Source organism: Brevundimonas sp. GW456-12-10-14-LB3 (genome assembly GCF_059424365.1).
In genome coordinates this window covers 1-185,284 of sequence record NZ_JBWKZJ010000002.1, presented here as the reverse complement: position 1 = coordinate 185,284, position 185,284 = coordinate 1, and the positions used below count along the sequence as shown (strand labels likewise).

The following is a 185,284-nucleotide window of genomic DNA, read 5'->3' as shown; positions in this document are numbered from 1 at the left end:
CCACCCCCTCCGGCACGCCCACCGCCCGGCGCCACTCCTGCGGGTGCAGACGCGCCATCTCTGCATCCAGTCGGTAAAGCGGCCTCAGCGCCCCGTCCTCGTCCCAGAACGCCTCGGCCCAGACATACCCCATCTCCACCGCCCGTTCCCGGTCCCGCGCCGCCGCCTCGGGGCCCAGATGGTCGGCGCGCCAGCGATACAGCCACGGAATATGCCAGTGCGGCGCCCGCATCAGCCGCTCGTCCTTCATCGCCTCGACCAGACATTCGGCCAGCGCCCGCGCATCCGCCAGGCGAGCCTCGAAGGCGTCGCGGCGCGTCTGCACATAGGCGCCCCAGCCCTCGGCCGGCTCCACCGGCCCCGCCTTCGGCTCGGGCCGCGCCCAGCCCTCCGCCTCGCGCCGCTTCCACAGGGCGTGCACCCCCACATCATACCGCCGCGCCACCGACCGCGCCGTCTCCCCATCCTCCCACGCCTTGCGCACCTCGGCCCAGACGGCGTCGGATCGGATCTTGCGGTGAATGCCCTGGCTCATGCCGCATGGCGTAAACCCCCGTTACGCCAAACCCGGACGCAACTCTCTCTTCCTTCTCCCCATAGCGCAACGACGAACGTATTATTTATGGTACGATCAATCCAGCCACAGGCCCGGGAGCGCCCAATGACGACAGACATGAAGTTCCGCGATCCGTCGGACCTCGCCACCCTGGACGACGTCCTCGACGAGGACGGCATCCGCGAGGAGGTGACCCTGCGCGCGGTCAAGAGCGTGATCGCCCTCCAGCTCCAGCAGGCGATGAAGGCCCAGGGCCTGACCCGCGCCGCCATGGCCGCCGAGATGGAGACCAGCCGCGCCCAACTGAACCGCGTCCTCGACCCGGAGGCGTCGAACGTGACCCTGGACACGCTCAGCCGCGCCGCGCGGGTGCTGGGGCGGGCGTTGAAGGTGGAGTTGGTTTAGCCGTCAACCCGCCCCTCCTTTCGTCATCCTCCGAGGAGCGTAGCGAGACCGGGGGGCCCCTCGTCATCCTCCGGCCCGCGAAGCGGGACCGGGGGAGGCGCCGAAGGCGAAATCCATCCGCCGCACTCTGTCTGAACACCGAGTCCGCGACAGGTTGGCTGCTACGCGCCGCCCTTCGGGTCGCGCTCCCGCGCACGTCATCCTCGGGCTTGACCCGAGGACGCTGGGTCCCCCCGGTCTGCGCCGCGAAGGCGCGGCTTGCCGGAGGATGACGAAAGATCAGGGGATAGCTTGGCCGCCGAAATGGAGAGCCGCCGCGCCCACCTGAACCGCGTCCTGGACCCGGAGGCGCCCTTCCTTCTCCCCCTGCGGGAGAAGGTGGTCGGAACGGCTAGGCAAGAGGCGTTATCTTAGTCCGTGTAGCGACGGATCGCCGTCTGATCGATCTGGTCTGCGGACACCAGCTTATAGTGCCGCTCGTCGATTATTCGGATTTCGTCGTCCTGGAGTGTCAGCTCGAACAAGGCGACAACGCCCTCTTCCATGAACTGCGCCGAGATGGCCCGACAGCGTAGGCCGGGGAATTTCTGCTCGACGAAGCGAATGTCCTGAGTGGTCTGGACGATGCCGATCTGGTCCTTGCCGCCCTTCGCCTGAACCGGAATGACGTAGTGACAGCCTCGCTTGTCAATTCCGACGTAGAGTTCGTCGATCTCGATCTGGCCGATGCCGTTGACCGTCGTGCGGAGGTGGTTTTGCAGACTGTAGGTCGTCAGTCCGAGGAAGGTGTCGATTAGACGATTGTACCGCACGATGGCCAACAGGGCCTGTTCGTCGTCCAGCGCATAGGCGCGGATGAGCTCTGGTGTTGCGTCCGGGATCAATACCCGAACGAGATCGGGCTGCGGCAGGATGCGTTGGGTTTTGACAAGTCGGAAGCGATATCCGGCTCGACCGGCCCCTTCGATGATCCAGTTCCGGCCTTCGGGCTGAGTGGCCTTGATACTGTCTGGGTAATCTATTCGATACCTCAGCGCATAGATGACGTCGCCCAGGTTTTTGGGCAGCTTGATGTCCAGCGTCGCGGCGACGGTCTCAATTTCCTTGCGCGCAAATTCGAACGCCGTCGTTCCCGGCTCGAAATGATCGAAGAATATCTTCTCGATCAGGAGCTTGTATCTGTTCTCTCGGGGCGGAGCCTTAGCCATGCGAAATCCGTGCGAGGGTGTTCGCCTCTTCTATCTCGCTCTGCTTCCGTTTCCGAGCGCCGCTTTTCTGATCGCGCCGCTGAGGTGTGAAGGTTTTGCCGAACAGTGCGGAAGCGTCCTTCATGCTGAGCGAGACCAGCATCGGATCACCAAGCTTGACCGAGTTTTCGGGACGTTGAGCTTCGATGCCCATGGCTGCGATCAGCGAACTGGCTACCGCGCGTGCGAGAGGAGGCGGCACCGCATTCCCGACCTGCCTCGCTCCATGCCATTTGGTCTCGTGTAGTCGGAACCAGTCTGGGAAACCGTGTAGGCGAGCCATCTCGCGGACGGTGACGCAGCGGTCGTGCTTGTAGTGGATAGGCCGAGGGCTGGTGAAGGCTCCACGCGCGGCGTCGGTGCCTGCTCGCAAGGTATTGGAGACGCCATCCGGCGGAAGGCGGAAGAAGCGAGAGATGGGTTCGACTTCGCCAGGAACCGTATTCGAGAAGCGCCGCCGAGAGATTTCGGTGTGCTCAGTCCGTGCGCTGGATGTTAGGACATTCGGTTCCCAGCATCGCACATATCCATAGTGCCAGCTGTCGCTGGTTCTGCAGCGCATCTCGGTCGCGTACTCGCTTGGCGTGCTCCACGAACTCGTCGCGACGCTGTCCGTCGTCATCAAGCGTTCGAATTTTTCCGCGTCGGGAAGGTCGCCCAATGCGTCCTTGCAGCTGGGTCCTTCCGGCAGTTTTGAAGTTTTGGACCCTGCCGGGCGAGTCGTGGCTTCAGGATAGCGGGGAAGCGGAAGCCCCTTCTTGGCGCCCATCAGGATCAGGCGTTCGCGATTTTGCGGGACACCATAGTGGGCGGCGTTGAGAACCTTCCAACGATTCTCCACCGCGTAGCCGGCGTCGATGAATTCGGCGATCAGTTCTTCGAGAAAGGCACGGTGACGACCAACCGTGATCCCTTTGACGTTTTCAAACACGAAGTAGGAGGCGTCCAGTTCGCGGACGATGCGAACAAAGTCGCGAACAAGGGCGTTTCTCGGATCGTCAAGGGCGCGCTTACCGATCATCGAGAAGCCCTGGCAGGGGGCACCGCCGAAAACCACGTCGACCTTGCGGTCCCCGAGTTTGGCAAGCTTGCGAATCTCCTGCCCGCTCAAATCTTGCACGGAACGGGCTATGACGGTCGTGTTGGGAAAATTGAACGCATGGGCGGCGGCGTGGATCGGATCGATCTCCACGGCGGCAACGACATCGAATCCGGCCTGTTCGAATCCCAGGCTCATGCCGCCGACTCCAGCGAACAGATCGACTCCGATAGGACGGTTCATGGGGGCTTCTCGCGACATCATTCAGTCAGCCTAACACCTTTAGATGCGCTGTCGATCGCCTTTTGTTCCTGGGAGCTAATTTCGGAAGGGTAGTGTAATCCTGCTACGGACACCCTAGATGGCAGAAGTGGAGCAACGGCGACCATCGAGGAATGACGAGACGCCGGTCGATCCGAAGCGCAGTCTTATAATGCGTAACGTGCGCGGCAAGGACACCACCCCAGAGCTGAAGGTGAGGTCGGCTCTGCACCGGGCTGGATATAGGTTTCGTCTTTATCGCAAAGACCTTCCAGGACGCCCCGATATTGTCCTGCCGTCGAGACGGGCGGTGATCTTCGTTCATGGATGCTTTTGGCATCGCCATCCGGGATGCAGAGCAGCTAGTCATCCGTCGATCAGGATCGATTTCTGGGCGAACAAGTTCGCGAGAAACGTCGAACGGGATCGTCGAAATGTGGACGATCTCGAGCGGGCAGGGTGGTCGGTCCACGTCGTCTGGGAATGCGAGACGAAGGGACGACATCCGACTTTCTGGGAGGGCGTAGGAATATTCCTGAGCGGGCTGCCGCGTAACGGCGGTTGATGCCTTACCGCCCCTTCCTGAACGCCTCCGCCTTCTCCGCCGCCGCCTCCCGGCGCCACTTCTTCGGCGCCGACTTGTCCACCTCTTCGCCCGCCCCCGTCAGGGCCTCGTTGGCGAATTCCAGGTCCAGCAGCTTCATGCGCTTGATCTCGTCGCGCAGGCGGGCGGCTTCTTCGAACTCCAGGTTGGAGGCGGCCTCGCGCATGCGGCCTTCCAGGTCCTTGAGCGCGGCCTGGAAGTTGGAGCCGACGAAGGGTTTGGAGGCCTCGGCCACGCCCGGCCGGGTCAGGCGGTCCATCTCGCGGGACTCATAGGGGCTGTCGAGGATTTCCTTGATGTCGCGCTTGACGCTTTCGGGCGTGATGCCGTGTTCGGCGTTATAGGCCATCTGGCGTTCGCGGCGGCGGTCGGTCTCGGCGATGGCGCGCTCCATCGAGCCGGTCATGCGGTCGGCGTAGAGGATGACGCGGCCGTCGACGTTGCGCGCGGCCCGGCCGATGGTCTGGATCAGGCTGGTCTCGGAGCGCAGGAAGCCCTCCTTGTCCGCGTCCAGAATGGCGACCAGGCCGCATTCGGGGATGTCCAGCCCCTCGCGCAGCAGGTTGATGCCGATCAGACAGTCGAACGACCCCAGCCGCAGGTCGCGCAGGATTTCGATCCGCTCCAGCGTGTCGACGTCGGAGTGCATGTAGCGGACGCGGATCCCCTGTTCGTGCATATATTCGGTCAGGTCCTCGGCCATCTTCTTGGTCAGGGTGGTGACCAGGCTGCGATAGCCCTTGGCCGTCGTCGCCTTGACCTCGTCGATGACGTCGTCGACCTGGTTGCGCGTGGCGCCCGAGACGGGGCGGATCTCGACCGGCGGGTCGATCAGGCCGGTGGGACGAATCACCTGTTCCACGAAGACGCCGCCGGCCCGCTCCATCTCCCACGGGCCGGGGGTGGCCGAGACGTGGATGGTCTGGGGGCGCATGGCGTCCCATTCCTCGAACTTCAGCGGGCGGTTGTCGATGCAGGAGGGCAGGCGGAAGCCGTATTCGGCCAGGGTCGACTTGCGGCGATAGTCGCCGCGGAACATGCCGTTGATCTGGCCGATGGTGACGTGGCTCTCGTCCACGAACAGCAGGGCGTTGTCGGGGATGTATTCGAAGAAGGTGGGCGGCGGCTCGCCCGGCGCGCGGCCGGTCAGCCAGCGGGAATAGTTCTCGATGCCGGCGCAGGACCCGGTGGCCTCCATCATCTCCAGATCGAACCGGGTGCGCTGCTCCAGCCGCTGGGCCTCCAGCAGTTTCCCGTTCTCGATCATCCAGTCCAGCGTCTCCTTCAGCTCGGCCTTGATGCCGTTGACGGCCTGGTTCAGCGTCGGGCGCGGGGTCACATAGTGGCTGGCGGCGTAGACGGTGATCTCGTTCAGCTCGGCGGTCTTCTTGCCGGTCAGGGGGTCGAACTCCTGGATCGCCTCCAGCTCGTCGCCGAACAGGCTGAGGCGCCAGGCCCGGTCCTCCAGGTGGACCGGGAAGATTTCGATCACGTCGCCGCGCTTTCGGAACATGCCGCGTTCGAAATTTAGATCGTTGCGCTTGTACTGCAGCGCGATCAGATCGGCCCTCAGCTTGGCCTCGTCGATCTGATCGCCGACCTTCAGGCTGAAGGTCATGGCCGTATAGGTCTCGACCGAGCCTATGCCGTAGATGCAGGAGACGGAGGCGACCACGATCACGTCGTCCCGCTCCAGGATCGCCCGCGTCGCCGAGTGGCGCATGCGGTCGATCTGCTCGTTTATCGAGCTGTCCTTCTCGATATAGGTGTCGGTGCGCGGGACATACGCCTCGGGCTGATAGTAGTCGTAGTAGCTGACGAAATATTCGACGGCGTTGTCCGGGAAGAAGCTCTTGAACTCGGAATAGAGCTGGGCCGCCAGGGTCTTGTTGGGGGCCAGGATCAGGGCCGGGCGCTGGGTCTGTTCGATGACCTTGGCCATGGTGAAGGTCTTGCCCGAGCCGGTGACGCCCAGCAGCACCTGATCCCGGTCGCCCGCCTCGGCCTGGGCCACCAGTTCGGCGATGGCGGCGGGCTGATCGCCGGCGGGGGTGTATTTCGTCTCCAGCCGAAAGCGCCCGCCCTTCTTGGCGCCTTCGCGCGAGGGGCGGTGCGGCACCCAGTCGGCCGGGGCGGCGACCGGCTCCTCCGGCGTCAGGCGCGGACCCGTCACCGGGGCGAACATCGGCATTTTCCCGGTGTCGCGAATGAAGGCGGCCGCCGCCTCCCGCACGCCGGGATCGGGCACATGGACGGGCTTTGCGGAGACGGGCTTGGCGGGCTTGGCCGCAGCGGGCTTCGGCGTCGAAGAACGGTTCATGAACAGAACTTAGTGCGGCGACTTCAAGGGCGCCAGAGAGCCGAAGAGCGCCTGTAGCGCCCGGAATGTGGCGCATGCGGGCCAAAAAATGGCGACAAAACGTCACTACGCGAAAAGAACATGCTTCGATATGCCGCGACGTGGCTGCTGTTTTGCGGTTTTTCGTCGCTAATCGTACGTTTGTGCGACTTTTTGGTTGCGGCCCGTATTCCTGATCCCTAACAGAGTCACAGAACTGATACATTTGATGTATCGGTGATATATACCTTTGTTACCCGGCTACCGATCTAAGTAGTGTATCAATACTGTTTGTGAATGGGGCGTATGCGTACTCGTAAAAACACTCTTCTTTCTTCGACGATTGTCGGGGGATTGGCCGCTTCTATCTCGGTCTTGGCCGCTTCTGGCGCCTTGGCCCAGGACGCCGCCGTGGTTCAGGACGGAACGGCGGCCCAGGACGGCTCCGCCCAGGTCGAGGACATCGTCGTCATCGGCTCGCGCATCCGGCGCGACAACTACAATGCGCCCTCGCCGACCCAGGTGGTGACACGCGAAGAGGCGACCCTGCAGGGCTTCGCCTCGACCACTGAGGCGCTGCAAAGCACCGCCGTCACCGGCGGCACGTCCCAAATCAACAACGCCTACGGCGGCTATGTCACCGACGGCGGCCCCGGCGCCAACACCATCGGCCTGCGCGGCATGAGCCCGAGCCGGACTCTGGTGCTGCTGAACGGCCGTCGCGTTTCGCCGGCCGGTTCGCGCGGTTCGGTCGGCGCGGCTGACCTGAACGTCCTGCCGACCGCCATGATCGACCGGGTCGAAGTCCTGCGCGACGGCGCCTCTTCGGTCTACGGCTCCGACGCCGTAGCCGGGGTGGTCAATATCCAGACCCGCCAGAACTTCGAAGGCCTGGTCTTTGAAGGACAGCGCAACGAGCCCCTGGAGGCCAATGGCGCGGGCGGTTCGACCCGTCTGTCGCTGACCGCAGGCGTTCGCGGCGATCGCTGGCGCGCCGCCGGTTCGATCGAGCGCTACGAGCGCGACGAACTGACCCTGCGCGACCGCGAGTTCACCCGTTGCCAGACCGACGGCTTCCGCAACGGCCAGGACTATATCGACCCGCTGACCGGCCAGTCGAAATGCTATCCGGTCACCACGACCGGCTCGAACGGCGTGACGATCAACACGATCGCCACGGGCGCTACGACCGGCGTCGCGGCGCCGGGCGCGACCGGCACGACCTTCAACCGCTGGCGTCCGAACTCGGCCGTCACGACCGGTCTGGTCGGCTTTGAAGGCGTGGGCGGCCCGGGCAACGACCTGAACGTCCGCGACACCTTCGAAGACCGGATGCTGAACGAGTCGCTGATCTCGCCGGTCGAGATCACCACCCTGTACGGCGAAGCCGGCTATCAGTTGAACGCCCTGGGCAATGCTGAAATCTACGGCGAGGCCCTGTTCAATCAGCGCAAGTCGTCGCAAACCGGTTACCGCCAGCTGGCGCTGGACTACGCCGTCGGCAGCCCCCTGATCCCCGCCAATCTGCAGGGCAGCGTCGCCTTTGGCGACCAAGGGCTGAACCAGGGCCAAGACGTCGGCGTGCGCGCCTTCATCGGCTACGGCAACGATCACTCCGAACAGGAGGTCGATTTCGGCCGCTACGTCGCCGGGATCAAGGGCGACTTCTTCGTGCCTGAATGGCGCTATGACGCCTATGTCAGCTATTCGCGGTCCAAATCGACCTACACCAGCGAACAGTTCCTGACCGACAATCTGATCGCTTCGCTGGACGTGGTCAGCGACGGCGCGGGCGGCTTCCAGTGCGCCGCCCTGGCGTCGAACCCCGGCTGTGTCGCGGCTCCGGCCCTGACGACCCAGACCATCGGCGGCGTCCTGCCGGAGGACTGGAAGGACTATGTCTTCCGTCCGGTGACCGGCACGACCGAGTTCATCGAGAAGGTCGCCAGCATCGGCATCGACGGTCCGCTGTTCAGCCTGCCCGCCGGCCGCGTCATGGGCTTCTTCGGCGCCGAATGGCGTGAGTCCGAGATCGACGACACCCCGGGCCTGGATAGCCAGCGGGGCAACACCTACAACTATTCGACCTCGGCCATCACCCGCGGTTCGGATTCGGTGAAGGAAGTCTTCGGCGAGATCGAGGCCCCGCTGCTGGTCGATCTGCCTGGCGTGCGCGAGCTGACCCTGAACGGTTCGGCCCGTTACACCGACTATGACTCCTACGGCGACGACACGACCTACAAGATCGGTCTGGTCTATCGTCCGATCGACTGGATCACTCTGCGCGGCACCTACGGCACCTCCTACCGGGCCCCGGCCCTGTTCGAACAGTTCGTCGGCGCCACCAGCGGCTTCCAGTCGAACTCGATCGACCGCTGCAACGACTACGGCGCGCCGGGCGTGAACCCCAACCGCGTCGCCAACTGCGCGTCCGAAGGCCTGGCCGGCGACTTCCAGTCCACCAACAGCGTCCGGGTGATCACCGCAGGGGGCGCCGAGGCCGGCCTGTCGGCCGAGACCTCGACCAACATGACCCTGGGTCTGGTCGTGCGTCCTCCGATGCCTTCAAGCTGGGGCGACCTGGCCTTCGCCGTCGACTACTATGAGATCGAGGTCGAGAACGGCGTGTCGCGCACCGGCGCAGGCGAAATCCTGACCCGCTGCTACGACTCCAACCCGGAAGACTTCGCCGCCGACGCCGGCTTCTGCCGCCTGGTGTCGCGTGATCCGGCGGACAACAGCCTGACGGTCTCGGACAGCTACGTGAACCTGGCCACCGACAATGTGAAGGGGCTGGACTATACGGTCCGCTATCGCAAGGACGTCGGTCCCGGCACGGCCCTGCTGAACCTGGCGATCACCCAGTACACGGAGATCTCCAACAAGCTGTTCGAGGAAGACCCGCTGGTCGACTACACCGGCATGGTCAACAATCCGGAGTTCACCGGCACCGCCGACGTCTCCTATGCTTGGGATCAATGGCGCGTCCGCTACGGCGTCGAATGGATCCAGGGCACCGACAGCTACGCCTACTATGAGGAAGATCCGATCACCTCGGACTACGACCTCGCGGTGGACGACTACTGGCTGCACAACGCCTCGGTCCAGTATTCGGCCGACGGCTGGACCGCCACGCTGGGCGTTCGCAACCTGTTCAACGAAAACCCCCCGACCATCTCGGCGGGCGTGTACAACCGGGTCGGCAACGCCCCGCTGTACTCGGGCTACGACTACCTGGGCCGCACGGCCTTCGTGAACCTGACCAAGTCCTTCTAAGGCGACGTCAGCGCGACAAGAACGGGGCGGCGGACTTCGGTCCGCCGCCCCTTTTTGCGATCGAAGCCGATTATACCGTCATGTCAGGAACCAGGGTCCAGATGCGTCGCAGCGGCAGTTCGGCGCGTATGTCGGCGGGAAGGTCATCGTAATGGGTCAGCAGGGCGTCAACGATCTGTTTGCGGTCCCAAAGCCGCACTCGGAAGTACAGCTCATTCACACGTTTTCGTACTGGCGGGCTAAAGCCGGACCAACTGACCAAAAGGCCATGATCGGCATGAACGTCATGGATGCAGCCGATCAGTCCTTGAAGCGTCGGCTGGTCCACCACTATGCCGCCGGACTTGACTTGAACGACAAGCTTGGGGCCGCTCAGGCCGAGGGCGCCCTGGCCTGCGACGATGTCGATGCCTCGATCCGGCCCGGGTGGCGAGACCTCGACTTGATATCCCTGAGTTCCTAAAAGCGCGGCGATCAAGCGCGTGAAGGCGTGGCCTGCGAACTGGCTGGATATGCGCCGCTCGATCTGGTCGCGCGCCAACTCGGCCAGGTCCGCGATATCGGACGTTTCGGCGGCTTCCTCCGCCCCGGTTTCCGGCGTCGATGACGGCTTGGTCGAGGGCAGGGCGGCTGCGCCGGGGTCCACGCCGGTCTCCACAGCGGCGAGCAGGCGCGCCAGCGCCTCGTTGCGGCTGATCTCGCACACCGTCTGCGACGCGCCGAGACTATAGAGCAGATCCTGTTTCAGAGCGTCGCGGGGCAGGTCCGTGCGCAGCCATTCCACACGACGGGCGGGCGCCCCGGCCTCGGTGTGGATATAGCCGGGCTGAAGCCTGCCGACGGCAAGGCGGCCGGTGGTCTTCAAGGGCGTCACCACCAGATCGCCTGCAACGGCGACGTTCTTCAACTGGTTCAGCTGAGCGGCCCAGTTGCGCAACGTGCCCGGCTGCTCGTCCGGCAGGGCCTGGTGCAGGATGGACAGCACCGCCTCGCGCGTGTTGGCAGGCGTCAGGTCCGGCAGCTCCCATCCCGTGACCAGTTCCCCGGTTTCCAGGGCGTGGGCCTCCTGTTCGCCGAACTTGCCGAGCCGCACCATCCATAGTCGAGGCATTGATCAGGTCTCCGTCAAGCCGCGCGGCGCGCGGCATAGGTTCCGCCGGGCAGGGCGTTGATCCAGCCGTAGCGGACCAGGGTGGACAGGGCCTGCACCACCCGCTGTTCGATCCGCTTGCCGCCGCCCTTGAAGGCGCGCGACACGGCGGCGGCGTCCATCGGGCGGTTCGCCGCCTGAAGCACGGCGTGGATCGCCATGGCCTGTTCGCCCTTGTCCTTGGGGAAGACCGGCAGACTCTTGTCGAGGGCGACGACCGTCTCGCCCAGGTCCAGTTCGCCGGACTTGGCGGCGGCGCCCTTGGCGAAGCGCGGAATCTGATAGTCGGGCCGCAGCCAGCGCACATGGCCCGCCGCCTCTTCCGCCGCCCGTTCGGCGTTCAGGGCGACGAGGCGTTCCAGGAGGGTTTCGTCCAGCCGCTTGCGCGCCTGATCGTCGGACGACGAAAGCAGAGGGATCAGATCGTCCCAGCCATAGGCCTGCAGGGTCGCCCGGTCGATCTGATCGTGCAGATCCTTCAGGATCAGCACACGGCCGCGTTCCTTGACGTCCTGATCCTTGGCGTCCAGCGGCGTCCCGGCGCGGATCTTCTCCAGCACATTATAGAGGCCGGTCAAGGTCAGGTCCGGATGCTCGGCCTGCACCGTCTTGCGTGTGGCGTCGAGTTCCTCGCCGAGGTCGCGGAGGGTGGTGCGGATGGTTTCCGACGGGTCCGGGAAGGGGAAGGGGTCGAAGCAGAGCGTGTTATTGTAGACGGGGTCGTTACCCTTTCCGACACGTCCTCCTATTGAAGTCGCCCAGTGCACGTGTACCCGCGACGAAAGAACGGCAAGCAGCCAAGCATCGTCGTGGGCGATCACCCTAATCTTTTGGTCGGGCAGGATGCGTGTCGGCAAAAAGGTGAATAGCCGATACTTCGACGTTTCGGTCGTTGCGATATAGCGGTGCAGTGCCTCGAGAGCTTTGCGCATCCCCGGCCGCGCCTCGCCGAAAATCCACCAATTCAAGCGGTGATTTGATCGGGCCACCTGATCGCGAAAAGGCTTCACATGTTCCAGAACGTGCTGGAACAGGCGTGGGTGCTTCTGCCTGGCCTCAGACTCGGACAACCCAAAGAAGTCAATGATTAGCCGGGGCGGTCGGTTGTCTGTCAAATCTTTGCCAGACAGGTAAGGCCGCACAGCATCTCCCCCGTTCTGATCAAGATGCAAAGCCTCCGCCGATGATAGGACAAATCCGAGACTAACTGGGATTACTCCCATAAAGGACAGGCCTTGATCTGCATCGAGCGGCTTGGCCGAGGAAAGCATTGCCCCTGTCGTGAGGAAAGGAGTGATTTTTCCAGATGTCGGGGGAAGAAGCTGATCGCTGCCTGCTTGCCCATGTCGAGAATTGGCCACAGACTGCACGGTCCCCGCGAAATCGCCAGCCGCTCCTACCGTGATGGCAATGCGAACGGCGGCTGTGGCATCCCCTTCAGTCCACGGGTGATCCGGCACAGCATACACCAGGGAAATCGGGCGTTTGGACCGTAGCCGTTCTTCGATCACAGCACGGTTAAAGGCCATCGTGATCGAGTTCGTGGTGACAAGTCCAAAACGCTTGATATGCCTCGTTGAAGCCAAATCCGCCGTTTTGGCCCACCAATACATGACGAAATCGGCTGACTCCGGGACGTCCACCCAGGCCCCTCGGAGTGCTCGGACGTAAGGCTCGGAAAGCTGATCGTTCATCCGCTTATTTCCGATAAACGGCGGGTTCCCCACGATGAACTCCGCCTCCGGCCAGTCCGGCCGCCGCGCGTTCGGATAGATCTGAACCGCAACCCCGTCCCGCATCTCGAACTGAAGCTCGGGATAGCCGTCCCAGGTCAGGACCGCGTCCTTCTGCTGGATATTGCCAAAGGCCTTCAGGATCGGTTCGGCGGGGTGTTCGACGCTGTTGCGGTAATGCTGTTGCAGATAGCCGATCCACAGCACCAGTTCGGCGATGGCGGCGGCGCGGACGTTCAGTTCGATGCCCAGGAACTGGTGCGGATCGACGGTCTCGAAACCGATGCCCTCGGTCTCGCCCAATTCGGCCAGGGCCTCCAGCACCTCGCCCTCCAGCCGCTTCATCAGCTCCAGGGAGACATAGAGGAAGTTGCCGGTGCCGCAGGCGGGGTCCAGCACGCGGGTGGTGCAGAGCTGATGATGGAAGGCGCGGACAGCCGCCACCGCCTCCTTATGCTCACCCCGTTCGCGCGCATCCCCGGCCTTGACCAGGGCGGCGTTCCAGTCGCCGCGCAACGGCTCCATCACCGTCACCTCGACCAGCCGCTCGACATAGGAACGCGGGGTGTAGTGGGCGCCCAGCTTGCGCCGCTCGCCCGGCTCCAGCGCCTGTTCGACCAGAGTGCCGAAGATGGCCGGCTCCACATAGCGCCAGTCGTGGCTGGAGGCGGCCAGCAGCTCCCCGATCTCCTCGCGTCCCAGGGGGAAGGCCTTGGCGTTCTTGAACAGGCTGCCGTTGAAATGCCGCAGGTGCAGGCCGAACCCGGCATAGAACCGGTTCTCGTACTCCGGCGCGTCCATGCTCTTCCACAGGGCCTGGAGCATCGGCGCGAAGCTCTCGGGATGGTCCAGCTGGTCCTTCAGCAGGGCGGTGAACCTGCCCTTGGGCAACAGGTCCACGTCCTCGGCGAACATGGTGAAGATGCATCGCATAAGGAAATGGGCGACCTCTTCCGCCGGATGCTTCTTCTCCAGCCGTTTCGACACCTCGGCCAGCCGCTCGGCGATCTGGCGGGTGACGCGGGCCGACTCACGGGTCGGGTCCAGCGACAGGGGCTCGGTCCAGATGGCCTTCAGCCGTTTGACGATCGTCTCGTCGCGCAGATCCTCCAGCCGGATGCGGAAGCCCTTGCGGTCGGGGAAGTGCGAATAGGCCCGGCCGCTGCCGGAAAAGTCGGCATAGACCTCGAACACATAGCCGACGTCGCAGACGATGATGAAGGGCGGGGCCGGATGGTCGGCCGGCAGGCGGAAGACATAGTCCTCGGCCTGGCGCCGGGCGTTGCGCATCAGCACGTCCCACTTGCCCTGGGCCGCGGCGGTCGAGGCGGCTTCGTCCGCCTTGAACAGCGAGGTCTGGCCTTCGTCGCGATGGTCGGCGCGGGACTGTTTGGCCTCCAGGATGAAACAGCCGCGCTTGTAAAGGTCGATCCGCAAGGTCGAGGCCAGGCCTTCGGACTCGCGCCGCTTCACGCCCCGCTCGAACACATAGTCGTTGGTGCGCGTGTCGTCGCTGGCCGGATCGGGTCGCGGCAGACCCAGGGCCTCGCACAGTTCCGTCAGGAACATCTGATAGTTGGCGCGCTCGGCGCCGCCGCGGGCCTTGCTCCAGCGTTCGATGAACGTTTCGACGTCCAAGTCGGTCTCCCCCAAGAAGGGCGCACTTGGCCCGGATCGCCGAGAGGTTGCAAGACGGGAATGAAGCCGCCCCCGCTTGACTCCCTCACACAGTATGTCCCATACACTGTGTGTCACACACTATGTGGCGCATGGAGATCGGCGGGTGAGCCAGGATGAGGAACTGCTGTTCGAGAGTCTGCGGCTGGAGCTGCGGCGGGGGTCTTTGATCCTGGCGGTGTTGGCCAGTCTGAGGACCGAGCAATACGGCTATTCGCTGCGGGTCGCCCTGAATGCGGCGGGCGTCGAGATGGAGGAGAGCACCCTCTATCCGCTGCTGCGCCGGCTGGAGAGCCAGGGGCTGCTGGACAGCGAATGGCGCGAGGAGGAGCGGCGCAAGAAGCGCTTCTACCGCCTGTCGGCGCGGGGCGAGGTCCTGCTGGCGCGGCTGGCGGCCGAATGGCGGGGCCTGTCGGCCTCGCTGGAGACGATGTTGTGATCATGGGGACTGAGGGAGAGAGCGGGATGGACCTGGTCGAACGGTATCTGAAGGCGGTGGCGGCCCAGCTGCCCAAGGCGACGCGCGACGACATCGTCGCCGAGCTGCGCGACGAGATCATGGGCCGGATCGAGGCGCTGGAGGCGCGACTGGGCCGGGCGCCCGGCGACGACGAGGTCGAGGCCCTGCTGCGCGAGGTGGGCCATCCGCTGACGGTGGCGGCGCGCTATCGGTCCGGGCCCCAGTCGCTGATCGGGCCGGAGCTTTATCCCTGGTGGCTGTTCGCGGTGAAGACGGCCCTGGTGGTGATGGGCTGCGTCACCCTGATCGGTCTGGCGGTGCGGGTGCTGGTCGGGGACATCTATCTGGGCCAGGCCATAGGTCAGAGTTTCGGCGCCCTGTTCAGCGGGGCGGTGACGGTGATCGGGGTCGTCACCCTGATCGGCTTCGTGCTGGAGCGGCAGGAGAAGAAGCCGGACTTCATCGCCAAATGGCGGGTCAAGGATCTGGGCCTGTTCGAACTGGGCGGCGACCTGGACGCCGAGACCTGGGGCGAGCGGCTGGCGCGCGGTCGCGATGCGGCCCGAACGGCCAAGCCGGGGCCGGCGGTGCGCAAGAGCGCCGAGATGTCGCCGGCGGCCAAGGCCGTCGCCGGCGCCATCGCCTGGGCGGTGCTGCTGCTGTGGTGGACCGGCCTTCTGCCCATGGCCTCGATCCGGCCGGAAGACCTGGCGGGCAGTCTGGACGGGGTCGATTACGGCCGCATCCTGGTCCAGATCGTCGACGCCGCCTATTGGCCCGTGACCCTGTTCGCGGCGGCGCGGGTGGTGTTCGACCTGCTGCGGGCGGCCTCGGGCGGCAATGCGCGGCTGACGGCCGTGGGCGACATCAGCTTTGGGGCGGCGGCGGCCTGGGGCCTGTTGTGGCTGTGGTTCTGGTCGCCGCTGAGCCCGGTGATCTGGGTCGGGACGGCGACCGATTTCTTCGACCGGGTGCGGAGCCTGTTCGACCGGACCGGGGACCATGGCGGCGAACTGGCCGCCCTGTTGATGATCATCGTGGTCTGGGCCTTCGTCGGCGAGGTCTGGCGCGTCCTGCGCGGCGTGGGGCGGATGATCGTCGGACGGTGTTGAACCTCCGGCCGCCTTCGCCGTTGCAGTTGAAACGGCGGCGACGGGCGGCCGGGTCGGGGCTTAAGCGTGACGTTACAACAGGGTCTGGCCTTCGGCCTGGTGGGGCTGACGGTCGCAGCCTTCATCTGGGGAAGGTTCCGCTATGATCTGGTCGCCTTGGCGGCCTTGATCGCGGGGCTGGCGATCGGGGTCATTCCGGCGGACGCGGCCTTCGAAGGCTTTTCCAACGACGTCACGGTGATCATCGCCTGCGCCCTGGTGGTCTCGGCCGCCTTCGCCAAGTCGGGCATCGTCGAAATGGCCCTGAAGCGGATCATGCCGTATCTGAAGACCGAGCGGTCGCAGGCGCCGGTGCTGACGGCGGCCGTGACCCTGCTGTCCATGGTCACCAAGAACGTCGGCGCCCTGGCCATCATGATGCCGGTGGCGTTGCAGGTCAGCCGACGCACCGGGACCAAACAGTCGCGCCTGCTGATGCCCATGGCCTTCGGCGCCATGGCGGGGGGAATGGTCACCCTGGTGGGCACCGCCCCCAACATCCTGGTCGCCGAGGTGCGCGAGACCATGACCGGCGAGCCGTTTCGCATGTTCGACTATGCGCCCGTCGGCCTGATCCTGACGGCGGCGGCCCTGGTGTTTCTGGCCTTCGGCTACAGGCTGCTGCCCAAGGACCGGACCGGCACCATCGGCCTGTCGGCGGCCCTGTCGGCGAACGCCTATCTGACCGAGGCCCGCGTTCCCGAGGATTGGGTGATGGAGCCGCGACCGATCAACGCTCTGAAGGCCCTGGCTGTGGACGACATCCAGGTCATGGCCCTGATCCGCGATGGCAAGCGCAAGACGCGCCCGCGCGGCAACACCATCATCCGCCCCGGCGACACCCTGTTGATCAAGGGCGATCAGGAGGCGCTGGAGGGCTTCATCGACGCCGCCAAGCTGAAGCTGGTGCGCGGCGACCGGCCGGTGTTGCTGGAGGAGGCCAAGGACGAGGTCACTCTGGCCGAGGCCGTGATCGGGGCGGATTCTAAGCTGGTGGGGCAGTCGGTGCGGTCGCTGGATCTGTATGGTCAGCACGGGCTGAATCTGCTGGGCGTGTCGCGCAGCGGCTATGAGCTGACCCAGCATCTGCGGACGGCCAAGCTCCAGGCCGGGGACGTTCTTTTGCTCCAGGGGTCGGAATCGGGCCTGCCGGGGAGACTGGCGGAACTAGGCCTGCTGCCGCTGGCCGAACGGGAGATGCGGCTGGGCGGACAGAGGCGAAAATTCCTGCCCGCCCTGGTCCTGACGGCGGCGATGGTGATGGTGGGCTTCGGCCTGATCCCGGTCTCCATCGCCTTCTTCGGCGCGGCGGTGATCATCGTGGCCCTGGGCGGTCTGAAGATGCGCGAAGCCTATGCGGCGCTGGACGGACCGCTGCTGGTGCTGATCGCCGCCCTAATCCCCGTCTCGGACGCGATCCAGCAGACGGGCGGAGCCGATCTGATCGCCGGCGGACTGCGGTCGGTGTTCCAGGGCATTCCGCCCGTGATCGCGGTGGGTGGAATGATGTTTGCGGCCATGGCGGTGACGCCCTTCCTGAACAACGCCGCGACGGTTTTGGTGGTGGCGCCCATCGCCGCGACGCTGGCCCAGCAGCTGGGCTACCGCCCCGACCCCTTCCTGATGGCCGTGGCCGTGGGGGCGGCGTGCGACTTCCTGACCCCCATCGGACACCAGTGCAACACCCTGGTCATGGGGCCGGGCGGCTACAAGTTCTCGGACTATCCCAAGCTGGGGGCGCCGCTCAGCCTGCTGGTGCTGATCATCGGTCCGCCGGCCATTCTGCTGTTCTGGCCTATGTAGGTCCGCAGAAAGGCGACCGGTCCGGCCGGTCGCCTCCTCCGCAGTCAGGCCGAGCGCGGGGCCGAAGCCGGCGTGCAGGCCAGGCGGCCGTCGTCATTGCGGATCGCCGCGCCCCGGCAGCTGCGGACGCTGAGGGTCGACGAAACGGACTGACCGTTCTTGGCGATGCAGCGGGCGCGCAGCCGATCGCCGTTCAGAGTGATCCCCCGGCAGGTCTCACGATAGGCGCCGACCGGCAGGGCGCGCCCCGAGGCGGCGGGTTCCGGGCTGACCCTGTCCTGGGCGGCGGCGGTGAAGGCGACGAGGACGGCGCCGGCCCCCAGGACGGCGAGTGTGGAAAAAGGTAGGCGAACCAAGGCGTGACTCCCATTGTTTTATAACTGCGCCTCTGCGTGCGCAGGTGAGAGGTTATGTCGCATGGGGTCTCAGCGAAACCCCCGTTCTCGGATGGAATTCTCACGCTCATCCATGGCCGAAAACCGCGAGACAGGGGCGGCTGAAACGCCCATTCTGCGCCGATGGAACAGACCCTGGATGCGGAAGCCTGCTGGCGGGCGCTGAGCGCCCGCGACGCCCGGTTCGACGGGCGGTTCTTCACGGGGGTCACCTCGACCGGCATCTACTGTCGGCCGGTCTGTCCGGCGCGGACGCCGCGGCGAGAGAATGTGGTGTTCCACCCGACTGCGGCCTCGGCCGAGGCGGCGGGGTTTCGCGCCTGTCTGCGCTGTCGGCCCGAGACGGCGCCGGAGATGGGCGCCTGGCGCGGCACGTCCAACACCGTCAGCCGCGCCCTGGCCCTGATCGAGGCGGGCGCGCTGGACGATGGGGACGCCGAGGCCCTGGCCGAGCGGCTGGGGGTGGGGGAGCGGCACCTGCGGCGACTGTTTCGCCAGCATCTGGGCGCCGCCCCCGTCAGCGTGGCCCAGACCCGGCGGGTGCTTCTGGCCAAACAGCTGATCCATGAGACCGAACTGACCATGGCCGAGGTGGCGATGGCGTCGGGCTTCGGCAGCGTGCGCCGGTTCAATGAAACCTTCCAGGCCCTGTACGGGCGCCCGCCCTCGGCCCTGCGGCGGCGCAAGGCGGCGGAGGAGGGCGGCGGGCGCGTGACCCTGAACCTGGCCTATCGCCCGCCCTATGACTGGGACTTCGTGTCGGCGGCCTTGGCGGCGCGTGGGGCGGCCGATGAAACCACGGCGGACGGCGCCTGGACGCGGCGGCTGCGCAAGTCGGTGGATGGGACCGAGGGCGCAGTGACGGTGCGCCCCGGCGCGCTGGGCAAGGCTGTGGTCGAGGCCCGCATCGACGAGCTGAAGGCCCTGCCCGGCGTCCTGGCCCGGGTGCGGCGCGTGTTCGACCTGGCGGCCGATCCGGAGGCGATCACGCGCGACCTGTCCGCTGACCCCGAACTGGCGCCGGTCCTGGCCGCGCGGCCGGGTCTGCGCCCCGTCGGCGACTGGATCGACGACGGAGAGGACGCGCCCAGCGACCGGCTGACCGGCGCCGACGCCGCCCTGACGGCGCGGGCCGAGCGGTGGCGGCCGTGGCGCGCCTATGGGGCCCTGTATTGGACTATAATCAAGGAGATGAGCCATGACTGAACCCGCGACGGCGGCCTCGGACCTGACGCTGGATCGGTTCGCTTCGCCTCTGGGCGAGATTCTGGTGGTGACGGACGCGGACGGGGCGGTGCGGGCCCTGGACTTTCACGACTATGAAGACCGGATGCGGCGGCTGCTGCACCGCCACTACGGGCCGGTCGCCCTGAGGACGGGACGAGCGGAGGGGGTGCGGCGGGCGGCCGACGCCTGGTTCGCCGGCGAGCTGAGCGCCTTTGAGGGATTGGAGGTGCGGACCGGCGGCGGGGCCTTCCAAAGATCGGTCTGGGCGGCGCTGCGCACCATTCCGGCGGGCGAGACCTGGACCTATGGCCGGCTGGCGGCGGCGGTCGGATCGCCCAAGGCGGCGCGGGCCGTGGGGCTGGCCAACGGCGCCAATCCAGTGGCGATCATCGTGCCGTGCCACCGGGTGATCGGCGCGAACGGCGCCCTGACCGGCTATGCCGGCGGGGTGGAGCGCAAACGCTGGCTTCTGGCGCATGAGCGGGGCGCCGACCTGTTCAGCGTCGCGTGAACCGGTCCGGCGCCAAGGCGGCGGGGGTGAAGCGGGCCTGACGCACCGCGCCGTTGAAATAGTTCAGTCGATTGATCCGGCAGCCGACGGAGGCCCGTCCCGGACCCTGGGGCTTGAAGGCGATCGGATGTTCGCCCTGCAAAACGCCGTCGACATAGGACCGGTACATCGTTCCGTCGAAGGTCTGGGCCACATGGAACCACTGTCCGCAGGGGTACAGCCGCTCCGGGAAGATCAGGGTGTGGTTGTAGCCGGGGCCGCGGGTGAAGGCGTCCAGGTACCAGCGGTCGCGCACGACGCGGATTTCGAACAGGAAGCGGGTCTGGGACGGGGGCCGGCCCGCCGGCGCCTCTTCCGCCAGATGGAACCACCGCTGTTCGAAGGCGCCGCCGTCGGGACGGAACAGGGCCTCGAAGGTGAAGGTCTCGGCTCCCGCCAGCGGATGCCTGTCGATGAACAAGGCGTCGTCCACGCCGTCGAACCGCACAGCCCGGCCATAGGGGCTGTCGATCAGGGCCGGCGCACCCTCCACCGTCGTCCGCTCGCCGCCGATGTCGGCCAGCCGGTCGAAGGTCCAGACCGTCTGCCGGGCCGGCGCCCCCGACAGGGTGGCGCAGCCGCTGAGGGCCAGGGCGCCCGCACCCGACAGGACGGCGCGGCGATGGGGAGGGGCGGGATCGGACATGGCGACCGTCTTCCCCTCTGGGTCAGGTCCCGTCAAGGAACAGGCGGCAGGCGGGGTTGGTGGTTTCGTCGACGTAGGGGTAGCCCAGGTCGGCGAGGGCGGCGGTCAGTTGGGCCTGTTCTTCGGGCGGGACGCTGATCCCGGCCAGGACCCGGCCGACGTCGTCGCCGTGGTTGCGATAGTGGAACAGGGTCAGGGCCCAGGCGGGCTGGAGGCTGTTGAGGAAGCGCAAGAAGGCGCCGGGCCGCTCGGGGAACTGGAAGCGCAGGATGCGTTCGTGGGGCAGGCCGGTGGTGCGGCCGCCGACCATGTAGCGGACGTGCAGCTTGGCGGTCTCGTTGTCGCTCATGTCCTCGACCGCATAGCCGCCGGCGCGGAGCCGAGCGATCAGGTCGTCCTTTTCCTGCCCTATCGCCTCGCGCGCGGCGCGCGGCTGGTTGAGGGCGGCGTGCGGACCGTTGTGCAGGGCCACGCCGACGAAGATCTGGGCCTGGCCGTCGCCGGACCAGCGGTAGTTGAACTCGGTGACGGAGCGGCCGTCCAGGCTGTCGAGGAAGCGGCGGTAATCGTCGCGGTCGTCCTTCATCGCCACGGCCAGCAGGGCCTCGGCGCCCTCGCCGATCTCGGCGCGCTCGGCGACATGGCGCAGCCGGTCGAAGTTGACGTTGGCGCCGGAGTTGACGGCGATCAGGGCGCCGGATCCGGGATGGGCTGCGGCCCAGGCCTTGAGCCCCGCAAGCGCCACCGCGCCCGAGGGCTCGGCGACGGCGCGGCTGTCGTCGAAGATGTCCTTGATGGCGGCGCAGATGGCGTCGGTGTCCACCAGGACGATCTCGTCCAGCAGTTCCCTGCACAGGCGGAAGGTTTCGGTCCCGGCGCGGCGCACGGCCACCCCGTCGGCGAACAGGCCGACCTCGTTCAGGGTGACGACCTCGCCGGCGTCGACGGCGGCCTTCATCGTGGGGGCGTCGACGGGCTCCACGCCGATGACGCGGGTCTCGGGGCGAAGGAATTTGAGGATGGACGCGACGCCGGCGGCCAGCCCTCCGCCGCCGATGGGCACGAAGACGGCCTCTATGGGGTCGGCGTGCTGGCGGGCGATCTCCAGCCCGACCGTCCCCTGGCCGGCGATGACGTCGGGGTCGTCGAACGGGTGGATGAAGGCGGCGCCGGTCTGGCTCTCCAAACGGCGGGCGTGAGCATAGGCCTCGTCAAAGCTGTCGCCGTGCAGGACCACTTCGCCGCCCAGGGCGCGGACGGCGGCCACCTTGATGCCGGGGGTGGTGGTCGGCATGACGATGGTCGAGGGGATGTTGCGGCGGGCGGCGGCCAGGGCCACCCCTTGCGCGTGATTACCGGCCGAGGCGCAGATCACCCCCTTTGACAGTTCGGCCTGGGACAGGCCGGCGATCTTGTTGTAGGCGCCGCGAATCTTGAACGAAAACACCGGCTGCAGATCTTCGCGCTTCAGCAGGACGGGCCGTTCGAGACGCGCCGAAAGGCGACGCAGCGGATCGAGGGGCGTCTCCTCCGCCACGTCATAGACGCGGGCGGTCAGGATGCGGCGGATGGTGTCTTGCATGGAAATATCAGGCAAAGCGCGGTCGGCAGGAAAGAAGTCGCTGATGCTCTAGGCGATATGGTCGCGGGGCGAAAGGTTCGTGCGCTTACCGAGTGCTGAGCGGCGCTGGTTGAACGGGCGAAGCGGTGCGGGATCGTCGCCGACACGGGTCGAAGGCCCTGCGAAAACACTTGGGGAGCTGATCGACTGAACAATCCGCTTGCGCCCGTCCCCCATCGGCCTACATTGTTTCCGCTTATGCTAACTTTGAGCATAAGGGTCGATAGGAGAGGATCATGGCCGACGGCGCCTTTGGTCTGACGCAGGAACTGGAGCGGGAGACCGCCGGGGTGTGGGCGAAGGTCAAGGACCACGTCACGCCGCTGGAGTGGCCCGAACAGGCCCGGCTGATCAGCGCGATCAACCGGCTGAAGCGCGAGCGCGACGCCGTGATCCTGGCCCACAACTATATGACGCCCGAGATCTTCCACGGGGTCGGCGACTATGTCGGCGACAGCCTGGGCCTGGCCAAGGAGGCCGCGCGGTCGAACGCCAAGGTGATCGTCCAGGCGGGCGTGCACTTCATGGCCGAGACGTCCAAGATCCTGTCGCCTGAGAAGACCGTGCTGATCCCCGACCTGCGGGCGGGATGTTCGCTGGCCTCGTCGATCACGGGGGCGGACGTGCGGCTGATCAAGCAACGCTATCCGGGCCTGCCGGTCATCACCTATGTGAACACCACGGCCGAGGTGAAGGCCGAGACCGACGTCTGCTGCACATCCGCCAATGCCGTTCAGGTGGTGGAATGGGCGGCCAGGGAATGGGGCGTGGACCGGGTCATACTGATCCCCGACGAATTCCTGGCGCGCAATGTGGCGGCCCAGACGACGGTGGGGATCATCGCCTGGAAGGGGCACTGCGAGGTGCACAAGCGCTTCACCGCCCAGGACATCGCCGACATGCGCGACGCCTGGCCCGACGCCGAGGTTCTGGCCCACCCCGAATGCCCGGAAGAGATACTGGCCGCCTCGGACTTCGCCGGATCGACGGCGGCCATGACCGACTATGTCGAACAGCGCCGGCCCAAGCGGGTGGTGCTGATCACCGAATGTTCGATGGCCTCCAACATCAAGGGCGACGTGCCGAGCGTCGAGTTCGTCGGCCCCTGCAACCTGTGCCCGCACATGAAGCGGATCACGCTTCAGAACATCCACGACTGCCTGCTGAACATGCAGTTCGAAGTGACCGTGCCCGAAGAGATGATCGAACGCGGGCGGATGGCGGTGCAGCGGATGATCGACCTGCCGCCGCCGGCGATCCCGGCCCGCTACGACATCGTCAAGGCGCGGCATCACGTCGATGTGGAGCTGATCTGAGCGACGCGGCGATCGGTCCCCTCGTCGGGACAGGGCGCCGCGCCCATCTGGACGCCATGAGCAAGACAGACACACCCGCCCCCGCGCCCGACCGTCCCCTGGGGCCGTGGGACATCAAGCCCGAAGCGGCGGGCGCGCGGCCGGCCCAGACCGAGGCGGTGGCCGAAGAACCGGTCGAGAAGGATCAGAGCCTGGTCTGGGCCGTGCTGTCCACGGCCCTGATGGCGGGCTTCCTGTGGTGGATAACCGGCAGCGTCGTCGTGGCGGGGGCGGTGCTGATCGGCCTGTTCGTGCATGAGGCGGGGCACGCCCTGGCGATGAACCGGCTCGGCATGGGTCCGGCGCGCATCTACATCATTCCCTTCCTGGGCGGACTGGCCAAGGGACGGCGCGCGCCTCGAAGCGAGTGGGACGGAGTGCTGGTTTCGCTGGCCGGGCCGGCCTTCGGTCTTCTGGCCATGATCCCCTTCGTCGCCGTCGGCATGGCGACGGGCCAGGGCGAATGGTTGGCTGGCGCCTTCTTCATCGCCATGCTGAATCTGGTGAACCTGGTTCCCGCCCCGCCGCTGGACGGGTCCAAGGCCCTGGGGCCGGTGCTGACGCGGGTTCATCCGCGGCTTGAGCAGATCGTGCTGCTGGTCATCGGCGTGGCCGTGGTCTGGTGGGGCGTGTCCACGGGCCGGTTCATCCTGGCGGCCTTCCTGGCCCTGTCGGTGTTCAGCCACCTGAAGCGCGGCGTCTGGCGCGCGGCCTGGGGCACGCTGAGCTGGCCCGAGGCGGGCAAGAGCCTGGTGCTTTATCTGCTGACCCTGGCCCTCTGCGCGGCGGCGGCGGTCGGCGCCCTGACGCCCCTGACCGAGGGCGATCCGGCCGGCGCCGTTCGGCTGGGGCTGAACTATCTGGGGATCGGACGATGAGCCGAATGCGACATGAAGGGCCGGTGATCGTCGGCGCCGGACTGGCGGGGCTGTCGGCGGCCCTGGAGGCGGCGCGGGCGGGGGCGCGGGTTCTGGTCGTGACCCCGGAGCCGCTGCTGAGCGGCTGTTCTTCCGCCTGGGCCCAGGGCGGGATGGCGGCGGCCCTGACGGCTGTAGACTCGGCCGAGCTGCACGCCAAGGACACCTTGGCGGCGGGCGCGGGCCTGGTCGAGCCGGGCGCGGCCCAGGCCCTGACCGAGGCCGGGCGCGAGACGGTGGAATGGCTGGCGGCCCAGGGCGCGCCGTTCGACCGGGATGCGGACGGCGGCTTCGTCGTCAGTCTGGAGGCGGCCCATTCCGTGGCGCGCGTGGCGCGGGTCGGCGGCGACGGCGCCGGGCGGGCCATCCTGTCGGCCGTGGTCGCGGCGGTGCGGGCCGAGACGATGATCGAGGTCTGGGAGGATGCGCGGCTGAAGGGCCTGTCGCAGGACGAGGCCGGGCGGGTGGTCGGGGCTGTGGTCGAGCGCGGCGGGCGGCCGGTCGAGATTACGGCGACGGCGGTGGTGCTGGCCACCGGCGGGGCGGGCGGCCTGTTCGCCGCCACCACCACCCCGTCGGCCTTGCAGGGCGAAGGCATGGCCCTGGCGGCGCGGGCGGGGGCGGAGATTCTGGACCCCGAGTTCGTGCAGTTTCACCCGACCGCCATAGACGTCGGCCTCGATCCGGCCCCCCTGGCGACCGAAGCCTTGCGCGGCGAGGGGGCGCGGCTGATCGACGGCGCGGGCGCCTTCCTGCTGGGCGAAGAGGCCGACGCCGATCTGAAGCCCCGCGACGTGGTGGCCCGGGCCGTCCATGCCGCGCGGACCGCAGGCCGGGGCGCCTTTTTGGATGCGCGCACGGCTGTGGGAGAGGGCTTTCCGCACGAGTTTCCGGCCGTCTTCGCCGCATGCATGCGCGCCGGGCTGGACCCGCGCGTCAGCCCCATTCCGGTGATGGCGGCCTGCCACTATCACATGGGCGGGGTCGCCGCCGACGCCGACGGGCGCACGACGGTTCCGGGCCTGTACGCCGTCGGCGAATGCGCGGCGACGGGGGTGCACGGCGCCAATCGTCTGGCGTCCAACTCCCTGCTTGAGGCCGCAGCCTTCGGACGGCGGGCCGGGCGGGCCGCGTCGAGCGAGACGGGGGGCGGACGGCCGGTCCCGACGCCCCTGGCGCCCGATCTGCCCGAGGCGGCCCTGGCCGAGCTGAGGACGGCGATGACGGCCCAGGCGGGAGTGGTGCGCGATGAGGCCGGTCTGACGGCCCTGATCGCCCTGATCGACCGGTTGGAGGCCCGGCACGGGCCGGCGGCCTGTCTTCTGGCGGCGCGGCTGATCGCCCAGGCGGCGCTGGATCGGCATGAGAGCCGGGGTGGCCATTACCGCGCGGATTATCCGCAGACGGCGGCGAACGCTGCTCATACGCGGATCAGACTGGCCGGAGACCTGGCCCTGGCGGCGGAATGACGGCCTCTATGGAGACTCCCCGAGACATGGCCCTGAACCGATCCCTGCCGGAGGTCCTGATCGAACCGGTGGTGCGGATGGCTCTGGCGGAAGACCTGGGGCGGGCGGGCGACGTCACGGCCCTGGCCTGTATTCCCCCAGGGGCGCGCATGAAGGCGGCTTTCACGGCGCGCAAGGCCGGCGTTCTGGCCGGGATTCAGGCCGTGCGGCTGGCCGTGCAGGCGATGGACCCGACGGCCGACGTTGAGCTTCGGCTGGCCGACGGGGCGGCGTTCGAGACGGGGGCCGTGCTGGCGGTGGTCGAGGCCGACGCGCGCGCCTTCCTGTCCGCCGAGCGGACGGCCCTGAACCTGGTCGGACGGCTGAGCGGGGTGGCGACCCTGACGCGGGCCTATGTTCAAGCCGTCGCCGGGACCAGGGCGCGGATCGCCGATACCCGCAAGACGACGCCGGGCCTGCGGGCGCTGGAGAAACATGCGGTGGCCTGCGGCGGCGGGGTGAACCACCGGTTCGGCCTGGATGACGCCATCCTGATCAAGGACAACCACGTCGCCGTCTGCGGCGGGGTGGGCGAGGCCGTGCGGCGCGCCAAGGCCTTCGCCCCTCACCTGATGAAGGTGGAGGTCGAGGTGGATGGGCTGGATCAGCTGAGCGAAGTCCTGGCCCTGATCAATGAGGACCTGGCGCCGGACGTGATCATGCTGGACAATTTCAGCCTGGCGGACCTGAGGCGGGCTGTGGCCTGGACCGGGGGGCGCATCCGGCTGGAGGCGTCGGGCGGGGTGGATTTGACGACGGTGCGGCCGATCGCGGAGACCGGGGTCGATGTGATCTCGGTCGGGGCCCTGACCCATTCGGCGCCCGTGCTGGACATCGGCCTGGACGCCCTGTGAGGCCAGGGGAACAGCCCGCCGCGCGCGACGTTCATACGATGAACCGCGCGAGGAGCGAGCCCAGGAGCGACCGATGTCCCAGACGCCCCAGACGCCTCAGGCCCTGCGGGTGCGGCGGGCGCCCGCTCAACCGCTCAGCGTCGGCTACGACCGGCTGAGCGTGATCGGGGTCGGGCGGGAGCAGACCTCAAGCCCGGACAAGCCCGGCCGTCGGTTCGGCGAATTCGATCAGAACCGGACGACACGGGGGCCTTTCGGCCCGGACTGAAGCGCCTTTGCGATCAAACAGGGTTGGAGGCGTCCGCCGTTTCCGTCCTGGCCTCCGCCCGGGGCGCAGCGCCGCGCGGCGCCGAGGCCGCCGTGGGCGGGGCGGCGGGCGGGGGGGAAGCCTGGCCGGACGCCTGGGTGGCGACGGCCGCATCCGCAGGCTTGGCGGCGGGACGGGCGTTCGTCGGCGCAGCCTGGGGCTCGGCGCCGCCCTCCTGGGCCAGGATCAGCGAATAGGCCACGGCCTGTCCGGCCTGGCGGGCCGCTTCGACGGGATTGAGACCCGCCTGGATCAGACGGGGCTGATCGTCGGCCTGAGACGGACGGGCGGCGTAGGTGAAGGCCCCGCCTGAGCCGGCGCGACCGCCGAACCGATAGAAGAGATGGCTGCCCACCTGGTTCACCCGGATCAGGGTGTTGCGCCAGTCGGGCGACACGCCGGTGGTGTGGAAATGGGTGGCGTTGCCGACGCCCGCATAAACCGATCCGGACAGGGCCGAGGAGGCGATGCCGCGCGCTCGGTTCCAGGCGGCCTGATTGATCCGGCCGCGCATCACGCCGTTGCAGGTGAAGGAGAACTGGCAGCCGGTGCGGCGCGCGGCGCCCTGATAGACGACGGCGCAGATGCTCTTGGGGAAGGCGGGGTGGCGGACGCGGTTCAGGACGACCTGGGCCACGGCCCGCATGCCGTCGCGGCCCTCGCCCCGCGCTTCATAATAGACGACCTGGGTCAGGCAATCGAGGTCGCGGCTGGCGTCCAGGGCGTGATCCAGGCGGAAGGGCTTGGCGCCGACGGGGGTGGAGAGATTGGCGTGGCGCAGTTTGGGATCGCGGTTGGCGTCCAACTGATCCAGACGGGCCGCCAGAAGCTCGGCCTGGCGATCGCGCTCGGCGGCGCCGGCGCTGGTGTAGGGATCGTGCCGACGAGCGATCGACAGGGCGCTGGCGTCCAGACCGCCGGCGGCGGCGGACAGGGCTTCTTCGGTGAAGCCGGCGGCGGTGGCGCCCTGGATCCGTTCGGCCTGGGCCCGCAGCGTCGCATTGCGCGCCATGGTCCCGCCCAGATAGGCGCCGCCGATCGCCAGTCCCACCAGACAGCCGAAGGCCGCGGCCGCCGTCACGGGCTTGATCTTCGCCACATGATCGGTGCGGGCGGGGCCGCGCGTCTGCGAGGAATGCGACAACGAGTTCATCCTGTTCAGCAGGGCGAGAAACGCTGCCCCCGGGTCGTATCGCCGGCGGGGCGACCCGAAACGGTCGCCTGTCCGGCCGGCATTCGGCGCGCGGCACATACAGCCCGGGCGTCGAGGACGGGCCTATATAGCGAAGTTTGTGACCTGAATGTGGCTGATTCGCAAGCGGCTGGTTAAGGCGACGAAAGGATTAGGTATTTTTACGATATTGCCCCGGCGGCATGACAATATGGGCCGGATTGCGACAGTGGATAGAGCGAATACTGTATTGGGTTGCACGGCGTCTCGGCTGTAGATTGTCACATTTCCCCGTATCTGCTGAATGGCGCGCGGATTGTGTTGTCCGTTGGTCCGTTTTCCGTATTCGCCAGTTCTGGATCGCGCTGGGAACCTCAAGCGCGGCGCGGCGTTCAAGCGTGACCTTTTTGGAGAGACGCCATGTCGCGCATGATCATCACGACCTGCATCGCCGCCGGCGCCCTGGCGCTGACGGCCTGCGGGACCACTATCGAGCAAAAGGCCGCGAGCGGCGCCGTGGCGGGGGCTGTGGTGGGCGGACCCGTGGGCGCCGCCGTCGGTGGAGCGGCCGGAACCGTCGTCGGCCAGGCGCAGAAGCCCAACTGACGAACCCGCCGTTGCGCCTGCTCTTGTAACGGGGCGGGCGCGACCTATCTGCATCACTGGAGCAGGTAAGGGCACCTTAAGCGCGCCATTTCGTGCGCGCGGCCGATTTCGTGGCGGCGAACCTTGCTTTTGGTCCCTGCATAGGCTTTGTGCGCCCCGCTTCGGGACGCGCGCGTTCTCCGCCGCCCGACCCCCGATGGCCGCTGGCCGATCACAAGGAACCCTGACGCTTTCGCATGAAAGATTTGAAGACCGGATTTACCGACCGCCTGACCGCCCAGCAGGAAGCCAAGAAGGCTCTGCTCGCCAAGTTCAAGCCCAAGCCCGCCGCCCCCGATCCCGAATTCGAGCGCCTGGCTGAGAAGCGCGCCGCCGAAAAGGAAGCCCTGCGCCAGCAGCACGAACTGGCCAAGGCGGAACAGCGCCGCGAGAAGGCCGAGAAGGAGGCTGCGCGCCTGGCCGCCGAAATGGCCGCTCAGGAAGCGATCGAGGCCGAGAAGCGGGCCGACCGCAAGGCGCGCAAGCAACTGACCAAGGAAGAGCAGAAGGCCAGGCGCGACGCGCGCTACGCCGCCCGCAAGGCGCGCCGCTGAGGCGGCCTTGGAACTGACGAAGAAAAACGCGCCGCAGCCTCTGCGGCGCGTTTTTCTTGGATCTAATGGTTTGGCCGCGGCCCCGCCGTCGAAAGAACGGCGCGCAATTGTTCGGGCGAATAGGGTTTGCGCAGGAAGGGCCAGGGCGTGTCGGCCAGAACCTGATCCACATCGTCGCCCACATAGCCCGAGGTCAGGACGATCCGCATCTGAGGCCGGTCCCGCGCCGCCTGACGCGCCAGGTCCACGCCGCTCATGCCCCCCGGCATGACCACATCGGTCAACATGACGTCGAAGCGCGCCCGTTCCAGGGCCTTCAGCGCCTCGGGGCCGTTCTCGACCCATTCGACGTGCAGGCCGAAACTTTCCAACTGATCAAGGGCGATGGCCGCGACATCCGCGTCGTCCTCCACCAGCAGCAGGCGGTGGCCGTTCGGCAGGGCGGCGCCGACGCCGCCCGGTTCGGGTGACGGGGCGGCCTTGTCCGCGATCAGCGGCGGCAGATAGAGGCGGATTTCCGAGCCGCGGCCGGGGCTGGAAGCGATGTGGACCCCGCCGCCCGACTGTCGCGCGAAGCCGTAGACCTGGCTGAGGCCCAGGCCCGTGCCCTTGCCGATCGGCTTGGTGGTGAAGAAGGGTTCGAAGACGCGGTCGATGACCTCGGCCGACATGCCCGATCCGTTGTCGGACACGGCGACGCAGACATAGTCGCCCGCCGCCAGTTCCGGGATCTGCCCCGCCGCGACGGAACAGGCCTGGGTTTGGATCGTGATGCGGGCGCCGGCGCGGACGGGGCCGTCTCGACCCGATCGAGGCGGGCCGCCGGCCTCTTTCGTCGCATCGGCTGATGCGGCGTCGCGCCCGGTCACGTCGCCCAGGGCGTCGCGGGCGTTGACGACCAGGTTCAGCAGGGCGGCCTCGAACTGAGCGGGATCGACGTTGACGCGAACGCCGCCGCGCTTCAGCCGGATCTTGAAGTCCACGGCCTCGCCGACGGCCCGGCGCAGCAAGGGCTCGCCCTCGCGGATCAGGCCGTTCAGATCGACCGCCTCGGGACGCAGGGCCTGACGGCGCGAGAAGGCCAGAAGCTGGTGGGTCAGGCTCTCTCCCCGACGGGCGGCGGCCAGGGCGGCCTCGCCCAGCTTCTTGCGTTTTGCGGCGTCGTCGGAGCGCAGGATGATGTCCAGCGCCCCGATCACCACCGTCAGCAGATTGTTGAAATCGTGGGCGACACCGCCGGTGAGACGGCCGACCGCCTCCATCCGCTGGGCGTGCATCAGATGGGCCTCTGCGGCGGCCTTTTCGGCCAGGGCCTCCGCGACCCGTTCCTCCAGCAGCTCATTGATGTGCTTCAGGTCGTCCTCGGCGCGCTTGGCGTCGGTGACGTCGATGGTGGCGCCCACATAGCCCTGGAAGGCGCCGGCCGCGTCGAACCGGGGCACGCCCTCGGTCCGGAGCCAGCGCAGCCCCAGGGTCGGATGATTGGCCCGGCTGAGCGCCTCGAACCGATCCCGCGCCTGGAAGGCCCGCAGGAAGGCGGCGTCGAACACCGTCTCATCGTCCGGATGCATCAGCCTGCGCCAGCCGTCCAGCAGCTGGCGCCGCGAGCGGATGTCGCAGAACAGCCGATAGCGTTTGTTGGCGAAGACGATCCGGGGCGTCGCGTCCGTCATCCAGATCATGGCCGGAGCGCTGTCCGCGACGGTGCGGAACCGGCTTTCGGATTCGGTCAGCCGGGCCTGGGCCTCGCGCATGTCGGTGACGTCGAAGGCGACGCCGACGAAGCCGATCAACTCGCTTCCGGCCATGCGCGGACGAGAGAAGGATTTCAGCCAGCGCCACTCGCCGTCATGACGCCGATACCGAGCCTCCAGAGAAAACGGTTCTCTCGTCGCCTCTCCGGCCAGGGACTCTCGAAGGATGCGGTCCTGGTCGTCCGGGTGCAGTCGGGCGCGCCAGTCCGCCGCAAGGGCCGTCTCATAGTCCGCGCCGAAGAAGTCCGCATAGGCCTGGTTGATGAAGGCGCGGCGGCGATCCTGGCGCGTGACCCAGATCAGGACCGGCGCGGTGTCGGCGATGGCGCGGAAGCGCTGTTCGCTCTCGCGGGTCTCGGTCTCGGCGCGGGCGCGTTCGATCTCGACCCAGGTGCGGGCGGCGACCTCCTCGACCAGCTGGACCTCCGCGTCAGTCCAGCATCGGGGGGCGGCGGCGTGGACATAGAGGAAGGCGCGCAATCGGCCGTTGCGGATCAGCGGCGCTCGGATCAGGGCGCGGGTCTGGATTTCGGCGAAGGCGGCGGCGATGTCGGCCGAACGGGGGTCGTCGCGGACGTCGTCGATGCGGATGGTCCGACCGTCGAACAGGTCGGCGACGAGGGCGGGATTGAAGACGCTCGGCGCGCGCCCGTGAACGCTGGCGACGCCCTGAATCCAGTCGCGGCTCAAGGAGACGACTTCGCCCGTCTCGTCCACCTCGCCGTAGCCGACGCGGTTCGCGCTCAGCAGGCCGCCCAGGGACGCCTCGACCTCGGCCATCATCCGCTCCGGGTCGGACAGGTCGCGCAGGCGGTCGCTGAGGTTCAGAAGGAAATGCTGGCGGCGCTCGGCGCGGGCGGCCTTCTCCAGCGGTTCGCGAGCCCCGTCCACGTTCAGGTTGATCCCGGCATAGCCCAGAAAGGCGCCGGTCTCGTCAAACCGCGCGTTGGACAGGGACAGGGCCGAGACGACGGAATCCAGCCGGATCAGGGTCTGGCGCAAGGAGGCGCCCAGCCAGGTGCAGAACAGGCCCACCAAGACGAAGTTGGAGGTGGCGACCACGCCCAGATGCGGGGTCGTCGGGCCGGGGTTCAAGGCGACCAGCGCCCAGCCGCCCAGCAGAGACCCCGCAACCGCCGTCAGACCCGCCAGACGTCCGCCGGCCAAGGCCGCCAGAATGACGCCCGGCAGTAGGATCATGAAGCCGGTGATCCCGCCGTAAAAGCCGGCGGTGGCCGCCCGCACCGCCAGTCCTGCGCCGGCGCCGGCCAGTCCGACTAGAATTCTCCGCCAGGCGGGACCGGACTTCAGACGGGCGAGAACGAGGAGACCGGCTTCGGCGTTCAGAAATCGGCGAAAGACCGCGCCTGGCGTCATATTGTGCCCGTCCCCTCACGTCGTTCGATGCGACGTTATGTGATGCAACGCTTGTTGCGGTTTTGCGTTCCTGCCTGCCGGATTGCGTCTAGATTGCCGGCGACGAACTCACACCCACGGAGCGTATTATGACCGCAACCATTGACACCGGACTGTCCCAGAGCGAGCGCGGCGACGTGGTTGAGCAACTGACCCGGGTTCTGGCGGACGCCTACGCCGTCTATCTGAAGACCCACGGCTATCATTGGAACGTGCGGGGGCCTGAATTCTTCTCGCTGCACAATATGCTGGAGCAGCAGTATCGCGACCAGTGGGCGGCCCTGGACGACATCGCCGAACGTATCCGCGCCCTGGGCGAGTTGGCGCCGCAGGGCTACGGCGCCTTCGCCAACCTGACCAGTATTCGCGACGGCGAGCCGGAAAAGGACGCGCCCGACATGCTGCGCGAGCTGATGCGCGATCATGAGACCTTGATCGCCACCATGCGCTCCGCCCTGGACGTGGCGGACGGCGACGGCGACGACGTGACCGTGGATCTGCTGACCCAGCGTCTGGCGGCGCACGAGAAGTTCGCCTGGATGTTGCGGGCCAGCCTGGGCGGTCGATAAGGCGGATCGGCGGTCCGCCTGAAAACGGCCCCGAAATGCGGGCACGGTCCGGGCCTCCTGCGTCCATGACCTGGTCGCGCCTGCTGTGGAACAGAATGGTCCTTACCCATTGGAACCGGATTTGGGCGGCGGTCAGGCGCTCGGCTGCGGCCTTGCCCGCCGCCGCCGCCGTGCTGGGCGTCGCCCTGTCGGCCGGCTCGGCCGTGCGGCCGGACGCGGATCGGACGGCGGAGGCCGTGGCGCGGATCACCCAGGGCGATCTGGGGCCCCACGGCCTGGCCGCTCTTGAGGGGCGGCTGAGCGCCTCGCAGCTGGCCCTGGCGCAGCGGCACGATCCAGCCCTGACCCCGGCGGCCTTCACCCCAGGTGCGACCCTGGCGACGGCCGGAGCCCTGCGTCCGGCGCGGCCCTTCGTCTTCAAGGGCGGGGCCGAGGATCGCCGTCGCGCCCTGCGGTGCCTGACCCAGGCGGTCTATTACGAGGCGGCGCTGGAGTCCGACGAGGGCCAGGCGGCGGTGGCTCAGGTGGTGCTGAACCGCGTGCGCGATCCCAACTACGCCGACACGGTGTGCGGCGTTGTGTTTGAAGGCGCCGAGCGGACGACCGGGTGCCAGTTCAGCTTCACCTGCGACGGCGCCCTGTCCCAGGCGCCGGTTCCCTGGGCGTGGGAGCGGGCGCGCAAGGCGGCCGAAAAGGCCTTGAACGGCTATGTGGCCCAGACGGTGGGGACCGCCACCCACTATCACGCCGACTATGTGGACCCCTGGTGGGCGCCGACCGTCTCGCGCGTCAACAAGATCGGGACGCACGTCTTCTATCGCTGGAAGGGTCTTTACGGGGAGACGGCCGCCTTCCGCGCCGTTTACAAGGGACGCGAGCCCCTGATCGATGAAGCGCGGTTCGCCCGCCCCCGACCCGGCGTTCAGCCTGGCCAGGGGACCGGAGGCCCGGACCCGGACGCGGTCCCCGCCGAGGCAGGGCAGGCGGCCCCGCTTAAGACCGTCGAGGTCGACGGACGTCAAAGGGTGGTGGGCGTGGTCAGCCTGGGCGGGCGTCGTCTGCCTACCCAGGAAGAGGTCGCCGCCATCAATGCGCGGCTTCAGGCCCTGGAGGCCAAGCCGGAGCCGGAGCCCGCTCCGGCAGGCGTCGCCGTGATGGCGGTGGAAGAGGTCGGACGCCCCGCCAAGTGAAGCGATGGGCGTTCTAATGCAACGCTTGCGCGGGTCGAGCATTGAAGCTGCTGATCCCGCTTACGGCCTCGAAAGGACGCCTGTTTGACCGACCCCATTGCTGAACCTGCACGGTGGGATGAGTCCGAGCGTCTGGCGGCCCTGAGAGACTACGGCATTCTGGATACGGCGCGCGAGGCCGCCTTTGACGACGTGGTGGCCTTGATCGCCCGCATCTGCGAGGCCCCGATCGCGGTCGTCAATCTGATCGACTCCGGACGGCAGTGGTTCAAGGCCGAGGTCGGGCTGGGCGTGCGCGAGACGCCGCTGGCGACCTCCTTCTGCGCCCACGCCCTGTTAAATGAGGACGGGCTGGTGGTGCCGGATGCGACGAAGGACGCCCGATTCGACGGCAATCCTCTGGTTCATCAGGACCCGGGGCTGCGCTTCTATGCGGGGCGGTTGCTGAAGACGCCCAGCGGCCTGCCCTTGGGCACCTTGTGCGTTCTGGACACCCAGCCCCGGCCTGAAGGTCTGACTGAGCTGCAGGAGACGGCGCTCAAGACCCTGGCCGGTCAGGTGATGTCGCAGATGGAACTGCGCCGCGCCCTGCGTCAGAGAGACGAGGGCCGGGACGCGCTTGAACGGGCCTTGGAGGCGTCCGACGACGTCGCCGCCCGGCTGAGGGCCAGCGAGGCCCAATTCCGGGTGCTGGCCGACGCCATGCCCCAGATGGTCTGGTCGACGCGCCCCGACGGCTTCCACGACTACTACAATGCACGCTGGTACGAGTTCACCGGCGTGCCAGCCGGATCGACGGACGGGGAAGGCTGGAACGACATGTTCCATCCTGACGATCAGCAGCGGGCCTGGGCCCGCTGGAGCCGGTCGCTGGAGACGGGCGAACCCTATGAGATCGAATATCGGCTGAAGCACCATTCCGGGGTGTATCGCTGGACCTTGGGGCGGGCGGTGGCGATCCGCAACGAGGATGGCGAGATCACCCGCTGGTTCGGCACCTGCACCGATATCGACGAGCTGAAGCGGCTGGAGCAGGGTCGCGAACTGGTCAGCCAGGAGCTGAGCCACCGGATCAAGAACATCTTCGCCGTGATCACGGCGCTGGTGGCCCTGTCGGCCCGTCAGTATCCTGAGGCCCGGGCCTTTGCTTCGTCTCTGCGGACCCGTATCGCCGCCCTGGCCCGCGCCCATGAGTTCGTCCGACCGCACACGGAGGCGTCTCAGCCGACGGTTGGGGCCACCACCCTGCACACCTTCCTGGCGGATCTGTTCAGGGCGTACAGCGATGACACGGGCGCCACGCGCGTTCACATCAGCGGCGACGACGCCGTGTTCGACGACCAGGCGGCGACCTCCGTCGCCCTGCTGTTCCACGAACTGGCGACCAATGCGGCCAAGTACGGCGCCCTGGCGACGGCGGCGGGTCGGGTGGAGCTGGCCACGCGCCGCGACGACGACCGGTTCATCCTGACCTGGACCGAGATCGGCGGCCCGGCGATCGAAGGGCCGCCCGAGCGCCAGGGGTTCGGCTCCTCTTTGGCCAGTCTGTCGGTGGAGGGCCAACTCGGCGGGCGGCTGCACCGCGAATGGGCGGCCGACGGTTTAAGGATTGTTGTGGATTTGCCCGCTACGGCGCTCTCGCGCCGCAGGGCGGCGGAAAAGGACCGCCTTCAGCCACTCTGACGGAAACCGATCGCCTGCCCCCGCGTTGTGTCCGCCACAGAACATAAAACCGCCGCCCATGACCGCCCGCATCCTGATCATTGAAGACGAAGCTCTCGTCGCTATGGAGCTGCGTTTCGTCCTGGAAGACCTGGGCCATAAGGTCGTGGGGGTGGCGTCGACGTCGAAGTCGGCCCAGAATCTGGCGCGTGAAAATGAGGTCGATCTGGCCCTGGTCGACATCCACCTGTCCGACGGCCCCACGGGCATAAGCCTGGGGCGCGAGCTGGGCCAGGAGATGGGCGTGACCGTCCTGTTCATGACCGCCAATCCGGGCATGGTGCGCGACGGCGTCGCGGGCGCCATTGGCGTCCTGTCCAAGCCGACCGATGAACAGGCGGTGCAGACGGCGGTCGATTACGCCCTGCGCCGCCGCACAGGCCAGCCGGTCCAATATGCGCCGCCGGGTCTGCAGCTGTTCGCCTGACTCCGCCCGTCCGGACGTTCACCAGACGCCGATCTTCTCGGCTTCCTTATGGCTGATGGGATGGTTGGCCTTGGCGTGGTCTTCCTCGGCCAGGAAACGGCTGGCTTCGAGCGCGGCCATACAGCCCATGCCCGCCGCAGTCACAGCCTGGCGATAGACGTCGTCGGTCACGTCGCCGGCCGCCCACACGCCCTCGATTGCGGTCTGGGCCGTGCCGGGTTTGACGCGGATATAGCCGCCCGAATTGGTCTCGAGCTGACCCTTGAACAGTTCCGACGACGGGGCGTGGCCGATGGCGATGAAGACGCCGTCGGCGGGGATCTCCTGGGTCGAACCGTCCTGAACGTTCTTCAAGCGAACGCTGGTGACGTTGCGGGCGACGCCGTCCACCACGCCCAGAATCTCTTCCACCGCCACGTTCCAGATCACCTCGACCTTGGGGTGGGCGAACAGGCGGTCTTGCAGGATCTTCTCGGCGCGGAACTCGTCGCGACGGTGGACCACCGTGACCTTGGCGGCGAAGTTGGTGAGGAACAGCGCTTCCTCGACGGCCGTGTTGCCGCCGCCGACCACGACCACGTTCTTGCCGCGATAGAAGAAGCCGTCGCAGGTGGCGCAGGCGGAGACGCCGAAGCCCTGATAGGCCGCCTCGGACTCCAGACCCAGCCACTTGGCCTGGGCGCCCGTGGAGATGATGACCGTCTCGGCCAGGATTTCCTCGCCGCCGTCCAGCTTCAGCCGGAACGGGCGCTGCGACAGATCGGCGGAGACGACGATGTCGTGGATGACTTCCGTGCCGACGTGCAGGGCCTGGGCCTGCATCTGCTCCATCAGCCAAGGGCCCTGAATGGTCTCGGCGAAGCCGGGATAGTTCTCGACGTCGGTGGTGATGGTCAGCTGGCCGCCGGGCTGGAGACCGGCGATGACGACGGGGTTCAGCGAGGCGCGGGCGGCGTAGATGGCGGCGGTCCAGCCGGCGGGGCCGGAGCCGATGATGGCGACGCGGACGGTACGAGCTTGGGTCATGCGCCTATTTAGGGGCTGATTCCCGTTTGCGCGATGTTAGTCTCGCCGCAGATGAGGAGGAGACGGGGATGAGCAACAAGAAGGCGGCCTTCCTGCCGATCGGGATCGGAATGGGTCTGTCGATCGGGGTGGCCTTGGGCGTGGCGATGGACAACGTCGGCCTGGGGCTCGCCCTGGGCACGGCCATCGGATCGGGCCTCGGCGTGGCACTCATGGGCGCGGCGAACGCCAAGGCCAAGAAGGGCGACGGTTCGGACGGCGGCGCCGTCCCGCCGACGTCGGACACGTCAGGCTGCGCCGACTCCAGCGCGGACGGCGGCTGTGACAGTGGCGGCGGAGGGGGCGGCGACTAAAGGCCACTCCAAATTTTTTAGTGCACTTTCGTGCAGATTTTTGCGAGCGGTTCTTAGTTTTCCTCCTGACGCCAGCGGGTGGCTTGCACCACGGCTGCGTCAGAATCGGACGCAGAAGATTATCCTCTCTGTTGCGCTCATGCCGGCGAAAGCCGGGATGAGCGGCGTGAGCGGCTTACCGCGCTCGCATCGCCTCCAGCACGGCATGGGCCGCCCGGTCGGTTTCCGCCAGGGGGGCGTAGGTCCAGCGGTCCAGCGCGCCGTCGAAGGGACGGGTCGCGCCGTGGGATTGAAGATCCTCGTGCAGGCGGGCGAACTTGCCGGCGGGCTTCAGCGCGACCATGGGCAGGATGTGAACCGGCTTGCCGGTCGAGGCGGCCTCGGCGGCCATGTTGGCGCTGTCCTGCGTGACCAGCACATGGTCGGCGAAATGCAGGAAGCCGAACAGGGGGTTGTCGCCGGTTCCGTCCCAGATCCAGCCGGGCAGGCCCGACAGGCGTTCGGTCATCACCGCCTTGGCGGCGTCCGGCGTGCGGCGCGAGAAGGTCAGCATCAGCGAACCGCCTGAGGCCCGGACGGCGGCGGCGATCCGGTCGGCCAGGTCCGCCGCATGGGCCTGGGTCAGGTCGAAAGCCTTGGACCGGCCGCCGATCAGGACGGCGACGCGGGGATGGGGCAGGGGGGCGATCCGGTCGGCGAAGGCCGGCGCCGCCTGGGCGATCCGTTCCGGCGTGACGCGATGAGGGGAGCCGGTGATCTCGAAGACATTGTCGCCCGACAGGCCGTCATGGGCCGGGGCGACGATCAGGTCGTAGCGGTCGTTCGCCCAGCGCGGGTCCTGGGTCTGAACCACGAAGGTCTTGCCGCCGCTCCAGCGCTTGATGCGGGTCGAGAGGGGCAGGGTCGCCCGACCGGCGGCGATCCAGAGATCGGGCCAGGGCGCCGCGAGCGGGGCGGACGCCAGCATGGCCGGGGTCTTCAGCGCCGACGGCAGGCGGTCGAACAGCGGCCGCCAGCGGATCTGTTTGACCGTGATCTCGGCGGGGGTCAGGCGCTGGACGGCCTCGGCGAGGCCCAGGGCCTGGTTCTCGATACCCGCACGTCCGTCCGAGACAACCCAGATGGAGAGGCGATGGGGCGGCGGCTCCCCGGTCACGCGGGCGTCGCGTCGACCCAAGCCAACGCCTCGACCTTATTGCCGTCCGGATCGCGCAGGAAGGCGCCGTAGTAGCCGGGTGCGTATTCCAGACGAAAACCCGGCGCTCCTGCGTCGGCGCCCCCCGTTGCCAAGCCGGCAGCGTGAAAGGCGTCAACCGCCTGTCGGTTCTGGGCGGCGAAACAGACGTGGACGCCGTTGCCGGCCGAGGCGGGGGCGCCGTCGTGCGGAACCGAAGCCCAGAACTCAGGAAACCCACGGCCCCAGCTCACACCCAGCGCATGTTCCATGGTCCGGCCGACGCCCAGCGGCGCCAAGGCGGCGTCATAAAATGCAGCGGCCCGATGCAGATCAGAGACGCCGACCGAAACGTGCGACACTAGGCGCGGCGGCGTTTCGGCGGCGTTCGTCACGATCCTATTTCCACTCGACCTTCAGGATCTCATAGGCCTTGACCCCGCCGGGGGTGTTGACCTCGACCACGTCGCCGACCTCCTTGGAGATCATCGCGCGGGCGATCGGCGAGGCGATGGAGATCTTGCCCTTCTTCACATCGGCCTCGTGTTCGCCGACGATCTGATAGCAAGCCTCTTCTTCCGTGTCCTCGTCGACCACAGTGACGGTGGCGCCGAACTTGACCTGATTGCCCGACAGTTTCGACACGTCGATGACCTGGGCGCGGCTGATCTTGTCCTCGATCTCGGCGATCTGGCCTTCGATCCAGCCCTGACGCTCCTTGGCGGCGTGGTATTCGGCGTTTTCGGACAGGTCGCCGTGCTCGCGGGCCTCGGATATGGCCGCGATGACGGCCGGCCGCTCGACCGACTTCAATTGCTTCAGTTGATCGTCGAGGACACGGTAGCCCTCGCCCGTCATCGGCACTTTTTCCATTGGTGTCGTGATTTTTCTGGTTCGCCCGGAGACTGGAAAGACGCGAAATAGGCAGACAAAAGGCCGCGGGGCGGGCGCGGCCGGGCATAGACACTAGGGCTTATCGCGCCGCAATTCAAGGGCGCGCCTCCACGCCCGATCGAGATCAGGCGCGGGCGGGGGGTTTGGTCTTGCCGCTGCGGTGGGTGACGCTCTTGATGAGGCTGTAGGCCAGCCAGGCGACAGCGGCCAGGCCCATCAGCATGAACAGGCTCGACGCCACGGCGGCGCCGGCCGCCATGAAGGCCAGGATGAAGGCGACGGCCGCGACGAGTCCGGCCACGATCTGAATGGTTTGAAGGCGCATGAGACCTTAACGCCTTCATCCCCGTCGGGTTGCGCGGCGCATCCCCGCAACGCCGTCACGCATAGGTGTAGGGACCGCCCCGCTCCAGCGCCCGCTGATAGGCGGGGCGGGCGTGGATGCGTTGCAGGAAGGCGGCCAGGCGCGGCTTGGTCGCTATGTCGAAGGCCCGGTCCGCCCCGGCCTCGACCGGGAAACTCATCATGATGTCGGCGGCGGTGAACTGATCCCCGGCGAACCATTCGGACCGGCCCAGCTCGTCCTCCCAGAAGCCGATATGGGTGCGAAGCTGCGGATCGACGAAGCCGCTCTGGGCCTTGGCGGCGATTCCGTTGACGAGGGGTTTGAGCAGGGCGGGGGCGCGGCGGGGCAGCAGGCCGAACACCAGTTTCAGCAGCAGGGGCGGCATGGCCGACCCTTCCGCATAGTGCAGCCAATAGGTGAAGCGCCGCGCCTCTTCCGTGCCGGGAGGCGGGCGCAGCCGGCCCCGGCCGTGGGCGTCCAGCAGATATTCGACGACGGCGCCGGTCTCGGCGACCTTGATAGCCCCGTCCTCGATGACGGGGGACTTGCCCAGCGGATGGACGGCGATCAGTTCGGGCGGGGCCAGCCGGGTCTTGGCGTCGCGTTCGTAGCGCACGACCTCATAATCCAGCTCCAGCTCCTCCAGCAGCCAAAGGACGCGCTGGGACCGGCTGTCGTTCAGATGGTGGACCTTGATCATCGGGCGGCTCCTGATGCGGCGGAACGGACTATTCCGCCTCACCGTCGGGGAAGTCCAGACCTATCGCGGGGACCGGCCGCTCCATCGCGATCGCGGCCGGGGGCGCGGCTCGGACGTCGTCTGATCCTGGGTCTGACCCGCCTTCTGACGGCGGTTGCGCCAGACCTCCAGCGCCAGTGTGGCCAGGGCCAGTTTGCTGGCGTGACGTCCGGCCAGACGACGGCCGCCGCGCGACAGCAGCAGGCTGCCGACCAGGGGGACGATGGAGTTCAGACGCGGCATGGAAGCCTCCTTTGTTTCCGGCTCAACGCGCGGCGGCGCCGGCGTTTCCACCTGCGACGACATGGGCTGACGACGGGCGATAGAAGGTTTGACGCGCGCGCGGACGAAACCGGTGCTAGCCGTGGCGTATGCGCTCTTCCCGACTCGCCGCCTTCTTCACCTCGCTCAGCTTCGCTGTGATCGCCGCCCTGGTCGCCGGGGTGGTCGTGGGCGCCTTGGCGCAAGGCGCCGACGCGCCCCTGCTGACCGGAGGGTTGGGCGTGATCGAGAGCCTGGGCCAAGTCTGGCTGAACGCCCTTCGAATGACCGTCATCCCACTGGTCTTCAGCCTTCTGGTGACGGGGATCGTCTCCATCGCCGATGCGGCGGCGACGGGGCGGATCGCGGCGCGGGCCCTCATGGTGTTCGGCGTCCTGCTGGTCGGGGCGACGGTTTACGCCATCCTGGCGGGCCTGGGGCTGCTGGCCCTGTGGCCCATTGACCCTGAGGCGGGCCGCGCCCTGCTGGCCGGGGTCTCCCCCGACGTGGCCCAGACGGTGGGCGAGGCGGCCCGGACCGACGGGTTCCGCGCCTTCCTGGCCAGTCTGGCGCCGGCCAATCTGATCAAGGCGGCGGCCGACGACGGGGTTCTGGCGGTCGTGGTCTTCGCCGTGGCCTTCGGCTTCGCCGCGACCCGGATCAAGCCCGAGCTGCGCCGCCCCCTGGCCGGCTTCTTCGAGGCGGTGGCCGAGACCCTGGTGGTGATCGTGCACTGGGTGCTGCTGGCCGCGCCTTTCGGGGTCTTCGCCCTGGCGCTCGGCGTGGGCTTGCGGGCCGGCCTGGGGGTGGCGGGCACTCTGGCCCACTATGTCGCCGTCGTCTGCCTGAGCCAGATCGGCCTGATCCTGATCCTCTATGTCGTGGCGACTTTGTGGGGGCGGATGTCGCTGGGCCGGTTCGCCCGCGCCGTGGCCCCGGCCCAGGTGGTGGCCGTCTCGACCCAGTCGTCGCTGGCCAGCCTGCCGGTGATGATCGAGCGGGCGCGCGACTGGCTGGGCGTGCCCCAGACCTCGGCCGGTCTGGTCCTGCCCCTGGCGGTGGCGGTGTTCCGCATCACCAGCCCGGTCGCCAATCTGGCCGTCTGCCTCTATGTGGCCCAGCTGAACGGGGTGGAGCTGAGCCTGTCCGCCCTGGTCGCCGGCGGACTGACGGCCATCGCCGTCTCGATCGCCTCGGTCGGCCTGCCGGGTCAGGTCAGCTTCTTCGCCGCCATCGGCCCCATCTGTCTGGCCATGGGCCTGCCGCTCGGCGTCCTGCCCCTGCTTCTGGCGGTCGAGGTCATCCCCGACATCTTCCGCACTGTCGGCAACGTCACCGCCGACCTGGCCGCGACGCGGATCGTGGCCGGCGAAGATGGGGCGGGGGAGGACGCCGCGCCGGAGACCGACCCGGCGTCCTGACGCCGGTCAGGCGTAGTCCTGGATCGCCTTCACATCCAGGTCGCCGGCCTTGATGGCGCCGATGGCTTGGGCGGCGGCTAGGGCGCCGGCGGTGGTGGTGTAGTAGGGGATCTTCATCATCAGGGCGGTGCGGCGCAGCGAGAAACTGTCCTGCAGCGACTGTTTGCCTGAGGTGGTGTTGAAGACCAGCTGGACCTCGCCGTTCTTCATGGCGTCGACGATGTGGGGGCGGCCCTCCAGCACCTTCTTGACCAGGCCGACCTCGATCCCCTGGGCGGCCAGATAGTCGCGGGTGCCGCCGGTGGCGATGATGGAGAAGCCCTGGGCCAGCAGGGTCTTCACCGCCTCGACGATGAAGGGCTTGTCGTCCTCCTTGACCGAGACGAAGGCGCAGCCGGAGGTCGGCAGATGGGTGCCGCCGCCGATCTGGGACTTGGCGAAGGCGCGGGCGAAGGCGGGGGCCATGTCGGCCTCGCCCTCGCGCTTCCAGTCCAGGCCCATGACCTCGCCGGTCGAGCGCATTTCCGGGCCCAGAATGGTGTCCACCCCGGCGAAACGGGCGAAGGGGAAGACGGCTTCCTTGACCGCGATGTGGTCATAGGGGGCGTCGGTCAGGCCGAAGGAGGCCAGGGGCACGCCCGCCATGACCTTGGCGGCGATCGAGGCGATGGGCCGGCCGATGGTCTTGGCCACGAAGGGGGCCGTGCGGCTGGCGCGCGGATTGACCTCCAGCACGAAGATGCGCGGGTTCTCGCCGTGCGGCTCTTCAATCGCGAACTGGACGTTCATCAGGCCGCGCACCTTCAGGGCCTTGGCCATTTCGGTGGTCTGGCGCTTCAGCTCGGCCACCGTCTCGGGGCGCAGGGACCAGGGCGGCATGGAGCAGGCGCTGTCGCCCGAGTGGACGCCGGCTTCTTCGATATGCTCCAGCACCCCGGCGACGAAGACGGTCTCGTCGTCGCACAGGGCGTCCACGTCCACCTCGGTGGCGCGGTTCAGATAGTGGTCGATCAGGACGGGATCGTCGCCTGAGACGCGCATGGCCTCGTGGACGTAGCGGTCCAGCTGCTCGCGGTCGTGGACGATCATCATGCCTCGGCCGCCGAGCACATAGGAGGGGCGCAGGACGACGGGATAGCCGACGTCCTCGGCCTTTTGCGCGGCCTCTTCGGCGCTGCGGGCCAGGGCGTTGGGGGGCTGACGCAGGCCGATGGCCTCCAGCATCTGCTGGAAGCGCTCGCGGTCCTCGGCCAGGTCGATCGAGTCGACGCTGGTGCCCAGGACGGGGATGTCGTCCTCCTGAAGCGCATGGGCCAGTTTCAGCGGGGTCTGGCCCCCGAACTGGACGACGACGCCGATCAGATCGCCCTTGGACCGTTCGACCTCGATCAGCTCCAGCACGTCCTCGGCCGTCAGGGGCTCGAAATACAGGCGGTCGGAGGTGTCGTAGTCGGTCGAGACGGTCTCGGGGTTGCAGTTGACCATGATCGACTCGACGCCGATGTCGTCGAAGGCGAAGGCCGCGTGGCAGCAGCAGTAGTCGAACTCGATCCCCTGGCCGATCCGGTTCGGGCCGCCGCCCAGGATGACGGCCTTCTTCCTGTCCGACGGCTCGGCCTCGCACTCGGGGACCTGACCCAGGGCGCCGGTCTCATAGGTCGAATACATATAGGCGGTGGCGCTGGCGAACTCGGCCGCGCAGGTGTCGATCCGCTTGAAGACGGGGCGGACGTTCAGGCCTTGACGGGCGGCGCGGACCTCTTTCTCGGTCTTGCCGGTCAGGGCGGCCAGACGGGCGTCGGAGAAGCCCTTGGCCTTCAGGCGGCGGAACTCGGTCGGGTCGGTGGGCAGGCCCTTGATGCGGACATGGCCTTCCTCGCGCACGATGTCGGCGATCTGGCGCAGGAACCAGGGCTCGTAGGAACAGGCGGCTTGGACCTCTTCCACCGTCAGGCCGTGGCGGAAGGCCTGGGCGATGACGCGGATGCGGTCGGGCGTCGGAACGCCCAGGGCGCGGACCACGGCGGCGCGGGCGGCGCCGGCGTCCTCGACATCGGCGACGCCGTCGATCTCGATCTCGTCGAAGCCGGACAGGCCGGTCTCAAGCCCGCGCAGGGCCTTCTGCATCGATTCCTGGAAGGTGCGGCCGATGGCCATGACCTCGCCCACCGACTTCATCGAGGTGCCCAAGAGGGGCTCGGACCCCGGATATTTCTCGAAGGCGAAGCGCGGGATCTTGGTGACCACATAGTCGATCGACGGCTCGAAGCTGGCCGGGGTGACCTGGGTGATGTCGTTCTGCAGCTCGTCCAGGGTGTAGCCGACGGCCAGACGCGCGGCGACCTTGGCGATGGGGAAGCCGGTGGCCTTGGACGCCAGGGCCGAGGAGCGCGACACGCGCGGGTTCATCTCGATCACGACCATGCGGCCGTCCTTGGGATTGATCGCCCACTGGACGTTCGACCCGCCCGTCTCGACCCCGATCTCGCGGAGCACATTGATCGAGCCGGTCCGCATCCGCTGATATTCCTTGTCGGTCAGCGTCAGCGCAGGGGCGACGGTGACGGAGTCGCCGGTATGGACGCCCATCGGATCGACGTTCTCGATCGAGCAGATGATGATGCAGTTGTCCGCCGTGTCGCGGACGACCTCCATCTCATATTCCTTCCAGCCCAGCACCGATTCCTCGATCAGCACCTCGGTGGTCGGCGACAGGTCCAGGCCGCGCAGGACGATCTCCTCGAACTCCTCGCGGTTGAAGGCGATGCCGCCGCCGGTGCCGGCCAGGGTGAAGGAGGGACGAATGACGGCGGGCAGGCCGACGTACTCCAGCCCTTCCAGCGCCTCTTCCATCGAATGGGCGGCCTTGGAGCGGGGCGATTCCAGACCCAGCTTGTCCATGGCGTCGCGGAACTTCTGGCGATCCTCGGCCTTGTCGATGACCTCGGCCTTGGCGCCGATCATCTCGACCCCGTATTTCTTCAGCACGCCCGAGGCGTCCAGGGCCAGGGCGGTGTTCAGCGCGGTCTGGCCGCCCATGGTGGGCAGAAGGGCGTCGGGGCGTTCCTTGGCGATGATCTTCTCGACCATCTGCGGGGTGATCGGCTCGATATAGGTGGCGTCGGCCACCTCCGGGTCGGTCATGATGGTGGCGGGGTTGGAGTTGACCAGTATGACCCGGTACCCCTCGGCCTTCAGCGCCTTGCACGCCTGGACGCCCGAATAGTCGAACTCGCACGCCTGACCGATGACGATGGGGCCGGCGCCGATGATCAGGATCGACTGGATGTCTGTGCGTTTGGGCATGGGGAGGGCCTCTTCTTTTTGTTCTAGTGGGTCACGACCGCGCATTCCCAGCCGTCGTACTCCAGCTGGAAGGCCGCGGCCCAGGTCTGCATCATGGCCGAGACGGGCGCAAAGCTCGCCGCATCGACCGCCATGGTGGTCTCGAGAATCGTCATGTCGCCCTCGCCGCGCGCAATGAAGCCGGCGCGCCGCGCCACCTCGCACAGATCGCCGTGGGCGTCCTCGTCGCCGAGGAAGAAGAACAGCGTATGGCGCGGCGTCACGCCGCTGTCGCCCTGTTCGGCCAGCGCCGCACGCACCATGGCGTCGCGTTCGTCATGACTGATGTCCGAGGCGTGCACGGGGCGAGGGGATCCTTGGTTCTTTGCGCGCGCGTAGCCGCCGCAGGGCGTCGCCATGCGGAGCTTGCGTCGGGTTGTCGGTTAAGCGGCCCGTTTAGAGAGGGAGGGGCAGGGGGGCAAGAGCTTATGCGTCGCCGATCGCCGCAATCCAGTCGGGCAGTTCGCTGATGCGCGAGAGCGAGACATAGCGCGGCTCGTTCACCGGGGCGTCGGCCAGTTCGTGGGCCCAGGTGACGTGGTAGGGGATGTGGACGCCGAAGGCGCCGGCGGCGATGGCGGGCAGGACGTCGGACTTCATCGAATTGCCGGCCATGACGGCTTCGGCCGGGCCTGTGCCGTGTCGGGTGAAGACCCGTTCATAGGTGGCCCGGTCCTTTTCCGAGACGATCTCGACCGCCGCGAACCGGTCGCCCAGGCCCGAGGCGGCCAGCTTGCGTTCCTGGTCCAAGAGGTCGCCCTTGGTGATCAGGACCAGGCGGTAGTGTTCGGCCAGTTCGGCGACAACCTCGTCCACCCCGGGCAGGGTCTCGACCGGGTGGGCCAGCATTTCGCGGCCGGCGGCCAGGATTTCGCGCACCACCTCGGGCGGGGCGCCGCCGTCGCACAGCTCCATGGCCGTCTCGATCATCGACAGGGTGAAGCCCTTCACCCCATAGCCGTAGAGGCGCAGATTGCGCTGTTCTGTCTCGGCCAGGCGCGCCTCGATCGTCTCGGCGTCGCCGTGGTCGTCCAGCAGGTCGACGAAGCGGGCGTGGGTCAGACGAAAGATCGTCTCATTGTGCCAGAGGGTGTCGTCGGCATCGAGGCCGACCGTGGTGATGCTCATGACGCGCCCCTATCATGAGCCGCGTCGGCATGGGAGATGAAGATGAGCGGATCGGCGGTGGTGATCGGCGCCTCGGGCGGGATCGGGCGGGCCCTGACGCAGCGTCTCGTCGCCGAGGGCGGGTTCGAGGCCGTCTGGGCGGTGTCGCGTTCGGCGGCGGCGGTTCCCGGCACCCAGGCCCTGGCGGCCGATCTGGAGGACGAGGACAGTCTGGCCCAGGCGGCGGCGCGGATCGCGCAAGGCGCCGCGCCGACCCTGGTGCTGGTCGCGACCGGCGTCCTGCACGACGGTTTCCAGCCCGAGCGGTCCCTGCGTCAGCTTGAGGCCGAGCATCTGCTCAGGGACTATCGGATCAATACGGTCGGGCCGGCGCTTGTGGCCAAACATTTCCTGCCCCTGCTGCCGCGCGACCGGCGGGCGGTGTTCGCGGCCCTGTCGGCGCGGGTCGGTTCGATCGGGGACAATCGGCTGGGCGGCTGGTACGCCTATCGCGCGTCCAAGGCGGCGCTGAACATGATCCTGCGCAATCTGGCGATCGAGACGGCGCGGACCCACCCCCTGGCGGTGGTCGCCGGGCTTCATCCCGGCACGGTGGACACGGGGCTGAGCGCGCCGTTTCAGAAGGGGGTGGGGGAGGGACGGCTGTTCAGCCCGGATCATTCGGCCGAACGGCTGCTGGCGGTGGCGGCGGGGTTGACGCCGGGGGACAGCGGCGGGGTCTTCGCCTGGGACGGGGCGCGGATTCCGGAATGAGGACGGCGAAGTTCAGGCCGTCAGCTCAGCAGCATTTGAAGCCGCCGGCGCCGCCAAAACGGCGCTGCTCGTGCAGGCGGAAGAAGGCGATCTTGTCCAGAGGCGGCTGGTCGGGGTGGGTCGCGGTCGCATGCCGGACATAGGCCTCATAGTCCGGCTGGCCGATCATGGCGCCGGCCGTGCGCCGGACGCCGCGACCCCACCGAACGGCGGCGTCGCGGCACAGGCACAGCAGATCGTCCTGGCCCGAGGGATCAGGCACGGGCGACGTCCGCCGCATCGTCGGCCGGGGTCAGATCGTGCGCCTCGGGATATTCGCGCACGGTCGGGCGGCTGTTCAGATAGGCCTTGCGACAGGCCAGGACGCCATAGATCACCATGGTGACGACCACGAACAGGAAGCCCGCCGTCAGGGCGGAGTTGACGTAGTCGTTGACGATGATCCGGTGCATGTCGCCGGCGGTCTTGGCCGGGGCCAGCAGTTCGCCGGCGCCCAGGGCCTCCTGATACTTCCGGGCGTGGGCCAAAAAGCCGATGCGGACGTCCGGGTGGAACAGCTTCTGGAAGCCGGCCGTCAGGGTGCAGATCAGCAGCCAGGTCGCCGGGACCACCATGACCCAGGCGAACTTCTCGCGCTTCATCTTGAACAGGACGACCGTGCCCAGGATCAGGGCGACGGCGGCCAGCATCTGATTGGCGATGCCGAACAGGGGCCACAGGCTGTTGATGCCCCCCAGCGGATCGACGACGCCGGTGTAGAGGAAATAGCCCCACAGGCCGACGGTCAGGGCGGTGGCCACGACATTGGCGCCCCAGGACTTGGTCTCGCGCATCCTGGGCACGGCGACGCCCAGCAGGTCCTGGATCATGAAGCGGCAGACGCGGGTGCCGGCGTCGACCGTGGTCAGGATGAACAGGGCCTCGAACAGGATGGCGAAATGGTACCAGAAGGCCATCATGGCCTTGCCGCCGATCACGCCCGACAGGATGTGGGCCATGCCGACCGCCAGGGTGGGGGCGCCGCCCGCGCGCGACAGGATCGAATGCTCGCCCACGTCCCGGGCCAGTTGCTCCAACTCCCCGGGGGTGATGTGGAAGCCCCACTGGGCCACGGCGGCGGCGGCCGAGGCCGCGTCCTTGCCGATGACGGCGACCGGGCTGTTCATGGCGAAATAGACCGCCGGGTCCAGAACCGTGGCGGCGATCAGGGCCATCACGGCGACGAAGCTTTCGCACAGCATGGCGCCGTAGCCGATCATCGGGATCTGGGCTTCGTTCTCCAGCAGCTTGGGCGTGGTGCCCGACGAGATCAGGGCGTGGAAGCCCGAAACCGCGCCGCAGGCGATGGTGATGAACAGGAAGGGGAACAGGGCGCCGGCGAAGACCGGGCCGGTGCCGTCGATGAAGGGGGTGATCGCGGGCATCTGCAGGTGCGGACGCACGATCAGTATGCCGATGGCCAGGGCGACGATGGCTCCGATCTTCAGGAAGGTCGACAGATAGTCGCGCGGCGCCAGCAGCAGCCAGACCGGGATGACCGAGGCGATGAAGCCGTAGACCATCATCAGTATGGCCAGGGTCGGGCCCGTCAGGGTGAAGGCCGGGCCCCAGAACGGGTCAGCCGCCACATGGCCGCCGCCGATGATGGCCAGGATCAGCAGGACCACGCCGATGACCGACACCTCGCCCACGCGGCCCGGCCGCAGGAAGCGGGTGTAAAGGCCCATGAAGATGGCGATGGGGATGGTGGCGGCGACGGTGAAGGTTCCCCACGGGCTCTCGGCCAGGGCCTTGACCACCACCAGGGCCAGGACGGCCAGGATGATGACCATGATCATCAGCACGCCCACCTGGGCGATGACGCCGGGGATATTGCCCATTTCGGTGCGGATCATGTCGCCCAGGGACTTGCCGTCGCGCCGGGTGGACATGAACAGGACCATCATGTCCTGCACCGCTCCCGCCAGCACGGCGCCGACCAGGATCCACAGCACGCCGGGCAGATAGCCCATCTGAGCGGCCAGCACCGGCCCGACGAGAGGCCCCGCGCCGGCGATGGCGGCGAAGTGGTGGCCGAACAGGACGTTTCGGGGCGTCGGCACATAATCCAGGCCGTCGTCGCGCCGCACCGCCGGGGTCGGGCGCGAGGGCTGCAACTGCATGACCTTGCCGGCCAGGTAGCGACTGTAGAAGCGGTAGGCGATCGCATAGGTGCAGACGGCGGCGACCACCATCCAGACCGCGCTGACGCTTTCGCCCTGGTGCAGGGCGATGACGCCCAACGAGACGGCCCCCAGGATCGCGATGACCCCAAATACCAGAGGGGTTCCAAATTTGCCCACGACCTACTCCTACTCGACCGGACGACTGACGATTTCGCGTCCTGTTTGCACGATAGGCCCGCCGAAGGCCAATCGACTAAAGTCGTAGGCAGGGCCCGGCGTTCCGGCGCGCGATCCGTTCGCGCGGCTTCGAAACTTGGATACACGCCCCCCCGTGCAATCCGCCAAATCTATTGCTAAGCGCATCGGATGATCGCTCGCCTTCGCCCCGTCCCGTTCGACCTCGGTCCCGTCCATTTCGTCGGCATCGGCGGCATAGGCATGAGCGGCATCGCCGAGATCATGCTGAAGATCGGCTATTCGGTTCAGGGCTCGGACGCCAAGGCCAGCGCCAACACCGAACGGCTGGAGAAGCTGGGGGCCAAGATCTTCATCGGCCACGACGCCGCCCATGTCGGCGAGGGCGTCTCGGCCGTGGTCTATTCGACGGCGGTCAAGGCCGACAATCCCGAGATGAAGGCCGCGCGCGAGCGTCGCATCCCCCTGGTGCGCCGGGCCGAGATGCTGGCCGAGCTGATGCGGCTGCAGTTCTCCATCGCGGTCGGGGGCACCCACGGCAAGACGACGACGACCTCCATGGTCGCGGCCCTGCTGGACGCGGCCGGTCTGGACCCGACGGTGGTCAACGGCGGCATCATCAACGCCTATGGCACCAACGCCAAGGTCGGGGACGGCGACTGGATCGTGGTCGAGGCGGACGAGAGCGACGGCAGCTTCCTGCGCCTGAAATCGACCGTCGCCATCGTGACCAATATCGACCCGGAACACCTGGACCACTACGGCGACTTCGACGCGGTGCGGAAGGCCTTCGTCGATTTCGTCGAGAACATCCCCTTCTACGGTTTCGCCGCCGTCTGCCTGGATCATCCCGAGGTGCAGAAGCTGGTCGCCTCGATCGATAACCGGCGGCTCGTGACCTATGGGACCAATCCCCAGGCCATGGTGCGGGCCGAGGGTTGCCAGATGGGGCCGGACGGCGCCCGGTTCGACGTGGTGATCCAGAACGGCGAAACGCACCGAATCGACAATCTGCACCTGCCGATGGCGGGCTGGCACAATGTCTCCAACGCCCTGGCCGCCATCGCCGTGGCGCGCGAGCTGGACGTATCCGACGAGGCGATCCGCGAGGGCCTGGCCGGGTTCGGCGGCGTCAAGCGTCGTTTCACGACGACGGGCGTGGTGAACGGGGTCCGGATCGTCGACGACTATGGCCACCACCCGGTCGAGATCGCCGCCGTGCTGAAGGCGGCCCGTCAGGTGAGCGAGGGCCGGGTCATCGCCGTGGTCCAGCCGCACCGCTACACCCGTCTGCGCGACCTGATGGACGACTTCTCGACCAGTTTCTCGGACGCCGACAGCGTGATCGTCGCCGACGTCTATCCGGCCGGCGAACAGCCGATCGAGGGGGTGGACAAACACGCCCTGACCGACGGAATCCGTCGCTACGGCCACCGCCATGTCCAGGCGCTGGAGAACGCCGCCGTCCTGCCGCGCCTGATCAAGGAAGAGGCCCGGTCGGGCGACGTGGTCGTGCTGCTGGGCGCCGGCGACATCACCAGCTGGGCCTATGGCCTGCCGGCGCAGCTGGAGGCGCTGGGCTGACGCCCGGCTTGTCCGGCGGGGTCTGGAAAGTATATACTTCGGCGTGACGGTATATCCTTGGAGGATGCCATGGCCCTTTATGTGAAGGACCCCGAAGTCGATCGGATGGCCGAACGCCTCAGCCGCATCGGAGGCATCAGCAAGACTGAGGTGGTGCGTCGCGCCCTGCGTCGTCAGTTGGAGGAGGTTGAGACGCCGTCCGACTTTGTCGAGCGCGGCCTCGCCTTTACCCGCGCTCTAATCGCTCGGGGCGACCCCGCCGAGGGCCAGCCGGTGGACAAGGCTTGGGTCGACAGCCTCTATGAGGACGACTGATGTTCGTGGACGCTTCGGCGCTTACGGCCATCCTGACCGAAGAGGACGACGCGCGGTTCCTCTATGCGCGCCTTGAAACCTATCCGGTTCGGACGACGTCGCCCATGGCCGTCTGGGAGGCGGTCCTCGCGGTCGCGCGTCGGCTCAAACTGGACATCACCGACAGCGAAGCCGCCGTTGAGGCGTTCTTGAAAACCTTCAATATCGAGGTGGTCGCCATTCCCGCCGAGGCGCGGCGCGAGGCGATCCGCGCTCACGCCCGGTACGGCAAGGGCCGTCACCCGGCGGCATTGAACTTCGGCGACTGTTTCGCCTATGCCTGCGCCCGCCACGCGCGATCGCCCCTGCTGTACAAGGGCGACGACTTTTCCCGGACCGACATCGAAGCCGCATGACCGAGATCCCCCTTCCCCCCGTTCGCGGCAAGCTGCTGCGGGATGAGCCGCTCGGCCCCTACACCTGGTTCCGCGTCGGCGGCGCGGCCGAGGCCCTGTTCATTCCGGCCGACGCCGAGGACCTGGCTGATTTTCTCAAGGCGCTGGATCCGGCCGTGCCTGTGACGGTTCTGGGCGTGGGGTCCAACGTCATCGTCCGCGACGGCGGGGTCGAGGGGGTGGTCATCCGCCTGGCGGGGCGTCCCTGGGCCCAGGTGACGACGGACGGCGACACGATCACGGCCGGCGCCGGGGCGCTGGACTCCATGGTGGCCAAGGCCGGCGCCAAGGCCGGGATCGCCGGGCTGGAATTCTACGCCGGCATTCCGGGTACGGTCGGCGGCGCCCTGACCATGAACGCCGGCTGCTATGGCTCGGAGACCAAGGATGTGCTGGTCTCGGCCTGGGGGCTGAACCGCAAGGGCGAGCGGGTCGATTACGCCCTGGCCGATTTCGGCTACACCTATCGCCATTCGCGGGCGCCGGCCGAGATCCTCTGGGTCGAGGCCGTCTATCGCGGAACGCCGGACGCGCCCGAGGCGGTGCAGGCCCGGATCGACGAGATCACCAGCCGCCGCGAAACCACCCAGCCGATCCGCGAAAAGACCGGGGGATCGACCTTCAAGAACCCGCCCGGTCACTCGTCCTGGAAGCTGGTGGACGAGGCGGGCTGGCGCGGCAAGCTGCACGTGGAGACCGGGGGAGGGGCCATGTTCAGCGAGCTGCACTCCAACTTCATGATCAACCCCGGCGAGGCGACGGCGGCCGACATCGAGGGCCTGGGCGAGGCGGTGCGGGCGGACGTCCTGAAGAAGACCGGCGTTCAGCTGGAGTGGGAGATCAAGCGGATCGGGCGTCGCCTCTGATCACCGGCGTTTGACGCACAAATTTCACCTCGCGCGGGCGACAAGGTTGACGGCCTGTTAAACATCTCGGCCGCAATCGGAGAGCCCATGACCCGCGCATTCGAAGACCTTCATGTCGCCGTCCTGATGGGCGGCCTGTCCGCCGAGCGGGAGGTGTCCCTGACCTCCGGCGAACAGTGCGCCCAGGCGCTGGAGCGGCAGGGGGTGCGCGTCAGCCGCGTGGATGCGGGGCGCGATCTGGCGAACGTCTTGTCGGGCCTGATCAAGCCGGACGTGGTGCTGAACTGCCTGCACGGCGCCTGGGGCGAGGACGGCTGCGTCCAGGGGGTGCTGGAGACCCTGCGGATACCTTACAGCCATTCCGGCGTCCTGGCCTCGGCCCTGGCCATGGACAAGAATAAGTCCAAGGCGGTGTTGAAGGCGGCGGGCGTCAAGGCGCCCGGCGGCGGTCTGTATGACCGGCATGAGGTGGCGGCGCGCCACGTCATCGAACCGCCCTATGTGGTCAAGCCGAACGCCGAGGGCTCGTCCGTCGGGGTCTATCTGGTGCGCGAAGGCGATGCGCCCGTCGCCGAGGTGGGCGAGCCCGGCTGGGCCTATGGCGAACAGGTGATGGTCGAGCCCTATATCGCCGGCAAGGAGCTGGCCGTCGCCGTGATCGGCTATGCGGACGGACCGCGCGCCCTGACCGTGACCGACATCACCCCGACCAAGGGCTTCTATGACTACGAGGCCAAATATGCGCCGGGCGGTTCGGTTCACGTCCTGCCCGCCGTCCTGCCGCCAGCCGTTTTCGAGGCCGCGCTGCGCCAGGCCGAGGCGGCGCATGTCGCCATGGGTTGCAAAGGCGTGTCCAGAAGCGACTTCCGTTATGACGATGTTAAGGACGATCTGGTTCTGCTGGAGGTCAACACTCAGCCGGGCATGACGCCGACCTCGCTCGTCCCCGAGCAGGCCGCCCATGTCGGAATGAGCTACGAAGACCTGGTTCGGTGGATGGTGGAGGACGCCTCATGCCCGCGGTAGTTCGCGGCGGTCGGCGACAGAGTGCGGTTTCCTCGCGTGGCGCAGCCCCCAAGAAGGGAGGGCGTTCGCGCGGCGGGGCGCCCAAGCCTGCGTCCGCCATTCCCGGCAAGATGGCCGCCATCGGCCGTATTGATGTGTCGCCCCGCACCGTCATGATCGCGCTCAGCGCCGGCGCCCTGCTGGTGGTCGGGGTTCTGGCGACCGGCGCGCGGGCCGAGCGGATCGGCCAGTCCCTTTCCCGCGGGATCGACGGGGTGACGGCCGGCATGGGCCTGTCGCTGAAGCGGGTCCACATCACCGGCGCCTCGGCCGAGGCCGAGCCGGCCATTCAGCAGGCCCTGGGTCTTTATTCAGGCCAGCCGATCACCAGTCTGGATCTGGACGCCATTCGCGACCGGGTGCAGGGCGTGGGCTGGGTCAAATCCGCGCGCGTCGTGCGCCTGTTGCCCGACACCCTGATCATCGAGGTCAAGGAGCACGACCGCCTCGCCGTCTGGCAGGAGGCCGGTCAGATCAAGGTCATCGACACACGGGGGCAGGTGATCAAGGGCGCCGACGCGCGTCGCTATCCCACCCTGCCGCTGGTCGTGGGCAAGGGCGCCGATCAGGCCGCCGCCGAAATCCTGCCTCTGCTGGCCCAGCGTCCGCGCCTGATGAGCCGGGTGGATGCAGTGGTGCGGGTGGACGAACGCCGCTGGGATCTGCGCCTGAAGGACGGCAGCCTGATCCAGCTGCCGGCCACGGAACAGGAGGCGGCCCTGATCCGCCTCGATGCGCTGGATCAGCGCGAACGCCTGCTCGACCTGGGCTTCGCCCGGGTCGATCTGAGAACGCCGGACGAAATTGCGGTGCGCCCCGCCGCCGACGCTTAACAGGGACCAGTGGAGAGTATGGCGGGAATGCAGCGTGGATCGGCGAACGACCAGGGCCGGGTGATGGACCCCCGCGCCGGCCGCGCGCCGGTGATCGCCGCCCTGGACATCGGTCAGTCCAAGGTCTCGTGTTTCATCATGAAGCCGGACGGCGTGCGCCACGCCGACCGCACCATTCGCGTCGCCGGGGCCAGCCACGTCCAGTCCAAGGGGGTGAAGGGCGGGGCCATCATCAACATGGATGAGGCGGCCCAGGCCATCGGCCACGCCGTCGAGCGGGCCGAGCGCGCGGCCCAGAGCCCGGTCTCGGGCGTGGTCGTCACCACCGCCATCGGCCAGATGGCCAGCCACAGGGTCCAGGCCCGGGTGTCCCTGGGCGCCAATCCCGTCGGCGACGCCGATCTGGCCCGCGCCATCGGCATGGCCCTGGCCCAGATCCGTCTGCCTAACCGCCGGCCGATCCACGTCCTGCCCATCGCCTGGTCGGTGGACGGGGCCCGGGGGGTTCACGATCCGCGCGCCATGCGCGGCGGCTCCCTAGGGCTGGACCTGCTGGTCGTCTCCATGGCCGAGAATGTGTTCACGACTCTCAGCCACTGTCTGGAACTGGCGCATCTGGATCTCCAGGGGGTGGCCGCTGCCCCCGTCGTTTCGTCGCTCGCCGCCTTGGAAGAGGACGAGATGGACCTGGGCGCCGTCTGTATCGACATGGGCGGCGGCTCGACCAGCGCCGCCGTCTGGGGCGGGCGATCACTGTTGCATGTCGAAAGCCTGAACGTCGGCGGAGACCATGTGACCTCCGACATCGCGCGGGGTCTGTCCACGTCCAAGGCGGGCGCCGAGCGGCTGAAGACCCTGCACGGTTCGGCCATGGCCAGCGCCAATGAGGACCGCGAAATGCTGGAGGCGCCGCCGCGCGGCGAAGACGCCTCGGCCGGCCCGGTCATTGTGCCGCGCGCCATGCTGAAGACCGTGATCGCCCCGCGCGTGGAAGAGACGCTGGAACTGCTGCGCGACCGGCTGAAGGCGGCGGGGGGCGGCCTTGAGCCCGGCGCCGGCCTGGTCCTGACCGGCGGCGCCAGCCAGCTGAACGGCGTGCGCGAACTGGCCGTGCGCGTCTTCGACCGCCCCGTCCGCCTTGGAAAACCCCAACGGGCGCCACATTTGGCCGACGCCGCGTCAGGACCGGCCTTCTGCGCCACCGCCGGGGTGCTGTTGCGGGCGGCCTATGGGCCCCGCGAGGCGGTGTCCGCCAGGAAGCTGATGGCGCGCCAGATCACCGCTGCGGATGCGCCCAAGGTGCACCGCGGCAATGTGGTGGGGCGTGTGGCGGGGTGGCTGCGGGATAATCTGTAAGATAATCCTGCTTTTCGGCCGTCAGCCCAAACTCGGCGCTTGATGCAGCCGAGACCAAGCTTGGTTGGTGCCTCTAGCAACCTTCTTGCCCCGATTTCGGCGCTGCGATCAATCTCGGGCTGCTTTATAGATATCTTTCACATTTCGCGGATTTATTAACCGATATATCGTCGGGTTTTGGTAATACAAGCCGAAAACTTGCATATATCCAAAAAATTATTCCCCAATTCAGCAAAATTCGAAGGTTTTGAGCCTCATTTGCTGCGGAGCTGAAGGTGAAATTGTGGCTTTGCCGCTACATATGGACGGCAAGACGTTCGGAATGTGTTCGAAATGATGGATACCTGCCGCCATCTTGTTACAAACCCTTCACGTTCGTGGCGGCCCATCGCCGCCCGATTTTTCATGGGGCTGTTCATTCAATGAGATCCACTCGTAAAATCCTGTTTGGCACGACAATTTTGGCGGGCGTCCTGGCTGCGGCCGCCCCGTCTTTCGCCCAAACGCAGAGCTCGACACCCGCCTCATCGGAATCGACGACGGATGTCGAAGAAATCGTCGTCACCGGGTCTCGCATTCGTCGTGACCCCACGACGGCTCCTACGCCCCTAATTCAGGTGTCGCGAGAGGCCCTTCTGGAGACGGGTCAGACGACGGTGATCGACTATCTGGCCACCATTCCGGCCCTGTCGAATTCGCAGGTTCCTTCCGATACAACGGGTAATGCGCTGGGAGCGTTGGGGCTTTCGCTTCCGAACCTGCGCAGCTTGGGCGCTGGCCGGACCCTGACCCTGGTGGACGGTCGCCGGCACGTCGGATCTCAGACCGGTTCGCTGGCGGTTGACGTTGATACGATCCCTCGTCTTCTGATCCAGAACATTGAAATCGTGACCGGCGGCGCGTCTTCGGTTTACGGCGCCGACGCTGTTTCGGGTGTCCTGAACTTCGTCCTCCGCAAGGATTTCGAAGGGCTCGAGGTCGATGGCAACTACGGCATCATAAACAAGGGGGGGGATGAAACCACCAAGAGGATTTCGATCCTCGGCGGCGTCAATCTGCTGGACGACCGGCTCAATGTGTACGGCTTCGGCGAATACGAAGACATTGAAGACGTCAATGCGGAATCGATCGAATGGTTGGGCAAGGCCTGGGGTCTGGTCGGCAATGATGCGGATCCGACCACTGTCGGTCTGACCTCGGACGGTATTTACGACGCTGTTCTTTATCGTGACCTGCGGCAGCTGCAGATCCTGCGTGGCGGTCAACTGACGATCGCCAACGGCGTGCGGCCCGATCCCACGCTGAACCCCAACGTCCCCAATGTGGCCACCGGCTCCAACTGTCTTGCGGCCAACGGTCCTCTGACGGCGGATTGCTATAATCCTCGTCCGGGCCTGACCTATGTCTTTGACGAGAACGGCAATGCGCGTCTGGCCGATTTCGGCGGCAGGGTGGCGAACACGGGCCGCTTCCAGGGCACCCATATCGGCGGGGACGGTGAGAACCCCGCACTGTTCAACCGCGAATCCTACTTCCCTCAGTCCCGCAGCCAACGTTACCAGACCGGGCTGAACTTCAAGCTCACGCCGGACATCAACCTTCACGCAGAATACAAATATGTTTATGAAGAGTCGGAGCAAAATGGCGGTCCCGCCTTTGCTGACGTCTATTTCACGAACTCGTATTCGCTTGCGCAGCAGCAACGGCCGGTTCTGAACGCCAGAACGTCAAGCCCCACGGCGTTTCTGTCGCGGCTCGACAATGCCTTCCTCCCGGCGAATGTGCTGGCCCAGATCCAAGGCAACGTCGTACAGCCGTACGGCACGTCCACGGCGACGGCCCCCGGCGCGCCTCTCGCACAGTTCAACGCTCCTTGGGCGCGTTACACCGCCTGGTCTCGTGATCGCATCCAAGAAAACACTCGCGAACTAAACCGCTTTGTCGTGAGCGCCGACGGCACCCACGACGGCTTCGGGTTCGTCAAGGACATCAGCTGGGATATCGGCTACACTCACGGCGAGGTGGAAAACCAAAACACCGAATACCCGGTCGATGGTCTTCGCTACGCCTTCGCTCTGGACGCCGTGCGCGACACCGCCGGAGTTCTTGGGACGCCGAATGCGATCGTGTGCCGGGTCAAGTTGTTGACGGCCAACGGTGCGACCATCGCCAACCAGAACACCGGCGCCGCCGCCGGGTCGGCTGGCGCGTTGACGGCCAGCAGCCCCGAAGTTGCTGAATGCCAGCCTTACAACATCTTTGGCGAAGGCGCCGCCAGCCAGGAAGCCATCAACTACATCACCGCCAAGACGGGGGTGGACGAGAAGAACACGCAAGACAGCGCTGTGGCGTCGATCTCGGCTACTGTGGGTGACTACTGGGGCGCCGGCCCGATCGGGGTCGCGCTCGGCGCCGAGTACCGCCGTCAAGAAACGACCGGCACGGGGCGCACCCGCACGGCCGAAGGTCGCTGGCTGTTGAGCAACATCGGCGACGATTGGGCCCCCGGCGCTGAGTATGAAACCAAGGAAGTGTTTGCTGAGTTGGCGGTTCCGCTCTTCCGCGAAAGCTTCCTGGGTTATTATGCAGAGCTGAGCGGTTCGTACCGCTACTCCGACTACACCACGACCGGCGGCGATGACGTCTATGGCATCAACCTGGTTTATCGCCCCGTGCCGGAGCTGGCTTTCAAGTCGAGCTTCAACACCTCGACCCGCGCGCCCGATCTGAGCGAACGTTTTGGGCCTCGCGTCCAAACCTTCGCTTCCATTACGGACCCTTGCGATGCGCAGGTGATCGCCAATCTGTCTGACCGCACCATTGCGAACCAGCGTATTGCGAACTGCTCGACCCAAGCGGCGTCTCTGGGATTGGGTGGAGTGTTCAATTTCTCCGATCCCACGGCCACCAATGCGTTCCGGCCGGTGTATAGCTCGAGCGTTTCCGGCGCCCTCGCAGGCAACACCAACCTCAAGCCGGAAACGTCAGAGTCCTTCACCTTCTCGGTGGTGTATCAGCCTCCGATCGCGCCCGGTCTGAGCCTGGTGCTCGATTATTACGAGATCGAGATCAAGGACCTGCTCTCAACGGTTACGGGCCAAACGTCTGCGAACCTGTGCGTCAACGGCCCGACACTGAACGACGTTTTCTGCGACGTCATTACGCGTTCCGCCGTGGATCTGCCTGCGCCTAACGATGACCGCTTCAAGATCACGGACTTCCTGCAAGCGTCGTTCAACTTCGCCAAGCGGACTACGCGCGGCCTGGACTTCAACGTGAACTATGCGGCTGACCTGGCCGACATCACGCCTTGGTCGCTGGGCCGGATCAACTACAGCCTGCGTGGCACGTGGTTGATCGAGCAGAAGCAGTTCAACAACATCTCCAATCCGAACGATTTCACGGAACTTTCGAGCTCCTTGTATTATCCGCGGGTTCGGATGACGTCCTCGCTGTCCTATTCGCCGAATGACAAGTTCACGGCGACCTGGATTGTCGATTGGCAGACGGCTCAGGACATTGTTCAGCGCCGCGACGCCATCAACAATCCGGACTCGCGGCCAGCTGAGTATTTCGACACCGGAAACTTCGCTCGTCATGACCTGCAGTTCAGATACGCCATGCGCGAAGATCTTGATCTCCGCTTTGGCGTAACCAATGTGACCAACGCCGAGCAGGCGCCGTGGTTGGGCACGACGCTCTACTCGAACTTCGATCCTTACGGACGCCGCTTCAACATCGGCTTCAACTATCGGCCCTGGTAAGGGGCCAATCTTCAAGACCTCCGGGGGCGGCCTGACAAGGCCGCCCCATTTTTTTGCATCAACCTCCAGCCAAGCTCGCACTTTGTGCTGTTCTCGAGTCCGACTCACATTATCGCCGTAACCATCTCTTAACCCTCGTGGGTGCAATCCTTAACGCGCTCATAACCAAGGTGATTCGGCGGGGTGTTCGCCTTGGGACGAGGGGCAGGGTCGGAAGGTCGGAAAACAGAATGTCGCTCTCATTGGTCAAGCCGCAACACACTGAACTGAAGCCCCGCATCGTCGTGTTCGGCGTCGGCGGCGCCGGCGGCAACGCCGTGAACAATATGATCGACGCCGGCCTGGAAGGGGTCGAGTTCGTCGTGGCCAACACCGACGCCCAGCATCTGTCGTTCGCCAAGACCGACCGGCGCATCCAGCTGGGCGAGACCATCACCCAAGGCCTGGGCGCCGGCGCCCACCCCGAGGTCGGCATGAACGCCGCCGAGGAATCCGCCGACGAGATCCATCAGCACCTCGAAGGCGCCCATATGGTGTTCATCACCTGCGGCATGGGCGGCGGCACCGGCACGGGCGCGGCGCCTGTCATCGCCAAATGCGCGCGCGATCGCGGCATTCTGACGGTCGGCGTGGTGACCAAGCCCTTCACCTTCGAAGGCCGCCACCGGATGCGCCTGGCCGATGCGGGCGTCGCCGAGCTGCAACGCTATGTCGACACCCTGATCGTCATTCCGAACCAGAACCTGTTCCGCGTCGCCAATGAACGCACCACCTTCGCCGACGCCTTCGGCATGGCCGACCAGGTTCTGCACTCGGGCGTGCGCTCGATCACCGACCTGATGATCCTGCCGGGCCTGATCAATCTGGACTTCGCCGACGTGCGCGCCGTCATGTCCGAAATGGGCAAGGCGATGATGGGCACCGGCGAGGCGTCGGGCGATGATCGCGCGCTGATGGCCGCCCAGAACGCCATCGCCAATCCGCTGCTGGACGAGACCAGCCTGAAGGGCGCCAAGGCCGTGCTGGTCAACATCACCGGCGGTCTGGACATGACCCTGCTGGAAGTGGACGAGGCCGCCAACGCCATTTCCGCCGAGGTGGACGGCGACGCCAACATCATCTTCGGCGCCGCCTTCGATCCGGCGCTGGACGGCAAGATCCGCGTCTCGGTGGTCGCCACCGGCATGGACGAGGGCGTGGTGCAGCGCGCCGAGCCCTCGGCGCCGACGGCCCCCCTGGCCGATCACAGCGCCCGCCGCTCGGCCGGCGGCCTGTACGGCGCCCAAACGTCGCGCGCCGCCCCGGAGCCCGCCCGCGAGACCTATCGCGAGCCGGTCCGCGCCGAACGCGCCCCGGAGCCGCGCGTCGAGGCCCGGCCCGAGCCCCGTATCGAAGCCGCCCCCGTCGTCCCCAGCTTTCAGGCCCCGGCTGCGGCCGAACCCCGTCCCGAACCGGTGATCCGCGTCGCTGAACCGGCGCCGCGCACCCTGGAGCCGATCGTGGATCCGTGGGTCGAGGAGTATGAGACGCGCGCCCCGGCGGCCTCCGCCCAGCCGAGCCGCGCCCCGGTCGAACCCCAGGGCGATCTCTACGCCGCGCGTTCGCCCGAGCCGACCGCCGACGACTATGACGACCGCGACCATCGCCGCAGCGGCTGGAGCCTGTTCGGTCGGGGCAAGCGCGCCCAGCCGCAGCCCGAGCCGACCTACAGCCGCGCCCAGCCGCAAATGCGCCAGTCGGCCCAGCCCCAATCGGCGCCGGAGCCGGAAGCGGGCCAGGCTGACGATGACCTGGAGATTCCCTCTTTTCTCCGCCGTCTCGCCAACTGACCGCCGGAAAAACTGACCACCACGCCCCGAAGCCCGGCTTCGGGGCGTTTTTCGTTCCGTCCGTATCAGAACGAAACAATCCGAAACCCGACTTTCATTTTCCTGTTGCCGGCCAACCGTTAGACCGGGCCTGTGCCGCAGTCCGTCCCCATGGGCTGCGGCGGTAACGAAGCGAGTTTGCCTTTGCCGGTCCGGAACGACCATCAGGAACGCACCCTCATCGCACCGGCGATTATCGCCGGCGTTGGCGTGCACACGGGCCGCCGGGTCCGGCTTGCGGTGCGGCCTGCGCCTGCGGGGACGGGGATCGTCTTCGTGCGCACGGACGTCACCGACCGCGACAACCGTATCCCCGTGTCGGGCGAGGCGGTCGTGGACGCGCGGCTGAACACCATGATCGAGAATGTGGAGGGCGTGCGCCTGTCGACCATCGAGCACCTGATGGCGGCCTTCTGTGCGCTGGGCGTATCGAACGCCGTGGTCGAGGTGGACGGGCCGGAGTTGCCGATCCTGGACGGCTCGGCGCTGGAGTTCGTGCGGCTGCTGGACCGGGCGGGCTTTCGGCCCCAGGCGCTGCCCCAGCGCTATATCGAGATCCTGGAGACGGTTCATGTCGTCGAGGGCGACAAACACGCCGCGCTTCTGCCGTGCGACCGCTATGAGATGCGGTTCGAAATCGACTTCCCCTCGGCCGCCATCGGCAATCAGGTGATCGACTTCGTCGTGGACGAGGCGACCTTCCGCCAGGAGATCATGGCCTGCCGCACCTTCGGCTTCGCCCATGAGGTCGAGGCCCTGCGTCAGGCGGGTCTGGCCCGCGGCGGTTCGCTGGAGAACGCCGTGGTTATCGACGGCGACCAGATTCTGAACCCCGGCGGCCTGCGCATGGAACGCGAGTTCGTGCGGCACAAGGCGCTGGACGCCATCGGCGACCTTTACGTCCTGGGCGCGCCCCTGCTGGGCCGATACGAGGGCTACAAGGCCGGCCACGCGGTGAACAACAAGCTGGTCCGCGCCCTGCTGGCTGCGCCGCATGCGTGGCGGGAAGTGACGCGCGTGCCGGAATTGGCGCAGGCGGGGTGATACGCTTTCGCCCTCCCCGGACGGGGAGGGAGAGGGTGAGCGGATTATAAGTCAGACCCCGATGACGCTGATCAACCGCCCGAAATCCGGCTCTCCGCGTTGGAACGCCCTGCGGTTGGAATAGAAGCGCTCCGGGTCGGCGCAGGTGTCGTGGCCGGTCCAGACGGCCTGGCCGACCCTGGCCTGTTGCAGACGCCACAGGACGAAGCCGGGCAGGTCGAACAGCCGCTTGTCGTCCGCCGCGCCGGGCTTGAAGAAGCGTTCGCTGCCGGGGTCGTGGTGGACGAACCGCTCCTGGAAATCGACGCCGACCTCATAGCTGGCCTGGGCGATGCACGGGCCGACGACGGCCAGGATGCGGCGCGGCGCGGCGCCCAGGGCCTCCATGGCCGAGACGGCGGAATGAACCACCCCGCCCAGGGCGCCCTTCCAGCCGGCGTGGACGGCGGCGACGATCCGGGTCTCAGGGTCCGCCATCAGAACGGGCGCGCAGTCGGCGGTCAGGACCGAACACAGCAGGCCGGGCTCGGCCGACACGACCGCATCGCCCTCGGGTCGGTCGCCGCGCCACGGAGCATCGGCGACCCGGGCGACGGCCGAATGGATCTGATAGCAGCCGTTCAGATGATCGGCGTCAGCCCCGAAATGGGCCGCCACGCGGCGGCGGTTCTCGGCCACGGCGGCCGGGTCGTCCTTGGAGCCGACGCCGGTGTTCAGGCCCTTGTATATGCCGGTCGAAACGCCGCCCGCGCGGGTGAAGAAGCCGTGGTCGAAGCCGGCGGCGGTCAGCAGCGGATGGGTGATGGGGGCCAGGCTGGTCATCGGGTCGCTCATTGATCCCATCCCGGCACGATCAGCGAGCGGGGGGAGAAGATTGCGGCGGCCTTGAACAGGCGTCCCATCTGGTCCTCGGCGGTCAGGCGGTGCAGTTGGCGCTCGATGACGGGGGCCGCATCGGGGCGCCCCGCTTTCAACCGTTCCGCGCGGGCTTCGATCCCCAGACGGCGCAGGAAGTCGCCCTGTCCCAGGCAGCCGGTGACGTCGGCGCCGGCGCGGACGGCGGCCTCCAGCACGCGCGGGAAGTCGGCCCACTGGGTCAGGTCGGCCTCGCCGGGACTGTCCAGCGGATCGACCTTCTGGTGGCGGCGCAGGGCCTGCAGAGTATCGCCGGCCTCGGGCCGGGCGCGGCCGTAGTCGATCAGCAGGGCGGCGCCCGAGGCGGCCTTCATCAGCAGGGCCAGGTCGCGGCCGAAGATCGCCTGCTGTTCGGAAATCTCGAAAGTCTGACCCGGCGTCATGTCGAAGCCGGGCTTTTCGAAGCCGCCGGTGATCGCGGTCAGGCCGAAGATCAGGTCGTTGTCGTCGGTGACGCCGATCCGCCGCTCGGCCCAGCCGTCCTCGGTGCGGACGAACTGGCGGGCGGGCATACAGTCCAGCACCTCGTTGGCGATCAGGACGACCGGAGCGTCGGTCTCGATCTGGGTCAGGTCGCGCACCCAGCGCGGCGACAGGTCTGCGCCGGCCAGGGCCCTGGCCTGCAGATCACGCAAAGGTCCGCTGGGCTCGATCAGGATCAGGTCGCAGGCTTCCAGAAAGCCGGGAACCAGGCGGGCGGCCCTCAGGGCGTCGCTGATCAATGTCCCGTCGCCCGGCCCGACCTCGACCAGACGGAACCGCTCGGGCGCGCCCAGCCGGTTCCAGGTCTCGACCGCCCACAGGCCGATCAGTTCGCCGAACATCTGGCTGATCAGGGGGGCGGTGATGAAGTCGCCGCCCTCTCCGAGGGCCGGGCGCGAGGCGTAGTAGCCGCCCTTGGGATCATGCAGGCAGCGGGTTACATAGTCGGCGACCGTCATCGGCCCTGTCAGGGCGATCTCGCGCGCCAGACGGGTCTTCAGGCTCTCGGCTTCGCTCATGCGGCGACGGGCGGCCGGTTCCAGGCGCGCCAAACCAGCCAGGCGCCGACCAGGATCATCGGGATGGACAGCATCATCCCCATGGTCAGGCCCAGGGGGAAGTCGGGCATGCCGAAGTCGGGCTCGCGCACATTCTCCAGCGCGGCGCGGCAGACGCCGTAGCCGACGAGGAACAGGCCGGTGACATAGCCGGGCTTCTTCAGCAGGTCGAACTTCCAGATGCCCAGCGACAGGATGGACAGCAGGACGATCCCCTCCAGACCGGCCTCATAGAGCTGGCTGGGGTGGCGCGGCGCGTCGCCGGCGGGGCAGAAGCCGTACATCTGCTGGATACGGGCGTTGCAGAAGCGGATGGCCCAGGGAACGGTCGTCTCGCGGCCCCAGAGTTCGCCGTTGATGAAGTTGGCCAGACGGCCGAACATCAGGCCGATCGGCACGACCGGGGCCACCACGTCGCCCAGACGCAGCATGTCGATCTTCTGGCCGCGCGAATAGAGGACGATGGCCAGGCAGACGCCCAGGAAGCCGCCGTGGAAGCTCATCCCGCCGGTCCAGAGCTGGAACAGTTCGAACCGTTCGCCCAGGGTCTGGCCCGTGAACAGCTGGGCGTACATGACCGGCTTGTAGAAGAGGGCGTAGCCCAGGCGGCCGCCCAGGATGATGCCCAGCACGATCCACAGCACCAGATCGTCCAGCTGGGTCGTGCTGATCGGCGGCTTGCCCGGCGCCCACAGGCGTTCGGTCTTGATCAGTCGGGCGGCGTACCACCAGCCCAGGACGATGCCGGCCACATAGGCCAGGGCGTACCAGCGGATCGGAAGCGGTCCGAGATGGATCAGGACCGGATCGAATTCGGGAAAGGGCAAGGGGATTTCCTGTGCTGGCCGTTCTCTTGACGGGCGGTTTAGCAAGCGTCGCCGCCTACGTCGCCTGTGAAGACGCATCACGACGCCTTGATGGCGCCGCCGAAGCAGCAGAAAGAAAGGTTTCGTTCACCATAGTCGGTGACCCTCCGTTAACGACGTTCGAGTCGGAGCCCTTCGATGCAGACCCGCAATCCCCTTCTGGATGAGTTCGCCAAGCTGACGACGGGCGCCATGGGCCTGGCCCAGGCCGCCGGCGAAGAGGCCAAGACCGCCTGGCGCGCCCAGACCGACCGGATCGTCGCCGAGATGGACCTGGTCCGTCGCGACGAGTTCGATGTGCTGAAGGATGAGATCGCCGCCCTGCGGGCCGAGATCGCCGAGCTGAAGGCCGGCAAGAAGCCCGCCGCCAAGACCTCGACCAAGCCCGCCGCGGGAACGTCCACAGATGGAACTCAACCCGGGGACGCAGCCGGTTGAGCCGAATCCGCGAACAGGCTTACCACTCTGTTAACGGCCGTGATTCTGGCGGCCGCAGCCCGAACTGAGAGACTTGATGGACATCGCCCGGCCCGAGGAAACGGACGTGCCCTTCGACCCGCTGGAGGTCGTGGAGCATGTTCTTACGGCCGAGAACCTGCCGTTCGATCGCACCGACGACGGTGATCTGGCCTTTGCGCTCGCAGGGGACTGGAAGGATTACGAGCTTTGGTTCGCCTGGCGGCCCGAGGGCGACTGCCTGCAGCTTTGCTGCGCCCTTGATCTGAAGGTGGCCAAGAGCCGCAAGACGGCCGCCCACGAACTGGTCGGCCTGATCAATCAGCGCACCTGGATGGGCCATTTCGAGGTCTGGGCCGAGGACGGCGAGATCGTCTTCCGCCATTCCCTGGCCCTGCCGATGGGCGAGCGGCCGACCCTGGCCCAGGCGGCCTCTATGATCGACGCGGCGATCGAGGCGGCGGACCGCTATTACCCCGCCTTCGACTTCATGGTGCGCGGGAACAAGAAGCCCCAGGAGGCCATAGAGGCCTGCCTGTTCGAGACGGTCGGCAACGCCTGATGGCTGATCCCCAGCCGGTGGAAGGCCCCGTCGTCCTGGTCGGTTGCGGCCGGCTGGGCTCGGCCATTCTGGAAGGCTGGCTGCTGACCCAGACGGTCGCGGCCTCCGATCTGATCATCCTGACGCCCTCGCAAAAGCCCGCCGCAGAAGCCGCACGGGCGCAGGGCGCGCGGGTCAATCCGCCGCTCGAGGTATTGGCCGAGGCCAAGGTGATCGTCCTGGCGGTCAAGCCCGCCCTGTGGCGCGACGTCATTACGCCGCTTCTGCCCTTCCTGGGCGATAAGGCGGTGATCCTGTCGGTCATGGCGGGCGTCACGGCGCCGACCCTGGCCGAAGGGATCGGCGGCTGGCCCATCGTGCGGGTGATGCCGACCACCGGCGTCTCGCGCGGACGCGGGGTGGCCTCGGTCTGGTCGGCCGATGATCGGGCGCGCGCCCTGGGTCGCGCCCTGTTCCAGCCGATGGCCGAGACGGTCGATCTGGCGGACGAAGCCCTGATGGACGCCGCGACGGCCGTGGCCGGATCGGGCGCGGCCTATTTCTACGCCTTCACAGAGGCCCTGGCGCGCGCCGGGGAGGCGGCGGGGCTGGACGCGGGCACGGCTGACGTTCTGGCCCGCGCCACCCTGCGATCCGCCGCGGAGTCGATGGGCGATGATACCTTGGACGCCTTGATCGGCCGCATCGCCTCGCCCGGCGGCTCGACCCGCGCGGGGCTGGAGGCCATGGCGCGGGACGGGCGTCTGACGGAGATGCTGAACGACACCGTCGCGGCGGCGGTGCGCCGCAACCGCGAAATGGGCGCCTAAGACCTCTTAGAAGCGGCCGCGTTCGATCTGGTCGCCGAACCGCTCGAACGCCCGGTCGGCGTCGCGCCAGACGCTGTAGCCCCAGACGTCGCGGATGTTCGGCGAGAAGTAGGAGAAGTCCACCGGCCGCGACTGGCCGTCGGCGGTGACGATTTCGCCCTTGATCGCGGCGCCGCCGATCGAGACGCTGCGGATGGGGTCCAGGCTCGGGTTCTGGCGGATCTGCTCCATGGTCGGCCGGTTCGGCTTCAGATCGTTCAGGACCAGATTGGCCTTGGCGCCGGGATAGCGTTGCTCCAGCGCCTTGCCCACCTCGGCCTGAAGGGCGGCGATCTGTTCATTGACTTCGCGATCGCCCAGTTTTTCGACCTGGCGCTGCAGGTCGGGGCCGATCGTGACGTTGACGTTCGGGTTCTGCGCCTGAGCCATGGCGGCGACGGCCAAGGTCGCGGCAAGCGGCGCAAGAAAGGCGAGTTTACGCATCGTGTTCATCTCCATGCCCTGTCCGAACTGAAGATGCGCCCTGGCCCCCCGTTTCGCTAGAGGGGGCGACGATGGAGGCCTGTCCGGGCAGGCGGATGATCGCCTTCAGTCCGCCCATGTCGCTGCGGTCCAGGGTGACGTCGCCGCCGTGTCCCCGCGCGACGTCCCTGGCGATGGCCAGGCCCAGGCCGACACCCTTGCGGTTCTGATTGCGGGATTCGTCCAGGCGCGAGAAGGGTCGGAAGGCTTCCTCATACATGTCTTCGGGAATGCCGGGCCCGTCGTCCTCCACCGCGATCTCCAGCCCGCCCGAGGCCAGGGCGCGGGCGGACAGCCGCACCCTTTCGCCGTGCGAAGCGGCGTTGCCCGCCAGATTGACCAGGGCCCGTTTGAAGGCCAGCGGGCGCAGCGAGGCCGTCAGCCCCTCCGGCGCCGCCAGCTCGACTTCGGCGCCGGCGCGTTTCGCGTCCTCGCCGGCCGTCTTCAGCAGATCGCGGATGGACACCGGCTTCGGCGGCTCGCCGGCTTCGCCGCGGGCGAAGTCCAGATATTCGTCGATCATATGCTCCATCTCGTCCAGGTCGCCGCGCATGGCGGACTGACGCTTGAACGGCGGGGCCAGGGCCAACTCTAGTCGAAGCCGGGTCAAGGGCGTGCGCAGATCGTGGCTGACCGAGGCGAGCAGGGCGGTGCGCTGGTCGATATGACGCTGGATGCGGTCGCGCATGGACAGGAAGGCGGTCGCGGCGGCCCGCACCTCGCGCGCGCCGTGCGGCTTGAACCGGGGCACGGTCTCGCCTCGACCGAAGGCTTCGGCCGCGTCGGCCAGACGTTCGATGGCGCGGACCTGGTTGCGGATGAACAGGATCGCCACCCCCATCAGCAGGATGGTGGCGACGGCCAGCCACAGGACGAAGATGTGGGCTTGGGTCGCCACCGCGCGCTCACGCGGGGCGATGATCCGCAGCACCCCTTGCGGCTCCTGCACCTGAATGTCGACATAGGCGGGGTAGCGGGTGGTGTCGAACCAGTAGGGACGGTCCAGGCGGGCGTCGAGGGCCCGGTCCAGCACCCGGTCCACCACCCCGATCGGCCCGCGTCGCGTTTCGGTCGGCAGGGTGCGCCCCTCCTGCAGGGCGATCGACAGGGACATGGAGCGTTCGGCCCGGCTGGCCAGCCGCTCCAGATTGCGGGGGCTGGGGTCGTCCTCATAGCTTTCGACGGCCCAGGCGATGTCGCCGGCCAGACCTTCGGACAGGCGCGCCGTCACCGTCTGCCAGTGGGCGTCGAAGAAGATCCAGGTCACCACCACCTGCATCACCAGCACGGGCAGGACGATGATCAGCAGCGACCGGCCCCACAGCGAGGTCGGTATCCGCCGCTTCAGGAAACGCGGCCACAGATAGGCGGGCAGCAGCCGCATGGCGTCGGGTCCGCCCTCAGTCGGGCGCGAGCATATAGCCCACGCCGCGCACCGTCTGAAGATAGCGGGGGTTCTTGGGGTCCGCCTCCAGCTTGCGGCGCAGGCGGGTGACCTGAACATCGACGGCGCGGCCGGTGATGTCGGCGGTGTCGGGCGACAGGCTCATCCGCTCGACCGGGGCATGGGCGTGAAGGGCCAGGGTCTTCAGAAGTTGGGCCTCGGCCTCGGTCAGGCGCTGGGGTGCGCCGTCGCGGATCAGCTCCAGCCGCTCCATGTCGAAGACCGCCGTCCCCAGCTTGATCTCGCGCGGGCCGATCGGCTTGCCGCCGGTGCGCCGCAGGATGGCGTCGATGCGCAGCGCCAGTTCGCGCGGCTCGAACGGCTTTGACATATAGTCGTCGGCGCCGCGCGACAGACCTTCGATCCGGTCCTCAGGGTCGCCGCGCGCGGTCAGCAGAAGGACCGGCGTCTTGGAGGTCTCGGCCTTGGCGCGGACCCAGGAGGTCAGGTCAAGGCCGCTTTCGCCGGGCATCATGACGTCCAGCACGACCAGGTCGAACTCGATCAGCTCCATCATCCGCTTGGCCGCCGCCGCGTGGGCGGCGCCGGTGACGCGGTAGCCTTCCCGCGCCAGGAATTCCTTCAGCAGTTCGCGGATGCGGTCGTCGTCATCGACGATCAGCAGATGACGGCCCACCCCCGGTCCCGCGATGGGTCCCGAGCGGCCGTAAGAGCGGGTTTCAGCCAGGCTCATGCGCGATTCTCCCGATCCCAGCCGTTGACCTGAGCGATTCGGGGGGCTCTAACAGGGAGACTTCTGCAGGAGACGTGTTTCAATGGCCTTCGTTCCTTTCGACGATCGTGATGGATGGATCTGGTTTGACGGCGAATTCGTGCCCTGGCGGGAAACGAAAACGCATATTTTGACCCATGCCCTCCACTATGGCTCGTCGGTATTCGAGGGTGAGCGTATGTACGGCGGCGAAATCTTCAAGCTGACGCCGCATTCGGAGCGCCTGAAGCGGTCCGCGAACCTGCTCGATTTCGAGATACCCTACAGCGTCGCTGAAATCGACGCCATCTGTAACGAAACCTGCGCCAAGAACGGTCTGACCGACTGTTACGTGCGTCCGGTCGCCTATCTGGGGCCGGAACAGACCAGCGTCTCGGCCCTGAACAACAAGGTCCATCTGGCGGTCGCCGTCTGGGATTGGCCCAGCTATTTCGATCCCGAGGTCAAGGCGCGCGGTCTGAAGCTGGAATGGGCCAAGTGGCGCCGCCCCGACCCGGCGACGGCCCCGACCACGGCCAAGGCCGCCGGCCTCTACATGATCTGCACCATGTCCAAGAACACGGCTGAGCGGAACGGTTTCGCCGACGCCCTGATGCTGGACTGGCGCGGCTATGTGGCCGAGGCCACCGGCGCCAACGTCTTCTTCGTCAAGGACGGCGTGCTGCACACCCCCAGCGTCGAGCACATTCTGGACGGCATTACCCGTCAGACGGTGATCGAGATCGCCAAGGCCAAGGGGATCGAGGTCGTGGTGCGCGACATCCGCCCCGAAGAGCTGTCGGACTTCTCCGAATGCTTCCTGACCGGCACCGCCGTCGAGGTGACCCCGGTGGCCGAGGTGGGCGACTACCGCTTCACCCCCGGCGCCCTGTCGCTGGACCTGATGGAGACCTACGGCAAGCTGGTGCGCCGCCAGCTCTGAGGGCGGCTCACCAACGCAGGGCGAAGCGGCCGACGGCGGCGCCGATCAGGCCGGCGGCCGCGATCCCCAGCGTGTACCAGGTGGCGACGAAGGCGGCGGTCGCCTCGCCGCAGTGAAGCAGGCCGTAGGCGGTGGCGGCGAGGCCGCCGGTCGCCAGGCCCAGCGCCAGACCCGCCGTCGCCGGCCGCGTCGGGGCCAGTTTCCGCGCCGAGAGAAAGACAAACGGCGCGGCGAAGGCCGAGACCAGCACGATGTTACGGCCGCAGATGGTCCAGGTTCCGCCCAGCCAGTCGTCCATGCGCTGCTCAGGCGAAGTCAGGCTCATCTCAATCAGGCCCCACAGTCCCGCCGCCGCCACAACGGCGAGCAGGGCGAAGACCGCCGGGCGCGGATCGACGCCGGGGCGCCCCAGCCGTATCGCCAGCCAGATCCCGGTCCCCGCAAGGGCGGCGGTGTAAATCCCTTTCAGCCAGGGGATCGGCCCCTGAAGCGCCTGGCCCAGATCAGGCCGGAAGCCCAAGAACAGGCCGACCGCCGCCACGGCCGCCACGGCGGCGGCGGCCAGCAGGACAGGGCTGGGCATGGCGGGCTTGGCCGGCTCCAGCCCGGCGGCGAGGGCGTCGATCAGGTCGTCAGTCTTCATCGGGCGATACGCTGGCGACCAGCGTCTTCATGCTGCGGTGGACGCTGACCTTGGCCGCGCCCTCGGTAAAGCCGTTGCGCTTGGCCGCTTCGGCCAAGGAGAAGCCGCCGATCCGAACGTCCTCGATGAGGCGGCGCTGACGCGGCGGCAGAATGGACAGGACCTTCTTCAGATCGCGGCGCACGACGCCGTCCTCGACCGTGTGTTCGGCCAAAAGGACCGACGCCTCCTCCAGCGGCACGTCGGCGCGTCGTCCCAGGCGGCGGAAATGGTCGATCAGCTTGTAGCGCGCGATCGCATAGGCCCAGGCCGTGAAGGGCAGCGACCGGTCGTAGGTCGCCCGCTTGGCGTGGATGGCGATCAGACAGTCCTGCACGAGATCCTCCGCGTCGGCCTCGCAGCCGGTCAGGCGACGTTTGAAAAAGGGGGTCAGGGCGCCGCGCATTTCGGACAGCAGGGCGCGCCAGGCCACGGGGTCGCCGTCGAGACCCCGCAACATCAGACGTTTGAGCTCGGCTTCCTTGTCGACCACGCCCCAACCCATTCGCGTCGGACAGGGCGGAGGTTACACGGCGGACGACGATCGGCGAGAATTCTTTTTCTGATGGCGCCGGTAACCTTCGCCGTGCGGGCGTCGAAACCCTTCCTGTCAAGCGGGTCCGCTCCGGGCCGCTGTCACACAGGAAATGATCCCATGACTATCTCCGCCAAGATCCTGGTCGGCGCCGGCGCCCTGCTGGCCCTGGGCGCCAACGCCGCCGCTGCACAGAACCGCCCGACCGCCCAGCAGGAAGCCGCCATGGAGAAGTGCTACGGCGTGGCCAAGGCGGGCAAGAACGACTGCGCCGCCGGCCCCGGCACCACCTGCGCCGGCACCTCGGTGCGCGACTATCAGGGCAATGCCTGGAAACTGGTCGCCAAGGGCACCTGCACCTCTATCGAGACGCCCAAGGGCAAGGGTTCGCTGAGCCCGATCCCGAACCGCTGATGTCCCCCGTTCCGACCGCTGGACTGGGCCTGAAGCCCCAGCACTACCCGGAGGCTGCGGCCTGTCCGGCGGCCGGAGCCCAGCGCGGCCTGTGGTTCGAGGTTCATCCCGAGAACTATATGGTTGCGGGCGGGCCGCGCCTGTCCTGGCTGGAGACGATCCGCGCCGCCCGACCGTTGTCGCTGCACGGGGTCGGCCTGTCCCTGGCCGGTGACGAGCGGCCGGATCGCGAACATCTGGCCCGTTTTCGCGCCCTGATCGATCGGTTCGAACCCTTTTTGGTGTCCGAACATCTGGCCTGGTCGCGACGCGGCGGGGTCTATCACCCCGATCTGTTGCCTGTCCCGCGCAGCCGCGAGATCCTGAACCTGGTGTGCGACCATGTCGACGAGGCGCAGCAGGCCCTGGGACGGCGGCTGCTAATCGAAAATCCGTCCGCCTATCTGGCCCTGGCCGGACATGACTGGGACGAGGTGGATTTCCTGGTCGAGATGGCCCGGCGGACCGGCTGCGGCCTGCTAATCGACGTCAACAACGTCCATGTCAGCGCCTCGAACATGGGCTTCTCCGCCGAGGCCTGGCTGGACGCCGTACCCGGCGAACTGGTGGGCGAAATCCATCTGGCGGGCCATCGCCCCGATCCCGTCTGGGGCGAGGCCCTGCTGATCGACAGTCACGACACCCCCGTGTCCGAGGCCGTCTGGGCGCTCTATGAGCGTCTGATCGCGCGCATCGGCCCTCGGCCGACCCTGGTCGAGCGCGACGGCGATGTTCCCGAATTCCCGGTCCTGCTGGCCGAGCAGGCACGCGCCGCTGCGGCGCTGACCGCCGTCGAGGCCTTGGCGTGACCGGGTTTCACGCGGCTTTCGACAGGGCGCTGACCGGCGATCTGGAGTCTCTGCGGCCTCACCTGGAGCCGGGCGACCGGACGCTGGGTGCGCTGGCCGTCTATCGCAACACGACGATCAAGGGCCGTATCGACGCCCTGGAAGCCAACTATCCCACCGTGTTGCAGATGGTTGGCGAAGATTGGTTTCGCGCGGCCGCCGCCGCCTTTGTCGCCGACCAGCCGGGCGACACCCCGGTGCTGGTCGATTACGGCGCAGGCTTCCCCGATTGGCTGGCGCGTTTCCAGCCGGCGACGGATATGGCCTATCTGGCGCCCTGCGCCCGGCTGGATCGGGCCTGGACCCAAGCTCATCTGGCCAAGGACGCAGCGCCGTTCGAGCCGCGCGAGGCCGCCGCGCTCGGCCCCGCCTTGGCGGGCGTAACGGCCAATCTGCACCCGTCGGTTCAGTTGTTCTGGTTCGAGTGGACGGCGCCCTCGCTCTGGCTGGCGCATCGCTATCCGTCCCCGGACGCGTCTCTCGAGTGGCGGGCCGAGGCGGAAGGCTTGCTGGTGCACCGGCCGGGCGCCGAGGTGCAGGCGCGGCGGTTGAGCCGCGCGGAATGGGTCTTCCTGGACGCTTGTCGCCTTCATCGACCGTTCGGTGTCGCTGCGGCTGCGGTCCAGGCGGCGGCGCGCGGTCTGGATCTTTCCGCCCTGTTCGCCGGCCTGATCTCGCTCGGCGTCTTCCTCTCACCCTCGATCCCGAAGGACCAACCATGAACCGTATCGCGGACATTCATCGACGCATCACCGCCGCCGCGCCCGAGGCCGCCCTGGCCCTGCTGCTGCGCGTCGGGATCGCCACGCCCTTCTTCCTGTCGGGGCGGACCAAGGTCGAGGGGCTGCTGACGATCACCCCCTCGACGCGCTATCTGTTCGCCGAGGAATACCGCGTGCCGCTGCTGCCTGCTGACCTGGCGGCGCATCTGGCGACCTATTCCGAGCACCTTTTTCCGATGCTGATCGTGCTGGGGCTGGCGACGCGGTCGGCGGCGGCGGGCCTGCTGTTCATGACCCTCGTGATCCAGGTCTTCGTCGAGCCGGGTGGTTGGCCCGTCCATCTGCTTTGGGCCGGGCCGCTGGCCTATCTGATCGCGCGCGGACCGGGCGCCGTCAGTCTGGACCGTGTGCTGAAGATCGACTGATACGCGCACGCCTCTTGTCAGCCGCGTCACTTTGTCCTTGAAGCGGATGAAGCCGGCGCGGGCCGGGCAGGGATCGCCGTTTCATGTTCAGCCTTCTGAACCTCCAGAGCCTGTTCGGCCTGGTCGTCATCATCGCCGTCTGCTGGGCGATCTCGGAGAACCGGCGGGTCTTCCCGTGGAAGCTGGCGATCGGCGCCGTGGCGGTTCAGGCCGCGCTGGTGCTGGCCCTGTTCGCCATTCCGGGGTCGCGAACGGTGCTGGCCGCCGTCACGGGGGCGATCGACGGCCTGGCCGTGGCGACGGCGCAGGGCACGCGGTTCGTCTTCGGCTATCTGGGCGGGGGCGATCAGCCCTATGCGGTTCAGAACGAAGGCGCCCTGTTCACCTTCGCCTTCAACGTCCTGCCGCTGATCATGGTGATTTCCGCCCTGTCGGCCCTGTTGTGGCACTGGAAGATCCTGAAGTGGCTGATCCGGGGCTTCGGCTTTCTGTTTCAGCGCACCATGGGGCTGGGCGGCGCCTCGGCCCTTGCGGTGGCGGCCAACATCTTCCTGGGCACGATCGAAAGCCCGATCGTCATCAAGGCCTATCTGGACAAGCTGAGCCGGTCCGAAATCTTCCTGATGATGACGGTCGGTTTGGCGACGGTGGCGGGATCGACCATGGTGGCCTACGCCAGCATCCTGTCCCAGACCCTGCCGAACGCGGCCGGCCACGTCCTGGTCGCCTCCATCGTCTCGGCCCCGGCCGGGGTGCTGCTGGCGCGGATCATCGTGCCCGAGCCCGACAAACAGGCGGCCCAGGCCATCAGCTATGACTCGGCCCTGAAGTACGACAGCGCCATCGACGCCATTTCCAAGGGCACCTCGGACGGGCTGATGGTGGTGCTGAACATTTCGGCCGTGCTGATTGTGTTCGTCGCCCTGGTCGCCCTGGTCAACATCATGCTGGGCGGTTGGATCGTCTTCGGCGAGCCGCTGACGGTCGAGCGGATTCTGGGCGTCCTGTTCACTCCCCTGGCCTGGCTGATCGGGGTGGATGCGCGCGAGGCGGGCCTGGGCGGCTGGCTGCTGGGCGTCAAACTGGCCCTGACCGAATTCGTGGCCTTCATCGACCTGGGCAAGATTCCGGCCGAGGCGATGAGCGAGCGGACGCGGATGCTGATGACCTATGCGCTGTGCGGCTTCGCCAACATCGGTTCGGTGGGCATTACGGTGACCGGCCTGTCGGTCCTGATGCCCGAGCGTCGTCATGAGGTTCTGGGGCTGATCTGGAAGGCCCTGTTCGCCGGTTTCATGGCCACCTTGATGAGCGCGGCCATAGTGGGCACCTTGCCAGCGGCGGTGTTCGGGCAGTAGCGTTTCTCAAAACAACGGAGGCGTTCCGATGAAGCTCTACACCTCACACCGCGCGCCCAATCCCCGCCGGGTCCGATGGGTCCTGGCGGAGAAGGGGGTCGAGGACGTCGAACTGGTCGAAATCGACATCATGACCGGCGAGCACCGCAAGCCGGACTATCGCGACAAGGTCGGGGTGCCGCATCTGCCGGCGCTGGAGCTGGACGACGGCACGACGATTTCGGAATCGGTGGCCATCTGCCGCTATCTGGAGGCGCTCTATCCCGAGCCCAATCTGTTCGGCCGGGACGCCCGCGAACAGGCGGTGGTCGAGATGTGGACCCGCCGGTGCGAATTCTATCTGTCCAATCCGCTGATGCTGAACGTGCGCCATTCCCATCCCGCCCTGGCGGCGCTGGAGGCGGTGCAGATCCCGCAGGTGGCGGACTATAATCGGCTGTCGGCCGAGCGGTTCATGAAGACCCTGGACCGGCATCTGGCGGAGCGGGAATTCATCGCCCTGGACCGGTTCACCATCGCCGACATCGTCGCCGTGGTCGGTTTGGACTTCGCCCGTCTGGTCCGTTATCGCCCGCCCGCCGAGTTCGAGAACCTGCACCGCTGGTTCGACGCCTGCCGGGAGCGGCCGGCGGCCAAGGCGGGGGTCTGAGCCGCCTTGCGGTCGCTGACGCGATCGGATCGCTGGCTGGCCCTGCTGCTGGCGGGTCTGGCCGGCTATGTCGACGCCCTCGGCTTTCTGCACCTGGGCGGCGTGTTCGTCTCCTTCATGAGCGGCAATTCCACCCGGTTGGCCGCCAGCCTCGCCGAAGGGCAATGGCCGGCGGCCGCCCATCTGGCGGCCATATTGGCCTTGTTCGTCCTGGGCTCGTTTCTCGGCGCCCTGGTCGCCGGCGGCGAGGACGCTCCTTCGCGCAGCCGGGTCCTGATGTTCGAGGGGCTGCTGCTGGCCTTGGCAGCTGCTCTTGCGGGCGCGGGGCTGACGCCTGCGGCCGTCGGCCTGATGGTCATGGCCATGGGCGCCGAGAACTCGGTCTTCCTGAGGAACGGAGAGGTCGGGGTCAGCCTGACCTATATGACCGGAACCCTGGTCAAGCTGGGTCAGGCCCTGGCGGGCGCTGTAAAGGGCGGAGACCGGCACGCCTACAAGGCCTATCTGACCCTGTGGGCGGGGCTGAGCGTCGGGGCGGTGCTGGGCGCCCTGACCTTCGGCCGTCTGGGACTGGCGGCCCTCTGGCCCGCCGCCGGTTTCGCCCTCTTGATGGCTCTGATCGTGCGGTTCAGCCGCGCGGCGTGAACTTGCGGATCACGCCCGAGAAGGTCATCAGCAGCCGTTCGCCGGTGTTGATCTGGCCCCGCACGAAGATCAGGCTCTTGCCCGCCTTGGTGACCTGACCGGTCGCCTCGATCAGTTCGCCGACATAGGCGCCGTCGATGAAGGTGGAATCGAGCTGGACCGTCACGCCCGAGGCGCCCTCCATCTCCTGATAGGCGATCTGGAACATGGCGATGTCGGCGAAGGTCATCAGACAGCCGCCGTGCATCCGGCCGCCCGCATTCATATGCTTTTGCTCGGCGCGGAAGGCGCAGCGCATGTGGCCGTCGGGATCGAGCTTGCCGTAAAAGGGGCCGACCACGACGTCGAAGGTGTCGTGCAGGTCATAGGTCTGCCAACCGGCGAACTCGCCCTCGGTGACGGTGATTTTCTTCGGCATGACGACTCGGCCTTACTTCTGGTCTCGCGGTGCAGCATATAGGCGCAATGAGCGATCCGATCGAAACCGCAATCTTGAATAAACTCGCCGGGCTTGAGCCGGGCAAGAGCATCGAGCCGGCCGAGGTGGCCAAGGCGCTGCAGCCGGAGCAGTGGCAGCGGATGCTGCCCAAGGTGCGGGCTGCGGCCCTGGGCCTGATGCGCCAGGGCAGGCTGACCATCACCAAAAAGGGCAAGCCGGTCGATCCGGACAATTTCCGCGGCGTGACGCGCCTGCGCCTGCCGACCGAGGAGGAGGCGGCCCTGGCGCTGAGCCGCCGTCCGCCGGTCGCCGAGGACGACATCGAAGATTGACCACTCCGCTCATCCCCGCGAAGGCGGGGACCCAGTCCTTTTCTTGAGGCAAGGCTTTTGGGATCGGCATCGCTGAAAATCGGCGAGACGGAAGCCCCCAATGATCTGGGTCCCCGCCTTCGCGGGGATGAGCGGGGCGTGGGAAGTCTCGACGCCCTTCTGAGCGACATCCGCGCCTGCCGCGCCTGCGCGGGCGTGCTGCCGCATACGCCGCGCCCGGTGGTTCGGGTCTTTCCCGAGACGCGGCTCTTGATCTGCGGCCAGGCGCCGGGGCGGCGGGTGCATGAAAGCGGCCTGCCCTTCACCGATCCGTCTGGCGACCGGCTGCGCGACTGGATGGGGGTGGACTATGAGACCTTCTACGCCGACCGCCGCATCGGGGTGGCGGCCCAGGCCTTCTGCTATCCCGGCACGGCGCCGAAAGGGGGCGACTATCCGCCGCCCGCGCGCTGCGCCGACCTGTGGCGGCCGTCGCTGATGCAGGCCCTGCCGCAGATGGAGCTGACGCTTCTGGTCGGCGGCTATGCCCAGGCCTGGGCCCTGGGCGCACGAACCCAACGTAATATGACCGAAACGGTGCGGGCCTGGCGGGACTACGCCCCCGACCATCTGGTGCTTCCGCACCCGTCCTGGCGCAATACGGCCTGGCTGAGACGGAACCCGTGGTTTGAGGACGAGGTGATCCCCTATCTGCGGATGCGCGTCGCCTCGATCTTAACGCCGATGAGGATGCGCGCATGACCTCCAGAGGACTGATCGCGGCCGCAGGATTGGTCTTGGGCCTGACCGGTTGCGCCGCGCCCCATATCCAGCCGCCGATGACGCCTCCGCCGGGCTTCGCCGGGCCGCACGTGGAGGATCACGCCCTGGTCATGTCGGACGGGGCGCGTCTGCCTCTGATGCGCTGGGGCCCGACCGACCGCGAGCCCTGGGCGGTCATCGTCGCCCTGCACGGTATGAACGACCACGCCGCCAGCTTCCGACTGGCCGGACCCTGGTGGGCCGAACAGGGAATCGAGACCTGGGCCTATGACCAGCGCGGCTTCGGCGCGGCGCCGGGGCGGGGCGTCTGGGCGGGGACCGCCAAGATGACCCAGGACCTGCGCGAGGCGACGGCCCTGGCCCGCGCGCGCCATCCCCATGCCGTCATCGCCGTGGTCGGCGAGAGCATGGGGGGATCGGTGGCCGCCGCCGCCTTCGGATCGGACGATCCGCCCGACGCCGACCGGGTGGTGCTGCTGGCGCCCGGCGTCTGGGGCTGGTCGACCCAGGGGCCGTTGAACAGCGCCGTCCTGAACATCGCCGCGCGTCTGGCGGGCGGCGTGGCCCTGGAGCCGCCCAGCTTCATCACGCGCGACATCCACGTCTCCAGCAACACGCTGGAGCTGGTCCGCAACGGCCGCGACCCGCAAAGCATCCTGGCCACCCGGTTCGACACCATCTACGGCCTGGTCGATCTGATGGAGACGGCGTCGCGCAGCCTGGGCCGCATCCGCGGCGACGCCCTTCTGATGTACGGCGCGCACGATGAGATCGTCAAAAGGGATCAGATGAAGAAGGCCCTGCAAAGGGCCGTGGCCGAGGGCGGCGCCCTGAAGACGGCCTGGTATCCCGACAGCTGGCACCTGCTGGACCGCGATCTGGACGCCGAGATCGTCTATCGCGACATCGCCGCCTGGCTGAAGGATCCCAGGGCGGCCCTGCCGTCCGGCGCGCCACCGGTCCTGACTGAGCTGGAAGCGGCGGTTCGCCCGTAAAGGTCTCTTAACGGCCCATTTACCATCGACACGGCATTTTCTGCCTAGCGGGGCGTCGGTGTCTCCCGTGAGTTTGGGGCGTGGGCGCGTGGGCGGCTTTACGGCGGCGTTGCAGAAGTTCGGGATCGGTCGTCTGGCCGCCGTCCTCGGCGTCGCCGCGGGCGTGACCGCCGTCCTGGTCGCCGTCATGCTGCGCGTGGGCCAAGCGCCGGACGCCTTGCTCTATTCCAACCTCGATCTGCGCGAAGCCGGCGAAATCACCGCCGCCCTGCAACAGGCCGGCATCAAATACGCCTCCAAGGGCGACGGCTCGACCGTCATGGTCAATCGCGACGACGTGGGCACGGCGCGGATGCTGATCGCCGAAAAGGGTCTCGTGACCTCCGGCTCGGTCGGCTACGAAATTTTCGACAATCAGTCGGTCCTGGGCCAGACCGAATTCCAGCAGCAGCTGAACGAACAGCGCGCCCTGCAAGGCGAACTGGCCCGCACCATCATGTCGATGCGCGGCATCACCGCCGCCCGCGTCCACATCACCATGCCGCGCCGCGAGATGTTCACCTCTGCTGCGGGCGAACCCACCGCCGCCGTCCTGGTCGGTCTGGGCGGGCGGGATCTGACGGCGGATCAGGTGCGGGCCATCCGCAATCTGGTGGCCTCGTCCGTGCCCAATCTGAAGCCGGACCGGGTCACTGTGGCCGATCAGAACAACCGCACCCTGGCGGCCGGCGACGACGGCGGCTTCACCTCGGCCTCTGCGGCTGAAACCAAGGGCAATACCGAGGCCCAGCTTCAGGCGCGCATCAAGGACATCGTCGAGGGCGTCGTCGGCGTCGGCTCGGCGCGGGTCCAGGTGACGGCGGACATCGACCAAAGCCGCTCCACCACCCAGGAGCAAAAGTTCGACCCGGACGGCCAGGTCGTGCGCTCGACCACGGCCAACGGCTCGCAGTCCTCGGACACGACCGGCCAGAACGACGGCGGCGTGACGGCGGCGAACAACATCCCCGGCGGCGCCCCGCCCGCGACCACGCCCGCCGGCTCGACCACCGCCGAGAACGCCGAGACGACCAACTACGAAATCTCGAACACCACTACCACGACCACCAAGGAGCCGGGCGAGGTCAAGAAGCTGGCCGTCGCGGTCGCCGTGGACGGCAAATGGACCCCGGCCGCCGACGGCAAGGGAGAGCCGACCTATACGCCGCGCTCAGCCGAAGAGATCGCTCAGATCAAGTCCCTGGTCGCGGCGGCGGCCGGCATAGACGAGGCCCGCGGCGACAAGATCGAGGTCATCAACGTCCGCTTCAACCGCGATACCGGCCTGCCGGGCGGCCTGGACGACAAGCCCTCGCTGCTGGACTTCTCCAAGGCCGACATCATGCGCCTGATTGAATTGGGCATTCTGGCGGTGGTGGCGCTTCTGCTGATCTTCTTCGTCCTGCGCCCCTTGCTGAAGACGGCCGGTTCGGGCGGCGGGGCGCCGGGCGTGCCGGCCCTGGCCGGTCCGGATGGAACGCCTGTCACCGCCCTGACGACGACGGTCATCGGCCCGGACGGACAGCCCCAGCTGGTCCAACTGCCGGCGCCCAACGAGATGGACCAGAAGATCGACATCGCCCGTATCGAAGGGCAGGTGAAGGCGTCTTCGGTCAAGAAGGTCGCCGACTTCGTCCAGGCCCATCCTGACGAGGCCGCCAACATCCTGCGCAACTGGGTGGCGGAAGGCTGATGGCCAAGCTGGTTTCGAAAAAGCCGGTCATCGAGGACCCCAATCGGCTGACCGGCCCCGAGAAGGCGGCCGTCATCCTGCTGGCCCTGGGCGAAGACCACACCGCCCTGTGGGAGAGGCTGGACGACGAGGAGGTCAAGGAGATCTCCCAGGCCATGGCGACCCTGGGCAATGTGACGGCCGAGGCGGTCGAGGCCCTGATGCTGGAGTTCGTGTCCGGCCTGTCGGGCACGGGCGCCGTCATGGGCAGTTTCGAACAGACCCAGAAGCTGCTCAGCGCCTTCCTGCCCAAGGATCGCGTCGACGGCTTGATGGAGGAAATCCGCGGTCCGGCCGGCCGGACCATGTGGGACAAGCTGGGCAATGTGAACGAGGCGGTTCTCGCCAACTATCTGAAGAACGAATATCCCCAGACCGTCGCCGTCATCCTGTCCAAGGTGAAGTCCGACCACGCCGCCCGGGTGCTGACGGCCCTGCCGGAGGATTTCGCCCTGGAATGCGTCCAGCGGATGCTGCGGATGGAGCCTGTCCAGCGCGAAATCTTGGACAAGATCGAGGCGACCCTTCGCACCGAATTCATGTCGAACCTGGCGCGCACCTCCAAGCGCGACAGCCACGAAATGATGGCCGACATCTTCAACAGTTTCGACCGACAGACCGAGGCGCGCTTCATCGGCGCCCTGGAAGAGCGCAACCGCGAATCCGCCGAACGCATCCGCGCCCTCATGTTCGTCTTCGAAGACCTGTCCAAGCTGGATCCGGGCGGGGTTCAGACCCTTCTGCGGGCCGTGGACAAGGACTCGCTGGGCCTGGCGATGAAGGGGGCCTCCGAAGGGCTGCGGGAGATGTTCTTCTCCAACATGTCCGAACGCGCCGCCAAGATCCTGCGCGAAGACATGGAGTCCATGGGGCCGGTGCGGCTGAAGGACGTGGATGGGGCCCAGATGGCCATGGTCCAGGTCGCCAAGGATCTGGCCGCGCGCGGCGAGATCATGCTGGCCGGCCAAGGCTCCGACGACGAGTTGATCTACTGACATGAGCACCCCCTTCGCCTTTGACACCGAGTTCGACGCCGACGGCGCGGTGGTGCGCGCCGGCGCCTGGAAGCCGGTCAAGCGCAGCTACATGCCCGCAGAGGTCGAGGCCCTGGTCGCCACCGCCCGGCTGGAGGCGCGCCAGGAGGCCCTCGCCGAGGTCGAAAACATCCGGGCCATGGCCCTGACCAACATCGCCCAGGCCGCCGCCGCCGCCCTGCCGTCGCTGCGAACCGTCGCCCAGACCCATCGCGAACAGTCCGCCGACCTGGCCCTGGCGGCGGCGCGGGCCATCGCCGACGCCGCCCTGCACCGCTTCCCCCAGGCGCCGTTGCGCGCCGCCCTGGAGTCCCTGGCTCAAGAGATCGACGCCTCGCCGCGCCTGGTGATCCGGGCCTCGGGCCTGGACGAGGTGGTGCGCGGCCAAATCGAACAGGCCTGCGCCGACAGCGGCTTCACCGGCGTCGTCGCCTTCCGCGACGAACCCGGCATGGCGGTCGCCGCCTTCCAGCTGGAGTGGGCCGACGGTCGCGCCGATCACGATCCCGAAGGTTCCGCCGCCCGCGTCGCGGAGGCCCTGAGCGCCGCCCTGGCGGCCGAGGCGGGACACGCCGAACCCCCAATCCACACCGACCGGAGTGAGTTCTGATGGCCTCCGACGATCTATCGCTCGAGGAATTTCCCGACTCCACCGCCCTGGCCGTCGCCGACGACGCGGGCGAAAAAACCGCCGCCGATCTGGCGACGGTGTTCGAGGTTCCGGTCAATATCTCGGCCGTGCTGGGCAAGTCGCACATGTCGGTCGCTCAGTTGCTGAAGCTGAACAAGGGTTCGGTGCTGGAGCTGGACCGCAAGGTCGGCGAGGCGATCGACATTTTCGTCAACAACCGTTTGATCGCGCGCGGCGAGGTCGTCGTGGTCGAGGATCGGCTGGGCGTGACCATGACGGAAATCATCAAGACTGAGGACTCGGGCGGCTGACGCGCGCTGCGCGTCGGACCGGGTGAAGGATTAGAGGAGAAGAACGATGCGTCTTCTGGTGGTAGGCAGACTGAGCGGACAGCTCGCTTCGGCGGTGAAGATGGCCATGGCGCACGGCGCCAAGGTCAGTCACGTCGAGCGCGCGGATCAGGCGACAGAACAGCTTCGACGGGGGCAGGGCGCCGACCTGCTGATGGTCGATTATCAGCTCGACATCGCCGCCTTGATCGCCGCAAACGAGGCCGAGCGGATCACTGTGCCGGTGGTGGCCTTCGGGGTCGACGCCGACGCCCGCGAGGCGGCCGCCGCCATCAAGGCCGGGGCCAAGGAGTTCATCCCCCTGCCGCCCGATGCGGAGATGATAGCGGCGGTCCTGGCCGCCGTCGCCGACGACGAAAAGCCGATGATCTCGGCCGATCCGGCGATGAAGGCGGTGCTGCAACTGGCCGATCAGGTGGCGCGCTCCGAAGCCTCCATCCTGATCACCGGCGAAAGCGGCGTCGGCAAGGAGGTGATGGCGCGCTACATGCACGACCATTCGCGCCGGTCCGAAAAGCCCTTCATCAGCGTCAACTGCGCGGCCATTCCCGATAATCTGCTGGAATCGGAACTGTTCGGTCACGAGAAGGGCGCCTTCACGGGCGCCGTCGCCCGCCGGATCGGCAAGTTCGAAGAGGCCGACGGCGGCACCCTGCTGCTGGACGAAATCTCCGAGATGGACGCCCGGCTCCAGGCCAAGCTGCTGCGCGCCATCCAGGAGCGGGTGATCGACCGGGTGGGCGGCTCCAAGCCCGTGCCGGTGAATATCCGCATCATCGCCACCTCCAACCGCGACCTGGCCAAGGCCGTGGCGGAAGGCACGTTCCGCGAAGACCTTCTGTACCGGCTGAACGTCGTCAATCTGCGCCTGCCGGCCCTGCGCGAACGGCCGGGCGACATCGGGGTGCTGGCCGATCACTTCATCAAGAAATATGCGGCGGCCAACGGCGTGCCCGAGCGGCCGATGTCGGCGCGGGCGCGTCAGGCGATCAGCGCCCACCGCTGGCCCGGCAACGTCCGTGAGCTGGAAAACGCCATGCACCGGGCCGTGCTGCTGGCGACCGGACCCGAGATCGATGTGGACGCCATCCGCCTGCCGGACGGCCAGCCGCTGACGGCGGAAGGCGGCGGCATGATGGGAACGGCGGCCGTGGGGAACCCCTATGGCGGCGGCGTTGCGGCCCGGGCGGCCCAGGCGGCCGACGCCGTGACCCGCAGCTTCGTCGGCCAGACGGTGGCGGCGATGGAGAAGACCCTGATCCTGGATACCCTGACCCACTGTCTGGGCAATCGCACCCATGCGGCCAACATCCTGGGCATCTCCATCCGGACCCTGCGCAACAAGCTGAACGAATACGCCGAGGAGGGGACGGTCATTCCCGCCCCGCAGTCCGGCGTCTCGGCCTCGGGCTACGCCGCCTGAGCATGGGGCGCGGTCTGGACAGGCGGAGGCTGATGGCCGGCGCAGGCGCGCTGGGCCTGGCCGCCTGCACGCCGCGCAGCCAGACCAAGGTCAAGGCCGAGGCGGCCCCGGACCTGTTCCTGAACGATCTGGAGACGCGGTGGGGCGGGCGGCTGGGCGTCGCCGCCCTGGACGTCGGCAGCGGGGTGCGGGCGCTGTGGCGCAGCCAGGAGCGGTTTCCCTTCTGCTCGACCTTCAAACCCTTTCTGGCGGCGGCCATCCTGCAAAGGGTGCAGCGGGACGAGGAAAGGCTGGACCGGCCGGTCCGCATCACCTCGGCCGACATCATTCCCCATGCGCCCGTGACCGAAAAGGCGGTGGGGCGGACGCTCACCATCCGCGAACTAATGCAGGCGGCGGTGGAGGTCAGCGACAATCCGGCCGCCAATATCCTGATCCGCGAGATGGGCGGAATCGGCGTATGGCGTTCGTGGTGGCCGACCTTCGGCGACACGACGACCGTCATCTCTCGGCTGGAGCCGGACTTGAACACCGCCCTGCCTGACGATCCGCGCGACACCTGCCTGCCGGAACAGACCGTCGCCAACATCCGCGAAATGGCCTTCAGCGATCGACTGACGCCGGCGCACGACGCCCTGTTGCACGGCTGGCTGACCGCCTCCCCGACCGGCCCCAACCGGATCAAGGCGGGCGCGCCCGAGGGTTGGAGCGTCGCGCACAAGACCGGTTCGGGCGCCCGCGGCACGACGAACGACGTGGGCATGCTGACCCCGCTCAGCGGTTCGCCGGTCATCATCGCCGCCTATTTCACCGGCGCCGCCTCCGCGACTGACGATCAGCGCGACGCCGTGATCGCCGAGGCGACCCGCCGCGCCCTGAAGGCCCTGGGCCGTGACTGATGCGCCGATCATGATGAAGGACGGCATGGCGCGCCCCACGGGTCGCGACGTGCTGAGCTGGGTCAACCGCGGCGAGGTGCTGATGGCGGTCGGTGTGATCGGCGTGATCATGCTGCTGATCCTGCCGATCCCCAAGATGCTGCTGGACCTGCTGCTGGCGATCTCGCTGGTCTCGTCCGTGCTGATCCTGATGACCGCCGTGATGATGAAGAAGCCGCTGGACTTCGCCATCTTCCCGACGGTTCTGCTGGTTTCGACCCTGTTCCGCCTGGGCCTGAACCTGGCCTCGACGCGGCTGATCCTGACCCACGGTCAGGAAGGCCACGACAGCGCCGGCCAGGTGATCAACGCCTTCGGCGAGCTGATGATGGGCGGAAATTTCATCATCGGGGTGATCATCTTCGCCATCATCCTGGTGGTGAACTTCGTCGTCATCACCAAGGGTTCGACCCGGATCGCCGAAGTCTCGGCCCGCTTCACCCTGGACTCCATGCCGGGCAAGCAGATGGCGATCGACGCCGACCTGTCTTCGGGACTGATCACCGAGGATCAGGCCAAGCTGCGCCGCAAGGAGCTGGAGCAGGAATCGACCTTCTTCGGGGCCATGGACGGCGCCTCCAAATTCGTGCGCGGCGACGCCGTCGCCGGCCTGATCATCACCTTCATCAACGCCATCGGCGGCATATTGATCGGCACCCTGCAGCACGGCATGCCGGCCATGGACGCCGCCAACACCTATGTGCAGCTGACCATCGGCGACGGTCTGGTCACCCAGGTGCCGGCCATCATCATCTCGATCGCCGCCGGCTTCCTGGTGTCCAAGGCCGGCGTCGAGGGCACGGCGGACAAGGCCCTGGTGACCCAGCTGGCCACCAACCCCGTGTCTCTGGGCGTGGTGTCGGGGGCGGCGGGTCTGATCGGCCTGATCCCCGGCATGCCGCTGATCCCCTTTGCCGCCCTGGCCATCGGTTCCGGCTTCATGGCCTGGCGCCTGGGCCGCCAAAGGCTCAAGCCCCAGCCGACGGAGGCCGAGGTCGCCGCTGCGGCCGCCCCCAAGGAGGAGGTCGAAGAGCCGATCTCGAACGTGCTGACGATCGACGAGGTCAAGATCGAGCTGGGCTATTCGCTGCTCAGCCTGATCAATGATCTGGAAGGGCGGCGTCTGACCGATCAGATCAAGGCGCTCCGTCGGTCGCTGGCTCAGGAATACGGTTTCGTCATGCCGCAGGTCCGCATCCTGGACAATATGCGCCTGCCGACCCAGGGCTACGCCATCCGCATCAAGGAGATGGAGGCTGGGGCGGGCGAGGTGCGTCTAGGGCATCTGATGGCGATGGACCCGGCGGGGGGGCAGGTGGATCTGCCGGGCGAACATATGCGCGAGCCCGCCTTCGGCCTGCCCGCCACCTGGATCAGCGAAACCCTGCGCGAAGAAGCGACCTTCCACGGCTATACGCTGGTCGATCCTTCCACGGTCCTGACGACGCACCTGACCGAGATCCTGAAGGAGAATATGGCGGACCTGCTGTCCTACGGCGAGGTGCAGAAGCTGCTGAAGGAGTTGGGAACCGAAGAGAAGAAGCTGGTCGAGGAGCTGATCCCCAGCGTCGTCAGCGTCACCACCCTGCAAAGGGTGCTTCAGGCCCTGCTGCGCGAGAAGGTGTCGATCCGCGATCTGCCCGCCATTCTGGAAGGGCTGGCCGAGGCCGCGCCCCACAGCACCAGCGTCACCACCCTGGTCGAACACGTCCGCGCCCGCCTGGCCCGTCAGCTGTGCTGGCAGCACCAGGGCGGCGACGGCGCCCTGCCGATCGTCACCCTGTCGCCCGAATGGGAGAACGCCTTCGCCGAAAGCCTGATCGGCGGCGGCGAGGACAAGCAGCTGGCCATGGCGCCGTCGCGGCTGCAGGACTTCATCCGCGCCGTCCGCGACACCTTCGAACGGATCGCCATGTCCGGCGAGAATCCCGTCCTGCTGACCGGGCCCCAGACTCGCCCCTATGTCCGCTCGATCATCGAGCGGTTCCGGGGCCAGACGGTGGTCATGAGCCAGAACGAAATCCACCCCCGCGCCAAGCTTCGGACCCTGGGCCAGGTCTAGAGCAATCCAAACCATGGTCTGCGATCCGATCAAGGACCGATCAACCTGTATCGGATGTTGGACTGGACCTTGGGCAGGGCCCGTCTGCAGACCGCGATCGGCCGAGGTTCAGGCCCAAAAAAGGGTGCGCCGATCAGGCTGTGGGGGTGTTGCCGAGGCGGCTGACCGCCAAGGTGACGTGGCCTGTGAGAGCCTCAGACGACGGGTTTGCTTGCTGATCGCCTGGCCAGAGCCGCCAGAGCAGAATCGTTTCTGCCGGAACCGCGCAGCGGTTCCGGCAGAAGGATGGGTCCTGCTCTCGCCCTAATCTGGAGCCTGATTAAGGCGTCAGCGGAACCGCGAGGCGATTCCTGGGCAACAGATCAGGCTCTAGAAGCGCCCGTTGATGCTGAACTGGAAGGTGCGGCCAACCGTGCTGTAGATGGCGCCGACCGCCTCCTCTTCCCACCGTTTATTGGAGAGGTTGTTGACGTTGAAACGCACATCGACCTCATCGTTGAGCTGATAGCCGACATACAGGTTGTATATGGCGTAGCCCTTGCGGTCGAGGTAGGCGTTCTGTTCGATCGTCGCCGGCACCGAACCGTTGAAGCGGATGGTGTCGGACTGCGTGTAGAAGTTCAGGCTGGTGGAGATTCTCTTGCGCGTGTAGCCGATCGTGGTGTTGCTCTGCCACTTCGGCGTGCCGATGCTGCCGAGATACTGCTCGGTGTCGCCCGCCAGACCCGTGGGGCTAAAGCTCGACTCGTAGACGCGGTAGAGGTTGCTGTTCACCGACACGCTGCCCCAGTCGCTCGACGACCCGAACAGCTCCGCCAGCTTTTTGCGATAGACGACGACGATGTTGGCGGCGCGCAGGTTGGTCTGAGCCAGGTTCAGATATGTGGACTGCCAGCCGTCGTTGACGCTGAACGCGCGGCTGGGGTTCGGCTCCGTCCCCGACGTGTACCGCGGAACCGAGCCGCAGGTGTTCAGACCGAACTGGCCGCTATTGTCCGGATAGGACGCGGAGTCGTAGCAGTAGGTCAGAAGTTGTTCCGCCGAGACGCGGGTCAGCTGGTCCTTCAGTTGGATGTCGATGTAATCGAACGACATCCGCAGGTTCGGCACGTAGCGCGGTTCAAGCACCACGCCCGCCGTCCAGCTTTCGCCGCGCTCCGGTTTCAGTTCATCGTTGCCGAAGCGGGCGCCCAGCACCGAAGGCGTGCCGGGACTGAAGGTGCTGAGGAAGGTTTCGGCTTCGGCGTTGGTCGATGCGTAGCCCGCCGCGCGAACAGCGGCGATACAGTTGGCCTTCCGCGTCGCCGGGTTCAGGCCCGAGTTGATATTGCCGACTGCGCAGGGGTCGCTCATCGACGTGAAGGAAGCCTGACCGCCCAAGAACAGCTCGACGCCGTCCGGCTGGCGAATCGAGCGGGTGACATTGCCGCGGAAGGTGATGTCGCGGATCGGCTGGAAAGTGGCGGCGAGCGACCAGATCTTCGACCAGTCGCCGTCGTAGGTCGGGCTGACCGTCGCACCTTGCTGGTTTACGAAGGTCGCGGCGTCGCCGGTCTGCTTGGACCAACGAACCGCCGAGTTGATTTCCAGACGTTGGGCGAACGGCAGGTTGAAGCCATTGCCCAGGACGGGGATATTCACCTCGACGCCGTATTCCTGCGCCTCGGTCTCGTACTGAGTCGCCGAGATCGCCGCCGATCGCGTGCGACCGTAGCGCGAAACGTCATCGACCCAGTAGTCGTTCTTCGTGGTGCGGCGTTCGGCGGCGAGCGCCACGCCCAGCGGACCGCCCGGCAGTTCGAACAGGTCCCCGGTCACCGAGCCTTGCAGGAAGGTCTGGACGTTCTCGAAGGCGTAGAACTGCTGAGCGGTGACGTAGTCTTTCGCCGCCTGCGTCATCTGATTGTAGCCGAACGGATTCAGCGGTTGGCAGCTGTCGATCATGGCCTGGGTCACGACGGGCTGGAACGGCTGCTTCGCGACCAGGCCATTCGCCGCCGGAGTGTCGGCCAGGTTGGTGACAATCACCGACGGGCTCTTGCCCAGATAGGCGGAAGGGTTGGTCTTGGCGCGGCAGGTGATGGCGCCGCTGCTGTCGCGAACGGTGTCGATCGCCAGCAGGTACTCCAGGTCCCGAATACCAGTGAACTCGACCTTACCATCAGCCTTGCCGTAGGTGTAGGACACGTCCCAGGTCCAGTTGCGGTGCAGGAAGTCGAAGTCGCCCTTCAGGCCTTGGGCGAAGTTGCCGATGTTGGTGACGCCGCGCTGAGGGTTGTCGCCCAGGATGTCCTGGTTGGTGCGCGACATGATGAAGTTGTTGGCGCTATTGACCGCGCCGCTGCTGCGCAGCAGCTGCTGCGACGTCGCACTCAGGTACGGGTTGTTGATGCTGATCAGAATGCCCGAAGTCTCGCTCCCGGCGGAGGTCACGGCGTTACCGGAAGCCCCATTTCGCGGCAGCACCGTTTCAACCGTCGAATAGATGTTCTGGCTGTAGGCCTTGATCCGGTCGTTGATGTCAAACGTCGCGAAGACCGTGAAGTTCTTACGGGTCTGCTCGTTTTGAATCAGGCTGTAGCGGCTGGTGTTATTGCCTTCGATTCCGGGCGCGGAGCCCAAGGTGCCTTGATCCTGCGCCCCGATATTGGCGAACGACCAATTTTCGGCCTCGCCGTTGGCGTTGAAGCGCACCGGCTTGGCGATGAAGGGGAACAACGCCCGAGTCGCCGGGTCCGTATTGGCGATCCGCGGAATGTTCGAATAGAGCGAGCCGACGATCAGGTTGATGTCGGTGTTCGGGTTCTGGGCCAGATACTCGCGCAGGGTCGGCAGCTTGCTCTGCAGCACGTTGATGGCGAGAGTGTTCTGCTGGGCGGCGGTCAGGCCGGCGGGCGGCGTCACGCCGTACCTGGCGAACACGGCCGCAGCCGTGACGCCGGTCGGCAGCGAGGTCGGCGCGAAGTTCGGGAAGGTGCCCGACGGCGCATTGGTGAAGTACAGGCCGTTGCCGGTGGGAATGCCGGGGACCAACTGCGAAGTCGAGCTGACCGAACCCGTCGGCAACAGACACGCCGTCACCCCGACGATCGTCGTCGGACAGGCCGCAGTGGAACTCGTCGGGGTAAACGCGATACCCGACGGATACTGCAGCGAGTTGCGCGTGAAGTAGGCGTAGGCCGTGGACGGGATGCCGTCGTCGGTGTTGCGCAGGAACGCCCCGTTGTTCAGACCGGCGATGTCAATCGCTGCGTTGGCGGCGAAGTTCGGGTTCCGCTTGGACCCGTTGAACGCATTGGTCACGCCGGTCGCGGCGTCGAGCGTCCACGGCCGGGCGTCGGCGTACAGGGCGTCGGTCTTGGTTTCTTCGAAGGCCAGGGTCAGGTTGGCCCGGTCATCCATCAGGTTCTCACCGTGGATGACGCTGAAGCTGTAGCGGTTGGCGTCGCCCTGCTCGGAGGTCCGCGCAGAGACGCGCGCCTCGCTGCCGACGTACTTGTCCTTGATGATGTAGTTTATCACCCCCGCGATGGCGTCCGACCCATAGGCGGCCGCGCCGCCGACGGTCAGGGTGTCGACGCGGTCGATCAACTGCGACGGAATGGCGCCGAGATCGACCTGGGAGCCGGCGTTGTTGCCGGTGACGAACAGCGTCGCGGCGTTGCCCGACACCTGACGGCGGCCGTTGACCAACGTCAGGGTGCGCTGGCTGCCCAGACCCAGCAGGTCGGCGAAGGCAGTGCCCAGGCTTGAGGTCTGGCCGCCGTTGCTTCCATAAGGACTGGCGCCGGCATAGACCATCGGCTGGCTCAGCACGATGTCGTAAGCATTGTTGAAGCCGCGCTGAATGATTTCTTCCTTGGTGACCTGCACCCCGGGAATCGTCCCGTCGAACTGCGGCCGCTTAATGCGCGAACCGGTTACGACGACTTCGGTCACGGTCTGAGCCGGTGCGGCTTCCTGGGCATGGGCATGACCCCCCAGTACGGCGGCCACTGCGGCGCCGGTTAGCAAAGCAACTTTCATCTTGTATCCCCCAGATACGCCTGTCCGCTTCCGCGGTTGTTGAAGAGCTGACACAATCGACTTGTAAATTGGAGTAGACCGCCGCCTGCGGCGCGACAATATTATACCGTGTCGCATTCCTGCATCATAAACGCCTGGTTGCTGACGTAATCGTATTTGTACCGCCTCAGCGGTACGAGCGCTTAGGCTCCCCCTTGTCGAGACCTGTCATCGACAGCCGCCTTTGGGGCCGGCTTTGGGCATGACGGATCGGAGGGGCGCTCCCTCGCCTTCGCACTCTTGGACGCCATCGTGCCTTGGCGGCGCGGAATGTGGATTCGGCCTAGTCGGCGACCGTCCAGCCGCCGGCGGAGGCGGCGCGCGCGGCCTCATTGACCGGGCGGGCGATCAGGCCGGACTGGGTGATCCAGACCTCATAGCGCGCGCCCTCGGCCATCGGCATATAGGCGGCCGAGCCGTAGAGGGTATCGGCGGCGTCGATGTAGCGCCGGTAACGCCGGATCGCGTCCCAGGCCTCGACCTTATAGGGCAGGGCGCCGTTGCGGGCGTTTTCCTCGATGGCCGCCAGATCATAGGCGCTGCGTTCGGCGGTCAACTCCTGTTCGACCGTGCGATAGCGACCCGACAGGCGTTCCAGCCGATATTGGGAATCCAGACCCAGCACATTGGCCCAAGGTTTCCACTTCAGCACCTGGGCGTCGATCCGCCAGTCGTCGCCGTGGACAGGATAGAGGGTCGCTGCGGCCGGCCTGTCCTGCGACAGGGGCGTCAGCTCGATCTCATAATACTGCGGCCCGAGGCGCCTCAGTTCCAGGCTCGCCACCGGACGTTCATAGGTCAGCCGGTCGTAGGTCTGAAGGTTCAGGCCGAACAGGGTCGCCAGGGACGCCAGCCAGAGGACGCCGCCGCCGAGCGCCGCGCCCGCCACGCCCCGCACCGCCCTGCCGCCGAACAGGGCGCGCAAGCCGCGGACCAGCAGAACCAGGCCAATCAGGGCCGCCGCCGCCGGTAAAATCCACCACCACCAGATCATCGCTCTTCCCCCCGTTTTCCGCCCGCCGCAGACCGGCAAGCCAGACCATACTCATCAGAAGACGCGAAAGGCCCAAGAGTTTCGTGTGACTGCCGTTTGACGCAGCCTCGGTCGCCGCTAATGCTGCGCCGCATGAAACTTCCCTCGAGCCAAAGCTGGTCGCGGTTCAGCGATTTTGTGCGCACGCCCTCCCTGGCGCGATCCGTCACCGGCCTGCTGGTCCTGGCCTTCGTCCTGCTGCTGACGGTCAACATCTCGACCTTCGTCATGATACAGCGCACCGCCACGGTTAACGATGCGATCGAACACGCCCAGCAGATGCGCCGCCAGTCGCGCACGGTCCTGATCTCCATGCTGAATGCGGAGACCGCGCAACGCGGCTTTCTGCTGACCGGCCGCAGCGATTTCCTGACGCCCTTTGAGGAGGCGCGCGCGGAGCGCGAGCCTGCCCTGGCGTTTCTCGAAGAAGGCGCGGCGGCCGACCCGACGCTCCGGGCGCCGGTGGCCCAAATCCATAGGCTCTCCGACGCCAAGCTGAGGGAGATGGAGGCGACCCTGGCCTTGGCGCGTGAGGGCCGCATAGGCCAAGCGATCCAGACGGTGCGGTCCGGCGAAGGCAAACGCTATATGGACGAGCTGCGCCAGACCATCGACGATTTCGACGCCTTCAAGTCCGCGCGCATCGCCGAACGGACCCGCGTGTCCGAGCGCGCCGCCATGATGACCGTGGTGATGAACGCCATCACCGGCCTGCTGGTCCTGGTCCTTGCGCTGCTCTCGGCCTGGATGGTGCGGCGCTATGTCGGCGAGATTCAGCACGCGCGCGAGGAGGTGGCCGCCATCAACGCCGGCCTGGAGGACATGGTGCGCGACCGCACCGCCGCCCTGACCCGCGCCAATGAGGAAATCCAGCGCTTCGCCTATATCGTCAGCCACGATCTGCGCGCGCCCCTGGTCAATGTGATGGGCTACACCTCCGAACTGGAGCAGGCCGGAAAGATCATCGAGCGCGGGCTGGCCGAGGCCGAGGCGGAACGCGAGGTGTCGGCCGACATCGTCACCGCCGTGCGCGAAGACATGCCCGAGGCCCTGGGCTTCATCCGCGCCTCGACCGAAAAGATGGACCGGCTCATCAACGCCATCCTGCGCCTGTCGCGCGAGGGGCGTCGCAATCTCCTGCCGGAGACCCTGGACATGACCGCCATGGCTCGCAACATCGCCGACAGCGTTCACCATCAGACCGAGGCCGCCGGCGCCCAGATCCTGGTGGAGGCCCTGCCGTCGATCGAAAGCGACCGCCTGTCGATGGAACAGATTCTGGGCAATCTGATCGACAATGCGGTCAAATATCTGGACGCCGGCCGCCCTGGCGAAATTGTCATATCCGGCGAAGACCTGCCCGGCGGCTGGGTCGTCTACCGGGTCGCCGACAACGGTCGCGGCATCGCCGCGCGGGACCACGAACGCATCTTCGAACTGTTCCGGCGCTCCGGAAAACAGGACCGAAGAGGCGAGGGCCTGGGCCTGGCCTTCGTCCGCAACAGCGTTCGGCGCATCGGCGGCACGATCGATATCGAGTCCGAGCTTGGCAAGGGCTCGACTTTCCTCCTGAAATTCCCCAAACGACTGATCCTGTCGGAACCTGGAGGCGTACTGTGACGCAAGCCGTCAAAATCATCATGGTCGAGGATGACCACGGTCACGCCAAACTGATCGAAAAGAACATCCGTCGCGCCAACATCAGCAACGAGATCAAGCATTTCGATGAGGGCGGGGCCGCTCTGGACTATCTGTTCAGCGCGGAAATCCTGGCCAACGGCCCGCTGCTGATCCTGCTGGACCTGAACCTGCCCGACATGTCGGGCACGGACATTCTGGAAAAGGTGAAGGCCGACGACCGTTTGAAGCGGGCGCCCGTCGTGGTTCTGACCACCACCGACGACAAGGTCGAAATCCAGCGCTGCTACGACCTGGGCTGCAACGTCTACATCACCAAGCCTGTCGATTATGAGTCCTTCGCCGGCGCGATCCGTCAGCTGGGTCTCTTCCTGTCGGTCATGCAGGCGCCGGAGATTTAACGATCGGACTGTCCGGCCCCATCCGTCTGCTCTACATCGACGACGACCGCGGCCTGTCGCGGCTGGTCGAGAAGGAACTGACCCGCCACGGCTATGCCGTCACCTGCGCCCCGGACGGCGACGCGGGTTTGGAGCTGCTCGCCGCCAACGAATACGACATCTGCGCCCTGGACCACTATATGCCCAGCCGGGACGGTCTGGACGTCCTGCCGGACATCCTGGCCCTGCCCGCCCCGCCGCCCGTGGTCTATGTGACGGGGGCCCAGGACGGGCGGATCGCCGTCGCCGCCCTGCGCGCCGGGGCGGCGGACTATGTCATCAAGGACGTGTCCGAGGACTTCACCGCCCTGCTGCGGTCGGCCCTGGAGGACGCCCTGCTGCGCCGGCGGCTTCAGCGCGAGAACGAGATCGCCCAGGAAGAGATTCGTCTGGCCCGCGACCGCGCCGAGGCCATGCTGCGCGAGGTCAATCACCGCGTCGGCAATTCGCTGCAGCTGGTGTCCAGCTTCATGTCCCTGCAGATGCGCCACATCAGCGATGAAGGCGCCAGAGAGGCCCTGCGCGAATCCCAGGCCCGGATCGAGGCCGTGGCCCACGTCCATCGCCGCCTCTACACCTCCGGCGACATGAGCCGGGTGGCCATGGACGAATATCTGCAAGGCCTGATGGACGAGCTGTCCAAGTCGCTCGGGCCCGGTGAAGGTTCGCCGCGTCTGGTCATCGACGCCGCTCCCCTTTGGGTCACGACGGACCAGGCCGTGTCCCTGGGCGTCGTCGTCGCCGAACTGGTCACCAATGCGGTGAAATACGCCTATCAGCCTGGGCAGGGCGGGGAGATACGCATCAGTCTGAAGCCGGACGGCGAGCATCGCGCCCTGTTGACGGTCGAAGACGACGGGCCGGGTCTGGGCGACGGAACACCCAAGGGCACCGGCCTGGGCGGCAAGATCATTTCGGCCATGGCCTCGGGCCTGCGCTCAGCCGTCGAGTTCGACGCGGCGCACAAGGGCGTGCGCGCCAAATTGGCGTTCGACCTCTAAGGTCGGATCTGCATCATGCTCCAGTTCGGCCTTCGTAATCCCGCGCTCGACTATCGCCACCGCGCCACGGCCTTCGGCGTGGTGGAGCGCGACGGCCTGATCGCCTGCGTCCGGGTCGAACGAGCGGCCGGCGCCTATTTCGATCTTCCCGGCGGGGCGGTGGATGGCGAGGAGACCGAGGTCGAGGCCCTGGTGCGCGAGTTCGTCGAGGAAACCGGCCTCTCTGTGACGCCTCTGAACCGCATCGCCGAGGCGGGCCAGTATCATCTGAAAAGCACCGGCGAGCCCCTCTGCAACGTCGGCGGCTTCTGGACCGCGACGGTCACGGCCGAGAACCCCCAGGCCAAGTGCGAGGACGATCACACCCTGGTCTGGCTGGACCCGACCGTGGCTTTGTCGCGTCTGCGCCACGACTCCCACGCCTGGGCGGTCGCGGTGTGGCTGCGTCGGGCAAGCTGAGCCTTACGGAACGGCCCGGACCCGCTCCCGTTTCTCCTTCACCTTGCAGCGCCATCGCGGCGTCGCTCGAAACAGGAGAATTCCCATGCCAGATCAAGACCGTATTGAAGGCTCCGCCAAGAATGTCGGCGGCAAGATCAAGGAAGGCGTCGGCAAGATGACCGGCGATTCCAAGCTTCAGGCTGAGGGGAAGGCGGACCAGGTCGAAGGCAAGGTCCAAAACGCGGTCGGCGGCGTGAAGGACAGCCTGCGCGACAATCGCAACTGACGCGACCGACTATTTAAAGACGTTCAACGCCGTCCGCAGTCGCGGGCGGCGTTTTCGTTCGGGTCAGTCACCCCATAGCTTCAGCGTCAGCCCCTTGTCCTGGGGCGCCCCAACCGGTCGGCATTCCGAGCTGAAGCCGCCCCGTTCGGGACGGGGGCGGCAATCCACCTCCTTGGGCCGGGGAGAGTCGGTCGGCGCCCGCGACTGGGGGCCGCACTGCAGGCCGTAGGACGAGCCGCCCTGGGCCGCCTGGGCCATCTGGCAGTCGCCCGCCATCCCCTCAGGGCGCAGGGCGTCGGGCAGATCCGGCCCCAGAGCCAGGGCCAGCTGGGCGCGAACCTCGGCCTGACAGACTTCCAGCGATCTCGCGCCGCGCAGCTGCGGGCTGCACCGCGCCCGCTCATAGCCGAACGGATCGGCGAGACCCCATTCCGGAACATTGTGGGCGGGACGCGGCGGCGGGGCTTCGGCGGCGGGCGGCGCCTCCCACACCACGGTCGGAGCGGCCTGTTGGGCCAGAAGCAGCAGGGCGAAGGCGACGAGCATTCTCAGGCCTCTTTGCACTGTCGCCAGGGCGGTTTCGCCCCGGACGCGAAACCTACCTTGTCAGCGCCCGCATCGCCTTGTCGAGCCCTTCCAGCGTCAGGGGGAACATTCGGTCATCCATCAGCTCCCGCAACAGGCCGACCGAGGCGGTGTAGCTCCAATACCGTTCCTGCACCGGGTTCAGCCAGACCGACTTGTCCCACTGCTGACGGGCCCGCTTCATCCACACCGCCCCGGCCTCCTCGTTCCAGTGTTCGACCGAACCGCCGGGCATGGTGATCTCATAGGGGCTCATGGTCGCATCGCCGACGAAGATGGCGCGCCAGTCGCCGGGGTATTTGTGCAGCAGGTCCCAGGTGGCGATCCGCTCGGTGTGACGCCGCCGGTTGTCTTTCCAGACGCCTTCGTACAGGCAGTTGTGGAAGTAGAAGAACTCCAGGTTCTTGAACTCGGTCCGGACGGCCGAGAACAGCTCCTCCACCAGCTTGATATGGCCGTCCATCGATCCGCCGATGTCCAGGAACAGCAGCACCTTGATCGTGTTGCGCCGCTCGGGCCGCATCTGGATGTCCAGCCAGCCCTGGCGGGCCGTGCCGTCGATGGTGCCGTCGATGTCCAGCTCTTCCGCCGCCCCTTCGCGCGCGAACCGGCGCAGGCGACGCAAGGCAACCTTGATGTTGCGCGTGCCCAGTTCGACCGTGTCGTCCAGGTTCTTGAACTCGCGCTTCTCCCACACCTTGACCGCCCGGCCATGTCGTCCGGGTCCGCCGATCCGCACGCCTTCCGGATTATAGCCGCCGTGACCGAAGGGGCTGGTCCCGCCCGTGCCGATCCATTTTGAGCCGCCGGAATGGCGTTCCTTCTGCTCCTCCAGCCGCTGTTTCAGCGTCTCCATCAGCCTGTCGAACCCACCGAGCGCCTCGATCTGGGCCTTTTCCTCGTCGGTCAGATATTTCTCGTTCAGCAGCCGCAGCCAGTCCTCGGGGATGTCGGTCGTCAGATCTTCGCCCGCGCCGACAGATTCGACGCCCTTGAACACGGTCCCGAACACCTGGTCGAACCGGTCATAGTGTTTCTCGTCCTTGACCAGCACCGCGCGCGACAGGTGGTAGAAGGTCTCGACCTCGCGGCCCGCCAGATCGTGATCCATGGCCTCCATCAGATGGAGCCATTCCTTCATCGACACCGGAACCTTGGCGTCGCGCAGGGCGGTGAAGAAGGGCAGGAGCATGGGCTCTTAATGCCGCAAAGCCGAAGCTTTAGGGAGCGACTTTCTCTGTCGGGAGGCTGCGCGAGAACATGATCGCGCCCACGAGGTTTGTGGGCGTATCGCCTTCTGACGGTCCCGTCACACGCCCCTTGAAACTCCATTCGCCTTGATGGGTCACCAGAACGAGTGTGAGCATGGGACGACCGTCGATCTTGATATCATAGCCGGCGACGCGCTGGGCCGGGGCATCGTTGATGGTGGCTGTAATCAGCCCCTCGGCGTGGGGCTTTGCATCCGGCCATCGCTGCACAATCGCGTTCATTGTGTCTTGAATTATGGCTTCCTCGCTGAAGTATCGCGCATAGCGTGTGGCGTAGCTAGTGAAGTTAACTTCCAGCAGGCGCGTGTTGCATCCCACGTCCTCACCTTCCCCAATCGAGGCTGCAGCGGGGTAGATGGTGATCTTGTCGTATTCCGGGTCTGAGAAGGCGCACACCATGCCGCTGGCTTTGTGACGGACCGTGGGGGTAGCGTCGGTGGTGATATTCTCGAAATAGCGTGCCGCATTGGCCGAGGCGATCAACTGGTCGGCGTAGGATCGGGCGGTGGCGATCTCCTCAACATTCGGCGGTTTGTTGTCAGGCGCCGTGTCTTGAGTATGGGCTGCTGTAGAATAGGCAGCCAGCAATAGCGCAATTGCAGCGACGCGGTTTGACACCGTGAACTCCTCCCTTTTTTTAAGAAAAGCACGCAGCTCGCCGAACGTCTATCCGCGCCGCAAGATGAACTCGTGGTCGCGCCAGGCGCCGACCGGGTATTCATATTCGCCCGCCTTCTCGAACCCATAGGCGGCGTACAGGCGCTGGGCCTTCTCGTTGCCGCTCCAGACGCCGATCCAGAGCGGCCCCTGGGTGTGGGCCTCCATCCAGTCCAGCGACAGGGTCAGCAGCTTCGTGCCCAGGCCCAGACCCTGGGCGGCCTTGGATACATACAGGCGGCGCAGCTCCATATGGTCCGGGCGCGCCTCCGGATGGGGCAGGCCGTTGGGGCCGGCGTTGGCGAAGGCCAGCAGTTCGCCGTCCCGCTCGGCCACCCACCAGGCTGCGTTGGGTTCGGCGAGCTTTTTCCGCGTCGGCTCGGGATCGAAACTGGCGTCCAGAAAGGCCGTGAGGTCCGCCTCGGGATAGGGAATGCCGAAGCCGGTCACGAAGGTCTCGACGAAGGTCCGACGCCCCAGGACGCCCAGGGCTTCGGCGTCTCCAGGGCGGGGGGTGCGGATCAGGATCTCGGTCATGACCCGCCCCTTAGCCTCAGAAGCCGTCCAGCGCGACCTTGCCGATCGTCGAGCCGCTTTCCAACTGGCGATGCCCGTCTAGAAGGGTCTCGACCGAAAGCCGGCCCAGGTTGCGGGTCAGGGTGGTGCGGATGGCGCCGGCGTCGACCGCCTCCGACACGGCGTTCAGGATTTCGTGCTGCCGGATCATGTCGGGGGTCTGGTGGACCGGCCGGGTGAACATGAACTCCCACACGAAACCGGCCGCCTTCTGCTTCAGCAGTTCGACCGGCAGACCCTTGAAGTCGTCAATGGCGCCGATGACCCCCTGGGGCGCCACGGCGCGGGCCAGGGCCTCGAAATGGCCGGCCGTGTGGGTCAGGGATGCGATATATTTCGGCGCCCGTTCGCCGGCTTCCGTCAGGGCTTCGTCGATGGGGCGGGAATGGTCGATGACGGCGTCCGCCCCCTGGTCCAGGCACCATTGACGGGTCTCAGGGCGAGACGCGGTGGCGACGACACGCAGTTTCGTCATGGTCTTGGCGATCTGGATCAGGATGGACCCGACCCCGCCGGCGCCGCCGACGATCAGCAGGCTCTCGTCCTCGTCCCGGTCGGCCTTCATCCGGTCGAACAGCAGTTCCCAAGCGGTGACGGCGGTCAGGGGCAGGGCGGCGGCCTCGGCATAGGTCAGGGACTGCGGCTTGCGACCCACGATCCGTTCGTCCACCGCCTGACGCTCCGCGTTCGAGCCGGGGCGGTCGATCTGACCGGCGTAGAAGACCTCGTCTCCGACCTTGAACAGGCTGACCTCCGCCCCGACGCCGATCACCACGCCTGCGGCGTCGTAGCCCAGGATGCTGGGCTGGTCCGGCTGCCGACTGCTGCGCACCTTTGTATCCACGGGGTTCAGGCTGACGGCCTTGACCGCAACAAGCAGATCCCGCGGGCGCAGGTCCGGCTCGGCGGCCTCGAACGCGATCAGGGCGGCGGGGTCCGAAACGGGGCGGGGGCCGGTCGTGCCGATGGCCTTCATGACAATGCTCCTTGGCTTGTGTCGTCGCGTCCCACATCGCCTTCAGCTACATTCGGCGCAAGAACGGCATTTTTCTGTATGTAGTACCCGAATGGATACCGTCTTTTCCGAAACCTTCGTGGCGCCGCCTCGAAACGTACGGCCGGGTGAATGCGTCGTCGACGCCGCCCTCAACCTGATCGGCGGCAAGTGGAAGGGGGTGATCGTCTATCATCTGCTCGACGGCCCCTTGCGGTTCAGTCAGGTGAAACGTCATCTTCCCGGCGTCACTCAGCGGATGCTGACAAAGCAGTTGCGCGAGCTGGAGGCGGCGGGACTGGTGCATCGGACGGTCTATGCTCAGGTTCCGCCCCGCGTCGATTACCGCCTGACCGAGGCGGGTCGGACGCTGTCTCCGGTCATCCTCGCCCTGCGCGCCTGGGGCGAGGCTCATCTGCGCATGGAGGCTGAGACATGAGCGGCCTTCCGCCCTCGACGCCGGCCCATGCGCCGGTCGCCCCCCATGCGGTGCGCGATCCCTTGGCCCACCAGTCACTGGAAGGCGAGGATTTCGCCTGGGCGACCTGCGCGGTTCGGGGAAACGCGCGCCGGACCTGTTCGGGCAAGGTTGTGTCCGCGCTCGAGGGCGGTTACGACCTTGAAGGACTAGGCCGCTCCGCGGTCGCACACGTCGCCGCGCTCGGGGAGGATTAGGACGTATAAGGCCTTGAAACCTTAAGCTTCGTCCCATCGCCATGTCAGCCCCCGCCCTGTCCCTCGATTCGACTGAAGAGACCGCCGTTCAGGTGGGCGGCTCTGTTGGCGCGCCTGCTGCGAGCGGCGTGCGGCCCGGCGCCATCATCCTGACGCGCCACGGCGAACCCGCCCTGTCGCGCAAGTGCCTTATCACCGCGCGTGAGTACGGGGACTGGTGGGCGAAGTACGAGGTCGGCGGTCTGCTGGCGGGCCAGACGCCGCCGCCCGAACTGGTCGCCGCCGCCCAGGGCGCCGGCGCCATCTACGCCTCCACCCGCCAGAGGGCCCAGGAGACGGCCGCCGCGGTCGTCGCCGGGCGGGAAGTGATGTCGGACGTCATGTTCATCGAGGCGCCCCTGCCGCCGCCGCCCATTCCCGACTGGATCAAGCTGTCGCCGAAATGGTGGGGGGTGGTGTCGCGCTTCTGGTGGCACGCCTTCGATCATCACGGCGGCCAGGAGACCCGGGCCGAGGCGGAGGTCCGCGCCGAACAGGCCGCCCAGAAGCTGATCGCCCGCGCCGAAACCGGCCAGGACGTCCTGGTCTTCGCCCACGGCTATTTCAACCATATGGTCGGCGCGCGTCTGAAGGCCGACGGGTGGAAACTGGTGCATAACCAGGGCTTCAAATACTGGTCGCAACGCCGTTACGAAAAACGCTAGCCGCATAACCGTTGATGCGGGGCGACCGGGTCTTTAGGGTCGCGCGCCATGACCGACGCCGCACCCGCCATTCCCGCCGACCTCAGCTTCGAAGACGCGCTTCAGCGTCTGGAGACCATCGTCTCGCGCCTGGAATCCGGCCAGGCGCCGCTGGAGGAATCCATCGCCCTGTACGAAGAGGGGGCCCGGCTGAAGGCCCATTGCGAAGCGCGTCTGAAGGCGGCCCAGCTGCGGGTCGAAAAGATCGTGGTCGGGCCGGACGGCCAGGCCAAGGGCGTCGAGGCGGCGTCGTTCGAATGAGGCCGCATCGTCCTCTTGCGGCCAAGGGCGGTCGATCGTCTTGAACCGGGTCATCGCCGCCAATTCGCCCGAGCAGGCCGTGATCGACCGGGTCGCCGAGGTCGCCGATCTGGTGACGGTGGCGCTGGATGAGCTGTTGCCGCGCGCCGAAGGGCCGGAATCCCGCCTGACCGAGGCCATGCGCTATGCGGCCCTGGGACCGGGGAAACGGCTGCGGCCCTTCTTCGCCCTTGAGGCGGCGCGGCTGTTCGACATCGACGCGCGGTCGGTGCTGCGCGCCGCCTGCGCCCTGGAATGCGTCCATGCCTACAGCCTGGTCCACGACGACCTGCCCTGTATGGACGACGACGACATGCGGCGCGGCCGCCCGACCGTCCACCGCGCCTATGACGAGGCCACGGCGGTCCTGGCCGGCGACGCGCTTCAGACGGCGGCCTTCGACATCATTCTGCACGAGGACACCCACGACGATCCCGCCGTCCGCTGCGAGCTGGCGGCGCGGCTGTCGCTGGCCTCGGGCGCGCGGGGCATGGCGGGCGGCCAGATGATCGACCTCCTGGGGGTTCGCGACGACCTGGGCGGGGTCGCCCGGATGCAGCGGCTCAAGACGGGCGCCCTGTTCGCCTACGCCTTCGAAATTCCGCTGATCATCGCCGAGGCTTCGGCCCAGCATCAGCACGCCCTGATCAGCTTCGCCCACGACGTCGGCCTGGCCTATCAGATCGTCGACGATATTCTGGACGCCGAGGGTTCGGCCGAAGAAATGGGCAAGGCCGCCGGCGGCAAGGACGCGGCCTTGGGCAAGACCAATTTCGTCACCCTGCTGGGGCTGGACGAGGCGCGACAGAGGGTCGCGCTGTTGTCCGATCAGGCCCGCGCCCATCTGGAGTCCTTTGGCGATGAGGCGGAAATCCTCAAGGCGAGCGTGGACTTTGTGCTAAGGCGCCGGTCCTGATACGAAACGTCGACCGCCCTCGCGGGTTGATTGATCAGACTTCCAAGGTTTTCCCGGCTGATGCCCGACACCCCGCTCCTCGACACCGTCAAGTTTCCCGCCGACATGCGGGGCTTCGACATCGCCCAGCTCAAGCAACTGGCGGAAGAAGTGCGGGCGGAAACCATCGACGCGGTTTCGGTCACGGGCGGCCACCTGGGCGCGGGCCTTGGGGTGGTCGAGCTGACCACGGCGCTTCACCATGTGTTCGAGACGCCGAAGGACATTCTGATCTGGGACGTCGGTCATCAGTGCTATCCGCACAAGATCCTGACCGGACGTCGCGACCGGATCCGCACCCTACGCCAGGGCGGCGGCCTGTCCGGCTTCACCAAGCGCAGCGAGAGCGAATACGATCCCTTCGGCGCCGCCCACGCCTCGACCTCGATCAGCGCCGCCCTCGGCTTCGCCGCCGCGCGCGACCAGAAGGGCGAGAAGAACAAGGTGGTCGCCGTCATCGGCGACGGCTCCATGTCCGCCGGCATGGCCTATGAGGCGATGAACAATGCGGCCGAGGCCACCAGCGGCCAGCTGATGGTCATACTGAACGACAACGACATGTCGATCGCCCCGCCGGTGGGCGGCATGAGCGCCTATCTGGCTGGCCTAGTGTCCGGCGGCGCCTATCAGAACGTTCGCCGCCTGGGCCGTTCGTTCGCCCAGCACCTGCCGCGTCCGTTCCGCAACGCCGCCAAGAAGGCCGAGGAATACGCCCGTGGGATGGTGACGGGCGGCACATTCTTCGAAGAGCTGGGTTTCTACTATGTCGGCCCCATTGACGGCCACGACATGGAGAACCTGGTCCCGATCCTGAAGAAGGCGGCGGCGATCGAGGACCGGCCGGTTCTGGTCCATGTCGTGACGCAGAAGGGCAAGGGCTACGCCCCCGCCGAGAGCAGCGCCGACAAACTCCATGCCGTGGTCAAGTTCGACGTGGTCTCGGGCAAACAGACCAAGGCCGTCTCCAACGCGCCCAGCTACACCAAGGTGTTCGGGACCGAACTGATCAAACACGCCAAGGCCGATCCGTCGATCGTCGCCATCACCGCCGCCATGCCCTCGGGCACGGGGCTGGACCTGTTCGGCCAGGCCTTCCCCGACCGCACCTATGACGTCGGCATCGCCGAACAGCACGCCGTCACCTTCGCCGCCGGCCTGGCCGCCAACGGGATGAAGCCGGTCTGCGCCATCTATTCCACCTTCCTCCAGCGCGGCTACGACCAGGTGGTCCATGACGTGGCGATCCAGTCGCTGCCGGTGCGGTTCGCCATGGACCGGGCCGGACTGGTCGGCGCCGACGGGGCGACCCACGCCGGATCGTTCGACATCGGCTTCATGGGGGCCCTGCCTGGCATGGTGCTGATGGCCGCCGCAGACGAGGCCGAACTGGCGGGCATGATCTCGACCAGCCTGGCCATCGACGACCGCCCCAGCGCCTTCCGCTATCCGCGCGGCGACGGCGTGGGCGTGGAGATTCCGGAACTGGCCGCCCCGTTCGAGATCGGCCGCGGCCGGATCGTGCGCGAGGGGACCACCGTCGCCATCCTGTCCCTGGGCACCCGACTTCAGGAATCGCTGAAGGCGGCCGATCTGCTGGCGGCGCGGGGCGTGTCCGCCACCGTCGCCGACGCCCGCTTCGCCAAGCCGCTGGACGCCGATCTGATCCTGCGCCTGGCCCGCGAGCACGAGGCCCTGATCACGGTGGAGGAGGGGGCCATGGGCGGCTTCGGCGCCTTCGTCCTGCAACTTCTGGCGGAGAAGGGCGCTCTGGATCGCGGGCTGAAGATCCGCACCCTGAACCTGCCCGACGTCTTCCAGGACCAGGACACGCCGGCGGCCATGTACGCCCAGGCCGGGCTGAACGCCGACCATATCGCCGCCGCCGCCGTCCAGGCGCTGAGGCTTGCGGCGGCGCGGGCCGTTCGCGCCTGACGCCCGCGCCCGTGGCCGCCGGCGTTCCAACCCGGCCGGCCGGGCCGGCCTTCCTCGTCGGCTACGCCGTCGCCTATATCGGCGGCTTCATCGGCGTGGCGCCCCTGCTTCAGGTGCTTGCGCCTCTCCACGCCGAGCTTATCGGCGGCGAGGCCAAAGGCCCCCTGCTCAGTCAGGCCCTGTTCTGGGGCTGTATGGCGGCCGGGGTCGGCAACATCATCGGCGGCGCCCTCAGCGACCGCACCCGGTCCAGACACGGGCGCAGACGGCCCTGGATCATCGTCGGCGCGGTGCTGACGATCGCCAGCTACGCCGGCCTTCATCGCGCATCGACGCCCGTCGGCTTTGTTCTGGCGCTCGTCGGGTTTCAACTGGCGTTCAACATCCTGCTGGCGCCGCTCCTGGCCCTCTTCGCTGATCGGGTGCCGGAAAACCGGCGCAGCGCCATGTCGGCCGTCATGGGCATGGGCTATCCTCTGGCCGCCATGATCGGGTCGGTGGTCATGGCCTGGGGACCGCAGGGCGAGGCGGCGCGGCTGGCGGTCCTGGCCGCCGTCGTCGCGGCGGCCACCGTGCCCTTCGCCCTGCTGTCGCGCGAAGACCCGCCGCCGTCGGCGCAGGTCCGCCCGGTGTTTTCGGGCTTCTCCCTGGCGAGCCTGCTCAGGCCCTTTGCAACCCGCGACTTCAGCCTGGCCTGGTCCTATCGTTTCCTGGTCGTCACCGGCTATTCGCTGGTGGCCTTTTATCTGCTCTTCTACATCGCCGACGCCATCGGCTTTGCTCGGCTGTTCCCCGGCCGGACGGCTGAGGCGGGTCATTCCCTTGTCACCGCCATCGCCGTGGTCGGGGTGGTCGCGGTCAGCGCCGTGGTCGCCGTCAACGGGTCGCGTGTGACGCGGCGAAAGCCCCTGGGGGTGACGGGGGCGGTCCTGTTGACGATCGCAGCGGCCGTCATGGCGGCGACCCCGGACTGGACCCTGGTCCTGATCGCCTTCGCCCTCTATGGCCTGGGCCAAGGCTGCTACGGCGCCGTCGATATCGCCTTGATGACTGACGTCCTTCCCTCGGCCCAGGATCGGGGCAAGGATCTGGGGCTGATCAACCTGGCCGTGACCCTGCCCCAGGCGATCGCCCCCTTGATCGCCCTGGTCCTGTTGGAGCGGCTGGATCTGGGTTTGCGCAGCCTGTTCGTGGCCGCCGCCCTGTGTTTCTTGGGAGCTGCCCTTGCGGTGGCGGCGATCAGGCGGGTGCGGTGACGTCTTCCAACGGCCCCAGGCCCGTCTCAGTCCGCGCCAGACGATAGCGTTTCAGCGTCCGGTTCTCATACGGCTTGGCCAGGATGGTGGAGACGGTGCGCAGTTCGCCGACGGCCTGATCCCGCTCCAGGGTCAGCAGCACATAGCCCTTGGCCGACTGGTCGCAGAACTTGACCTCGGGATTGGCGGCTTGCAGCGCCAGGCCCAGCGGCAAGCCGCCGACATGGTCGCCGGGCGAGGGGCTGGAAATGGCCGAGGTTCCGAACTCGACCGCCCGGCGCTCTCCGCCGTTGTCATACAGTTCATTGACCCAGAAGGCGTGGCTGTCGCCGGCCAGGACGATGGGCTCGACCCCCGCCTGTTTCATGGTCTCGTACAGACGCTCGCGTCCGGCCGGATAGCCGTCCCAGCTGTCCAGGTTGAACGGCAGGCCCAGTCTGAACAGCTGGATGGCGGTCTCGACCTGGGGGCGGACGTCGTCGGGCAGGCCGGAGACCATCTGGGCCAGCTGGGCGGGGGGCACCATCTGTTCGATGTTCGGCCCCTTGACCCGGGCCATAATGACCTGATTACCCAGGATCTGCCACGGCCGGCCGGCGGCCTTGGACTGGCGCATGGCCTCGCCCAGCCAGCGGCGCTGGGGCTCGCCCAGCAGATCGCGCGACGGGTCCTGGCGCTGGGCCTCGAAGGCGTCGAGGTCCGGCCGCCCGTCGGCGGTCTTGGGAATGTCGGCGAACTCCATCTGTTCGACGCGGGCCAGCAGCCGGGTCTCGACCATATGCAGGCTGGCCAGGTCGCCGAAGTGGAAGCTGCGGTTGATCGCCTCCTTCATGGTCCCGGGGCGGGCTTCGCGGATCGGCATCCATTCGAAATAGGCCCGTAGAGCCGCCGCCTTGCGCGCGGCGAAGTCGCCTTCGGTCGCGGGCTGATGGTTCTCGGCGCCTCGCATCCAGGTGTCGTTGGCGACCTCGTGGTCGTCCCAGACGCAGATGAAGGCGGCGCGGGCGTGGGCGGCCTGAAGGTCGGGATCGGTCTTGTACTGGGCGTGGCGCGTTCGATAGTCGGCCAGGCTAACGATCTCATGCGGCGGCAGGGGCGACCGGCCCAGCGGCGCACCGGTATTCATGCCGTAGTCGTTCGGAGCGGCGCCGTATTCATAGATGTAGTCGCCGAGGTGGACGACGGCGTCCAGTCGATCCAACTGGGAGATGGCCTCATAGGCGTTGAACAGGCCGCCCGGATACAGCTGGCACGACACCACGGCGAGGTTCACCTGGGGCGTGGCGCCCAGAGGAAGGGTGCGGACCCGACCGACGGGCGAGGTCACGCCGCGGGCGATGAACCGGTAGAAATACTCATGGCCGGGCTCCAGGCCGCGCCCATGCAGATCGTGTTTGACGGTGAAGTCGCGCTCGGCCCGGGCGGTCAGGTCGGCGGTGCGGCGCACCATGTCGGTGAATTCGGCGTCCTTGGCCACTTCCAGAACGACCGGGATATCCCCGGCCGACGGATCGGCCGGGGTGACGCGGGTCCAGAAGACGGCCGAATGATGATCGGGATCGCCGCTCGCCACGCCGTGCAGGAAGGCGACCTGACCGGCATGGGCGGCCTGGGCGACGGCGGGCGTCGCCGCCCCCGCGCCCAACAGACCTAGAAGGCTGCGGCGATCCAGTTTCATCGTTCGATCCTTACAGCTTCAGCTTGAACACCAGACCATAGGCCGCCGGACGACCGGCGATGAAGGTCGGCATGCCCAGGGCGTCGCCGGTGTTGCCGGCGTCCTTGATGTACTTCTCGTCCAGGACGTTTTCGCCGAAGGCTTCGAGGCCCCAGTTTCCGCCTTCCGGCGTATAGCGGACCCGAATGTTCAGCAGGCCATAGGCGTCCTGATATTCGTCCTGGATCAGGTCCGCGACGAAGTTCTGCGTTTGCAGGGCGGGGATGTCGTTGTCGTCGCTGAAGAAGACCTTGGACTGCCAGGTGTAGGTCGGCTGGACCTCGATCTCGCCGCCCGTCGTCGGCAGGCGCCAGGTCGCGCCGATCGAGGCGGCGTGGTCAGGCGACAGGCGGAACTGGTTGCCGTCGTAGATGCCGTTCTCGAAGCGCGAGTGGTTGTAGGCGTAGGTGGCGAACAGGTCCAAGGTCGAGGCCACGGCGAAGTTCGCCTGACCCTCGAAGCCGTAAGACTTGGCCTCGCCCGCGTTCGTCGTAATGAACTGCGTGCCTTGCTGAATCGTCGTTTGGAAGTTTTCGTAGTTGTACAGGAAGACCGCGCCGTCGACGCGCAGGCGGCCGTCCAGCAGGGCCGACTTGGCGCCGACCTCATAGCTGTCCACGGTTTCCGCATCGACCGGGGTGAAGCGCGCCGCGCCGCTGGGCGCGGACGGCCCCGAGGCGCTGATGACTTCCGGGCGACGACCGCGGGCGTAGTTGGCGTACAGATTGGTCTCGTCGGTCAGTTCATAGCGGGCCGTGAGGCGCCAGGTCAGGCCGTCGTCTTCCGAGTCGAAGTAGGAGAAGTCGCCGTTGTTGGTCGTCGGCTGGGCGGTCAGACCGAACAGCGGGAAGAGGCCGGCGGGCAGGACGGCGAAGCTCGGATTGGCCAGGGCCGCCAGGAAGCTGGGAACCTGGGCGGCGGGAACGGCGCCGGTCTGAAGACCCAGAAGAGCGCCCAGGGCCGAACGGCGCTCCACCGAACTGGCGTAGCCGGTGGTCTTGTCGTCGCGGGTGTAACGCAGGCCCGCCGACATCTCGAACCGGTCGGTGAAGGCGTAGGTGACGTCGCCGAAGACGTCATAGGAGGTCAGCTCCGACCGGTTGGTCGAGGTCTCGATATGGGCCGGGTCAAGATTGGCGGCGATCGGCGTGGCCAGGGCGCCCGCGCCCAGGGGCGTCAACAGGGCGGCCAGGGCGCCGCGCGCCACGGTGGGATAGGCGGCGAGCGGCAGGGTGCGGTCGCCGACCGTCGTCGGCGAACCGTCCAGCAGACCGGCCAGCTGGGCCAGGGCCAGGCGTTCGTCGAACTGGGCCGGGGTGCGCTGATAGCCTTCTTCGTGGAACCAGCCGGCGCCGACAAAGCCGGTCAGGCGACCGCCGTTGTCGAAGCCGACGCGCAGATCCTGGCTCCATTGTTCGCCATGGGTCTCTTCCGCCGCCGTCAGGACGGGCAGGGAGACGCCGTCGGCGTCGAAGGTTTCGTAGTTGTCGAACTCGCGATAGGCGGTGGTCGAATTCAGGGTCCAGGCGGCGTTCAGATTGATCCGGGCCAGACCGGTCACGCCCCAGACTTCGCGGTCCAGCCCCAGGTCCTTGCCGCCGTCGAAGGCGCCGCCGCGCGTCAGGGCCGCGCCTTCCCAGGGCTCCTTGCCGCCCAGGACGGCGCCCGTGTTCGGGTCGGCCGGCGCATAGGCGATCGACTTGAACGAGGTGCCCGAGGCGTGGTCGTTCTGATAGTTGCCGATCACGTCGAAACGCAGGGCGTCGGACGGGGCCCAGGCGCCGGACAGGCGAACGGCCTTGGTTTCGATGCCGTTGAAATCGTCGCCGCCCCGCAGGTTCTCGACCGAACCGCCGCGGGTCTTCAGACGGGTCGCCAGGCGCAGGCCGGCGGTCTCGCCGACCGGAAGGTTCACCGCGCCCTCGACCATGCGATAGTCTTCATTGCCCGCCTCGATATTGGCGTAGGCATCGGTCTGGCCGGGCTGGGCGCGGTTCTGCACCAGATTGACCGCCCCGATCAGGGCGCCGCGGCCGTACAGGGTCGATTGCGGGCCCTTGGCCACTTCGACGCGCGCCAGGTCGAACAGCTCGACATAGGAGCCGCGCGACTTGGAGATCGACACGCCGTCCTGGAACACCGAGACGCGGGGCTCGGCCGTGGCGGCGCCCGAGTCGGAGGTGATGCCGCGCATCACGAAGCCGGGGTTGTTCGGCGACTGGTTCTGCACCAGGAAGCCCGGCACGAAGGCCGACAGCTGTTCGAACTCCTGAATGCCCAGGTCTTCCAGGAACTGGCCGGAATAGGCGGTCAGGGCGAACGGAACCTCGATGGTCTTCTGTTCGCGCAGCTGGGCCGTGACGACGATCTCGTCCAGATCGGTCGGTCCGGCCTCTTGGCTCTGCGCCTGGGCCGCCTGGGCCATGGCCAGGACGCCGCTCAGGGCGGCCGCGGCCATCAGCCGCGTCTTCAGTTCGTTCGCCATCTTTATCCCCAACTTGGCTGAATGGCGTTCAGTAGCGGGGCGCGATGTCGTGTGGACGACGAAAGCGTGCCGTCTGCATGACGCTAGGCTTGAAGATTGACGACAAATCCGCCGTGGGCGGAGGCTTTCGCGCCGCTTGTCAGCCGCCGCGTCCAGAGGCGATGAAGGCGGCGATGGTCGGCCAGGTATCCCCCCGGGGCCGCATGCTGTCGCAGGCGAAGCTTTTCAGGGCGCCGTAAATCCCGCCGGCGGGCGTCGCCTCCCACGGCGTCTCCTCGGAATAGCGGTCGGTCTCCGCCCCGTCGGCCCCGATGGTCACGTTCGTCGTCGTGCGCGACTGGCCGTCCGAACAGCGGATCGAAACTTCTTCGATCTCATGGCTTTGATCCGCCGCATCGCCCTGAGACGGCACGCGGGCGAAGCGGGCGGCGACCACGCCGTCCACGGCGTTCAACTGGTCCAGATCGACCAGATAGGCGATCCGATCCGTCGCCGAAAAACGGCTCCAGCTTTCGGCCGCAGCGGATTGGGCCGTCAGAGTCAGGCCGGCGATCAGTGCGAATGTGGCGATTCCGCGCATCATATCCTCCCCAAGAAGAGGCGATTTGATACCCGTGATCGTCCAATTTCAAGCGGCCGCGACGTCGCGTCAGGGGCGGACCCGTTCAGGCAGGGCCTCGACCTCCGCCTCGGTCAGGGAACGGGTGATGAAGGCGCGGCAGGTCCGGTTGCCCGGCGTGGCGCTGGGGACCAGGATGTTGACCGGATCGCCGACACAGACGTTTTCGGACACGCCCGCCGTGGGCGTGATGGCGATGGAGATCGCCGAATCCAGATCCCAGCAGCCGCCGCTGGTGTTGATCTCGAACACGTCGCCGCGGACCGAGCGCACATAGAGGTTCGCCGGCCGCTCGGCGCGGAAGTTTCGGACCTGATCGGTGCGGAAGCAGCGCGCCGCCTCGGAGCCGGTCTCGGCGAGGGTCTTCTGCGGGCCAGGGGCGGCGCAACCCGTCAAGGCGGCGCCGGTCAGCAGGCAGGCGAGGGCGGGGGCGATCAGCGTAAAGCGCATGGCGTATCCTTTCAGCTTGGCGCCACGATACACGATCCGTCTCGTTAAGTCCGTCGGCAGGCGCGGTTCAGAAGCGATCCGGCGACACCCGTTCCGCCAGGCTTGCGGGGAGGGGCGAGGGCTGGCCGGCGATCAAGGCCGCGACATGTTCGCCCAGCAGGGGCGCGATGCAGAAGCCGCGCGATCCCAGACCCGACAGAATATGGAGGCCGTCGCTCCTCAGACCCGCGACGGGCAGGCGGTCGCGGGTCGTGGCGCGCACGGCGACGCGCCGCCCGCCCTCTTGCGACAGTCGCGCGGCCAGTTGCGGCAGACGGGCCTTCAATGTCTCAAGGTTTTGGCGGCTGTCCGCGTCGCGCGGGGTCAGGTCCACGTCTCCGCGTGTGTGGGTCGCGCCGTACAGCAGGCCGCCCACAGTGGGCGCGACATAGCCGCCCCAGGCCGTTCCCTCGACCGATGGACCGTCGCGCCAGTCCGCCTGACCTCTGACAGGCGACAGGACGCCGGTCTCCAGCAGGGCCTCGACCCCCCAGCCGGCCGTCGCCACGACGGCGTCGGCCGTGACGATGATCCGACCCTGGGCGTCCAGCAGGTCCCAGCGGTCGCCCGCGCGCCGGATGCTTGCCACGGAGGCGGACAGGACGGGGGTCCCTTCCAGCCAGGCCTCCAGAATGGCGGCGGGGCGAACCACGCGGGCGTCGGCCATCATCAGACCGCCGTCGGCCTGGGCCTCGCCCAGACGGTGTTCGGCCGCAGCGGCGTCGATCACCGTCATGGCCCCCTCGCGCCACAGGGGCTGGTCGGCGATCTTGGCGAAGCGGGCCCGGTCTCTCTCCGCCCGGTCTCTCTCGGCCTGGGGCAGTTGCAGCACCCCTCGGCCCAGGACGGCGCCCGGCGTGGCGTCGTACAGATGTCGCGCCCGTTCCAGCGCCTGGGCGTAGAGGCCGGCGATGGCCGCGTCTCCCGCATCCAGGCGCGGCGTCGCCAGGCCGGCGGGGAAGCCCGAACCGCCTGCGCCCGGCCGATCGGCCTCGATCACCACCGCCGTCAGCCCCGCGGCCGCCAGGGCGCGCGCGACCGAGGCGCCGGCTATGCCCGCCCCGACGATCGCGACCTGGGGTCGGTGTTCGGCCTGTGGCGGCCCCGGCCGTCGCGCCTCCAGCCGTTCGCGCTTGCGCCCATGCCCCGGCCGCTTGTCGACCACGAAGCCTCGCTCGCTCAATCCCCGTCGCACGGCGCCGGCGACCGTGAAGGTGGCGAGACGGGCGTCGGGCGCGGATCGTTCTGCGATCCGGTCCAGGACCTGCGGCGACCACATGTCGGGGTTCAGGGCGGGCGAAAAGCCGTCCAGGAACCAGGCGTCGGCGGTCCCGCTCCATTGATCCAGCGCCCAGCCTACGTCGCCGACGGCGAGATCAAGCACGGCGTCAAACCCCGGCAGATCGACCCGGTGGAAGCCGGGCGTCGCCTCCGGCCAGGCCTCAAGCAGGGCCTCGGCCGGCTCGGCCAGTTCCGGCCAGTTGCTCAGGGCGCGACGGGCTTCCTCGACGGTCAGGGGAAAACCCTCGACCGAAAAGACGTTCAGCCGTGCGCCCTCAGGCCGCGTCCGTCGCCACAGGTCCAGCAAGGCGACGATGTTCAACCCCGTGCCGAAACCAAGTTCCGCCACGGCGAACCCCCGGCGTCCGGCCCAGGCGGCCGGCAGATCGCATCCCTGGAGAAAGACCGCGCGGCTTTCCGCCAGACCGTCGTCGCGCGAAAAATAGACGTCGCCGAACCGGCCCGAGCGCGGCTCGCCCTCTTCGGTCCAGGTCAGTCGGGGGGAGGCGTCTTGGGACGTAGGGGGGGAACTCATGGCGCGGCTGTACACCCGGACGGTCGCAACGAAAAAGGCCGCCCCGAACGGAGCGGCCTTTCAGACGGGGTCTGGACCTTAATGGCCGGCGTCGTGACCGGCGTCGTGCGCCGGCTCGGCCGGCTTGGCCGCTTCCGAATGGGCGGCGTCGGCGGGCGGGGTTTCGGTCGGCGTCGTGGCCGCGTTCGCGGCGTCGGCGTCCTGGGCCGCCTCATTGGCGGCGGCGGCGGCGGCGGCGGCGGCCTGGTCCGCGGTCAGGGCGGCGTCGGCTGCGGTCCCGGCGGCTTCGACCGCGTCGCTGGCGGCCTCCTCGGCCTTTTCCTCGGGGGCCTTGGAACAGGCGGCGATGGCGAGGGCGGCGGCCGAGGCGGCGATGAGGGCGGTGATGCGCATGACAATCCTCCAGAAGGCGGTTCGCAAGGTCTGAGGCCTTGCCCGAAACGATAGCGCCGCCGCAAAGGCCGGGGCAAGCGGCGATCGCGACGGCGCAGATCAGGACGAAAACACCCCGGCCTGGGGCGTGTTCCGGTTCAGTCGTTCGACACGTTGTTCAGCGTTTCTTCCATCTCGCTGAAGGACGGCTGGAGGGAGGAGGGGATGTCGCCCCGGCCGATCTCGGCCGAGATCTGGGCCGCATTGCCGTGCAGGTGGGCCACCAGGACCGACTGGATGATCTTATAATAGGCCGCTTCTTCGTTGATGATGGCCGTCAGGCGCGCGGCGAACGGACCGACCAGACCATAGGCCAGGAACACGCCCATGAAGGTGCCGACCAGGGCCCCGCCGATCATGGTGCCCAGCACCTCGGGCGGTTCGGTGATCGAACCCATGGTCTTGATGACGCCCAGCACGGCGGCCACGATTCCGAGGGCGGGCAGGCCGTCGGCTAGGTTCTGCAGGGCGTGGGCGTTTTCCAGATGCTCGTGGTGGTGCTTCTCGAGCTGTTTTTCCATCGCGTCTTCGACCTGGTGCGGATCTTCCAGGTTCATCGTCATCATCCGCAGGGTGTCGCAGATGAAGTCGACGGCGAAGTGATCCTTCAGCACCTTGGGGTACTTTTGGAAAATCGTCGATTCCTTGGGCTTTTCGATGTGGCTTTCCAGGGCCACCACGCCCTTGGACTTCATCGTCTTGGTCAGCTGGAACAGCAGGGACAAGAGGTCCTTATAGTCCTGCTTCTTCCATTTCGGTCCGGCGAAGGTCTTGCCCAGGCCGCCCATCGACCCCTTGATCACGGGCAGGGAGTTGGAGATCAGGAAGGCGGCGATGCCGGCCCCCCCGATGGCCATCAGTTCGTGCGGGGCGGCGTGGATGATGACTTCGAACTTGCCGCCGGAGATGGCGTAGCTGCCGAAGACGAGGCCGAACAGCAGCACAATGCCGATGATCTGAAACATGGGGACGCGACATCCTAGACGGAGAGGCGTCGACCATGGCGGTTATTGATTAAGACGGCGTTTCGCCAAACGCCGTCCAGCCGCCGTCAAAGCCGACCTTCACCGTTCAGAATGGCCGTGCGCGCCGCCGCCGTCAGCTTCTGATAGCCGCTCTTGCCGCCGCGCACATACAGGGACGCTCCGACCTTTTCGGGATCGAAACCGTCGGCCACAAGGTCGGACTTGCGATATTTGAAGGTGCCGGTGGTCTCGGCCGCCTCGATCATTCGCAGGAAGACGGGTTGGGCGTAGGCCGGCAGTTTGCCATTGATGTGGTCGGCGAAGGTCTTGGGATCGAACTTGCCTTCGATCACCAGGGCGGCCATCCCCGCCTTGCCTTCCTGGCCGGGCACGGGAATGCCGTAAACGATGGCTTCGGCCACGCCCGGCGCATCCATCAGGACCTGTTCGACCTCGGAGGTCGAGACATTCTCGCCCTTCCAGCGGAAGGTGTCGCCCATCCGATCGACGAAATAGAAATAGCCCTCGGCGTCCTGCCGCATCAGGTCGCCGGTGCGGAACCAGCGATCGCCCTTCTTGAACACGTCGGTCAGGATCTTCTTCTGAGAGGCGGCCTTGTCGGCATAGCCCGAGAAGTCGTGACGGATGTCGTTGCCGATTTCGCCGATCGCTTCGCCGATCTCGCCCACGCGGGCCAGGCGGCACAGGCCGTCGGGCCCCCGGACCGGCTGTTCAGTCTCGACGTCGCACTGAACCAGACGGATGTTGATCTGCTTCTTCAGATAGCTGGGGACGCGGCCGATGGCGCCCTGTTTGCCGTCGAAGTTGAACAGGGAGACATTGCCCTCGGTCGAGCCGTAGAACTCCAGCACCTCGGGAATGTTGAACCGGCTCTGGAACTCAGGCCAGACGTCGCCGCGCATGCCGTTGCCGAAGGCGAAGCGCAGCTTGTGCTTCTTCTCATAGGCCTGGGGCGGACAGTTCACCAGATAACGGCAAAGTTCGCCGATATAGACGAACATGGTGGCGCCCGACGCCACGACGTCCGGCCAGAAGCTGCTGGCTGAAAACTTCTTGCGGATCACCAGGCGCGCGCCGTTCAGCAGGGCCGCGCCCACGCCCACCAGACCTCCGGTCGAATGGTAAAGCGGCAGGACGTTGAAGATGCGGTCCTTGGGGGTTGAACGGGTCGCCCCGGCGAAGGCGCGCATATAGGTGCGGGCGCGCGAATGCGGAATGCGGGCGGCCTTGGGCAGGCCGGTGGTGCCGGAGGTGTAGATGTAAAGGGCCGTGTCGCGGTTCGTCAGACCCTCGCGTCCGCTGCGGGCGGGGCGCACCGAAGAGCCGCCGCGCACCGGCTTGTCCAGGCCCCGGCGTTCGCTGTTCTCGTCCTCGTCGTCCAGGCCCAGAACCCACAGCATCAGATTGTGGCCGACCAGGGGGCGGGCGTCCTCGATCTGGCGCCAGCAGTCCTCGTCCGCGACGACCTGGAAGGCATTGGAAATGGTCAGGCAGTGGGCCAGGCCCTGGCCCGTCAGATTGGTGTTGATCAGGGCGGTGGCCACCCCGACCTTCGAAAAGCCGATCCAGGCCGCCAGATATTCGACCCGGTTGGTCATCATCAGGGCGATGGTGTCGCTGCGGCGCAGGCCCCGGCTCTTGGCCCAGTGGGCGAAGCGGTTCGCCATGGCGTCCAGGTCGCGATAGGTCAGGCTGCGGCGCTCGTCCTCGACGGCGATGTTGTCGGCGAACTTGTCGACGGCCTCTTCGAAGTCGTCGCACAGCAGGACGTCGCTATCCAGCTCGATCGGCTTGATGCGCTTGAGCAGACGGAACAGGCCCCGCGCGAACCTCACGTCCCTGCGAATATTCGCTACCAAACCCATGCTCGCCGATTCTCCGGTCTGTGCGTTTCCACCCGTCTTCGTGATGAACGAAGCCGGTCCGTCGGGTCAACCGTGTGGCGGTCAATCACCTGCGAAAGCGCCACGATTGCCGACGGGCGTGTCCCAATTGTTCGCGTGACGTGACGTAAATCTAGACCCAAAAACGCGACAGCGACGTTATGCGTCGCCGACCCTGATCCTCAGCGGGCCGGAAGGGCGGGGTATTCCAGGCGGCTCACGTCATAGCCCAGGGCGCGCGCGCGATCCGTCAGGGCCTTGATCTCGGCCGCGCTCGGCACGTCCCGCGTGTAGATGAAGAGGCGGTGGAAGGTGGGATCGGTGGAGATGAACCAGCTGTAGTCGTCGGCGCGGTCCAGCACCCAAAAGTCCCAGGTGACGAGGCCGTGCAGATAGCGCACGCGCAGCTTGGCGTTCGTTCCGGGGTCCAGGATGCGTCCGTCGCCGCTGATCGCCTTCTCCCTGCCCTCCGGCGTGCCGATCTGACAGGTGTCGCGCACCGCGATCCGGTCTCCGCCCAGCGGGCGATAGACCGAGGCGCCGGCGACGCATCCGTCGGTCAGCCGGTCGGGCAGGCGCGCGACCTCATGCCAACGCCCGGACCAGAGTCGATCGATTTCGACCGTCTTCAGCGGCTGCGGAGCCCGATATTCGGACGGAGAGGGGGCGGTGACACAGGCGCCCAAGGCGCTGCAAAGACTCAGAGACAGGACGAGGCGGGCGAGCGTTTTCATGACGGAAATCCCCTTTCGGCCATAAAGCCGCCACACATGGCACGGGTTCCGCGAGGCTTGGCCGTTTCGTCCGTCAGGTGCAAATCTCTCGACGGGCGACAGTATCATTCGCTTGCGACCCATTGCATGCTGGGCTTTCACGTCAGGGTTCGATGGAGACCTGACCTGGTGGACGCCGCCATTCTGACTGAACAGCCGACCCCGATCCGACCCTTGGCGATCAGCCCTTCGCGGCTGACCCATCTCCAGCGCCTGGAGGCCGAGAGCATCCACATCATGCGCGAGGTGGCGGCCGAGGCCGAGCGCCCGGTCATGCTGTATTCGATCGGCAAGGATTCGGCGGTGATGCTGCACCTGGCCAAGAAGGCCTTCTATCCGTCCACGCCGCCCTTCCCCCTGCTGCACGTCGATACGACGTGGAAGTTCCGCGCCATGTACGCCATGCGCGAACAGGCGGCGGCGGACCTTGGCGTCGAACTGCTGGTCCACCAGAACCCCGAGGCTGTCGCGCGCGGCATCAATCCGTTCGACCACGGCTCGGCCCTCCACACCGACCTGTGGAAGACCGAGGGACTGAAACAGGCTCTGACCCGGTACGGCTTCGACGCGGCCTTCGGCGGCGCCCGACGCGACGAGGAGAAGTCGCGGGCCAAGGAGCGGATCTTCTCCTTCCGCACGGCCGAACACCGCTGGGATCCCAAGAACCAGCGGCCCGAGCTCTGGCGGCTTTACAACACCCGCAAACGGCCGGGCGAGAGCATCCGCGTCTTCCCCATCTCCAACTGGACCGAACTGGACGTCTGGCAATACATCCATCTGGAGAACATCCCCATCGTGCCTCTGTACCTCGCCGCTGAACGGCCGGTGGTCGAACGCGACGGCGCCCTGATCATGGTCGATGACGACCGCTTCCGCCTGCGGCCCGGCGAGACGCCCCAGATGAAGTCCGTCCGCTTCCGCACCCTGGGCTGCTACCCCCTGACAGGGGCGGTCGAGAGCACGGCTTCGACCCTGCCCGGGGTCATTCAGGAAATGCTGCTGACCACCACCTCTGAACGCCAGGGCCGGATGATCGACCACGACCAGTCCGCCTCGATGGAGAAGAAGAAGCAGGAGGGCTATTTCTGATGGCTCACCAGTCCGACCTCATCGCCCGCGACATCGACGCCTATCTGGACGCCCACCAGCACAAGAGCCTGCTGCGCTTCATCACCTGCGGCAGCGTGGACGACGGCAAGTCCACCCTGATCGGCCGGCTGCTGTACGACTCCAAGATGATCTTCGAGGATCAGATGGCGGCGCTGGAGGCCGACAGCCGCCGCGTCGGCACGCAAGGGGGCGACATCGACTTCGCCCTGCTGGTCGACGGCCTGGCCGCCGAGCGGGAACAGGGCATCACCATCGACGTGGCCTATCGCTTCTTCTCGACCGAAAAGCGCAAATTCATCGTCGCCGACACGCCGGGTCACGAACAGTACACCCGCAACATGGTCACCGGCGCCTCGACCGCCGACGCGGCCGTCATCCTGATCGACGCCCGGCGCGGCGTCCTGACCCAGACGCGGCGGCACGCCTATCTGGTCAGCCTGCTGGGCATTCGCCACGTCATCCTGGCGGTGAACAAGATGGACCTGATGGGCTGGTCGCAGTCCGTGTTCGACGCCATCGTCGCCGACTTCTCCGCCTTCGCCGACCAGATCGGGCTGAAGCGCTTCGACGCCATCCCGATGTCGGCCCTGCGCGGCGACAACATCACCGAAGCCAGCAATCATTCGCCCTGGTACGCCGGCCCGCCGCTGATGAGCCTCTTGGAAACGCTGGAGGTCGGGGACGATCTTCAGGCCGATCCCTTCCGCCTGCCGGTGCAATGGGTCAACCGGCCCAATCTCGACTTCCGCGGCTTCTCCGGCCAGATCGCCGCCGGCACGGTGCGCCCCGGCGATCCGGTGCGCGTCCTGCCGTCGGGCAAGACCTCAAGCGTCGCCCGCATCGTCACCGCCGACGGCGACCTGGCCCAGGCCGTCGCCGGCCAGTCGATCACCCTGACCCTGGCCGACGAGATCGACGTCTCGCGCGGCGACGTCCTGGCCGGCGCCGACGCCCCGCCGGAGGCCGCCGACCAGTTCGAGGCCACGGTCGTCTGGATGGACGACGAACCCTTGCTGCCGGGGCGGCCTTACTTGCTGAAGATCGGCGCCAAGCTGGTCGGGGCGACCATCACCGAGCCCAAGCACAAGGTGAACGTCAACACCCTGGAGCAGCAGCCGGCCAAGCGGCTGGAGCTGAACGAGATCGGGGTCTGCAACCTGTCGCTGGACGCCCCCGTCGCCTTCGCCCCCTACGCTCAGAACAAGGACCTCGGCGGCTTCATCCTGATCGACCGCATCAGCAATCGAACGGTCGGGGCGGGCCTGCTGCATTTCGCCCTGCGCCGCGCCCACAACATCCATTGGCAGGCCCTGTCGGTGGACAAGGGCTCGCGCGCGGCCATCAAGAACCAGAAGGGCAGGGTGATCTGGCTGACCGGCCTGTCCGGCGCCGGCAAGTCCACCATCGCCGACCTGGTCGAGAAGCGGCTGCATGCCGACGGCCGCCACACCTATCTGCTGGACGGCGACAACGTCCGCCACGGTCTGAACCGCGACCTGGGCTTCACGGAGGAGGACCGGGTCGAGAATATCCGCCGCGTCGCCGAGGTGTCGAAACTGATGGTGGACGCCGGGCTGATCGTCCTGGTCAGCTTCATCTCCCCCTTCCGCGCCGAACGCCGCATGGCCCGTGAGCTGCTGGGGCCGGGCGAGTTCGTCGAGGTCCATGTCGACACGCCCCTGGCCGTCGCCGAGCAACGCGACGTCAAGGGCCTCTACAAGAAGGCCCGCGCCGGCGAACTGAAGAACTTCACCGGCATCGACAGCCCCTATGAAGCGCCCGAGGCGCCCGAGATCGTCGTCGACACCACGACCATGTCGGCCGAAGATGCGGCGGAACGGATCGTGGCCTGGTTGGACGGCCGGTTCTCGACCGAGGATTTCAGCATCTGAGGCGGGACTGCATCGCCGCGAGGAGCCAATATGGAACTGATCATCGGGCCCCGGACCTATTCGACCTGGTCCCTGCGGGGGTGGCTGGTGATGAAGCGCACGGGCGCTGACTTCACCACCGTGGACGTCCGCTATGAGACCGAGGCCCAGAAGGCGGCGCTGCGTCAGGTCTCGCCTTCGGGCTTCGTCCCGGTGCTGAAGCACGGCGATACGCTGATCTGGGACACGCTGGCGATCGCGGAATGGGCGGCCGAGACCTATCCCGAGGCGCGGCTGTGGCCTGCGGACCCGATGGCCCGCGCCCTGGCCCGATCGGCGACGGCGGAGATGCATTCCGGTTTTTCGGCCCTGCGGACCTTTTGCGGCACGGGGCCGGACCGGCCCATGGTCGGCGAGGCCCGGTCCGAGACCCCGTCGGACCCGGCCCTGGACCGCGATCTGGCCCGGCTGGTCGATCTGTTTCGCCAGATGCGCGGCCGGTTCGGGCAGACGGGGCCCTGGCTGTTCGGCGACTGGTCGATCGCGGACGCCTTCTTCACCCCGGTCGCGGCGCGCATCCGACACTTCCAGATCGACCTCAGCGCCCATGGCGACGACGGCGCAGCCGCAACCTATGTCGCCGCCCTCCTGGCCCAACCGGCTTTCAGGCAGTGGGAGACTGAGGCCCTGGCTTAAGCGTTTCGCAACCTTGGCCGCAGACGGCCCGTTAAGATGACGTCGTTATCTTGATCCGGCGTGGGACCGCCCGTTCCACCCGGAGGACGAGATGCCGCTTCACACCCCCGCGCCGACCAAGGCCGCCGTTCAGATCAAGCCCTCGTCCGAAGGCCTCAGTCCGCTAGCCGGCTACGGCCTGGCGGCCCTGGTGGGAGCGGCCTTCTGGGCTCTTCTGCTGGCGGCGGTGTTCTGAAACCCTATTGGGCGCCGGCGATCGGGCTGGCCTGGGCCACCATCAGGGGCTGTTCCGCCGGCGGCGTATAGTCCAGGGCCAGCGGCACGAGCCGGGCGCCCGAAGCGACCGCATCCAGGGTCTTCAGCGGGCCGCCGAACAGACGCTGATAGATCCAATAGGCGGCGACGACCTTTTCCACATATTCGCGGGCCTGGGGCACGTCGATCGTCTCGATCAGCAGCAGGGGATCGGCGTCCGGCCCCAGTTTTCTCAGGGCCGCCAGCATCGGGCCAGGGCCGGCGTTGTAGGAGGCGACCGCGCGCAACAGATCGCCCTGGAAGGCCGGCAGGTTCAGCATCCGGCTGACATAGGCCTGACCCAGCCGCATATTGGTCGCCGGGACCAGAAGCTTGGTCGGGTCGGTCACGAAGGTGCGGTCGCCCGTCATCTCTGCCGCCGTCGTCGGCATGACCTGCATCAGCCCATAGGCGCCGGCGCCGGACCGGGCGTCGGGATTGAAGTCGGTCTCCTTGCGCGCCAGGGCGTAGACCAGGGCCTTCTCGATGACGAAGCCGCCCTCCGGCTCCAGCACCGGCATGGGGAAGCGGGTCGCGTCGATCCGGGCGACGTCGGCGCCGCTGCTGGGCATCATCACCCGCGCCAGGGCCATCCACATCCGCGCGGCGTCGCCCACCGCGGTGCGAAGCCCGGCGCGCAGCTCGTTCTCGCCCTCGGTGCGACGGCCGACCTCATAATAGGCGACGGTGCGCCGGGCGCGGGCGTCGCTCTGGACGAAGGCGTTCAGCTCATCGGCCCCGACGCGGCCGTCCTGGGGCACATAGACGGCGCGCTGCAGCCGGGGTTGGGCCTCATAGGGGCGGGGCCCCAGGTTTTCGATCGCCGGCTCTTCACCCAGCTGACGCAGGGCGATCTGGCCGTAGAAGGTCGCCGGCCACTGACCCGCCAGACGCAGATAGTCGTTGACCCGGTCCTGGCGGCCGGACTGGGAGGCCGCCCGGGCGGTCCAATAGGCCGCGCCGGCGCGGACCCACGGGTCTTCGGTCGGATCATTGGCGACGCGCTCAAAGGCGGCGAAGGCCTGATGGAACTGACCCAGCCGCCATTCGGCCAGGCCGACCGTCCACCAGTCGCCGATCTCGCGGCCGACGGCCGAGGCGCCGGTCAGGTCGTCGTTGTTGTATGCGACGCGCGCCGCCTTCATCGGATCGACGGCCGGTCCGCCCGAGACGGCGGCGACGACGCTGTTCCAGGTCCGTCCCAGAAGACCGCCCGGCTTGACCGGTTCCGGCGCCCCGTCGGGCCGACGCCGCATCGCCAGGGCGTAAACCCGGTCCGCACAGGGCAGGTCGGAATAGGACTCAAGCCAGGCGGTCAGCTCTTCATAGGTGGCGACATGGTCCGGGTGGAACAGGCTTTCGAACTCGACCTGACCCAGCAGGACGCGGTCCTGAGCCTGACGCGCTGACAGGCGGGCCGTCTCGATGTCGCCGCGCCGCAGGGCGTCGAAGGCGGTGGTGTAGGACAGGCGATCAGATGAACTCAGGGCCGTGGGGCGGACGGAACCGGAACTGACGTCAGCCATTCCCTCTGCAGGCGCCTCGGCCTGCACCGCGCCGGCGAAGGCGAGCGAAAGCACCAGAGTCGGGGCGATCAGCGCCCGGCGGAACATCAACATACGCGGCGGCCCCGTTGGCGTCGCCCTGCCCGTTCTCGTCAGGCGGGGATCGTGTGGCGTTGGTCGTCAAACGATCAGCATGCCTTAAAGCGGCGGTAACCTCAACCTGCGCCGTCCAGCCGAGCCGAAAGCGCCAACAGATCGCCCCAGACCAGCCGCTTGGCCTGGGGTTGGCGCAGCAGGAAGGCGGGGTGCAGGGTCGGCACGACAGGCGCGGACACGGCGCCCTCGTTCAGACGCCATTCCCGCCACTGGCCCCGGATTTTCATGATGCCCTCGTCCGTCTGAAGCACCGACTTGGCCGAGGCCGCCCCCAGCAGCAACACCGCCTTGGGCTGGAGCAGAGCAAAGGCGCGTTCGACGAAGGGGGCGCATACCGCCTGTTCCTGCGGGGTCGGGGTGCGGTTGCCCGGCGGGCGCCAGAAGACGGTGTTGGTGATGAAGACCTTGCCGGTCAGTCCGGCCGCCGCCAGCATTCGATCCAGCAGCTTGCCCGCCTTGCCGACGAAGGGCTGGCCCATCCGGTCCTCTTCGGCGCCGGGGCCCTCGCCGATGATCAGCACCGGCGCGTTCGGGTCGCCACGGCCGAAGACCGACTGGGTCGCCCCCATGGCGCGCAGGGGACAGCCTTCAAACGCCGCCACCGCCGCCGCCAGATCCTGGAGCGTGGCGGCCCCCGCCGCCAGATGTCTCGCCTCGGCGATCGCCTCGGCTGCGCCGGGTCCGGCAAGGGGCGCGGCCACCGAGGCCGTGGCCTTCTGCACCGCCTTCAGGGCGGGGGGCGGGGCCAGATGGGTGTGATCGACCGGCGCCTCGCCGTAGCAGGCGTCCACCCCCGCATCCCGCCAAAAGGCGAGCAGGCTTTCGATTGCAGCGATCTCGTGAGGTTGCGCGTTCATGTCTCAACACACCGATAAGCCTTGACCGCCCTCGCGTCACCTTCCGATAAGCGGCATAACCACACGAACAAGCAGGATTTCAGGGGAAGACATGGCCGAAGAAGCCATCGAGGGCGGCGCGGAAAACGCCCGCCAGGAAGCCATCATCGACAATCTGCCGCCGCTGGAGGCTCTTCAGGGCGTCGAGCGGGAGGTCATGGAGTATGACGTCGTCATCGTCGGCGGCGGCCCCGCCGGCCTGTCGGCGGCCATCCGTCTGAAACAGCGGGCGGAAAAGGACGGCAAGGACATCAGCGTCGCCGTGCTGGAAAAGGGCGCCGAGGTCGGCGGCCACATCCTGTCGGGCGCGGTCATCGACCCCAAGGCGCTGAACGAACTCTTCCCCGACTGGAAGGAGCGCGGCGCCCCGCTGGAGACGCCGGTCACCCAGGACCGTTTCCTGCTGCTGGGCCCGCAAGGGTCTGCCGCCCTGCCGATGGGGCTGATGCCCCCCTTCATGCACAATGACGGCTGCTACATCGCCTCCCTGGGCAATGTGGCGCGCTGGCTGGGCGAACAGGCCGAGGCCCTGGGCGTCGAGGTCTATCCCGGCATGGCCGCCAGCCACGTCGTCTGGGAAGAAGAGACGGGTCGGGTGAAGGGCGTCGTCGCCGGCGTCTTCGGCATCGACCGCGAGGGCAAGCCGACCGGCGACTTCCAGCCGGGCATCGAACTGCACGGCAAATATGTCTTCATCGCCGAGGGCGTGCGCGGCTCCCTGGCCAAGACCATCATCGCCAAGCACAGGCTTCAGGACGGCAGGTCGCCTCAGAAATACGGCATCGGCCTGAAGGAGCTGTGGCAGGTGCCGGCGGATAAGCACCAGCCCGGCCTGGCCCAGCATACCACCGGCTGGCCGCTGGACGAGCACACCGGCGGCGGCAGCTTCCTGTACCATTTCGGCGACCGCTATGTGGCGATCGGCTATGTCGTCCACCTGAACTACAAGAACCCGCATCTGTCGCCGTTCGACGAGTTCCAGCGCTTCAAGCACCACCCGGCCATCGCCTCGCACCTGGAAGGCGGCACGCGCATCTCCTACGGCGCACGGGCCATCACCGAGGGCGGTCTTCAGTCCATTCCGAAGCTCAGCTTCCCCGGCGGCGTCCTGATCGGCTGCTCGGCCGGCTTTGTGAACGTGCCCCGCATCAAGGGCAGCCATAACGCCATGAAGACCGGCATGCTGGCCGCCGACGCCGCCTATGACGCGGTTCAGGCCGGACGCGGCGGCGACGAACTGGTCGAGTATGAGGCCGCCTTCAAGAAGAGCTGGGTCTATAAGGAGCTGTCGGTCGTCCGAAACGCCAAGCCTCTGCTGTCCAAGTTCGGCACCACCCTGGGCGGGGCGCTGGGCATGTTCGACATGTGGTGCCGCACCCTGCTGGGCGGCTGGTCCCCTATCCCGACCCTGCAACACGGCAAGACCGACGCGGCCTCGACCGAGCCCGCAGCCAAGCACAAGCCGATCGCCTATCCCAAGCCGGACGGCAAACTGTCCTTCGACAAGCTGTCGTCGGTCTTCATCTCCAACACCAACCATGCGGAAGAGCAGCCGGCCCACCTGAAGCTGCTGGACCCGTCCAAGCCGATCCAGGTCAACCTGCCCAAATACGGCGAACCGGCCCGTCTCTACTGCCCGGCGGGGGTGTACGAGGTCGTCTATGCGGACGAGGTCGCCAAGACCGATCCCCGTTTCGTCATCAACGCCCAGAACTGCGTCCACTGCAAAACCTGCGACATCAAGGATCCGTCGCAGAACATCGTCTGGACCACGCCCGAGGGCGGCGGCGGCCCGAACTATCCGAACATGTGACGGGGCTCTTGCGGGGGCGGTGGAAAGCGTGAAGGGTCGGCGCATGATCGCCTCCCGTTCGCGCCTGTTCGCCGCCTCCCTGACCGTCCTCGCACTGGCCATAGCCCAGGGGGCCGTAGCGCAGGAGACAAGACCGGCGTCGCCGTCCGTCAATCCGTCCCAGGACCATCCGCCCGCCATAATCCTCGAGCCGGGTCAGACGCCTGAAGCCGCGCCCGCCGAAGACGAACCCGAGGACGGCGCGCCTCAGGAAAAGACGCCCGGCGGCGATCCGGCGATCGACGTCGCGGGCGATGACGAACCGGCCGCCCCGCCCATCCCCGAAATCTGGTCGCCGATCCCGACCGACGCCCAGGGCCGCAGCGCCTATGGGCTTTATCTCGCCGGCAAACTGGCCCTGATGACGGGGGAGGGCGAACGGGGCGCCGATCTTCTGGCCCAGGCCGAGGCCCTGACGCCGGAACAGCCGCGCCTGCGCGAACAGGCCTTCACCTCGGCCCTGCTCAGCGGCGATCTGGACGTGGCGGCGCGGCTGGCGCCGACCGCCGACGCCTCGCCGGCGTTTACCGAGGGCGGGCGGCTGATCGCGGCCGTCCAGACCTTCGTGCACGGCGACGCCCGCGCCGCTGACGCCGCATTGGCCGCCCGACCCATCGCCGCGCCGCACGCCCGCGCCGGGCTGATGGTCGCGCCCTGGATCGCGGGGGCGGCCGGCGACTGGACCCGCGCCCTGGCCGCGCCTCCGGCCCAGGGCGATCCCGTGACCCTGGCCTTTGCGCGTCAGAACCGCGCCCTTCTCTTGGAAAAGCGTCGCAAATACGCTGAGGCGGAGGCCGAGCTGAAGGCCCTGTCCGATCTGCCGACCCTGGGCGCCCTGTTCCACCGGCCCTATGGCGAGTTTCTGGAGCGGCGCGGCAAGCGGGACCAGGCCCTGGCCGTCTATCAGGCGGCGATGCAGGGACAGACCGATCTGGCGACCGCCCGCGCCCTGGCGCGCCTCCAGGCCGGCGATCCGCCTCCGCCCGCTCCGAACTTCCGCCAGGGCGCGGCCCAGGCCCTGGCCACGGCCGCCGCCCAGGCCGTGGCCGAACGCGGCAATGAGTTTGCGGTGGTCTATCTGCGCCTCGCCCTGAACCTGCACGAGGATGCGGCGACCCAGATTCAGCTGGCCCAGGTGCTGGACCGGGTGGGGCTGAAGGCCGCCGCCCGCACCGCCCTGTCGCGGGTCGGGCCGGAGGATCCGGTTCTCTACGCCAGCGCCCGCGCCCAGCTGGCGATCAATCTGGAGGAGGACGGCCAGTCCGAGGCCGCCCTGACCGAACTGCGCGCCGCCGCCGCCGCCCAGCCGGACGATCCGCGCATCGCCCTGGTCCTGGCGGGCCAGTTGATCCAGGCGCAACAGTTCGAGGCGGCCCTGACCCTGTTGAACGGTCCCTTGCTGAACACGGCGGACCAGGGCGCCCACATCCATTTCCTGCGCGGCGTGGCGCTGGAATCGCTGGACCGCATCCCCGAGGCCGAGGCCGAACTGTGGGCCGCGCATCAGGCGGACCCGAACAACGCCGACGTGCTGAACTATCTCGGCTATCTGTGGGTGGATCGGGGCCTGCGTGTCGATCAGGGCGCCGGCCTGTTGGCCCAGGCCCACGCCGCTGCGCCCGACAACGGCAATATTCAGGACTCCCTGGGCTGGGCCCAGTTCAAGCAAGGCTATTACGACACCGCCGTCGTCACCCTGGAGCAGGCGGTCGAGAAGGAGCCGGCCAACGCCGAAATCAACGACCACCTGGGCGACGCCTATTGGAAGGTGGGGCGTCGGCGCGAGGCGGTCTGGCTGTGGAACCGCGTCCTGAGCCTGGACCCGGAGCCCGAACGCAAGGTCGAGGTCGAACGCAAGATCGCCAACGGCCTGGACGGCGCCGGCCCCGCGACCGGCGTGTCGCAATAGGGGGCGCGCCACCGCACCCTCAGCCCCCGCGCAGACACACCCATGCCCGTCATCCTCGCCCTTGTGGCGAGGATCCAGACTCCCGGTGTGTCCGCAGACGTGCGCCCGCTCGAACACCGGGAGTCTGGATCCTAGGGACAAGCCCTAGGATGACGACCGGGAAGGGAGAGGGGCGCCGTATTCCCCGTTCCGACCCAGCCCCCAAGTCGCTAAGACCTACTCCATGCCACCACTCACGGCCCTGGCCCCGGCCAAGATCAATCTGTTCCTGCACGTCGGCCCGGTGGACGCCGACGGCTATCATCCCCTGTCCAGCCTCATCGCCTTCGCCGACGTCGGCGACCGGGTGACGGTCGAGCCGGCGGATCGCCTGTCCCTGACCGTGACCGGCCCGTTCGGCGCGGGCCTGGCGGCCGAGCCCGACAATCTGATCCTGCGCGCGCTTCGCGCCCTGGGCCAGGCGACCGGCGCAGGCGAACCGCCGCTGAAGGTAACGCTGGACAAGCGCCTGCCCATCGCCGCCGGCCTGGGCGGGGGCTCGTCCGACGCCGGCGCCGCCCTGAAGCTTGCGCGCCAGGCCCTGGCGCTGGACATAGACGATGCGGCGCTTGAGGCCGTGGCCGGCGTCATCGGCGCCGACGGCCCCATGTGCCTGCGGATGCGCACCGCCTGGGCCGAGGGGAGGGGCGAGCGGCTGACCGACGAGCCGCGCCTGCCGCCGCTCCACGCCGTCCTGTTCAATCCGCGCGTCCCTTCGCCCACCGGCGCCGTTTACCGAGCCTATGACGCCGGTCCGCCGCGCGCCGCCGACCGGCCTGCGCCGCCCGCCGACTGGAGCCCGGCGGTCGTCATCGACTGGCTGGCGGGTCTTCGCAACGATCTTCAGCCGCCGGCCGAGGCGCTGACGCCCGCCATAGCCGATGCGGGTTTAGCGGTGGCGGCGGCCCCCGGCGTGGCCCTTGCGCGCATGTCCGGCTCGGGCGCCACCGTCTTCGGCCTGTGCCGGTCCGGCGAGGACGCCGCCGCCGCCGCCGCCGCCCTGTCGGCCGCCCATCCGGCCGCCTGGGTCGCCCCGACCCGCCTCGCCGCCGCCTGAGCCATAAATCCCCCGCGCGTGTTGAAGCGGCCGCCGCCGGGCCCTATGGTCCGCCGTCCTTTTTCCAGCCCCTCCCGAGCCCGATTTGACCACCTCGACCGAGCCGCTCGCCTTCCAGGACCTGATCCTGACCCTGCATCGCTATTGGGGCGAGCAGGGCTGCGCCATTCTCCAGCCCTATGACATCGAAGTCGGGGCCGGCACGCTCCACCCCGCCACCGTCCTGCGCGCGCTCGGCTCAAAGCCGTGGAAGGCCGCCTATGTCCAGCCCAGCCGCCGCCCCGGCGACGGCCGCTACGGCGAAAACCCGAACCGTCTCCAGCACTATTACCAATACCAGGTCATTCTGAAGCCGAACCCGGACAATCTTCAGGCGCTGTATCTGGGCTCGCTGGCGGCGATCGGGATTGATCCGAAACTGCACGACATCCGCTTCGTCGAGGACGACTGGGAGAACCCGACGGTCGGGGCCTGGGGCCTGGGCTGGGAGGTCTGGTGCGACGGGATGGAGGTGACGCAGTTCACCTATTTCCAGGGCGTCGGCGGCATCGAGGTCGATGTGGTCTCGGGCGAACTGACCTACGGGCTGGAGCGTCTGGCCATGTATGTCCAGGGCGTGGACAACGTCTATGACCTCAAGTTCACCAAGGAGGGGCTGACCTATGGCGAGGTCTTCCTGGAGAACGAGCGCCAGCAGTCGGAGGCCAACTTCCACGGCTATGACGTCGACGGGCTGAAACGCCGGTTCGAGGATATGGTGGCCGAGGTCTCGCGCCTTCTGGCCCTGACCGGACCCCAGGGCCAGCCCCTGGTCCTGCCGGCCTATGATCAGGTGCTGAAGGCCAGCCACCTGTTCAACCTGATGGACGCCCGCGGCGCCATCGCCGTCGCCGAACGCCAGAGCTACATCGGCCGCATCCGCGAACTCTGCAAAGCCTGCGCGACGGCCTATGTAGAGCGGGAACGGGCCGAGGCATGATTTCCCTTTCCGCTCATCCCCGCGAAAGCGGGGACCCAGTCCTGTCGCGAGGCGCGGTGTCTGGGATGGCGGTTGAAGCCCCTACGGCGCCGGTCGTGCGCCCACAGCGCTGGGTCCCCGCTTTCGCGGGGATGAGCGGACAGATTTGAGACTCTAATGCCCCAACTCCTCCTCGAAATCTTCTCCGAAGAAATTCCCGCCCGGATGCAGCAGGGCGCCGCGCGCGACCTCGACCGCATGGTCTCCGACCGGCTGAAGGCCGCCGGCCTGACCTGGGATGCGCTGACGACCTACGCCGGCCCGCGCCGTCTGACCCTGGTGATCGAGGGCCTGCCCGCCGCCACGCCCGACCGCGAGGAGGAGATCAAGGGGCCCAAGGCCTCGGCCCCGGAACAGGCGCTGGAGGGCTTCCTGCGCAAGACCGGCCTGACCCGCGATCAACTGACCGAGCGCGACGGCGTCCTCTACGCCGTTCTGTCGTCCAAGGGCCGGGCCACGACCGATCTGGTCGCCGAGACGGTGGACCAGGTCATCCGCGCCTTCCCCTGGCCCAAGTCGATGCGCTGGGGTTCTGGAACCCTGCGCTGGGTCCGTCCGATCAAACGCATCCTGTGCCTGTTCGACGGCAAGGTGGTCCCGTTCGAGATCGACGGAATCCCGTCCGATGCGATCACAGAGGGGCACCGTTTCCTCGGCTCGGGCCAACTGTTGAAGGTCAGCGACTTCGTCGACTACCGCACCCAGCTGGAGCGGGAGTTCGTCCTGCTGGACGTGGCCGACCGCAAGCTGCGGATCCTGGAACAGGCCAAGGCCGCCTGCGCCGCGCGCGGCCTCGTCTTGGTCGATGACGACGGCCTGCTGGACGAGGTGGCGGGGCTCGCCGAATGGCCGACCCCGATCCTGGGCGACATGGACCCGCAGTTCCTGGCCCTTCCGCCCGAGGTCGTGCGCCTGTCGATGAAGGTGCACCAGAAGTATTTCGCCGTCCGCAGCTCTCCCCCCTCTGGGGGGAGCACCCGCGAAGCGGGGGAGGGGGGCACGCCCCAACTGGCCCCCAACTTCCTGGTCGTCGCCAATGTCGAGGCGACCGACGGCGGCAAGGCCCTGGCCGCCGGCAACAGCCGCGTCCTGTCCGCCCGCCTGAACGACGCCCGCTTCTTCTGGGATGAAGACCAGAAGGTCGGCTTCGACGCCTGGAACGAAAAGCTGAAGGGCGTCACCTTCCACGCCAAACTGGGCACGCTTGCCGAGCGCGTCGAGCGCATCGCGGCGCTCGCCCGCGAGATCGCCCCCCTGGTCGGCGCCGATGCGGACGAGGCCGAGATGGCCGCCCGCCTGTGCAAGGCCGATCTGGCCAGCGGCATGGTCGGCGAATTCCCGGAACTGCAGGGGATCATGGGCGGCTATTACGCGCGTCTGCTGAGCGCGCCCCCCTCGTCCGCTTCGCGGCCACTCCCCCCTGAGGGGGGAGATCGCACGGATCAATCCTCCCCCCTTGGGGGAGGGGGACCGCGGAGCGGTGGAGGGGGCTGGACGCCTCAAGTGCGCGACCGCATCGCCGACGCCATCCGCGACCACTACAAGCCCCAAGGCCCCGCCGACACGGTCCCGACCGCACCCGTCACGGTCGCCGTCGCCCTGGCCGACAAGCTGGACACCTTGGTCGGCTTCTTCGCCATCGACGAGAAGCCCACGGGGTCGAAGGATCCGTTCGCGCTGCGGAGAGCGGCGCTGGGCGTGATCCGGTTGGTGCTGGAGAATGGAATTAGGGAAAACTTACTAAGGCCTATTTCACGACAGCGAGCGCGCGTAATCGCGTCCAAACTTCCATTGAATACCGAAGATCTTGACGCCAGAACTTTTGCGGAGATCAAGCGGCTAGGCGTTGAGCATGCGGTCGAGACCGGCCCATTAATGTTGGAAGCGGTAGAGGCTATTAACCGTCTCTTGAGGGATACTTGGGAACTCGGGCGCGGCTATGCGCCTGACGAAAAAGACCATGAAACGCTCGCCTTCTTCGCCGACCGCCTGACCGTCCTCCTCCGCGATCAGGGCCAACGCCACGACCTCGTCGCCGCCGTCTTTGCTCTGGGCGACGACGACCTCGTCCGCATCGTGCGCCGGGTCGAGGCCCTGGCCGCCTTCCTGGCCACCGACGACGGGGCCAATCTGCTGGCCGGCTACAAGCGCGCCTCCAACATCCTGCGCGCCGAGGAGAAGAAGGGGCCCGTCCCGACCGGCATGGTCCAGACCGGCCTGCCGAACCAGCCCGAGGCCGAGACCGTCCTGGCCTTCGCCGTCAACGCCGCCCGCACCGCCGTCGAGAACGCCTTGGAGACCGAGGATTTCGCCGCCGCCATGACGGCCCTGGCGGCCCTGCGCGCGCCGGTCGACGCCTTCTTCGAGGCGGTGATGGTCAACTCGGACGTTCCCGAGGAGCGCGACAACCGTCTGAAACTGCTGGGCCAGGTGCGGGACGTGATGGGGCAGGTGGCGGACTTCGGCCAGATCGCGGGGTAGGTGCTGAAGACCCTCTCCCGCTTGCGGGAGAGGTGGCCCGGCGTGCGGGGGCGTAGCCGGACCAGGGTCGGAGAGGGGAGTCTTGTTTCAACAAGAAGACTTCCCCCATCGTCAGGCGTGTCGCTGCGCGCCACGGCCTGACACTTCCCCCGCAAGCGGGGGAAGGTCCGCGCACTCTAGCCCGACGCCCCCAACCGCCCTAAATCTCGCGCTCATTCCGTCGGACCCGCCTTGACCCCAGTTTCGGACATCGCCGCCAAAACTCCCGCCTGGGTCTGCGCGCCCGGCGTGCTGAAGGTCCCCTTTCTCGACGTCTTCCTGAACGACTACGACCTGCGCCGCCTACCGGGCGATCAGGTCCAGGCCGTGCTGGGCTGGGGCCTGAAACCCACCGCCGCCGCCGGTCGCCGCTGGGCGGACGCGAACAACCGTCCCTATGTGGCGCTGGAGGACGGTTTCCTGCGCTCGGTCGGCCTGGGGGAGGCGGGGGCGGCCAGCCTCAGCCTGATCGTCGATGACCTGGGCGTCTATTATGACGCCACCCGGCCGAGCCGCCTCGAACAGCTGATCCAGACCGCCGACGGCTGGTGCGACGCCGCCCTGACCGCCCGCGCCCGCGCCCTGATCGACCGGATCGTCGCCTCGGGCGTGTCCAAGACCAATATGGGCGGGCCGCTGGACCCCGGCCTGCTGCGGCCCGGCCGCCGCGTGCTGATCGTGGACCAGACCTTCGGCGACGCCTCCATCGGCTATGGGCTGGCGACGCAAGACAGTTTCGACGCCATGGTCGCCGCCGCCCGGCGCGACGAGCCCGAGGCCCAGCTGATCGTCAAACGCCACCCGGCGGTGGCGGCGGGCAGGAAGCGAGGGTGCGTCACCGATCTGTCCGGCGTCACCCTGGTGGACGCCGACGTGCGGCCGGCCGACCTGCTGGCGGCGGTGGACGCCGTCTATTGCGTCACGTCTGCGCTCGGATTCGAGGCCCTGTTGCGCGGCCTGCCGGTGCGCTGTTTCGGGGCGCCCTTCTATTCCGGCTGGGGCCTGACGACCGACGCCGTGGACACCGGCCGCCGGGGTGTAGGGCGCAGTCTGGAACAGGTCGCCGCCGCCGCCCTGATCGCCTACAGCCGCTATGTCGATCCCGTCACCGGCGAACTGTGCGAAGCTGAACAGGCGCTGGAGCGGCTGATTTGCCTGCGTGATCGGGCCGACCGTCTGGCTGGGAACTGGGCCGCTGTCGGCTTCGCCCCGGCCAAACGCCCGCCGGTGCGCCGCCTGCTGAACTCGCCCAAGGCGCGGATGCGCTATTTCATGTCGCCGTCGCGGGCCGCCGCCCATGCCGCCGCGACCAATGGTCGGCTGATCTGGTGGGCGGGCAAGGAGAGCGAGGCCGTGCGCCGGGCCGCCGCAACCTTTGACGGCCCGACCGTCCGCATGGAGGACGGCTTCATCCGTTCACGCGGCCTGGGGTCCGATTTCGTCGGCGCCCTGTCGGTCGCCCTGGACGATCAGGGCGTCTATTACGACCCGTCGCGCCCGTCGCGGCTGGAGACCCTGATCGAAACGACAGACGCCACGCCGGAGCAGTTGGCCCGCGCCGCTGCGCTTCGCATACGCATCGTCGAGGCGGGCCTGTCGAAATACAATCTGAAGGGCCAGGCACCGGCCGACTGGCCTGCGGATCGCGACATCCTGCTGGTCGTCGGCCAGGTGGAGAACGACAAGTCGATCCTGCTGGGCTGCGAACCGGACCTGAACACCAACTCCGCTCTTGTCGAGGCGGCGCGGGCCGATCACCCGGACGCCTTCCTGGTCTATCGCAACCATCCGGACGTTCTGGCCGGCAACCGGCCCGGACGGCTGGACGCCTCGGCCCTGTCCGCCGTCGACGCCGTGGCGGACGGGCTGGACATCATCGACTGCCTGAACGCCTGCGCGCGGGTGGCGACCCTGACCTCCTTGACCGGGTTTGAGGCCCTGATGAGGGGCAAGGCGGTGTCGGTCTATGGCCGACCCTTCTATGCGGGTTGGGGCCTGACCGACGACCGGCTGGGCTTCCAGCGCCGCACCCGGCGGGCTACGGTCGATCATCTGATCCTGGCCGCCCTGGTCTATTATCCGATCTATGTCACGCCCCAGGGCTGGCCCTGCGAGGCCGAGGATCTGGTTCAGGCCCTGATCGCCTCCCGAGACCGGCCGCCGCCCCCGGCGCCGCGCGGCCAAATCCAGCGCTGGGCCGCCGGGATCATCGCCAGTCTCGACCGCAGGCCGCCGCCGTCCTATTGAAGGCGTTCGCAAAGGAAACTGTCTACCCGTGCAACACGCCGTCATCGCCGCAACCGGCCTCTTCACCCCCGAACAATCGGTCTCCAACGCCGAACTGGTCGACAGCTACAACGCCTGGGCCGACGGCTGGAACGCCCGTCACGCAGATCGGATCGAGGCGGGGGAACTGGAGGCCAAGCCCCATTCCTCCCCCGAGTTCATCGAAAAGGCCTCGGGCATCAAGCAGCGGTTCGTGATGGACAAGGCCGGGGTGATCGACCCCGCCCGCATGGCGCCCAACTTGCCCGAACGCAGTAATGACGAGCTGTCGATCCTGGCCGAGATGGCGGTCAAGGCCGCCCGTCAGGCCATCGAGGCCTGGGGCAAGCCCGTCAGCGAGATCGGCGCGGTGCTCTGCGCCGCCTCCAACATGCAACGCCCCTATCCGGCCATGGCCATCGAGGTGCAGCAGGCCCTGGGGATCGAGGGCTTCGCCTTCGACATGAATGTCGCCTGTTCCTCGGCCACCTTCGGGATCAAGACGGCGGCGGACTTCATCGCCGGCGGCTCGGTCAAGGCCGTGCTGATGGTCAATCCGGAGATCTGCTCGGCCCACCTGAACTTCACCGACCGCGACAGCCATTTCATCTTCGGCGATGTGGCGACCGCCGTGATCGTGGAATCCTCGGACACCGCCGGACCCGGCGGCTGGGACGTGCTGGGCACGCGGCTGAAGACCGTCTTCTCGAACAATATCCGCAACAATTTCGGCTTCCTGAACCGCAACGCGCGCGACACCGACCATCTGGATTCGCCGGTCGCCGACGACAGCGTCCAGAACGACAAGCTGTTCATCCAGCAGGGCCGCAAGGTCTTCCGCGACGTGGTGCCGATGGTCTCGGACATGATCGTCGATCACGCCGGCGAACTGGGCCTGGATCCGCACGAGCTGAAGCGGCTGTGGCTGCACCAGGCCAACATCAACATGAACCAGCTGATCGGCAAGAAGGTGCTGGGTCGCGAACCGTCGTCGGAAGAGAACGTCATCATCCTGGACGACTACGCCAACACCTCCTCGGCCGGCTCGATCATCGCCTTCCACCTGCACAACGACGGCTTCGTCCCCGGTGAGACCGGCCTGATCTGCAGCTTCGGCGCAGGGTACTCGGCCGGGACCGTATTCGTGCGCAAGCGTGGCTAGGGTGACGAAACCAAAAGTTTCGACCGGCGTTACGGCAGGTTAATCCCGATCTGCGACGATAATTTCTGAGGCCACGCTTGAATCCGGCGGCGGATTTTGCGAGGCGTTCGATTGTCGAGAACAGGGGAGTTCCCAGATGGCTCAGACGACGCCGAAGACAGTGCTGGAAAGCCTGGCTCAGGATATCGCCGCCGTGCTGAAGAGCATGGGCGGCTCGGCCCACCAGAATTTGGTCGTCGACTGCGTTGCGGCCCTCCGACGTCAGCGCGGCGAGGCGGTGGACGCCCAGGCCCTGCGTCAGAAGATCATCGAAGCCTTCGAACAGTACCGCGACTGGTTCGTGCGTCCGTTCGGCGAAGGCTCTCAGCGCTGGGCCCTGGCCCGCGATTTCGCCTGAAGTCCTGAAAGCAAAAAGGCGCGCCCCTTTCGGAGCGCGCCTTCTTCAATCCGCCTGATCGCCGGGATCAGAAGCGACGGATGTAGCTGAGCGAATAGGCGTCCGCCTCGCCCGCGTCGTCACGGTAGTCGCGACGGGTCCAGTCGGCCCGCAGGCCGTTCACGCCGTCCAGATAGTAGTTGGCGCCGGCGCCGTAGTTCCAGCTGTCGCCGCCCACGTCGGTATTGGCGCCGGGGAACTCCTGCTTCAGCTCGGTATGGCCATAACCGCCGCGGGCGAACAGCTCCAGCTTGTCGGAAACCGGCACCTTGCCGACCACATAGCCCGCCGCGTCCCACTCGTGCTTGGTCGTCCCGTCCACGCCGGCGACGGTGAAGTCGTCGTCCTTGACGCCGACCGAAGCCTCGGTCTCCAGCGCCAGATAGCGGTTCAGATTGACGCCCAGGCGGCCGGTCACGGCGCCGGTGGTGGCGTTGTCGCCTTCAAGATGAGTATAGCCCAGTGATCCGTAACCACGCGGTTCAGGATTGGTTTGAGCAAAGGCCGGAGCGGCGATTGCGGAAACGGCGACAGCAGCGAGAAGAATGTTGCGCATTGTTTCTTATTAACTCCTAGATGTGATGACCGGTTGGATCATCAGCCCCATCCAGCGAGTGCTTAAATAGGTGAGGGCGTTCTCTGTTCCAGAGGCCGCCAGAACAGTCCGTCGTCTGTGGACGGCGAGACACACACTGTGTTCTGTCAAGGTCGGCGACTTTGTGGCGATGCAACAAAAAGGGCGGCCTCGTCAGAGACCGCCCTCTAATCTTTCACCCCGTCATCCTCGGGCTCGACCCGAGGACCAGACGTTGATCGGGCTGTGCGTCAAAGTCTTCGCACAAGCGGCGTCGCGTCCGATCCTCGGGTCAAGCCCGAGGATGACGGAGAATGTCTAACCTCAGCGGTCCTTCTCGCGCTCCCCGCTCAGCGCCGCCTGGGCCGCCGCCAGGCGGGCGATCGGCACGCGGTAGGGCGAGCAGGAGACATAGTCCAGCCCGGCCTTTTCGCAGAAGGCGATCGACGATGGATCCCCGCCGTGCTCGCCGCAGATGCCCAGCTTGACCTCGGGGCGAACCGCACGGCCGCGTTCGGTGGCGATCTCGATCAGGCCGCCGACGCCGTCCTGGTCCAGACGCACGAAGGGGTCCGTTTCGAAGATGCCCTTGTCCAGATAGGCCTGCAGGAACCGCCCCGAATCGTCGCGGCTGATGCCGAAGGTGGTCTGGGTCAGGTCATTGGTGCCGAAGCTGAAGAACTGGGCGTGCTCGGCCAGATCGCCCGCGCGGATGGCGGCGCGGGGCAGTTCGATCATGGTGCCGACCAGATAGTCGACGCTGTCGCCGGCCTCGGCGAACACCGCCTTGGCCGTGCGGTCGGTCAGTTCGCGCAGATATTTCATCTCCAGACCCAGGGCGACCAGCGGGTGCATGATCTCCGGGATCGGCGCCACGCCCGAGGTTTTCTTCACCTCCAGCGCCGCCTCCAGCACGGCCCGCACCTGCATCTCGTAGATCTCGGGATAGGCCACGCCCAGGCGGCAGCCGCGGTGGCCCAGCATGGGGTTGGTCTCGTGCAACTCCTTGGCCCGGCGCTTCAGCTTCTCGGCGTCGATGCCCGAAGAGGCGGCCAGGGCGTCGATGTCCTCTTCCGTATGGGGAATGAACTCGTGCAGCGGCGGGTCCAGCAGACGCACCGTCACAGGCAGGCCGGCCATGATCTCGAACAGTTCGACGAAGTCCGACTTCTGGAACGGCGCGATCTTGGCCAGGGCCGTGCGGCGCCCGGCCTCGTCGTCGGCCAGGATCATCTCGCGCACGGCGGCGATCCGGGTGTCGTCGAAGAACATGTGTTCGGTCCGGCACAGGCCGATGCCCTCGGCGCCGAAGCCGCGCGCCGTCTTGGCGTCCAGCGGGGTCTCGGCGTTGGCGCGCACCTTCAGGCGGCGCACCTGGTCGGCCCAGCCCATCAGGGTCTGGAAGTCGCCGGTCAGTTCCGGCTCGATCATCGGCACGGCGCCGTCCAGCACCTCGCCCTTGGAGCCGTCGATGGTGATGATGTCGCCGGTCTTGAAGCTGCGGCCGCGGGCGGTGAAGACGCCCTTGGCCTCGTCGATATGGATCTCGCCGGCGCCGGAGACGCAGGCCCGGCCCATGCCGCGCGCCACCACGGCGGCGTGGCTGGTCATGCCGCCCCGCGCCGTGACGATGCCCCGCGCCGCATGCATGCCGTGGATGTCCTCAGGGCTGGTCTCCTCGCGCACCAGGATGACGGCCTCGCCCAGGCCGGCCAGACGTTCGGCCTCGTCGGCGTCGAACACGATCTTGCCGGTCGCCGCGCCGGGCGAGGCGGGCAGGCCGGCGGCGATGACGGTGCGGGGCGCCTCCGGGTCCAGGGTCGGGTGCAGCAACTGATCGAGCGCCGAGGGCTCGACCCGGCTGATCGCCTCTTCCTGGCTGATCACCCCCTCGGCCGCCAGGTCGACCGCCACCTTGAGCGCCGACTTGGCGGTGCGTTTGCCGTTACGGGTTTGCAGCATCCAGAGCCGGCCCTGTTCGACCGTGAACTCGATGTCCTGCATGTCGCGATAGTGGCTCTCCAGCTTGCCGACCACCTCGACGAACTGGCCGAACACCTCGGGCATGGCCTCTTCCATCGAAGGGGCGGTCTCGCCCATCTCCTCGCGGCCGATCCTGGTCAGGGACTGGGGCGTGCGGATGCCCGCGACCACGTCTTCGCCCTGGGCGTTGATCAGGAACTCGCCGTACAGCCGCGCCTCGCCGGTCGAGGGGTTGCGGGTGAAGGCCACGCCGGTGGCCGAGGTCTCGCCCATATTGCCGAACACCATCGACTGGACGTTGACGGCGGTGCCCCAGCTCTCGGGGATGTCATGCATGCGGCGATAGAATTTCGCCCGGTCGTTCATCCAGCTTTCGAACACGGCGCCGACGGCGCCCCACAGCTGGTCCTTGGGATCCTGGGGGAAGGGGTGGCCCAGCTCGCGCTCGACCACGGCCTTGTAGTCCTCGACGACCCGCTCCCAGTCCTCGGCCTTCAGATCGGTGTCGACGCTGACGCCCAGCCGGTCCTTGTGGGCGTCCAGCACCTCTTCGAAATCGTCGTGGCTGAGGCCCAGAACCACGTTGGAATACATGGTGATGAAGCGGCGATAGGAATCGAAGGCGAATCGCCGGTCGCCTGACAGCCTGGCCAGGCCCTCGACCGTCTGGTCGTTCAGGCCCAGGTTCAGCACCGTGTCCATCATGCCCGGCATCGAGGCCCGCGCGCCCGAACGCACCGAGACCAGCAGGGGATTGTCCACGTCGCCGAAGGTCTTGCCGACCACGCCCTCGACCTTGGCCAGGGCCGTCTTCACCTGGTCTTCCAGATCGGCCGGATAGGTCTCGCCGTGGGCGTAATAGTGGGTGCAGACCTCGGTGGTGATGGTGAAGCCGGGCGGGACGGGCAGACCCAGGGCGGACATTTCCGCCAGGTTCGCGCCCTTGCCGCCGAGAAGGTTCTTCATCGACGCGTCGCCGTCGGCGGAGCCTCCGCCGAAGCCGTACACCCACTGAGTCATCTTAAGCCCCTGAGCTTTGTCTTAAGGTTCGGCGGGTTGACCCGCTCGCACATGCGGCCTGCTCTAGCGCGGCGAAACCGGCTTGACCATGGCGTTTGTAACAAAGCGTGAGCCTGAAACCGGTTTCCGAACCTCGGTTTTTCGGATCCCGCCGAACCGACGGACTGCGCCGTACAGGGACGATTACCAGCCGCGCCCGCCGCGACTCCAACGATCGTCGCCATAGTAGCGGTTGTCCGGCACATAGCGGCCGTCCCGATCATACCAGCCGTAGCCCTGCTGGTACCGATCATAGCCGTCCAGCGGATAGCCGTAGTCATAGTACTGACCGTCTTCGGCCTCCCACCAGTCGCGGGGATAGGGGCTGTATTGGCAGTCATAGCCGCGGTCGCCGCCGCCCCAGGAGGGGACGTAGCGGTCGCGGTAGCGGTTTTCGAAACGGGGGCGGCACAGGTCTCGCGACCACACCCGATTGTCACGGGCCTCGATGCTGGCGCGCGGCTCGCCATAGATGGCGTCGCGGACGCCGGCGAAACTGTTGCCGGTGATCACCGCCCGGCCCGAGGCGGCGGCGACCCCGACCTGATCCACCCGGACGCGGTTCTGATCGAACAGCAGTTCGCCGTTATAGAGGACCGCGCCCTTGTCGCCCTTGCAGATCCGGCTGTTGGAGACCGAGACCGAGGCGCCCTCCACCGCCACCCCTTCGACATAGCCGCAGATCTTGGCGTTGCTGATCTCGACCCGGCCGTAATCGCGGGCGGAGCGAACGATCACTCCGATGGCGCGCGGGCCGAAGCTGTTCGGCTGTTCCGATCCGATCAGGGTGACCGAGGTCAGGCTGGAGGGGGCGGCGGAGCCCGGCGTCAGATCCACGCCCGACACGGCCCCGGTGACGGCGGTTTCGTACAGGGTGACGGCGGCGCCGTCGGCCACCACGGCGGCCGAGACGGTTCGGGCGTCGATCAGGGCGTCGCGCAGGTCCAGAAGCCCGCCGTCGACATAGATCGCCGCCTCGTCGCCCGCGTGGCGGAAGCCGACCCGGCTCATGACGATTTCAGCCCCATAGCCGATGACGCAGGCGGCGTCGCCGGCGTGGGGTGAGGCGAAGACCAGGTCGCGGACCTCGACCCGGACGCCGGGGGCGGCGGTCAGGCAGGGCAGGCCGTCCGGCGCCTGAAGGGTGGGCGTCGCCGCATCCCAGCGGCGCGGATCAAAGCCGCTGTCGCCGATGATGGTCATCGGCTTGTCGATGTTCAGCCAGCCAACGCAGGCGCCGCCCCTGGCCCGGATGATCAAGGTGCCGCCGGGGCGCACGCGCTGGACCGCGCTCTCGATCGCGCCCGAGCCGGGATTGCCGCCGCAATCGACCAGGACGACCTCTTCCTGGTGCGGGGGGCGGGGCAGGGGACGCCAGTCGGGACCACGATACCGGCCGTAGTCGTAGCGGCGATGGGCGCGGGGCCGGGCGCGGGTCGGCGGGTCCAGCAGGACGCCGAAATTGGGCCGGGTCTGGGCCTCGACCTTTGCGGCGACCTGGGCCTGGACCGGGTCGGGCAGGGTCGTCAGGGCGGCCAGGGCGAAGGCCGCCAGGAGCGAGACTTTCGCGAGCGAGCGGATGTTCATGCGACCAGACCCTCCGTTTCAGCGGCGCTGTTGTTGGGCGCGGGACACCTGGGACAACAGGGCCTGCAGGCGCGAAGCCGAGGGGCCGAAGCCCGACAGCGCGGATTCGATGCGGAAGGCGACGGCCTCGGCCTTGTCCTGGTCCGCCACCCCGGCGACGCCGAGGGCGAAATAGGTGGACATGGCGAACTTGGCCTCGGGGCTGCCCTGGCGGGCCGCCTCCTCGAACCATTTGAACGACCGGGCGTAGTCGGGGGGCAGGCCGATGCCTTCGGCGTACATGACGGCCAGGACCAGCTGGGCCTCCGACGAGCCGTTGACGGCGGCCAGCTGGATGGCGCGGACCCGTTCCAGCGGCGACAGCCGGCTCTCGGTCGCATGGCCGAGCATGGCTTCGAAGGCCTCGATCTGCTGGCGGGAGAGCTGTTCGGGGGCGGTGACGGCCTCGGGCGTCACGCCCAGATAGCGCAGGGCGCGGCCCACATGGATGAAGGGCAGTTCGCCCTGAAGCCGGGACAGGGCGTATTCATAGGCGTCGCCGCGCGGGCGGCTCTCGTCCGAGAAGGGGACGCCGGAGGCCGGGGCCTCCAGCGGATAGAATTCGAAGGGCGGGGTCCACTGACGCGCCTTGGCCTCGACGAAGCCTGCATATTGGGCGCGGCCGGGCGAGGAGCGCTCGAAGTCCTTCATCAGCACATAGGCGCCGACGTCGCCGGTCTGGACCGCCAGATAGTTGTAGAGATAGGCGTCGACGTCGTTCCGCTGGAACAGATTGACCGCCGCCCAGTAGCCGCCGCGCGAACGCGGCTGGCCCAAGCTCTTGCCCTCGGGCTTGCGGCCGAGCGCCTCACGGGCCTCGCGATTGTCGGCAGGCTCGCCGAAGGGGCCGTAGAGACCGTCGTGGAGGCGGGCCAGGGTGCGATAGCCCTCGGCGTCCTGGGTGGAGAGGACGTAGATGACGCGGTCGCGCACCGCCTCCTGCTCCTGCCGGCTCATCCGCGACAACTGGCGGTCCAGCACCTGATAGGCGCGGTGGCGTTCGAAGGCGCGGCAGTCGTCGTATTTCGACAGGCGGCGCAGACCCCCTCCGAACAGGCCGCCGCCCTGGGGTTCGACCCCGTTGATCGGGGCGTAGCCCTCGTCATTGGCCAGGGCCATGGCGTACCAGACCGAGCTTTCGATCGGATCCTCGATATTCTTGTCGGTGGCGCGGACGGCGGCGTAGCGCGAGCCCAGCTCCAGCTGGGCGAAGACGTCGCCGCGGAAGGCGGCGCGGCGCAGGTGGCGCAGGCTCGCCTCCTGGGCGTTGAATTCGGATCCCGTCACCGAGGCTGGGCGGGGGCAGGACAGGGCGGCCTCGTTCTGGGCCCCTCGGCGCCAGAAGTCGGGGGCGCCGTCGCCGCAGCTGGCCAGAAGCAGGACGGCGATCAGCAGGACCAGAACCGCCACGGCGCCGCCGGCCAGGGGCATGCGATGCCGCTGGAGCTGGGATGGACCGTGACCGGCGTTGTCGTACTCGCCCATACCTTCCTGTCGCTCCCGCAATCCCAACTGGCCGACGCGACGCAGGACGGCGCGCCGACGCCGACGGGTCAGACCGCCAAACATGGTTAACAATGTTTTGCGACAAAGCGGCGCCACAGCAAGCGGCAAATTTGGCTACGCCGAACCTTGTTGTGCGATTTCCGGTATTTAACAAATTGAACCCTGTGGACGAAGGCTCGCTTCCGGTGGCGGGGGCGCCTATATCGGCTGCGAATCGAAGGAGCGCCCATGTCCTATGTCCCCCGCGACGACCGCCCCGCCGACAAGGCGGACCGCTATGCCGAGGTCGAGGCCGAGATCCTGGCGGTGCTGGACGGAGAGCCGAATTTGACCGCGCGGATGGCGACCGTGGCCTCGATGCTGGCCGACGCCTTCGACCACTATTTCTGGACCGGCTTCTACGTCGTCGCGCCGGACAAGACGCCGGATGGGGCGGACGAACTGGTGGTCGGACCCTATCAGGGGACGCTGGGCTGTCTGCGGATCGCCTTCGGGCGCGGGGTGTGCGGGACGGCGGCGGCGACGCGCCAGACCCAGCTGGTCGAAGACGTCCACGCCTTTCCCGGTCACATCGCCTGCGACAGCCGCTCGGCCAGCGAGATCGTCGTGCCGGTGCTTGACGTCTCGGGCGAACTGATCGCCGTCTTTGACGTGGATGCGACGACCCCGGCGGCCTTCGACGCCGTGGACCAGGCGGGGCTGGAACGCCTGATGGCCAAGGTCTTCGCCGCAGGCTGAGCCGACAGACGAGAGGGGCAAAGGGATGGAGGACGAGATGAAACGGGTGATCGCGATCACGGGCGGGCACGGGGTGCTGGGCCGGGCCGTGCTGGAGGCCGCCCTGGCGGCGGGGCTGGCGGTCGCCGTCATCGACCATGCCGAAGGCCATCCGGTTCCGCCCGGGGTGCTTGAGATCGGCGGCGTCGACCTGACCGACCCGGTCCAGGCCGAGGAGGCCGTGGCCTCTGTCATCAGCCGCTACGGCCGGCTGGACGTCCTGGCCAATATCGCCGGCGGCTTCGTCTGGCAGACGACGGACGACGCGCAGCCGGCCTGGGACCGGATGCAGGCCCTGAACCTGACCACCGCCCTGAACGCCAGCCGCGCGGCTCTGTCCTATCTGAAGGCGGCGTCGGACGGGCGGATCGTCAATGTCGGTTCGGCTGCGGCGCTGAAGCCCGGCGCGGGTATGGGGGCTTACGGCGCCGCCAAGCTGGGCGTCCACGCCCTGACCCAGGCCCTGGCGGAGGAGCTGAAGACCACGTCCGTAACGGTCAATGCGGTGTTGCCGTCAATCATTGACACGCCCGCCAATCGCAAGGACATGCCCGACGCCGATCCGGCGACCTGGGTGGCGCCGGCCGATCTGGCGGCGGTGATCCTGTTCCTGGCCTCGCCTGAGAGCCGGGCCATGACCGGGGCGCTGGTCCCTGTGACCGGGCGGGTCTGATGCGGCGCGATCTGGTCCGCAGCGTCCTCTATCTGCCGGCCTCGAACGGCCGGGCGGTGGAGAAGGCGCGGACGCTGGACTGCGACGTGGCGATCCTGGACCTGGAGGATGCGGTGGCGCCCGAGGCCAAGATCGACGCGCGGGCGGCGGCGGTCGCGGCGGTGAAGGCGGGCGGCTTCCGGCCCCGGTTGGGCGTGCGGATCAACGCCCTGGACACGGCGTGGGGCGAGGACGATCTGAGTGCTTTGGCGGATGCGCGCGCCGGTCTGATCGTCGCGCCCAAGGTCGAGACGGCCGAGACGGTTCACGCCCTGTCGGCTGGGGCGCCGGGCGCGGCCCTGTGGGTCATGATCGAGACGCCGCGCGGCCTGATCGCCCTGAGCGAGATTGCGGCGGCGGGCGGGGGGCTTCAGGGGTTGATGCTGGGGGTCAACGACCTGGCCAAGGCCCTGGGGACGGGCGCGTCGCCGGATCGCGAACCGTTCAAGCCCTGGCTGGCGGCCCTGGTGGTCGCGGCGCGGGCGCACGGACTGCTGGCCGTCGACGGGGTGTTCAACCGGATCGAGGACGTCGATGGTCTGGCGGCCGAGGCGGCCCAGGGGCGGCTGTACGGCTTCGACGGCAAGAGCCTGATCCATCCGTCCCAGATCGCCGCCGCCAACACCGCCTTCGCCCCGTCCGAGGCCGAGGTCCAGGCGGCGCAGGCGGTGGTGGCGGCCTTCGCCGCGCCGGAAGCCGAGGGGCGAGGCGCGATCCGGGTGGGGGGCGCCATGGTCGAACGTCTGCACCTGGGCCAGGCCGAGGCCTTGCTGGCGCGACACGCCGAGGCGACGAACCGCCGGTAGAGCCCCGATCCGGCGTTTCCTAATCCGCCGGGACACTGTAGGAAGCCCGCCCTTCGAGGAGCCGGGTCATGACCACGCCGCAACCGATCACGATCGGCATAGACTTCGGCACGACCAATTCGGTCGTGGCCCTGGCCGATCCTGCGACCGGCGCCGAGCTGGTCCGTTTCACGGTTGACGGGGCGGGCGGCGTCTCCACCTTCCGCTCGGCCCTCAGCTTCCAGTTCCACCCGGCCGAAGACGGCGGTCGCCCCGAACGGGTGGTCGAGGCCGGGCCCTGGGCCATCGAGGCCTATGTGGACGATCCGGTGGACACGCGCTTCATTCAGTCGTTCAAGACCTTCGCCGCCAGCGCCGCCTTCACCGAGACCCGCATCCACGACCGGCGCTATACGTTCGAGGATCTGCTGTCCGCCTTCCTGCTGAAGCTGCGCCACCATGCGGGGGCCGCCATGGCCGATCTGCCGCCCCGCGTCATCGTCGGCCGCCCCGTGACCTTCGCCGGCAATCGGCCCGACGAGGCCCTGGCCCTGTCGCGCTACGAGACGGCGTTCAAGCGGCTAGGGTTCCAGGACGTCCGCTACGCCTATGAACCCGTCGGCGCCGCCTTCTATTTCGCCCGCACCCTGAAACAGGACGCCACCGTCCTGGTCGCCGACTTCGGCGGCGGCACCAGCGACTTCTCCATCGTCCGGTTCGAACGCACGCCCGAGGGGCTGAAATCCACGCCCCTGGCCCAATCCGGCGTCGGAGTGGCCGGCGACGCCTTCGACTATCGGATCATCGACCATCTGGTCTCGCCCGAACTGGGCAAGGGCAGTTTCTACACCAGCCTGGGCAAGACCCTGCCGGCGCCCCAGCGCTACTATTCCGCTTTCGCCCGCTGGGACCAGCTGGCCCTGCTGCGGGCGTCGCGCGACATGCGCGACATCCGCGCCCTGGCGACCACCTCGCTTGAGCCCGAGAAGATCGAGCGGCTGATCGAGGTGCTGGACGACAACCACGGCCACGCCCTGTACCGCGCCGTCTCCAGCCTGAAACAGGATCTGTCGCGGGACGAGACGGCCGATTTCCGCTTCGTCGCGGGCGGGGTGCGGATCGAGGCGACGGTCACGCGGGCCCAGTTCGACGCCTGGATCGCCCCCGAACTGGCCGAGATGGAGGCGGCGCTGGACCAAGCCATCGACCGCTCCGGCCTGGCCCCCTCCACCATCGACCGCGTCTTCCTGACCGGCGGCACCTCCTTGACCCCCGCCGTCCGCACCCTGTTCACCCGCCGCTTCGGCCCCGACCGGATCGAGACCGGCGGAGAGTTCGAATCCATCGCCGCCGGCCTGATCGGACTGGAGCCCGACGTCGAACGCTGGACCCAGGGCGGCTGATCCGCAGCAGCCTCAGTTTTCCGCCGCCGTCATCAGGCGGCGCAGCACCGTCTCCGCCTCCCGTCTCTGGGTCGGGTCCAGCGGGGCCAGCGCGCGTTCGGCCATGGCGAAACGCGGGTCTATGAAACCCTCGACCAGGGTCAGACCTTCCGGCGTCAGCTGCGCCAACAGGCGTCGGCGGTCTTCCTTCACACTGTGGCGCGACACCAGGCCTCGCGTCTCCAGACGCCGCAGGCAGGCCGTCAGGCCGCCCGAACTCAGCAGGACACGCTTAGCCAGATCCGTCGGCGACAGTTCGAAGGGCGCGCCGGCGCGGCGCAAGGTCGCGAGCACGTCATAGTCGGAATAGGACAGGCCGTGTTCGGCCAGCATCTGCGCCACGGCCTCTTCGTACCGTCGCCCCAGCCACAGGATGCGTCCCACGATGTTCAGGGCGTCGGCCTGGGTTTGGGGCCGCGCGTTTCGCCAGTCAGCCAGGACGGCGTCGATCACGTCCGGCGAGGAGGGGGTCTGGATCATGGGGGGAGGATAGGCGGTGAAAACCACGCGCACAAACCTTTGTGTAAAATATCTTGACGTAAAATAATTTGATGCAAAGATATCTGGATGTGACGGAGGATTTGACGTGGCTTTGAACAAGACCTGGCGCGCGGCTGCCGCAGCTGCCTGCGCCCTGCTGAGCGGCGCGTGCGCGACCTCGATCCAGGCCGCCCAGCTCCAGTCAGCCCCGTCACCGTCCGCCGTCGCACCCGATCTGAGCGCGGCCTTCGACGCCTATATGAAGGCGGCGGTGCAGAACGCGGCCTTCAGCGGGACTGTCCTGGTCGCCGCGCACGGGAGGCCTGTCTTCCGGGGAAGCTATGGACTGGCGAACCGGGCCTTCGACGTCCCCAATGACACCGACACCGTCTATCAACTGGCCTCGGTCACCAAGCCCTTCACCGCCCTTCTGATCATGATGCTGCAGGAGGAGGGGCGGCTCAGCGTCGATGACCTGGCCTGCGACCACCTCGCCGACTGTCCCCCGGCTTGGCGGGCCGTCACCGTGCGGCAACTGCTGACCCACACCTCCGGAATCCCCAACTACACCAGCCTGCCGGACTGGGACGAAGCCCTGGACAGCCGAACCTACGGCCCCGGCGGCGTCGTGGCCCTGGTGCGGGATCGGCCGCTCGAATTCGCGCCGGGCCAGGGCTATCGGTACAGCAACACCGGCTACAACCTGTTGGGGACGATCATCGAACGGGTCGCCGGCAAACCCTATCCGGAGGTCCTTCGTGAGCGGATTCTGGCGCCGCTCCACATGGATCATACGGTCTTCAACGCTTCACGCCGGATCATCCCTCATCTGGCGACCGGCTACTATTCGATCGGCTCCACCTTCATCGAGGCGACGCCGCAGTCGATGACCGGCGTCTACGGCGAGGCGGGGCTCAGCAGCACCGTGGACGATCTGTCGACCTGGGCCCAGGCGGTCGGCGCCGGGCGGCTGGTCTCTCCCGCCTCCCTGGCCCAGATGACCGACGGGGCGCGCAACAACTACGGCTTCGGCTGGGAGATCCGCTCCTGGCATGGTCGTCGTATGGTCGGCCATGCGGGCAGCGGGCCGGGATTTTCGAACATGGTCGCCCGCTTTCCTGACGACGACCTGACCATCGTGGTCCTCAGCAACAGCGACGAGGCCAGCGGCGGCGGGACCGCCCGGGCCCTCGCCGGCCTCTACTTCGGCGAGGCGACGTCCTTGCCGGATGTTCAGCCCAAGACGGTGATCCTGGACGCGGTGATGGCGGGCGGGGCCGAGGCTGGAATCCGCCAGTATCAGGCCATGAAGGCGGCCCAGCCCTCGGCCGAAGCCTTCGCCACCGATGAACTTTTGGTCGAGATCGGCTATGAACTGTCCGGCCTGCCCGCGATGGAGGAGGCGCGCCGCCTGTTCGCCTTCACCCTCGAACAGTTTCCGCAATCGGCCTTCAGCCATGACGGCCTCGCCGACCTTTCAGCGGCCGAGGGCGACTTTGCGGCGGCGATCGCCCATTTCGAAACATCGCTGCGGCTTGATCCAGACAATGAGTACGCCCGCGAGGGGCTGAAGCGCCTAAAAGGCCTCCCTGAAAGCTGACGGCGAGCGCTGTCGGACCGAGTCTTCCGCGAGTTCGAATCCATCCCCGCCGGCCTGGCCCTGATCGGACTGGAGCCGGACGTCGAACGCTGGACCCAGGGCGGCTGAGGCTCGCGCTGCGCGTTCGGCGCGACGTCTCATTTCTTCGCAGGCTTCTCCGCGGTCGGGGCTTGCGGCTGAGACGGCTTGTCCGCCGTCGGCTGCCGCTCCTTCCAAGCGAACAGGTTCCGATTGTTCCAGGCGACGCGGATCGTCGCGGATTTGAACTCTCGCACCGCCACCTCATAGGTGGTGAAGGCGCCCTCATGGCAAGGCGGCAAGGCCAGCCGCATCGCCAGATTGTCCTTGATCAGGAAGGCGGAGATGTCTTCTGGAGACGGCGCGGTTTCAGAATGGAAAAGGAACCTCAGTTTTACGTTCGTCACCGGATATCGCATCGAAGATATGGAGTAGAACGGTTCTTTTGCGTTGTATTCATCGACCAGATGAATGACAGTCGTTCTCTTGACGATCACATTGAAGAATGCGCCGAAATTCTTGTAAATCGAATGTACTACCTGGTTGGGCAGTATGGTTATGAGCGGATTTCGAGGCAGGGATTCGTTGTAGATCTCGATCACATTGATCGATTTTTCGTTGCCCTGCTTTATGATTTCCCCCTTGATCGAGCGATGTCCGACCTGGGCGTCAAAGACTTGGTGGTCGGGGTCTATCGACGCCTTTTCCCCATCCACCTTGGTGGTCGAATGATAGGCGCCCACGTCGGGTTGGTTGGCGTGGAAGAATTGCTTCCTCGTCAAAATTGCCCGCTTCATGTCGGGCTCGGCGAAGCTTAGGGTGACGTCGGTCTCCAAAACCGACAGTGGGACGCGCGCATTGTCCCAGTATTCGATCGCCTGTCGAACCCAGATGCCCAGCACCACCAAGGGTATGACGCTCGCCGCCAAGAACAGATAGCCGCCGATCGGCACGTCTGGATAGATCGGCGTCGGGATTTGCAGGAGGGCGATGAAGGTGTCGACGGCGTCGTGGGTGCAGACCTTGGGCAGTTCGCCTGCTTGGCCCGCCGCAACAGCGTTCAGCCGGTGGGCCAAGGCAGGGTCGCTGATCGCCACGCATTTTCCATACTCTCGGATCGGCGGCCAAAAGATCGCCGCCCAGCCCGCGATCCAGGTTATGGCGCCCGCCAACCAACCCAGCCTGTCCCACCACCTGCCTTTGAACATCACGCGCCTCCCGGTGGCATAAAGCTCGTTTTCAGCGAACGCGGCAATCCAAAAAGGAAGGGCCAAAAAGCAAAAAGGACAGGGCTGGTGAGGCCCTGTCCCTTTCACTCGCCGTTCGGCGAAAAACCAGCAGCCCGCTGGCGGGGCTTAGATCGTTTCTGTCGCACGCATACTCATTGCCTCGCTTCCAGAGTCGGAAAATACCGACGTTCAGAGCCTAACGGCCCATGATTAAGAAAATCCCTTCGCCGCCGCCGTGTTCCCGACGGTTGGAAGAGAGAGAAGTGGGTGTTCGACATCGACCGCACAAGCGATCTGCTGTTTGACTACTTGTGTTCGGCCGTTTCGGCTAGACCCCTGAGGGCTGAGAAATTCAGAGAAAGAAGTCCCGTGGTAGGCCCGGAGGGACTCGAACCCCCAACCAGACCGTTATGAGCGGTCGGCTCTAACCATTGAGCTACAGGCCCCCAGGGACGCGGCCGAGAGGCGCGGCGCGGCGGGAGGAACGGCCTAGCAGGGGAGGGCGCGGCTTGCCAAGGGCCTGATCTTCGCCGCGTCCGTTTCGGCGAATTCATCAAGATGAACGGAAACCGACATCGACGACCGGACGTTCGTTCAGGCGTAAAAGGCCAAGGTTACGGCCATGGATCGACGACCCCGTCGGTCGGGATCTTCCACGGAGACATCTTCATGAAACGCGCCTTCCAATCCCTGATGCTGGGCGGGGCCCTGACGGCCGCTGCGGTGATGGGCGCCGTCGCGCCGGCTGCGGCCCAGACGGTCCAGCCGGGCGTCCAAATGATGCAGCCTCCGCCCTCGCTGAACCTGTCGGCCTATGGCGAGGTCAAGGCCGCGCCGGACATGGCGACCATCAGTTTCGGCGTCCAGACCGAGGCGGCGACGGCCCAGGAGGCGATGCGCGACAATGCGACCCGCATGACCCAGGTCATGGCCGCCCTGCGCCGCGCCGGGATCGCCGAGCGCGATGTCCAGACCTCGGGCCTGAACCTGTCGGCGCAATATGACTATCAGCAGAACGAACCGCCCAAGCTGCGCGGCTATCAGGCCGTGAATCGGGTGACGGTGACGATCAACGACCTGACCAAGGTCGGGACCACCGCCGACGCCGTGGTGGCCGCCGGGGTCAATCAGATCGACGGCATCAGCTTCGGCCTGAAGGATCCCTCGGCGGCCGAGGACCAGGCGCGCCGACAGGCCGTGCAGGCGCTTCAGGCCAAGGCTCAGCTGTACGCCCAGGCCCTGAACGTCCAGCTGGCGGGCATCCGCAACCTGAGCGAAGGCGGCGGCTATGCGCCCCAGCCGCCGCAGCCGATGTTCGCCGCCCGCGCCGTGGCGATGGAAAGCCGTGACAGCACGCCGGTGGCCGCCGGCGAACTGACGGTGCGGATCGACATCACCGGCGTCTACGACATCGCCCGCTGATCCCGGGCGCAGAATGAGAAAGGCCCGCCGTCGCCGGCGGGCCTTTTTGCATCGGCGTCGATCTCGGCTCAGGCCGGGCGCTTGATCTCGTTATCATCGTCCAGCAGCACGACATTGGGCGTCCACTGGCGGGCTTCTTCCTGGGGCAGCTGGCCGTAGGTGACGACGATCACCTTGTCGTTCTTCTGGACCAGGCGCGCGGCGGCGCCGTTGACGCCGATGACCCTGGAGCCGCGCGGGGCCTCTATGGCGTAGGTGGTGAAACGGGCGCCGTTGGTGATGTTCAGCACATCGACCTGTTCGTTCGGATAGATTCCGGCCGCGTCCAGCAGGTCCATGTCGATGGCGATCGACCCCTCGTAATCGAGGTCGGCCTGGGTCACCGTGGCCCGGTGCAGCTTGGACTTCATCAGGGTGACCAGCATGGACGGCGGTCTCCGAAATAGGACACGGGGCGATAGGCCCCCGCTCGCAGGCGGCTCATATAGGGATTTCCGCCCTCCGCATCAATCGCGGCACCGCATCGCAACCGCGGCCGTGTGCGGCGCCGAACTGCGCCCGCACGTTGCACGACGTTCATTTGACGGTGACTGTTCCCGCTCTATGGTGCGGCTGAGCCATTCCGGCCTCTTGCGAGCGCGCCTTTTCCCATGAAGCAATTCTTTCTGACGGTTCTGGGGGTTTTCACCGGACTGATCCTGTTCGTCGTCGTGGTCCCGGTCGTTCTGCTGACGGTCGCCATCGCCGGCGCCTCCAAGCCGACGACGCCCGCGACCATGGTGCTGGAACTGGACCTGCGCGAGGGGATCAGCGACCAGCCCTCGACCAATCCGTTCGCGGCCTTCGGGGGATCGGGCCTGTCGGTGACCCAGGTGGTGGACGGTCTGGCCCAGGCCCAGGAGGACGCCGGCGTCAAGGCCGTGCTGGTCCGCCTGCCGGAAAGCGGCATGACCCCGGCCTCGGCGGATGAGCTGCGCCAGGCGATCCGCCGCTTCCGCGCCTCGGGCAAGCCGGTCATCGCTCACAGCCAGGGCTTCGCCCCTGCGGGCGCGGTGATGTCCACCTATATGGTCGGCGCCTCGGCGTCTGAACTGTGGATGCAGAACACCGCCGGCTTCCAGGCCACCGGCTTCTCGGCCGACAGTCTGTTCCTGGGCCGGGCGTTCGACAAATACGGCGTCCGCGCCGATTTCGAGCAGCGCTACGAATACAAGAACGCCGTCAACGAATACACCCAGAGCGACTACACCCCCGCCCACCGCGAGGCCATGACGGCCTGGATGACGTCGCTGTACGACAGCGCCCTGGCCAACGCCGCCCAGGACCGCAAGACGACCTCGGCCGCCCTGAAGACGGTGATCGAGGCCGGCCCCTATTCGGCGGAACAGGCCCTTTCGAACAAGCTGGTCGACAAGATCGGCCAGGTCGAGGAGGCCGAGGCCGAGATCAAGCGCCGCGCCGGCAAGGGCGCCGAGATCGTCGAATTCGGCAAATACGTCTCTGAAAAGGGCGAACGGACCGGATCGGGCCGCAACGCCATAGCCATCGTCGGCGGGGAAGGGGCGATCGTGACCGGCCGCAGCGACGGCGGCGGCTTCGGCGGCGGCTCCTCCATCCATTCGGACGATACGGCCGAAGCCATCTATGACGCCATCGAGGACAAGAGCGTGAAGGCCATCGTCTTCCGCGTCTCCTCGCCCGGCGGCTCGCCCGAGGCGTCGGAACAGATCCTGGCCGCCGTGCGCGCGGCCAAGGCCGCCGGCAAGCCGGTGGTGGTCTCCATGGGCGCCTACGCCGCCTCGGGCGGCTATTGGATCAGCTCCGAAGCCGACTGGATCGTGGCCCAGCCCTCGACACTGACCGGCTCGATCGGCGTGTTCGGCGGCAAGTTCGTGATCGCCGACGCCCTGGGCCGGTTCGGCGTGGACATGCGCGAGCTGACCGTGGGCGGTTCCTACGCCGACGCCTTCTCCCCGACCCAGCCCTTCACCAACAGCCAGCGCGCGGCCTTTGCGGCCTCCATGGACCGGATCTACGACGACTTCATCACGCGCGTCGCCACCGGCCGCAAGCTGGAGCCGGCGCGGGTGCGCGAGATCGCCAGGGGCAGGGTCTGGACCGGCGCCCAGGCCCTGCCTCTGGGTCTGGTCGATCAGCTGGGCGGGCTGAACGAGGCGGTGGCCAAGGCCAAGGCCCTGGCCAAGATTCCGGCCGGCGAGTCGGTCCGCTTCAAACATTTCCCCAAGCAGAAGTCGCCGTGGGAGGCCCTGTCGGAAATGTTCGGGGTCCAGAGCGAGGCGGCCCAGGCCCTGGTCATGCTGGGCGGGGTCATGGCCGACCCTCAGGCCCAGGCCGTCATGCGCCGCATCGAGGGCGAGCGGATGCGCAGCGAGGGCGCGGTCGTGCTGGCCGATCAGCCGGTCTTCTGAAGGAGGCGTGACGATCCATCGCACACAGGCGTGAGGGGGCGCTCCATTGACCGCACGTCTCAATGGACCGACATTGAGGCTTGGGCGTTCTGCGGAACGTCTGAAAGGATGATCCATGTTCCAGTCTGAACGTCTCGCCTCCCTGGGCGTCGCGGCCCGTCGCCGGCCCAACGGCCTGGTCGCCTCCATCCTGTGGGTCGCCGGCCTGATCGCCGCCGTCGCCGCCATGGCGGTGGGCGCTGTTCTGGCCGTCTTCACCGCCGCCGCGGTGGCCGTGATCGCCCTGTTCGCCGGCGTGCTGGTCTTTCTGGCCGGTCTGGCCATGCGGGCGCGCCGCAACCTGACCCCGCGCCGTCGCGCCGGAGACCCCGAGCTGATCGAGGCGCACAAGGTCAACGGCACCTGGGTCGCCTACGGCTGGGACCGCCACGGCCGCTGAGGCCCCCTGAACCATGGTTGAGCTGATCGCGGCGCCCTCGCCGAACTTCGATGCGCGCCGGGCGCCGCCCGATATGCTGGTCCTGCACTATACCGGGATGGAGACCGGCGAGGCCGCCCTGGCGCGGCTGCGCGACCCGGAGGCCAAGGTCTCGGCCCATTATCTGGTCGAGGAGGACGGCCGCATCTTCCAGCTGGCGCCCGAGGAACGGCGCGCCTGGCACGCCGGCCGGGGCGTCTGGCGGGGCGAAGACGACTGCAACGCCGTCTCCATCGGCATAGAGATCGTCAATCCGGGCCATGAGTTCGGCTATCGCCCCTTTCCCGAGGCCCAGATCGCCGCGGTGATCGCCCTGATCGGCGAGATCCGCCAGCGCTGGACCATCCCGGACAACCGCATCATCGGCCATTCCGACCTGGCGCCGGATCGCAAGACCGATCCCGGCGAACTCTTTCCCTGGAACCGGCTGGCCGAGGCCGGACACGGCCTGTGGTTCGAACCGGCGCCCGAACGGGTCAAGGCCCTGGGCGGCCTGCTGCAGAAGGGCGACCAGGGGATCGGGGTCGTGGTCCTGCGCGCCGGCCTGCACCGGCTGGGCTATGGGCTGGCGCCCGGCGGCGACTATGACGCCGAGACCGAGACCACCGTCCGCGCCTTCCAGCGCCACTGGCGGCCCGGGCGCGTCGACGGCGTCGCCGACGGCGAGACCCGCGCCCGTCTGGTCGGCCTGCTGCAGCTGGCCAGCGTCGAGAGCGTCACGGGCGTGCTGGATTAGTAGGTTCGCGCGCGCGCCGTCGCCGCCAGCAGTCCGACCCCCAGCCAGGCGCCCAGGATCGGGCTCATGCCCACCCCGACCAAGGGAACCGGAAAGGCGCCGAACAAGGGCGTGACCGCCCAGGCGGCCAGACACAGGCTCAGTGCGGCGCCGGCCAGCTTCAGTCTGGCGTCAGGCCGGGTCAGGGCGGCCGGAACCGCTGCGAAGACGGCCAGAAGGATCAGGGCCAGACCGCCGATCAGCGGAGAGACTTGGAAGGCCAGGCCGACGATCTCCTCCACCTCGGCCACCGGCTGCAACGGATCGGGCCGCATCCAGGCCGCTGCGGCCGCAACGCCGGCGAACAGGATCAAGGCGGCCTTCACTCCACGGCCGGGCGCACGAAAGGCGGCGACCAGGATCAGGACCGCCGCCAGGGTCGTGGTCTGAGAAGCGTCCGGCTGGGCGACCAGCAGGATCAGGGCTGCGACGGCGGCGCCCCAGATCGCCCGACGATCCTCGGCCGCCGCCAGCACGACCGACAGGGACGGCAGGACGACCATGGCGATATTGACGTGCAGCGGCCCGGCGTCGATCCAGCGATGCACCCCCTCCTGGGCTGGATTGAAGAAGCTGGCCGCCAGCCCCGCCACGGCCAGTCCGGCGACCGCCAGCGCCGCCCCCGGCGAGACGATGCGCCGCCCCGCCGCCGCCAGGGCAGCGGCGATCACCGCCCCGACCAGCCAGGCCGCCAGGTTCCGTCCCCAGGAGGCCGCCGATACGCCGCTGAGGGCGCAGACGGCGGCGCCCAATCCCACGGCGGCCAGGGACGCCAGGCCGAATACCGCCATCAGCCGCACGCTCTTGTTCGTCGCCGTCTTCGTCATGGTCTCGCCCTTCCAGCCACGCCCAGCAGTCACGGCGCCCCCGGTCTCGTCAAGCCGCGAATGATCCGCCTGCTGTTGACCTGGGCGGCCGGGCGGCGCATCTAGCCCCCGCCAGACGGCCGGGCGGTCGCGGCGGACTTCGCGTCCGTCGAGGAAAGTCCGGGCTCCACGGTGAAAAGGCGGCGGATAACTTCCGCCCGGGGCGACCCGAGGGATAGCGCCACAGAAAGCAAACCGCCTCCCGTTCGCGGGCGGCAAGGGTGAAAGGGTGGGGTAAGAGCCCACCGCGGACCTGGCGACAGGGACGGCATGGCAAGCCCCGCCTGGAGCAAGACCAAATAGGGACATCGTGCGGGGTTCGCCTCGCGGGGCTCACCGCCCTGGATGTCCGGGTAGGTCGCGAGAACCGTTCAGCAATGGACGGTCCAGAGGAATGATCGTCGCCGTCCTTCGGGGCGGAACAAAACCCGGCTTACAGGCCGTCTGGCATATCTTTTTTTGAGGGCCTATCGGCCTTCGGCCTACTTGAGGCCTTTCGTTTGGGCGGCGCGTCTTCAGCCCGCTTGAGGCAGTTGCTTCCATCCCCATCTTTCGCCGCCGGATCGGGCCGTCCACACGGCGGCGCCCGTTAACCTCTTGTGGGCGCTGGACTGCCTAGACTGATCCACAGCCTGTGAATAATTTGCAAGTTCCGCTTATGTTCTCTCCGTCGGAGCGACTTCAAGTCCAATCGCGTGAAAACATGGTTAAGTAACACTGCTGATCCCATTGAGACCCATTTCATCCCATGCTATCCCACTCTCATGAGATGGGGCTGAGAGGCGGGCGCGGCGGGCGTTCGTCAGGCATCTAAGGGACGGGCCGAAGGGTTCGATTGGGCAGGGCGTGTTTCTCTCGACCTACGAGAAGCAGCTGGACGGCAAACGCCGTCTCCTGATCCCCAATGATTTCCGCACGGCCGAAAACGGCGCGGCCGGCGGCGTCTTCATCTTTCCCTCCATCGAGGCCGACTGTCTGGAAGCGGGCGGCGACCGTCTGTTCGCCGTCTATGCCGAGATGATCGAATCCCTGCCGTTCGGCTCCGAGGAACGTTCGGCCCTGGAATGGCAGGTGATGGGCGAACAGGTCCGCCTGGCCTATGACGCGGGCGGCCGCATCACCCTGCCCGAATCCCTGTGCGCCGAGGCGGGTCTGGAGGACACGGTCGTCATCGTCGGCTTGAACGACCGGTTCCAGATCTGGTCGCGCGAGAAGTGGGCGGCCCGTCGCGCCGAACAGCGCGCCCTGGCCAAGGCCGGCATGGCCCAGATCGGCGCTCTGAAACTGGCGGCCCAGATGAAGCTGGCAGGAGGCGGTTCGTGACTGAAGCGCCCCACGCCCCCGTCCTGCTCGCCGAGGTGATCGAGGCTCTTAAGCCCGCGCCCGGCGAGGTCGTGATTGACGCCACCTTCGGCGCCGGCGGCTATACGCGCGCCATTCTGGCGACCGGCGCCGCCGTGATCGCCCTGGATCGCGATCCGACGGTTCAGCCCCACGCCGACGCCGTGGCCGCCGACTTCCCCGACCGGTTCCAACTGGTCCGCACTCCCTTCTCGGGCCTGGCCCAAGCTTTTGCCGACAGCGGCAAGGCCCGGCTGGACGGCGCCGTCTTCGACATCGGCGTCTCGTCGATGCAGCTGGATCAGGCCGAGCGCGGCTTCTCCTTCATGCGCGACGGCCCGCTGGACATGCGGATGTCGGATGAGGGCGAGACCGCCGCCGACATCGTCAACGGCTGGGACCACGGCCCCCTGGCCCACATCTTTAAACTGTACGGCGAAGAGCGTCAGTCGGGGCGGGTCGCCACCGCCATCCTGCGTCGCCGGGTCGAACAGCCCTTCACCCGCACCCTGGACCTGGCCGAGGTGGTCGAAAAGGCATTGGGCGGCCGTCGCGGCGCGCCGATCCATCCGGCCACGCGTGTTTTCCAGGCCCTGCGCATCGCCGTGAACGACGAACTGGGCGAGCTGGAGCGCGGGCTGGAGGCGGCCGAGGCGACCCTGGCCCCCGGCGGCCGTCTGGCCGTCGTCACCTTCCATTCGCTGGAGGACCGGATCGTGAAGGCCTTCCTGACCGAACGGACGGGCAATACGCCCGCCGGATCACGTCACGCCCCGATCGCCGTCGACCCGCGCAAGCCCAGCTTCGCCCTTCAGTTCAAGGGCGCGCGCGAAGCGGGCGAGGCGGAACGCGCCGCCAACCCGCGCGCCCGTTCGGCGAAGCTGCGGGCGGCGATCCGCACCGAGGCCCCGGCCTGGGCGCCCGAAAAGACGAGGATGGCGGCATGACCACGGCGCCCTTCTTCGGCTACTCCCGCAACGCCCTGCAGCGGCTGTTCGACTGGAAGATCCGCGGCGTCCGCTGGATCGAGATCATCGGCGTGGCCCTGGTCGCGGTGATGATCGTCTCGGTCTATGCGGCCAAGGCCGCCGCCGCGCGCGAAAGCAGCCGCATCGCCCAGCTGGAACAGGATATCCGCGAAAACCGCCAGCGGGTCCGCCTGCTGCGCGCCGAGGTGGCCCGCCTGGAACAGCCCGCCCGGCTGGAAAATCTGTCGCGCCAGATCGGCATGGCTCCGGTCGACGTCCGTCGCCAGGCCGATGAAGCCCAGTTGCCGCACCTGAAGTCGGCCGCCGCGCCCGCGTCCCCGGCTCAGCCTCAGGCCGCCGCCCCGTCCGCCGACGCCCCATCCGATGAGGCGGCGCAATGACGGTTCAGGATCATCGCTATCACCGGCCGGCGCCGGGCGTGGATCTGCAAGGCCGGTTGTCGCCCTTCTGGCGCTGGCTGTCGGAACTGGTCTGGCGGCTGGAGCACGGCTTCGAACGCGCCCGCGCCGACGCCCGCCCGGAAGAGGACACCCGCGTCCGCATCTTCCTGATCCTGATCGTCTTCTCCTGCGTCTTCGCCGGTCTGGCGCTGGGGGCCTCCTACCGGGCCCTGTTGGCCCCGGCCGGCGCCCGCGGGTCCGGCGCCAGCCCCGACGCCCTGGTGCGCGGCGACCTGACGGACCGCAACGGCGAGCTGCTGGCGATCAACATCGTCCACTACGGCCTCTATATCGACCCGGCGGAGATCTGGGACCGCGGCCTGGCCTATCGCCAGCTGCGCCGCGCCCTGCCGCGCATTCCGGCCGAGCGGCTTCGGCGGGTGCTGGACGGCGACCGCCGCCTGATCGTGTTGACCGGTCTGACGCCCCAGGAGAAGGCCGCCGTCCACGATCTGGCCCTGGGCGGCGTCACCTTCGAGCCCGAAGATCGCCGCGCCTATCCGCTGGGAACCTCCGCCGTTCACCTGATCGGCGACGCCGATACGGGCGGGCAGGGGATCTCCGGCGCCGAACTGGCCTTCAACGACGAGATCCGGGCGGCGGGCCAGCGCGGCGAAAGCTTCCCCCTGTCGATCGACCTGCGGGTGCAGGGGGTGGTCGAGAACGAACTGGCCGCTGCGGCGATCAAGAACCAGGCCAAGGGCGCGGTCGCCATCGTCACCGACGTCCAGACCGGCGAGGTCCTGGCCATGGCCAGCTGGCCCAACTTCAGCCAGTCGAACCGCGGCGCGGCGCCCGACGGCGCGACCCTGAACCGGGCGGTGTCGGGCCACTATGAAATGGGCTCGGTCTTCAAGACCTTTACGGTGGCGGCCGGTCTCGACACCGGCCGGGCGGACATGGGCACCCTGTTCGACGCCTCCGAGGCGTTCCAGATCGGCGACCGCAAGATCAAGGACTTCCACGCCCAGAACCGGGTCATGACCCTGGAAGAGGTCTATCTGCACTCGTCCAACATCGGCACGTCCCAGCTGGCGGTGCAGATGGGGCCGGACACGATGCGCGACTATTTCCGGCGCCTGGGGCTGCTGGACGCCTCCACCATCGAGCTGAAGGAATCGGCCCGACCGGTCCTGCCGCGTCGCTGGGACAACTCGACCCTGGCCTCGCTCTCCTTCGGCTACGGCATCATGATCACCCCGGCCCAGATGGTTCAGGCCATGGGCGCCCTGACCAACGGCGGGCGGATGGTGCCCCTGTCCCTGCGTCGCGGCGGCGCGCGCGGCGCCAAGCCGCAGCAGATCGTCACCGAGGACACCTCGCGGGCGGTGCTGGAGCTGATGCGCGCCAATGTGGTCAAGGGCTCGGGCGGTTTCGCCGACGCGCCGGGGCTTCGTGTCGGGGGCAAGACGGGCTCGGCCAACAAGCTGGTCAACGGCCGCTATGACCCCAGCCACGCCCTGGGCTCCTTCGCCGCCGTCTTCCCCGTGGACGGGCCTCTGACCGCCAAACGCTACGCCGTCTTCGTCCTGATGGACGAGCCGGGAACCTATCCCAAGACCGGCGCCTATGTGGCCGCGCCCGCCGTGCGCAACATCGCCGACCGGATCGCCGGCTTCCTGGGCGTCGAGCGCCGCGCCGACCGCTGGCGCACGGCCTCGGGCGAGAAGATCCCGCAATATCAGGACGTGCAGGGGGACGGGCTGTGAGCGCGCTTCACCTGTCCGATCTGCTGCGCCGCGACCTGGCGTCCGATCCGATCATCACCGGCGTGACCGCCGACAGCCGCAAGGTCGCGCCCGGCGCCCTGTTCGTCGCCCTGCCGGGTACGACGGCCGACGGCCGCGCCTTCATTCCCCAGGCCCTGGCCCAGGGGGCGGCGGCGGTGCTGGCGCCCAGCGACACGCCCGACGGCGCGGCGCCGGTCCTGGTCACTTCGGGCGACGTGCGCCGGACCTACGCCATCGCCGCGCGCAGCTTCTACGGCGCTCAGCCCAAGACCTGCGTGGCGGTGACGGGCACCAACGGCAAGACCTCGGTCGCCGCCTTCTGCCGCCAGATCTGGGCCGGCCTGGGCCACAAGTCGGCCAGCATGGGCACCTTGGGCGTCGTCGGTCAGAAGGGGGACAAGACCTACGCCCTGACCGGCCCCGGCCTGACCAGCCCCGACGCGGCCGAGGCCGCCCGCCTGATGGCCGAGCTGGCCGCCAAGGACGTGACCCATGTGGCGGTCGAGGCCTCGTCTCACGGCATCGACCAGCGCCGTCTGGACGGGGTGGCCCTGACGGCGGCGGCCTTCACCAACCTGACCCAGGACCATCTCGACTATCACGGCACCATGGACGCCTATCGCGCCGCCAAGCTGCGCCTGTTCGAGGCCCTGCTGCCGCGCGGCCGCACGGCGGTGCTGAACGCCGATTCCGACGCCTATTCCGCCTTCGCCGCCGCCTCCATCATGGCGGGCCTGGGGGTCATGGGCGTGGGCGAACGCGGGCGCGACCTGACCCTGATCGGCCGCCAGGCGACGCCGGAGGGCCAGCGCCTGACCCTGGACGTGCAGGGCGAGGTGCGCGACATCCTGCTGCCCCTGGCCGGCGCCTTCCAGGCCTCGAACGCCCTGGTGGCGGCGGGCCTGTGCATCGCCGCCGGCGACCGCCCCGACGCCGTCATCGGCGCCCTGGAAGGCCTGACCGGCGCGCAAGGCCGGCTGCAACGGATCGGCGCCGAGACGGGACGCGGCGAGGTCTATGTCGACTACGCCCATACGCCGGACGGGCTGGAGACGGTGCTGACCGCCCTGCGCCCCCATGCGACCGGCCGTCTGATCGTGGTCTTCGGCGCCGGCGGCGACCGGGATCGCGGCAAACGGCCCCTGATGGGCGAGATCGCCGCGCGTCTGGCCGACGTCGCCATCGTCACCGACGACAATCCCCGCTCCGAAGACCCCGCCGCCATCCGCGCCCAGGTCCGCGCCGGCTGCCCTGACGCCTTCGAGATCGGCGACCGCCGCGCGGCCATAGAGGCGGCGATCGAGATGATGCGCGACGGAGATGTGGTGGTCATCGCCGGAAAAGGGCATGAACAGGGCCAGATCGTCGGCGGGACGACTCATCCCTTCGACGACGCCACCGTCGCGTCCGAGGCCCTGTCTTTGTATGCCTGATACACCCGCCCGCCCGCTCTGGACGGCCGCCGAGATCGCCGCCGCCACGGGCGGCGTGCTGCACGGCGACGACCGCCCCGTCACGGGTCTGACCTACAACAGCCGCGAGATCGTCCCCGGCGACCTGTTCCTGGCCCTGAAGGGCGCGCGAGACGGGCATGAGTTCGCAGCCTCCGCCTTCGCCGCCGGCGCGGCGGCCGCCCTGGTCGAACGGCCGGTCGAGGGCGGACCCTATGTCGTGGTCCCCGACACCCTGCACGGGCTGGAGGCCCTGGGCGTCGCCGCCCGCGAGCGCGCCCCCCAGGTCAAGCGCGGCGCCGTCACCGGCAGCGTCGGCAAGACCAGCGTGACCCAGGCGATCAAGGCGGGGCTTGATCTGGCCGGCCCGGCCCACGCCTCGATCAAGAGCTACAACAACCATATCGGCGTGCCCCTGACCCTGGCGCGCATGCCGGTCGAGACCCGGCGCGCCGTCTTCGAGATCGGCATGAACGCCCCCGGCGAGATCGCGCCCCTGTCGCGCTTCGTCGCCCCCCACGCGGCCTGCGTCACCACGGTCGGTCCGGTCCATATCGAGGCCTTCTCGGATGGAGAGGCGGGGGTGGCGCGCGAAAAGGCCGCCATCTTCCAGGGCCTGGTCCCCGGCGGGACGGCGGTGGCCAACGGCGACGTCGCCTTCTCGGGCCTGCTGTGCGACGCGGCCAGGGCGGTCGGGGCGCGCCTCGTGACCTTCGGGACCGATCCGGGCCATGACGCCCGCCTCAAGGACTTCCGCCCGGACGCCGAAGGGGCGACGGTCTTCGCAGACCTGTTCGGCCAGCCGCTGGAGTACCGCCTGGCCCAGTCCGGCGCCCATTGGGGCCTGAACAGCCTGTGCGTCCTGCTGATGCTGGACGCTCTGGACGTGGCGCTGGACACGGGACTTCAGGCCCTGGCCGGCTTCCAGCCCCTGGCGGGACGCGGCCAGACCCGCGCCGTCGCCGTCCCCGGCGGCGCCTTCACCCTGATCGACGAAAGCTACAACGCCAATCCCCTGTCGATGACGGCGGGCTTCAAGAGCCTGGCCGCCCGCCCCGCCGCCGGCCGCCGCATCGCGGTCCTGACCGACATGCTGGAGCTGGGCGACCAGAGCCGCGACCTGCACGAGGGCCTGGCCCAGCCGATCGAGGCCGCCGGCCTGGACCTGGTCCATGCGGCCGGTCCCCAGATGCGTCATCTGTACGACGCCCTGCCGGTCTCGCGACGCGGCCTGTGGCGCGAAACCGCCGCCGAACTCGCCGCCGAGGCGTCCGTGCTGGCGGGCCCCGGCGATATCGTCATGGTCAAGGGATCGAACGGGTCCAGGGCGTCCCTGGTCGCCAAGGCCCTGGCCGATCTTCAAACCGCCCCTTCAAGCCCTGACACGCCCCCGGCGACCCGATAGAGACCCCGCATGTTCTATCTTCTGTACCTCTATTACGCCGATGTCGCGCACCAGTATCCGCTGCTGAACCTGATCCAGTATCAGACCGTCCGCACGGCCCTGGCCCTGGCGACGGCGGCCATCGTCGCCGTGGCCATGGGCAGCCGCTTCATCAACTGGATCCGCGCCAAACAGGGCCGGGGCCAGCCGATCCGCGACGACGGCCCGGTCTCCCACCTGTCCAAGGTCGGCACCCCCACCATGGGCGGGCTGATGATCCTGGCGGGCATCGGCGTGGCCGTCTTCCTGTGGGGCGATCTGACCAACCCCTATATCTGGATCGTCTCGGGCGTGACGGCGGCCTTTGGCGTGTTGGGCTTCATCGACGACTACGCCAAGGTGACCAAACAGACCTCGGCGGGCCTGACTTCGAAACAGAAGCTGGTCGCCCAGACGGCGGTGGCCGTGATCGCCGGCGTCCTGACCGTCCTTTGGATGACCGCCTCGCCGACCTCGCCGGGGCTTGAGACCTCGATCGCCTTCCCCTTCTTCAAGGCGGTTCTGCTGAACATCGGCTGGTTCTATGTCGCCTTCGCCGCCTTCACCATCGTCGGCTTCTCCAATGCGGTGAACCTGACCGACGGTCTGGACGGGCTGGCGACCGTTCCGGTGATGATGGCGGCCGGCGCCTTCGGCGTGATCTCCTATCTCGCCGGCAACTTCGTCTTCTCCCAGTATCTGCAGATCCACCACGTTCCCGGATCGGGCGAGCTGGCCATCTTCTGCGCCGCCATGATCGGCGGGGGCGCGGGCTTCCTCTGGTACAACGCCCCCCCGGCCAAGATCTTCATGGGCGACACCGGCTCCCTGGCCCTGGGCGGGGCGCTGGGCGCCATCGCCGTCACCACCAAGCACGAGCTGGTGCTGGGCATCGTCGGCGGTCTGTTCGTGATGGAGGCCGCCTCGGTCATGATCCAGGTCGGCTATTACAAGCTGACCAAGAAGCGCATCTTCCTGATGGCGCCGATCCACCACCATTTCGAAAAGATGGGCTGGCCGGAATCGACCGTGGTCATCCGTTTCTGGATCATCGCCGGCGCCCTGGCCCTGCTCGGCCTGTCCACGTTGAAACTGAGATGAGCGGGCTCCCCCATTCTCCGTCATCCTCGGACTTGATCCGAGCTTCGTCATCCTCGGGCTTGACCCGAGTTTCGTCATCCTCGGGCTTGACCCGAGCTTCGTCATCCTCGGGCTTGACCCGAGGATCGGGCGTGGACCTGGCTGTGCGTCCGGCCCTACGCACCAGCGGCGGACCCTCCGATCCTCGGGTCAAGCCCGAGGATGACGGAATAGGGAGCGTGGGATGATCCCCGTTCCCGGCTTCGAGAACCGGCGGGTCGCGGTCTTCGGCTTGGGACGGTCGGGGATCACGGCCGCGCGCGCCCTGAAGGCCGGGGGCGCGATCCCCGTCCTGTGGGACGACGGCGTCTCGGGCCGGCTTCAGGCCCAGGCAGAGGGCTTCGTGGTCGAGGATCTGACGACCGCCGACTGGTCCGGCTTCGCCGCCCTGGTCCTGTCGCCCGGCGCGCCCTTGACCCATCCCAAGCCGCACTGGACCGTGGACAAGGCGCGCGAGGCCGGCGTTCCGGTCGTCGGCGACATCGAACTGTTCGCCCGCGCCCTGGACGCCCTGCCGCAGGGGCGGCGGCCGAAAGTCGTCGCCATCACCGGCACCAACGGCAAGTCCACGACGACCGCCCTGATCGGCTGGGTGCTGCAGCAGGCGGGCCTGACCGTCTATGTCGGCGGCAATATCGGCATCGGCGTCCTGGCCCTGCCGGAGCCGACGCCGGACGCCGTCTATGTGATCGAGGTCTCCAGCTATCAGTTGGACCTGACCACGCGCTTCGCGCCGGACGTGGCGATCCTGACCAATGTCTCGCCCGACCATCTGGACCGCCACGGCGGGATGGAGGGCTATGTCGCGGCCAAGCGACGGATCTTCCAGGCCCAGGGGCCGGAGGCTGTGGCCCTGGTCGGGGTGGACGAGGACTGGGGACAGGGGATTTTGTCCGGCCTGAACGGGCGGGTCATCACGATCTGTTCTTCCGCTCATCCCCGCGCAAGCGGGGACCCAGTCCTTTCGCAGGGGCAGGGCGCTGGGGATCAAGATCGTGGCCGCACGGACGAAGTGGACCGCCCAAAGACCTGGGTCCCCGCTTTCGCGGGGATGAGCGGGATTGAGGCCATGCCGGGCGCCATCCGCGCCGAGGGCCGGATTATTGCAGATATTGCACAGGCCCGCTCGCTGCCCGGCCGTCACAACGCCCAGAACGCCGCCTTCGCCTATGCCGCCGCCCGCGCCCTGGGCGTGTCGCATGAGGCCGCCGTCAAAGGCCTGCTGACCTTCCCCGGCCTGGCCCACCGGATGGAGGCCGTCGGCCATATCGGCCCGGTCCGCTTCATCAACGACTCCAAGGCCACCAACGCCGACGCCGCGCGTCAGGCCCTGTCGAGCTATCCCAAGGTCTTCTGGATCGCGGGCGGCAAGCCCAAGGACGGCGGCATCGACGACCTGACCGACCTCTTCCCGCGCGTGGCCAAGGCCTATCTGATCGGCGAGGCGGCCCAGGCCTTCGCTCGCACCCTGGGCGACACGCCCCACGTCATCTCGAACACCATGGACGCCGCCGTGGCCGCCGCCGCCGCAGACGCCCAGGCTGCGGGCGGCGACCAGATCGTGCTATTGTCGCCCGCCTGCGCCAGTTTCGACCAGTTCCCCGACTTCGAGGCGCGGGGCGAGGCCTTCCGCGCCGCCGTCCTGGCCCTCGGCGCAACCCCGGAGACAGCCCGATGAGCGCCTCCTACACCCCCGCCTTTTCCCGAAACGACCAGAGCCCGATCGCCCAGTGGTTCTGGACCGTGGACCGCGGCCTCTTGGGCGCGGCGCTTGCCCTGATGGGCCTGGGCGTGGCCCTCAGCTTCGCCTCCAGCCCGGCCGCCATCCTGGCCGATGAATCCATCACCGATCCCTTCCACTACTCGTGGCGGATGATGGTCTTCGCCGGGATCAGCCTGACCCTGATGCTGACCACCTCGCTGATGTCGCCGCGCGGGGTGCGGCGGATCGCCGTCCTGGCTTTGCTGGGGGCCATCGTCGTGATGATGGCCCTGCCCTTCATCGGCGACACGGTGAAGGGGGCGGCGCGCTGGGTGAATTTCGGCCCCTTCAGCCTGCAACCCAGCGAATTCGCCAAACCCGGCCTGATCGTCTTCGCCGCCTGGATGTTCGCCGAGGCGCAGAAGGGCCAGGGGGTTCCGGGCGTGACCATTGCGTTCGGCTTCTACGCCCTGACGGTCTGCCTGCTGCTGATCCAGCCGGACATCGGCCAGACCCTGCTGATCACCACCACCTTCATGGCCGTCTTCTTCATGGCCGGGGTGCCGTTCAAATGGATGGCGGTCCTGGCCAGCGCCGGCATGGCGGGTCTGGTCTCCCTCTATTTCGTCTTCGGCCACATGCGCGACCGCCTCAGCCGCTTCTTCTCGCCCGAGACCACCGACACCCACCAGATCGACGCCGCCGCCGAGGCCATCCGCGCGGGCGGCCTTCTGGGCCGCGGGGTGGGCGAGGGGGTGATGAAGCGCCGGGTGCCGGACCTGCACACCGACTTCATCTATTCCGTCGGCGCCGAAGAGTTCGGCCTGATCCTCAGCCTGATCATCATCGGCCTTTACGCCTTCATCGTCGTTCGGGGCATGCGCCGGGCCATGAAGCTGACCGATCCGTTCGAACAGACGGCCTCGGCGGGCCTCTTCATGCTGATCGGGCTTCAGGCCTGCATCAATGTGGCGGTGAACCTGAACCTGATCCCGACCAAGGGCATGACCCTGCCCTTCGTCAGCTACGGCGGCTCCTCCATGATCGCCATGGGCTTGACCATGGGCTTCGCCCTGGCCCTGACCCGGCGTCGGCCGGGCGCCTATGAGCCGGGCGCCAGCCTGTCGCGGCCGGGGCGGCGGCTGCTTTAGGGCGGCGGCGCGTGAAGGCCCATGATCTGGGCCGTAAACCTGCGCCTTATCAAGGCGTTGATCCCGACCAGCCGCCTTCTCCGCATCGCGCCGAAAAACCGTGGCATTCTATGGGGGTCGAAGGGATCGAACGGCCAACCGGACACATCGGACACATCGGACACTCTTTTTTCCGCCCGCCGTCCTCAGACCGGACAAATCGGACTATTCAGACACTGTTTCTCCCGGAGGCCCCATGTCCAAACTCTGCGTCGTCGCCGCCGGCGGCACCGGCGGCCACATGTTCCCCGCCGAGGCGCTGGCGCGGGAGCTGGCCGGGCGCGGCTGGCGCGTGGTCCTGGCGACCGATCATCGGGGCGAGCAGTACGCCCACGCCTTTCCGGCCGAGGAACGGCTGGCCCTGGACGCCGCGACCGGCGCCGGCCCCCTGGGCCTGATCAAGGCCGGGGTGCAGATCTTCAAGGGCGTCATGCAGGCGCGGGCCGCCTTCGACCGGCTGGGCGCCGACGTCGTGGTGGGCTTCGGCGGCTATCCTTCGGCCCCGGCCCTGGTCGCGGCGGTGACGTCGCAGCGGCCGACCGTCATCCATGAGCAGAACGCCGTCCTGGGCCGAACCAACCGCATCCTGGCCCCCTATGTGGGACAGGTGGCCTCGTCCTTCCCGACCCTGGAACGGGCGCCGGCCCAGGTTCAGGGACGGTCCCACGTCGTCGGCTCGCCCGTGCGCGCCGACATCCGCGCCCTGTTCGATCGCCCCTATGTCGCCCCCGCCGAAGGCGGCCCCATCCAGCTGCTGGTGACGGGCGGCAGCCAGGGCGCCCGGATCCTGTCCGAGACCACCCCCCGGGCGCTTGCGGCCCTGCCCGAGGCGCTGCGGCGGCGGCTCAAGGTTCAGCAGCAGTCGCGGCCAGAGACCCTGGAAACCGCCCGCCAAATCTACCTGGAGGCCGGGATCGAGGCCGAGGTCGCCCCCTTCTTCCGCGACATGGCTGAACGGCTGTACAAGGCCCATCTGGTGGTCGGCCGCTCCGGCGCCTCGACCTGCGCCGAACTGGCGATTGCGGCCCTGCCTTCGGTCCTGATCCCGCTCAAGATCGCCACCGACGACCACCAGCGCCTGAACGCCAAGGCCCTGACCGAAGCCGGGGCGGCGGAGGTCATTCTGGAGGACGCCCTGACCGTCGAGAGCTTGACCGCAGCCCTGGATCGCGTCCTGTCCGATTCAGCCCGCCTGGCCGCCATGTCCGCCGCCGCTCGCTCGGTCGCCATCCCCGACGCCGCCGAACGCCTGGCGGACTTGGTCGAGGCGACGGCGGGGGCCGCCTGAGACCGACAACCGTCCCGCTTGTCGCGCGTTTAGGAGCCCATGCCTCCCGAAATCATCGCCCTGACCCGTCAAGTCCGCGCCCTGTGGCGTCAGTTCGACTGGCTGCCCGAATGGGCGGTGATCGGCCTCGTCCTACTGGTCTTCGTCGGCGGCGGCTGGCTGACGCACAAGGTCGTCTTCGCGGTCCTGCGCCGCATGGTCAGGAACAAGGACGTCTTCTGGCGCGGGATCGTCGAGAGGGCGCGGGTCAAGCTGCGGGTGCTGATCATCATCATCGGCGTCGGCATCGGCGTGACCGTGTCGCCGATGCATCCCGAACCCTCGGCCGACATCCGCGCGGTGCTGCTGTTCCTCTCCATCCTGACGCTGGGCTGGATGGCGTCAGGGGTGCTCGACATGTGGTCGGTCATGCATCTGAAGCGGTACAATATCTCAGTCGAGGACAATCTGCTCGCCCGCAAACACCTGACCCAGACTCGCATCCTGCAGCGGGTCGCCAAGGTGATCCTGTTCATCGTCACCGTGGGCCTGGCCCTGATGACCATCTCCGGCTTCCGCCAGTGGGGCGTCAGCCTGCTGGCCTCGGCCGGCGTCGTCGGCATCATCGCCGGTCTGGCGCTTCAGCCGATCCTGACGAACATGGTCGCCGGCATCCAGATCGCCCTGACCCAGCCGATCCGCCTGGACGACGCCGTCATCGTCGAGAACGAGTGGGGTAATGTGGAGGAGATCACCGCCACCTATGTGGTGGTCAAGCTGTGGGACTGGCGGCGTATGGTCCTGCCCCTGTCCTATTTCATCACCAAGCCCTTCCAGAACTGGACGCGCGAGAACGCCCGCCTGATCGGCACGGCCTTCTTCTACGTCGATTACGAGGCCCCGATTGATAAGCTGCGCGAGGCGTTCGAGGGGATCGTCAAGAACTCTAAGCTCTGGGACGGCGACGTCCAGGTCATGCAGGTGACCGACATCACCGAACGGGTGCTTCAGGTCCGCTGCCTGGCCAGCGCCCGCTCGGCCCCGGTCGCCTTCGACCTGCGCTGCGAGATCCGCGAGAAACTGATGGCCTTCATGCGCGACCAATGCCGCGAAGCCCTGCCGCGCGACCGCCTGGAATGGCCGCAGGGGGAAGAGCGGCCCCCTAATCTCCCTCCCCGCTCCGGGGAGGGTGGCCGCGCAGCGGCCGGGTGGGGCGGCGTCAGTCCTTCAACGCCGCCTGGCCCCGAGCGATCGCCTGATCCAGCGTGAGGATCTCCCGCGCCGGAGCCTCCCCGCACGCTACGGCCAGCAACTCCGCCGCATCCCCGCCGGGCGCGGCCTGATAGGCGGGCGCGGCGTCGGGCGTGGCCGGCCCCTCTGTCCCGTCTTCGCGCAGGGAGGCGAAATCCAGCCGGTCCGCCGTGCGCGCCCGGCAATCGAAAACCCAGCGCGACCAGCCGCCGACATAGGTCACGTCCCCCACCTTGAAGCCCGCCTCGGTGACCTGAAGCTCGCGCATCCGGGCCAGGTCTCCGTGCCGCTCGATTGAGGCGACATCGGCGTAGACGGCGAACCGGCCGACGCCGGTCTCGACCAGTTGGGGATCGGCGAATGCGAGCAGCAGGGCGATCATGCGACCAGCGTCTCCGCCTGTTTCAGATCCACGCTGACCAGCTGGCTCATGCCACGCTCGGGCATGGTGACGCCGTACAGCCGATCCATCCGGCTCATGGTCACCGGGTTGTGGGTGATGACGATGAAGCGGGTGTCGGTCCGCGACCGCATCTCGTGCAGCATCTTGCAGAACCGGTCCACGTTCGCATCGTCCAGCGGGGCGTCCACCTCGTCCAGCACGCAGACGGGGGCGGGGTTGGCCAGGAAGACGCCGAAGATCAGGGCCGCCGCCGTCAGGGCCTGTTCGCCCCCCGACATCAGGCTCATGACCGACAGCCGCTTGCCGGGCGGGCAGGCGTAAATCTCCAGCCCCGCCTCCAGCGGATCGTCGCTCTCCACCAGTTTCAGCTCGGCCTGGCCGCCGTCGAACAGGGCCTCGAACAGGGCCTTGAAGTTGGCGTTGATGATGTCAAAAGCGGCGATCAGCCGTTCGCGTCCCTCGGCGTTCAACTCGTCGATCCCGTCGCGCAGCTTGGCGATGGCCTGGGTCAGGTCGATCCGCTCTGACTTCATGCTGTTCAGCCGCTCGCCGTATTCGGTCGCCTCGTCCTCGGCGCGCAGGTTGACGGCGCCCAGGGCCTCGCGCTCGCGCTCCAGCCCGTACAGCAGGCTCTCGGCGCCGGCGGCGTCAGGCGGCCGGGCCACGGCCTCGTCGGTCAGCTTGCGGGCCAGGTCTTCGGGCGACATCTGGGCGGTCTCGCGCAAGGTCGCCTCGGCCTCGGTCAGCTTCTCGGCCGCAGCCTCGGCTCGAGCGGCCAGACCGGCGCGGGCTTCGCGCGCCTGGGAGGCGGCGGCGTCGGCGGCGCGGGCGGCGCGGTCGGCCTCGGCCGCAGCCGCCTCGACGGTCGCCATGGCGTCGGACGAAGCCTGTTTGCGCTGTTCGGCGGCGGTCAGTGTGTCCAGCAGCTTGCCGCGCTGTTCGGCGAACCCTTGGGGCGCGACCTCGGCCTGCTTCAGCAGGGCGGCCGTCTTCTCCGCGTCCTTCTCCAGGGCGGCAATGCGGGCGCCGCTGTCCTTGGACCGGGCGATCCAGCCGTCGCGCGCCCGGGTCAGGCCGCCCAGGCGCTGTTCGCGGCCTTGGCGGTCGCGAGCCTCGGCGTCGCGGTCCGATCGGGCAGTCTGGGCGGCGACGCGAGCCGCGTCGGCGGCGGCCCGGGCGGCGGCCAGATCGTCCCGCAATCCGGCCAGGGTTTCCGACGGGGCCTCGACCGTCTGGGCGGCGGCCAGGGCGGCTTCAGCCTCGGCAACTTCGGCCGCCAGCCGCGCCAAGGCCTCGTCCAGCGCTTGGGCGCGGGCTTCGCGGCGAGTCTGGTCCCGCGTCAGGCTTTCGACACGGTCGCGGGCGGCGGTCACGGCCTTGTCGAGGGCGAAGGGTTGCAGGCGGGCGGTCTTCACCGCCTCCTCTGCCGCGCGGAAGGTTTCGGCCGCCGCCTTCTGTTGGGCCTGGGCCTGTTCCAGCGCCGGCTTGCCCTTGTCGATCTCGGCTTCCAGCTCAGCCAGGCGGGTGCGTTGGGCCAGACGCACGGCGGCGGGACGGGGCGCTTCGGCGCGGCTGACGAAGCCGTCCCAGCGGAACAGGTCGCCCTCGGGCGTCGCCAGACGGGCGCCGACCGGCAGGGTGCGGGCCAGTTCGGCCGCCTGGGCGCGCGGCGCGACGCCGCACTGGGCCAGACGCGCCGCCAACTGGTCGGGAGCCTGGACATGATCCGAAAGCGGTTCGACGCCTGCGGGCCAGACCGGCGGGCGGGGTTCCGCCCCGCCCCAATAGGCGGCGGCGCGGGCGTCCAGGGCCGCGTCCAGGTCTTCGCCCAAGGCGGCGGCTAGGGCGGCCTCATAGCCTCGGTTTGCGCGGACCTTGTCGAGCGCGGGCGGATGGTCGCGCTTGCCGCCGACCAGCAGCTGGGCCAGGCCGCGCGCCTCGGTCTGCAACCGGCCCAGCCGGTCTTCGGCGGCGCGGGCGGCGGTGCGGGCCTCCTGCTCGGCGCGGGCCAGGTCGCCGCGTCTGACTTCGGCCGCCTCGACGGCCTCGCGGGCGGCGGTCAGTTCGGCCTGGGCGATCTCCAGCGCCTGACGGGCGGCTTCCAGCTCCGGCGTTTCCAGCGGACCCAGGGCCTCGCGTTCGCGCCTCGCCTGTTCCAGCTGTGCGGCGACGCGGGACAGGCGGGTCTCGGCGTCGCGGCGGCGGGCGGCCTCGGCGTTGGCGCGGGCCTCGACGGCCGCGAGGGCGGCGGCCAGGCGTTCGACCTCGGCGTCGGCGGTCTTGCGGGCCTCCTCGGCGGCGGCCAGGGCCTTGTCCAGTTCGGGGCCGCGAGCGGGGGCGGCGGCGATCTCGGCCTGGAGGCGGGCCAGTTCGTGATCCAGCCGGTCCAGCTCGCGCTTGGCGTCGGCGGCCATATTGGTCTCGCGCTCCGTATCGGCGGCGATGCGGGCGGCCTCGGCCTTCAGGCGATCCACCTCGGCCCGGGCGGCCTGTTCGGCCATGTCGAGCCGGTCGCGCTCCAGACTGGCCCGGTGCAGCAGGGCGGAGGCGACGGCGTCCTCCTCCCGCGCCGGCTTCAGGGCCTCTTGGGCGGCGAGGGCGGCGGTCTGGGCGGCGGCGGCGGCGGTCGTCGTCTCGGCCACGGCGCGGTCGGCGGCGCGCAGCTCCTGGGCTGCGGCCTCGGCGGCGATCTGGGCGTCGTTCCAGCGGGCGTAGAGCAGGGCGGCCTGGAGGGCGCGGATCTCGGCGGAGATCTTCTTGTATTTCTCGGCCTGACGGGCTTCGCGCTTCAGCCGATTCAGCGCGGTCTCCAGCTCGCGGCCGATGTCGTCCAACCGCTCCAGATTGGCCTCGGCCGCCTTCAGGCGCAGTTCGGCCTCGTGACGGCGGGTGTGCAGGCCGGCGACGCCGCCCGCTTCCTCAAGGATCCGGCGGCGGTTCTGGGGCTTGGCGGCGATCAGTTCCGAGATCTGGCCCTGGCGGACCAGGGCGGGGGAGTTGGCGCCGGTCGAGGCGTCGGCGAACAGCAGTTGAACGTCGCGGGCGCGCACCTCCTTGCCGTTGATCCGATAGGTCGAACCCTGGCCCCGGTCGATACGGCGCGACACCTCCAGCACCGGGCTGTCGGTGAAGGGCTGGGGCGCGCGACGTTGCGCATTGTCGATGGTCAGCTGGACTTCGGCGTGGCTGCGCGGGGGGCGGCCCGCTGCGCCGGCGAAGATGACGTCGTCCATCCCCTGACCGCGCATGGCCTTGGCCGAGTTGGCGCCCATGACCCAGCGCAGGCTCTCAAGGACGTTGGACTTGCCGCAGCCGTTGGGTCCGACGATGCCGGTCAGGCCGGATTCGATGTGCACCTCCGCCGGATCGACGAACGACTTGAAGCCGACGAGCCGGAGGCGCTGGAACTGCATCGGTCCTGGCGCTTACCGGCGCAGCAGCGGATCGACGGCGGCCGACAGGGCTTCCAGCGAGTAACCGGCGACAGGCTTGCCGTTGACGAACAGGGTCGGCGTGCCCTCGACCCCGGCCGCCTCGGCGCCGGCGATCTGGGCCTGAAGCGCGGCGCGGGTGGCGGGGTCGTTCAGGCAGGTTTCGACCTGTTCGCGCGTCTTGCCGGTGGCGGCGAGGCCGGCGTCGAACCAGGGCTTGGCGCCGGTGGTGCGCAGATTGGCCTGGTCACGCATGAAGACCTCGGCCACGTCGAAATAGCGGCCCGGCGCGGCGCAGATGGCCACGGCGGCGGCGGCGGCGGCGACATTGGCGGGCGGGGTCGGCAGGTTGCGATGCACCAGCCGGACCTTGCCCGTGTCGATGTAGCGGGCCTTGAAGGCCGGCAGGACGTCGTTGTGGAAGACGGCGCAGTGCGCGCAGGTGAAGCTGGCGTATTCGATCACCGTGACCGGCGCGTCGGCCTGACCCAGAACATGGTCCTGGGCCGTGACCGGCGGCGGGGGCTCGGCGGCCGAGGCCGGACCCGCCAGGGCGGCGGTCAGAGCAAAGGCGAGGACGGCGCGCCGGACCATGGCTTACTTCGCCAGCTCGGCGTCGATGGCGGCCGACAGGTCGGCCAGGCTGGCGCCTTCGCCGCCGGGGGTGATGACCTGGGTGTCGTTCACGTAGAAGGCCGGAGTGCCCGTCACGCCTTGGGCTTGGGCGGCCTGGACGCGCTTCTCCATGGCGGCGACGGCCGCCTTGTCGGTGACGCAGTCGTTGAACTGCTGCTCAGACAGGCCGGCGGCCTGGGCCGTGCGCAGCAGCCAGTCGCGCGGCGACGAGGTCAGCATCTCCTGCTGGGTCGCCATCAGCTGGTGGACGACGTCGAAATACTTGTCCGGCCCGGCGCAGCGCGCGACCAGGAAGCCGGCGGTGGCGGCGTCGACCGGCGGGGTCGGCAGTTCGCGGAAGACGTAGCGCACCTTGTTGGTGTCGACGTATTTGGCCTTGAACGCTGGCCAGGTGTTCTTCTGCCACAGGGCGCAGTGGGGGCAGGTGACGGAAGCGTATTCGACCACGGTGACCTTGGCGCCTTCCGGCGCGCCCAGGCCCATGTCGCCCTCGACGGCGCCCTTGGAGCCGCCGCCGCAGGCGGCCAGGGCCATGGTCGCCATGGCGGCGCCGGTGATGGCCGCACGGCGGCTCATGCGGGCGAAGCGGGATTCGGTCGGGGCCATGGGACTTCCTTGGTCGGATCGTTGGCGATCGGCGGCGTGATTCCGGGCGAACCGCGCAACCTTGATCATTCGAGAACAGGTGCGGCGAAGATTTGTCAATCGCGGTCGTTCGAACGCGATATCGCCGCTCGGCCCAGTTTGGCCAGGGCCGCCTTCAGTTCCTCGGGTGCGGCGGCCAGGGAGGCCGCCAGTTCCGCCTCGGCCGAGGCGGGCAGGGGCGGTGGAACAGCGGCGCGTTTGGGGCGGGCGGCCGGCTCGGTCAGGGGCTTGATCGGTCCCTGGGCGATGCGAAGCCGATCGACCGAACCGGCGCCCAGAAACAGGTTCACCCGCGCCAGGATGTCCTCGGACTGATGCTGGACCAGCAGGGCGGCGGCGCCGGCGACGCGCAGCTCCAGCACGCCGGGCTGGCCGCCCTTGCCCTTGGTCAACTTCTGGGGCCGGGTGACGCGGGCCAGGCGGTCTCCGACGATCTCGCGCCAGCGCGGCTCAAGGGCGCCGGCGCCGCGGCCGAATTGTTCGTCCAGCTTCTTGATCAGGGGCGTCAGGGCCTGGCCCGCGCGCGGCGCCGGGCGCGGCGCCGGGCGGGTGCGGCGGCGCGACAGGATCTCGCGGACCTCGGCGTCTGTGGGCAGCGGGCGGCGCATGGGCCTATATAGACCGATCCCATGACTGACGTCTCTCCCGACATCGCCCTGATCCGCGCCCGTCTGCTGGACTGGTATGACCGCCATGCGCGCAGCCTGGCCTGGCGTGTTCCGCCGGGGACGCGGCAGAGGCCCGACCCCTATCGCATCTGGTTGTCGGAGGTCATGCTGCAACAGACCACCACGTCGCACGCCACCCCCTATTTCCAGACCTTCACCAGCCGCTGGCCGACGGTGTCGGACCTGGCGGCGGCCCAGGACGCCGAGGTCATGGCCGCCTGGGCGGGGCTGGGCTATTACGCCCGAGCCCGCAATCTGCTGGCCTGCGCCAGGGCGGTGGCGGGCGAACATGGCGGGGTGTTTCCCGATACGGAGGCGGGGCTTTCAGCCTTGCCCGGCGTGGGCGCCTATACGGCCGCAGCGGTGGCGGCCATCGCCTTTGGCCGCCCCGCCAATGTGGTCGACGGCAATGTCGAACGGGTCATGGCGCGGCTGTTCGCCGTGGAGACGCCGGTCCCCCAGGCGCGGCCCGAACTCCGGCGGCTGGCGGGCCTCTTCATCAATGACCAAAGGCCCGGCGACTGGGCCCAGGCCCTGATGGACCTGGGCGCGACCGTGTGCCGGCCCAAGTCGCCGCTATGCGACCTGTGCCCCATCGCGGACCCCTGCGCCGGTCGCGCGTCAGGCGATCCTGAACGCTATCCGGTCAAGACCAAGAAGACGGATCGGCCTCAGCGGAAGGGCGTCGCCTGGGTCTTGTTCGACGACCAAGGTCGGGTGGCGGTGGAGACGCGGCCCGACAAGGGTCTGCTGGGCGGAATGCTGGGCCTGCCGACCAGTGACTGGACGACGGGCGAACCATTGACGCCGCCGCCGATCGACGCCGACTGGCGAGACGTCGGATCGGTCGAGCATGTTTTCACCCATTTCAGCCTGACCTTGACGGTGATGACGGCGCGAGGCGAGGCGAGGGCGGGTTGGCGATGGATGCCTTTCGAAGCGGCGCGCGCGGCCCTGCCCACCGTATTCGCCAAGGCCCTGGATCGGGCGACCGTTGAATCTGACCTATTTTTGTAGTAACAAAAATCTGTGCGCATCACCTTCGATCCCAGCAAGCGTGATCGCACGTGGATTGAGCGTGGACTGGATTTCGCCCAGGCGTCGGCTGTGTTCGACGGTGATCATCTGACGTTTGACGATGATCGTCGGGACTATGGAGAAAGACGTCTGATCACCATTGGGCGTTTGACCGACCGTATGGTGGTTCTGGTGTGGACGCCGCGTGGCGAGGCGCGCCACATCATTTCGATGAGGAAGGCGAATGACCGTGAACAGCGACGCTACGAAGACCGATTGGGTCGATCCTGACGAGGCGCCGGAACTTGACGACGTCTGGTTCGACAAGGCGGATCACTATCGAGGAGAGACGCTGGTCCAACGCGGACGCCCCAAGGGCGCGGATAAGATCTCGACCACCATAAGGTTCGACGCCGACGTGCTGGCCGCCTTCAAACAGGACGGGCCGGGATGGCAGACGCGCATGAACCAGGCGCTGCGCGACTGGCTGAAACGGAAGTCAGACGCCGCCTGATCACCGCAGGGTGCGGATGGCGATCCCGCCCTGTTTGCGACGAGGCACCACCACGGCGCGGCCGTCCACATGCTGGATGTCCAGATCGACCGAGGCGTTTCCGACTTGAAGACCCTGAATCTTCAGCGTCTGCAACCCGGCGGGCAGAACCGGGTCGATCAGATCGACCGTTCCGCTCCAGGCGTCGATCGACAGGCCCAGCGACGCCTGAAGCATCAGAAAGACCGACCCCGCCGCCCAGGCCTGGGGCAGACAGGCGACCGGATAGGCGATCGGCGGTTCGCCCGGCGCGCGCGGGAAGCCGCAGAACAGCTCGGGCAGACGCAGATGGAAATGGGCGGCGGCGGCGTAGATCTCGGCCAGGATCTCGGCCACCGCCTGGCGTTCGCCATAGGCGGCCATGCCGGCGGCGGCCATGGCGGTGTCGTGCGGCCAGACCGAGCCGTTGTGATAGCTCATCGGATTGAACCGGGCCTGGCCCAGCTCCAGCGTCCGCACGCCCCAGCCGGTGCGGAACCGTGACGACAACAGGCGTCGGGTCACGCGCCGCGCCCGTTCGGGCGACGGCAGGCCGGTGAAGAGCAGATGGCCGGCGTTGGAGGCGATGGCGCGGCACGGCTCCCCGTCTCCGTCCAGGGCGACGGCGTAGAAGCCCTCGTCCTCCATCCAGTACTTGTCCTCGACCAGGGCGCGGACCTGTTCGGCGCGGATGCGCCATTCCACCGCTCGGTCGTCGTGCAGCCGCTCGCCCAGATCCGCCAGGGCGCGCCAGGCGGCGAAGGCGTAGCCTTGAACTTCTAAGAGTGCGATCGGCCCCTTGGGAAAGCGGCCGTCGGCGTGGAAGATGGAATCCTCGGAATCCTTCCAGCCCTGGTTGGACAGGCCGGTGTCGGCGCCGCGCTGATAGTCGATCAGGCCGTCCCCGTTGGAATCCCCATAGTCGCGCATCCAGTCGGCGGCGGCGATCAGATTGGGCCATAGTTTGCGGATCAGCTCCAGATCGCCGGTGCGCCCGGCATAGGCGCCGGCCAGGGCGATGAACAAACAGGTGGTGTCGACCCCGCCGTAATAGAGGCCGAAGGGCACCTCGCCCAGGGCGCTCATTTCGCCGCCGCGCGTCTCGTGCAGGATCTTGCCCGGCTGGCTGTCCTGGAACAGCGACGTCTCAGTCGCCTGGCGCGAGGCCAGATAGGTCAGGACGCCCTTGGCCAGGGACGGGTCCAGCCACAGCATCTGCCAGGCGGCGATGATGCCGTCCCGCCCGAACGGGGTCGAGAACCAGGGCGTGCCGGCATAGGGGTAGGGGCCGGTCGGCAGGTCGGTGGTCAACAGGGCCATGTCCGCCCGCGACTGGTCCAGCCAGTCGTTGAACCGCGGGCTGCGGGGGCCGCGCACCGAGGCGCCGCGCCGCCGCTTGGCCCGCATCGCCAGACGGGCCTGGATGGCGTTCAGCCGCCAGCGACGGGCGTCCGGCGCTTCGCAGGAATCGACACCGCATTCGATGAACAGCTCCATCGACCGGCCCTTGGGCAGGCTGAACATGAACTCGGCGCGGTTAGGGGTCAGGCGGGCGGGCGGTTCGGAAAAGGCGAGGCAGCTGCCGCGGTCCACCCCGTCCAGGCCGGTGTAGCGGAAGGTGACGCGGCGCCCGTCGGTGGTGGGGGCGTGGATCGTGCCGCGCTTGGGCCGCGGCGTCCCCCGCACCTGGAAGATGTCGGCGAAGTCGGCCCCGAAGTCGAAGGCGAGGGGCAGAAGTATGTCCTCGACCCCGTGGTTGACCATCTGGATGCGTTCGAACATGCGCCGGTCCCACAGGAAGCGCCGCCGTTCGATATGCATCACCCCGGCCGGGGCCGAGCGTCCGCCCATCGGCGGCAGGGGACGATTGGTCGTGTGGCAGGAAAAGAAGACGTTGTCCTGGCTGACGCCGGACGACAGCCGCGACGGCTTCAACAGGCCCACGGTCATCGTCCAGCGCGATAGAACCCGCGTGTCCCCGGCGAACAGGCCGTCGGCCCCGCCCTTCATGTCGCCCCAGCCGTCGGCGACCAGGAAGGCGTCCCCCGCCTTCAGCGCCATCAGCTGTTCCAGGCCCGAAGCCTCGACGGACTCACCGGCGGTCAGCTGGGTGGAATAGGCGTCGTCCATGCGGTGTCTGTCCCCGTCGCTGTTGCAGCCTGCGCGAAACGTCTCATTGGAATGCGGCGCTCAAGGGCCGCTCCGATGATGAAATGAAGCCGGCGGCGGAGGGTTTCACCCTCCGCCGCTGAACCTCGACAATAAGACGGGGATCAGGCTATGGCCGCGAAGCTGCGATCTTCCAAGGGGCGCAGGGGCGTCACCACGTCCGCCAGCGGGGCCTCGGCGAACGGACGGCGCGCCAGAAGGTCGCCGTAGACGTCCAGATAACGGCGCGCCATGGCGGCGGCCGAGAAGCGCAGTTCGAACCGGGCGCGGATGGCCTCGCGGTCCAGGAGGCGGGCACGGTCGGCGGCGGCGACGGCCTGTTCCATGGTGTCCACCAGGAAGCCGGTGGCGCCGTCCTCGATGATTTCCGGCGTCGATCCGCAGCGGAAGGCCACCACCGGCGTGCCGCAGGCCATGGCCTCGATCATCACCAGGCCGAAGGGTTCGGGCCAGTCGATCGGGAACAACAGGGCCTCGGCGCCGCCCAGGAAGGCTGATTTCTGATGGTCGCCGATCTCGCCGATGAACTCGATCAGGGGATTGGCCTCGACCATGGGACGGATGGTCTCCTCCCAATAGATCTTGTCTGCGGCGTCCACCTTGGCGGCCATCTTCAGCGGGCGGCCCAGTTTGGTGGCGATCTCAATCGCGCGGTCGGGTCGTTTCTCGGGCGAGATGCGGCCCAGGAAGGCCAGATAGCCCTCTGACTTCGGCGAGAAGACATATTGGTCGCCGGGCATGCCGTGATGCACGGTCGCCTTCCAATTCGCATGGGGCAGGGGGCGGCGCTGGTCGTCCGAGATGGAAATCAGGCCGAAGTCGCTCCAGCGATCGTAAACGCCGGGCAGATCCTTCAGATCGAGCCGTCCATGCAATGTGGTGATGGTCCGGTCCGCATAGGGCCGGAACAGGGGGAAGTGGATCATGTCGGTGTGGAAGTGGATGACGTCGAACTGATCGACGCGATCCAGGACCTCGCTCAGCATGGTCATATGGGCGGCGAGATCGGACTTCAGCGGGGCGGGGTCCAGGCGTATGGCCTGGTCGCGGACGGGGACCAGCCGCGCCCGCGTCTGTGCGTCTGCGGAGGCGAACAGAGTGACCTCATGGCCCAGATCGACCAGGGCGTCTGTGAGATGGGCGACGACCCTTTCGGTGCCGCCATACAATTTGGGAGGCACAGCCTCATAAAGCGGTGTGACCTGCGCGATCTTCATCGATGTGCTTGCTCCAGCCCGGCGCTGCGGGCCTGCTGACATCAATGTTCACGCGGGTGCGCGGTTCCGTCGCGGAGACGAAATTTCCGCCGCAAATCCGGCGAGTTACAGAGCTTTACCGTAGGGCGGCTACTGCATCCCCGCCCGGACTTCCGCACGCAGGGCGTCGATCGACTTCAGCCCCTGGTCGGTCTTGAAGCGCCAGTAGGTCCAGCCGTTGCAGGCGGGGGCGTTTTCGAGCAGGGCGCCCAGCTTGTGGATCGAGCCGGTCAGCGAGCCCGACACCAGGGAGCCGTCGGCGCGGACCCGGGCCTCGCGCTCGCCCTTGGGGCAGTACAGACGGTCGCCGGGGTTCAGCAGGCCGGCCTCGACCAGGGCGCCGAAGGGCACCTTGGGCTCGGCGCGCTTGGAGCCCATGACGGCCAGGTCTTCGGGACTGGCGGGAATGACCGAGGCGATGCGGGTCTCGGCGACGGCCGCATAGGTCTCGTCCCGCTCGATGCCGATGTAGTGGCGGCCGAGGCGTTTGGCGGCGGCGCCGGTGGTGCCGGTGCCGAAGAAGGGGTCCAGGACCACGTCGCCGGGGCGGGTGGCCGACAGCAGCACGCGGTGCAGCAGGGCCTCGGGCTTCTGGGTCGGATGGGCCTTCTTGCCGTCGGCGTCCTTGATGCGCTCCTCGCCGGTGCACAGGGCGAAGGTCCAGTCGGAGCGCATCTGGGTGTCTTCGTTGAAGGCTTTCAGGGCGTCGTAGTTGAAGGTGTAGCGCTTCTGGTCGCGCGACCGGGCGGCCCAGATCAGGGTCTCATGGGCGTTGGTGAACCGGGTGCCCTTGAAGTTCGGCATTGGGTTGGACTTGCGCCAGATGATGTCGTTCAGCACCCAGAAGCCCAGGTCCTGGATCGCCGCGCCCAGGCGGAAGACGTTGTGATAGGAGCCGATCACCCAGATCGAACCTTCGGGCTTCAGCACGCGGCGGCATTCGGTCAGCCAGGCGCGGGTGAAGGCGTCGTATTCGGCGAAGCTGCCGAACTTGTCCCAGTCGTCGTCGACCGCATCGACCTTCGAATTGTCGGGCCGCAGCAGGTCGCCGCCCAGTTGCAGATTATAGGGCGGGTCGGCGAAGACCATGTCGACCGAGGCGTCGGGCAGGCTTTTCAGAATCTCGATGCAGTCGCCACGGTGGATGACGTCGGTCTGGAACTGGGACATGGAACGCGGCCTCGGAACGATGAGACCGGCATGGTGAATCCTTACGGTTAAGGCAGTGTTGATTCCGTCGGTTTCGGCGTCAGCCTGGGACCACCTTCACCCGACCCGCCGCCTCTCGCGCCCGTTCGCGGGCTTCGTCCACATCGGCCCCGCGCGCGGTCGCCACGCCCATGCGGCGGCGCTCATAGGCTTCGGGCTTGCCGAACAGGCGCAGATCGGCGGTCGGAACGGACAGGGCCTCCGCGACGCCTTCGAAGGCGATCCCTTGCGCCTCCAGGCCGCCGTAGATGACGGCGCTGGCGGCGGGTTCGCGCTGGGTGACGTCGACGGGCAGGCCCAGGATGGCGCGGGCGTGGAGGGCGAACTCGCTCATCGTCTGGCTGGCCAGGGTGACCAGGCCGGTGTCGTGGGGGCGGGGCGAGACCTCGGAGAACCAGACCTGGTCGCCCTTGACGAACAGTTCGACGCCGAAGACGCCGAAACCGCCGAGCGCCTCGGTGACCTTGCCGGCGATGTCCTGCGAGGCGGCGAGGGCAGCGGGGCTCATGGCCTGGGGCTGCCAGCTCTCGACATAGTCGCCCTTGACCTGACGGTGGCCGATGGGGGCGCAGAAGTCCGTGCGGGTCGAGCCGTCGGCGGCGCGCGAGCGGACGGTCAGCAGGGTGATCTCGAAATCGAAGTCGATCCGGCCCTCGACGATCACACGGGCGCCGGCGACGCGGCCGCTGTCTTGGGCGTAGGTCCAGGCGTCGGCAATTTCATCGGGGCTTTCGACAAAGGACTGGCCCTTGCCGGACGAGGACATGACCGGCTTGACGAAACAAGGGTAGCCGACGGTTTCGGCGCCGGCGGCCAGTTCCTGGGCGCTGCCCGCGAAGGCGTAGGGGCTGGTGGGCAGGCCCAGCTCTTCGGCGGCGAGACGGCGGATGCCCTCGCGGTTCATGGTCAGTTGGACGGCGCGGGCGGTGGGAATGACGCGAGCCATGCCGGCGGCCTCGATGTTGGCCAGGACCTCGGTGGCGATGGCCTCGATCTCGGGCACGATGATGTGCGGGGCCTCGGCCATGATCAGGCCGTTCAGCACCTGGGGATCGGTCATCGGGATGACGTGGCTGCGGTGCGCGACCTGCATGGCTGGGGCGTTCGGATAACGGTCGACGGCGACCACCTCGACGCCCAGGCGCTGAAGCTCGATGGCGACCTCCTTGCCCAGTTCGCCGGAGCCCAGCAGCATGACGCGGACGGCGGTGTCGGAAAGCGGGGTGCCGAGTTTCATGGGGGGCTCCGGGGTTTGGATCAGGGCGTGGGGACGGCGTAGAGCTTGCGGAAGGCGTCCAAGGCCGCGCCGTGGTAGATGGTGGCGTGGGTCTCGGTCGGGCGGGGCGTGAAGCTCCAGCTCAGGCCGGGCAGGGCGTGGTCGCGCAGATTGGCGGTCAGGACGTCCATGGGGGCCTGCATCTCGGGGCCCTCGTCGCCCAGGGTCAGGATCAGGGTGCGCGGGTCGTTCGACTGGTCACGCAGACGGGCGCCGGACTGACGCGCCAGTTCGCCCCCGTCCCACCACAGGCTGGGGCTGACGGCGACATAGGCGTCGAACATCTGGGGTTCCTTGAGGAAGGTCTCGACCACGAACAGGCCGGCCAGGGATTCGCCCATCAGGGCGGTCTCGCCGCTGGTGCGGAAGCGCGTCTCGACGAAAGGCTGGACCTCTTCGGCCAGGAAGCGGCGGAAGCGGTCGGAATGGCCCTGGGTCGGATAGCGGGCGATCAGTTCGGGGTCTTGCGTCGGCAGGGCCAGTTCGTTGCGGCGGTCGACCGAAGCGATCCCGACCACGATCACGTCGCGGGTCGTGCCGACGACGGTTCCCATCTGGGCGAGGCCCGAGATGTGGTGGAAGTCCTGATCCTGGCCGCCGTCGAGGACATAGAGGACGGGATAGGTCTTGCCGCTGCCCGCATAGCCGGGCGGCAGCCAGACACTGATCTCGCGCGTCGCGCCCATGACGGCGGAGGGGAGGGCGTAGGACCGGCCGATGACGATGGGGGTTTCGGCGGGGGC

General features: G+C 67.7%; 168 protein-coding genes, 1 tRNA gene and 1 other RNA gene. 101 read left to right on the top strand and 69 right to left on the bottom strand.

The features are described 5' to 3' along the window. The coding region (locus AC07XS_RS01885; protein WP_182713223.1) for a hypothetical protein at window positions 1-535 on the bottom strand (535 nt) is incomplete at its 3' end. Between the two features lie 126 nt (window positions 536-661). Between AC07XS_RS01885 and AC07XS_RS01880 the strand changes: the two genes are divergently transcribed. Further along, window positions 662-961, top strand: a complete 300-nt coding sequence (locus AC07XS_RS01880) for a helix-turn-helix domain-containing protein (protein ID WP_182713224.1) — start codon at window positions 662-664, stop codon at window positions 959-961. A 410-nt stretch (window positions 962-1,371) separates the two neighbouring features. On the opposite strand, the gene AC07XS_RS01875 is transcribed toward AC07XS_RS01880, so the two are convergent. Together AC07XS_RS01875 and AC07XS_RS01870 are read right to left on the bottom strand one after the other, a co-directional pair. Beyond that, entirely contained in the window at window positions 1,372-2,169 is a 798-nt protein-coding gene (locus AC07XS_RS01875; protein WP_182713225.1) for an endonuclease, read from the bottom strand. Beyond that, window positions 2,162-3,490 carry a DNA cytosine methyltransferase gene (locus AC07XS_RS01870; protein WP_182713226.1) on the bottom strand — a complete coding sequence of 443 codons (1,329 nt, stop codon included), beginning with the start codon at window positions 3,488-3,490 and terminating at the stop codon, window positions 2,162-2,164. Before AC07XS_RS01870 ends, AC07XS_RS01875 begins: the two co-directional genes overlap by 8 nt. A 118-nt stretch (window positions 3,491-3,608) precedes the next feature. Here AC07XS_RS01870 and AC07XS_RS01865 point away from each other — a divergent pair, with 118 nt between their 5' ends. Then, window positions 3,609-4,073: a DNA mismatch endonuclease Vsr gene (locus AC07XS_RS01865; RefSeq protein WP_182713227.1), complete on the top strand. Its 465-nt coding sequence runs from the start codon at window positions 3,609-3,611 to the stop codon at window positions 4,071-4,073. A 4-nt stretch (window positions 4,074-4,077) separates the two neighbouring features. Here AC07XS_RS01865 and uvrB read toward each other — a convergent pair whose 3' ends face one another. Next, window positions 4,078-6,432: an excinuclease ABC subunit UvrB gene (uvrB, locus tag AC07XS_RS01860; RefSeq protein ID WP_182713228.1), complete on the bottom strand. Its 2,355-nt coding sequence runs from the start codon at window positions 6,430-6,432 to the stop codon at window positions 4,078-4,080. A 393-nt stretch (window positions 6,433-6,825) separates the two neighbouring features. Here uvrB and AC07XS_RS01855 point away from each other — a divergent pair, with 393 nt between their 5' ends. Further along, the gene (locus AC07XS_RS01855; RefSeq protein WP_321207921.1) at window positions 6,826-9,726 is read left to right on the top strand and encodes a TonB-dependent receptor domain-containing protein; all 2,901 of its coding nucleotides are present in this window, start codon (window positions 6,826-6,828) and stop codon (window positions 9,724-9,726) included. 70 nt (window positions 9,727-9,796) lie between these two features. Here the strand turns inward: AC07XS_RS01855 and AC07XS_RS01850 are convergent, their stop codons facing one another. Further along, on the bottom strand, window positions 9,797-10,837 hold the full coding sequence (locus tag AC07XS_RS01850) for a restriction endonuclease (RefSeq protein WP_182713230.1): 1,041 nt from the start codon (window positions 10,835-10,837) through the stop codon (window positions 9,797-9,799). Window positions 10,838-10,851: 14 nt separating this feature from the next. Next, entirely contained in the window at window positions 10,852-14,247 is a 3,396-nt protein-coding gene (locus AC07XS_RS01845) for a class I SAM-dependent DNA methyltransferase (RefSeq protein WP_182713231.1), read from the bottom strand. 145 nt (window positions 14,248-14,392) lie between these two features. Between AC07XS_RS01845 and AC07XS_RS01840 the strand changes: the two genes are divergently transcribed. From AC07XS_RS01840 to AC07XS_RS01830, 3 genes are all read left to right on the top strand, one after another. After that, on the top strand, window positions 14,393-14,725 hold the full coding sequence (locus AC07XS_RS01840) for a PadR family transcriptional regulator (RefSeq protein WP_182713232.1): 333 nt from the start codon (window positions 14,393-14,395) through the stop codon (window positions 14,723-14,725). Window positions 14,726-14,727: 2 nt separating this feature from the next. Beyond that, window positions 14,728-15,858: an HAAS signaling domain-containing protein gene (locus AC07XS_RS01835; protein ID WP_321207922.1), complete on the top strand. Its 1,131-nt coding sequence runs from the start codon at window positions 14,728-14,730 to the stop codon at window positions 15,856-15,858. Between the two features lie 66 nt (window positions 15,859-15,924). Further along, window positions 15,925-17,700: an SLC13 family permease gene (locus AC07XS_RS01830; RefSeq protein ID WP_182713233.1), complete on the top strand. Its 1,776-nt coding sequence runs from the start codon at window positions 15,925-15,927 to the stop codon at window positions 17,698-17,700. Between the two features lie 44 nt (window positions 17,701-17,744). Here AC07XS_RS01830 and AC07XS_RS01825 read toward each other — a convergent pair whose 3' ends face one another. Beyond that, entirely contained in the window at window positions 17,745-18,056 is a 312-nt protein-coding gene (locus tag AC07XS_RS01825; protein ID WP_054766553.1) for a hypothetical protein, read from the bottom strand. Between the two features lie 162 nt (window positions 18,057-18,218). Between AC07XS_RS01825 and AC07XS_RS01820 the strand changes: the two genes are divergently transcribed. Together AC07XS_RS01820 and AC07XS_RS01815 are read left to right on the top strand one after the other, a co-directional pair. Beyond that, the gene (locus tag AC07XS_RS01820; RefSeq protein ID WP_182713234.1) at window positions 18,219-19,301 is read left to right on the top strand and encodes an Ada metal-binding domain-containing protein; all 1,083 of its coding nucleotides are present in this window, start codon (window positions 18,219-18,221) and stop codon (window positions 19,299-19,301) included. Continuing rightward, complete coding sequence (locus AC07XS_RS01815) at window positions 19,294-19,833, top strand: methylated-DNA--[protein]-cysteine S-methyltransferase (RefSeq protein WP_182713235.1); 540 nt, start codon at window positions 19,294-19,296, stop codon at window positions 19,831-19,833. The genes AC07XS_RS01820 and AC07XS_RS01815 overlap by 8 nt, the downstream gene beginning before the upstream one ends. On the opposite strand, the gene AC07XS_RS01810 is transcribed toward AC07XS_RS01815, so the two are convergent. Together AC07XS_RS01810 and ilvA are read right to left on the bottom strand one after the other, a co-directional pair. Then, on the bottom strand, window positions 19,820-20,518 hold the full coding sequence (locus AC07XS_RS01810; RefSeq protein ID WP_182713236.1) for a LamG domain-containing protein: 699 nt from the start codon (window positions 20,516-20,518) through the stop codon (window positions 19,820-19,822). The two genes, AC07XS_RS01815 and AC07XS_RS01810, sit on opposite strands and share 14 nt — an antisense overlap. Before the next feature lie 22 nt (window positions 20,519-20,540). Beyond that, window positions 20,541-22,100, bottom strand: coding sequence for a threonine ammonia-lyase, biosynthetic (gene ilvA, locus AC07XS_RS01805; RefSeq protein ID WP_182713237.1), 1,560 nt, complete (start codon window positions 22,098-22,100; stop codon window positions 20,541-20,543). A gap of 275 nt (window positions 22,101-22,375) precedes the next feature. Here ilvA and nadA point away from each other — a divergent pair, with 275 nt between their 5' ends. The 5 genes from nadA to AC07XS_RS01780 all read left to right on the top strand — a co-directional run bounded on the left by nadA (window position 22,376) and on the right by AC07XS_RS01780 (window position 27,041). Further along, on the top strand, window positions 22,376-23,455 hold the full coding sequence (nadA, locus tag AC07XS_RS01800; protein ID WP_182713238.1) for a quinolinate synthase NadA: 1,080 nt from the start codon (window positions 22,376-22,378) through the stop codon (window positions 23,453-23,455). A gap of 56 nt (window positions 23,456-23,511) precedes the next feature. Next, window positions 23,512-24,372 (top strand): site-2 protease family protein, encoded by an 861-nt coding sequence (locus AC07XS_RS01795; protein WP_182713239.1) that lies wholly within the window; start codon window positions 23,512-23,514, stop codon window positions 24,370-24,372. Next, the gene (locus tag AC07XS_RS01790; RefSeq protein WP_182713240.1) at window positions 24,369-25,880 is read left to right on the top strand and encodes an L-aspartate oxidase; all 1,512 of its coding nucleotides are present in this window, start codon (window positions 24,369-24,371) and stop codon (window positions 25,878-25,880) included. Before AC07XS_RS01795 ends, AC07XS_RS01790 begins: the two co-directional genes overlap by 4 nt. Before the next feature lie 8 nt (window positions 25,881-25,888). Then, window positions 25,889-26,773: a carboxylating nicotinate-nucleotide diphosphorylase gene (gene nadC / locus AC07XS_RS01785; RefSeq protein WP_321207923.1), complete on the top strand. Its 885-nt coding sequence runs from the start codon at window positions 25,889-25,891 to the stop codon at window positions 26,771-26,773. A gap of 73 nt (window positions 26,774-26,846) precedes the next feature. After that, window positions 26,847-27,041, top strand: a complete 195-nt coding sequence (locus AC07XS_RS01780) for a hypothetical protein (protein WP_054766544.1) — start codon at window positions 26,847-26,849, stop codon at window positions 27,039-27,041. Window positions 27,042-27,054: 13 nt separating this feature from the next. On the opposite strand, the gene AC07XS_RS01775 is transcribed toward AC07XS_RS01780, so the two are convergent. Then, entirely contained in the window at window positions 27,055-28,224 is a 1,170-nt protein-coding gene (locus AC07XS_RS01775) for a cell wall hydrolase (protein ID WP_494732646.1), read from the bottom strand. A gap of 447 nt (window positions 28,225-28,671) precedes the next feature. Between AC07XS_RS01775 and AC07XS_RS01770 the strand changes: the two genes are divergently transcribed. Further along, a complete protein-coding gene (locus AC07XS_RS01770) occupies window positions 28,672-28,857 on the top strand; it encodes a hypothetical protein (RefSeq protein ID WP_182713242.1) in 186 nt (61 codons plus the stop codon). Window positions 28,858-29,093: 236 nt separating this feature from the next. Then, window positions 29,094-29,450: a DUF6481 family protein gene (locus AC07XS_RS01765; RefSeq protein ID WP_054766543.1), complete on the top strand. Its 357-nt coding sequence runs from the start codon at window positions 29,094-29,096 to the stop codon at window positions 29,448-29,450. Between the two features lie 62 nt (window positions 29,451-29,512). Here AC07XS_RS01765 and AC07XS_RS01760 read toward each other — a convergent pair whose 3' ends face one another. Further along, on the bottom strand, window positions 29,513-32,581 hold the full coding sequence (locus AC07XS_RS01760; RefSeq protein WP_182713243.1) for a PAS domain S-box protein: 3,069 nt from the start codon (window positions 32,579-32,581) through the stop codon (window positions 29,513-29,515). Window positions 32,582-32,709: 128 nt separating this feature from the next. Between AC07XS_RS01760 and AC07XS_RS01755 the strand changes: the two genes are divergently transcribed. The 4 genes from AC07XS_RS01755 (at window position 32,710) to AC07XS_RS01740 (ending at window position 36,528) form a co-directional block, all read left to right on the top strand. Further along, the gene (locus tag AC07XS_RS01755; RefSeq protein ID WP_054766541.1) at window positions 32,710-33,189 is read left to right on the top strand and encodes a Dps family protein; all 480 of its coding nucleotides are present in this window, start codon (window positions 32,710-32,712) and stop codon (window positions 33,187-33,189) included. Between the two features lie 95 nt (window positions 33,190-33,284). After that, window positions 33,285-34,379, top strand: coding sequence for a cell wall hydrolase (locus tag AC07XS_RS01750; protein WP_054767042.1), 1,095 nt, complete (start codon window positions 33,285-33,287; stop codon window positions 34,377-34,379). An 84-nt stretch (window positions 34,380-34,463) separates the two neighbouring features. Continuing rightward, window positions 34,464-36,062, top strand: coding sequence for a PAS domain-containing protein (locus tag AC07XS_RS01745; protein WP_321207924.1), 1,599 nt, complete (start codon window positions 34,464-34,466; stop codon window positions 36,060-36,062). A 58-nt stretch (window positions 36,063-36,120) separates the two neighbouring features. Then, window positions 36,121-36,528, top strand: a complete 408-nt coding sequence (locus tag AC07XS_RS01740) for a response regulator (RefSeq protein ID WP_054766540.1) — start codon at window positions 36,121-36,123, stop codon at window positions 36,526-36,528. Between the two features lie 18 nt (window positions 36,529-36,546). On the opposite strand, the gene trxB is transcribed toward AC07XS_RS01740, so the two are convergent. Next, on the bottom strand, window positions 36,547-37,554 hold the full coding sequence (gene trxB, locus AC07XS_RS01735) for a thioredoxin-disulfide reductase (protein WP_182713244.1): 1,008 nt from the start codon (window positions 37,552-37,554) through the stop codon (window positions 36,547-36,549). A 68-nt stretch (window positions 37,555-37,622) separates the two neighbouring features. On the opposite strand from trxB, the gene AC07XS_RS01730 reads away from it, so the two are divergent. Next, window positions 37,623-37,907, top strand: a complete 285-nt coding sequence (locus AC07XS_RS01730; protein WP_182713245.1) for a glycine zipper domain-containing protein — start codon at window positions 37,623-37,625, stop codon at window positions 37,905-37,907. Window positions 37,908-38,082: 175 nt separating this feature from the next. Here AC07XS_RS01730 and AC07XS_RS01725 read toward each other — a convergent pair whose 3' ends face one another. From AC07XS_RS01725 to AC07XS_RS01700, 6 genes are all read right to left on the bottom strand, one after another. Then, window positions 38,083-39,084 (bottom strand): mitochondrial fission ELM1 family protein, encoded by a 1,002-nt coding sequence (locus AC07XS_RS01725; RefSeq protein WP_321207925.1) that lies wholly within the window; start codon window positions 39,082-39,084, stop codon window positions 38,083-38,085. Continuing rightward, window positions 39,060-39,476 carry a VOC family protein gene (locus AC07XS_RS01720; RefSeq protein ID WP_152950874.1) on the bottom strand — a complete coding sequence of 139 codons (417 nt, stop codon included), beginning with the start codon at window positions 39,474-39,476 and terminating at the stop codon, window positions 39,060-39,062. The genes AC07XS_RS01725 and AC07XS_RS01720 overlap by 25 nt, the downstream gene beginning before the upstream one ends. Window positions 39,477-39,480: 4 nt before the next feature. Then, the gene (gene greA, locus AC07XS_RS01715) at window positions 39,481-39,954 is read right to left on the bottom strand and encodes a transcription elongation factor GreA (protein ID WP_152950873.1); all 474 of its coding nucleotides are present in this window, start codon (window positions 39,952-39,954) and stop codon (window positions 39,481-39,483) included. Window positions 39,955-40,099: 145 nt separating this feature from the next. Next, window positions 40,100-40,300, bottom strand: coding sequence for a hypothetical protein (locus AC07XS_RS01710; RefSeq protein WP_152950872.1), 201 nt, complete (start codon window positions 40,298-40,300; stop codon window positions 40,100-40,102). 55 nt (window positions 40,301-40,355) lie between these two features. Next, the gene (locus tag AC07XS_RS01705) at window positions 40,356-41,021 is read right to left on the bottom strand and encodes a glutathione S-transferase (protein WP_182713246.1); all 666 of its coding nucleotides are present in this window, start codon (window positions 41,019-41,021) and stop codon (window positions 40,356-40,358) included. Window positions 41,022-41,081: 60 nt separating this feature from the next. Further along, complete coding sequence (locus AC07XS_RS01700) at window positions 41,082-41,303, bottom strand: cysteine protease (protein ID WP_152950870.1); 222 nt, start codon at window positions 41,301-41,303, stop codon at window positions 41,082-41,084. A gap of 128 nt (window positions 41,304-41,431) precedes the next feature. Here AC07XS_RS01700 and AC07XS_RS01695 point away from each other — a divergent pair, with 128 nt between their 5' ends. Continuing rightward, window positions 41,432-42,742 (top strand): dicarboxylate/amino acid:cation symporter, encoded by a 1,311-nt coding sequence (locus tag AC07XS_RS01695; RefSeq protein ID WP_494732645.1) that lies wholly within the window; start codon window positions 41,432-41,434, stop codon window positions 42,740-42,742. A 6-nt stretch (window positions 42,743-42,748) separates the two neighbouring features. On the opposite strand, the gene carB is transcribed toward AC07XS_RS01695, so the two are convergent. From carB to AC07XS_RS01680, 3 genes are all read right to left on the bottom strand, one after another. Continuing rightward, window positions 42,749-46,048 (bottom strand): carbamoyl-phosphate synthase large subunit, encoded by a 3,300-nt coding sequence (carB, locus tag AC07XS_RS01690; protein WP_182713248.1) that lies wholly within the window; start codon window positions 46,046-46,048, stop codon window positions 42,749-42,751. A 23-nt stretch (window positions 46,049-46,071) separates the two neighbouring features. Beyond that, window positions 46,072-46,389 carry a ribonuclease E inhibitor RraB gene (locus tag AC07XS_RS01685; protein WP_224761038.1) on the bottom strand — a complete coding sequence of 106 codons (318 nt, stop codon included), beginning with the start codon at window positions 46,387-46,389 and terminating at the stop codon, window positions 46,072-46,074. 124 nt (window positions 46,390-46,513) lie between these two features. After that, window positions 46,514-47,215 (bottom strand): HAD family hydrolase, encoded by a 702-nt coding sequence (locus AC07XS_RS01680; RefSeq protein WP_182713249.1) that lies wholly within the window; start codon window positions 47,213-47,215, stop codon window positions 46,514-46,516. Between the two features lie 42 nt (window positions 47,216-47,257). On the opposite strand from AC07XS_RS01680, the gene AC07XS_RS01675 reads away from it, so the two are divergent. Then, window positions 47,258-47,968: an SDR family NAD(P)-dependent oxidoreductase gene (locus AC07XS_RS01675; protein WP_182713250.1), complete on the top strand. Its 711-nt coding sequence runs from the start codon at window positions 47,258-47,260 to the stop codon at window positions 47,966-47,968. Window positions 47,969-47,993: 25 nt separating this feature from the next. Here AC07XS_RS01675 and AC07XS_RS01670 read toward each other — a convergent pair whose 3' ends face one another. Further along, entirely contained in the window at window positions 47,994-48,230 is a 237-nt protein-coding gene (locus AC07XS_RS01670) for a YbdD/YjiX family protein (RefSeq protein ID WP_224764281.1), read from the bottom strand. Further along, window positions 48,223-50,310 carry a carbon starvation CstA family protein gene (locus tag AC07XS_RS01665; protein ID WP_182713252.1) on the bottom strand — a complete coding sequence of 696 codons (2,088 nt, stop codon included), beginning with the start codon at window positions 50,308-50,310 and terminating at the stop codon, window positions 48,223-48,225. The genes AC07XS_RS01670 and AC07XS_RS01665 overlap by 8 nt, the downstream gene beginning before the upstream one ends. Window positions 50,311-50,499: 189 nt before the next feature. Here AC07XS_RS01665 and murC point away from each other — a divergent pair, with 189 nt between their 5' ends. The 10 genes from murC (at window position 50,500) to lpxC (ending at window position 63,457) form a co-directional block, all read left to right on the top strand. Continuing rightward, window positions 50,500-51,912: a UDP-N-acetylmuramate--L-alanine ligase gene (gene murC / locus AC07XS_RS01660; RefSeq protein ID WP_182713253.1), complete on the top strand. Its 1,413-nt coding sequence runs from the start codon at window positions 50,500-50,502 to the stop codon at window positions 51,910-51,912. Window positions 51,913-51,981: 69 nt separating this feature from the next. Further along, the gene (locus tag AC07XS_RS01655) at window positions 51,982-52,227 is read left to right on the top strand and encodes a type II toxin-antitoxin system VapB family antitoxin (RefSeq protein ID WP_182713254.1); all 246 of its coding nucleotides are present in this window, start codon (window positions 51,982-51,984) and stop codon (window positions 52,225-52,227) included. Beyond that, window positions 52,227-52,622 (top strand): type II toxin-antitoxin system VapC family toxin, encoded by a 396-nt coding sequence (locus AC07XS_RS01650; protein WP_182713255.1) that lies wholly within the window; start codon window positions 52,227-52,229, stop codon window positions 52,620-52,622. Before AC07XS_RS01655 ends, AC07XS_RS01650 begins: the two co-directional genes overlap by 1 nt. Continuing rightward, on the top strand, window positions 52,619-53,527 hold the full coding sequence (murB, locus tag AC07XS_RS01645; RefSeq protein WP_182713256.1) for a UDP-N-acetylmuramate dehydrogenase: 909 nt from the start codon (window positions 52,619-52,621) through the stop codon (window positions 53,525-53,527). The genes AC07XS_RS01650 and murB overlap by 4 nt, the downstream gene beginning before the upstream one ends. A gap of 87 nt (window positions 53,528-53,614) precedes the next feature. Beyond that, window positions 53,615-54,553 carry a D-alanine--D-alanine ligase gene (locus AC07XS_RS01640; protein WP_182713257.1) on the top strand — a complete coding sequence of 313 codons (939 nt, stop codon included), beginning with the start codon at window positions 53,615-53,617 and terminating at the stop codon, window positions 54,551-54,553. Next, window positions 54,541-55,425 carry a cell division protein FtsQ/DivIB gene (locus AC07XS_RS01635; protein WP_182713258.1) on the top strand — a complete coding sequence of 295 codons (885 nt, stop codon included), beginning with the start codon at window positions 54,541-54,543 and terminating at the stop codon, window positions 55,423-55,425. Before AC07XS_RS01640 ends, AC07XS_RS01635 begins: the two co-directional genes overlap by 13 nt. Window positions 55,426-55,452: 27 nt before the next feature. Next, window positions 55,453-56,781, top strand: coding sequence for a cell division protein FtsA (gene ftsA, locus AC07XS_RS01630; RefSeq protein WP_321207926.1), 1,329 nt, complete (start codon window positions 55,453-55,455; stop codon window positions 56,779-56,781). A 275-nt stretch (window positions 56,782-57,056) separates the two neighbouring features. Next, window positions 57,057-60,545: a TonB-dependent receptor domain-containing protein gene (locus tag AC07XS_RS01625; RefSeq protein ID WP_182713259.1), complete on the top strand. Its 3,489-nt coding sequence runs from the start codon at window positions 57,057-57,059 to the stop codon at window positions 60,543-60,545. Between the two features lie 230 nt (window positions 60,546-60,775). Further along, window positions 60,776-62,374, top strand: coding sequence for a cell division protein FtsZ (gene ftsZ / locus AC07XS_RS01620; protein ID WP_409612432.1), 1,599 nt, complete (start codon window positions 60,776-60,778; stop codon window positions 62,372-62,374). A 183-nt stretch (window positions 62,375-62,557) separates the two neighbouring features. After that, on the top strand, window positions 62,558-63,457 hold the full coding sequence (gene lpxC / locus AC07XS_RS01615; RefSeq protein ID WP_182713328.1) for a UDP-3-O-acyl-N-acetylglucosamine deacetylase: 900 nt from the start codon (window positions 62,558-62,560) through the stop codon (window positions 63,455-63,457). A gap of 51 nt (window positions 63,458-63,508) precedes the next feature. On the opposite strand, the gene pgeF is transcribed toward lpxC, so the two are convergent. The 3 genes from pgeF to lgt are packed head-to-tail and all read right to left on the bottom strand — an operon-like array spanning window position 63,509 to window position 66,239. After that, entirely contained in the window at window positions 63,509-64,291 is a 783-nt protein-coding gene (gene pgeF / locus AC07XS_RS01610) for a peptidoglycan editing factor PgeF (RefSeq protein WP_321207928.1), read from the bottom strand. Next, window positions 64,288-65,373, bottom strand: coding sequence for a class I SAM-dependent methyltransferase (locus tag AC07XS_RS01605; RefSeq protein WP_152951170.1), 1,086 nt, complete (start codon window positions 65,371-65,373; stop codon window positions 64,288-64,290). The genes pgeF and AC07XS_RS01605 overlap by 4 nt, the downstream gene beginning before the upstream one ends. Beyond that, complete coding sequence (gene lgt / locus AC07XS_RS01600; protein ID WP_182713261.1) at window positions 65,370-66,239, bottom strand: prolipoprotein diacylglyceryl transferase; 870 nt, start codon at window positions 66,237-66,239, stop codon at window positions 65,370-65,372. The genes AC07XS_RS01605 and lgt overlap by 4 nt, the downstream gene beginning before the upstream one ends. Window positions 66,240-66,416: 177 nt before the next feature. Here lgt and AC07XS_RS01595 point away from each other — a divergent pair, with 177 nt between their 5' ends. From AC07XS_RS01595 to AC07XS_RS01585, 3 genes are all read left to right on the top strand, one after another. Continuing rightward, window positions 66,417-66,716, top strand: coding sequence for an accessory factor UbiK family protein (locus AC07XS_RS01595; protein WP_182713262.1), 300 nt, complete (start codon window positions 66,417-66,419; stop codon window positions 66,714-66,716). Window positions 66,717-66,792: 76 nt separating this feature from the next. Next, window positions 66,793-67,296 (top strand): type III secretion system chaperone family protein, encoded by a 504-nt coding sequence (locus AC07XS_RS01590; RefSeq protein WP_054766514.1) that lies wholly within the window; start codon window positions 66,793-66,795, stop codon window positions 67,294-67,296. After that, on the top strand, window positions 67,296-68,105 hold the full coding sequence (locus tag AC07XS_RS01585) for a pyrroline-5-carboxylate reductase dimerization domain-containing protein (protein WP_182713263.1): 810 nt from the start codon (window positions 67,296-67,298) through the stop codon (window positions 68,103-68,105). The genes AC07XS_RS01590 and AC07XS_RS01585 overlap by 1 nt, the downstream gene beginning before the upstream one ends. A 6-nt stretch (window positions 68,106-68,111) precedes the next feature. Here AC07XS_RS01585 and AC07XS_RS01580 read toward each other — a convergent pair whose 3' ends face one another. Genes AC07XS_RS01580 through AC07XS_RS01570 form a run of 3 tightly spaced genes read right to left on the bottom strand, consistent with a single transcriptional unit; the run spans window position 68,112 to window position 70,765 of the window. After that, window positions 68,112-68,588, bottom strand: coding sequence for a hypothetical protein (locus AC07XS_RS01580; RefSeq protein WP_054767037.1), 477 nt, complete (start codon window positions 68,586-68,588; stop codon window positions 68,112-68,114). Next, complete coding sequence (locus tag AC07XS_RS01575) at window positions 68,581-70,011, bottom strand: ATP-binding protein (protein WP_233455820.1); 1,431 nt, start codon at window positions 70,009-70,011, stop codon at window positions 68,581-68,583. The genes AC07XS_RS01580 and AC07XS_RS01575 overlap by 8 nt, the downstream gene beginning before the upstream one ends. A gap of 16 nt (window positions 70,012-70,027) precedes the next feature. Continuing rightward, entirely contained in the window at window positions 70,028-70,765 is a 738-nt protein-coding gene (locus AC07XS_RS01570; protein WP_182713264.1) for a response regulator transcription factor, read from the bottom strand. An 82-nt stretch (window positions 70,766-70,847) separates the two neighbouring features. On the opposite strand from AC07XS_RS01570, the gene AC07XS_RS01565 reads away from it, so the two are divergent. Continuing rightward, window positions 70,848-71,726: a branched-chain amino acid aminotransferase gene (locus AC07XS_RS01565; RefSeq protein ID WP_054766511.1), complete on the top strand. Its 879-nt coding sequence runs from the start codon at window positions 70,848-70,850 to the stop codon at window positions 71,724-71,726. A 7-nt stretch (window positions 71,727-71,733) separates the two neighbouring features. On the opposite strand, the gene AC07XS_RS01560 is transcribed toward AC07XS_RS01565, so the two are convergent. Continuing rightward, a complete protein-coding gene (locus tag AC07XS_RS01560; protein ID WP_054766510.1) occupies window positions 71,734-72,369 on the bottom strand; it encodes an NrsF family protein in 636 nt (211 codons plus the stop codon). Further along, entirely contained in the window at window positions 72,359-72,901 is a 543-nt protein-coding gene (locus tag AC07XS_RS01555) for a sigma-70 family RNA polymerase sigma factor (RefSeq protein ID WP_152950857.1), read from the bottom strand. Before AC07XS_RS01555 ends, AC07XS_RS01560 begins: the two co-directional genes overlap by 11 nt. A gap of 162 nt (window positions 72,902-73,063) precedes the next feature. Here AC07XS_RS01555 and AC07XS_RS01550 point away from each other — a divergent pair, with 162 nt between their 5' ends. The 7 genes from AC07XS_RS01550 to AC07XS_RS01520 all read left to right on the top strand — a co-directional run bounded on the left by AC07XS_RS01550 (window position 73,064) and on the right by AC07XS_RS01520 (window position 78,043). Further along, on the top strand, window positions 73,064-73,357 hold the full coding sequence (locus AC07XS_RS01550; protein ID WP_182713265.1) for a BufA1 family periplasmic bufferin-type metallophore: 294 nt from the start codon (window positions 73,064-73,066) through the stop codon (window positions 73,355-73,357). Continuing rightward, entirely contained in the window at window positions 73,357-74,205 is an 849-nt protein-coding gene (gene bufB, locus AC07XS_RS01545) for an MNIO family bufferin maturase (protein ID WP_182713266.1), read from the top strand. The genes AC07XS_RS01550 and bufB overlap by 1 nt, the downstream gene beginning before the upstream one ends. Continuing rightward, window positions 74,202-74,966 (top strand): HvfC/BufC N-terminal domain-containing protein, encoded by a 765-nt coding sequence (locus AC07XS_RS01540; protein ID WP_182713267.1) that lies wholly within the window; start codon window positions 74,202-74,204, stop codon window positions 74,964-74,966. The genes bufB and AC07XS_RS01540 overlap by 4 nt, the downstream gene beginning before the upstream one ends. Then, the gene (locus tag AC07XS_RS01535) at window positions 74,963-75,391 is read left to right on the top strand and encodes a DoxX family protein (RefSeq protein ID WP_182713268.1); all 429 of its coding nucleotides are present in this window, start codon (window positions 74,963-74,965) and stop codon (window positions 75,389-75,391) included. Before AC07XS_RS01540 ends, AC07XS_RS01535 begins: the two co-directional genes overlap by 4 nt. Window positions 75,392-75,474: 83 nt before the next feature. Then, entirely contained in the window at window positions 75,475-76,749 is a 1,275-nt protein-coding gene (locus tag AC07XS_RS01530; RefSeq protein ID WP_182713269.1) for a nucleoside transporter C-terminal domain-containing protein, read from the top strand. 28 nt (window positions 76,750-76,777) lie between these two features. Next, the gene (locus AC07XS_RS01525; RefSeq protein WP_182713270.1) at window positions 76,778-77,398 is read left to right on the top strand and encodes a glutathione S-transferase; all 621 of its coding nucleotides are present in this window, start codon (window positions 76,778-76,780) and stop codon (window positions 77,396-77,398) included. 6 nt (window positions 77,399-77,404) lie between these two features. Further along, window positions 77,405-78,043 (top strand): YoaK family protein, encoded by a 639-nt coding sequence (locus tag AC07XS_RS01520; RefSeq protein ID WP_152950854.1) that lies wholly within the window; start codon window positions 77,405-77,407, stop codon window positions 78,041-78,043. Here AC07XS_RS01520 and AC07XS_RS01515 read toward each other — a convergent pair. Then, complete coding sequence (locus AC07XS_RS01515) at window positions 78,027-78,461, bottom strand: PaaI family thioesterase (RefSeq protein ID WP_008262173.1); 435 nt, start codon at window positions 78,459-78,461, stop codon at window positions 78,027-78,029. The genes AC07XS_RS01520 and AC07XS_RS01515 overlap by 17 nt on opposite strands. Before the next feature lie 47 nt (window positions 78,462-78,508). Here AC07XS_RS01515 and AC07XS_RS01510 point away from each other — a divergent pair, with 47 nt between their 5' ends. The 10 genes from AC07XS_RS01510 (at window position 78,509) to flhA (ending at window position 88,780) form a co-directional block, all read left to right on the top strand. Further along, window positions 78,509-78,814, top strand: coding sequence for a DUF3253 domain-containing protein (locus AC07XS_RS01510; RefSeq protein ID WP_182713271.1), 306 nt, complete (start codon window positions 78,509-78,511; stop codon window positions 78,812-78,814). Window positions 78,815-78,952: 138 nt separating this feature from the next. Then, window positions 78,953-79,555 (top strand): uracil-DNA glycosylase family protein, encoded by a 603-nt coding sequence (locus AC07XS_RS01505; RefSeq protein WP_182713272.1) that lies wholly within the window; start codon window positions 78,953-78,955, stop codon window positions 79,553-79,555. Then, window positions 79,552-80,571, top strand: a complete 1,020-nt coding sequence (locus AC07XS_RS01500) for an alpha/beta fold hydrolase (protein WP_182713273.1) — start codon at window positions 79,552-79,554, stop codon at window positions 80,569-80,571. Before AC07XS_RS01505 ends, AC07XS_RS01500 begins: the two co-directional genes overlap by 4 nt. Window positions 80,572-80,659: 88 nt before the next feature. After that, a complete protein-coding gene (fliF, locus tag AC07XS_RS01495) occupies window positions 80,660-82,303 on the top strand; it encodes a flagellar basal-body MS-ring/collar protein FliF (RefSeq protein ID WP_182713330.1) in 1,644 nt (547 codons plus the stop codon). Further along, entirely contained in the window at window positions 82,303-83,337 is a 1,035-nt protein-coding gene (fliG, locus tag AC07XS_RS01490; RefSeq protein ID WP_054766498.1) for a flagellar motor switch protein FliG, read from the top strand. The genes fliF and fliG overlap by 1 nt, the downstream gene beginning before the upstream one ends. Before the next feature lies 1 nt (window position 83,338). Continuing rightward, window positions 83,339-83,986 (top strand): FliH/SctL family protein, encoded by a 648-nt coding sequence (locus tag AC07XS_RS01485; RefSeq protein ID WP_182713274.1) that lies wholly within the window; start codon window positions 83,339-83,341, stop codon window positions 83,984-83,986. After that, window positions 83,986-84,318: a flagellar motor switch protein FliN gene (gene fliN / locus AC07XS_RS01480; protein WP_054766496.1), complete on the top strand. Its 333-nt coding sequence runs from the start codon at window positions 83,986-83,988 to the stop codon at window positions 84,316-84,318. The genes AC07XS_RS01485 and fliN overlap by 1 nt, the downstream gene beginning before the upstream one ends. Before the next feature lie 46 nt (window positions 84,319-84,364). Then, window positions 84,365-85,780: a sigma-54-dependent transcriptional regulator FlbD gene (flbD, locus tag AC07XS_RS01475; protein ID WP_054766495.1), complete on the top strand. Its 1,416-nt coding sequence runs from the start codon at window positions 84,365-84,367 to the stop codon at window positions 85,778-85,780. Window positions 85,781-85,812: 32 nt separating this feature from the next. Continuing rightward, window positions 85,813-86,679, top strand: coding sequence for a class A beta-lactamase (bla, locus tag AC07XS_RS01470; protein ID WP_321207931.1), 867 nt, complete (start codon window positions 85,813-85,815; stop codon window positions 86,677-86,679). A 10-nt stretch (window positions 86,680-86,689) separates the two neighbouring features. Continuing rightward, a complete protein-coding gene (gene flhA, locus AC07XS_RS01465) occupies window positions 86,690-88,780 on the top strand; it encodes a flagellar biosynthesis protein FlhA (RefSeq protein ID WP_182713331.1) in 2,091 nt (696 codons plus the stop codon). A 369-nt stretch (window positions 88,781-89,149) separates the two neighbouring features. Here the strand turns inward: flhA and AC07XS_RS01460 are convergent, their stop codons facing one another. Continuing rightward, complete coding sequence (locus AC07XS_RS01460; protein ID WP_182713275.1) at window positions 89,150-92,806, bottom strand: TonB-dependent receptor domain-containing protein; 3,657 nt, start codon at window positions 92,804-92,806, stop codon at window positions 89,150-89,152. A gap of 322 nt (window positions 92,807-93,128) precedes the next feature. Then, window positions 93,129-93,839 (bottom strand): hypothetical protein, encoded by a 711-nt coding sequence (locus AC07XS_RS01455; protein ID WP_054766493.1) that lies wholly within the window; start codon window positions 93,837-93,839, stop codon window positions 93,129-93,131. Window positions 93,840-93,971: 132 nt separating this feature from the next. Here AC07XS_RS01455 and AC07XS_RS01450 point away from each other — a divergent pair, with 132 nt between their 5' ends. The 5 genes from AC07XS_RS01450 to AC07XS_RS01430 all read left to right on the top strand — a co-directional run bounded on the left by AC07XS_RS01450 (window position 93,972) and on the right by AC07XS_RS01430 (window position 97,684). Next, window positions 93,972-95,498: a CHASE3 domain-containing protein gene (locus AC07XS_RS01450; protein ID WP_321207933.1), complete on the top strand. Its 1,527-nt coding sequence runs from the start codon at window positions 93,972-93,974 to the stop codon at window positions 95,496-95,498. Then, window positions 95,495-95,917 (top strand): response regulator, encoded by a 423-nt coding sequence (locus AC07XS_RS01445; protein ID WP_224761032.1) that lies wholly within the window; start codon window positions 95,495-95,497, stop codon window positions 95,915-95,917. The genes AC07XS_RS01450 and AC07XS_RS01445 overlap by 4 nt, the downstream gene beginning before the upstream one ends. 2 nt (window positions 95,918-95,919) lie before the next feature. Further along, window positions 95,920-96,957 carry a histidine kinase dimerization/phosphoacceptor domain -containing protein gene (locus tag AC07XS_RS01440; RefSeq protein ID WP_182713333.1) on the top strand — a complete coding sequence of 346 codons (1,038 nt, stop codon included), beginning with the start codon at window positions 95,920-95,922 and terminating at the stop codon, window positions 96,955-96,957. Window positions 96,958-96,972: 15 nt separating this feature from the next. Continuing rightward, window positions 96,973-97,416 (top strand): NUDIX domain-containing protein, encoded by a 444-nt coding sequence (locus tag AC07XS_RS01435; protein WP_182713277.1) that lies wholly within the window; start codon window positions 96,973-96,975, stop codon window positions 97,414-97,416. 85 nt (window positions 97,417-97,501) lie between these two features. After that, window positions 97,502-97,684, top strand: a complete 183-nt coding sequence (locus AC07XS_RS01430) for a CsbD family protein (RefSeq protein ID WP_182713278.1) — start codon at window positions 97,502-97,504, stop codon at window positions 97,682-97,684. 63 nt (window positions 97,685-97,747) lie between these two features. Here the strand turns inward: AC07XS_RS01430 and AC07XS_RS01425 are convergent, their stop codons facing one another. The 5 genes from AC07XS_RS01425 to AC07XS_RS01405 are packed head-to-tail and all read right to left on the bottom strand — an operon-like array spanning window position 97,748 to window position 101,749. Further along, window positions 97,748-98,230 carry a hypothetical protein gene (locus tag AC07XS_RS01425; RefSeq protein ID WP_182713279.1) on the bottom strand — a complete coding sequence of 161 codons (483 nt, stop codon included), beginning with the start codon at window positions 98,228-98,230 and terminating at the stop codon, window positions 97,748-97,750. Between the two features lie 52 nt (window positions 98,231-98,282). After that, window positions 98,283-99,461, bottom strand: a complete 1,179-nt coding sequence (locus AC07XS_RS01420) for a vWA domain-containing protein (RefSeq protein WP_182713280.1) — start codon at window positions 99,459-99,461, stop codon at window positions 98,283-98,285. A 28-nt stretch (window positions 99,462-99,489) separates the two neighbouring features. After that, on the bottom strand, window positions 99,490-100,158 hold the full coding sequence (locus AC07XS_RS01415; RefSeq protein WP_152950845.1) for a hypothetical protein: 669 nt from the start codon (window positions 100,156-100,158) through the stop codon (window positions 99,490-99,492). A 48-nt stretch (window positions 100,159-100,206) separates the two neighbouring features. Further along, window positions 100,207-100,734 carry a GNAT family N-acetyltransferase gene (locus AC07XS_RS01410; RefSeq protein ID WP_182713281.1) on the bottom strand — a complete coding sequence of 176 codons (528 nt, stop codon included), beginning with the start codon at window positions 100,732-100,734 and terminating at the stop codon, window positions 100,207-100,209. Between the two features lie 16 nt (window positions 100,735-100,750). Further along, window positions 100,751-101,749, bottom strand: a complete 999-nt coding sequence (locus tag AC07XS_RS01405; RefSeq protein ID WP_182713282.1) for a zinc-binding alcohol dehydrogenase family protein — start codon at window positions 101,747-101,749, stop codon at window positions 100,751-100,753. 91 nt (window positions 101,750-101,840) lie between these two features. Between AC07XS_RS01405 and AC07XS_RS01400 the strand changes: the two genes are divergently transcribed. From AC07XS_RS01400 to AC07XS_RS01370, 7 genes are all read left to right on the top strand, one after another. After that, window positions 101,841-102,206, top strand: a complete 366-nt coding sequence (locus AC07XS_RS01400) for a winged helix-turn-helix transcriptional regulator (RefSeq protein ID WP_191554408.1) — start codon at window positions 101,841-101,843, stop codon at window positions 102,204-102,206. Then, complete coding sequence (locus tag AC07XS_RS01395; RefSeq protein WP_321207934.1) at window positions 102,203-102,442, top strand: hypothetical protein; 240 nt, start codon at window positions 102,203-102,205, stop codon at window positions 102,440-102,442. The genes AC07XS_RS01400 and AC07XS_RS01395 overlap by 4 nt, the downstream gene beginning before the upstream one ends. 41 nt (window positions 102,443-102,483) lie before the next feature. Then, window positions 102,484-103,146, top strand: a complete 663-nt coding sequence (locus AC07XS_RS01390; RefSeq protein ID WP_182713283.1) for a histidine phosphatase family protein — start codon at window positions 102,484-102,486, stop codon at window positions 103,144-103,146. A gap of 48 nt (window positions 103,147-103,194) precedes the next feature. Then, window positions 103,195-103,446 (top strand): exodeoxyribonuclease VII small subunit, encoded by a 252-nt coding sequence (locus AC07XS_RS01385; RefSeq protein WP_054766482.1) that lies wholly within the window; start codon window positions 103,195-103,197, stop codon window positions 103,444-103,446. A 79-nt stretch (window positions 103,447-103,525) separates the two neighbouring features. Then, entirely contained in the window at window positions 103,526-104,401 is an 876-nt protein-coding gene (locus AC07XS_RS01380) for a polyprenyl synthetase family protein (protein WP_152951165.1), read from the top strand. Window positions 104,402-104,461: 60 nt separating this feature from the next. Further along, entirely contained in the window at window positions 104,462-106,372 is a 1,911-nt protein-coding gene (dxs, locus tag AC07XS_RS01375) for a 1-deoxy-D-xylulose-5-phosphate synthase (protein WP_494732644.1), read from the top strand. Between the two features lie 11 nt (window positions 106,373-106,383). Next, complete coding sequence (locus tag AC07XS_RS01370) at window positions 106,384-107,628, top strand: MFS transporter (protein ID WP_182713284.1); 1,245 nt, start codon at window positions 106,384-106,386, stop codon at window positions 107,626-107,628. Here AC07XS_RS01370 and AC07XS_RS01365 read toward each other — a convergent pair. The 9 genes from AC07XS_RS01365 to AC07XS_RS01325 form a co-directional block, all read right to left on the bottom strand. After that, the gene (locus AC07XS_RS01365; protein WP_182713285.1) at window positions 107,612-109,306 is read right to left on the bottom strand and encodes an alkaline phosphatase D family protein; all 1,695 of its coding nucleotides are present in this window, start codon (window positions 109,304-109,306) and stop codon (window positions 107,612-107,614) included. The two genes, AC07XS_RS01370 and AC07XS_RS01365, sit on opposite strands and share 17 nt — an antisense overlap. A 10-nt stretch (window positions 109,307-109,316) precedes the next feature. Further along, on the bottom strand, window positions 109,317-111,830 hold the full coding sequence (locus tag AC07XS_RS01360; protein WP_182713286.1) for a TonB-dependent receptor: 2,514 nt from the start codon (window positions 111,828-111,830) through the stop codon (window positions 109,317-109,319). A 139-nt stretch (window positions 111,831-111,969) separates the two neighbouring features. After that, window positions 111,970-112,413 (bottom strand): hypothetical protein, encoded by a 444-nt coding sequence (locus AC07XS_RS01355; RefSeq protein ID WP_321207936.1) that lies wholly within the window; start codon window positions 112,411-112,413, stop codon window positions 111,970-111,972. Between the two features lie 66 nt (window positions 112,414-112,479). Then, window positions 112,480-112,899 (bottom strand): DUF6491 family protein, encoded by a 420-nt coding sequence (locus AC07XS_RS01350; RefSeq protein ID WP_054766477.1) that lies wholly within the window; start codon window positions 112,897-112,899, stop codon window positions 112,480-112,482. A 67-nt stretch (window positions 112,900-112,966) separates the two neighbouring features. Next, entirely contained in the window at window positions 112,967-114,754 is a 1,788-nt protein-coding gene (gene mnmC2 / locus AC07XS_RS01345; RefSeq protein WP_182713287.1) for a tRNA (5-methylaminomethyl-2-thiouridine)(34)-methyltransferase MnmC2, read from the bottom strand. 78 nt (window positions 114,755-114,832) lie between these two features. Next, entirely contained in the window at window positions 114,833-115,147 is a 315-nt protein-coding gene (locus AC07XS_RS01340) for a hypothetical protein (protein WP_182713288.1), read from the bottom strand. 137 nt (window positions 115,148-115,284) lie between these two features. After that, window positions 115,285-116,151, bottom strand: a complete 867-nt coding sequence (gene motA, locus AC07XS_RS01335; RefSeq protein WP_054766474.1) for a flagellar motor stator protein MotA — start codon at window positions 116,149-116,151, stop codon at window positions 115,285-115,287. A gap of 86 nt (window positions 116,152-116,237) precedes the next feature. Next, complete coding sequence (locus tag AC07XS_RS01330) at window positions 116,238-118,037, bottom strand: long-chain-acyl-CoA synthetase (RefSeq protein WP_054766473.1); 1,800 nt, start codon at window positions 118,035-118,037, stop codon at window positions 116,238-116,240. Window positions 118,038-118,237: 200 nt separating this feature from the next. Continuing rightward, entirely contained in the window at window positions 118,238-118,789 is a 552-nt protein-coding gene (locus AC07XS_RS01325; RefSeq protein ID WP_182713289.1) for a lipocalin family protein, read from the bottom strand. 168 nt (window positions 118,790-118,957) lie between these two features. On the opposite strand from AC07XS_RS01325, the gene cysD reads away from it, so the two are divergent. From cysD to AC07XS_RS01305, 4 genes are all read left to right on the top strand, one after another. Beyond that, window positions 118,958-119,917 (top strand): sulfate adenylyltransferase subunit CysD, encoded by a 960-nt coding sequence (cysD, locus tag AC07XS_RS01320; RefSeq protein WP_182713290.1) that lies wholly within the window; start codon window positions 118,958-118,960, stop codon window positions 119,915-119,917. After that, window positions 119,917-121,830 carry a sulfate adenylyltransferase subunit CysN gene (gene cysN / locus AC07XS_RS01315; RefSeq protein WP_182713291.1) on the top strand — a complete coding sequence of 638 codons (1,914 nt, stop codon included), beginning with the start codon at window positions 119,917-119,919 and terminating at the stop codon, window positions 121,828-121,830. The genes cysD and cysN overlap by 1 nt, the downstream gene beginning before the upstream one ends. A gap of 30 nt (window positions 121,831-121,860) precedes the next feature. Beyond that, a complete protein-coding gene (locus tag AC07XS_RS01310) occupies window positions 121,861-122,505 on the top strand; it encodes a glutathione S-transferase (RefSeq protein ID WP_182713292.1) in 645 nt (214 codons plus the stop codon). Window positions 122,506-122,596: 91 nt separating this feature from the next. Continuing rightward, window positions 122,597-122,740, top strand: coding sequence for a hypothetical protein (locus tag AC07XS_RS01305; protein WP_152950831.1), 144 nt, complete (start codon window positions 122,597-122,599; stop codon window positions 122,738-122,740). Between the two features lie 4 nt (window positions 122,741-122,744). Here the strand turns inward: AC07XS_RS01305 and AC07XS_RS01300 are convergent, their stop codons facing one another. Next, window positions 122,745-124,418 (bottom strand): lytic transglycosylase domain-containing protein, encoded by a 1,674-nt coding sequence (locus AC07XS_RS01300; protein ID WP_182713293.1) that lies wholly within the window; start codon window positions 124,416-124,418, stop codon window positions 122,745-122,747. Between the two features lie 101 nt (window positions 124,419-124,519). Continuing rightward, window positions 124,520-125,317 (bottom strand): uracil-DNA glycosylase, encoded by a 798-nt coding sequence (locus AC07XS_RS01295; protein ID WP_182713294.1) that lies wholly within the window; start codon window positions 125,315-125,317, stop codon window positions 124,520-124,522. Between the two features lie 196 nt (window positions 125,318-125,513). Between AC07XS_RS01295 and AC07XS_RS01290 the strand changes: the two genes are divergently transcribed. From AC07XS_RS01290 to AC07XS_RS01255, 8 genes are all read left to right on the top strand, one after another. Then, entirely contained in the window at window positions 125,514-127,169 is a 1,656-nt protein-coding gene (locus AC07XS_RS01290; protein ID WP_182713337.1) for an electron transfer flavoprotein-ubiquinone oxidoreductase, read from the top strand. A gap of 43 nt (window positions 127,170-127,212) precedes the next feature. After that, entirely contained in the window at window positions 127,213-129,117 is a 1,905-nt protein-coding gene (locus tag AC07XS_RS01285; protein WP_182713295.1) for a tetratricopeptide repeat protein, read from the top strand. Window positions 129,118-129,340: 223 nt separating this feature from the next. Further along, a complete protein-coding gene (locus tag AC07XS_RS01280) occupies window positions 129,341-130,213 on the top strand; it encodes a 4-(cytidine 5'-diphospho)-2-C-methyl-D-erythritol kinase (protein WP_182713296.1) in 873 nt (290 codons plus the stop codon). Between the two features lie 85 nt (window positions 130,214-130,298). Further along, on the top strand, window positions 130,299-131,192 hold the full coding sequence (locus AC07XS_RS01275) for a glycine--tRNA ligase subunit alpha (RefSeq protein ID WP_182713297.1): 894 nt from the start codon (window positions 130,299-130,301) through the stop codon (window positions 131,190-131,192). Window positions 131,193-131,348: 156 nt separating this feature from the next. Further along, a complete protein-coding gene (glyS, locus tag AC07XS_RS01270; protein WP_182713298.1) occupies window positions 131,349-133,712 on the top strand; it encodes a glycine--tRNA ligase subunit beta in 2,364 nt (787 codons plus the stop codon). 231 nt (window positions 133,713-133,943) lie between these two features. Further along, window positions 133,944-135,998 (top strand): capsular polysaccharide export protein, LipB/KpsS family, encoded by a 2,055-nt coding sequence (locus AC07XS_RS01265; protein WP_321207937.1) that lies wholly within the window; start codon window positions 133,944-133,946, stop codon window positions 135,996-135,998. Between the two features lie 28 nt (window positions 135,999-136,026). Beyond that, window positions 136,027-137,178 (top strand): beta-ketoacyl-ACP synthase III, encoded by a 1,152-nt coding sequence (locus tag AC07XS_RS01260; RefSeq protein WP_182713299.1) that lies wholly within the window; start codon window positions 136,027-136,029, stop codon window positions 137,176-137,178. A 136-nt stretch (window positions 137,179-137,314) separates the two neighbouring features. Next, on the top strand, window positions 137,315-137,575 hold the full coding sequence (locus tag AC07XS_RS01255; RefSeq protein ID WP_182713300.1) for a hypothetical protein: 261 nt from the start codon (window positions 137,315-137,317) through the stop codon (window positions 137,573-137,575). Between the two features lie 67 nt (window positions 137,576-137,642). On the opposite strand, the gene AC07XS_RS01250 is transcribed toward AC07XS_RS01255, so the two are convergent. The 4 genes from AC07XS_RS01250 to AC07XS_RS01235 all read right to left on the bottom strand — a co-directional run bounded on the left by AC07XS_RS01250 (window position 137,643) and on the right by AC07XS_RS01235 (window position 144,425). Then, complete coding sequence (locus AC07XS_RS01250) at window positions 137,643-138,170, bottom strand: porin family protein (RefSeq protein WP_054766462.1); 528 nt, start codon at window positions 138,168-138,170, stop codon at window positions 137,643-137,645. A 342-nt stretch (window positions 138,171-138,512) separates the two neighbouring features. Continuing rightward, entirely contained in the window at window positions 138,513-141,191 is a 2,679-nt protein-coding gene (gene ppdK, locus AC07XS_RS01245; RefSeq protein ID WP_182713301.1) for a pyruvate, phosphate dikinase, read from the bottom strand. A gap of 183 nt (window positions 141,192-141,374) precedes the next feature. Then, window positions 141,375-142,817, bottom strand: coding sequence for a right-handed parallel beta-helix repeat-containing protein (locus AC07XS_RS01240; protein WP_182713302.1), 1,443 nt, complete (start codon window positions 142,815-142,817; stop codon window positions 141,375-141,377). An 18-nt stretch (window positions 142,818-142,835) separates the two neighbouring features. Continuing rightward, window positions 142,836-144,425 carry a tetratricopeptide repeat protein gene (locus AC07XS_RS01235; RefSeq protein WP_494732643.1) on the bottom strand — a complete coding sequence of 530 codons (1,590 nt, stop codon included), beginning with the start codon at window positions 144,423-144,425 and terminating at the stop codon, window positions 142,836-142,838. 165 nt (window positions 144,426-144,590) lie between these two features. Here AC07XS_RS01235 and AC07XS_RS01230 point away from each other — a divergent pair, with 165 nt between their 5' ends. The 4 genes from AC07XS_RS01230 to AC07XS_RS01215 all read left to right on the top strand — a co-directional run bounded on the left by AC07XS_RS01230 (window position 144,591) and on the right by AC07XS_RS01215 (window position 148,039). Beyond that, entirely contained in the window at window positions 144,591-145,100 is a 510-nt protein-coding gene (locus tag AC07XS_RS01230; protein WP_182713303.1) for a GAF domain-containing protein, read from the top strand. A gap of 37 nt (window positions 145,101-145,137) precedes the next feature. Continuing rightward, window positions 145,138-145,812, top strand: coding sequence for an SDR family NAD(P)-dependent oxidoreductase (locus tag AC07XS_RS01225; RefSeq protein WP_321207938.1), 675 nt, complete (start codon window positions 145,138-145,140; stop codon window positions 145,810-145,812). Next, window positions 145,812-146,657 carry an HpcH/HpaI aldolase/citrate lyase family protein gene (locus AC07XS_RS01220; RefSeq protein ID WP_182713305.1) on the top strand — a complete coding sequence of 282 codons (846 nt, stop codon included), beginning with the start codon at window positions 145,812-145,814 and terminating at the stop codon, window positions 146,655-146,657. The genes AC07XS_RS01225 and AC07XS_RS01220 overlap by 1 nt, the downstream gene beginning before the upstream one ends. A 68-nt stretch (window positions 146,658-146,725) precedes the next feature. Then, entirely contained in the window at window positions 146,726-148,039 is a 1,314-nt protein-coding gene (locus tag AC07XS_RS01215) for an Hsp70 family protein (RefSeq protein WP_182713306.1), read from the top strand. 12 nt (window positions 148,040-148,051) lie between these two features. On the opposite strand, the gene AC07XS_RS01210 is transcribed toward AC07XS_RS01215, so the two are convergent. Next, a complete protein-coding gene (locus AC07XS_RS01210) occupies window positions 148,052-148,585 on the bottom strand; it encodes a MarR family transcriptional regulator (protein ID WP_182713307.1) in 534 nt (177 codons plus the stop codon). Between the two features lie 79 nt (window positions 148,586-148,664). On the opposite strand from AC07XS_RS01210, the gene AC07XS_RS01205 reads away from it, so the two are divergent. Beyond that, window positions 148,665-150,158, top strand: a complete 1,494-nt coding sequence (locus tag AC07XS_RS01205; RefSeq protein WP_182713308.1) for a serine hydrolase — start codon at window positions 148,665-148,667, stop codon at window positions 150,156-150,158. Between the two features lie 137 nt (window positions 150,159-150,295). On the opposite strand, the gene AC07XS_RS01200 is transcribed toward AC07XS_RS01205, so the two are convergent. After that, window positions 150,296-151,384 (bottom strand): hypothetical protein, encoded by a 1,089-nt coding sequence (locus AC07XS_RS01200; RefSeq protein WP_054766452.1) that lies wholly within the window; start codon window positions 151,382-151,384, stop codon window positions 150,296-150,298. Between the two features lie 391 nt (window positions 151,385-151,775). Continuing rightward, window positions 151,776-151,851, bottom strand: a tRNA-Ile gene (locus AC07XS_RS01195). A gap of 223 nt (window positions 151,852-152,074) precedes the next feature. On the opposite strand from AC07XS_RS01195, the gene AC07XS_RS01190 reads away from it, so the two are divergent. Further along, the gene (locus AC07XS_RS01190) at window positions 152,075-152,827 is read left to right on the top strand and encodes an SIMPL domain-containing protein (RefSeq protein WP_182713309.1); all 753 of its coding nucleotides are present in this window, start codon (window positions 152,075-152,077) and stop codon (window positions 152,825-152,827) included. A gap of 68 nt (window positions 152,828-152,895) precedes the next feature. On the opposite strand, the gene panD is transcribed toward AC07XS_RS01190, so the two are convergent. Continuing rightward, complete coding sequence (gene panD, locus AC07XS_RS01185) at window positions 152,896-153,252, bottom strand: aspartate 1-decarboxylase (protein WP_152950811.1); 357 nt, start codon at window positions 153,250-153,252, stop codon at window positions 152,896-152,898. Between the two features lie 225 nt (window positions 153,253-153,477). Here panD and sppA point away from each other — a divergent pair, with 225 nt between their 5' ends. The 3 genes from sppA to AC07XS_RS01170 all read left to right on the top strand — a co-directional run bounded on the left by sppA (window position 153,478) and on the right by AC07XS_RS01170 (window position 156,470). Then, window positions 153,478-155,256, top strand: coding sequence for a signal peptide peptidase SppA (gene sppA, locus AC07XS_RS01180; RefSeq protein WP_152950810.1), 1,779 nt, complete (start codon window positions 153,478-153,480; stop codon window positions 155,254-155,256). 115 nt (window positions 155,257-155,371) lie between these two features. Next, window positions 155,372-155,695: a hypothetical protein gene (locus AC07XS_RS01175; protein ID WP_054766448.1), complete on the top strand. Its 324-nt coding sequence runs from the start codon at window positions 155,372-155,374 to the stop codon at window positions 155,693-155,695. A gap of 13 nt (window positions 155,696-155,708) precedes the next feature. Next, window positions 155,709-156,470, top strand: a complete 762-nt coding sequence (locus AC07XS_RS01170; RefSeq protein ID WP_182713310.1) for a peptidoglycan recognition protein family protein — start codon at window positions 155,709-155,711, stop codon at window positions 156,468-156,470. Here AC07XS_RS01170 and AC07XS_RS01165 read toward each other — a convergent pair. Beyond that, a complete protein-coding gene (locus AC07XS_RS01165) occupies window positions 156,467-157,336 on the bottom strand; it encodes a hypothetical protein (RefSeq protein WP_182713311.1) in 870 nt (289 codons plus the stop codon). The two genes, AC07XS_RS01170 and AC07XS_RS01165, sit on opposite strands and share 4 nt — an antisense overlap. A 111-nt stretch (window positions 157,337-157,447) precedes the next feature. Here AC07XS_RS01165 and rnpB point away from each other — a divergent pair. The 12 genes from rnpB (at window position 157,448) to AC07XS_RS01105 (ending at window position 171,317) form a co-directional block, all read left to right on the top strand. Continuing rightward, an RNA gene (rnpB, locus tag AC07XS_RS01160) (RNase P RNA component class A) lies at window positions 157,448-157,827 on the top strand. A gap of 394 nt (window positions 157,828-158,221) precedes the next feature. Continuing rightward, window positions 158,222-158,698, top strand: coding sequence for a division/cell wall cluster transcriptional repressor MraZ (locus tag AC07XS_RS01155; protein ID WP_054766445.1), 477 nt, complete (start codon window positions 158,222-158,224; stop codon window positions 158,696-158,698). Beyond that, a complete protein-coding gene (gene rsmH, locus AC07XS_RS01150; protein WP_182713312.1) occupies window positions 158,695-159,663 on the top strand; it encodes a 16S rRNA (cytosine(1402)-N(4))-methyltransferase RsmH in 969 nt (322 codons plus the stop codon). The genes AC07XS_RS01155 and rsmH overlap by 4 nt, the downstream gene beginning before the upstream one ends. Further along, window positions 159,660-160,085, top strand: coding sequence for a cell division protein FtsL (ftsL, locus tag AC07XS_RS01145; RefSeq protein ID WP_182713313.1), 426 nt, complete (start codon window positions 159,660-159,662; stop codon window positions 160,083-160,085). The genes rsmH and ftsL overlap by 4 nt, the downstream gene beginning before the upstream one ends. Then, window positions 160,082-161,854 carry a peptidoglycan D,D-transpeptidase FtsI family protein gene (locus tag AC07XS_RS01140; protein WP_054766442.1) on the top strand — a complete coding sequence of 591 codons (1,773 nt, stop codon included), beginning with the start codon at window positions 160,082-160,084 and terminating at the stop codon, window positions 161,852-161,854. The genes ftsL and AC07XS_RS01140 overlap by 4 nt, the downstream gene beginning before the upstream one ends. Continuing rightward, window positions 161,851-163,308: a UDP-N-acetylmuramoyl-L-alanyl-D-glutamate--2,6-diaminopimelate ligase gene (locus tag AC07XS_RS01135; RefSeq protein ID WP_054766441.1), complete on the top strand. Its 1,458-nt coding sequence runs from the start codon at window positions 161,851-161,853 to the stop codon at window positions 163,306-163,308. The genes AC07XS_RS01140 and AC07XS_RS01135 overlap by 4 nt, the downstream gene beginning before the upstream one ends. Beyond that, window positions 163,301-164,731 (top strand): UDP-N-acetylmuramoyl-tripeptide--D-alanyl-D-alanine ligase, encoded by a 1,431-nt coding sequence (locus tag AC07XS_RS01130; RefSeq protein ID WP_182713314.1) that lies wholly within the window; start codon window positions 163,301-163,303, stop codon window positions 164,729-164,731. The genes AC07XS_RS01135 and AC07XS_RS01130 overlap by 8 nt, the downstream gene beginning before the upstream one ends. Window positions 164,732-164,740: 9 nt before the next feature. Beyond that, the gene (mraY, locus tag AC07XS_RS01125) at window positions 164,741-165,850 is read left to right on the top strand and encodes a phospho-N-acetylmuramoyl-pentapeptide-transferase (RefSeq protein ID WP_182713315.1); all 1,110 of its coding nucleotides are present in this window, start codon (window positions 164,741-164,743) and stop codon (window positions 165,848-165,850) included. Window positions 165,851-166,073: 223 nt separating this feature from the next. Beyond that, the gene (gene murD, locus AC07XS_RS01120) at window positions 166,074-167,567 is read left to right on the top strand and encodes a UDP-N-acetylmuramoyl-L-alanine--D-glutamate ligase (RefSeq protein ID WP_182713316.1); all 1,494 of its coding nucleotides are present in this window, start codon (window positions 166,074-166,076) and stop codon (window positions 167,565-167,567) included. Then, window positions 167,564-168,742, top strand: a complete 1,179-nt coding sequence (locus AC07XS_RS01115) for a peptidoglycan glycosyltransferase FtsW (protein ID WP_054766437.1) — start codon at window positions 167,564-167,566, stop codon at window positions 168,740-168,742. The genes murD and AC07XS_RS01115 overlap by 4 nt, the downstream gene beginning before the upstream one ends. A 235-nt stretch (window positions 168,743-168,977) precedes the next feature. Then, on the top strand, window positions 168,978-170,069 hold the full coding sequence (gene murG / locus AC07XS_RS01110) for an undecaprenyldiphospho-muramoylpentapeptide beta-N-acetylglucosaminyltransferase (RefSeq protein ID WP_054766436.1): 1,092 nt from the start codon (window positions 168,978-168,980) through the stop codon (window positions 170,067-170,069). Between the two features lie 39 nt (window positions 170,070-170,108). Next, the gene (locus tag AC07XS_RS01105; RefSeq protein ID WP_197273322.1) at window positions 170,109-171,317 is read left to right on the top strand and encodes a mechanosensitive ion channel family protein; all 1,209 of its coding nucleotides are present in this window, start codon (window positions 170,109-170,111) and stop codon (window positions 171,315-171,317) included. Here AC07XS_RS01105 and AC07XS_RS01100 read toward each other — a convergent pair. From AC07XS_RS01100 to AC07XS_RS01080, 5 genes are all read right to left on the bottom strand, one after another. Beyond that, window positions 171,268-171,681 carry a surface-adhesin E family protein gene (locus AC07XS_RS01100; protein WP_054766435.1) on the bottom strand — a complete coding sequence of 138 codons (414 nt, stop codon included), beginning with the start codon at window positions 171,679-171,681 and terminating at the stop codon, window positions 171,268-171,270. The genes AC07XS_RS01105 and AC07XS_RS01100 overlap by 50 nt on opposite strands. Beyond that, window positions 171,678-175,115, bottom strand: a complete 3,438-nt coding sequence (locus tag AC07XS_RS01095; protein WP_182713317.1) for an AAA family ATPase — start codon at window positions 175,113-175,115, stop codon at window positions 171,678-171,680. The genes AC07XS_RS01100 and AC07XS_RS01095 overlap by 4 nt, the downstream gene beginning before the upstream one ends. A gap of 12 nt (window positions 175,116-175,127) precedes the next feature. Next, window positions 175,128-175,727, bottom strand: a complete 600-nt coding sequence (locus AC07XS_RS01090) for a thioredoxin domain-containing protein (RefSeq protein WP_054766433.1) — start codon at window positions 175,725-175,727, stop codon at window positions 175,128-175,130. Between the two features lie 3 nt (window positions 175,728-175,730). Beyond that, a complete protein-coding gene (locus AC07XS_RS01085; RefSeq protein WP_054766432.1) occupies window positions 175,731-176,375 on the bottom strand; it encodes a DsbA family protein in 645 nt (214 codons plus the stop codon). 95 nt (window positions 176,376-176,470) lie between these two features. Beyond that, the gene (locus AC07XS_RS01080) at window positions 176,471-177,022 is read right to left on the bottom strand and encodes a DUF721 domain-containing protein (RefSeq protein ID WP_054766431.1); all 552 of its coding nucleotides are present in this window, start codon (window positions 177,020-177,022) and stop codon (window positions 176,471-176,473) included. Window positions 177,023-177,043: 21 nt separating this feature from the next. Here AC07XS_RS01080 and mutY point away from each other — a divergent pair, with 21 nt between their 5' ends. The 3 genes from mutY to AC07XS_RS01065 are packed head-to-tail and all read left to right on the top strand — an operon-like array spanning window position 177,044 to window position 178,613. Next, entirely contained in the window at window positions 177,044-178,099 is a 1,056-nt protein-coding gene (mutY, locus tag AC07XS_RS01075; protein WP_182713318.1) for an A/G-specific adenine glycosylase, read from the top strand. Window positions 178,100-178,111: 12 nt separating this feature from the next. Beyond that, on the top strand, window positions 178,112-178,390 hold the full coding sequence (locus tag AC07XS_RS01070; RefSeq protein ID WP_152950794.1) for a BrnT family toxin: 279 nt from the start codon (window positions 178,112-178,114) through the stop codon (window positions 178,388-178,390). After that, on the top strand, window positions 178,344-178,613 hold the full coding sequence (locus tag AC07XS_RS01065) for a BrnA antitoxin family protein (RefSeq protein WP_182713319.1): 270 nt from the start codon (window positions 178,344-178,346) through the stop codon (window positions 178,611-178,613). Before AC07XS_RS01070 ends, AC07XS_RS01065 begins: the two co-directional genes overlap by 47 nt. Here the strand turns inward: AC07XS_RS01065 and AC07XS_RS01060 are convergent, their stop codons facing one another. The 5 genes from AC07XS_RS01060 to AC07XS_RS01040 all read right to left on the bottom strand — a co-directional run. Beyond that, on the bottom strand, window positions 178,614-180,761 hold the full coding sequence (locus AC07XS_RS01060; RefSeq protein WP_182713320.1) for an amylo-alpha-1,6-glucosidase: 2,148 nt from the start codon (window positions 180,759-180,761) through the stop codon (window positions 178,614-178,616). Between the two features lie 143 nt (window positions 180,762-180,904). Further along, window positions 180,905-182,017 (bottom strand): glycosyltransferase family 4 protein, encoded by a 1,113-nt coding sequence (locus AC07XS_RS01055; RefSeq protein WP_152950791.1) that lies wholly within the window; start codon window positions 182,015-182,017, stop codon window positions 180,905-180,907. A gap of 129 nt (window positions 182,018-182,146) precedes the next feature. Then, window positions 182,147-183,226 carry a site-specific DNA-methyltransferase gene (locus AC07XS_RS01050; RefSeq protein ID WP_152950790.1) on the bottom strand — a complete coding sequence of 360 codons (1,080 nt, stop codon included), beginning with the start codon at window positions 183,224-183,226 and terminating at the stop codon, window positions 182,147-182,149. A 79-nt stretch (window positions 183,227-183,305) separates the two neighbouring features. Then, window positions 183,306-184,502: a formate-dependent phosphoribosylglycinamide formyltransferase gene (purT, locus tag AC07XS_RS01045; RefSeq protein WP_182713321.1), complete on the bottom strand. Its 1,197-nt coding sequence runs from the start codon at window positions 184,500-184,502 to the stop codon at window positions 183,306-183,308. Window positions 184,503-184,522: 20 nt separating this feature from the next. Further along, a partial coding sequence (locus AC07XS_RS01040) for an alpha/beta hydrolase-fold protein (RefSeq protein ID WP_182713322.1) occupies window positions 184,523-185,284 on the bottom strand: 762 nt, incomplete at its 5' end.

Coding starts and splice junctions, on each gene's coding strand:
- ilvA (WP_182713237.1), bottom strand. CDS start 22,100: ATGCAAGACACCATCCGCCGCATCCTGACCGCCCGCGTCTATGACGTG.
- AC07XS_RS01425 (WP_182713279.1), bottom strand. CDS start 98,230: ATGCTCGTCGCCTTCGCCCTGCTGCTTCTGGCCCAACAGGCCGCTCCG.
- AC07XS_RS01050 (WP_152950790.1), bottom strand. CDS start 183,226: ATGTCCCAGTTCCAGACCGACGTCATCCACCGTGGCGACTGCATCGAG.
- AC07XS_RS01080 (WP_054766431.1), bottom strand. CDS start 177,022: ATGCGCCGCCCGCTGCCCACAGACGCCGAGGTCCGCGAGATCCTGTCG.
- AC07XS_RS01355 (WP_321207936.1), bottom strand. CDS start 112,413: ATGATGCGCGGAATCGCCACATTCGCACTGATCGCCGGCCTGACTCTG.
- AC07XS_RS01710 (WP_152950872.1), bottom strand. CDS start 40,300: ATGCGCCTTCAAACCATTCAGATCGTGGCCGGACTCGTCGCGGCCGTC.
- AC07XS_RS01510 (WP_182713271.1), top strand. CDS start 78,509: ATGAGCGATCCGATCGAAACCGCAATCTTGAATAAACTCGCCGGGCTT.
- AC07XS_RS01565 (WP_054766511.1), top strand. CDS start 70,848: ATGGCCTTCGTTCCTTTCGACGATCGTGATGGATGGATCTGGTTTGAC.
- AC07XS_RS01595 (WP_182713262.1), top strand. CDS start 66,417: ATGCAGACCCGCAATCCCCTTCTGGATGAGTTCGCCAAGCTGACGACG.
- AC07XS_RS01255 (WP_182713300.1), top strand. CDS start 137,315: ATGGCTCAGACGACGCCGAAGACAGTGCTGGAAAGCCTGGCTCAGGAT.
- AC07XS_RS01755 (WP_054766541.1), top strand. CDS start 32,710: ATGACCGCAACCATTGACACCGGACTGTCCCAGAGCGAGCGCGGCGAC.
- trxB (WP_182713244.1), bottom strand. CDS start 37,554: ATGACCCAAGCTCGTACCGTCCGCGTCGCCATCATCGGCTCCGGCCCC.
- murD (WP_182713316.1), top strand. CDS start 166,074: ATGATCCCCGTTCCCGGCTTCGAGAACCGGCGGGTCGCGGTCTTCGGC.
- nadA (WP_182713238.1), top strand. CDS start 22,376: ATGGCCGACGGCGCCTTTGGTCTGACGCAGGAACTGGAGCGGGAGACC.
- AC07XS_RS01810 (WP_182713236.1), bottom strand. CDS start 20,518: ATGTCCGATCCCGCCCCTCCCCATCGCCGCGCCGTCCTGTCGGGTGCG.
- dxs (WP_494732644.1), top strand. CDS start 104,462: ATGCCCGACACCCCGCTCCTCGACACCGTCAAGTTTCCCGCCGACATG.
- AC07XS_RS01390 (WP_182713283.1), top strand. CDS start 102,484: ATGTCAGCCCCCGCCCTGTCCCTCGATTCGACTGAAGAGACCGCCGTT.
- AC07XS_RS01750 (WP_054767042.1), top strand. CDS start 33,285: ATGGTCCTTACCCATTGGAACCGGATTTGGGCGGCGGTCAGGCGCTCG.
- AC07XS_RS01835 (WP_321207922.1), top strand. CDS start 14,728: ATGGGGACTGAGGGAGAGAGCGGGATGGACCTGGTCGAACGGTATCTG.
- AC07XS_RS01590 (WP_054766514.1), top strand. CDS start 66,793: ATGGACATCGCCCGGCCCGAGGAAACGGACGTGCCCTTCGACCCGCTG.
- mnmC2 (WP_182713287.1), bottom strand. CDS start 114,754: ATGAGTTCCCCCCCTACGTCCCAAGACGCCTCCCCCCGACTGACCTGG.
- AC07XS_RS01295 (WP_182713294.1), bottom strand. CDS start 125,317: ATGAACGCGCAACCTCACGAGATCGCTGCAATCGAAAGCCTGCTCGCC.
- AC07XS_RS01865 (WP_182713227.1), top strand. CDS start 3,609: ATGGCAGAAGTGGAGCAACGGCGACCATCGAGGAATGACGAGACGCCG.
- AC07XS_RS01820 (WP_182713234.1), top strand. CDS start 18,219: ATGGAACAGACCCTGGATGCGGAAGCCTGCTGGCGGGCGCTGAGCGCC.
- AC07XS_RS01325 (WP_182713289.1), bottom strand. CDS start 118,789: ATGAAAACGCTCGCCCGCCTCGTCCTGTCTCTGAGTCTTTGCAGCGCC.
- AC07XS_RS01790 (WP_182713240.1), top strand. CDS start 24,369: ATGAGCCGAATGCGACATGAAGGGCCGGTGATCGTCGGCGCCGGACTG.
- AC07XS_RS01340 (WP_182713288.1), bottom strand. CDS start 115,147: ATGCGCATCACCGCCCTCATCGCCGCCTCGGCCGCCGCCCTCGCCATC.
- AC07XS_RS01705 (WP_182713246.1), bottom strand. CDS start 41,021: ATGATCAAGGTCCACCATCTGAACGACAGCCGGTCCCAGCGCGTCCTT.
- bla (WP_321207931.1), top strand. CDS start 85,813: ATGGCCGGCGCAGGCGCGCTGGGCCTGGCCGCCTGCACGCCGCGCAGC.
- AC07XS_RS01455 (WP_054766493.1), bottom strand. CDS start 93,839: ATGATCTGGTGGTGGTGGATTTTACCGGCGGCGGCGGCCCTGATTGGC.
- AC07XS_RS01165 (WP_182713311.1), bottom strand. CDS start 157,336: ATGACGAAGACGGCGACGAACAAGAGCGTGCGGCTGATGGCGGTATTC.
- AC07XS_RS01850 (WP_182713230.1), bottom strand. CDS start 10,837: ATGCCTCGACTATGGATGGTGCGGCTCGGCAAGTTCGGCGAACAGGAG.
- AC07XS_RS01460 (WP_182713275.1), bottom strand. CDS start 92,806: ATGAAAGTTGCTTTGCTAACCGGCGCCGCAGTGGCCGCCGTACTGGGG.
- AC07XS_RS01385 (WP_054766482.1), top strand. CDS start 103,195: ATGACCGACGCCGCACCCGCCATTCCCGCCGACCTCAGCTTCGAAGAC.
- greA (WP_152950873.1), bottom strand. CDS start 39,954: ATGGAAAAAGTGCCGATGACGGGCGAGGGCTACCGTGTCCTCGACGAT.
- AC07XS_RS01780 (WP_054766544.1), top strand. CDS start 26,847: ATGTCCCAGACGCCCCAGACGCCTCAGGCCCTGCGGGTGCGGCGGGCG.
- murB (WP_182713256.1), top strand. CDS start 52,619: ATGACCGAGATCCCCCTTCCCCCCGTTCGCGGCAAGCTGCTGCGGGAT.
- murG (WP_054766436.1), top strand. CDS start 168,978: ATGTCCAAACTCTGCGTCGTCGCCGCCGGCGGCACCGGCGGCCACATG.
- AC07XS_RS01235 (WP_494732643.1), bottom strand. CDS start 144,425: ATGTTTGGCGGTCTGACCCGTCGGCGTCGGCGCGCCGTCCTGCGTCGC.
- AC07XS_RS01680 (WP_182713249.1), bottom strand. CDS start 47,215: ATGAGCATCACCACGGTCGGCCTCGATGCCGACGACACCCTCTGGCAC.
- ppdK (WP_182713301.1), bottom strand. CDS start 141,191: ATGACTCAGTGGGTGTACGGCTTCGGCGGAGGCTCCGCCGACGGCGAC.
- AC07XS_RS01655 (WP_182713254.1), top strand. CDS start 51,982: ATGGCCCTTTATGTGAAGGACCCCGAAGTCGATCGGATGGCCGAACGC.
- AC07XS_RS01405 (WP_182713282.1), bottom strand. CDS start 101,749: ATGAAGGCCATCGGCACGACCGGCCCCCGCCCCGTTTCGGACCCCGCC.
- AC07XS_RS01435 (WP_182713277.1), top strand. CDS start 96,973: ATGCTCCAGTTCGGCCTTCGTAATCCCGCGCTCGACTATCGCCACCGC.
- AC07XS_RS01250 (WP_054766462.1), bottom strand. CDS start 138,170: ATGCGCAACATTCTTCTCGCTGCTGTCGCCGTTTCCGCAATCGCCGCT.
- AC07XS_RS01410 (WP_182713281.1), bottom strand. CDS start 100,734: ATGACCGAGATCCTGATCCGCACCCCCCGCCCTGGAGACGCCGAAGCC.
- AC07XS_RS01430 (WP_182713278.1), top strand. CDS start 97,502: ATGCCAGATCAAGACCGTATTGAAGGCTCCGCCAAGAATGTCGGCGGC.
- AC07XS_RS01140 (WP_054766442.1), top strand. CDS start 160,082: ATGACGGTTCAGGATCATCGCTATCACCGGCCGGCGCCGGGCGTGGAT.
- mutY (WP_182713318.1), top strand. CDS start 177,044: ATGACTGACGTCTCTCCCGACATCGCCCTGATCCGCGCCCGTCTGCTG.
- AC07XS_RS01530 (WP_182713269.1), top strand. CDS start 75,475: ATGTTCAGCCTTCTGAACCTCCAGAGCCTGTTCGGCCTGGTCGTCATC.
- purT (WP_182713321.1), bottom strand. CDS start 184,502: ATGAAACTCGGCACCCCGCTTTCCGACACCGCCGTCCGCGTCATGCTG.
- ftsA (WP_321207926.1), top strand. CDS start 55,453: ATGCAGCGTGGATCGGCGAACGACCAGGGCCGGGTGATGGACCCCCGC.
- sppA (WP_152950810.1), top strand. CDS start 153,478: ATGAAGCAATTCTTTCTGACGGTTCTGGGGGTTTTCACCGGACTGATC.
- AC07XS_RS01060 (WP_182713320.1), bottom strand. CDS start 180,761: ATGGACGACGCCTATTCCACCCAGCTGACCGCCGGTGAGTCCGTCGAG.
- AC07XS_RS01740 (WP_054766540.1), top strand. CDS start 36,121: ATGACCGCCCGCATCCTGATCATTGAAGACGAAGCTCTCGTCGCTATG.
- AC07XS_RS01395 (WP_321207934.1), top strand. CDS start 102,203: ATGAGCGGCCTTCCGCCCTCGACGCCGGCCCATGCGCCGGTCGCCCCC.
- AC07XS_RS01500 (WP_182713273.1), top strand. CDS start 79,552: ATGACCTCCAGAGGACTGATCGCGGCCGCAGGATTGGTCTTGGGCCTG.
- AC07XS_RS01420 (WP_182713280.1), bottom strand. CDS start 99,461: ATGCTCCTGCCCTTCTTCACCGCCCTGCGCGACGCCAAGGTTCCGGTG.
- cysN (WP_182713291.1), top strand. CDS start 119,917: ATGGCTCACCAGTCCGACCTCATCGCCCGCGACATCGACGCCTATCTG.
- AC07XS_RS01675 (WP_182713250.1), top strand. CDS start 47,258: ATGAGCGGATCGGCGGTGGTGATCGGCGCCTCGGGCGGGATCGGGCGG.
- motA (WP_054766474.1), bottom strand. CDS start 116,151: ATGTTTCAGATCATCGGCATTGTGCTGCTGTTCGGCCTCGTCTTCGGC.
- AC07XS_RS01765 (WP_054766543.1), top strand. CDS start 29,094: ATGAAAGATTTGAAGACCGGATTTACCGACCGCCTGACCGCCCAGCAG.
- AC07XS_RS01605 (WP_152951170.1), bottom strand. CDS start 65,373: ATGAGCGAAGCCGAGAGCCTGAAGACCCGTCTGGCGCGCGAGATCGCC.
- AC07XS_RS01760 (WP_182713243.1), bottom strand. CDS start 32,581: ATGACGCCAGGCGCGGTCTTTCGCCGATTTCTGAACGCCGAAGCCGGT.
- AC07XS_RS01730 (WP_182713245.1), top strand. CDS start 37,623: ATGAGCAACAAGAAGGCGGCCTTCCTGCCGATCGGGATCGGAATGGGT.
- AC07XS_RS01055 (WP_152950791.1), bottom strand. CDS start 182,017: ATGAAGATCGCGCAGGTCACACCGCTTTATGAGGCTGTGCCTCCCAAA.
- AC07XS_RS01330 (WP_054766473.1), bottom strand. CDS start 118,037: ATGGGTTTGGTAGCGAATATTCGCAGGGACGTGAGGTTCGCGCGGGGC.
- carB (WP_182713248.1), bottom strand. CDS start 46,048: ATGCCCAAACGCACAGACATCCAGTCGATCCTGATCATCGGCGCCGGC.
- AC07XS_RS01085 (WP_054766432.1), bottom strand. CDS start 176,375: ATGGCCCCGACCGAATCCCGCTTCGCCCGCATGAGCCGCCGTGCGGCC.
- AC07XS_RS01065 (WP_182713319.1), top strand. CDS start 178,344: ATGACCGTGAACAGCGACGCTACGAAGACCGATTGGGTCGATCCTGAC.
- AC07XS_RS01130 (WP_182713314.1), top strand. CDS start 163,301: ATGCCTGATACACCCGCCCGCCCGCTCTGGACGGCCGCCGAGATCGCC.
- glyS (WP_182713298.1), top strand. CDS start 131,349: ATGCCCCAACTCCTCCTCGAAATCTTCTCCGAAGAAATTCCCGCCCGG.
- AC07XS_RS01170 (WP_182713310.1), top strand. CDS start 155,709: ATGGTTGAGCTGATCGCGGCGCCCTCGCCGAACTTCGATGCGCGCCGG.
- AC07XS_RS01215 (WP_182713306.1), top strand. CDS start 146,726: ATGACCACGCCGCAACCGATCACGATCGGCATAGACTTCGGCACGACC.
- panD (WP_152950811.1), bottom strand. CDS start 153,252: ATGCTGGTCACCCTGATGAAGTCCAAGCTGCACCGGGCCACGGTGACC.
- AC07XS_RS01585 (WP_182713263.1), top strand. CDS start 67,296: ATGGCTGATCCCCAGCCGGTGGAAGGCCCCGTCGTCCTGGTCGGTTGC.
- AC07XS_RS01580 (WP_054767037.1), bottom strand. CDS start 68,588: ATGCGTAAACTCGCCTTTCTTGCGCCGCTTGCCGCGACCTTGGCCGTC.
- AC07XS_RS01450 (WP_321207933.1), top strand. CDS start 93,972: ATGAAACTTCCCTCGAGCCAAAGCTGGTCGCGGTTCAGCGATTTTGTG.
- flhA (WP_182713331.1), top strand. CDS start 86,690: ATGATGAAGGACGGCATGGCGCGCCCCACGGGTCGCGACGTGCTGAGC.
- AC07XS_RS01360 (WP_182713286.1), bottom strand. CDS start 111,830: ATGGCGAACGAACTGAAGACGCGGCTGATGGCCGCGGCCGCCCTGAGC.
- fliG (WP_054766498.1), top strand. CDS start 82,303: ATGGCCAAGCTGGTTTCGAAAAAGCCGGTCATCGAGGACCCCAATCGG.
- nadC (WP_321207923.1), top strand. CDS start 25,889: ATGGAGACTCCCCGAGACATGGCCCTGAACCGATCCCTGCCGGAGGTC.
- mraY (WP_182713315.1), top strand. CDS start 164,741: ATGTTCTATCTTCTGTACCTCTATTACGCCGATGTCGCGCACCAGTAT.
- AC07XS_RS01550 (WP_182713265.1), top strand. CDS start 73,064: ATGACTATCTCCGCCAAGATCCTGGTCGGCGCCGGCGCCCTGCTGGCC.
- AC07XS_RS01280 (WP_182713296.1), top strand. CDS start 129,341: ATGCCACCACTCACGGCCCTGGCCCCGGCCAAGATCAATCTGTTCCTG.
- AC07XS_RS01220 (WP_182713305.1), top strand. CDS start 145,812: ATGCGGCGCGATCTGGTCCGCAGCGTCCTCTATCTGCCGGCCTCGAAC.
- AC07XS_RS01525 (WP_182713270.1), top strand. CDS start 76,778: ATGAAGCTCTACACCTCACACCGCGCGCCCAATCCCCGCCGGGTCCGA.
- AC07XS_RS01225 (WP_321207938.1), top strand. CDS start 145,138: ATGAAACGGGTGATCGCGATCACGGGCGGGCACGGGGTGCTGGGCCGG.
- AC07XS_RS01240 (WP_182713302.1), bottom strand. CDS start 142,817: ATGAACATCCGCTCGCTCGCGAAAGTCTCGCTCCTGGCGGCCTTCGCC.
- AC07XS_RS01870 (WP_182713226.1), bottom strand. CDS start 3,490: ATGAACCGTCCTATCGGAGTCGATCTGTTCGCTGGAGTCGGCGGCATG.
- AC07XS_RS01485 (WP_182713274.1), top strand. CDS start 83,339: ATGAGCACCCCCTTCGCCTTTGACACCGAGTTCGACGCCGACGGCGCG.
- AC07XS_RS01635 (WP_182713258.1), top strand. CDS start 54,541: ATGCCCGCGGTAGTTCGCGGCGGTCGGCGACAGAGTGCGGTTTCCTCG.
- AC07XS_RS01305 (WP_152950831.1), top strand. CDS start 122,597: ATGCCGCTTCACACCCCCGCGCCGACCAAGGCCGCCGTTCAGATCAAG.
- AC07XS_RS01700 (WP_152950870.1), bottom strand. CDS start 41,303: ATGCCGCGTCTGAACTCCATCGTCCCCCTGGTCGGCAGCCTGCTGCTG.
- AC07XS_RS01815 (WP_182713235.1), top strand. CDS start 19,294: ATGACTGAACCCGCGACGGCGGCCTCGGACCTGACGCTGGATCGGTTC.
- AC07XS_RS01100 (WP_054766435.1), bottom strand. CDS start 171,681: ATGATCGCCCTGCTGCTCGCATTCGCCGATCCCCAACTGGTCGAGACC.
- AC07XS_RS01795 (WP_182713239.1), top strand. CDS start 23,512: ATGAGCAAGACAGACACACCCGCCCCCGCGCCCGACCGTCCCCTGGGG.
- AC07XS_RS01695 (WP_494732645.1), top strand. CDS start 41,432: ATGCGCTCTTCCCGACTCGCCGCCTTCTTCACCTCGCTCAGCTTCGCT.
- AC07XS_RS01640 (WP_182713257.1), top strand. CDS start 53,615: ATGACCCGCGCATTCGAAGACCTTCATGTCGCCGTCCTGATGGGCGGC.
- murC (WP_182713253.1), top strand. CDS start 50,500: ATGATCGCTCGCCTTCGCCCCGTCCCGTTCGACCTCGGTCCCGTCCAT.
- AC07XS_RS01090 (WP_054766433.1), bottom strand. CDS start 175,727: ATGGTCCGGCGCGCCGTCCTCGCCTTTGCTCTGACCGCCGCCCTGGCG.
- AC07XS_RS01560 (WP_054766510.1), bottom strand. CDS start 72,369: ATGAAGACTGACGACCTGATCGACGCCCTCGCCGCCGGGCTGGAGCCG.
- AC07XS_RS01095 (WP_182713317.1), bottom strand. CDS start 175,115: ATGCAGTTCCAGCGCCTCCGGCTCGTCGGCTTCAAGTCGTTCGTCGAT.
- ftsZ (WP_409612432.1), top strand. CDS start 60,776: ATGTCGCTCTCATTGGTCAAGCCGCAACACACTGAACTGAAGCCCCGC.
- AC07XS_RS01650 (WP_182713255.1), top strand. CDS start 52,227: ATGTTCGTGGACGCTTCGGCGCTTACGGCCATCCTGACCGAAGAGGAC.
- AC07XS_RS01105 (WP_197273322.1), top strand. CDS start 170,109: ATGCCTCCCGAAATCATCGCCCTGACCCGTCAAGTCCGCGCCCTGTGG.
- AC07XS_RS01365 (WP_182713285.1), bottom strand. CDS start 109,306: ATGAAACTGGATCGCCGCAGCCTTCTAGGTCTGTTGGGCGCGGGGGCG.
- AC07XS_RS01880 (WP_182713224.1), top strand. CDS start 662: ATGACGACAGACATGAAGTTCCGCGATCCGTCGGACCTCGCCACCCTG.
- AC07XS_RS01200 (WP_054766452.1), bottom strand. CDS start 151,384: ATGTTCAAAGGCAGGTGGTGGGACAGGCTGGGTTGGTTGGCGGGCGCC.
- AC07XS_RS01515 (WP_008262173.1), bottom strand. CDS start 78,461: ATGCCGAAGAAAATCACCGTCACCGAGGGCGAGTTCGCCGGTTGGCAG.
- AC07XS_RS01350 (WP_054766477.1), bottom strand. CDS start 112,899: ATGCGCTTTACGCTGATCGCCCCCGCCCTCGCCTGCCTGCTGACCGGC.
- AC07XS_RS01230 (WP_182713303.1), top strand. CDS start 144,591: ATGTCCTATGTCCCCCGCGACGACCGCCCCGCCGACAAGGCGGACCGC.
- AC07XS_RS01400 (WP_191554408.1), top strand. CDS start 101,841: ATGGATACCGTCTTTTCCGAAACCTTCGTGGCGCCGCCTCGAAACGTA.
- AC07XS_RS01535 (WP_182713268.1), top strand. CDS start 74,963: ATGAACCGTATCGCGGACATTCATCGACGCATCACCGCCGCCGCGCCC.
- AC07XS_RS01190 (WP_182713309.1), top strand. CDS start 152,075: ATGAAACGCGCCTTCCAATCCCTGATGCTGGGCGGGGCCCTGACGGCC.
- AC07XS_RS01575 (WP_233455820.1), bottom strand. CDS start 70,011: ATGCGGCTGCTGCCCGCCTATCTGTGGCCGCGTTTCCTGAAGCGGCGG.
- AC07XS_RS01290 (WP_182713337.1), top strand. CDS start 125,514: ATGGAGTATGACGTCGTCATCGTCGGCGGCGGCCCCGCCGGCCTGTCG.
- ftsL (WP_182713313.1), top strand. CDS start 159,660: ATGACCACGGCGCCCTTCTTCGGCTACTCCCGCAACGCCCTGCAGCGG.
- AC07XS_RS01310 (WP_182713292.1), top strand. CDS start 121,861: ATGGAACTGATCATCGGGCCCCGGACCTATTCGACCTGGTCCCTGCGG.
- AC07XS_RS01300 (WP_182713293.1), bottom strand. CDS start 124,418: ATGTTGATGTTCCGCCGGGCGCTGATCGCCCCGACTCTGGTGCTTTCG.
- AC07XS_RS01570 (WP_182713264.1), bottom strand. CDS start 70,765: ATGAGCCTGGCTGAAACCCGCTCTTACGGCCGCTCGGGACCCATCGCG.
- bufB (WP_182713266.1), top strand. CDS start 73,357: ATGTCCCCCGTTCCGACCGCTGGACTGGGCCTGAAGCCCCAGCACTAC.
- AC07XS_RS01175 (WP_054766448.1), top strand. CDS start 155,372: ATGTTCCAGTCTGAACGTCTCGCCTCCCTGGGCGTCGCGGCCCGTCGC.
- AC07XS_RS01770 (WP_182713242.1), top strand. CDS start 28,672: ATGTCGCGCATGATCATCACGACCTGCATCGCCGCCGGCGCCCTGGCG.
- fliN (WP_054766496.1), top strand. CDS start 83,986: ATGGCCTCCGACGATCTATCGCTCGAGGAATTTCCCGACTCCACCGCC.
- AC07XS_RS01285 (WP_182713295.1), top strand. CDS start 127,213: ATGATCGCCTCCCGTTCGCGCCTGTTCGCCGCCTCCCTGACCGTCCTC.
- uvrB (WP_182713228.1), bottom strand. CDS start 6,432: ATGAACCGTTCTTCGACGCCGAAGCCCGCTGCGGCCAAGCCCGCCAAG.
- AC07XS_RS01115 (WP_054766437.1), top strand. CDS start 167,564: ATGAGCGCCTCCTACACCCCCGCCTTTTCCCGAAACGACCAGAGCCCG.
- AC07XS_RS01875 (WP_182713225.1), bottom strand. CDS start 2,169: ATGGCTAAGGCTCCGCCCCGAGAGAACAGATACAAGCTCCTGATCGAG.
- flbD (WP_054766495.1), top strand. CDS start 84,365: ATGCGTCTTCTGGTGGTAGGCAGACTGAGCGGACAGCTCGCTTCGGCG.
- pgeF (WP_321207928.1), bottom strand. CDS start 64,291: ATGAGCGACCCGATGACCAGCCTGGCCCCCATCACCCATCCGCTGCTG.